Raw genomic sequence first — 228,974 nt, forward strand, 5'->3', positions numbered from 1 at the left:
CGAGTAGATCCAGATGCCGGGGAACGTCTGCGCGCCCCAGAAGTGGCCGCCCGCCCTGACCACCGACACGTTCTCGAACCGCGTCGGGGGTGAGGCGCCGAACCCGTTCATCGGGATCCCGAAGTCCAGCGAGCTGATCGTGATCCCCGAGTACACCAACGTGTCCGCGACGTAGAGGTTGCGGAACACGTTGTTGTACCCGCCGTACACCGCGAACCCGGCGGCCCGCCACGTCAGTATGGACGTCAGGTTCTCGAACGTGTTGCCGGTGACCTCACCGCCACCGCCGTCCTGCGCGTTGAACAACGCGAACGAGTCGTCGCCGGTGGCGCGGGACTCGTTGTTCGACACCAGGTTCCCGGAACTGCCGTTGGTCATGTTGATGCCGTCGGCGAACATGTTGCGGATGCGGTTGTTCCGCAGGGTCATGTTGTCGGTGTTCGCGCCCCAGTACAGGCACACCATGTGCTCGACCCAGATGTTCTCGATGGTCGACCCGGAGATGCCGTTGAAGTCGAACACCTTGCCGGGCCCGTCGATCCGCGACGTGTAGTTGCCGAAGTAGGAGAACCCGGAGAACACCGAGCCGTTCGCCGACGACTCCGCGCGGAACCCGACGTCCGTGTTCTCCTGCGTCGACGGCGCGTGGAACCGCGTGTACCACGGCCCCGCGCCGACGACGCGCACCGGCTTCAGGTACACCTGGAACTTCGACGACGTCTGGTAGTCGCCCGGCGGCAGGTACACCCCGACGAGGTTGCCCGTGGTGTCCATGCGCACCTTGTCCAGCGCGTTCTGCACGTCCTGGTGGCCGAACCCGGTCGGCACCACGTACCGCGCCGGGTCGGGGTTCGCGACCGGCGCCACCTGCTCCAGGCTCACGAAGTCCACCGCGAACGTGCCGCTGTTCGCCGCGTCCTTCTGCAGCCGGATCTTGGTGCCCGCCGGGAACGACGCGTTCAGCATGACGTTGGACTCGTCGTAGATGTGCCGCGGACCGCCGGCACTCGGCGAGTTGCCCGGCGACGCCTCGTTGCCGTACAGCCACGCGTACTTCGACGTCACGTCCAGTGCCTTGTGGAACTGCCCGTTCACGTACACGTTCAGCGTCGAGCTGGTGCCGCCGCCACCCGCCGAGTCCGGGATGGACACCCGGGCGACGAGCGTGTTGGTCGGCGCCTTCGTCGTCCACTCGACGTAGGCGCCGGTGCCGTTCAACGTGACCGCGCGCCGCCCGGACGCCTCACCCGCGAGGTCGCCGACCGTCCTGTTCGGACCGATCACCGCCGCGCCGCCACCCGGCACGCCGTCCTCGGCCTCGTAGGTGTCGTACGGCATGTTCGCGCCGCGGCCGACGAACAGGTTGTGCGTCGAGGTGTTGTTGCCCTGCTTGGCGGCCAGCTCGTTCGCGTCGTTCGCGAGCACGACCTTCACCGTGTACCGGCCGTTCGCGGCGGTCCACGAGCCGAGCGCCACGGGCGCGGTCGTCGCACCCGCCGCGATCGTGCCGGTGAAGGCGCCGGTCAACGTCCGGACCACCGCACCCGTGGTGGCGTTGGTGACCGTCAGCGTGATGCCGTGGGCGCCGCTCGCCGACGCGACCGTGCCCTGGTTGCGGATCGCCACCGAGAAGTTCACCGCCGCCCCGCTCTGCGGGTTCGTCGGCGACCAGCTGACCGGCGACGCGACGAGGTCGGACGTCGGCACGGCCGTCACCACGAGCGACGACGGGCTGGTGAACGCGTTGTTGGTCTCGTTCTTCTCGACGACCACGTTGTCCTCGTCGACCTTCGCGGACGGCGCGTAGCTGCCCGCGTCCCGCGCGCCGATGTTCGCCGTCACCGTGGCCGTCGCGCCCGCGGCCAGCGCGCCGACGGACGCCGTGCCCACCTTCGTGGTGCCCAGGTAGAAGTTCACCGAGGTGGCGGCGGACTGGCGGTCACCGGCGTTGCGGACGGTCGCCGACAGGGTGACCGGGTCGCTCTCCGACGGCGACGTCGGCGACCACGTGAGGCCGCTGACCTGCAGGTCCGGGTTCGCGGCCGGTGCGCCGATCACCTGGAACTCGGCCACCTGACCGGCCGGTGCGCCGGTGTTCTGCGTGAACTGCAGCCGCACGTCCGCGGCCTCCGCGGTCACCGGGATGGTGACCGTGTTGCCGGACGACGGGCTGAAGTTGTACTGCTGCGCCGCCACGAGCGAGGTGAACGCCGTCCCCGACTGGTCCCGCCCCAGCACCTGGATGGTCTGGGTGCGTGCCGCCCACACCGGGTCCGGGTTGAGCTTCACGACGACCGACGTGATCGCCGCGTTCGCGCCGAGGCTCACGGTCAGCGTGTTCGGGTACCCGGCGTTGCCCTCCCAGTAGGTGGTGACCGAGTCGTCGTTGGCGTTGGTCGCCACGAACGTGTGCACGTAGCCGGACGCCACGATCGGCTTGCCCACCGCCAGGTTCGTCCCGGAGCTGGTGCCGGTGCGGGTCACCGAGTTGCTGTTCGGCGACTGGTTGCCCGCCGCGTCCCGCGCCCGCACGAAGTAGGTCACGGTCGCGCTCGCGGGCTGGCTGTCCGTGTACACCCGCGTCGAGGCGTCCACAGAGGACCGCAGCGCGCCGTTGGCGTAGATGTCGTACGCCGTGACGCCGACGTTGTCCGTCGACGCGTTCCACGTCAGGCGGATCTGGCCGCTCGCGGGCTGGGTGAACGCGAGCCCGGACGGCGCGGACGGCGCCTGGGTGTCACCGGTCGACGGCCCGTAGACCTCGAACTCCGACAGCTGGCCGGCAGGCCAGCCGGTGTTGGCGGTGATGTGCAGGCGCACGTACCGCGTGGTCACCGCGGGGAAGTCGATCGTCACCGTGTTGCCGGTCGCCGGGTCGAACCGGTAGCCGGTGGCGGCGACGAGGTCGGAGAAGTTCTGGCCGTCGGTGCTCTGCCGGACGACCAGGGTCTGGGTGCGCGCCTCCCAGTTCGATGGCAGCTTCAGGACGATCCGGTTGGTCGCGACCGACGAGCCGAGGTCGGCCTGCACCCACTGCGGGAACGCGTTGTTCTGGCTCTCCCAGTAGGTCGCCTGGTTGCCGTCGGCCGCGTTGGACGCGACGTACGGCGCGTTGTTCGTGCTCGCGGTGACCGACTGGACGGCCGCGACGAGGTTCGTCGTGGACGCGGTCGCCCCGTACACCTCGAGCGCGGACAGCTGCCCGCGCTGCGGGAACCCGACGCGGACGTACCGGGCCGTGGTCTCGCCGAGCGGGACGGTGACGGTGTTGCCGCTCTTCGGGGAGAACACCCGCGCGGTCGCGCCCGCGGCGGTGGCGAAGGTCCGCCCGTCGACGCTGGTCTGCACGGACATCAGCTGGCTGCGGGCCGACCAGCCCGCCGGCAGCCGCAGGGTGGCGTGGCCGAGGCGGGCGGCCTTGCCGAGGTCGACCTGGACCCACTGGTCGCCGCGCTTCGCGCTGTCCCAGTAGGTGGCCTGGTCGCCGTCGTTGACGTCGGCCGCGGTCGCGGGGTTGGCGGAGGAGGTGACCGGCTTGCCGAGCGCGAGGTCGGGGGATCGCTCCGCGGCGGCGGCCGGTCCGGTCGTCGTGACCAGACCGAGGAGGAGTGCCGTGGCGGTGCACCACGACAGGAGGGGCTTCGCTCTCATCGCGTCGCTCTCATCTTTGAGGGCAGGGGCAGGGTTTGATCGATATTTGCGTAGCTTTGCTCAATTTTTGCATCGATCAAGTCACAGAGTTGCCCAAGTGCTACCTCAAGTCAAGAGTCGACATCGGACCGTGCCGGAACTCAGCGTGACGGGATGGTGGGAGATTTGCCGACGCCGTCCGTCATTCGGCCTATTGTCGCCCGTTCGAGTGGCCGATACGTTGCGATGACGCACGAGCGCTGGGGGCAACGGCGGACAACCACATAGCTTCAGCACGTACTCACCCGGAGCCGGGGTGGGCACGGCCGGACACCCCTTCGCGCGCAACGACGGAGGTGTCTGGGGTGCGAAGAATCGGAGTCGGTGTCGTCGTACTGGGCATGGTGGCCGCGACCACCACCGCCCAGGCCGCGCAGGCGGAGCCACGAGGAGGGACGGACCGGCCGACGACCACCATCACGCTCGTCACCGGCGACGAGGTCGTCCTCGTCGACGGTGAAGCCAAGCAGGTGAAGCCGGGCCCGGGACGGGACGGCATGCAGTTCTCGGTGCGCAGGAGCGCCGACCACCAGTACGTGATCCCCGCGGACGCCGTGACCGCGGTGGCACAGGGCCGCGTCGACCGGCGGCTGTTCGACCTCACCACGCTCACGGAGTTCGGTTACGACAAGCGCGCCACCGTCCCCGTGATCGTCACGGGCGCGGGCGCGAACCGGGTCGCCGCGCAGGGCCGTGCGCTGCCGAGCATCGACGGGTACGCCTACGACGCGGAGAAGGGCGCCGCGTGGCGGCACCTCACGACCGCCCGCGGGATCGGCAAGATCTGGCTCGACGGCAAGCGGGAGGCCGTGCTGGACCACAGCGTCCCGCAGATCGGCGCGCCCGCGGCGTGGGCAGCCGGGTACACGGGCGAGGGCGTCAAGGTCGCGGTGATCGACACCGGTGTCGACCAGACACACCCCGACCTCGCCGACCGGGAGATCGCGGAGGCGAACTTCTCCGAGTCCCCCGACAACGTCGACCACTTCGGCCACGGCACGCACGTGGCGTCGATCGTGGCCGGCACCGGCGCGAAGTCCGGCGGCAAGTACCGCGGTGTCGCGTCCGGCGCGCAGATCCTCGACGCCAAGGTGCTCGACGACTTCGGCGGCGGTCTCGAGTCGTGGATCATCGCCGGCATGGAGTGGGCGGCCGAGCAGGGCGCCGACATCGCCAACATGTCGCTCGGCGGCGGTGACACACCGGACGTCGACCCGCTCGAGGAGGCCGTGAACACGCTGTCGGCCGAGTACGGCACGCTGTTCGTCATCGCGGCGGGCAACTCGGGCGCGGACGAGACGATCGGCTCGCCGGGCAGCGCGGACGCCGCGCTCACCGTCGGCGCCGTCGACCGCGACGACGAACTGGCCGGCTTCTCCAGCCGCGGCCCGCGCACCGGCGACGGCGCCATCAAGCCCGACGTGACCGCGCCCGGCGTGGACATCGTCGCGGCCTGGCACGCCGACGGCACCATCGGCCCGGAGGTCGAGCCCGGCTACACCGCGCTGTCCGGCACGTCGATGGCCACCCCGCACGTCGCGGGCGCCGCCGCGCTGCTGGCCCAGCAGCACCCGGACTACACGGGTGCCCAACTGAAGGCGGTCCTCTCCGCGTCGGCCAAGCCGCACCCGGACCTGACCGCGTTCGAGCAGGGTTCCGGACGCATCGACGTGACCCGCGCGATCACGCAGACCGTGGTGACCGAGCCGACGAGCGTCAGCATCGGCACGGTCCAGTGGCCGCACGACGACGACGTCCCGGTCAGCAAGACGCTGACCTACCGCAACCTCGGTGCCGCGGACGTCACCCTCGCCATCACGCTCGACACGGACGCGCCCGCGGGCATGTTCACGGTGAGCGCCGACGAGGTCACCGTCCCGGCGGGCGGCACCGCCGAGGTGACGGTCACCGGCGACGCGGGTGCCGGCGACGTCGACGGCTACTTCTCCGGCGCGATCGTCGCGACCGCGGGCGATTCGGTCACCCGCACACCGGTCGCGGTGAACCGCGAGGTGGAGAGCTACAACCTGACGATCGAGTCGCTCGACTCGACGGGCGCGCCCGCCGCCGACTACGGCCTGCTGTTGTTCGGCATGGACAACCCCCACTTCTCGTTCCCGTACGACGAGGACGGCAGCGTGGCGGTCCGCCTCCCGAAGGGCACCTACCTGCTCGACAACACGATCATCGAGGGCACCGAGGAGGCGCCGCACTTCAGCCTGCTGGTGCAGCCGAAACTGGTGCTGGACAAGCACATGACGGTCACCATGGACGCACGGGCCGCGAATCCGGTCAGCGTCACGCCGCCCGCCGAGGCGGCGCTGGTGCTCGGCGACATCGGCTACGCGGTGTCCGCCGAGAGCGGCGGCCTCGGTGCCGCGTTCCTCACCGACGACCTGAGCCGCATCGAGACCGCGCACCTCGGGGAGAAGCTGCCCGGCACCGCGTTCACCGCGAAGGTCAACACGCAGTGGTCGGCGGAGGACGGGTCGTTCTACGGGCTGGCGTGGTTCCCGCACGGCGGCATGCCCACCGGGTTCACGAAGGTCGTGACCCGCAAGGACGTGGCGACCGTGCGCGCCGACCACGGCGCGGCGACGGCGGGCCGCACCGGCGGCAAGGTCGTCTTCCCGTCCCCCGCGGTCGGCGAGGGGTTCGTGTTCGGCGTCGAGACCCCGGTCGCGCTGCCGAGCAGGCGGTCCGAGTACGTCACCACCGACAACGCGCGGTGGCAGGGCGTGCTCGTGCAGTACCACGGTGAGGACACCGAGGCGCAGTTCACCTCGCCCGTCAACACCTACCGCGCGGGCAGGACGTACCACTCGTCGTTCAACCACGGCGTGTTCGGCCCGGCGTTCACCGACGACGGCTTCGCGGGCGGCTGGATCTTCCGGTTCGCCAACGAGTTGTACATCCAGCCGCCGCTGTTCTCCGACGCCGCGGCCAACGCGGGGTTCTCGACGGTCGACTCGGCGTCGGTGACGCTGTACCGCAACGGTGAACGGGTCGGTTCCACCGACGAGCCCTCCGCGTTCTTCGAGGTGCCCGCGGAGGACGCCGAGTACCGCGTCGCGGTGACCGCGACCAGGCCGGCCGACGCGTTCGACGTGAGCACGTCGGTCAGTGCGGAGTGGACGTTCCGCTCCGAGTTCGTCGACGAGGAGACGTTCGTCCCGGTGACCGCGTCCGCGATCCGGTTCACGCCACGGCTGGACGGCGCGAACTCGGCCCCGGCAGGCGTGCCGTACCTGATCCCGGTCACGGCGCAGCGCAACGGGACCGGTGCCACGGAACGGCCGCGCACGCTGAAGGTCGAGGTCTCCTACGACGAGGGCAAGACCTGGAAGCGGGCCGACACCATCCTCAACCTCGTCGCGGTGGTCCACCACCCGGCGAACGCCGAGACGGTGTCACTGCGGGCCACGGCCACGTCCCGGGACGGCGGCAAGGTGACCGAAACCGTGCTGCGGGCCTACAAACTCCGGAAGTGAGTGACCAGCCCGCGGTCGCCGTCCAGCACGTGGAAGGCGACCGCGGGCGGTAGGCCGTAGTCCAGCACCTCGGCGCTCTCGAAGGGGAGCACCGCGGTGGAGACCACGCCGGGCGCCACCACCAGCGGGCGCCCGGCGAAGGTCGACACGGCCCCGGTGTGCGCGTGTCCACACAGGACCGCGACGACGTTGTCGTGCGCCAGCACGACCTCCGCCAGCCCGTCGGCCTCGTGCAACCGGATCCCGTCGACGAACGGGATGCCCAGCTCGCGCGGTGGGTGGTGGAAGCACACCAGCGCCGGGTCGTCGGTGGTCAACGTCTTGTCGAGCCAGGCGAGCGTCTCGTCGTCCAGGTGCCCCTCGTTCCGCCCGGGGATCGAGGAGTCGGCCATCGCGATCGTGTACCCGCCGATCCGGTGCACCCGGTTGACCGGTCCGTCGGCGGCGGTCTCCCCGAGCAGCCCGGCGCGGAACGCACCCCGGACGTCGTGGTTGCCGGGGCAGGTGGCGACCGGGAAGCGAAGCGCGGCGAGCAACTCGCGGACGGTCTCGTACTCCTCCGGGAGGCCGTGATCGGCCAGGTCACCGGTCACGAGCACCCCGTCGAGCTCCCCGTCGATCCCGTTGAGCCGCTCGACGACGTCCCGCGCCCGCCGCAACGCCCGGGCACCCCCGTCCCCCCGGTCCTGCCCGATGTGCAAGTCACTGATGTGCGCGAGAATCACGGTTCACCACACTAAGTCGGCGGCACGCGGAGCGCCATGCCCGGCCGCGCGATGTAGTCGGTGACATCGGCGCGACCGTGACGGGTGGCCGATGCCCGGACATGGGTGGATCCGGCAACAGCTCGGCTACGACGTAGCGCCTACCACCACGCGGCGGGGTCGCTGCCCGGGAGCCGGGGACCGGACAGGTCCACGGTCGCGCCCGGGACGCGGATGTGCCGCAGGCGGCCGAAGTCGCTGTCCGTTTCCGTCAGCCACGGGGTTGGGTCCACGTCGGGCACCGGGTCGCCGTGGCCGAGGTCGTGGAGCCATTCCGCGGTTCTGGCAAGGGAAACGCGCACGTGCCACGAACCGCCGCGGGCCAGGGCGGTCATCGCGCCGTGGGCGGCCAGCCAGCCGGTGCCGTGGTCGAGTGCCTGCGCTGGCAACGGGTTCGGCGGGTCGCCCGCCGCGATGCCCGTCGACATCTGGACGAGGCTGTCGAAACCTCGCCGCGCGCGCCACGGGCCGGTGTGGCCGTACGCGGACAGGCTCACCGTCACGGTGCCCGCCTCTGCCAGGTCCTCCGCGGTGAAGCCCAGCGCACCCGGCCGGTACGACTGCACGAACACGTCCGCTGCCGCGGCCAGTGCGCGCACGCCGTCGAGGTCCGTCGTGCACTGGCGTTTGCCGAAGTCCGTGTCCCGCACCAGGTCCAGCAGCACCGGCCGGCCGGGCGGGGTCACGTGCAGCACGTCCGCGCCGTGCGCCGCCAGCACCCGGCCGCACACCGGCCCGGCGATCACGTGCGTCAGGTCCAGCACCCGCACACCCGCCAGCGGGGCGTCGCCGCCGCGCGGACGCTCGGGGCCGGGGCCGAGATTTTCCAGCGCCACCAACGGTTCCGAGCGAACGGCCGAACCCTGCGCGGCCAGCCACGACTCCCGCGTGCGCAACGCCGCCGCGGCCCCGCCTTCAGCCAGCACCGCGTCCTCCACCGCCACCGCGGGCATCCGCGCGACCGCCGGCGCCGGGTCGTCGCCGAGGGCCCGGCGGATGGCGTCGGCGTGGTGCGGGTAGTTCGCGTGCAGCCGGACCCAGCCGTCGGCCGCGCGGTAGTCGCCCGACAGCGGCGCCCACAGGGGCGACGGGTCGGCGCCGGGCACGCGGGTGTGCCGTTCGCTGCGGAACGCCTCGAACGCGTGCGCCGGGTCGATCGCGGGCGCGGACCTGCCCCACAGGTCGTAGGCCGCCTGCGTGGCCATGGTCACGCAGGTCGCCGCGAGGTCGGTGACGCGGTACGCCACTACGGCAGGTTCGTCACCAGCTCGGACGGGGCCACGCGGGTGCCCGTGTAGAACGGGATCTCCTCGCGCACGTGCCTGCGCGCGGTGCTGCCCCGCAGGTGGCGCATGAGGTCCACGATCCGGTGGAGTTCGTCGGCCTCGAAGGCGAGGATCCACTCGTAGTCACCGAGGGCGAAGGACGCCACCGTGTTGGCGCGCACGTCCGGGTAGTCGCGGGCCATCTTGCCGTGCTCGGCGAGCATGGCGCGGCGCTCCTCGTCGGGGAGCAGGTACCACTCGTACGACCGCACGAACGGGTACACGCACACGAACTTCCTCGCCTCCTCGCCCGCGAGGAACGCCGGGATGTGGCTCTTGTTGAACTCGGCGGGCCGGTGCAGCGCGACCTGGCTCCACACCGGCTCCGACGCGCGCCCCAGCTCGGTGCGGCGGAACCCGGCGTACGCCGTCTGCAGCTGCTCGATCTCCTCGGCGTGCCACCAGATCAGGTAGTCGGCGTCGGCCCGCAGGCCTGCCACGTCGTACACGCCGCGCACGACGACGCCCTTGTCCGCCAGGCCGTCGAAGTACTCGCGCACCTCGGTCGCGGCGGGCTCACGGTCGTCCCCGAGCGGTGAGGAGACCCGGAACACCGACCACATGGTGTAGCGGATCGTGTCATTCAACTCGGCGTAGTTCAGGCGGGCCATGCCCTCATACTGCCAGGTGCGCGGCGATCCGTTCCGCGGCGGCGGTGGCCGAATCGACGCACGCCGGGATGCCGACCCCGCGGAACGAGGCGCCCGTCACAGCGAGCCCTGGCACGGCCTCGACCGCGCGCTCGATCTCCGCGACGGTCCCGGTGTGCCCGACGCCGTACTGCGGCAGCCCGCCACCCCACTTGGTGACCGTCCAGGCGACCGGCTTCGCGTCGACCCCGGTCAGCTCGGCCAGGTCGGTGCGCACGGCGGCCAGCAGCGCGTCCTCGTCGCGCTGGAGGGTGTGCTCCTCGCCGGCGCGGCCGACCGACGCCCGCAGCCGCACCCGGTCGCCGCCCCACTTGCGGGACGTGAACGTGAACGCCTTCGCCGTGAACGGGGTGCCGTCGCGGTGGCGCTCCCCCACGGCGAGCAGCACGCCGCTCGCGTCGGGCAGCTCGACGTCCGGGAGGACCATGCTGACGACCGCCATGGAGCCGACCTCGATGCGCCCGTATGCGGCGGAGGCGGCGGGGGCGACGTCGGCGAGCAGCTTCCGCGCGGCGGGCGGCGGCACGGCGAGCACGACGGCGTCGGCGTCGAGGAACTCCGGGCGCGGCGCCGGGCCCAGCTCGACCCGCCACGGGTGACGAACGACCCCGTCATCGCGGGCGGGAGCAGGACGGAGGCCTTCCTGCCGTGCGAGCCTGCGCACCGTCGTGCCCGTCCGGATCTCCGCTTTCGACCGGTCCGCCAGCGCGTCGATCAGCGTGCGCATCCCGCCCCGCAGCGCGCCGAACACCGGCCTGCGCGGTGCGTCGGCGGCGGGCGCCAGCGCGTCCGCGGCGGCGGTCAGCGAACCCGTCGCGTTCAGGGCGGTCACCAGCGGGGCCATCGTGGCGCGCAGGCCCAGCCGGTCGGCACGGCCCGCGTACACACCACCCAGCAGCGGCTCCACCAGGTGGTCCACCACCTCGCGACCGAGACGCTCCGCGAGCAAGGCGCCGACGGACACGTCCTCGCCGTCGGCCAGTGACACCGGCGGCAGCGACGACTCCGCCGCCACCCGCGCCACCGCGTCCGCCGACAGCACGTCCCGCACCGCGTCCGGTCCCGCGGGCACGCCCAGGAACGTGCGCCGGGGCAGCCCGGCGGTCGACCCACCGGCCCGGATGGTGGCGGCCGCTGCCGTCGGGTGCACCACCGGCAGGCCCAGCTCCTCGGCCAGCCGCAGCGCCGACGGGTTGCGCACCACGAACGCCTCCGCGCCGACGTCCGTGGGCACGTCGTCGAGGTCGACCGTCCGCAGCTTGCCGCCCGGCACGGGCGCCTGCTCCAGCACCGTCAACCGCGCCGACGGTCCCAGCGACTGCCGCAGCCGGTAGGCGGTGACCAGCCCGGAGACACCCCCGCCGACGATCACCACGTGGGTCATGGCTCGAGGCTGTGCACCAGCTCGACGACCCGGGTCAGCACCTCCGGGTCGGTCTCCGGCAGCACCCCGTGCCCGAGGTTGAAGATGTGCCCGGCCGCGGCCTTGCCCTCCGCGTGGATGCGCCGCACCTCGGCCTCCACCACGGAGAAGTCGGCCAGCAGCAGCGCCGGGTCCAGGTTGCCCTGCAGCACCGCGCCCGGCAGTCTGCGCGCGGCCTCGTCGAGCGGCAGCCGCCAGTCGACGCCGACGACGTCCGCGCCCGCCTCGCGCATCGCGGGCAGCAGCTCGGACGTGCCCACCCCGAAGTGGATGCGGGGCACACCGGAGTCGGCGAGCGAACCCAGCACGGCGGTGGAGTGCGGCAGCACCAGCTCGCGGTAGTCCCGCTCGGACAGCGCACCGGCCCACGAGTCGAACAGCTGCACCGCCTGCACACCGGCCGCGATCTGCATCTTCAGGAAGTCCTGCGTGATGATCGCCAGCTTGTCCAGCAGCGCGTGCCAGGTCGGCTTGTCCGAGTGCATGAGCGCCTTCGTGCGCTCGTGGTGGCGGGACGGCCCGCCCTCGATCAGGTAGGAGGCCAGCGTGAACGGCGCGCCGGCGAACCCGATCAGCGGCGTCGCGCCCAGCTCGTTGCGCAGCAGGCCGATCGCGCGGGCGACGGGCCGCAGCGCCTCCTCGTTCCCGCTCGGCAGCGCGGCCACGTCCTCGGCGGTGCGCACGGGCGAGGCGACGACGGGCCCGGTGCCGGGCACGATGTCCACGCCGATGCCGGCGGCGACGAGCGGCACCACGATGTCGCTGAACAGGATCGCGGCGTCCACGCCGTGCCTGCGCACGGGCTGCATCGTGATCTCGCAGACCATCTCCGGGTTGAAGCACGCCTCGAGCATCGGCGTGCCCTCGCGCAGCTTCCGGTACTCCGGCAGCGAGCGGCCCGCCTGCCGCATGAACCAGACGGGGGTGTGGCTGGGCTTCTCACCCGCGGCGGCCACCAGCAGCGGCGCGGTCTGCACGCGCTCAGGCGCGGTGGTTTCCGGTGTCATGGAATCAGCGTGCCACGCGCCGATCGAACGACCCTGAGGGGTCCATGATCAAAATCGCCCACCGACGGTGTGCACAAGTCGGCCCGCACACCGGCGCGCCGTCCCCGCTCACTGACTCGGGTGGTCCTACAGTTACGAGTCGTGACCAGTACGTCGGGAGCACCCGAGCTGTTCACTCAGGCCGTCGCCGCCCTGAAGGGACTGCGACCGAGGCCCGAGTTGCAGCTCGGTGTCGTCCGCGCTCCGCAACGCCTCGCGCCGTGGGCGTACGCGTTCACCGCGGAGGTCACCGGCCCCGCGGACGAGCTGGCCACCGGCCGCCTGATCCTCCTGCACGACCCGGAGGGCCAGGAGGCGTGGGACGGCGTCCTGCGGGTCGTGACCTACGTCCGGGCCGAGCTGGACGCGGAACTGGCCGCCGACCCGCTCCTGCCCGCCGTGGGCTGGTCGTGGCTGACGGACGCCCTGGCCGCGACGGGCGCCGAGTACCGCGCGCTCGGCGGCACGGTCACGGACACGTCGTCGGCCCGCTTCGGCGACATCGCGGGCCCGGCCAGGACGGACGACCTGGAACTGCGCGCCTCCTGGACGCCGGTGGACGCCAACCTCGCCCCGCATGGCGAGGCCTTCTTCGACGTCATGGCGAGCGTGGTGGGCCTGCCCCCGGTAGGCGTCACGATGTTCAGCCAGCGCAACGGCTCCTGAGCCGCCCCCGCTCACCGGCCACCGGCGACCGCGGCGGGCACCAGCAGCGCGGCACCCACCACCTCGACGCAGAAGTAGCACCAGATCGGGTAGAACGCGGTGGCCCGGTCGGCCAGCCGCGAGACCACCCGCCCGCCCGCCATCCCGGCGAGCGCGACGGCGACCGTCACCGCGATCCCCCGCCGCAACCCGCCCGCGTCCGCCACGGCGACGGCGAGCAGCGCGGCCACCGCCACCCCGAAGCCGCCGTACACGGCCCGGATCTCGGCCCTGGCCTCCGGTGACCCGGCGACGATCCCGAACGGCCGGGCCAGCGCCGCGGGCGCCACGAGCGCGTACACCCCCATCGCGAGGAAGAACGCGGCCACGACGACGAGCAGGGCGATCGCCATGCCGTCCCCCTTTCCGAGTCGGTGGTCGTGCGAGCATCACCGACGTGACCGAGGTCCCGCTTCCGGAAACGTGCTGCCCGGCGACCGTCTGGATACGGGTCGGGCAGGCCGCCTACCTGGGCCCGTCCCTGCGCCTGGACCCGCACTCCGGGGCCGTCGACTGCCTGGTCGTGGGGGTCGACGCGCCGTTCACGCTGCACGCGGGCGGCACGACCCACCGGGCGCGCAGCGCCGTGATCCCCGCTCGGACCCGCCACCAGGTCGTCACCGAGGGCCGGGTGCTGTTCTGCTACCTCGACCCGGCTGCGCGCGTCCACGACCGGGGCCCCGGCATCCGCCTCGGCCACCCCGACGAGGACGACCTGGTCCGGGACCCCGACCCGGCGCGCGTGTTCGACCGGCTGTCCCCGGTCCGGGTGGACGAGCGGATCCGGGCGGCGCTGCGGATCATGCGGGCTCACCCGGCCGACCGGTTGAGCGCGGCCGAGGTGGCCAGGGAGGTCCACCTGTCGACGTCCCGGTTCCTGCACCTGTTCTCCGCGCACACGCGGACCACGTTCCGCAGGTACCGGCTCTGGACGCGCATGGTGCGGGTCGCCGCCGCCGTCAGCGCCGGTCACGACCTGACGAGGGCGTCCGCCGACGCCGGGTTCGCGTCCCCCGCGCACTTCAGCGACAGCTTCCACGCCATGTTCGGGCTGAGCGCCGGGAAACTGCTGGCCGCGGGCGCCCGCGTCGTCGTGGCCGCCTGAGCGGTCACTGCTTCGCCGCGTACGCCTCCGCTTCGGACAGGGCGCGCAGGGCGTTCTCGCCTGCCAGTTTGGCGCATTCCTCCTCGGTCCAGCCGCGGTCGAAGAGGGCCGCGAACAGGTTCGGGTACGTGCTGACGTCCTCCAGCCCGTCCGGCAGTGCGGTGACGCCGTCGTAGTCGCCGCCGATGCCGATGTGGTCGATGCCCGCGACCTCGCGCGCGTGCTCGACGTGCGCGACGACGTGGTCGAGGCTCGCCCTCGGCTTCTCGCGGTCCCACGTGGCCAGGAACTCCTGCCGCTGGTCCAGGTCGCTGTGCCGCAGCCCGGCGGCCGCCATGGCCCGCTGCACGCCGCGGTCCCACTCGACGAGCTCGGGCGACACGAACTCCGGCACGAACGTGATCATGCAGACGCCGCCGTTGTCCGGCAGCCGCCGCAGCACGTCGTCCGGGACGTTCCTCGGGTGGTCGGCGAGGGCGCGGCACGACGAGTGGCTGAAGATGACCGGGGCCTCGGCCACGTCGAGGGCGTCACGCATCGTGGTCGCGGCGACGTGGGAGAGGTCCACGAGCATGCCGATGCGGTTCATCTCGCGGACCACCTCGCGGCCGAAGCCGGAGAGGCCGCCGACCGCCGGCTCGTCGGTGGCCGAGTCGGCCCACGGGGTGTTGTCGTTGTGCGTGAGGGTCATGTACCGGACGCCGAGGCGGTACAGCGCGCGGAGCACCCCGAGCGACTCGTTGATCGAATGGCCGCCCTCGGCGCCGAGGAACGACGCGATCCGGCCATCGGCGAACGCCGTGCGGGCCTCCTCGGCCGTCCGGGCGATTCGCAGTTGCGACGGATATTGGGCCGCCAGGGTGTGCACCAGCTCGGCCTGCTGGACGACCGCGGTGACCGCCGCGTCACCGCGCAACCGACACGGAACGTAAACACTCCAGAACTGGACACCGAGCCCACCTGCGCGCAACCGGGGGAAGTCGGTGTGGAGCCGCGGCTGTGATTGCTCCAAATCCACCTCGAAAGCAGCCGATCGGGTCTCGTCAACCTCCGGGAGTGACCGCAACGCCCAGGGGAGGTCGTTGTGTCCATCGACCAACGGGGTGGTCTTGAGCAACTCCCGGGCCCGTTCGAAGGAAGCACCTTTCACTACCGCGACCTCGTTTCATCGAGTTGAGAGGCATAGACGTTACGTCACCAACCGGAAGTCACCCGATCGTGTTACATGTCCCCGCCAGAGTGATGTCTCGATTGGATAGATAACGAATTGATCATCCCGCTAACCCGCTTGGGGGGCTAGGCTGCGGACGTCGACACCACTTTCGGTCCAATGGCGGCGCGGCTGTTTGGCCGAAGGTCCCGGTGTAGGTCGGGGGGCACGACCGACTCCAGGGAGGTAGTGACGTGGCTGCCGTCGGCTTAGGTCAGGCCGCTCGTACCACGCCAGCCGGTGTTTTGCCGGCGAACATGGTCCCGCACCCGCGGGAGGAGCTGTTCTCAGTACTGGTGGTCGATGACCATCCGTTACTAAGGGAGGCGATAGCTGCCCGGTTGACCCAGATGGGCGCCGGCACCGTCCACGAAGCCGCCACGGTGGCTGAGGCGAGGGCGCGAGCATTGGCCACCGGCCCGTGCGATCTCGCGATCCTCGACCTCGGGCTGCCGGACGGTTCAGGAATCGAGCTTGTCACCGAGCTGCGCGGCCATGGCTGGCCCCGCATCGTGGTGCTGGCTTCGTCCGACGACCCGTACGCCGTGCGTTCGGCCTTCCAGGCAGGGGCCCAGGCCTACCTGCTGAAGTCGGCATCGCCGGTGGTCGTGACCGACGGGGTTCGTCGCGTGCTCGAAGGCGGCGTGTACGCCGACCCGAGCGTCGCGCCGATCCTCGCCACGGGCACGCGGGTCCCCGGCACCGACAACACCCCGCGCGAGCTCTCGGCGCGCGAGGTGGAGGTGCTGCAGCTCGTCGCGGACGGGCAGTCCAACAAGGAGATCGGCGAGGGACTCAACCTGTCAGCACTGACGGTGAAGTCCCATCTCTCGCGGATCGGCCGGAAGTTGGGCACCGGTGACCGGGCACAGATGGTCGCGCTGGCCATGCGGGCCGGTGTGATCCGCTGAGCAAGGAACGTTTCGACCGGGCTCGCGAGGGCATTCGCGGGCCCGGCCGAAACGGCCCCTGAATTGCACGGACACCACCACTGAGCGTCACCAACAGGTCGCTGCCTGCCGAAGTCACACCGCCGTCCCGTATGGTCATCGGCCGTGGAGGACACGGGGACGGGAACAACCGAGGAGGCACGGCCTGAGCCGGTGCTGCTGAGGCAACCAGCAGAGGGCACGCCGGACGTCGTGGAGACGCCTCGGGCGCTGCGAGAAGCGTCGGACGCACTGCGGGCCGGGCATGGCCCCGTCGCGGTCGACACCGAACGAGCGTCCGGTTACCGGTACTCCCAGCGCGCCTACCTCGTGCAGGTGCGCAGGGAGGGCGCGGGCTCGTTCCTCGTCGACCCCGTGGCGCTCGACGACCGGATCGACCCGCTCATCGAGGCGCTGTCGGACACCGAGTGGGTGTTGCACGCCGCCTCCCAGGACCTCCCCTGTCTCGCCGAGCTGGGGCTCAAACCCGCCAAGCTGTTCGACACCGAGCTGGCCGGGCGGCTCGCCGGGTACGAGCGGGTCGCGCTGGGCACACTCGTCGAGCTGCTGCTCGGCTACCGGCTGGAGAAGGGCCACGGCGCCGCCGACTGGTCCCGCCGGCCGCTGCCGCAGGACTGGCTCGACTACGCGGCACTCGACGTCGAGCTGCTGATCCAGCTGCGGGACGTGCTCGAACAGGAGCTGCGCGACCAGGGCAAGCTGGCGTGGGCGCTCGAGGAGTTCGAGGCGCTGCGCACCGCACCGCCCGCACCGCCGCGCGCGGAACCGTGGCGGCGGACCTCCGGGATCCACCGCGTGCGGTCGGCACGCGGGCTCGCCGCCGTGCGCGCGTTGTGGGAGGCCCGCGACGCCATCGCCCGCCAGCGGGACATCGCACCGGGCCGGGTGCTGCCGGACGCGTCGATCGTCCAGGCGGCGACCGTGCTGCCCGCCGACGAGCAGGCGCTCCTGGAGCTGCCCGTGTTCAAGGGCCGCGCGCAGCGGCGCATCGTGGACGTGTGGGCCAGGGCGCTGCGGACCGCGGCGAAGCTGCCGAAGTCGGAGCTGCCCGACCCGTCCCCGCCGCACGAGGGCCCGCCGCCCGCCAACCGGTGGGGCGACCGCGACCCGGCCGCCGCCGCCCGGCTGGCCGCCGCACGGGCCCAGCTCACCGCGATCGCCGAGGCCAACAAGCTGCCGGTCGAGAACCTGCTGCAGCCGGACCTGGTGCGCCGCACGTGCTGGCGGCCGCCGGAGGACCTGTCACCGGATTCGGTGGCGCGGGCGCTGCGGGCCGGTGGTGCGCGGGAGTGGCAGATCGGCCTCACCGCCGACGCGTTCTCGCAGGCACTGAAGGACGCCGAGCAGTAGCCCGCGACCCCTGCCAGCATGGGAGGGGTGAACGGCAGCGTCTGGATCGGCACGTCGGGGTGGCGGTACAAGAACTGGCGCGGCGAGTTCTACCCGGAAGGGCTGCCGCAGCGCCGGGAGCTGGAGTACATCTCCCGGCAGCTCGGCTCGGTGGAGATCAACGGCTCGTTCTACTCGCTGCAGAAGCCGGAGTTCTACCGGCGCTGGCACGACGAGACCCCGCCGGAGTTCGTGTTCGCGGTCAAGGGCGCGCGGTTCGTCACCCACATGAAGCGGCTGCGGGACGTGGCGACCCCGCTGGCCAACTTCTTCGCGAGCGGCGTGCTCGCGCTGGGCGACAAGCTGGGGCCGGTCCTGTGGCAGCTGCCGCCGACCCTCCCCTACGACCAGGAGCTGCTCGCCGACTTCTTCGACCTGCTGCCCCGCGACACCGCGGCCGCCGCCGTGCTGGCGGGCAAGCACGACGAGCGGCTGACGGGCCGGGCGCTGACCGAGGCGCCGGTCGACCGCCCGGTCCGGCACGCGCTGGAGGTGCGGCACCCCAGCTTCGTCGACCCGACGCTGCCGGACTTCCTGCGTGCGCACGGCATCGGACTGGTGGCGGCGTCGGCCGCGACGGAGTGGCCGTACCTGGAGGACGTGACGGCGGACTTCGCGTACGTCCGGCTGCACGGCGAGACCGAGCTGTACGCGAGCGGCTACACCGACGAGGAGCTGGACCGGTGGGCGGAGCGGATCCGCGGCTGGACCGCCGCCGGGTTCGACGTGTACGCGTATTTCGACAACGACATGAAGGTCAAGGCGCCGTTTGATGCCATCGGGCTCCTGACCCGCCTCGGCATGAGATAACTGGGGCGTGCGCGGATCTCTCGTGGGGCTCGGCGCCGCGGTCGTGGCCGCGGCCGCGGCGGTGGTGGTGCCCCTGACGGTGGTGGAGCCGTCGGTGCCGGGCTCGCCGGTCGCGGCCGACGTCCCACCGGTCACGACGCCGTCACCCGCCGAGCCGCCCGCCGAACCGCCCGTCGAACCGGCCTGCGCCGGTGAGCTGGTGGCCGGCGGCTCGGCGCAGGCCCGCAACGCCGTCCTGGACGTCGCGAACACGCTCGAGCGGGCCTGCCCGGACTCGGTGGTCGACTACGACCCCGTCGGCGCGGGCACCGGGTTGCGGCAGTTCACGAGCGGTGCCACGGCCATGGCGGTGGTCGACCGGCCGCTGCTGCCCGCCGAGGCGGCCGCGGTCAGGGCCCGGTGCGCGCCCGTGCAGTACCCGTTCGTCGCGGGCACCGTGGTCGTCCGGTACCACGTCGCCGGGGTCGGCGAGCTCACCCTCGACGCGCCGACGCTCGCGAAGATCTTCAGCGGGGCCATCGCGACCTGGAACGACCCGGCGATCGTCGCGCAGAACCCCGACACGGCGCTCAGCGCCAGGCCGATCACGGTCGTGGCGCGCGCCGACGAGTCGTCGACCACCGCCGCGTTCCAGCAGTACCTCGCGGCGACGGGCGGCTGGACCACCGGCGCGGGCACCACGTTCACCGGCAAGGCGGCCCAGTCCGTGCAGGGCGACAGCGGCATGCTGTCCGTGGTGGAGAACACCGAGGGCGCCATCGGCTACCTGACCGCCACGGACGGCACCCGGTCCCAGGCCGTGCGGGTCGGCGGGGTGGCACCGGACCGGGAGAACGTCACCACCGCGGTCACCGCCGCGCTCTCGGGCTCGGCGGGCATGGCGATCGACCCCGCCACCCTGTACCGCGCCGATCCGGCGGGCGGCGCGTACCCGCTCGTGGTGGTGAGCTACGCCGTCGCCTGCGAGGGGGACGCGCCTGCCCGCGACTTCCTGCTGGCGTCGCTGGCCGTGCGGGGCGCAGGCACCGGGTACGTGTTCCCGTCCGGCGCGTGGGCCGAGGAGCTGCTGACCGCGCTTCAGTGAGCCGCGGGCAGGTGGACGGTCACCGTGAGGCCGCCGCCCGGCACCGCCTCGGCGGACACCGAGCCGCGGTGCGCCTTCACGACCGCGCGCACGATCGCCAGGCCCAGCCCCGTGCCGGAGTGGGCCGTGCGGTCCACGCCGCCGCGGCGGAACGACTCGAACAGCTCCTCCACCCGCTCCGGGTCGACCGCGGCGCCGGACGACGACACGCGCAGCGTCACCCAGCCGGGGCCCGCCACCGTGTGCACGTCGAGCCAGCCGCCGTCCACGTTGTGCCGGACGGCGTTCTCGAGCAGGTTGCCTGCGACCCGTTCCAGCAGCGCCGGGTCACCTGCCGATGGCGCGGCCGCGCAGGAGAACGACGTGCGCAGGTGGCGCTGCTCGGCCTCGTTCCGCACGGCCTGCCACGCGCTGCCCACGACGGTCGCGAGGTCGACGCGCTCGACCGGGCCGAGCCCCATGCCGTCGGTGCGGGCGAGCAACAGCAGCGCGTCGACGAGCTGCCCGGCACGCAGGGTCGCGTCGCGGACCACGCCCGCCATGCGGCGCAGCTCGCCGGCGTCGGCGTCCGGGTCGGCCAGGGTGACGTCCAGCTCGGTGCGGATCACCGACAGCGGGGTGCGCAGCTCGTGGGAGGCGTTGGCGACGAACTGGCGCTGCGCGGAGAACGTGGCCTGCAACCGGTCGAGCATCGCGTCGAACGTGTCGGCCAGCTCGGCGACCTCGTCCCGGGGGCCGCGCAGCGCGATCCGCTCGCCGAGCGACTCGGCGGACAGGCGGCGGGCGGTGCCGGTGACGTCGCGCAGCGGCTTGAGGACGCGGCCGGTGAACGTCCACGCGAGCAGCGCGGTCGCGCCGACCACGCACACGAACGCGATCGACCCGCCCACCAGCACCCGGAAGCGGGCGGTCTCGCGGAGCACCTCGTTGAGGTCCTCGGCCTTCACGCGCGTGCCACCGACGACGACCGTGGTGCCGTCCGGCAGCGACGGCGCGTTGGCGGAGTCGCCCGCGAGGATCCAGGCGAGCCACAGGAGCAACGCGGCGACGACCGCGACCAGCCCGGTGGCGAGGAGCGTGATCCTGGCGCGCAGGCCCGGACCCCGCCGCATGCCGGTCACTCCACCCGGCTCGCCGTCGGCACCCGGTAGCCGGAGCCGACCACCGTGTCGATGATGCCCGGCTCACCGAGCTTCTTGCGCAGGGTCATCACGGTCACGCGCACGGTCGTGGTGAACGGGTCGGCGTGCTCGTCCCACACCCGTTCCAGCAGCTCCTCGCTGGACACCACCGACCCGCTCGCGGCGAGCAGCACCTCGAGGACACCGAACTCCTTGCGGGTCAGCTCCACCTGCGTGCCCGCGCGGGTCACCGTGCGGCGGGCGGGGTCCAGCTCGACGTCGCCCGCGCGCAGCACCGGCGGCGTGACGGGGGTCGAGCGCCGGGCGAGCGCCCGCACCCGCGCGACCAGCTCGTCGAACGCGAACGGCTTGGCGAGGTAGTCGTCGGCGCCGATGGACAGCCCCTCGACCCGGTCGGCGACCGAGCCGCTGGCGGTCAGCATGATCACGCGGGTCAACGCCCCGGAGGCGACGATCTCGCGGCACAGCTCGTCGCCGGACATGCCGGGCAGGTCCCGGTCGAGCACCACCACGTCGTACCGGGTGACGCTCGACTTCTCGTGCCCCTCGTCCCCGTCCAGGGCGACGTCCACGGCCATGCCTTCACGACGAAGCCCCCTGGCGATGGCGTCGGCCAGGGGTTCCTCGTCCTCGACGATCAGAATCCGCACGCTACAAAGGTGCCACAACTCGGCGTGACCGCGTCGCGAGCCCTCGCCGCGCGGCTGCTCCGCGCGACCGAGGACGCGTTGTTCGCCGCGTCCCGGCCGTTCAGTCCGCCACGCCGGGGTCGCCCAGCGCGACCTTGCCCGCGTAGGTGAGCGTGGCCTCGGGCGTGAGGGGGTGGAACGTGCCCGCGCGGACGTCGCGGTAGGCGCGTTCCATGCCGGACCGCCGGAAGAAGGACCGGCCGCCCATCACGTCCATCGCCAGGTCGACGACCGCGATGGCCGACAGGACCGCCTCCCGCTTCGCCAGCATGACCATCGCGAGTGTCCGCGCGTCGGCCTCGTAGTCGTCGCCCAGGTCGTCCACCGCGCCCATGAGGGACCACCACGCCGTGCGCAGCTTCGCGTCCATCAGGCCGACCTGCCGGTGCACGCGGGGCAGCGCGGTCATGGGCAGCGGGCCGCGGTTGCCGGTCAGCGACCGCACGGCTCGGTCCCGCGCCCCGACGGCGATGCCGTGGTAGGTGGCGCCGCCGACCGGTGCGAAGTGGACGGTCGCGGTGAGCAGCGGCGCGCCCAGCTCGCCGTACGGCCTGCGGCCCGCGATCTTGCCGGCGGGCACGAACACGTCCTCCAGCACCACGTCGTGGCTGGCGGTGCCGCGCATGCCGAGGGTGTCCCACGTCTCCTCGATCCGGACGCCCGGCGCGGCGAACGGGACGGAGAAGTGCAGCACCTGGGCGTCCTCGCCGGGTTCGCCGAGCACCGCGCACGTGGCGACGACCGTCGCGCCCGGCGACTGGCTGCAGAACACCTTCCGGCCGGTCACGAGGAACCCGCCGTCGACCGGGACGGCCTTGGTGGTCGGCCACAACCAGTCGGAGCCGCCGCTGGTGGCGATCACGATGCCCTCCTCGGCGATCCGTCTCAGCACGCCAGCCGCGTCGGGGGCGCCCTTGCGGTAGCGGTAGACCTGCACGAGCGTCAGGTACTGGTGCATGGCGACGGACAGCGCGGTGGCGCCGTCGTGACGGGCCAGCTCGCGCTGGGCGTGGCAGACGTCGCGCATGGTGGCGCCGAGCCCGCCCAGCTCGGTCGGCACGGCGAGCCGCAGGTAGCCGTGTTCGCGCATGGCGTCGTAGGCCTCGGTGACGAACGTGGCGTCCCGGTCGTGCTCGGCGGCGTGTTCCCCGGCGACGGCGCCGATCAGCGCGGCCAGGTCGGTGAAGGTGTCCACAGTGGTTGTCATGCCGCCGACGCTAGGAACGGCCGCGGCCCGCGAGTAGTGCAGAAACTGAACCGCGCCCGTAACGGTCCCGGCGCGACGGCGACCACATGGCATGAGGACCTACGCGCAGTACTGCCCGATCGTGCGGGCCGTCGAGGTGCTCGGCGACCGGTGGACGCTGCTGATCGTGCGGGACATGCTGATCGGCGCGACCCGGTTCAACGAGCTGTCCCGCGGGCTGCCCGGGCTGTCCCGCGCGTTGCTGTCGCGGCGGCTGCGGCAGCTGGTCAACGCCGGCCTGGTGCGCCGCACCGCCGACGGCTACGCGCTGACGCAGGCCGGCGCCGACCTGCGCCCGCTCGTGTCCGGCCTCGCGGACTGGGGCGCCCGGTACGCGTTCGGCGACCCGCAGCCCGAGGAGCTCGACCCCGAGCTGCTGATGTGGTGGATGCACGGCCGCGTCGACACCAGCGCGCTGTCGAAGCGCGCCGTGATCCAGATCGACGTCGCCGACCGCCGCCGCACGTTCTGGCTCGTCCTCGAACCGGGCGACGCGTCGGTCTGCTACACCGACCCCGGCTTCGACATCGACGCCGTCATGGCCGCCGACCTGCCGACCCTGTACCGGATGTGGGAGGGCGAGATCGAGTTCCGGCAGGCCCTCCGCACCGGCGACATCAACCTCACGGGCGCGCGCTGGATCGTCCGCGGTCTCCCGGACTGGCTCCAGCTGAGCGAGGTCGCCCCGATCGTCCGCGCGGCCCGCGCCTAGTGGTCGGTCGTGCACGCCAGTTCGCGGCCCGCCTCGATGTCCTCGGTCAGCGCCTTCACCTTCGCGGTCGCGTAGGCGTGGGCGTCGGAGCCGAGCAGCTGGTGCAGCGGGGCGGCGCCGGACTCGACGACGGCGATGATCGCGGCGGCCCCCTTGACCGGGTCGCCGAGCTGGCTGCCCTGCAGGGCGAGGTGGTTCCGCGTCATCTCGCGGACCTCGGGGTAGCCGTCGGTCGTCGCCGCGGGGAGGGCCAGTGAGCCGGTGGTGAGGAAGTCGGTGCGGAAGTAGCCCGGCTCCACGGCCGTGACCCTGATCCCGAGGTCGGCGACCTCCGCGGCGAGCGCCTCGGTCATGCCCTCCAGCGCGAACTTGCCCGCGCAGTACAGGCCCCAGCCGGGCACGGCGGTGAGGCCGAGGACCGAGGACACGTTGACGACGTGCCCGCGGCCCTGCCGCCGCAGCACCGGCAGCGCGGCGCGCAGCACGTTCCACACGCCGAAGACCTGCACGTCGAACATGGCGCGGGCGTCGGCGTCGGTGGTCTCCTCGACCGCGGCGAGGAAGCCGTAGCCCGCGTTGTTGACGACCACGTCGAGGCCGCCGAACCGTTCGGTCGTGGTGGCCACGGCCGCCGCGACGGCGTGCTCGTCGGCCAGGTCGAGCTGGAGCGGCAGGAGGCGGGTCGTGTCGGCGCCGGCCAGCGCGGTGGTGAGGCGGTCGGTCGACCGGGTGGTGGCGGCGACGTCGTGGCCGCGTGCCAGGAGTTGCCTGACCAGTTCGAGGCCGAGGCCGCGGGAGGTGCCGGTGACGAACCAGGTGGACATTGTGGACGCTCCTCGTCTCGGTGGGACGTCGTCCAGTCTTGGCCCGGATCGAGCGCCGGAACGGCCCATCATCGGCCCTGTGCGACCTAGGACTGACAGGTCCAGGCACGGCCGGGCCCGCGTTGGCACGATGGTGGGATGACGAGGGTCAACCGGGAGCTGGCCGACTTCCTGCGGCGGGCGCGGAGCAAGGTCGACCCGGCCCGGGCCGGCCTGCCGCACGACGGGCGGATCCGGCGCGTGCCGGGGCTGCGCCGCGAAGAGGTGGCGCTGCTGGCCGGCGTGTCGACCGACTACTACGCCCGCCTGGAGCAGGGCCGCAGGATCACGCCGTCCGATGGCGTGCTCGACGCGCTCGCGCGGGCGGTCGAGCTGGACGAGGCCGGGCGGCGGCACCTGGGTGAGCTGGTGGGCACGACGAGCGCGCCCCGCCGCTCACGGGCCGTCCAGCGGGTGCGGCCGGGCCTGTACCAGTTCCTCGACGCACTGGACGGCCACCCGGCGATGATCCTCGGACGGCGGACCGACGTGCTGGCGACCAACCGCCTGGCGCGCGCCCTGTTCGCCGACTTCGACGCCATGCGGCCCGGCGACCGCAACTACGCCAGGTGGCTGTTCCTCGACGACGCGGCCCGCGCGCTGTTCGTGGACTGGGACGAGCAGGCGCGGGCGTGCGTGGAGAACCTCCGCCTCGACGTCGGCACCGACCCGGGCGCGCAGGAGCTGGTCGCCGAGCTGTCCGGCCGCAGCCCGGAGTTCCGCCGGTGGTGGGAGGAACACGGGGTCTACCAGCGCACGTTCGGCACCAAACGGCTGCGCCACCCGGTCGTCGGCGAGCTGAGCGTCCAGTACGAGACGCTCACCATGCCCGGCGACCGCGACCAGACCCTGTTCGTCTACACGACCGAGGCGGGCACACCCTCCCGCGAGGCGATGAACCTGCTCGCGAGCTGGACCGGCTCCCCGGCCGTGCCCTGAGGGCGTGCCGTGTCCCGGTGCCCGGGCAGCGACGCATCACCGGGCCCGGCGGCGCGGCTCGCGTGTCCTGAACGCGCCGTTCAGGGCAGTTCGGCCGGGGCGGGGGCGACGTCCGTGCGCGTGGCGATCCACTCGGTGACGCGGCGCGCCACCTGCTGCGCGGTCATGCCGAGCCGCACGAGGACCTCGCTGCGCGTGCCCTGTGCGTGGAACTCCTGCGGCAACCCGAGGTCGCGCAGCGGCACGTCCACGTCCGCGTCGCGGAGGGCCGCCGCCAGGGACCAGCCGAAACCGCCGTGCCTGCCGCTGTCCTCGACCGTGACCACCAGCCGGTGCCCGGCGGCCAGCGGCACGAGGTCCGACGGCACCGGGGTCACCCAGCGCGGGTCGACGACCGTCACGCCGATGCCCTGGTCGGACAGCCGGTCCGCGGCGGCCATGCCCAGCTCGGCCAGCGCGCCGACGGTCACCAGCAGCACGTCCTTCGACTCGTGCGCGCCGGGGCGGCGCAGCACGTCGACGACCCCGCGCCGCTCCAGCGCGGCGACCTCGCCGCCCACCGACGCCTTCGGGAAGCGCAGCGCGGTCGGGCCGTCCTTCACGGCGACCGCCTCGTTCAGCTCCTCGCGCAGCGTCACCGCGTCGCGGGGCGCGGCGACCCGGATGCCCGGCACGACGCCGAGGATCGACAGGTCCCACATGCCGTGGTGGCTCGCGCCGTCGGGACCGGTGACACCCGCCCGGTCGAGGATCAGCGTGACCGGCAGCTTGTGCAGCGCCACGTCCATCAGCAGCTGGTCGAACGCGCGGTTGAGGAACGTCGAGTAGATCGCGACCACGGGGTGCAGCCCGGCCATCGCCATGCCGGCCGCGGACGTGACCGCGTGCTGTTCCGCGATGCCGACGTCGAACCAGCGGTCCGGGTAGGCCTCGGCGAACTTCGCGAGGCCGGTCGACCGCAGCATCGCCGCGGTGATCGCCACGACGTCGGGCCGGGACTCGCCGATGCGGGCCAGCTCGTCGGCGAACACCGACGTCCACGACGCGGCGCCCTTCGCGGTGGTGAGCTTGCCGGTGACCGGGTCGATCGGGTCGGTCTGGTGCATCTGGTCCACCTCGTCGTTCTCGGCGAGGGGGTAGCCGCGGCCCTTGCAGGTCGCGACGTGGACGATCACCGGGCCGCCGAACTCCTTCGCGCGGCGCAGCGCGGCGTCGAGGGCGGCGAAGTCGTGGCCGTCGACCGGGCCGAAGTACTTCAGGCCGAGGTCCTCGAACATGATCTGCGGGCTGATCGCGTCCTTGATGCCGCGCTTGGCTGCGTGCAGCGCCGCGTACAGCGGCTTGCCGACGACCGGCGTGCCCTGCAGCATCCGCTTGCCCGCTTCGAGGGACCGCTCGTAGCCGGGCGAGAGCCGCAGCGACGCGAGGTGGTCGGCGAGACCGCCGATGGTCGGCGAGTAGGAGCGGCCGTTGTCGTTGACGATCACGACCATCGGCCGGTTCTTGCCCGCCGCGATGTTGTTGAGCGCCTCCCAGCACATGCCGCCGGTCAGGGCGCCGTCACCGACGACCGCCACCACGCAGCGCTTCTCGCCACGCAGCTCGAACGCCTTGGCGAGGCCGTCGGCGTAGGAGAGGGCGGAGGAGGCGTGGCTGCTCTCCACGAAGTCGTGCTCGCTCTCGGCGCGGCTCGGGTAGCCGGACAGGCCCTCGACCATCCGCAGCCGGTCGAAGCCCTCCTGGCGGCCGGTGAGGATCTTGTGCACGTAGGCCTGGTGACCGACGTCCCAGATCACCGGGTCGTCCGGCGAGTCGAACACGCGGTGGATCGCCATGGTCAGCTCCACCACGCCCAGGTTGGGGCCGAGGTGACCGCCCGTGGTGGTCACCTTGTCGACGAGGAACTCGCGGATCTCGGCCGCGAGCCTCGGCAACTGGTCTCCCGTCAGCCTTTTCAGGTCCGCCGGGCCGTGCACCGTGCCGAGCAGGGAATCCTCGTCGGTCACCGCTGGTCACCTCGGTTTCTCAGATCGCGGGACGTCGGGCGGTCCCCGCCAGTCTACGAGCGCGCCCCGTGACGGCGCCCGGCCCTACACTCAGGCGGGTGCCAGTCGCATTCGACACCGCCGGCATGGAGCGACACGACGAGCGGACCTGGTTCGACCCGCGAACCGGTGACCAAGTCAGTCTCACCTACATCGGCATGGTGCCCGACATCCCCGCGCCGTTCGACGACCTCCCCCTGCTGCGGAGAAAGCTGGCCGAGGAGACCGCGGAGACCGGTTCGATCATCGAGGCGCACGTCGTGCGGCTCGGCGGGGTGCCCGCGCTCTTCCAGCTCATCAAGCTGCCGATCCCCGGGCAGGACACCGGGCTGGCGTTCATCGCCGCGTTCACCGTGCCGAGGGCGAACTGCAGCGCCGTGCTGCGCATCCAGTGCGCGGAGGGCCCGATGACGGGGGTGCGCGAGTCGACGGTCGCCGCGCAGGTCGGCTTCGACCAGTGCTTCCCGCCGCACCCGTACGCACCGGACGTGCGGGGGCAGCTGCCGTACAACGTCGCCGACGAGGCGGCCTGGGACCAGCAGTTCCCGGACCACCCGCTGACCAGGGCACGGGCGTGGGCGCACCGCATGCTCGCCACCGCGCAGGTGGACCCGCAGTTCGCGGCGCTGCCCCCGTTCGAGCCCGTCGCGCCCCCCGAGCCGGCGCCCCCGCCGCCGGTCGAGGAGGGTGACGTGCTGCACACGGTGCTCGTGGGGCTCCCCCTCGCGGGTTACCTGCCGCTGTGGCGGGAGGACGGCGTCACGTACTGGCGGATGACCGACCCCGAGGCGGTCCGCGCCCGCCTCGGCGCGGGCGTGGAGTCCCGCTCGGAGATCGACTCGCGGCGGTTCCGGGAGGCGGCGATGTTCAGCCCGTCGCGCGGCACGCTGTTCCTGATGGACCGCTACCGCGACGAGACCGGTCACCTGGGCGGCACCAGCACGCAGCTCACCCCGGCGACGGAGGAGGAGGCGTTCGCGGCGGTCGACGACAAGGCGCTGTCGGAGCTGTACACGTGGCTCGGCGAGGTGGTCCTGGCGTCGGTGCGGCGGGGCGAGTTCGTCGCGGTCGAGACCGGTGGCTGGCAGGTGCCGATGACCCCGGTGCTGCTGATGATGCTCAGGACCGACGGCCGCGAGTGGCACTCGGTGGTCGAGGCGTCCCCCGTGCCGGAGGGCGCGCCGGTGTGGCGGGACCAGCAGCCGGTCGAGGGCAACACCCAGGTGCTGGCCAGCCCGGCGACGGACCAGACGGTGCGCGCGTCGGGGTTGCTGACGAGGTTCGCCGTGGCGGCGTGGGGCGTGCACCCGTTCCGGTTGGGACTGTCGTTCGGTCCGAACCCGACATTGTGATTCGGTAAGGTCGGAGCTCACGTTCGGCACAAGAGGGTGGGGATCGAGCAGTGACCGAGCCGCAGCCGGTGATGGCGCAGGCGGAACAGGACCAGCTGACCAGGAAGGTGGGCCGGTCCCTGCTGACCGTCGCGGGCGACGGCTGGCAGCGCGTCAGAGCCGAGTACCGGTCAGCGGGCCGCCACATCGAGGTCGACGTCTTCGTCACCGGCCCGGACGGGGTCGAGAAGCCGGTCCGCCCGCCACAGGAGGTCGTCGAGGGGCTCGGGCGGCTGCGCCAGGGCATGTACCGGCCGGGCCGCGGGACGTGGCTGTCCGGGCTGTACGTCCTCGAGCCGCCGAGCTCCTTCAGCGCCGAGTTCGAGCCGGACGCCGAGCCCCGCTGGCGGCGCGTACCCCCGCCGATCGGCTTCGCGGACGAGCTGAAGTTCTTCCCGCGCGCGGACGAGCACATCCCGGAGTGGCTCCGCCAGCGCGCCGGTCTGCCACCGCTGCAGGGTGCCCGGCCTGGGGAACCGACCCCGCCCCAGGGCCAGCCGACGCCCGGCAACGCGGCCCAGCCAACCGGGGAACCAGCACAGGGCACCACCCCCACCCCGCCCCCGGGCATCCCAGCGACTCCGTTCGGCGGCCAGCCGACACCGGGCAACGCGCCGCAGCACACCGGCGAACCGGCACAGGGCACCAACCCGCACGCCGGACAACCCACCCCGCCCCCAGGCATCCCGGCAACTCCCTACGGCCAGCCGACACCAGGCAACGCACCCCAGCCAACCGGGGAACCCACCCCACCCCCAGGCATCCCGGCAAACCCGTTCAGCGGCCAGCCAACGCCGAGCAACACACCCCACCAGACCGGCGAGCCCTCACCAGCACAAGGCATCCCCGCCAACCCGCAAGCGGGACAACCCACGCCGCCCCCGGGCATCCCGGCGACTCCGTTCGGCCAGCCGACACCGGGCAACGCGCTTCACCAGACCGGCGATCCCGCACAGGGCACCAACCCGCACGCCGGACAACCCACCCCGCCCCCAGGCATCCCGGCAACTCCCTACGGCCAGCCGACACCAGGCAACACACCCCACCAGACCGGCGAACCAGCACAGGGCACCAACCCGCACACCGGACAACCCACCCCGCCCCCAGGCATCCCGGCAACTCCCTACGGCCAGCCGACACCAGGCAACACACCCCACCAGACCGGCGAACCAGCACAAGGCATCCCCGCCACTCCGCACGGCGGGCAGCCCACCCCACCGGCAACCCCGTTCGGCAGCCAGCCAGCACAGGGCACCCACCCGCATGGCGGCCAGCCTGGCTACCCGGCGGAGCCTTCCCCGGCGCACGACAACGCCTTCGGCGGGCAACCCACACCGCCACCCGGCAGCCAGTTCGGCCAGCTCGCGGACGGCCCCGCGCCCTACCGCGACCAGCCGCCGCAGAGGCAGCCCGGCAACCAGTTCGGTGAACCCTCGCCGGCAGAAGGCATCCCGGCCACCCCGCATGGCGGCCCCCCAGCCGACCAGCACGGGACGCCGTTCAACCAACCGACGCCACCCCCGGGCATCCCGGCAACCCCCTCGGGCGAACCCTCGCCACCGCAAGGCATCCCCGCCTACGGCACCCGCCCCGGGGCACAGTTCGCCCAACGCCACGGCGAACCCACACCACCCGCCACCCCAAACGGCGGACCCCAGGCCGACCAGCACAACGCATCCGGCCACCGCCAAACCCCACCGCCCGCCACCCCGTACAGCGCCCAGGCCGACCAGCACAACGCACCCGGCCAACGCGAACCCAACCCCTTCGGCGACCACCCCGCTCCCCCGGCCGACCGGCACAGCGCGCCCGGCCACCGCCAAACCGAACCGTACGGCGGCGACCGTCCGGCGCTCAGGGAACCGGGCAGGGAGCCCTCGGTCACCCACGGCGCCCCCACGCCGCAAGCACCAGGGCGGGGCGTCCCCCCGTACCGCGCGCAACCGCCTGCGAACGAGCCGCCTGCCGGCGAGTCCTCCTGGTTCGGCCCGGCCGGGGACAAGCCCGCCGGCTTCGCCGTCCCGGCCACCCCCTTCGGCCCGCAGGACGACCAGCCCCGCTAGCGCTCCAGCAAGGCCACGCACTCCACGTGGTGCGTCATCGGGAACGCGTCGAACGCCCGCAGGCGCGCCATGTGGAACCCGTGCCCGGCGAACGTCGCCACGTCGCGGGCCAGTGCGGCCGGGTCGCACGCCACGTACACCACCCGCGACGCGCCGCGGGCCGCGATCGCGTCCACGACCGCTCGGCCCGCGCCCTTGCGCGGCGGGTCGAGCACCACCACCGACGGGTCCGGCCCCTCGCCCGCCCGCAGCACCGCCTCCACCCGTCCCGCGAACACCCGCACCTGCGGCAGGTCCGCCAGGTTCGCCGCCGCCTCGACGGCCGCCGGGCGGTACGACTCCACCGCCATCACCGACCCCTGCGGGCCGACCTGCTCCGCGAGCACGGCCGCGAACAACCCGGCCCCCGCGTACAGGTCCCACGCCGTCTCGCCCGCCGCCAGGCCCGCCCACGCGCCGACCACCTCGGCGTACAGGTCCGCCGCGTCCGGGTGGGCCTGCCAGAAGCCCGACACCCGCCACTCACGCCGGACCGCCCGCTCGACGGCGACCTCGTCCTCGCCGACGTGGGTCTCGCCGGTCGCGTCCACCGCCACCGTGAGCGTCGAGCCAGGGGGCCACGTCCGGGCGGCCACCTCGTCGACCGTGCCGTACGCCGAGATCGGGCAGTCCTCGACCGGGATGACGCGGTGGCTGCGGTGCGCCAGGAAGCCCGGCCGACCGGACGGATCCACCGTCATGCGGACCCGGGTGCGCCAGCGCAGCGGGCCGCCTGGCAGCTCCTCCACCTCGACCGGCACCTCCACCCCGGCCAGGCGGGACAGCTGCTCGGCGACCACCGCCGCCTTCATCGCGCGCTGGGCGTCCCACGTCGCGTGCTGCCAGTCGCAGCCACCGCAACCGCCCGGGACGGCCACCGGGCAGGACGGCTCGACCCGGTCGGGGGACGCCGACAGGACCGCCACCGCGTCGGCGCGGCAGAAGGAACCTCCGCGGTCCTCCGTCACCGACACGACGACCCGTTCGCCGGGCAGCGCGTGGCGGACGAACACCACGCGGCCCTCGTGCCGGGCCACGCAGTGCCCGCCGTGGGCGACCGCGCCCACCTCGACCTCGAACCGGCGGCCCAGCCACGTCGTCACTGGCGGTCCTTCTTCTCCGACAGGCCACGCCGCATCGCGAGCGGCGACACCTCCTGACGTGCGCGGAGCCGTTCCTTGCGCCGCTCCGACGACGCCAGCTGCCACGGCACGCTCGTCACCATCACCCCCGGCTGGAACAGCAGCCTGCCCTTCAGCCGCAGCGCGCTCTGGTTGTGCAGGATCTGCTCCCACCAGCGGCCGACGACGTACTCCGGGATGTACACGGTGACGACGTCGCGCGGGTTGGCGGTGCGCACCCGCTTCACGTACTCCAGCACCGGCTTCGTGATCTCGCGGTACGGCGACTCGACCACCTTCAGCGGCACCGAGAAGTCCTCCTGCTCCCACTGCGCCACCAGCTCGCGGGTGTCGGCCTCGTCGACGTTGACGGTGACCGCCTCCAGCACGTCCGGGCGGGTCGCGCGCGCGTACGCCAGCGCCCTGCGGGTCGGCAGGTGCAGCTTGGACACCAGCACGATCGCGTGGTTGCGGGACGGCAGCGTCATCGCGTCGCCGGTCGCCTCCGCCTCGCGCAGTTCCTCCGCCACCCGGTCGTAGTGCCGGCGGATGGCGGTCATCAGCACGTAGATGGCGGCCATCGCGGCGATCGCGATCCACGCGCCGAGCAGGAACTTGGTGATCAGCACGATCACCAGCACGGTCGCGGTCATGAAGAGGCCGAACCCGTTGATGGCCTGCCGTTTGCGCATCCGCTTGCGCTCGACCTCGTCCTCCTCGGTGCGCAACAGGCGGTTCCAGTGCCGGATCATGCCGCTCTGGCTCAGCACGAACGACACGAACACCCCCACGATGTACAGCTGGATGAGCCTGGTCACCTCGGCGTCGAACGCCACGACCAGCACGATCGCGAACGCGGCCAGTCCGACGATGCCGTTGGAGAACGCGAGCCGGTCACCGCGCGTGTGCAGCTGGCGTGGCAGGTAGCGGTCCTGCGCGAGGATGGACCCGAGGACCGGGAAACCGTTGAACGCGGTGTTCGCGGCCAGCACCAGGATCAGGCCGGTGAAGAAGATGACGTACCAGACAGCCGGGTCGAAACCGCCGAAAACGGCGTTCGCGAGCTGCGCGACGAGCGTCTTCTGCTCGTAGTCCGCGGGTGCGTTCACCAGCTGTTGCGCGGGGTCCTCGGCGATCTTCGCCCGCGTCACGGAGGCGAGCATGATCAGGCCGAGGAACATGACGATCGCGAGGCCGCCCATCAGCAGCAGCGTGGTCGCCGCGTTCTTCGACTTGGGCTTGCGGAACGCGGGCACGCCGTTGCTGATCGCCTCGACACCGGTCAGCGCGGCGCTGCCGGACGAGAACGCGCGCAGGACCAGGAACACCAGCGCGAACCCGGTGAGGTGGTCGCCCTCCTCGAGCAGTTCGAAGTTCGCGCTCTCCGCCGGGATGTCGTCGCCGAGCAGGAACACCCTGGTGGCGCCCCAGATGACCATGGTGAGGATGCCGAGCACGAACGCGTAGGTCGGGATGGCGAACACCGTGCCCGACTCGCGGATGCCACGCAGGTTGATCGCGGTCAGGATGACGATCGCGCCGACCGCGAACTCCACCTTGTGCGTGGCGACGAACGGCACGACGGAGCCGATGTTCGCGGCCGCGGAGGAGATCGACACCGACACCGTCAGCACGTAGTCGACGAGCAGCGCGCTCGCCACGACCAGGCCCCATCTCGGTCCGTGGTTGACCGTCGCGACCTCGTAGTCACCGCCGCCGGACGGGTAGGCGTGCACGTTCTGGCGGTAGGAGGCGACCACCGCGAGCATCAGCGCGACGACGACCAGGGCGATCCACGGGCTGTACATGTACGCCGAGACACCGGCGACCGACAGCGTGAGGAGGATTTCCTCCGGCGCGTACGCCACGCTGGACATCGCGTCGGACGCGAACACCGGCAGCGCGATGCGTTTCGGCAGGAGGGTGTGCGCGAGGCGGTCGGTGCGGAACGGACGTCCCACCACCAAGCGCTTCAGCACGGACGCGAGCTTGGGCACAGGACGACAGCGTAAGCGGTCAGGTCACCGGGACGGAGCAGCCACCGGTAGGTTCTGCATGACACGTCCGAGGAACTACCCGAGGAGGCCGGCTCGTGCACGTGGTGATCATGGGCTGCGGGCGCGTCGGCTCGTCGCTCGCCGCCGCGGTCGAACGGCTGGGCCACACCGTGGCGGTCATCGACAAGGACGCCCAGGCGTTCCGCAGGCTCGGCATCGACTTCCACGGCCAGCAGGTCGTCGGCGGTGGTTTCGACCGGAAGGTCCTGGTCGAGGCCGGGATCGAACGGGCGGGCGCGTTCGCCGCCGTGTCCAGCGGGGACAACTCGAACATCATCTCCGCGCGGGTCGCGCGGGAGACGTTCGGCGTCGAGCACGTGGTCGCCCGCATCTACGACGCCAAGCGCGCCGAGGTGTACGAGCGGCTCGGCATCCCGACCGTCGCGACCGTGCCGTGGACGACCGACCGCCTCATGCGGACGCTCCTGCCGGACGGCGTCGCGTCGGCGTGGCGCGACCCGACCGGCAAGGTCGCGATCGTGCAGCTGCCGTTCCACGAGGGCTGGGTCGGCCACACGGTCGCCGAGCTGGAGGCGGCCACGGGCGCGCGCGTCGCGTTCATCATGCGGTTCGGCACCGGGGTGCTGCCCGCGCCGAAGGCCGTCGTGCAGCACGACGACCAGGTGTACGTCGCCGCGCTGTCCGGCACGGTCAGCGACGTGACCAACGCCGCGGCACAGCCGCCTGAGGAGGCCTCGTAATGCGGGTCGCTATCGCCGGGGCCGGGGCGGTCGGCCGGTCCATCGCCGCCGAGCTGGTGGCTGGCGACCACCAGGTGATGCTGATCGAGCGGCTGGAGAGCCAGTACGAGCCGCACACCGTCGAGCAGGCCGAGTGGGTGCTCGCCGACGCGTGCGAGCTGTCGTCGCTGGAGGACGCAGGCCTGCAGCTGTGCGACGTGGTGATCGCCGCGACCGGCGACGACAAGGTCAACCTGGTCGTGTCGCTGCTCGCGAAGACGGTGTTCGCCGTGCGCCGCGTGGTCGCGCGGGTGAACGACCCGGCGAACGAGTGGCTGTTCAACGAGGCGTGGGGCGTCGACGTCGCGGTGTCCACGCCGCGGATGCTGGCGGCGATGGTCGAGGAGGCCGTGTCCGTCGGCGACCTCGTGCAGCTGCTGACGCTGCGGCAGGGCCAGGCCAACCTGGTCGAGCTGACCCTGCCGGAGGACACCCCGCTGGCGGGCAAGCCGGTCCGCGCGATCCACCTGCCCCGGGACGCCGCCCTGGTGGTCATCCTGCGCGGCGGCCGCGTGATCGTCCCGCAGCCCGACGACCCCCTGGAGCCGGGCGACGAGCTGCTGTTCGTGGCGTCGGCGAACGTGGAGGACGAGATCCGCAAGGCCCTCGGCTACTGACGCGTGTGATGGAGGGCTCCTTCATCACGGTCACGCGGGCGGCGGGAAGCCTGGCGGCATGGTCATCGGGCGGCCGGTGCTCATGGCGCCGTCCACCAGGACCTCCGTGCCGGTCAGGTAGCCGAACGCGGGCGTGGCCAGTGCGACCACGGCCGACGCGATCTCCTTCGCCTCCGCCATCCTCGGCAGGCCGTACACGTTCAGCGGCCCCCACGCCTGCTTGAACCGCGCCCACAGATCGTCCGGGACGCCGTCGGGGCGGACCAGGCGCGTGTCGGTGGTGCCCGGGTCGACGGCCAGCACGCGGATGCCCTTCGCGCCGTAGTCCAGCGCCGCGGCGCGGACGACGCCCTGCACCGCCCGCTTGCTCGCCGTGTACGCGGCGTGCCCCGGACGGGTGTGGCCCGCCTGCGACGACGCCGTGCACACGATGACCCCACCGGCCCGCATGTGCGGCACCTCGTACTTGATCGCCAGGAACACGCCGCGCGCGTTGGTGAGGTGCACGTCGTCCCACTCCTCGACCGTGATCTCGTGCAGCGGCTTGCCGAGGTGGATGCCCGCGTTGTTGAACGCGACGTCGAGGCCGCCGTACTTGCGCGCCACCCCGTCGACGAACGCCTTGACCTGCGCGGGCACCCGGACGTCGGCCGGGACGTACGTCGCCTCGCCGCCGGCGCGGCGTATCTCCCGCTCGACCTGCCTGCCCAGCTCCGCGCGCCGGCCGCAGAAGCCGACGCGGGCGCCCTCCGCCGCGAACGCGACCGCCGCCTCCTTGCCGATGCCCGAGGTGGCGCCCGTGATCACCACGACCTTGCCCGCGAACCGCCCCCGGCCCTCGGCGCCGGCGACCGCCGGGGCGGCGAGCGCCGCGAGACCGGCGGCGGCCGCCCCGCCCAACACCGCACGCCTGCTGGGTCCTTCGCTCATAATCACTCCAGAGTGGATAGTGCCGATTCCCGCTTTTGGATACTGGCACTATCCAACTGAGAGGAGTCTCATGCGGATCGGTGAGCTGAGCAGGCGCACGGGCGTCCCGGTGCCGACGATCAAGTACTACCTGCGCGAGGGCCTGGTCCCGCACGGCGAGCGGACCAGCCCGAACCAGGCGCGGTACGACGAGTCGCACGTCCACCGCGTCCGGCTGGTCCGCGCACTGACCGAGATCGGCGGCCTGTCGATCGCCGCCGCCCGCGACGTCCTCACGCTGATGCACGAACCGGGCCGCGGCAGGCTCGAGTCGATCGGCAAGGTCCACTTCGCGGTGCAGGCCGCGCGGCACCCGCACACCGAGGACCCCACCGAGACGTCCCTGGCCCGCACGAACGAGCTGATCGCACGCCGCGGCTGGCACGTGCGGCCCGCCAACCCGGCGCGGACCGCGGTCGCCGGGGTCCTGGACTACTTCACCCGCCTCGGCCGGCCGGACGTCCTCGGCCTGCTCGACGACTACGCCGACGCCGCCGAACGCCTCGCCGACGCCGAGATCGACACGCTCGGCAGCCCGGACGTCGACCACATGGCCGAGCACGTGGTGATGATGACCGTCCTCGGCGGCGCGCTGCTCAACGCGCTGCGCGGGCTGGCGCAGGAGTCGGTCGCGTCCACCAAAATGTCATCGCAGTGACGACAACCCTCTTGTCATCAGATGGACGACATGTTAGAACGGAGGTGCGCGTTGACGTCCCCATGAGATGACACGAGGAGGTAGCAGCGATGTTGATGCGCACCGATCCCTTCCGCGAGTTCGACCGCCTGACCAGGCGTTTCTTCGACCACGGCACCTGGTCGCGCCCCGCGCCGATGCCGATGGACGCCTACCGCACCGGTGACGAGTTCGTCGTCGCGTTCGACCTCCCGGGCGTCGCTCCGGAGACGATCGACCTCGACGTCCAGCGCGACGTGCTGACCGTGAAGGCGGAACGCAGGCCCGCGGTCACCGGCGACGACGTCGAGACCCACGTCAGCGAGCGGCCCCTGGGGGTCTTCTCCCGCCAGCTCTTCCTCGGCGACGCACTCGACACCGAGAAGATCAGGGCCGACTACGAGGCGGGCGTGCTGACGCTGCGCATCCCGGTCCGTGAGCAGGCCAAGCCCCGCCGGATCGAGATCACCAGCGGCACCCAGAACCGCAAGGAGATCAGCGCCTGAGACCGGGCGGTGCGACGACGGCCACCGGTCCACCCTCCTGCCAACGCGTCAGGTCACCCGGCGACGCGGGCCGTCCGAGCACCGCCCTCCCGCACGGGCACGGCAGCGCACCCGGCGGCTGTCGTGCCCCGTGCCGAACGGAGCCACCATGAGTGAGCCGCACCGGGTGCTGGGCGTGCGGGAGGACGCCACCCAGGAGGAGATCACCGCCGCCTACCACCGGCTGGTCCGCCGCTACCACCCCGACGCCGCCGACGACGGCACCGCACCGGAACGCTTCCGGGAGGTGGTCGCCGCCTACACCGCACTGCGCGACCAGCCACCGGCGCCGGCACCCAAGCCCGCGCCACCCAGGCGCACACAGGAGCCCGACCTGCGCGCCGGCCCGGTCCGCTACCACGGACCACCGCGCCGCTAGGGAGCGTCCTCGCCCGGACCGGGTACTCGCGGACAAGGGCTGGTCCCCAGGCCATCCGCGCCGACCTGCGCAGCCGTCACATCCGAGCGGCCGTTCCCGAACGTCGCGATCAGCAGCGCAACCGCGTCCGCCGCGGCGCGAAGGGCGGTAGGCCACCCGTCTTCGACTGCGTCGCCTACCGGCGCCGCAACGTGGTCGAACGCTGCGTCCAACGCCTCAACAGTTCCGAGCCATCGCTACCCGCTACGGCAAAACCGCCTTGTCCTGCCAAGCGATGATCGACCTGGCCACCCTCACCTCGGCCGTTGCGGACGCGCCGCTAGGCGCCTTCCGGCTCCGGCTTGCCCGAGTACTTGGCGCGCAACCGTTCCTCGATCGCGCGGTCCTCCTCCTCGGCGTCCGCCTCGATCTTCTTCACGCGGTGGCCGGCGCGGGTCACGGCCCACACGGTCACCACGAGCGCGATCGCGGTCAGCGGGTAGCCCATGGCGAGGCGGGCGAACGCGAGCCAGCCGGTCTGGTCCTCGTCGTACAGCCAGCGCTGCACGATGAACCGGGCCGCGAACACGAGCACCCACGTCAGCGTCGCCATGTTGTAGGCGAACATGGCCTTGCGGTCCGACCGCCACGCCATGCCGTGGCCGTTCAGGAACGACCAGATGACGCCGACCAGCGGGTACCGCACGAGGATCGACGCGAGGAACACGCTGCCGTACACCAGGCTCGCCCAGATGCCGAACAGGAAGAAGCCCTTGGCCGACCCCGTCCGGTACGCGATGAACGCGGCGATGCCGACACCGAAGAACCCCGAGATGGCGGGCTGCAGCGGTTCCTTGCGCACGACGCGGAGCACGGTGATGGCCGCGGCGCTGCCCAGCGAGCCCCAGATCGCCACCGTCAGCCCGAACAGGGAGTTCAGCAGCACGAAGACGAGGACGGGGACCGACGAGTAGATCAGGCCGCTGATCCCGCCCATCTGCTCGAGGAGCGTCTGCTCCTTCTCCTCGGCGGGGTCCGCGGGGTCGGGGGCCGGGGTCTTGGCGGGTTCAGTCATGTAGCCGTCTGCAACTCGTAGTAGGGGTTGTAGAGCACCTTCTGGCCGTCCCGCATGGCGATGCGGCCCTGTGCCTTGATCGTGCGGCCCGGCTCGATGCCCGGGATCCGGCGGCGACCGAGCCAGACTAGTGTCACGCCCTCGGTCCCGTCGAACAGCTCCGCCTCGAGCGTGGCGACCGCGTCGCGCGGGCTCAGCTCGACGCTGCGAACGCGGCCGCAGACGGTGACCTGCTCACCGGACCGGCAGTCGCGGGCCTTGCGCGCCCCGACCGCCTCGGCTTTTTCCGAGAGGTCGTCGGCATCGAGCTCCTCGACGTCGCTCGTCAGCCGTTTGACCAAGCGGCGGAAGGGGCCCTTCTCGGTGCCCATGTTGACGCTCCCGTGGTTGCAGGGGCCGGCCCCGACTCCGGCCCGGACGAAACCAGCGTAACCACCCCGTGTGGCCCCTGGTGGAGGATCTGCCCCGTGAATGTTGCGGAACCGGGATCTGCCGAGGTCGCCGTGCTCCTGCCGGGAACGGGCTCGGACGAGGTGTTCGTGCGGTCGGTGTTCGAGGTGCCGTTCGCCGCGGTGTGCGTCCGCGCGGTCACCCCGAGGCCGGTACCTGGGCCGGGACTGGCGCAGGCGTACCTCGACGCCCTCGACGCCGCGGCCGCGCACGGACCGGTCGTCGCGGGCGGGGTGTCGTTCGGCGCACACGTCGCCGCCGAGTGGGCGCGCACGCGGCCCGGCCGCTGTGCGGGGCTTGTGCTCGCCCTGCCGGGCTGGCACGGCGACCCCGGCGACGCGCCCGGCGCCGTGTCCGCCCGCGCGGCGGCCGGCCTGGTGCGGTCCCTCGGCGTCGACGGCGCGCTCGCCGTGGCCACCGACGGGACGCCGCCGTGGCTCGCCGCGGAGCTGACCAGGTCGTGGCGCGGGTACGGCGACGGGCTCGCCGACTCCCTCGCCGCCGCGGCGGAACGCCCCGCGCCGACCCTCGCGGACCTGGCGGAGCTGGACCTGCCCGCCGGCGTCGCGGCCACCACCGACGACCCGATCCACCCGAAAGAGATCGCGGACGCATGGGTGACGGCCCTGCCGAGGGCGACCATGTGCACGACCCGTCTGGAGATCATGGGCGTCGACCCCGAGGCGCTGGGCAGGGCAGCGGTGCTGGCCTGGCTGCGCGCCGGGGGCCGCTAGTCAGCCCTGCTGTGCCTGGATGTGCTGGGCGATGGAGGGCGGCAGCTCGATCGGCAGCGGTGTGCGCACCGGCATCGGCTGCGTGCCGCGCACGACGACCGCACCGCGCACGAGGTCGTACAGGGCGTGCGTGCTCTGCTCCGCGAGGTCCGGCGGACCGGCGACCACGCCACGCAGCATCCAGCGCGGACCGTCGACACCGACGAACCGCAGGTGCACCTCGCCGAGCGCCGCGACCAGCTCCTGGCCCCACTCGCCCGCCGTGCTGCGCACCTTCGCGCCGTCGCCGCGCAGCTGCTCGGCCAGCTCACCGCACACCTCGCGCCACAGGCCACCCGACTTGGGGGCCGCGTACGCGTTCACCGTCAGCTGCCCGACCGGGGTCACCACGTGCACCGCACGCACCGCCCGGTTGGTGTCCATCTCGACCTGCAGCTGGGCGCCGTCGGGCACCGGGAGGCGGACAGAGCCGAGGTCTAGGCGGTTCAGGCCGTCGTCGGGGGCGTCGGCCTCGTCGTGCGGGCCCGCGTACTCGAACAGGTCACCCTCGAACTCGGGCGCGATGTCGTCGACGTCGTCGCCGGCGACCTCGTCCTGCTCGTCGTACCCCGGGTCGTAGTCGTCCCGCTCGGCACGCTTGCGCCGTCCGAACAAACCCACTGCTGTCAGCCCTCCACCGGTGATAGCACCGCATGTCCGCCGGTCGACCCGTAGCCGCCGGCACCGCGCTCGGAGTCACCGAGGTCGTCCACCTCACGGAACACCGCGTGCTCGACGCGCTGTACCACCAGCTGGGCGATCCGGTCCCCCCTGCGCAGCTCGACCGGCTCCCGCAGGTCGTGGTTGACCAGGCAGATCCTGATCTCACCGCGGTAGCCGGAGTCGATCGTGCCCGGCGTGTTCACCACGCTCAGCCCGACCCGTGCCGCGAGGCCGGAACGCGGGTGCACGAACGCGGCGTACCCCTCCGGCAGCGCGATCGCGATGCCGGTGCCGACGGTCGTGCGCTCGCCCGGCTCGATCACCACGTCGGTCGTCGTCACCAGGTCCGCGCCGGCGTCGCCGGGGTTGGCGTACGACGGCACGGGGACACCGGGGTCGATACGGGTGAGCAGGACCTCCACGCTGGGCACGAGCGGCGAGACTACCCTGGACTCGTGACCGACTCACCACGCGGTGCGGCCGGGAAAGCACCGGCCACACCGTCGCACGCCGAGCGGCTCTACGTCACCTGGTACTCGTGGCTGCTGCCGATGGCGGCCGCGGGTCTGATGGCCGCGACCGTGCACCTCGGCTACCCCGGCCTGCGCTCCTGGCTGCCGTACGTGCTGCTCCTGCCGCTCACCGCGGTGCTGATCTGGCGGGCGGGCCGCGCCCCGGTCCGGATCGCGGACGGCGAGCTGTTCGTCGGCGACGCGCACCTGCCGCTGGAGTTCGTCGGCGAGGTCGAGGTGTTCGGCCCCCAGGACAAGCGGAAGGTGCTCGGGCCCCAGCTGGACCCGCGCGCGTTCGTGCTGCACCGCGGCTGGGTGGGTCCGGTGCTCCGGGTCCAGGTCACCGACCCGGCCGACCCCACGCCCTACTGGGTGTTCTCGACCCGCCACCCCGAGAAGGTGGCTTCGCTGCTGCGCGGATAGGGCCCGCCACCGCTCCCGGTGACAGGCCCGTTCCGTTCTTCTGTTGTCCCCCGCCGTCGCGTGCGCCGGTCAGGCGCAGTCGCGGCAGATCGGCTGACCGTTCACTTCCTCGGCGAGCCTGCTGCGGTGATGCACCAGGAAGCACTTGGAGCAGGTGAACTCGTCGGCCTGCTTCGGCACGACGCGTACGGTCAGGTCCTCGCCGGAAAGGCCCGACAGGTCGGCACCGGGCAGCTCGAAGCTCTCCGCGGTGTCCGACTCGTCGACATCGACGACTCCGGACTGGTTCTCGTTTCGACGTGCCTTGAGCTCCTCGAGCGAGTCCTCCGCGAGATCGTCGGCCTCGCTGCGGCGTGGCGCATCGTAATCGGTGGCCATCTTCGTGCACCCCCACTTCAGGATGTGTTCGCGCGCTGGTCAACGTTCAGGCGCCCCAGTTTGTGCCCGTCATCTCAAGTGACGGAGGTCTCGCACTTCGCGCCGTGTTTCAGGGTCCACCCGCGGGACCCGTCGGAATCGATTCGCATCTCATGTTCGACGACTGGAGCGGGCAGAGGGTAGCCCATACCGTCGGACCTATCCAGCAGGTCACCCGTTCGGGTGTGTCTGCGCATTGCCTGCCGGAGTCCGGGCAACCTCTCGTCACGATATGCGTCTGTGTGGGCGCGACGTGCTGTCGCGCACCCCGAAGGGCTCGATCTCGACACGATACGTCGACACCGGTGGCCCTCAAGCCGCCGAACGGAGCTGAAACGCCTAGGCTGATCAGCAGCGAACAACGGGGTGGGGACCTACGAAGTTCGGCCAACCGAGAAGGGCGGGGACAAGTGGCGGCGGGGAACGTCATGCGGGGCCGAGGACAGCGCTACCGGAAGCGTCGGCCACTACCCGCGTTCCTGTTGATCCTGGTGCTCGGCATCGCGGCGACGGTGGTCTGGCTGAAGGTCATGAAGGAAGACCAGGAGATCACGGGCGCGGCCCACTGCGACCCGCCGCCCGCGGCGACCACGTCGGCCGCGGCGGGCAAGAAGCCGGCCAAGCCGGCGCCCACGCTGGGCAAGCCGCTGGAACCGACGGCACTGGACCGCACCGACCCGGCGGCGCCGTCGTCGGCGCTGGTGCGGGTCGTGAACGCGAGCGGCAAGCGCGGCCAGGCCCGGCTGGTGACCGAGACGCTGCGCGGCCTCGGCTTCACGCAGGTCGGCGACCCGGCGAACGACGCGCTCTACGGCGACAACATGCCGTGCCGCGGCCAGATCCGCTTCGGCGCGCAGGGCACGGCGGCGGCGCGCACGCTCAGCCTGGTCGAACCGTGCGCGGAGCTGATCCGCGACGAGCGCAAGGACGCCACGGTCGACGTGGTGCTCGGCGACAAGTTCGACGACCTGCACCCGACCCGTGCGGCCCGCAACCTGCTCGAGCAGCTGAACGACTTCGCCAAGCAGAACCCCCCGGCGAAGGGCGGCCTGCAGGCGGATGCCCCGAAGCCCGACGTGAACCCGGAACTGATCACAGCAGCCCGCAACGTCAAGTGCTGACCCCGCGAGTCACGCTCTCGCGCATACCGAGTTGTCAGTTTCGTGCACATCCCCGGGGCACCGGCCTGCACGAAACCGGCAACTCGATGTGCGCGACAGCGCGACTCGCGAGGATCTACACGCCGGTCAGGCCCGCGTCGGTCAGGGCTTCTCGTAGTTCCTTCGCGATGCCGGGGGTCGCGCAGAAGGTGAACTCGGGGTCCAGGTCGTCGTCGGTGTGCGGGTAGCGGACCACCGCGCCCGCCTCCTCGGCGATCAGCGTGCCGCCCGCCCAGTCCCACCGCGACAGGCCGTGCTCGAAGTAGCCGTCCACCCACCCGGCCGCCACCGCGCACAGGTCCAGCGACGCCGCACCGCCGCGCCGGATGTCCCGCACCTTCGGCAGCAGCCGCGACACGCCCGCAGCCTGCCGCTCCCGGCGCTCGACGCGGTAGGCGAACCCCGTCGCCACCAGCGACAGGTCCAGTCGTGTGGCGTCCGACACGCGCAGCCGCACGCCGTCGCACCACGAGCCACCGCCGCGCACGGCCGTCCACTCCCGGCCCGACGCGGGCTCCACCACCGCGGCGGCCACCGACACGCCGTCGACCTGCGCGGCCAGCGACACCGCGTACCAGGGGTAGCCGTACAGGTAGTTGACGGTGCCGTCGATCGGGTCGACCACCCAGCACACCCGGCCGGGCTCGGCCGCCGCGCCGCCGGTCTCCTCGCCGAACACCGGCTCACCCGGCCGCGACTCGCCCAGCCGGGCCCTGACCAGCTGCTCGACGGCCACGTCCGCGGCGGTCACCACGTCGGTCTTCGACGACTTGGTGTCCACGTCCGTGATCGCCGACGGCCGGGACCGCTGCGCGAGCTCAGCGGCCTCCCGAGCTACCGATACGGCAACGGCGAGCAGTTCATCCCAGGCACCCACGAGACCTATCGGACCACATCCGGCTAACCTCCGGGGAAAGCGGTACTGAATCGAGTACGAAGGGACCCGCGGGGATGGCTGCAACCCTCGGCTTCGGCGTGGACATCGGTGGTTCGGGCATCAAGGGAGGCGTGGTCGACCTCGACGCGGGCAGGCTCGTCGGCGAGCGGCTGCGGATCCCCACGCCGGACCCGTCGAAGCCGGACGCCGTCGCGGACGTCGTGAAGCACATCGTCGACGAGTTCGCCTGGACCGGACCGGTCGGCGTGACGCTGCCCGCGGTGATCAAGCGCGGCGTCGCGCACACCGCCGCCAACATCGACAAGACCTGGCTGGGCACCGACGCGCAGACCCTGTTCGCCGAGCGGCTCAAGCGCGACCACGACGACGTGGTGGTCCTGAACGACGCGGACGCCGCAGGCATCGCCGAGATCTCCTACGGCTGGCCGGACGACCGGGACGGCGTCGTCGTGCTGCTGACGTTCGGCACCGGCATCGGCAGCGCACTGTTCCGCGACGGCAAGCTCATCCCCAACACCGAGTTCGGCCACCTGGAGGTCGACGGCCACGACGCGGAGACCCGCGCGGCGGCCTCGGTGAAGGAGGAGAACGACCTGTCCTGGGCCGAGTGGGCGGGCCGCGTGACCAGGTACATCCGCAGCCTCGAGGACCTCATCTGGCCGGACCTGATCATCGCGGGTGGCGGGGTCAGCAAGAAGGCCGACAAGTGGCTGCCGTTGCTCGAGGTGCGGACCAAGGTCGTGGCCGCCGAGCTGCGCAACGACGCGGGCATCGTGGGCGCCGCCAGGGCCGTCAAGGTCGGCCACCACGGCTGAGATTCCCGGATCGCGCCGCGGGTCCGCACCCGCGGCGCGGTGTTCGTCGTTACAATGGAACAGTGCCCTGGGCCGAGGCCCCCGGGCTTTCCCCCGAACTCCGGCAGGTCAGGCATCCACATGTCTGACGTTGCCCGTGATGAGCAGCGAAAGGGCGTACGTGGCAGCCGCACGAACCGCATCCCGACGCTCCACCGCTTCGGCGGGCGCGGCCAAGTCGGCCAACGCCCAGCCGGACACCGACGAGTCGACCGAGAAGCCGAGCTTGAAGACCGCGACCAAGAAGACGGCGGGCGCCGCCAAGACGACCCGCGCCCCCCGCAAGACGGCGACCAAGTCCGCCGGCCCGAAGACGAAGACCAAGGCCGACGCGACCAAGAAGGCCGCTTCTCCCGCCGACGGCGAGCCGGGTGACGGTGAGGAGCCCGACCTCGACTCCCCCGACCTGGAGGACCTCGAGGACGTCGACCTCGAGACCGACGTGGTGGACGCGGCGGTCGCCGACGACGTCGAGGAGAAGGACCCCAAGGAAGGCAAGGACGGCGACTTCGTCTGGGACGAGGAGGAGTCGGAGGCCCTGCGGCAGGCCCGCAAGGACGCCGAGCTCACCGCGTCGGCCGACTCGGTCCGCGCCTACCTGAAGCAGATCGGCAAGGTGGCGCTGCTCAACGCCGAGGAGGAGGTCGAGCTCGCCAAGCGGATCGAGGCAGGCCTCTACGCGGCGGAGCGGGTGCGCAAGGCCGAGGAGGAGTCCGCGGAGAAGCTGAACCCGCAGCTGCGCCGCGACCTGCGGTGGATCGTCCGCGACGGTGAGCGCGCCAAGAACCACCTGCTGGAGGCGAACCTCCGCCTCGTGGTGTCGCTGGCCAAGCGCTACACCGGCCGCGGCATGGCGTTCCTGGACCTGATCCAGGAGGGCAACCTGGGCCTGATCCGTGCGGTCGAGAAGTTCGACTACACGAAGGGCTACAAGTTCTCCACGTACGCGACGTGGTGGATCCGCCAGGCGATCACCCGCGCGATGGCCGACCAGGCCCGCACCATCCGCATCCCGGTGCACATGGTCGAGGTCATCAACAAGCTGGGCCGCATACAGCGCGAGCTGCTCCAGGACCTCGGCCGCGAGCCGACGCCGGAAGAGCTGGCGAAGGAAATGGACATCACCCCGGAGAAGGTGCTGGAGATCCAGCAGTACGCCCGGGAGCCCATCTCGCTGGACCAGACCATCGGTGACGAGGGCGACAGCCAGCTCGGTGACTTCATCGAGGACTCCGAGGCGGTCGTCGCGGTCGACGCGGTGTCGTTCACGCTGCTGCAGGACCAGCTGCAGTCGGTGCTGGCGACGCTGTCCGAGCGTGAGGCGGGCGTGGTCCGGCTGCGCTTCGGTCTCACCGACGGCCAGCCGCGCACCCTCGACGAGATCGGCCAGGTCTACGGCGTGACGCGCGAGCGCATCCGCCAGATCGAGTCGAAGACCATGTCGAAGCTGCGCCACCCGTCGCGGTCGCAGGTCCTGCGCGACTATCTCGAGTGATCCGGGTGTCACGGCACCGTTGACGTGCTTGACTGCATCCCCGTCGCCCACCCGGGCGGCGGGGATGCTGTTTTCTGGGAGGTAGAACAGTCTTGGACGCGAACGTTCCCCCGGTGCCCGACGAGAGATCGGGCCTGCTCGGGTTCCTCGCACAGCAGCGGCGGGTGCTGAAGCACGCCGCGTACGGGCTCACCGAGGAGCAGCTGCGTGCCACGCCGAGCGCGAGCGCGCTGTCGGTCGGCGGGCTGCTCAAGCACGTCGCGTTCACCGAGCGCGGCTGGACGAACCGCATCACGGGCGGGCCGGAGCCGTCGGGTGCGGAGGGCTACAACCAGCAGTTCGAGCTGTCCGGCTCGGACACGCTGGAGAGCCTGTACGCCGAGATCGACGCCGCGGCCGCCGAGACCGAGGCGGCCGTCGCGGAGATCGACCTCGACCACCCGGTGCCGGTGCCGAAGGGCCAGCCGTGGTTCCCGCAGGACATCGAGGCGTGGTCGGTGCGCTGGGTGCTGCTGCACCTGATCGAGGAGATCGCCCGGCACGCGGGCCACGCGGACATCATCCGCGAGTCCATCGACGGCGCCACCGGCATCGAACTCCTCGCGGGCGCGGAGAACTGGCCCGAGTCGCCGTGGCTGAAGCCCTGGCGCCCCAAGCAGAACGCCTGAAACTCGCGAGTCGCGCTCTCGCGCATACCGAGTTGTCAGGTTCGTGCAGGTGGCATGTGCACGAAACCGGCAACTCGTTGTGCGTGAGAGCGCGACTCGCGGTGTTCGAGGGCGGGACTCGCGGGGTTACGGGGTCAGGACCAGGCGGCCTCGTAGGCCGCCTTTCTCGACGCGGCGGTGGGCTTCCGCCACCTCCGTGAGCGGGAGGGTGGCCGCTACGCGTGGGGTGACCTGGGGGATCAGTTCCGCGAGCCGGGCGCCGTCGGCGCGGATCCAGACGTTCACGACGCGGGTGCCGCGCAGCGGTGGCGGGGCCGCGCCCGCGATCACCGCGACGAACGTGCCGCCGCCCCGCAGCGCGTCCAGTGCGCGCACTCCCAGCACGGCCGCGTCGAGCACGCCGTCCACCCCGCCCGGCACGGCCCGCCGCACGGACTCCGACAGCGGCGCCGACCTCGGCACGAAGATCTCCGCGCCCAGCCCGCGCACCAGCTCCTCGTCACCGTCGCCCGCGGCCGCGACCACCCGCAGGCCCCGGGCCTTCGCCAGCTCGACCGCGAACCCGCCGACCGCGCCCGCCGCGCCCGTGACCAGGACCGTCGCGTCCGCGGGGAGGTCGAGCAGGTCCAGCGCCTGCGCGGCGGTCAGCACGTTCAACGGCAGCGTGGCCGCCTCGACCGGGTCCAGGTCGGTGTGCGCGACCGCGTCCGCGTCGAGCACCACGTACTCGGCGTGGGTCCTGGCCGGCAGGTCGAGCCGGTCGGAGAGGCCCGCCACCCGGTCCCCGGCCGCGAACCCCGTCACGCCCGCGCCGACCGCGTCGACGACCCCGGCCGCGTCCCAGCCGACGCCGACCGGCGGGGTCTCCGCCATCAGCCCGCCCTCGGCCAGCCAGCCCGCGCGGGTCGCGATGTCCGCCGGGTTCACCGCGGCCGCCTCGACGCGGATCCGCACCTGGCCCGGACCCGGCGACGGCACCGGGACGTCGGCCACCTCGAGCACCTCCGGTCCGCCGAACGACCGGACGATCACTGCACGCATCACTCTCTCCCTCGTGGTCAGTGCCTGTGCCGCAAACCGTAGGAGGGGTACTCTCCATTGGTAAGTAGGCACCTGAAGGTGCGTTACCTTCCGGGAGGTGCGTCATACCGACGAAGACGGCCGCCGTGCGGCGCGAGGAGGCACGCGCGGCGTACGACGCGTTCCTCGCCGCGTGCCCGACCCGCAAGCTGCTCGACCGGATCAGCGACAAGTGGGTGAGCCTGGTGCTCGTGGCGCTCGCCGAGGGCCCGCGCCGGTACAACGACATCGCCCGCGCGATCGCGGGGGTGAGCCAGAAGATGCTCACGCAGACGCTGCGGACCCTCGAGCGCGACGGGTTGGTGACGAGGACGGTGACCCCGGCGGTGCCGGTGCGCGTCGACTACGAGCTCACCGCGCTGGGCCACACGCTGCTGCCCGTCATGCGCGCGATCAAGGTGTGGGCGGAGGCGCACATCGAGGAGGTCGAGTCGGCGCGGGTCGCGTACGACTCGCAGCAGGCAGGAGCCTGACTAGAGCGGCTCTGGTCTCGGCTCCCGCTCGCGTGTCCGCATCGTGAGACCCAGCACGACCGCGAGGATGCCGAACGCCTCCGGCAGGCTCGGCACCTGGCGCAGCACGACCAGCCCGATCACCGTGGCCGTCACCGGGAGTAACGCCAGGAGCAGCGCGAACGCGGCCTGCCCGGTGCGCCGCAGCACGATCTGGTCCAGGACGTACGGGACCACTGTGGACAGCACGCCGACCCCGACGCCGAGCAGCAGCAGACGTGGCGAAGTCCACACCGGACCCGCGCCGATGGCCAAAGGGGACAAAACCACCGCGGCGACCGCGAACCCGACCGCGAGACCGTCCACGCCGAGACCGAGAGATGCGACACGTTTGCCGAGCACGATGTATCCGGCCCAGAGCACGGCTGCGCTGAGAGCGAACACGACACCAAGCGGACTGCCCGTCCAGCGGACGTCCGCGATGAGCACAACGCCCGCCACCACGAGCAACAACGCGCCGAAGTCGCGCACGGAGCGTGATCCCAGCGCGGCGACGAGAACGGGCCCGACGAACTCCAACGCGACCGCCGTGCCCAACGGGAGCCGGTCGATCGCTTCGTAGAACGCGACGTTCATGCCCGCGGTGACCACACCGAACACAGCCGCGAGCCAGAAGACTTTCCCACGCCAGGCCGCACGTCCCGGCCGCCGCCATGCCAAGAGGACGATCGCGGCGCCGCACACCCGCAGCCACGCGACGGCCGACGGGGACGCCACGTCGAAGAGCCAGACGGCGGCCGCGGCGCCGAGGTACATCAACACGCCGCCGGTCACGAAGAGTAACGGCGCGGGGATGCGCTCACTGGCTAGCACACGTCGGACGAATTTCACCAGACGATCCTGCAATCCGGGATGACCGATACGACAACCGGGTTAAATCGTGTGTCGAGTGATCTCTCATTCGGAGCGGGAACACTGACGGAAGCGAAAACGTCTGAGAGAGTAGAGGCAGCGACACCGCGCCAGCGATGGTCGCAGCCGAACACGGCACCGGGCCAACCGGATGCCGGGACGGAGGGAGATTAGCCATGAACACGACGCTCACCCGCCCCGACCTGACAGCCGCTGACCGCTGCGACCGCTGCGGCGCCGCCGCACAGGTACGGGCCATTCTTCCCTCCGGCGGCGAGCTCCTCTTCTGCGGCCACCACGCGCGGAAGCACCAGGAGCGCCTGAAGGAGCTGGAAGCAGACCTGCAGCAGGGCCAGCCGCAGGCCTGACCAGCCAGACCCACAACCGAACAGCGACTTGCGACGAGGCGGGACCCGGGCGACGGGTCCCGCCTCGCCTATCAGCGGAAGCGGCGCAGGCCCGGTGTGGTCGCGGCGATCAGCAGGACGGCGGCCACGCCGGCCACACCGCCGCTGACGAGCGCGAACGTGCCGGTGGTGGCCGCGGCCACCAGGCCGCCGCGCAGGTTGCCGAGTTCGGGACCGCCGCGGCCGACGATCGGCTCGGCCGCCGTCACCCGGCCCATCATCGCGTCCGGGGTGTGGAGCTGGACGATGGTGCTCCGCGCGACGACCGACACCGTGTCGGCCGCGCCCGCGACCACGAGCCACGCCAGGCCCAGCCACGGGTTCGCGGCGAGGGCGAAGGCCGCCAGCGCGACGCCCCAGGCGGTCGCCCCCACCAGCATCACCACGCCCTGCCTGGCGCGCCGCGTGAACGTCCCCGACAGCGCGGACGCCACCACGCCGCCCACCGCGACGGCGGACATGAACAACCCGAACGTGCGCGGGTCGCCGCCGAAGCGTTCCTCGTTGACCAGCGGGAACAGGCTGATCGGCATCGACAGCACGGTCGCGGCGAGGTCGGTCAGCAGTGCCGCCCGGACCATCGGCGCGCGGACGAGGAACGCGAGCCCGTCCACGACGCCCCGCAGCCCCGGCCGCGCGCCCGCCGGTGTGGCCGCGGGCAGCCCGAACGCACCCCACAACGCGGCGCAGAACGTCACCGCGTCCACGACGTAGCACGCGCCGACACCCCACGCCCCGAGCACGAGCCCGCCCAGCGCGGGGCCGGCGAGCATCGCGCTCTGGAACCCGATGCGGGTCAGCGCGAGCCCCGCGGCCAGCTGTTCCCGCGACAGCAGCAGCGGCAGGAACGTCCGCGCCGCCGGCGCGCCCGCCGCGCTGAAACACGCCTGCACCGCCACGAGCCCCAGCAGCGCGAGCACGGGCAGGTGCAGGAAGAACGCCTGCAGTGCGAGCAGGACGGAACACGCCGCCTGCCCGCTCATGGCGAGCAGGTAGAGCCGTCGCCGGTCGCGCCGGTCCACGAGCGAGCCGGCGAACAGGCCGAACACGATCAGCGGCAGCGCCTGCGCCATGCCGACCGCGCCGGTCCAGACCACGCTCCCGGTCATCGCCCACACCTGGAACAGCACCGCGACGAACGTCATCTGGCTGCCCAGCCCCGACGCCGTCTGTCCGAACCACAGCCGCCGGTAGACGGGGACCCGCCGCAGCGGGCCGAGGTCGACGAAGGCGTGCTTCAGCGCCACGCGGGATCCTCGGCGAGCCGCGCCGCGATCCGGTCGTGGAAACTCCGGCGGGCCAGGGCCTCCTCCATGTCGCGGACGACCTGGCTGAGCGGGTAGGGCAGCTCGGCCTCCAGTTCGGCGGCCGCCGCCTCGGTGGCGCGCCACTCCGCGGCCAGCTTGCCTGCCATCGCGGCGGCCGCCGGGGTGAGTGAGACCTTCTTGCTGCGCGCGTCCGTGCCGGGCACGACCTCGACCAGCCCGGCCGCCTTCATGGCCGCGACCTTCTGGCTGAGCGCCGAATGCGTGCGCTGCACGGATTCGGCCAGCTCACGGATGGTCATCGGGCCGCGGAAGTGCGACTGTCATACCGCGTCGAGGACCGGTTCGAACGCCAGCTCCGCCGCGCCCAGCAACGTGGAGTCCGCGCCCAGCGTCGACACCTCGATCCGGGTGCCGCCCACCGCCCGGCTGACGAGGCTGCGCCGCCGGACCTCCTGTGCCACGTCGGAGATCAGCGTCGCGGGCAGCGCGGTGAACAGGTCACCCAGCACGACCAGCTCCGGGCCGAGCACGTTGACCACGTTGACCAGGCCGACCGTGAGCCACTCGGTGAACTCCGCGAGCTGTGCGCGCACCTGGTCCGGGGACGCGGCGAGCGCCCGCAGCTCGGCGACCACGGCTCCGCGCGGCGCGCTCTCCCGCAGGCCGAGCGCACGGCACAGGGCGGGCTCGCCGACCTCGGTCTCCCAGCAGCCCTTGCTGCCGCAGTAACAGGCGCGGCCCGCGGGGTTCACCATCATGTGGCCGAGTTCGCCCACGTACCCGGCGGTACCGCGCAGCGCCGACCCGTCGGAGATCACCCCGCCGCCGACGCCGACGTCCGCCGAGACGTAGACCGCGTCGGAGGCGCCGCGGGCCGTGCCACGCAGGTGCTCGGCCAGCGCGCCCAGCTCCGCGTCGTTGCCGACCACGACCGGCATGTCGAACACCGCCGCCAGCCGATCGCCGAGCGGCACGTCCGTCCAGTGCAGGTTGGGCGCCTCGTGCACCAGCCCGTCCGACCGGCGCACCACACCCGGCACGGACACCCCGCCCGCGACCATGGTGACGCCGATGTCGGCCGCCAGGACCACGGCCGAGTCGTAGACGTGGGTGACCACTTCCTCCGGCTCACGGGTCCGCACCCGCAGGTTCCAGCTGTTGCGGCCGAGGATCTCGCCGCCGAGCCCGACCAGCGCGATCGACACCTGGTCGACCCGCACGTCGACCGCGAGCACCACGGCCGCGTGCGGCTGGGGCAGGACCAGGAGCGACGGGCGCCCCGCGCCGCTGCGCTGGCGGGGCACCCGCTCCTGCACCACACCGGACTCGGCGAGCCCGTCCACGAGCGCCTTGATCGTGCTGCGGTTGAGCCCGAGCTCGGCCGCGAGCGACGCCCTCGTGCACGGGCCGCCGACGTGGAGCCTCCTCAACAGGACGGTGCGGTTGTGCCTGCGCACTTCGTCGGGCCGGGCGCCCAGCGGCGTGCCCGACTGTGTGCTGGTCAAACCCCTCGCTCCTGTCCCGTCACCTTGATGCTACGGCAGCCCTCCGGCGGGACAGCGCGTCGACCGTGGCCGCCAGCAGCAGCACCAGACCGGTGATGATGTTGACCACCGCGGCGGGCTGGTTCAGCAGCCCGAGGCCGTTGTTGACCGTGGCCAGCACCAGGCCACCGATCACCGCGTGGGCGACCTTGCCCCGGCCGCCGAACAGCGACGTGCCACCGATGACCGCGGCGCCGACCGCGAACAGCAGCGTGTTCAGGCCGCCCGCCTGCGGGTCGACCGAACCCGCCTTGGACGAGTACACGATCGCACCGATCGCCGCCGCCGAGGACGACACGACGAAGACGCTGGCGCGGATCTTGCTCACATTGATACCGGCGCGCCGGGCGGCCTCGGCGTTTCCGCCGACCGCGTAGATGTGCCTCCCGTACCGGGTGCGGTTCAGCACGAACGTCCCGATCACCAGGAGTCCCAGGATGATCGGCACCACGTAGGGCACGCCCTGGATGGTCACCAGCGCCGGGTTGGGCGAGCGGTTCAGCGTGAACAGGATGGTCGCGACGACCGCGATGGCCGCGACGACCACGACCCGGCCGACGACGATCGGGGTCGGCTTGGTGACGAGCCCCTTGCGCAGGCGGCTGAAGTGCTCGCCGAGCACCACGACCGCGTAACCGCCACCCGCGATCAGGCACAGCACCCAGCTGCCGAAGACGGACAGGTTGCCGTTGGCCACGTTGAACAGCACCTGCGAGGTGCGGATGCCGAACACGCCGCCCTGGCCGATGAACTGCAGGATCACGCCCTGCCAGGTGATGAACAGCGCCAGCGTCACCACGAACGACGGCATGCCGATCTTGGAGACCATGAAGCCGGTGATGCAGCCGATCGCCGCGCCGACGCAGACCGCGAGCAGCATCTCGAGCCACGCGTTGGGCGGGACACCGAGCAGCGCCATCACGAACGCGACGAAGGCGAACGCCGCACCGGCCCAGATCCGCATGATCAGCGCGAGCCCGACGGCCAGCAGCATGCCGAGCTCGAACACCCAGAACACGGTCGTGCCCATGCCGCCGAGCAGGTTGCCCGCCTCGACGTAGTGCATGGCCATCACCGAGGCGCACACACCGGACGCGGTGCCCGCCGACAGGTCGATCTCGCCGAGCAGCAGGACGAAGACCAGGCCCATCGCGATGATCATCTGCCCGGCGCCCTGCGCGATCAGGTTGGCCGTGTTGTTCAGCGTCAGGAAGTTGTCGGAGAGCAACCAGAAGATGATCACCAGCGCGGCGAGGCCGAGCAGCGCGGGCAGGGAGCCCAGCTCACCCCCGCGCAGCCTGGCGAAGTAGTCCCTGATCGCCTCGCCGGTGGACTGCGAAGTCGTGTCGATGCCGAAGTCGGAGATCGCGCTGCCGGACGGCGGCGTCTCTGCCTTGGCCGGGGTTTCGGTCATGAGAGAGGGGTCCTCGGGTGTGAAGAGCTAGATGGTGACTTGCTCTGGGCGGGCGAGTCCGAGGTCGCCGGAGCGGCCCGCGGTGATGAGCTCGACCACCTGGCTGTGCGTGGTCTCCTTGGCGGGCAGTTCCGCCACCATGCGGCCGAGGTACAACACGGAGATCCGGTCGGCCACCTCGAAGACGTCGGCCATGTTGTGGCTGATCAGCACCACGCCGAGGCCCTGCTCGGCCAGGCGGCGGACCAGGTCGAGGACCTGGCGGGTCTGCGCGACACCCAGTGCGGCGGTCGGTTCGTCGAGCAGCACGACCTTCGAGTCCCACAGCACGGCCTTGGCGATGGCGACGGTCTGCCGCTGCCCACCGGACAGGGCGGCGACCGGCGTGCGCACCGACTTCACCGTGCGCACCGACAGCGACGCGAGGGTCTCGCGCGCCGCCTTCTCCATGCTCGACTCGTCCATCAGCCAGCGGGAGCCGCGCTCCCTGCCGAGGAACATGTTCTGCACGACGTCGAGGTTGTCGGCGAGCGCGAGGTCCTGGTACACGACCTCGATGCCGAGGTCGGCCGCTTCCTTCGGACTGTGGATCGTGACCGGGTCGCCGCGGAAGCGGACCTGGCCGGACTCCATGGGGTAGATCCCGGCCACGCACTTGACGAGCGTGGACTTGCCCGCCCCGTTGTCGCCGACGAGCGCGGTGACCTCACCGGCCCGCACCGTGAAGTCGACGTCGTGCAGCACGTGCACCGGGCCGAAGCTCTTGTTGATCCCTACCAGCTCGAGAAGGGGTTCACTCATGGGGGGTTTTCCTCCTGCTGGGGCCGGCCGCACCCGGTGGCGTCGGGGTGCGGCCGGCCCAGGCTGAAACAGGGATCAGGCGATGCCGACTTCGCTGCAGGCGGCCTGCAGCTCGCCGGTGCACACCTCTTCGGCCTTGACGTAGCCCTCGTCGATGACGCGCTTGATGTCGGCCTTGGTGATCATGAACGGCTCGAGCAGGACGGACTTGACCTTCCGCTTGCCGGTCGGGTCGTCGCTCTCGTCCGTCGCGATCTTGTCCGCGGCGGCCTTGTCACCCTTGGCGAGCGCGGCGGCCAGCTTGGCGGTGGCCTCCGCCTCCTGCTTGATCGGCTTGAAGACGGTCATGTACTGGTCACCGGCGAGGATGGCCTTGAGACCGTCCGCGGTGGCGTCCTGGCCGGTCACCGGGACCTTGCCGTTCAGCTTGTACTTCTTCAGCACGGTGATCACCGCGCCTGCCAGGCCGTCGTTCGCGGCGACCACGCCGTCGACCTTGCTGCCGTTGCTGGTGAAGATCTGCTCGAAGGTCGTGCCGCCCTTCTGGTTGTCCCAGTTGTCGATCGGCTGGGACCGCACCAGCTTGAACTTGCCGGATTCGTACAGCGGCTTCAGGATGTTCTGCTGGCCGTTGTAGAAGAGCGTCGCGTTGTTGTCCGTCGGCGCACCCTCGATCTCGATGATCTGGGCGCCGTTCGGGGCGTCCTTGAGCGCGTCGGCCATGCCCTGGCCCTGCAGCTCGCCGACCTTCACGTTGTCGAACGACACGTAGTAGTCGGAGCTGCCGCCGAGGTTCAGGCGGTCGTAGTCGATCGTCGGGATGCCCTGGGCGTTGGCCTTCTGCGCGACCGTGCCGCCCAGCTCGCTGTTGATCGAGGCGATGATCAGGACCTTGACACCGTCGTTGATCATGCTGTCGGCGAGCGTGCTGAACTTCTGCACGTCACCCTGGGCGTTCTCGATGTGGGGGTCGAGCCCCTCGGCCTTCAGGGCGGCTTCGAGCATGGGCTTGTCGAAGCCCTCCCACCGCGCCGACGAGGCGGTCTCGGGCAGGATGACGCCGACCGGGATGCCCTCGCCGGACGACGAGTTGCTGCCGGAGTCCTGGTCGTCGTTGCTCTGCGGTGACTCCTGGTTGGCACCACACGCCGACACGGCAAGGGTCAGACCCAGCCCCGCGGCGAGGAGAGCAAGCCTTTTACTGCGCATTCATCGGTCCCTTCACGGTCGGTCTGGTGGCGTCGCGCCAACCCCAGCCGAAATGTTGCGGTGCACAACATATGCCTGCGAGGCTTGTGAGGGAAGCCACGGAAGGCCCTCTCACGACACAGTTTGGCAACGAACCGGCCATATGGCGGTCATCGACCTTGAGAACTGCGCAGGCATGCGCACCGGGCACGAAGCGTAGCCAGCCGCGTCGTCGTCCGCGAGGGGTGCGTGCTCCCCTGGGAGGCATTCACCGGATCGTGGTGTGTCTCGGGAAGCCTTTTACCAGGCCGGATTCTCGTCGCGGCCGGTGTGCGTCCGAGCGGGCGACGGGTCGCTACCCCATCGGGGACTTGGTTACCGAAAGTTGCGGAAAGTGAGGCCGGTACTGGGGGCGTCTGCTCGGGTAGTGCGGGGTTTGGCTCAGCAGGGGTGCCGGGTTCCGGGGTTTCCGCTCACTGGTGTTCGGGGGTATCCCGTTCGAAGGGCCCCTTCACCACGGAAGGGGCCCTTCGTCGCATGAGCTACCAGGAGCGCAGCGTGGCGATCCGCTCCTCGAGCTGCTCCACCGTGGCCATCGCGGTCGGCGGGCCCGCGCACACGCGGCGCAGCTCGCTGTGGATCATGCCGTGTGGTTTGCCCGTGCGGTGGTGGTACATCGCGACCAGCGTGTTCAGCTCCTTGCGCAACCCCGTCAACCGCTCCGCCACCGACTGCGGGCGTGGGGTCGGCGCGGCCGCCGGTTCGGCGTTCGCCGCCTGCTTCGTGCGGTTCTCCAGTTGCTTGGCCTGCCGCTGCCGCAGGAGGGCGCGCACCTGCTCGGGTTCCAGCAGGCCCGGCAGGCCCAGGTACTCCTGCTCCTCCTCGGTACCGGCGAACGCCGCGGTGCCGAACGACGAGCCGTCGTAGATCACCTGGTCCAGCTCCGCCGAGGCGGACAGGGCCGTGAACGCCTTCTCCTCCTCGCCCGGCTCGTCCTTCTGGCGGTTCGCGTCCGCCAGCAGCTCGTCGTCCCAGCCGTCCTTCTCGCGGTGGGGTTTGCCGAGCACGTGGTCGCGCTGCGCCTCCAGCTGCGCGGCCAGCTCCAGCAGGACCGGCACGCTCGGCAGGAACACGCTCGCCGTCTCCCCCGGGCGCCGGGCACGGACGAACCGGCCCACCGCCTGCGCGAAGAACAGCGGGGTGGACGCGCTGGTCGCGTACACCCCGACCGCCAGGCGCGGCACGTCCACACCCTCCGACACCATGCGCACCGCGACCAGCCAGCGGTCGTCGGACTCGGAGAACTCCGCGATCCTGCTGGACGCCTTCGGGTCGTCGGACAGCACCACGACCGGTTCGCGGCCGGTCTGCTGGGTGAGGATCTTCGCGTACGCCTTCGCCGAGATGTGGTCCGACGCGATCACCAGGCCGCCCGCGTCCGGCACGCTCTGCCGCAGCTGCGCGAGCCGCAGGTCGGCGGCCTGCAGCACCGCGGGCACCCACTCGCCCTCCGGGTCCAGCGCGGTCCGCCACGCCCTGGCGGTCTGCTCGTTCGTCATCGGCTCGCCGAGGCGGGCCGTGAACTCCTCGCCCGCGCTGGTCCGCCAGCTCGCCTCACCCGAGTACGCCAGGAAGATCACCGGGCGGACCACGCCGTCGGCCAGCGCGTCGGAGTAGCCGTAGGTGTGGTCGGCTTTGCTGCGCATGAACCCGCTCGCGTCCGGCTCGTACGTGACGAACGGGATGGGCGAGTCGTCGCTCCGGAACGGGGTACCGGTCAGCGCCAGCCTGCGCACGGCGGGCGTGAACGCCTCGCGGATGCCGTCACCCCACGACTTGGCGTCGCCGCCGTGGTGGATCTCGTCGAGGATGACGAGCGTCTTGCGCTGCTCGGTGCGCACCCTGTGCAGCATCGGGTGCGCCGCGACCTGCGCGTACGTCACCGCGACACCCATGTAGTCGCTGGCGGTGGCGCCCGCCGAGTTGCGGAAGTTCGGGTCGATCGGGATGCCCGCCGCCGCCGCGGAGGCCGCCCACTGGTACTTGAGGTGCTCGGTCGGCGTCACGATCGTGACGCGCTCGATCACCCGGTCCGCGAGCAGCTCGGCGGCCACCCGCAGCCCGAACACGGTCTTTCCCGCGCCGGGCGTCGCCACGGCGAGGAAGTCCTGCGGTTTGGACGTGAGGTACTTGGTGATCGCCCGCCGCTGCCACGCACGCAGTGGCCGTGAGCCCCCCGGCCGGACCGTCTGCTCAGCCGCCTGTTCCGTCCCCTGCACCGATGTCATTCGTCCGGCAGCTCCCCTCCTGGACGCACTCCTGGCACAACGAAGCCCTCAGCGGGCGACGTTGAGGGCGGGGATGACTTTACCTCTGGCCGCCGCGGGGAGCGCGTTGCGACCCGCGAGGTGCGACACGTGGGTCACGATCTCGGGGACTGCCGAGCCAAGCGGCATGCGATGGACCATGCTTGACCCTGAGATGAGCCCCCAGCCACAGCAGCAGCCGCACCACGCGACGACCCCCTCCGAGGAACCGTCGCGTCGCGGGCCGCTGCGCCTGCTGAAGCGGACGTGGGTCAAGGCGTGGGACGGCAACCTGTTCTCCGAGGCCGCCGAGGCCGCGTTCTGGCAGGTCCTGTCGCTGCCGCCGCTGCTGCTGGGGCTGCTGGGCAGCCTCGGTTACGTGGCCCAGTGGTTCGGCCAGGACGTGATCGACTCCGTGCACGACTCGATCATCGAGTGGTCGCGGACCGCGTTCAGCGGCAACGTCGTCGACGACATCATCGCCCCGACCGTCGACGACATCCTGCGCCACGGGCGCGGCGAGATCCTGACCGTCGGCTTCCTGATCTCCCTGTGGGCGGGCTCGTCGGCCATGTCGTCGTTCGTCGACGCGATCACCGTCGCGCACGACCAGTACGGGGTGCGCAACGAGGTGTGGCAGCGGATCTTCGCGCTGCTGCTGTACCTCGCCGCGCTGGTGCTGCTGGTGATCGGGCTGCCGATCCTCGCGCTCGGCCCCGACCTGCTGCCGAAGCTGTTCCCGGTCGCGTGGCGGCCCGACATCTCGTTCTGGGTGGACGCCTTCTACTACCCGGCCATCGGCGTGATGCTCGTGCTGGCGCTCGCGACCCTCTACAAGCTGGCGCTGCCGAGGAAGCTGCCGTGGCACCGGGGCCTGCCCGGCGCGGGGCTCGCCATGGTCGTGTTCCTGCTCGCGAGCATCGGGCTGCGGCTCTACATCGCGTGGATCACCACGACCGGCTACACCTACGGCGCGCTGGCGACCCCGATCGCGTTCCTGCTGTTCACGTTCTTCATCGGCCTCGCGATCGTCATCGGGGCCTACTTCAACGCGGCCATCCAGGAGATGTGGCCTGCCCGCATGACGCGCCGCCAGCGGCGGCGCTGGCGGCGGCTGGAGATGACCAGGGCCGCGGCGTCCGAGCCGCGCCAGAAGCAGCCGAAAAAGCCGGAGCAGCCGGAGCGGCCGGCGGCGGACGAGCCGCCGCCGAGCACCAACGGGCAGGTCAGCCCGCCCAAGCCCGCCCCTCAGCAACAGGACCGCTGAGCGGCGGGGCGTCTCAGTCGTCGCCGCCGGGCGGGAGGCTGTTGAAGATCTTCTGGCACTCCGGGCAGACCGGCGAGCCGGGCTTGGGCGAACGGGTCACCGGGAAGACCTCGCCGCACAGCGCCACCACCAGCGAACCGGTCACCGCGCTCTCGGCGATCTTGTCCTTGCGGACGTAGTGGAACATCTTCGGGGTGTCGTCACCCGTGGTGTCCCGGGTGTCGGCATCCGGCTTCGTCAGGGTTTCGGTACTCACGGTGCAATGATGCCCGAATTCACGGCGGACCCGCTCACCTGCTGGCAGGATGCGCGCATGTTCCAGAAGGTGATGGCCAGCTTCGGCCAGGGCGGCGCGACGGTGGACGCCCGCATCCTCGACCGGCACGTGCGCCCCGGCGGCACGCTGCACGGGGAGGTCATCCTCGTCGGCGGCCAGGTCGACCAGGAGGTCGACTCGCTGGCGGTGACCCTGCTCGCCAGGGTCGAGCAGGGGGAGGAAGGCCAGACGGCCGATCTGCCCTTCCAGAACGTGCAGCTCGCGGGCAACGAGCTCGTGCGGGCGGGCGCGCAGATCAAGGTGCCCTTCGAGGTGCAGATGCCGTGGGAGACCCCGGTGACCACCGTGCTGGGCAAGTACCTGACCGGCATGGCGGTCGGGCTGCAGACGAACCTGAACCTCGCGCGCACGGTCGTCGACCCGCAGGACGTGGACGCGATCCCGATCGAGCCGCTGCCCGCACAGCACCGCGTCCTCGACGCGCTGACCCGCATCGGGTTCAAGTTCCGCGACGCGAACCTGGTGAAGAACCGCATCGACGGCGTCGACCAGCAGCTGCCGTTCTTCCAGGAGATCAACTTCCTGCCGTCGCAGGCGTTCGCGGGTGTCTTCGACGAGGTGGCGGTCTCGTTCCTCGCCCGGCCGAGGGACGTGCAGGTCGTGCTCGACGTGCACAAGCGGGTCCGCGTGCTCAAGGGCGGCGGGCTCGGCAGCCGCACGCAGTCCCGGCTGGGCTCGTTCGTCGTCGAGTACGCGGCCATGGGGCGCACCAACTGGGAACAGCAGCTCGAGGGCTGGTTCCGCGAGGCGGCCAAGCCGAGGGCCATCTTCGACTGAGCCGGTCACCGCGTCCTCCCTGCGTATCCTGGGCGGGCACGCAGGGAGGAGCGCAACCGTGGTGTGGGTACTGGTGGCGGTGGTCGCCATCGTGGTCGTGGTCGTGTCGGCGGTCGTCGTGATGTACAACTCGCTGGTCCGCGCGCGGCACAACTACCAGAACGCCTACGCGCAGATCGACGTGCAGCTCACCCGGCGCCACGACCTGATCCCGAACCTGGTCGAGGTCGCCAAGGCGTACATGCGCCACGAGCAGACCACGCTCACCGCCGTGGTCGAGGCCCGGACCGCCGCGATCCAGGCCCAGCAGCAGGCCGCGCCCGCGAACCCGCGGGCGATGGCCGCGCTCGCGGGCGCCGAGAACGCGCTGACCGGCAGCATCGGCCGGTTCTTCCTCGTCAGCGAGAACTACCCCGAGCTCAAGGCCAGCGACACCATGCGCGGGCTCGCCGAGGAGCTCACCTCCGCGGAGAACCGGGTCGCCTTCGCCCGCCAGGCCTACAACGACGCGGTCATGGTGTACCGCAACAAGCAGGACACCTTCCCGTCCAACCTGATCGCGGGCATGTTCTCCTTCGGCCCGGCCGCCTACCTGGAGTTGGACGACCCCGTCAAGCGCGCCGCCCCGCGCATCTCACTGGGCGACTGACGCGCCGAACCACCTGGGCAGCACGGCGGCCAGCGCCTCCTGGTCCTCGCCCGCCCAGGCGACGTGCCCGTCCGGCCGCAGCAGCACCGCGGGCACGTCGAGTTCCCCGCTGACGTCCACGACGTGGTCGACCCGGTCCGCCCAGCCGCCGACCGACAGCCGGCCGGTCTGGTCGAGCAGCAGTCCCCGGCCGCCGCGGGTGAGCTCGTACAGGCGGCCCCGCTTCAGGCGCACGTCCCGCAGGCGCCTGCCGACCAGCTCGTGGCCACCGCCGAAGTCGTAGCGGACGCCGATCGCGGTGAGCTTCTCGATCAGGTACCTGTTGACCTCCGCGAAGTCCATCAGCTCCGCGAACAGCCTGCGCACCGCCCGCGGACCGGGCTCGGTGGACATCAGCTGCATCTGCGCGCGGGTGTCGTTCAGCACGTCGGCGGCCACCGGGTGCCGCTCGGTCTCGTAGGTGTCCAGGAGGCCGGCGGGCGCCCAGCCCGCGACCGCGGCGGCCAGCTTCCAGCCGAGGTTGAACGCGTCCTGGACGCCGAGGTTGAGGCCCTGCCCGCCGGCGGGCGGGTGGATGTGCGCGGCGTCCCCCGCCAGGAACACCCGGCCGACGCGGTACCGCTCGGCCTGCCGCGTCGCGTCGCCGAACCGGGACAGCCAGCGCGGCGAGTGCACCCCGAAGTCGGTGCCCGCGACCGCACGCAGCCGCCGCCGAACGTCGTCCATGGTCGGTGGCGTGCGGTCCGCGCTGACGCCGTCGGCGGGCACGACGACGCGGTACACCCCCTCCTCCCCGAACGGCCCGATGCCGAACATCCGGTTCGTCCTGCGGACCTCGGCCGCCCTCGCCAGCAACCGCTCCGCGGGCTCGCTCGACTCCACCTCCGCGAGCAGCGTCTCGACCGTCGCCTGCTCGCCCGGGAAACCGACGCCGAGCAGCTTGCGCACCGTGCTGCGGCCACCGTCGCAGCCGACGAGGTAGCGCGCGCGCAGGCGCGTGCCGTCGGACAGCTCGGCGGTCACCCCCTCGTCGTCCTGGCGCACCCCGGTCACCGCGCACCCGCGCCGGATCTCGGCGCCCGCCTCGGTGGCGTGCTCGGTGAGCAGCCGGTCGGTGACCGGCTGCGGGATGCCGAGGACGTAGCCGTGCGCGGTGTCCAGCCGCTCCGGCACCGGCTTGTCGATGCCGCCGAAGAAGCCGGTGATCGGGCGCTTCCTGCCGTGCTCGAGGAACCGGTCCAGCAGTCCCCGCTGGTCCATCACCTCGATGCTCCGCACGTGCAGGCCGAGCGACCGGACGACCTTCGTCGGCTCGGCGTCCCGCTCCACGACGACCACGCGCACCCCGTGCAACCGCAGCTCGGCGGCCAGCACCATGCCGGTCGGCCCACCGCCCGCGATGATCACGTCAGTCAAGTGTTCCCCTGTTTCCCCTGGTAGTGGCGTTGGCCGGGGAATTGTGGAGCAGCACCGGGGTCTTGCCGCAAGACCCGGGGTGCGCTATACGTTGGTAGTGGCGGGGAGTGGTGCTCCCTGCCTTTTCGTTTCTCGACGTCCGTCCCGGCTCTACACTCGCGTCGTGCCAGGGGCCGGAACCGCATGAACTTCTTCCAGCGACAGCAGGACGTCCGCAAGTCGTCGCGCCGCCTGGTCGTGCTCTTCGCCGTCGCCGTCGTCGTGCTGGTCGCGGTCGTCGACCTGATCGCGTTCTACCTGCTCGGACTGTCCCAGCAGGACGCCACGACGATCACGAGCACGATGATCTGGACCAGCCTGTTCCTGATCGTCGCGATCGGACTGACCTCGCTCTTCCGGACGCTGTCGCTGCGCGACGGCGGGGGCGGCAAGGTCGCGCGGTCCCTCGGCGGCGTGTACGTCCCCGAGGACACCACCGACCCGCGCCTGCGCAGGCTGCGCAACGTCGTCGAGGAGATGGCGATCGCCTCCGGCACGCCGGTGCCCGAGGTGTACGTGCTGCCGAACGAGAACGGCATCAACGCGTTCGCCGCCGGGTTCACCCCCGCCGACGCGGCCATCGCGGTCACGCACGGCGCGCTGGAACGGCTCAACCGCGACGAGCTGCAGGGCGTCATCGGGCACGAGTTCAGCCATGTCGTGCACGGCGACATGCGGCTCAACATCCGGCTCATGGGCGTGCTGTTCGGCATCCTCGGGCTCGCCGTCGTGGGCCGGGTCCTGCTGAACATCCGCGGCGAGCGCAACCCCCTGCCGCTGATCGGGCTCGTGCTGATGGTCGTCGGCTACATCGGGGTGTTCTTCGGCAGGCTGATCAAGGCCGCGGTGTCCCGGCAACGCGAGTACCTCGCCGACGCGTCCGCCGTGCGGTACACCCGTCAGACCGAGGGCCTCGTCGGCGCGCTGACGAAGATCGGCGGGCTCGAGGAGGGCTCGAAGCTGCGGGACAAGCGGTCCGAGGACGTCAGCCACATGCTGTTCGGCGAGGGCTTCGCGAACTGGTTCGCCACCCATCCGCCGCTGGCGGAGCGCATCCGCACCCTCGACCCGGCGTTCGACCCGGCACAGCTCGCGCAGCTCACCGCCGCCTGGCAGGTGCGGCCGCCCAACGGCATGGCCGAGGACGAGCTGCTCGGCCTCACCCCGCCCGGGGAGCTGCCGCCGCCGAACGTGCCAGTGCCGGTCCGGCCCGCCGACGTCGTGGCCTCGATCGGCACGGTCGCGCCCGAGGCGTACCAGCGCGCGGGCTCGATCATCGCCGCCATCCCGCCGGTGTTCCTGGACCGCGCCCGCCACCCCGAGACGGTGCTGCCGCTGGTCCTCGGCCTGCTGCTGGCGGCCGACCCGAGGGCGCGCGCGGCGCAGCACCAGGTCATCGCGAGCCGGTTCGGGCCCGCGGTCGCGAACGCGGCGGGCCAGGAGGCGCAGGCGCTGGCGGCGCTGCACCCGGTGCTGCGGCTGCCGCTGGCCGAGCTGGCGTTCCCCGCGCTGCGGCGGCGGCCGCGCGACCAGCAGGACGCGGTGCTCGCGTGCATCCACGCGCTCGCCCAGGCCGACGGCGTGCTGGACCTGCACGAGTACTGCCTGTCCCAGCTGCTGCACCGCGAGCTGTACGAGTCGGTGCACCGCGGCTCGCCGTGGGCGGGCAGGCGCGCGTCGCGGCAGGCGATCGCCCAGGCCGCGGCCACGCTGCTCGCCGTGCTCGCCGAAGCCGGGCGGCCGGGACACGCGCAGGACGCGTACCGTGCTGGACTGGCACAGCTGGTGCCGGGGCAGCCGCTGCCGTTCGCGCCGGTGCCGCCGGTGCTGCTGGAGAACGTGTGGCCGGTGCTCGACGGGCTGGACGGGCCGGAGAAGCAGTACCTGGTGACCGCGATGGTGACGGTCATCGGGCACGACGGCGTGATGACGGTGCCGGAGATCGAGCTGCTGCGCACCGTGTGCGCGCTCGTGCACTGCCCGCTGCCGCCACTGGCCGACGCGCGACCGGAGCAGGTCGCGCCGTGAGAAGGGATCACATGCGAGTCACCGAGGAAGTGACGGCGGCGCAGGCCGACGGCCGTGCCGTGGTGGCGCTGGAGAGCACGATCCTGGCGCACGGGCTGCCGCCGGGCCGCAACCGCAAGGTCGCGACCGCGATCGAGGACGCCGTCCGCGCCGCCGGTGCCGTGCCCGCGACGATCGCCGTGCTGGACGGGCAGATCCGCGTCGGCCTCACCGAGGCCGAGCTGGACCGGGTGTGCGCGGCGGACGCCGAGCTCGCGAAGCTGTCGGCCCGCGACCTCGGCCCGGCCGTCGCGCTCCACCGCGACGGCGCGACCACGATCGCGAGCACGTCGGTGATCGCGTACGCGGCGGGCATCCCGGTGTTCGGCACCGGCGGGCTCGGCGGCGTGCACCTGCCGCCGCCGGGCGAGGCGAAGGCGTGGGACGTGTCGGCCGACCTCGAGGTGCTGGCGACCACCCCGGTCACCGTGGTGTGTTCCGGGGTGAAGTCGGTGCTGGACATCGGCGCCACGATCGAGGTCCTCGAAACCCGTTCGGTGCCGGTCATCGGCTACCGGACGAACTCGTTCCCCGCGTTCTACCGCCGCGAGTCCCGCTTCCCGGTGCCGTGGCGCGTGAACACCCCGCAGGAGGCGGCGGCCGTGGTCGCGGCCCACCGCGCACAGGGACCGGGCTCGGGTGTCCTGTTGACGAACCCGATCCCCGAGGCCGCCGAGATGGACCGCACCCTGCACGACCGCCTCCTCGCGGAAGGCATGGCGAAGGTCGCGGCGGGCGACGTCCGCGGCGGCGACGTCACCCCGGTCCTGCTGGAGCACTTCCACACGGCGAGCGAGGGCGCCAGCCTCGACGCGAACGAGGCGCTGGTCCTGTCGAACGTGGCCCTGGCCGCCGAGGTGGCGGTCGCGCTCACCCAGCTCTGAACAAGCCGGACCCGGCATCTCCGGGTCTGGTCGGCGTTCGTGCCGTGGGCACGTGCTCGACGACCGGAAAGGCGTGGCGCGGCGAACCGGAGGAGGCGGGGGGACCCGCTACGAGGTCCGCCACCGCTCCGCGCCGGACCTACCCGAGAGCGGTGATCTCCGCCAGCAGCGCGTCCTTGCGGGTGTCCGGCAGGAACGACGACCGGACCCCGTTGGCCGCCAGCGCCGCCACCTCGGCGCGGCGCAGGCCGAGCGACGTCGCGACCGCCAGGTACTCACCCTCCAGCGTGGCGCCGAACATCGGCGGGTCGTCGGTGGCGAGGGTGACCACCACGCCGTGGTCCAGCATCCGCCGCACCGGGTGCGCCTCGACGGACGCGACCTGGCGGGTGCGCACGTTCGACGTCGGGCACACCTCCAGCGGGATGCCGTGTTCGGCGAGGTGGGCGAGCAGCGCCGGGTCGGCCGCCGACGACGTGCCGTGCCCGATCCGTTCCGCGCCCAGGTCGTGGATGGCCGACCACACGGTCGCCGGACCGGTGGTCTCGCCCGCGTGCGGCACGCTGTGCAGGCCCGCCTCGCGTGCCGCGGTGAAGAACGGCGCGAACAGGGCGCGGCCCACCCCCACCTCCGGCCCGCCGAGCCCGAACGCGACGAGCCCGTCCGGCCGGTCCCGCAACGCGAACGTCAGCGTCTCGCGCCCGGCCACGACGCCCTTCTCGCCGGGGATGTCGAAGACCCACGCCAGGTCGACGCCGTGCACGTCGCGGGCGGTGGCCCGGCCGGACTCGAGGCCCGCCAGCAGCTCGTCACCGGGCATGCCGTCGAGCAGGTGGTTGTACGGGGTGACCGTGACCTCGGCGTACCGCACGTTCTGCGCGGCGAGGTCGGCGGCGAGACCGGTCACGAGCGTGTCGATGTCGCGGCGGTCGCGCAGCATCGACTGCACGGCCCAGTAGACGTTCAGGAAGTGGTCGAAGTCCCGGAACTCGTAGAACGCGGCCAGCTCGGCACGGTCCGCGGGCACCCCTGCCGACGGGTGGCGGGCGGCGAGCGCAAGAACGGTGTCGACGCTCGCCGAGCCGACGAGGTGGACGTGCAGCTCGACCTTGGGCAGGGCATGGATGTACTCACGCAGCATGAAAAGGGCTCCCTGGCGGAGAAAAGAGATGACGTGGCGGGATCGAGCGGGACGACTCAGGGAGCGAGGTCGCCGCGTTCGGTGTCGCTGCCGTACAGCGGCAGCTTGAAGTCCGTCACCCGCACACCGTAGCTAGTCGCGGGCCTGTGCGTACAGCTTCGCCACGACGTCCTCGATCTCCGGCTCCTGCACCGACAGGTCCCGCAGCGGCACCGCCTGCGCGAGCCGCGCCACGACCTCACCCGCCGTCGCGCCCTCCAGCGTCAGCGTCACCCGCTGCCCCGCGACGCTCTCCACCGCGGCGCCGGGCAGCGTCAGGTCGGCCGGCCACGGCGCGTCGAGGTCGGCGACGATCCGCCGCTTCGACCGGTACGTGGCGTGCAGTTCCTCGAGCGTCCCGTCGTGCACGACGCGACCGTGGTCGATCACCACGAGGCGCTTGCACAGCTTCTCGATGTCGGCGAGGTCGTGGGTGGTGAGCACGACCGTCGTGTCGCCGCGGTCGGCCACCTCGGCGAGGAACCCGCGCACGGCCTGCTTGCTCAGCACGTCCAGCCCGATCGTCGGCTCGTCGAGGAACAGCACCTTCGGGCCGTGCAGCAGCGCCGCGGTCAGCTCACCCCGCATCCGCTGTCCCAGCGAGAGCTGCCGCACCGGGGTGCCCAGGAACTCGTCGAGGTCGAGCAGTGCGCGGCAGTACGCCAGCCGGGCCGCGTGGTCGGCGGCAGGCACGCGGTACACGTGGCGCAGCAACGTGAACGACTCGGTGAGCGGCAGGTCCCACCACAGCTGCGACCGCTGCCCGAACACCACGCCGATCCGCCGCGCGAGCTGCACCCGTTGCGGCACCGGCGTCAGCCCGCACACCGACACGCGGCCCCCGGACGGGCTGAGCACGCCGGTCATCATCTTCAGCGTGGTCGACTTGCCGGCGCCGTTCGGTCCGATGTAGCCGAGCATCTCCCCCTCGGCGACCGACAGCGTCACACCGTCCACAGCGGACACCGTGGTCTTCTCCCTGCGGAGCGGGCCTGCTTTCCTGCGCACCGTGAAGTCCTTGCGCAGCATGGAAGTCTCGATCATCACGATCCCGTACTCCGGTAGTGGCGGACACCCGTGCGCCAGAACGACCCGGCGAGCACGGCGACGAACAACGCGGTCAGCGGTGAGCACCAGCGCAGCCAGTCCGGCACCCCGAGCGGGTCGGACCGGCCGAGCATGGCGAGCGCGGGGAGGTACGCGACGAACGCGAACCCCATGCCGTAGGCGAACAACCGGCGGAACCACCCGCCGAACACGGTCATCGGGTAGGCGGAGACGTCCTTGCCGCCGTAGGTGAAGGCGTTCGCGATCTCGCCGACGTCGATCCACCAGAACGCGACGGTGGCGAAGAAGACGAACACCGCGCCGAAGAACACCGCGCCCGCGACCGGTGCGAGCACCACGAGCACCCACACCCCGGGCGACCACTGGACGGGCGCGTTCAGCAGCGCGACCACGTAGATCACGGTCCCCTGCACGACCCGGCCCACCCTGCGCGGCGCGAAGTCCATCGCCACCAGCTGCACGAGCGGTGACAACGGCCGCAGCAGCACCGCGTCGAACAGCCCCGACCGCACGAACACCCGCAGCCGCTCCACGTTGCCCACCGCGAGGTCGGCGAGCGGGAACGCCAGCGCGGCGATGCCCACCATGAGCAGCACCTCGCGGCCGCCGAACCCGCCGAGGCTGTCGTTGACCGAGAACAGCACCCAGATGGTGACCAGGTCGAGCGAGGTCATCACGGTCGAGAAGAACAGGTCGACGCCGAACGAGAACCGGTACTGCGTCTGGCTCCGGATCTGGGCGGCGAGGAGCTTCCGGTACGCGCTAGCCACCCTGCACCACCAGCCGCCGGACCGCCCGCGCCTGCACGACCCGGCCCAGCGCCACCAGCACCAGCAGCCACGCCACCTGGCCCGCGACCAGCAGCAGCCCGTGACCCGTGCCGCCGCGCTCGACCAGCACGTCCAGCGGCGCCTGCATGAGCGACGGGAAGGGGGTGCCGACCCAGAGCGCCAGCGCGAGCCAGTCCGGCAGCACGGTGATCGGGAAGTACAGCCCGCTGCCCGCCCCGGACGCGACCACCCACACCATCTGGGCGCCACGCACGTCCAGCAGCCAGAACCCCGTCAGCGCCACCAGGTACCGGCACGCCGAGCACACCAGCACCGCCAGCAGCACCGACACCGCGAACAACGCGTACGTCCACACGTGCCCGGGCAGGTAGAAGTCGAACGCCAGCAGCCCGACCGCCACCGGCACCACGAACCGGGTCAGCATCGCGTGCCCGGCGCGGCCGACGTCGCCCGCGACGAACGCGGCCATCAGGTCCACCGGCCGCAGCAGGTCGGCCACCACCTGCCCGGTCCGCACCCGCTCCGGCAGTTCCTGCTGGCCCCAGTAGTTGACGACGGCGAGCAGCCCCTGCCCCACCCACACGAACGTGACCAGCCGGGCCGGGTCGTAACCCGCCATCGTCCCGGTCACGGCCGCCACCGACAGCAGCGTGTAGCAGCGGACGAAGCCGAAGACGGTGTTGGTGAACGCGCCCGCGAAGGTCGCCTGGCGGTAGGTGGCGTAGCGGCGGAACTCGGCCCCCGCGAGCGCGGCGAGCACCCGGACGCCACTGGTCGATGGCACGCGGGTTAGCCTCCGATCTTGTTCGTCCTGGTGCGTGGTGATGGGAGCGGCGTGGGCATCGTGGTCGTTGGCGACGTCGCGTTGGACGTGGTCGCCTCTCATGCCGGTTCGATCGTGCACGGCGGCGACGCCAGGGCGAAGATCGCGCTCACGACCGGTGGCGCGGGCGCGAACACAGCCGCGTGGCTCGCGTACAGCGGGGTCGACACGGTGCTGGTGGCCCGGGTCGGTGACGACGTGGCGGGGCGGCGCGCATCCGAGGAGCTAACCACCACCGGGGTGCGGTGCGCATTCACGATTGATCCCGACGCCGCGACCTGCTGCGTCGTGGTCCTGGTCGACGGCGACGGGCAGCGCAGCATGCTGCCCGACCGCGGCGCGGGCAAGAACCTGGCGGCGACCGACCTCGACCCGGCGCTGCTGCGGGAGGCGCGGCACCTGCACCTGTCCGGCTACGTGCTGCTCGACGAGGAGACCCGCGAGGCCGGCCTCGCGATGCTGGCGGCCGCGCACGCGGCCGGCCTGACCACGTCCGTCGACCCGCAGGCAGCGGCGTTGATCACCGACGCCGACCTGTTCCTCGAGGAGCTGCGGGACGTGGACGTGCTGCTGCCGAACCTGGACGAGCTGGCGGTGCTGACCGGCTCGCGCGACCCGGCGAGCGCGGCGGCGCTGCTGGACCGGGTCGGCGCGGTCGCCGTCACCACCGGCCCGGCGGGCGCGAGCTGGGTGGACAAGGACGGCATCGTGTCGGTGCCCGCGGCGCCCGGCGACTGCGTGGACTCCACGGGCGCGGGCGACGCGTTCGACGCCGGCCTGCTGTCGGCGCTGCTCGCGGGCAAGCCACCGGAGGAGTGCCTGCGGGCAGGCGTGCGCCTCGGCGCCATGGCGGTGAGCAGGGTGGGCGCGCAGCCCGTCCCCGTCAACCGTCGATGACCGGGTGGTCCCGGTTCTCCAGCGCCAGCGGTGTCCGCTCGTAGCGGTTGACCTGCTCCGCCTTGCGCGGCGGCCGGTCGTTCGCGATCAGCACCGCGACCCACGGCAGCGGGATCGACAGGAGCACGAACCCCACCGCCAGCCACCACGTGTCGTGGAAGATGCCTGCCAGCACCAGGCACGGCATGCGCAGCAGCATCATCGTCAGGTACTTGCGTTTGCGCGCGGCGTATTCGTCTTCGTACGACGGCGCTGCCTCGGTGATGAGAACCGGGGTGTCGTCCCGCTCGGACTTCACGACACCACCTCCTCCTCTATGTTCGCACCTTCCCGGCCCGATTGCGCCATCCGGGTACAAGTCCGTGGTCGGCGGGGCCGGACCGGGTAAGAAGGTTTCATGACCTTGAGCGGGGTCGGAGGCCGAACGGAGCTTGCGCAGTGAGCATTGACACCGCACTGGATCACCTCCAGCAGTGGCGCCAGAGCCCGCTGGAGCGGCTGCGGCACACGATCACCGAGGCCAACATCGCACGTCACCTGTACCCGGAACCGGTGCGGATCCTCGACGTGGCGGGCGGCAACGGCATGGCCGCGGTCCGGCTCGCGGCACAGGGCCACGAGGTGACCGTGCTCGACCCGGCGGGCGCCATGCTGCACGCCGCGATCCACGCCGCCGAGGCCCACGAGGTCGCCGACCGGCTGCACGTGGTCCAGGCCGCCGCCCACGACGCCCCCGAGGTGTTCACCGGCCACGACTTCGACCTCGTGCTGTGCCACAACCTGCTGCACTACGCCGAGTCGCCGGACGAGCGGAAGGCCGTGCTCGCCGCGATCACCGCGCCGCTGCGGCCGGGCGGCCTGCTGTCGGTGGTCGGCCCGAACGAGGACTTCGGCCCGGCACAGGCCGTGCTGCGGGACCGCTCACCCGCACTCGCGCTGCGCAACCTGGACGGCACGGGCGACGAGTGGTCCACCCCGGGCACGGTCGGCGAGGTCGTCGCGACCCTCGCCGAACTGGGCATGGCGGAGATCGTCCGCTACGGCGTCCGCTGCGTCAGCGACCTGGTCTCGGACGAGGACGCGGCCGACCCGACCTTCATGGCCGACCTGGAACGCCTGGAACTCACCCTCGCCACCCGTATGCCCCACCTCCTCACCGCGCGCTACTACCACCTGATAGCCCGCCGCTAACCCCGCGAGTCCCCTCTCAGACCCCGCGAGTCCCCCGTTCAAGACCCGCGCGTCGCCCGTTCGCGACTCGCGAGTCTCCCGTTCACGACTCGCGAGTCCCCCGTTCGAGACCCGCGAGTCTCCCGTTCGAGACCCGCGAGTCTCCCGTTCGAGACTCGCGAGTCGCCCGTTCGCGACCCGCGAGTCGGCGGTTCGCGTACCGGGCCCGAGTCACGAACCGCCAGTTCACCGGTCCTGAACGGGAGACTCGCGGGTCCGGAAAGGGAGACTCGCGGGTTTGGAGCGGGGGCCTCGCGGGGGTTGGCGCGCGCCGTGGAGGGTGTGCTGAGAGCATCACCGGCGTGCGTGCGGTGGTGGCGAGGGTGTTGTCGGCGAGTGTGACCGTCGACGGGTCGGTGGTCGGCGAGATCAAGGAGCCGGGTCTGCTGGTGCTGCTGGGCATCGCGGGCACCGACACGACCGCCCAGGCCGACACGATGGCCCGCAAACTGCACGAACTACGCATCCTGCGCGACGAGCAGTCGTGTGCGACGACGGGCGCCCCCCTGCTCGTCGTGAGCCAGTTCACGTTGTACGGCGACACCCGCAAGGGCCGCCGTCCGTCGTGGACACACGCCGCGCGGCCGGAGGTCGCGGAGCCACTCGTCGACGCGGTCGTCGACGCGCTGCGCACACGGGGCGCACGCGTGGAAACCGGCCGTTTCCGCGCGGCTATGACGGTCGTCTCGGAGAACGACGGACCGTTCACCGTCATCGTCGAAGTCTGAGCCCGTCCACCTCTCAGGAAAAGCTCAGCATTGGTAGAGCAACCGGTGTGGCAGGGCTGACGTCATCCAGTTGAGATCTCGGGAACGAATCGAGACCCAACGGCGTTTTCCAGAGTGTCCAGCCACCGAGGGCGATCCACCGCCAGGCGGCTCACCGGACACACGGCCGGTGTGTGACACAGGACACACCAGCCCGCGAAAGGGGGAGGGAGAGCATGACGGTCCCACAGCAACGCGAGCCGGAGCCCAGCGAGATCGACCTCGATGCCCAGGGCCCCGCGGCCGACCTGGTCCGCGTGTACCTCAACGGCATCGGCCGGACCGCACTGTTGACCGCGGCCCAGGAGGTCGAGCTCGCCAAGCGCATCGAGGCGGGTGTGTTCGCGCAACACATGCTCGACACCGCCGACAAACTCGACAGTACACGTCGAGCCGAACTGCGCCAGCTCGTCAACGACGGCCACCTCGCGAAGAACCACCTGCTGGAGGCGAACCTCCGGCTGGTCGTGTCGCTCGCCAAGCGCTACACCGGCCGCGGCATGCCGCTCCTGGACCTCATCCAGGAAGGCAACCTGGGCCTCATCCGCGCGGTCGAGAAGTTCGACTACACCAAGGGCTTCAAGTTCTCCACGTACGCCACGTGGTGGATCCGCCAGGCCATCACCAGGGGCATGGCCGACCAGGGCCGCACCATCCGCCTCCCCGTCCACCTGGTGGAGCAGGTCAACAAGCTGGCCCGCATCAAGCGTGACCTGCACCAGCAGCTCGGCCGCGAGGCCACCCACGAGGAGCTGGCGAAGGAAGTCGGTCTCACCCCCGAGAAGGTGGCGGACCTGCTGGACCACGCCCGCGACCCGGTGAGCCTCGACATGCCCGTCGGCTCCGAGGAAGACGCCCCCCTCGGCGACTTCATCGAGGACGGCGAGGCCACCGACGCCGAGAGCGCCGTCATCTCCGGCCTCCTCCAGGACGACCTGCGCAGGGTCCTCGCCACCCTCGACGACCGCGAGCAGTCGGTGATCCGCCTGCGCTACGGCCTCGACGACGGGCAGCCCCACACCCTCGACCAGATCGGCAAGCGCTTCGGCCTCTCCCGCGAACGCGTCCGCCAGATCGAACGCGAGGTCATGAGCAAGCTCCGCCAGGGCGAACGCGCCGAGAAGCTACGCGCATACGCAAGCTGAGCAACCAATTCCGCATCGAGTACGTCCAGGAAGCGAGAACCCATTGACACGTGACGCACACCACGGCACGGTCTAGGCACTGGACTACGCGATGCGGGCGGTTCATCACCACCCGTGATCGCCCACCAACGGGAGGTCGCGGCAGCCGGGGGCTGCCGCGGCCTCTCGGCTGGGCCCCCCTGTTCGCGCGCGGGGCGCGCTTCCCGGGGGCCTCGAGGTGTGATGCTGGGGGGCCGAGCCCCCCAAACCCCCCACGGTGCGGTCTCTCCCGACCCAGCGTGGTCGCCTTGCTTCTTCTGCCTTGGTCACCCCTGTCTTCGGGGCTTCGCCCCTTGACCCTTGCCTGTTGACGGGTGTTCCTCTGGGCGTCAGCCCTTCACATGTGCTGCCTGCCATCCCGGACACCAGTCCCTGCCAAACCAACCCCGCACCCAACCCAGCCGCCATCCCGGAGACCAGCCTCTCCGGCGAGGAGGCCCGTCCGGCAGGACGCCCTCCGGCGAGGACGCCCGTCCGGCGAGGACCCCCGTGCACGGCGAGCACCATCAGCGAGGAAGACCACAGTCCGGCGGGTCGGTGAGGCGCGGTAACGTCAGGGAATCCCGACACTGACACAGGAGTCCCCACGGTGACCGCGTCCTTCGAGTACAGCGAAGCCCTCCCGCTCGCCCCCGACACCACCACCGAATACCGGCTGGTCACCGCCGACGGGGTCAAGGTCATCGAAGCCGCGGGCCGCACCTTCCTCGAGGTCGCCCCCGAAGCGCTCACCACGCTCGCCAAGGAAGCCATCCGCGACATCCAGCACCTGCTGCGCGCCGGCCACCTCGCGCAGCTGCGTGCCATCGTCGACGACCCCGAGGCCAGCGGCAACGACCGGTTCGTCGCCATGGACCTGCTGCGCAACGCGTGCATCTCCGCCGGCGGGGTGCTCCCCATGTGCCAGGACACCGGCACCGCCATCGTCATCGGCAAGCGCACCGAGAACGTCCTCACCGGCGGCGCCGACGAGGCCGCCCTCGCCAAGGGGGTCTTCGAGGCCTACCAGGAGCTGAACCTGCGCTACTCCCAGCTCGCGCCGCTGAGCTTCTGGGAGGAGAAGAACACCGGCACCAACCTCCCCGCCCAGCTGGAGCTCTACCACAAGGACGGCGACAAGCCGGAGTACGAGTTCCTCTTCATGGCCAAGGGCGGCGGCAGCGCCAACAAGACCTTCCTCTACCAGGAGACCAAAGCGCTCCTGAACCCCAAGCGGCTCGCGAGCTTCCTCGACGAGAAGCTGCGCAGCCTCGGCACCGCCGCCTGCCCGCCCTACCACCTCGCGATCGTCGTCGGCGGCACCTCCGCCGAGAACACGCTCAAGGTCGCCAAGCTCGCCTCCGCGCGCTACCTCGACAACCTCCCCCGCGAAGGCTCCATGGGCGGCCACGCGTTCCGGGACACCGACCTCGAACAGCAGGTCCTCGAGATGACCCGCCAGTTCGGCATCGGCGCGCAGTTCGGCGGCAAGTACTTCTGCCACGACGTCCGCGTCATCCGCCTCCCCCGCCACGGCGCGTCGTGCCCCGTCGGCATCGCCGTCTCGTGCTCCGCCGACCGGCAGGCCAAGGCGAAGATCACCCCCGACGGCGTGTTCATCGAGCAGCTCGAGCGCGACCCCGCCCGCTTCCTGCCCGACACCACCGACGACGAGCTCACCGACGAGGTCGTGAAGATCGACCTCACCCGGCCCATGGCCGAGATCCGCGCCACCCTGTCGGCGCTGCCGGTGAAGACGCGGCTCTCCCTCACCGGCCCGCTGGTCGTGGCCCGGGACATCGCCCACGCCAAGATCAAGGAGCGTCTCGACGCGGGCGAGCCCATGCCGGACTACATGCGGAACCACCCCGTCTACTACGCGGGCCCCGCCAAGACCCCGGACGGCTACGCCTCCGGTTCCTTCGGGCCCACCACGGCGGGGCGCATGGACTCCTACGTCGAGCAGTTCCAGGCCGCGGGCGGGTCACTCGTCATGCTCGCCAAGGGCAACCGCTCCAAGCAGGTCACGGACGCCTGCCAGGCGCACGGCGGCTTCTACCTCGGCTCCATCGGTGGGCCCGCGGCCCGGCTCGCGCAGGACTGCATCAAGAAGGTCGACGTCCTCGAGTACCCCGAACTCGGCATGGAAGCCGTGTGGAAGATCGAGGTCGAGGACTTCCCGGCGTTCATCGTGGTCGACGACAAGGGCAACGACTTCTTCGCCGGCACCTCGCAGCCGACCCTGCAGATCTCGTTCCGCCGCTGATCAGCGCCCGGCCGACAGCAGGACCTTCCGGTCCCGCAACGGCTGGTCGAGTGCGACCGTCACCGGCCGCGGCGTCATGACCGTCGCGCAGATCGAGTCGTCCGGCTTGCCGCCCAGCGGCTGGTCCAGCGGGCGCAGCACGATCTTCACCGAGTCGGGGCCCTGGTCGACGAGCACGGCCTCCGCGTCGGTGCAGCCGCTGCTCGCGTACGAGATCGTCTCCAGGGTGAACCCGTCGGCGTGCAGCCAGACCTTGCCGCGGTGCTCGCCGTAGTAGCCCGGCACGGCCGACGCGTCCACCTGCGCGGCGGGCACCGCCTTCAGGTCCGGCGGAACAACGAGCTCGTTCCCGTCGACGGTGATCCGCGGCGTGCCGTCCGTCGGGTTCTGCGGCTTGCCCGCGGGCGGTGGCTGCTCCGTCGGCGCCACGTCGGACGGGGTGGGGGTCTCGGGTGGCGTCTTCGACGGCGGGGTCGCCGACGTCGTCGTCGTGGTGGTGGACTGGTCGGACGCGGCAGGGGTGGACGCGTCCCCGCACCCGGCCAGCACACCCAGGGCGAGCGCGGCGGTCACGGTGGTCAGCAATGCCCTCATGTCGACAGGACGGTAGCCGCCGGGTGTCCGGTTGCACGAGACGGTGCCCGGTCACGTGGGGGCAGCACGTGACCGGGCACCAGGGGAAAGGGCTGTCAGGACTTCCGCTGTTCGGTCTTCAGCACCACCGTGCGGTCACCCAGCGGCGCGTCCAGCTCGGACGTGACCTTCGGGTACCGCAGGTCCATCGTGCAGGCCTGCGGCTTCGCGGGCACGGTCTCCACCATCAGCACCACGACCTGCTCGTCGGTCTGCTCCGGGATCTCGACACTGGCCTTGCCGCAGCCGCCCTCCTGGGCGACCACGCCGATCGACGTGCCGTCGTCCTCGGTCCACACCAACTGCGGGTAACCCTTCGGCAGCGCCGAGTCGTCGATCTGCGCCGTGGGCACCTTCGTGCCGCCGCTGGGCGGTGTCCGCGCCGGCTGACGATCGGGTGTGGTCGACTCCGCCGTCGACGTGGCCGTGGTCGGCGTGCCGGTACCCGGCTCCTGGCTGTCTTGCGGGTTGGCGCAAGCGCTCGCGAGCAAGAGCAGAACGCCAGCGCCAACGACGGTTCCTAGGCGTTTCATGTGCGGAGGACGAACCCCGTCGCGTGGCCGGTTGCACACCGGCGGTCAAACCCTACTTTCGTAGGAATGTGAGAGCGACCGGAGCCTGCGCGGGCCGCTGTCCTGCCGTGACGGGGGCGGCCCGACCTTCACCCGCGCGCCGACGGCCTGTGCGCCCGTCGGCGCGGCCAGGATCGGTTCCAGCGCGAGCCACCGCACCTGTGGCACGTCCTCGGCGAGCGCCGCGACCCGCAGCACCAGGTCCGACAGCGCGTCCAGGTCGGCCGGTTCGGTGCCGCGGTACCCGGTGAGCAGCGGCGCCGCCTTCGGGGCGCGGACCAGCGCGGCGGCGTCCACGTCGGTGAGCGGGACGGCCCGGTAGGCGCGGTCGCCGAGCAGGTCGGAGACCACACCGGACAGTCCGAACGAGACGAGCGTGCCGAACGACGGGTCGTCCCGCAGCCCGATCGAGCAGCCGATCCCCTTGCGCGCCATGCGTTGCACGTAGATGTCGGCGACGTCGGTCAGCTCGGCGAGGTCGGCGAACGCGGCCCGCACCGCCTCGGCCGTCGCCAGGTCGAGGCGCACACCCTCCAGGTCGGGACGCCGCCACCACCGCTCGCCGGTGGCCTTCACCGCGACGGGGTAACCCAGTTCCTCGGCGGCGGCCACCGCCTCGTCACCCGACGTCACCGCCCGGTGCGCGGCGATCTCGATGCCGTAGCACGCGAGGAGGCGCACGGCCTCGTCGTCGGTCAGCTCGACCAGCCCGTCGGCCACACCGGCCAGGCGGTGCTGGACCAGCTCCCGCGCCGGCTCGACGGCCACGCCCTCCGGCCGCACCAGCTCCCCCTGCGGCGCGGACCGCCACGCCGCGTACCGGGTCGCGCGGGCCAGGGCGAGCACCGCGCGTTCCGGGCTCGGGTACGACGGGATCGAGCCGCGGGCCGGGGCGCCGTCCGCGCTCCGCACCGCCAGCTCGGCCGGGATCCCTTCCGTGGCGAGGAAGGTCGACACGATCGGCTTGCTGCCGCCCTCCTCCTCGGCCGCGTCCCGCAACGCCCGCGCGTACTCGGCGCCGGGCGTCGACAGCGGCGGCACGAACACCACGACCAGCGCGTCGACGTCCTCGCTGCGCAGCTGCTCGCGGACCGCCGCGGCGAGCGCGTCCGGGCCCGCCGACACGCCGACGTCCACCGGCCCGCCCGCCAGCTCGAGGCCCTGGCCCAGCGCGGCGTCCGCGGCCAGCACGCCGATCGCGGACGAGTTGCCGACGACCGCGACCCGGCCACCGCGTGGCAGCGGCTGGTGCGCGAGCAGCAGCGCGGTGTCGAAGAGCTGCGCGATCGACTCGACGCGGATGACGCCGGCCTGCTCGAACAGGGCGGCCACGCTGGCCTCGTCGACGTCCACCGACGTCGCGGCCAGCGCGGGCAGCACCGCGTTGCGCCCGGACTTCACCGCGACGATCGGCTTGACGCGCCCGAGCCTGCGGGCGAGCCGCGCGAACTTGCGCGGGTTGCCGAACGACTCCAGGTACAGCAGGACGACGTCGGTCGCGGGGTCGGTCTCCCAGTACTGCAGCAGGTCGTTGCCGGACACGTCGGCGCGGTTGCCCGCGGACACGAACGTCGACAGCCCCAGCCCGCGCGCGGCGGCGTCGGCGAGGATCGCGGTGCCGAGCGCGCCGGACTGGCTGAAGAACCCGGTGCGGCCCCGGCCGGGGAGCTTCGGCGCGAGGGTCGCGTTGAGGCGCACGGCCGGGTCGGTGTTGACCACGCCGAGCGCGTTGGGGCCGACGACCCGCATGCCGTGTGCCCTGGCCTCGGTGACCAGCCTGCGTTCGGCGCCCTCACCGGCCGGCCCGGCGTCGCTGAAGCCGGACGAGATCACCACGAGCGCCTTGACGCCCTTGGCGAGGCAGGCGTCCATGACGTCGTCCATGTGCTCGGCGGGCACCGCGACCACGGCGAGGTCGACCGGGTCGGGGATGTCGAGGACGCTCGCGTAGGCACGCACGCCCCGCACCGACCGGTGCTCGGCGTTCACGGGGAACACGGGCCCGGCGAAGCCGGCGCGCAGCAGGTTCCCCAGCACCGCGTAGCCGATCTTGTCCGGGTCGGTGGACGCGCCGATCAACGCGACCGAGCGGGGGTGCAGCAGGTTGTGCACGCTGCGGGCCTCGGCCGCCTGTTCGCGGGACCGCGCGACGGCGACGGACTCCTCGGTGGGATCGATGGCGAACTCCAGGTGGAAGACGCCCTCCTCCATCTCGCGGGCCACCTGGTAGCCGGCGGCGCGGAAGACGCCCAGCATGGCGGAGTTCTCGGCGAGCACCTCGGCGACGAACCGCTCGATGCCGCTCTCCCGCGCCGCGGCGGCGAGGTGCTCGAGCAGGATCGGCCCGAGGCCGCGGCTCTGGTGCCGGTCCTCGACGACGAACGCGACCTCGGCGGAGGGCCCGCCGTCGATCCGCTCGTACCGGGCGACCGCGACGATGTCGTCGCCGAGCAGTGCGACGAACGCGACCCGGTCGTGGTGGTCGACGGTCGTGAACCGCTTCAGGTCCTTCGGCGGGATCTGCGGGTAGGCGCCGAAGTAGCGCAGGTAGCGGGTGCGTTCGGACATGCGGCCGTGGAAGGCGAGCAGCGCGTCGGCGTCGCTCGGGACGATCGGCCGCAGGTGCACGGTGCCGCCGTCGGACAGCACCACGTCGGCCTCCCAGTCCCTGGGGTAGTCGAACGGGTCCTGTTCGTCGGCGGGCATGGGGTCAGTCTCTCGGATCGTCGGGGTCGAGGCCGTGCAGCGGGAAGACGGCGCGCCGGACCTCCTTGATGACGCTGTCGACCCGGTCGCCGTCCTCGCCGTCCCACGGCTCGAAGTCGGTGCTCTTGCCGTCGCTCATGGTGAGCGGCAGCTCGGCGGTGGGCGCGATCTTGTCGACGAACCGGGTCCACTCGCTGGGGAGCGTCGTGCCGCCGGAGATGTCCCGGTCGAGCACGGTCGCGATCAGGTGAGTCCACGACCGGGGGACGACCCGCAGCAGCGCGTAGCCACCGCCTCCGGCGGCGAGCCACTTCCCGCCGGCGTACTGCTCGGCGAGGTCACGCACCGTGCGGTAGATCGTGCGGTGCCCGTCGACGGACAGCGACAGCGAGGCGAGCGGGTCCTCGTGGTGGGTGTCCACACCGCACTGGCTGACGAGCAGCTGCGGCTGGAACTCGGCGAGCAGCGACGGGACGATCGCGTGGAACGCCCGCAGCCACGCCCGGTCCCCGGTGTTGGGTGGCAACGGCACGTTCACGGCGCTGCCGGGCGCGTTCGGGCCGCCGGTCTCGTCGGCGAACCCGGTGCCGGGGAAGAGCGTGAGCGGGTTCTGGTGCAGGGAGATCGTCAGCACGCGGGGGTCGTCGTAGAAGGCGGCCTGCACCCCGTCGCCGTGGTGGACGTCGGTGTCGACGTACGCGATGCGCTCGAACCCGTTGTCCAGCAACCAGGAGATGGCGACCGCGAGGTCGTTGTAGACGCAGAAGCCGTGCGCGTGGTCCCGCATGGCGTGGTGCAGCCCGCCCGCGATGCCGACCGCCCGCTTCGTCGCCCCGCTCGCGATCTGCCGCGCGGCGAGCAGCGAGGACCCGACGACCCGGGCGGACGCCTCGTGCATGTTGTCGAACACGGGGTTGTCCGGCGTGCCCAGCCCGTGCCCGACGTCCCACCCCGACATCGGCGCCGCCCGCACGGCGGCGAGGTACCCGGCGTCGTGGATGCGCTCGATCTCCTCGTCGGTGGCCTCCTGGGGGACGAGCAGTTCCACGCCGTCGAGCACGCCGAGCGCGCTGGCCAGCCGCATGGTCAGCTCGAGCCGGACCGGGTGCAGCGGGTGTTCACCGCCCAGGTCGTACCCGAGCAAGGCGGAGTCCCACACGACCGAACCAGGCAAGCCCATGGCGCAACCCTAATCGAGAAGAGGTGGCCCCAGCCCATCGCCGAAGCACGTTGCATTCTGTATACAGGATGCGGTGGCTGCCTCTCCCCTGCCGAGCGCCGAGACCCCCGGCGCGCGGTGGGCACGGCCATCTCCGCCGCGGACCGCAGGCGACCTCTTCCGGTCAGCCCGGCACGTCGTCCGGTCAGCCCGGCACGTCCGGTCACCCGGGCGCATCGTCCAGTCAGCCCGGCGCGTCGTCCGGTCAGCCCGGCACGTCCGGTCACCCGGGCGCATCGTCCAGTCAGCCCGGCGCGTCGTCCGGTCAGCCAGCGCATCCAGTCAGCCCGGCGCATCGTCCAGTCAGCCCGGCGCGCCTTCCGGTCAGCCCGGCGCATCCAGTCAGCCCCGCGGGTCGTCCGGTCAGCCCGGCACGTCCGGTCACCCCGGGCGCATCGTCCAGTCAGCCCGGCGCGCCCTCCAGTCAGCCCGGCGCGTCGCCGGTGGCCACCGGCCGGTCGGGGTCCGCGCTCCAGTTCGACCACGACCCCGCGTACAGCGCGGCCCGGTCCGTCACCCCCGCGACCTCGAGCGCGAGCAGCACCGAGGCGGCGGTCACACCGGAGCCGCAGTAGGCCCCCACCGGCCGGTCCCCGTCCACACCCAGCTTCGCGAAGTGCTCCGCCAGCTCCCCGGGCGCGCGCCAGCGACCGTCCGGCCCGGTGTGCGCGGCGAACGGCGCGTTGACCGCACCCGGCACGTGCCCGGCCTTCGGGTCGATCGGTTCCACGTCACCCCGGTACCGCTCGGGCGCGCGGGCGTCGAGCAGCAGGCCGGCGCGTGCCAGCTCGGCCGCCCCCGCCGCGTCGACCACGGGCCGCTGCCCGGGCCGGACGGTGATGTCGCCCGGCTCCGGCACCGGCACGTCCGTCGTCACCGGACGGCCCTCCGCCACCCACGCCGCGAACCCGCCGTCCAGCACGCGGACCTGGTCGTGGCCCGCCCACCGCAGCTGCCACCACAGGCGTGCCGCGATCGACCCGTTGTCCGCGTCGTAGACCACGACCGGGTGGCCGTCACGCACCCCGGCGGCCCGCAGCACGCGCTGCAGGTCCGCAGGCGCGGGCAGCGGGTGCCGCCCGTCCGGGCCGGGCGGCGCGGCCAGGTCGGTGTCCAGGTCGAGGTACACCGCGCCCGGCAGGTGCCCGCGGTCGTAGTCCTCCCGCCCGGGCGGCCCGCCCAGGCGCCAGCGCACGTCGATGAGCGTCGGCGGCGCGGTTGCGGTCAGCGACACGGCGAGGTCGGTGCACGACACGAGGGGAGATGTCACCCGGCTATTCTCCACTCACCCGAACTGCCGTGCCGTGTCCCGCAGCGGGCGACCGCTCACTGCCCGTGACCGCCACACTGCTCCACCTGGCGGAGCGACTAGCATGGTTGACGACGAAGGGGAACGGCGTGAACGAGCTCATCGACACCACTGAGATGTACCTCAAGACGATCTACGAGCTCGAGGAGGAGGGCGTCGTCCCGCTGCGCGCCAGGCTCGCCGAGCGACTCGGTCAGAGCGGTCCGACCGTGAGTCAGACCGTCGGCCGCATGGAACGGGACGGCCTGGTCGTCGTCGCGGGCGACCGGCACCTCGAGCTGACCGACCACGGTCGCGCGCTCGCCATCACGGTCATGCGCAAGCACCGGCTCGCCGAGCGCCTCCTCGTCGACGTGATCGGCCTGGAATGGGAGCACGTCCACTCCGAGGCGTGCCGCTGGGAGCACGTCATGAGCGAGGCCGTCGAGCGCAAGCTGGTGAAGCTGCTCGGCAACCCCACCACGTCGCCCTACGGCAACCCGATCCCCGGCCTGGACAAGCTGGGCTCCGGTGAGCCCGCCCCGCCGGTCGAGGCCGACCTGGTCCGCATGGACGACGTCGCCCGCCGCGGTGGCGGCAAGGTCGAGGTCCGCCGCATCGCCGAGCACGTGCAGCTCGACCCCGACCTCATGGCCGAGCTCAAGGAGGTCGGCGTCGTGCCGGGCCAGACCGTGCAGGTCGGCCCGTCGAAGGGCGACGGCAACACCATCGAGGTCAGCGGCGAGCACAGCTCGGCCCAGGTCGCCCCGACCGTGCTGCACGCCGTCCTCGCCCGCGCGAAGTAGCGCCACGGCCACGTGACCACCACCAACGAGCGCGGCACCGCCGACGCGCACGACAACACGTCCTCCCACAAGCCCTCACACTCGCCCACCGCCCCCGCCCCGGGCGCCCGCGGCAACGGCGGGGCGTCCGTGCTCGGCACAGCCACCCACAACGTGCCCGCCCGCGCCGCCACGCACTTCCGCGGCCTGCACGGCCGCCCGCCGACGGGTGTGTGGTCCGCGCCGGGCCGGGTCAACCTGATCGGCGAGCACACCGACTACAACGACGGTTTCGTGCTGCCGTTCGCGTTGCCGTACCGCATCGCGGTGGCCGCGTCCCCGCGCGACGACGGCGTCCTGTCGGTCACCACCGTCGGCGACGACGGACGTCCCCAGCAGGCCGCGCCCGTGACCGTCGCCGACCTGGCGCCGGGGTCGGTCGACGGCTGGGCGGCGTACCCGTCCGGTGTCGCGTGGGTGCTGCGCGACGAAGGCTTCGGCGGCGGCGCCGAACTCGTCATCGCGGGCGACGTCCCTGCCGGTGCTGGACTGTCCTCCTCTCATGCGTTGCAGTGCGCGACCGCGCTGGCGCTGCTCGGGCTGGCCGGTGTGGAGCTGGACGAGCCGGACGCACCGAGCCGCGCGACGGTCGCCAGGTGGGTGCAGCGGTCGGAGAACGACTACGTCGGCGTCCCGACCGGCCTGCTCGACCAGACCGCGTCCCTGTCGTGCGTCGCGGACCACGTGCTGTTCCTCGACGTGCGCTCCGGGGAGATGGAGCAGGTTCCGTTCGATGCCTCCTCTGCTGGTCTTGCCGTGCTCGTGATCGACACCAAGGCGAAGCACTCGCACAACGAGTCGGGGTACCGCGAACGCCGCGCCGGCTGCGAACGTGCGGCGGAACTGCTGGGGGTGCCCGCGCTGCGGGACGTGACCGAGGCCGGCCTCGACGACGCGCTGGCCCGGCTGCCCGAGGAGCTGCGCCCGCTGGTCCGGCACGTGGTCACCGAGAACGCCCGCGTGGAACGCACGGTCGAGCACCTGCGCGCGGGCCGGATCGCCGACATCGGCGACCTGCTGACCGCGTCCCACACGAGCATGCGTGACGACTACCGCATCTCCTGCCTCGAACTGGACCTCGCGGTGGACACCGCGCTCGCCGCGGGCGCCCTGGGTGCCAGGATGACCGGCGGCGGCTTCGGCGGGTCGGCCATCGCACTGGTCGCCGCCGACGCCGTCGAGCCGGTCGGCAAGCAGGTGCTCGCGGCGTTCGCCGAACGCGACCTGACCGCGCCGGGCCTGTTCACGGCGGCGCCCTCCCCGGGCGCCGGCCGCGACAACTTCTCGTAGACGAAACGGAGACCGTGGTGAAGCTGCTCGTGACGGGCGGGGCGGGGTACGTCGGAAGCGTGTGCGCGGCTCGCCTGCTGAAGGCGGGCCACGAGGTCGTCGTGCTGGACGACCTGTCGACCGGCCACGCCGACGCCGTGCCGGAGGGCTGCCGCTTCGTCCAGGCCGACCTGGCCGAGGCGGCGGGTGACCTGCTCGCCGAGGGCTTCGACGGTGTCCTCCACTTCGCCGCCAAGTCACTGGTCGCCGAGTCGATGCAGGATCCCAAGAAGTACTGGGACGGCAACGTGCTCACCTCTCTTCGTCTGCTCGAGGCCGTGCGCGTCTCGGGGACGCCACGGCTGGTGTTCTCGTCCACGGCCGCGGTCTACGGGCAGGCCGAGGTCATCCCGATCGTCGAGACGGCGCCGACGCGCCCCACCAACACCTACGGCGCCACGAAACTCGCCATCGACCACGCCATCACCTCCTATGCACAGGCACACGGGCTCGGTGCCGTGAGCCTGCGGTACTTCAACGTCGCGGGCGCGTGGGGCGGCTACGGCGAACGCCACACCACGGAAACCCACCTCATCCCACTCGTCCTGCAGGTCGCACTGGGCCAGCGCGAGGCGATCCACGTCTACGGCGAGGACTACCCGACGGCCGACGGCACCTGCATCCGCGACTACATCCACGTCGCCGACCTCGCCGAGGCACACCTGCTGGCGCTCGACCACGCCACGCCCGGCAGGCACGACATCTACAACCTGGGCAGCGGCACCGGGTTCTCCGTGCGTGAGGTCATCGAGACGTGCCGCGCGGTCACCGGTCACCCGATCCCCGCCGAGGTCAAGGACCGCCGTGCCGGGGACCCGCCCGCCCTGGTCGCGTCCAGCGAGCGCGCCCGTGAGGAGCTGGGCTGGAAGCCGGAGCACGTGGACCTGGACGTCATCGTCCGGGACGCCTGGGAGTTCACCCGGGGGCGTTCCGCGCTCTGATCTCTGGTTCCGGTATTGGCGGCAGGAATGCCGTCAGTGGGTCCAGTGTGGTGCGGGCTGGGGTGAGCAGGCCGAGGGTGGCCGCTGTTCGCGTGTTCAGTTCGCGGTCGGTGGGTGGTTCTGCCCAGCCACGGCTGACTGTTCTCGGCCGTGCCGGTGGAGGCGTCGGTGTCTGGTCCTTGCTCTGGGTCTTCGTGGCTGGTCGGGTGGTTGCGGAATCGGCTGTCAGTGCGGCATCGGCGGCGATCGAGTCGGGTGAAATTGTCCCGGCGTTCGGATGCGGTCGGATGGCTGGGGTTGCCGAGTGGGCGTTCGGCTCGGCATCTCGTGCGACCAGCCGGACCTCTGGGGTTGGTTGGGAGCTTGAAGCGGGGGAATGGGTTACAGGTTCGGCATCGTGGGCAGTTCGTTCTGGCGGAACTGCCTCGGTTTCCAGATCTAGCCGCAGGGCTGAGCCTGTCGGCTCGGCATCTCGCGACGCCGATCGAACAGCCAAGACCCCACGGGATGACTGGGTGCTTGAAACAGCGGAATCGGTTGCCAGTTCAGCATCCGCGGCAGCCGGGGCCGATGAAACCGCCTCGGTAGCCGGGACCAGCTGGACGGGTGAGCCAGTCGAACACGCCACCGACCCGACCGGCCGAACTGCCCGCACTCCACCGGACGATTGGGTGCTTGAAACAGCGGAATCGGCTTCCAGTGCGGCAGCCGGGACCAGCGGAACCACCTCGGCTCCCGGTACCGGTTGAGCCCGTGAGCCAGCAGAGGAGGCCACCGACTCGGCATCTCGCGCGACCGGTTGAAGTGCGCGGACTCCTCCGGACGATTGGGTGCTTGAGCCAGCGGCATCGGTTGCCAGTTCAGCATTCACGGCAGCCGGAGCCGATGGAACCGCCTCGGCTCCCGGCACCAGTTGAGCGGGAGAGCCAGCCGAACAGGCCACCGACTCGACCGGCCGAACCGCCCGCACTCCGATTGGCGATTGCGGGCTTGAAACAGCGGGATTGGCTGTCAGTTCGGCAGCGGCGGCAGCCGGGGCCAGCGGAACCGCCTCGGCTTCGGGGACCCGCTCGACATCTCGCCCGACCGGCGGAACCGCCCGGACACCACGGAACGATGGAATGTCAGAGCCAGTGGAATCGGCTGGTAGATCAGCATCCGCGGCAGCCGGGACCACCGGCACCGTTTCGGTTGCCGGGGCCAGTTGAGCGGGTGAGCCAGCCGAGGAGGCCACCGACGCGATCGGCTGGACTGCCCGCACTCCATGGGGCGATTGCAGACTTGAAACAGATATCGGTTCGGCAGCGGCGGCAGCTGGGGTCAGTGAAACCGCTTCGTTTTCCTGGACCAGGTGGGTGCTTGCGTCGGTGGGCGGGTTCGGAGGGGTTGGCCCGGCGCTCGAATCCGGGTCGGGAGTTGGGGCGGCCGCATGGACCGTGGGGTTTTGCGGAGGGGCGGGCTCGCTCATGTCGGTGATCGGGCGTGGGTAGCTCGGCAGCCGGGTTGTACCGGTTGGACGGTGGGGCGTCGGGTGGGCAGGGATCGGTTCCGGCTCTGTGGGGATGCTCGCCGACGCTGTCGCCGGGGTCGGGGGAACGGGAGTTGTGGTAGGCGGTGTCGTGTGTGGCGGAACGGACGTCGGCTCTGGGGAAGACGTTCGCGTAGTGGTGTCAGCTGGGGGCGTGGGATGGGCTGGCGGGCGTGTCGGTTCGGGTGCTGGTTCGGGTGTGTGTTCCTCTGGGGTGTTCATGGGGAGGTCGTCGGGGAGGCCTTCGTTTTTCAGGATGCTTCTCAGCAGTAGCGTGCGCAGGTGGTTCGGGGGGACGGTGGCCTGGGTCAGGGCTGCGTACAGCAGCTTCGCCAGTTCGTGGGACGGGTTGGCGTCCAGTGCCGTCCTCACGGCCAGTGCTGCCAGGGTGCCCGCTCCTCGCAGGTACGCCGACATGCCCAGCAGTACCGCCGGTTCCGCTCTTTCCGGGGCCGGTAGCGCGCGTACGAGTACCGTCCACAGGCGTTCCGCCGCCTCGGGGTTCGGGGTCAGTGCCGACGCCAGGCACTCGTCCTTCACTTCCTGTTGGGACAGTGCGCGGGCCAGGCGGACCACCTGGCGGTCGGTCAGTGTCGGTAGGTCCGGGGAGTTCTCCGCGTCGGTGAGTATGTTCGTCAGCAGGGCCAGGTCTGTTGCCAGATCGTCCTCTGTGTACGGGGCGCGCGGGGTTCTCAGGTGGGCGTCCAGCAGCTCTTCCCTTCTCGCAAGGGTTTCCGGTGCGTCCGGGGCCAGGTGTTCCGCCATCTCCTCGCGCGTGCGGTAGGTCGGGTTGCCCGCGATGGCCGCCGCCACGGCCAGGGCGGACGTTTGCGGGTCCGGGATGTCGCCCGCGCAGCAGGGATCGAGGTAGCACTGCCATCGTTCGCCGTGGTGGATGCGGTGTACCCAGCTGGCGTGGACCAGCAGGATGTCGTTGGCGGCGAAGCCTTGCCGCAGTGCGGTGATCAGTGGCCGGTGTTCCTCCGCGGTACCGCCCACCACGACCGCGATGGCGGCCACGGCCTCGTTCTGCTTGGTGGCCGAGACCAGTTGCTCCGCCACCGCCTCGACGTGGTCCCGGTCGGGGAGGTCTGCCCTGATCGTCGTGCCCAGTGTCAGTGTCGGGGAACGGTTGAACGTCAGCAGCACCAGCGAGTCGGTCGGTGGGAAGCCGATCACGTAGGGGATGCCGGCCATCATCGCCGACAGTTCGTGTGGCGTGACGGAGGCGTGTGGGGGCGAAGTCGTCATGCGTCCACTGTGCGGGCGGGGGCGACGGAACGGGGTGCGAGATACCGGGAATGTGGACAACTGGGTGGGCTGTGGACAGATGGGGGCGGGAGGGGGTGTGCGGGCCGGGAAATGTCGGTGGGGTGTGGTAGGCGGCCGGGCCCTGGTTCGTGGCGCGGAAACTGTCGGTGGCCTCGGGCATCATGGCGGCGTGCGTGACTTCATCCACCGCCTCCCCAAGGCGGAGCTCCACGTCCACCTCGTGGGTTCCGCCTCGCTGGACACCGTCCTCGAACTGGCGCGGCGCCACCCCGGCAAGGCGGTGCCGACGGACCGGGAGCAGTTGCGCGCCTTCTACGAGTTCTCCGACTTCGCCCACTTCATCGACGTCTACGTGAAGGTCAACCAGCTCGTGGTCACCGGCGCGGACGTGACCGCGCTCGTCGTCGGGCTCGCGCGCGACCTCGCCGCCAACCAGGTCCGCTACGCCGAGGTCACGGTCACCCCGGTACCGCACCTCGTCACCGGCATCGCACCGGACGAACTCGCCGAGGCGCTCACCGAAGGCCGCGCGCTCGCGTCGCGCCTGCACGGCGTGGCGCTCGCGTGGGTCTTCGACATCGCGGGCTCGCTGGGCATCGAGGCGGGCATGGCGACCGCCGAATGGGTCCTGCGGTACCGCCCGGCGGGCACGGTCGGTTTCGGCCTCGGCGGGCACGAGATCGGTGTGCCCCGCGAGCGGTACCGCGTGCCGTTCGACATGGCACGCGACGGCGGGCTGCGGTCGGTGCCGCACGCGGGGGAAACCACCGGGCCGGAGACGATCTGGGCCGCGCTCACCCACCTGCGCGCGGAACGGATCGGGCACGGCACGAGCGCGGTCCGCGACCCGAACCTGCTGGCACACCTGGCGGGTGAAGGCATCCCCGTCGAGGTGTGCCCCAGCTCCAACATCCGCACCCGTGCCGTCGCCACGCTCGCCGAGCACCCGTTCCCCCGATTACTCGATGCGGGTGTGCCGGTCACGCTGGCCACCGACGACCCCGGTATGTTCCACACCGACCTCAACCGCGAGTACCTGCTGGTGCACGAGCACTTCGGGTTGAGCCGCGGCGACCTCGCCGACCTCGCGCGGGCGGGGGTGCGTGCCGCGTTCTGCGACGAACGCCGGAAAGCGGCGCTGCTGGCCGAGATCGACGAGGTCGAACGGGACTACACGAGCCCGGCGAGCTTGTAGGCGACCAGCGAGCCCGCCACGGCCACGTTGAGGGACAGCCCGGTGCCGAGCATGGGGATCTCGACGGCCGTGTCCAGCAACGCGGTGGCGTCCTCCGGGATGCCGTCGGACTCGTGGCCCAGCACGACGACCGTGCGGCGGCGCGCCGGGCGCAGCTCGACGAGGCGGATCGACTCGTCGGTCAGCTCCACGCCGACCACGTCGCTGTCCCCACGCTGCGCCGCCAGCCAGGCGAGCGGGTCGTTCACCCAGTGCACGCACGACGGCTTCCGCAGCGTGTTGCCCTTGGCGAGCGCCTCGCGGATCCACGGCAGGTGCGGCACGGCCATGCACGCGCCGACCGCGTCGCACGTCCGCAGGAGCGTGCCCAGGTTGACGCCGTACTTCGGCCAGAGCGGCGCGACGATCAGGTGGTCCCAACAGGAATGGGCGCGCCGGTGCCGCTGTCCGCGCAGCTCCGCCCTGGTGCGCACCCACATCGGACGCGCGCTCATCGGGCGCCCGGGGAGGTCCTTCCGGTCATGGGAAAGGCGTTTCGCGGCACGCCGGGGCCATCGACAACGAAAGAGGTGAGCCGAGTGTAACGCCAGGTCCGATTCCAGCCAGCGATCTCGCGGTTTCCGGACGACCATCGACGGCATGTTGATACGGCATCGCGGCGCGGAACCGCAGGTCGACCCGTCGGCGTACGTGGCGCCGAACGCCACGCTCGTCGGCGACGTCCACGTGGGGCCGCACGCCCGCGTGATGTACGGCGCCGTCCTCGACGCCGAGGGCTCGCGGGTGGAGATCGGTGCGCACACGATCGTCTCCGAGCACGCCGTGCTGCGGGCGACCGCGGTCACCGACGCACCCGTCGTGCTCTCCGACCACGTGTTCGTCGGTCCACACGCGACGGTGCTCGGCGCGCGGGTGGACCGCTGCGCCTACCTCGCGGCGGGCGCGACCGTGCTGCAGGCGGCGGCGATCGGCGCGGGCGCGTGCGTCGCGGTCGGTGCGCTCGTGCACGCGCGAACCGTGCTGCCCGGCGAGTTCTTCGTGCCGCCGCACACCACGGCGGTCGGGGATCCGGTCGAGGTGTTCGGCCCCGACCGGCCCGGCGACCTGGCCGCGGCCATCGCGCGCGTCGGTTTCGCCGACGCCGCGTTCGGCGTGCGCACCGAGTGGACCGACCGGGTCCCCCGCTACCGGGAGGCGACCGAGGTCCGATCGGCCGAGTACGCCGCGCACGCCGACGACGAGGTGATCAGCTGACGACCTCCTCGACGCGGTCGCGCTTGAGGTTGAGGTCCCAGAAGACGTCGGCGATGGCGTCCGGGTCGAGCGTGTTCGCTGTCAGCGCGGCAAGGTCGAAGTTCGCGAACTGCTCGGGCGCGGACAGCACGACGGCCTCCGCGGCGCTGTTCTTGATCAGCCCGCCGATCGGGACGATACCGACGTACACGCCGGACCCCGCGAGCGCGGCGTGCGCGCCATGGACGTAGTTGCGCATGCCGGCGAGCGCGACACCGACGTTGCCGAGCTCGGGCATGGCCTGCAGGGCCGAGACGCCGGAGGCGTACAGCAGCGCGCCGTCGCCCCTGGCACGCATGCCGGGCAGCAGCATCCGGGCGAGCCGGATCGGGGCGAGCAGGAGCAGTTCGAGCTGACCGGGCAGCTCGTCGGGGTCGACGTCGAGCACGGCGACGCGTTGCTGGTCGAGCCCGCCCGGGCTCCACACGGCCACGTCGACGTGCCCGAACCGGTCCTCGATCGCGGCGACGGCGGCCGTGAGCTGCGCCGGGTCGAGCAGGTCGGCGCGGAACGTCGCGGCGCCCGGCAGGTCCGCGGCCAGCGCGTCGAGGCTCTCCTGCCGGCGTGCCACGAGCGCGACGCGGTAGCCCTCCCTCTCGAACCGGCGCGCGACGGACAGGCCCAGGGCGGGCCCCGCCCCGAAGATGGCGATGGTCTTCACGGTTCTCCCTCCACAACTTGAGGACACCCTCAAGTTCATGGGATCGACCGTAGCACCAAGTTGAGACCAGCCTCAACATCACTAGGATGGCACCATGAGCCCCTTGCGGAAGGACGCGCAGCGCAACCGTGACCTGCTGGTCGCGGCCGCCCGCCGGCTCTACGCGGCGCGTGGGCTCGACGTGCCGCTCGAGGACATCGCCAAGGAGGCGGGCGTGTCCATCGGCACGCTCTACAACCGCTTCCCCGCCCGCGGCGAGCTGGTCGAGGCCGCGCTCGCGGACAAGGTCGCCCGCGCCGTCGAACTGGCCGGGACCGCGTCGACCATGGCGGACCCGTGGGAGGGCTTCGCCTGGTTCCTCGCGCACTGCTGCGAGCTCCAGGCGGCCGACCGCGCGTACAACGAGCTGTGCGCGCGGGCCCTGCCCGACACCCCGGAGATCGACCGGCTCAAGGCCAGGGGCCACGAACTGGTCGTGGCCATCGTCGAGAACGCCAAGAAGTCCGGGCAGCTGCGGGCCGACTTCGAGGAGGGCGACTTCGCGTTCGTGCTGTGGAGCACCACCACGATCATCAACGCGACCGCCGCCACCGCCCCCGACGCGTGGCGCCGCCACCTGGCCCTCCTGCTCGACGGACTGCGCGCGGACGCCGCCAGCCCACTCCCCCGCAAGGCGCTCGAACCGGCCGAGGTGGCGGAGGCCATGCGCGCGTTCGGCGGCTGACGGGCAGACTCGTGTCATGACAGACGACCCGTACCTCTGGCTCGAAGAGGTCACCGGCGACACCGCCCTGGACTGGGTGCGGGCACGCAACGCCGAGACCGTCGCGGAACTGACCGGTGGCGAGCGGTTCACCGCGCTGCGGGACGAGATCCGCGAGGTGCTCGACGCCGACAACCGGATCCCCTACATCCGCAGGCGTGGCGAGTACCTCTACAACTTCTGGCAGGACGCCGCCAACCCGAGGGGCCTGTGGCGGCGCACCACGCTCGAGAGCTACCGGACGGCGGACCCCGAGTGGGAGGTCGTGCTCGACGTCGACGCGCTCGCCAAGGCCGAGGACGAGAGCTGGGTGTGGCAGGGCGCGGCCGTGCTGCGGTCCGGCTACCGGCGCGCGCTCGTCGAGCTGTCCCGCGGCGGCGCCGACGCGACCGTGGTGCGGGAGTTCGACCTGGTGACCAAGGCGTTCGTCGCGGACGGCTTCGCGGTGCCGGAGGCGAAGAGCCGCGTCGGGTGGATCGACGAGGACCGGATCTACGTCGGCACGGACTTCGGCGAGGGCTCCCTCACCGCGTCCGGCTACCCGAGGATCGCGAAGGAGTGGCGCCGCGGCACACCGCTGTCCGAGGCGGTCACGGTCTACGAGGGCAAGCCGGAGGACGTGTCGGCGGGCGCGTTCCACGACCCGACCGAGGGCTTCGAGCGCGACTTCGTCTACCGCAACCTGGACTTCTACCGCACCGAGAAGTACCTGCGGCGGCCGGACGGCGAGCTGGTGAAGGTGGACGTGCCCGACGACGCCGAGACCTCGTCGCACCGCGAGTGGCTGTTGATCAGCACGCGGACGCCGTGGACCGTCGACGGCACGACCTACCCGGCAGGCGCGCTGCTCGCCGCCCGGTTCGACGACTACCTGGCGGGGAGCCGGGAGCTCACCGTGCTGTTCGAGCCGGACGAGCACACCTCGCTGCAGTACTACCTGTGGACCAAGAACCACCTCATCGTGGCCTCCCTGGCGGACGTGAAGAGCCGCTTCGAGGTGCTCACCCCGGCAGCGGGCTGGGCACGCGCTCCCCTGGCCGGTGCGCCGGAGGCCGGTTCGGCGGACGTCCTCGACACGAACCCGGACGTCGACGACGAGTACTTCCTCAACGCGAGCGGGTACACGCAGCCGGCCACCCTGTACCGGGGCGAGATCGGCGGCACCCCGGAGGTGCTGAAGCGGGCGCCCGCGTTCTTCCCCGCCGACGGGCTGACGACGCGGCAGTACTTCGCGACCTCCGACGACGGCACGCGGATCCCGTACTTCGTGGTGGGACAGGAGAACGACGGGCCGACGCTCCTGTACGGGTACGGCGGGTTCGAGGTGTCGCTCACCCCCGGCTACAGCGGCGTGATCGGCCGCGGCTGGCTGGCCAGAGGGGGCACGTACGTCGTCGCGAACATCCGCGGCGGCGGCGAGTACGGGCCGGAGTGGCACCAGTCCGTGCTCAAGGAGAACCGGCTGCGCGTGTACGAGGACTTCGCGGCCGTCGCGAAGGACCTGGTGGCCAGGGGCATCACCACCAAGGAGCGGCTCGGCATCCAGGGCGGCTCGAACGGTGGGCTGCTGATGGGTGTCATGCTGACCCGCTACCCGGAGCTGTTCGGCGCGGTCGTGTGCCAGGTGCCGCTGCTGGACATGCGGCGGTACCACAAGCTGCTGGCGGGCGCGTCCTGGATGGCCGAGTACGGCGACCCCGACGAGCCGGCGGAATGGGAGTACCTCAAGGAGTACTCGCCGTACCAGAACGTCGCCGCGGACCGGCCGTACCCGCCCACGATCATCCTCACGTCCACCCGGGACGACCGCGTCCACCCCGGCCACGCACGCAAGATGGTGGCGCGGTTGAAGGAACTGGGCTACGACGTCCGGTACTACGAGAACATCGAGGGCGGACACGGCGGCGCCGCGGACAACGAACAGCTCGCCTTCAAACGGGGACTCGAGTACGAGTTCCTGTGGCGGACGCTAAGCGACGAGCCTGCCGCCGGCTAGCGCCAGCCGGTCGCCGGTGAACCGGCGGCGCAGTGCGCGGTCGTGGGACACCACGACCAGGGCGCCGGTGAACGTGGACATGGCTTCCTCCAGCTCCTCCACCAGGGTGAGCGACAGGTGGTTGGACGGTTCGTCGAGCAGCAGCAGGTCGATCTCGGCGGTGAGCAGCCGGGCGAGCGCGAGCCTGCGGCGCTGCCCGGCGGACAGCGCGCCGACCGGGACCCGCAGGTCGGCCGGGCGGAACAGGCCGAGCGACAGCAGTTGCTCCGCCTGTTCCGCCGGCAGCCCCGGCCTGCCGTCGGCGTAGGCCGCGACCAGGCTGCGGCGGGGGTGGTCGACGGGGATCTCCTGCGCCAGGTAACCCACGCGACCGCGCCGCGTGACGGTGCCCTCGTCCGGTGCCACGGCACCGGCGAGAACGCGCAGCAACGTCGTCTTGCCCGCGCCGTTGGGGCCGTGGACGAGCAGCCGCTGCCCGCCGGCGATCGTCAGGTCCGGTACGCGCAGCCGGTCCGCGACCCGCACGTCCCGCAGCGTGGCGACCGTGTCCGGCCGCTCGCCCGCGCTCAGCCTGCCGGTGAACCGCAGCGGGTCCGGTGGGCGCGGCACGGGATCGTCGCGCAGCCTGCGGAGACGTTCCCGCGCGTTGCGCACGCGGCTGGACTCCGACGCCTGCACGCGGCCGCCGTGCCGGTCATAGCTCACCTTGTTGCGGTCCTTCATCACGCGGCCGGGTGCGACCTGGTGCGCGGTGGTGGCCGCGAACTCGGTCAGCTCCGCGATCTCGGTGGTCCACCGCTCGTACGCCAGCTCCCACCTGCGGCGCGCGTTCCGCTTCGCCGTCAGGTAGCCGGCGTAGCCGTCGCCGTAGCGGGCGACGGCCCGGAGGTCACCGTCCACCTCCACGATCGCCGTCGCAACCCGTTCGAGGAACACCCGGTCGTGTGACACGGCCACGACGGTGCCGCGGTGCGTGCGCAGGTGGTCCTCCAGCCAGGTGAGTGCGGCGGCATCGAGGTGGTTGGTCGGCTCGTCGAGGAGCATCACCTCCGGCGCGGCCGCGATGAGACACGCGAGACCGAGCCGTGCCTGTTCACCACCGGACAGCGTGCCGAGCCGACGGTCCCTGCCGATGTCGGCGAGGCCAAGCGCGTGCCGCGCCTTGTCGACACGGGCGTCCGCCTCGTAGCCGTCACGCAGTTCGAACCGGGTGAGCAGGTCGCCGTACTCGCGCATGGTGGACTCGTCCAGCGTGGACTCGAGCTCGCGGAGGCGGCGCTCCATGTCCCGCAGGTCGCGCAGCGCCGCGTCGATCGCGTCGCCGACCGTGCGGTCCGGCGGCAGCTCGGGCGTCTGCCCGACGTAGCCGATGCTCTCGGCCGTGACGATGACCTCCCCGTCGTCGGCGGTTTCCCGGCCGGCGAGCAGGCGGAGCAGGGTGGACTTGCCCGCGCCGTTCTCGCCGACGATGCCGACGCGTTCGCCGGGCCGGACCGTCAGGGTGACGGCGTCGAGGAGCAGGCGCTCACCGAAGGACTTGCGTACCTCGCGCAGGGTCAACTGAGTGGGCAAAAGGGCCTCCTGAGGTGTGTGCCGGGTGGTGGACAGACCTCAGAAAGTCCATGGCGCTCGCTCCTTAATGCGACATCAGTTGCATTAGTATGGTGCCATGGACACTGCGAGCGCGCAACCACGTTCCCGGCCGGGTGGCCGGACCGCGCGGAACCGGGTGGCGGTGCGGGACGCGACACTCGCCGAACTGGCCGAACACGGCTACGCGGGGCTGACCGTCGAGGCGGTCGCGACGCGGTCGGGCGTGCACAAGACGACCGTGTACCGGCGCTGGGGCGGGGTGGACGGCCTGGTGGTCGACGCGCTGGCGCTCGCGGACGAGGACGACTGGGCGCCGCCGGACACCGGCTCCTTCGACGACGACCTGCGGGAACTGGCCCGGGAAGTGGTGCGCACCTTCGGGGCCGCGCAGATGGCGTTCGTCGCGGCGGCGTTCCAGTCGGCGCGCGCCGCGGCCGCGCTGCACGACTTCTACGCCGAGCGGTTCCGGCGCGCCGAAGCCGTGGTCACGCGTGCGGTGGCCCGCGGCGAGGTGCCCGCCGGAACGGACGCGGGCGCGGTGGTGAAGGCGGCGGTGGCGCCGTTCTTCTCCCGGGTGGTGATCGCGGGCGAGCAGGCGTCGACGGCGCTGGCGGACCAGTCGGCGGCGGCCGTCGCACACGCGGCACGCGCGGGCGTCTACGCCTGAAGGGCCGCCCAGATCCGGTCCGGCAGGAGTTTCGCGGCGCGGGCGAGGTCGATGTCGGCGCCGTTCAGCCAGCGGCGGGACAGTTCGGCGACCGGGCCGATGAGCAGCATCTCGATGAGCGGGTCCGGCAGGTCGACCACGGTGCCCGCCGCGATGTGGGGCGCCAGCCATTCCGCCATGCGTGCCATGCGGGGCGCCTTCATCGCGGCGATCTCGTCGGCGTGCACGGGGAGGTAGGCCGCGTACGCGGAGGCGTGGATGAACCGGGCGCAGGCCGAGTGTTCGGTGACGTACCCCAGGTACGCCGTGACCACGGCACGGACCCCGGACCGCGGCGTGCGTGCCCTGGTCAGCGCGGCGACGATCGCGTCGAGCAGTCCGGCCATGCAGCGGCGGTAGAGGGCGGCGGCGAGGCCGTCGAAGCTGCCGAAGTGGTGGTACAGGCTGCCGAGACTGACCCCGCTCTCCGCGACGACCGCGTGCACGGTGAACCCCTCGGCGCCACCGGACGCGTGGATGGCCAGCGCCGCGTCCAGGAGGCGTTGCCGCGTCTCCTCGCCACGCCGCTGCTTAACCGGCACCGGTCAGTTCCCGCGCCTGGTCCCACAACTCCTGTGCCGGCCCGTCCGGCAGGGTGCCCTCGGTGTTCTCGTTGAAGTAGCGCCCGGTGCCGGTGTCGTCGGCCAAGCGCACGATCGGGGCCGCGCCCTCGGCAGGGGACGCCCAGCGGCGTTTCACCAGGCGCAGCACGGCACCCAGCACGCCGCCCGGGTCACCGAGGTCGGTGCGGATCACGCCGGGGTGCACCGCGTCGATGGTCACGCCGGCATCCTGCCACCGCCGCGCGAACAGCGGCACGAGCAGCAGGTTCGCGCGTTTCGTGTCGCAGTAGGTGCGCATGCGGTGGAAGTCCTTGCCGTACGGGGTGCGCTCGAGGTCGACGCGGCCCTTCACGTACAGGCCCGCGCTGACCTGCACCACGCGGCGGACGCGGTCCTCCAGCGCCAGGTTCAGCTGGAACGGCGCCAGGTGGTTGACCGCGAAGGACTCCTCGAGACCGTCCTCGTTGTGCCGCAGGCGGGTCGGCCAGATCCCCGCGTTGTGCACGAGGACGTCGATGGTGTCGCACGTCGCGCGCAGCGCGGTGGCCAGTTCGTCGACCGTGCGCCTGCTCGCGAGGTCGCCGCGGACGACCTCGACGCCGGGTGGCGCGTCGGCGTTCCTGGTCACCGCTATGGTGCGGAAACCCTTGTCCACCAGGGCTTCACACACCGCGTAGCCGATGCCCCTGTTGCCGCCCGTCACCACCGCAGTCCGCATGACCGCGGAGCCTAACCGGAACAAAGTTCTAGAACAAGGTTCTGATCGCGGGCGTCGTGTCACCCCTCGGCGACCAGCACCGTGCCCTTCGTGAGGACCAGCAGCCGGTTCGGGGCCAGGCGGTGGCAGGCGTGCACCCGTCTGCGGAGGCGGCGGATGAAGTCGTGGCTCACCGCGACGCCCGGCGCCAGTTCCCGGGCGAGCGGCCCAGCGGGGACCGGCCGGGGCGTACCCGTTGTGAGGTCGAACGCACGAATCGGGGTGTAGCCACGCCAGCCGCCCACCAGCACGGTGTCCCCCGTGACGACGACGTTGCCGCTGAACGGGGCCAGCTCAGCGCGCCACACCAACGTTCCGGTGTGGACGTCGAGGCACAGCAGGTCGGACGGGGTCTGCGGCAGCACCAGGCAGTAGGAGCCCGCGAGCACCAGGTCACGTGGCCAGGTGCCCGCCGGCACGTCCCACCGGACCGCGCCGTCGTCCGGGTCGAGGCTGACGAGCCGGGTGCGGCGTTCGTGCACGACGACGTGACCGGGCGTGGTCGCGACCGCCGTGGCGCGACCGGCCTGGTGCAGGTCGCGTTCCCAGACGATCACGCGGACAGTGCACCAGACGCACGAAACGGGGGAGCCGCCGGATGGCGACTCCCCCGTCCCGGTCGTCAGGTCAGCTGCAGCCGGACGTCGAGCCGCAGCCTTCGCAGACGTAGCACGAGCCCGCGGGGCGCATCTTCGTGCCGCACGTCATGCAGAGTGGTGCGTCGGCGGCCTTGCCGAGGTGGAGTTCCAGCAGCTCGGTGGAGCTGTGGGCCTCCTTGACCTCCGGCTTGGCGGCCGCCACGGCCGGACGGGCCGGGCTGGCTTCGACCGTGCTGCGCATGCCCTCGATGTCGACGTCACCCGACGGGGCGTAGTCGTTGTTCAGCTGGGCCGAGCGCTCGTCCGCCGTGAAGATGCCCAGCTGGGCACGCTTCTCGTACGGCAGGTAGTCCAGCGCGAGCCTGCGGAACAGGTAGTCCAGCACGCTGGTGGCGATGCGGACGTCCGGGTCGTCGGTCATGCCGGCCGGCTCGAAGCGGAGGTTCTGGAACTTCGAGACGTAGAACTCCAGCGGGATGCCGTACTGGAGACCGACGGAAATGGACATGGAGAACGCGTCCATGACGCCGGCGAGCGTGGAGCCCTGCTTGCCCAGCTTGACGAAGATCTCGCCGAGGCCGTCGTCGGGGTAGCTGCCCGCGTGCAGGTAGCCCTCGGCGCCGCCGACGGTGAAGGACACCGTCTGGGACGGGCGCTTCTTCGGCAGGCGCTTGCGGACCGGGCGGTACTCGACGACCTTTTCCGGCTCGGCGTCCGCCTTGGCGCCCTTGCCCGCGGACAGCGGCTGGCCGACCTTGCAGTTGTCGCGGTAGATGGCCAGCGCCTTGAGGCCCAGCTTCCAGCCCTGGAAGTAGATCTCCTCGACGTCCTCGACGGTCGCCGCCTCCGGCATGTTCACCGTCTTCGAGATGGCGCCCGAGATGAACGGCTGGACCGCGGCCATCATGCGGACGTGACCCATGGGCGCGATGGAGCGCTCGCCCATGGCGCAGTCGAACACCTCGTAGTGCTCCTTGCGCAGGCCCGGGGCGTCGATGACGTGGCCGTGCTCGGCGACGTACTCGACGATCGCCTCGATCTGCTCGTCCTGGTAGCCCAGGGCCTTCAGCGCACGCGGCACGGTCTGGTTGACGATCTGCATGGAGCCGCCGCCGACCAGCTTCTTGAACTTCACGAGCGCCAGGTCCGGCTCGATGCCGGTGGTGTCGCAGTCCATCATCAGGCCGATGGTGCCGGTGGGCGCCAGCACCGAGGCCTGCGCGTTGCGCCACCCGTTGGCGGCGCCGATCTGCATGCCGCGCTGCCACTCCTGCGTCGCGAGCCGCTGCACGGTCGCGTCGTTGTGGTGGTAGGTGCGGATCAGGTCGTTCGCCGCGGCGTGCTTGCGCATGACCTTCTGGTGCGCCTCGGCGTTGCGGGCGTAGCCGTCGTACGCGCCGACCACGCCGGCCAGCTCAGCCGAGCGGCGGTAGGCGGTGCCGGTCATCAGCGACGTGATGCTCGCCGCCAGGGCGCGGCCGCCCTCGGAGTCGTACGCGTGACCGGTCGCCATCAGCAGCGCGCCCAGGTTGGCGTAGCCGATGCCCAGCTGGCGGAACTTGCGCGTGGTGTCGGCGATCGGCTCGGTCGGGAAGTCCGCGAAGCAGATCGAGATGTCCATCGCGGTGATGATCAGCTCGACCGACTTGGCGAACAGCTCCGCGTCGAACGTGCCGTCCTCGCGCAGGAACTTCATCAGGTTCAGCGACGCCAGGTTGCAGCTGGAGTTGTCCAGGTGCATGTACTCGCTGCACGGGTTCGACGCGGTGATGCGGCCCGACTCGGGGCACGTGTGCCAGTCGTTGATCGTGCTGTCGTACTGGATGCCCGGGTCGGCGCACTCCCACGCGGCCTGCGCCATCTTGCGGAAGAGCGACTTGCCGTCGACCTCCTCGATGACCTCACCGGTCGTGCGGGAACGCAGGCCGAACTGGCCGCCCGACTCGACCGCGTGCATGAACTCGTCGGACACGCGGATCGAGTTGTTGGCGTTCTGGTACTGCACCGACGTGATGTCGGCGCCGCCGAGGTCCATGTCGAAGCCCGCGTCGCGCAGGACGCGGATCTTCTGCTCTTCCTTGGCCTTGGTCTCGATGAACTCCTCGACGTCCGGGTGGTCGACGTCGAGCACGACCATCTTCGCGGCGCGGCGGGTGGCGCCACCGGACTTGATGGTGCCCGCGGACGCGTCGGCGCCACGCATGAAGGAGACCGGGCCGGAGGCGGTGCCGCCGGAGGACAGCAGCTCCTTGGAGGAGCGGATGCGGGAGAGGTTGAGGCCCGCGCCGGAACCGCCCTTGAAGATCAGGCCTTCCTCGCGGTACCAGTTCAGGATCGAGTCCATGGTGTCGTCGACGGCGAGGATGAAGCAGGCGGACACCTGCTGCGGCGAGGACGTGCCCACGTTGAACCAGACCGGCGAGTTGAAGCTGAACACCTGGTGCAGCAGCATCCAGACCAGCTCGTGCTCGAAGATCGTGGCGTCGTCCTGCGTGGCGAAGTAGCCGTGCTCGATGCCGGCGTCCACGTAGGTCTTCACGACCCGGTCGATGAGCTGGCGGAGGGAGTGCTCCCGCTGCGGGGTGCCGACCGCGCCGCGGAAGTACTTGCTGGTGACGATGTTCGTGGCGTTGACCGACCAGAACTCGGGGAACTCGACGCCCCGCTGCTCGAAGTTGACCGTGCCGTCACGCCAGTTGGTCATCACCACGTCGCGGTGCTCCCACGTGACCTCGTCGTACGGGTGCACGCCCTCGGTCGTGTACACCCGCCGCACGGTCAGCCGCTGCGGTGTCGCGGCCTCCTTGTCGGTCCCCACCGTCTCCGTCATGACCTCTCCCTCGTTACTCGCACGTTGTGGTGTGGGCACGCTCGCTCCCGTGTACGGACCCACCGTCCGCCGTGACCGTTTGCCAACCCCGTAACGCCGTCGTGTACGGCTTCTACTCATTCGCTTCTCTCGCCGGGCTCGACCGCACGCCGCAGCCCGGCGATCTCCTTCTCGAAGTCCTCAATGGACGAAAAACTTCGGTAGACGCTGGCGAAGCGCAGGTAAGCGACCTCGTCGAGCTCCCGGAGCGGGCCGAGGATCGCCAGCCCGACCTCGTTGCTCGGCACCTCGGCGGCGCCGGTCGACCGGATCGACTCCTCGACCTTCTGCGCCATCTGCTGCAGGGCGTCCTCGTCGACCGGGCGGCCCTGGCAGGCGCGCCGCACCCCGTTGACGACCTTCTCGCGGCTGAACGGCTCGGTGACCCCCGACCGCTTCACGACCGCGAGGACGGCCTCCTCGACGGTGGTGAACCGCCGGCTGCACTTCGCGCAGGACCGCCTGCGCCGGATGACCTGCCCGTCGTCCACCTCACGTGAGTCGACGACCCGGGAGTCCGAGTGCCGGCAGAACGGACAACGCATGGGACACCCCCGTCTGGTGATCGACATGTGGACAACCTGTGGGCAAGTCCACCCCAACCTGTGGACTAACTACAGCGTTGTAACTACTAGATGTTGGGGTCGACGGTATGCCTAGACGCCACATGATGCAAGTCGACACGACGCGCGACACGCGGTCCGGGGACATGCCGCCAGGGATGCCACCGCGGGTAGCGACCGGACCCGCGCGAGTCACCGGGAGGGTGACACCACAGGGAGACGCCCGCGAACGGATCGTGTCGACGGGGCACGTGGCTCGGGAGGGTGCCACAGCGGGAGGCGCACGCCGACGAGGGGTACCGGCCACACCGGGAAGGCCCGTGCGCTAGAGGACGCCGGGCACGGGAACAGGCAGGCGGCGATCGAGCCGCGAAGAAGGCGGGCTCACCGGGGACAGCGACAGGGCGACGCGACTCAGCGCCGGTCAGCGACTACGGACCGAGGCGGGAACTCACTTCTCGACGGGAACGGTCAACGGCTGCCCGGGCTGCACGGCCCCGTCGACGCCGTTCAGCTCCCGGATCCGGTCGACGACCGCCGACGCGTCCGAGCCGGGGGCGACGCGCCCGGCCAGCTCCCACAGGTTCTCCCCCGGCTTGACCCGGACGACCGTCGTCTCCGACGGGACGGACGGCGCGACGGCACTCGACAGGGCACCCAGGCCGTAGACGGCGGCGGCCGCCACCGAGGCCACCGCCAGCACCCAGACGGCCGACAGCCGGGGCCTGCGCGGCGCGCACGACGCGACCACCCGGGGCGCACCGGCCGCGGGCGCCCGCCGGCGGGTCGGCGGCCGGTGCGCGGGCACGCGCCGGACGACGCGCACGGGCGCCGACCGCTCCGCACGCGGAGCCGGGACCTGCGCTTCCACCTCTGACCTGTGCGCCGCCACACTCATGACCGTCTCCTGACCACTCTCGAACACCTGCGCGAAGCTCGAACAGTCGTTCGATCGAACCTTCGTGCGATTTTGTACCACGGGGCACCGACAAAAAACGAGACCCGCCCGGCGTGTCGTCGAACAGGTGTTTGATCTCCAGGTGGCCTACGGATAACGTCGAGGACGCACACGAACATTCCGGGCGCCACGTGGGCACCCGGCGCGCAGGGAGGCATGCAGTGCCACGCAAACCAGGAGGAATACCGAAGGGCGTCCCGAAGCGGAAGCCGTTGCGGGGCAACCTACGCAGTTTCCCCGACGTGGACCAGGCCGACGGTGAGGGGCTGCCCGTCCGCCAGCGGGAGGTGCTCGACGTCATCCGCACGTGGGTGGAGCGGTTCGGTTACCCGCCGAGCGTCCGCGAGATCGGCGAGGCGGTCGGGCTGACCTCCACCTCGTCGGTGGCCTACCAGCTGCGGGCGCTGGAGCAGAAGGGCTACCTGCGGCGGGACCCGAACCGGCCGCGCGCGATCGGGGTGCTGCCTGCGGACGTCGACCCGGCCACCGTGCGTGCCGCCGCGGCCGAGGCGGCCCCGGCCGACGAGGCCGCCGCCGAGGTCGCGATCGCCACGCCGACCGCCGCGTACGTCCCCGTGCTCGGCCGCATCGCCGCTGGTGGGCCCATCCTCGCCGAAGAGGCCGTCGAGGACGTGTTCCCGCTGCCCAAGGAGATCGTCGGCGAGGGCTCGCTGTTCCTGTTGAAGGTCGCCGGTGACTCGATGGTCGACGCCGCGATCACCGACGGGGACTGGGTGGTGGTGCGCCAGCAGCCCACCGCCGACAACGGGGAGATCGTCGCCGCCATGATCGAGGGCGAGGCGACGGTCAAGACGTTCAAGCGCAAGGACGGGCACGTGTGGCTGATGCCGCACAACGAGGCGTACGAACCCATTCCCGGTGACGACGCCACCATTCTCGGCAAGGTCGTCGCCGTCCTGCGCAGGCTCTAGAAAGAGAAATGGTCGTCGGCGCGCCGCACGCCGACGAACGAAAAGCACGAACCCGCGGCGATCGTGGCAGTAGCCTCCCGCACGATCGCCGCGGGTTTTTCGTCAATACGACTTACGCCGCCGAGTCCAGCGGAACAGCAAATACACAACGGCGACCACGACTACCGTCACAGTGGCCGCCGGTATTGCCGGCAGCCCCTCCTTGGCCGGTGGCGATTCCGAGACGTTCGACGCCGCCGCCGGTTCCGGCTTTCCCGGCGGCGGTTTCGGCGCCACCAGCCGCGCCGCGCCCGCCACCACGCGCACCGGTTCGCCGACCCCCTCCGACGCCGAGAGCAGCGACCCGTCCGGCTGGAACGCGATCGCCTCGCCCTGCGCCTCGTCCGGCAGCGGGATCCGCACCGGCTTCGCGGACAGCGCGCCCACGACGTCGCCGTCCTTCATCGGGAACAGGTACGCGTCGGTGTAGGTCCGCAGCGCGATCGCCGTGCCGTCGGGGCTGGTGGCCGCGCCGGTCACGGTCACCGAACCGACGATGCCCGGCACCGGGCCACCCGGGGTGTCCGTGCTGCTGAGCCGCACCGCCAGCACGTGCCGCAGCGGCGTCGGGCCGGGTGAGGTGAGCGGCGCGGCGGGACGGTAGACGTCCGCGGTGCCGAGCGGGCTCTTCGTGACGATGAACGGGGTGCCGTCGGGCGCCAGCAGCAGCGCTTCCGCGTCGTGCTTGCCGTCGGGGTACGTGAGCCGGTACAGCGTCGACTCGCCCGCGGGCGAGAGGGAGATGAGCGCGACGGTCTCGCGGTCGGCGTCGTTGTCGCCGGTGTCGGACAGCCAGAACGTGCCGTCCGCCGCGCGGGCCATGTCCTCGACGTCGTACGGGTCGGTCGGACCCGTGACCACGTCCTGGACCTGGCAGTCCTTGCCGAGCACGAACACGGTGGCGGCCGCGCCGCCGTCGTTGGTCGCGTACCAGTGGTCGTCGTCGGCCGCGAGGCCGGACAGCTCACCCAGTTCGGGATCGGTGACCGTGCACGCCACGGCGGGCGCGGGCACCTGTGCCAGTGCCGCCGGAGTCGCCGTCAGCAACCCCAGCGGCACCAGGAACGCGAGCGCAGCCGACCGCACCGGCACCTCCCCTGAGCCTGTGGACGAGATCCACGGTAGCGGCCCAGGGGGTTCCCGTCAGGCGGAAGTGCCGTTCACCAGGTAGCTCTCGAGCGCACCCGCCAGATCGGGCTTGACCTTGGCGGACAGCTCGGTGCCGTGCTCGGTGTGGCGCTCGGCGAGCACCTCACCCTCGCGGTGCACGCGGGCCACGAGCTCGCCCCGCGTGTACGGCACGAGCACGTCGACCTCGATGTGCGGCCGCGGCAGCAGCTCGGCGACCCGCTCCCGCAGCTCCGGGATGCCGGCCCCGGAGTGCGCGGACACGAACACCGCGCCGGGCAGCAGGTGCCGCAGCCTGGTGCGCGACAGCTCGTCCATGGCGTCGGTCTTGTTGACCACGACCAGCTCGGTCGGCAGCGCCTCGTCGCGCCGGTCGGAGATCTCGCCGAGCACCTCGCGCACGGCCTCGACCTGCCACTCCGGGTTCGGGTCGGAGCCGTCCACCACGTGCAGGATGAGGTCGGCGTCGGCCACCTCGTCGAGCGTGGAGCGGAACGCCTCGACCAGCTGGTGCGGCAGGTGCCGCACGAACCCGACGGTGTCGGTCAGCGTGTAGACGTGCCCCTCCGGGGTGGTGGTCCGGCGCGTGGTGGCGTCCAGGGTGGCGAACAGCGCGTCCTCCACCAGTGCGCCCGCGCCGGTCAGCGCGTTGAGCAGGCTCGACTTGCCCGCGTTGGTGTACCCGGCGATCGCGACGCTCGGCACGAGGTTGGCCCGCCGCTGGCTCCGCATGGTGTCCCGCACGGTGCCCATCGCGGCGATCTCCTTGCGCAGCTTGGAGATCTTGTGCCGGATGCGCCGCCGGTCGGTCTCGAGCTTGGTCTCACCGGGACCGCGCAGACCCACACCGCCGTTGCCGCCGCCTGCACGGCCACCGGCCTGGCGGGACAGCGTGTCACCCCAGCCACGCAGGCGTGGCAGGAAGTACTGCAGCTGGGCCAGCTCGACCTGCGCCTTGCCCTCCCTGGACCGCGCGTGCTGCGCGAAGATGTCCAGGATCAGCGCGGTGCGGTCGATGACCTTGACCTTGAGCTTCGCCTCCAGCTGGCGCAGCTGGGACGGCGAGAGCTCACCGTCGCAGATCACGGTGTCGGCGCCGGTCGACGCGACCACCCCGGACAGCTCCTGGACCTTGCCGGAGCCGATGTAGGTGGCCGGGTCCGGCCGGTCACGCCGCTGCACGAGACCTTCGAGGACCTCGGAACCGGCGGTCTCCGCGAGCCGGGCGAGCTCCGCGAGCGACGCGTCGGACTGAGCGGCACTGCCCTCGGTCCACACGCCGACGAGGATGACCCGTTCCAGCCGCAGCTGCCGGTACTCGACCTCGGTGATGTCCGAGAGTTCGGTCGACAGTCCGGCGACCCGCCGCAGCGCGGCGCGGTCGGAGAGCTCGAGTTCACCTGCAGAGAGCTCAGCCAGGTCAGTCAACCCGTCGTCTTCGGCTTGCTGATGATTGAGATTCTCTGTCACGTGGTGAACGCCTCCGTCTTCCCGGTTTCGCTGTCCCATGAATGGTCCCATGTTTCAGCGCCCGGATCGACCGGGTTATTCCCCGACGGCGTCCCACCAAACCCGGTCCAGCTCGCCGCGGGCCACGAAAACCGCTGGTCCGGACAGGGTCGACTGCTCGGGGTCGACGGTCACCCGCACCCGCCCGCCGGGGACGTCGACGGTGGCCGCGCCGCTGTGCTCACCGCGTCCGTACAGCACCCCGGTGACGGCCGCGACCGTGCCGGTGCCACACGAACGGGTTTCGCCGACCCCCCGTTCGTGGACCCGCATGCGCAGCCGGTCCGGGGCCTCGACGACCACGAACTCGACGTTCACCCCGTCCGGGAACACGTCCGGGTCGTACACGGGCGGCACGCTCAGGTCCAGTGACGCGAGCTTGTCGACGTCCTCCAGCACGCACACCAGGTGCGGGTTGCCGACGTTCACGGCGACCCCCGCGACCGACGCGCCACCCACCGTGGCCAGCGACGACCCGGTCACCCGCGCCCGGCCCATGCCGACGGTGACCTGCTCGCCGACGGTCACCGCGCGAACCCCGGCGCGGGTGCCGATGGCGAACTCGCGCTCGCGCACCAGGCCCGCGTCGACGAGGTAGCGCGCGAACACGCGCACGCCGTTGCCGCACATCTCGGCGATCGAGCCGTCGCCGTTGCGGTAGTCCATGAACCACAGGTCGTCGGGCACGTCGGAGGGCCGGTCGTCGACCGCCTTGGCGGGCACCACCCGCAGCACGCCGTCGGCGCCGATGCCCGCGCGGCGGTCGCAGAGCACGCGGACGCGCGCCGCGGTCAGGTCGAGCGTGGCGCCGGGGTCGGGCAGCAGCACGAAGTCGTTCTCGGTGCCGTGCCCCTTCAGGAACGGAATGCCCACGTCATCAGGCTAGACACCGGGCCAGCGCGGTGCCCACCAGGTTCGGGTCGGCGGCGTCCAGCCATTCGATGCGCTGGTCGCGGCGGAACCACGAACGCTGGCGGCGGACGAACCGGCGGGTCGCCTGGGCGGTCGCCGCGGCGGCGGCCGCCATGTCGTGGTCGGCGTCGAGCTGGTCGAGCACCTGCTGGTAGCCCAGCGCCCTGGACGCCGTGCGCCCGATGCGCAACCCCTGTTTCTCCAGCTCCAGCACCTCGTCGACGAGACCGTGCGCGAACATCAGGTCCACCCGGCGGTCGACGCGGTGGTCCAGGTCGGCGGTGGCGAGGTCGAGGCCGAGCTGCAGCGTGTCGTAGCGGGCGGGGCCGGGCCGCGGCATGGTCGCGGAGAACGGGCGGCCGGTCAGCTCGATGACCTCCAGTGCGCGGACGACGCGGCGGCCGTTGCTGGGCAGGATCGCGGCCGCGGCGACCGGGTCGAGCTCCGCCAGCCGGTCGTGCAGGCGCTGCGCGCCGGTCTCGGTCAGCTCCTGTTCGAGGCGGGCGCGGATGTCCGGGTCGGTGCCGGGGAAGTCCAGGTCGTCGAGGACGGCGCGCACGTAGAGGCCGGAGCCGCCGGTGAGGATCGGGACGCGGCCTGCGTCGAGGAGCTCCTCGACGATCGCGCGGGCGTCGCGCTGGTAGGCGGCGACGGACGCGGTCTCCGTGACGTCGAGGACGTCGAGCAGGTGGTGCGGGACGCCCTTGCGCTCCTCCTCGGTGACCTTCGCCGTGCCGATGTCCATGCCGCGGTAGAGCTGCATGGCGTCGGCGTTGACCACCTCCCCGCCCAGCTCCAGGGCGAGCGCGACGGCGAGGGCGGACTTGCCGGTCGCCGTGGGACCGACGATCGCGATCGGCCTCATCGGACGGGGTCCAGCACCGCGAAGTGGTACGCGACCCCGAACGGGATCGTCATCCGCGCGTCCGAGGTCCACTCGCCGTGGGCGAGCGCACCGGCGAGGACCTGCCACGGCGCGCGGCCCTCGGCGCCCAGCTCGTCCGCGAGGACGGGGTCGAGCGCCATGAGCGCTTTCGCGTCCGCGTTCGCGAGCGCGTCGTGGACGGCGTCGTCGAACGGCCCCGCCCGGTCGTCGGGCCTGCCGGGGGCGCGGTCGCCGTGGCGGTGGGAGCCGTCGCCGGCGATCAGGAGACCGACCGGTTCCGGGGTCGCGGCGAGTTGTTCGCCCAGCGCGTGGCAGTCGTCCGGGGACAGGTCGGCCGGCACGAGGTGCATGGTGACGTCCTGCGCGCCCACCTGTGCCCGCAGCCAGGCCGTGACCAGCGCGGACAGTGGCATCGCGGGGTCCGGCGGGCCGGTGGCCGCGTCGCTCATGCGGGCCGTGACGTCGACGCCGAAACCGGCGAACGTGCCCACCGCACCGGGCCCGAGCACCGCGGCCGGACCGGCGCCGACCGCGAGCCAGTGCGGTGCGGCGCTGGTCAGGCGGGTCGCGACCGCCAGGCAGGCGGCCCGCACCGCGGTCACGTCGGCGTCGGTGCCGACGACGAGCTCCGGCACGAGCAGCGGCGGGTGCGGGAGGACGGCGGCGCGGACGATCACGGGATCCGAGGCTACCCACCAGGTGGGGAACGTGAACTCTCCGGGCTCACGACGTCACACTGCGCTGTCCGTGGCCACCGGTGTCGGCCGTGGAGTACCGAGGCGCGGCGTGACCTGTTTGAATGCGCGCGGGTGCTGTGCGATTCGACGCGTCCGGCACCGAACACTGCCAGGCCCCGCGCGAGCGGGGCGTCCGCGACGGGAGGACCGTCAGCGGGCACGTGAGCGGGAGGAACGGGCCATGACGGACAGGGACATCAGCGCTGAGGCGAGCGCCACCACGAGTACCGAGGAGCCGGCCGCGGCGCCTGCCGCACCAGCGCCCTCCGCACCCGCTCCCTCGGCGCCGACGGTCGCCGCCGCGTCGGCGCACCCGGAGAAGTGGGGCCGGGTGGACGCCGACGGCACGGTGTACGTCAAGACCGAGGACGGCGAACGCGCGATCGGGTCGTGGCAGGCGGGTGAGCCCGCGGAGGGCCTCGCGCACTACGCGCGCCGGTTCGACGACGTGCGCACCGAGGTGGAGCTGCTCGAGGCACGGCTGAAGGCGGGCTCCGGCGACCCCAAGCACAGCCTGACCAGCGCCAAGCACATCAAGGACAGCCTGAAGGACGCGGCGCTGGTCGGTGACCTGGCCGCGTTGAACGCCCGGGTCGACTACGTGCTGGCGAAGGCGCAGGAGGCCGTCGAGTCGGTCAAGCACGCGCGCGACGAGGCCCGGCAGGCCGCGGTCGCCCGCAAGCAGGCGCTGGTCGAGGAGGTCGAGAAGATCGCCGAGTCGTCCACGCAGTGGAAGGCCGCGGGCGACCGGCTCCGCGCGATCCTCGACGAGTGGAAGACGATCAAGGGCGTCGACCGCAAGACCGACGACACGCTGTGGAAGCGCTTCTCGAAGGCGCGCGACACGTTCAACCGCAGGCGCGGGTCGCACTTCGCGGAGCTGGACCGGCAGCGCGCGTCGGCCAAGGAGCGCAAGCAGGAGCTGGTGAAGCAGGCCGAGGAGCTGTCCGACTCCGACGACTGGGGCGGCACCGCGGCGGCCTACCGCGAGCTGATGACCGAGTGGAAGGCAGCGGGCCGCGCGCCGAAGGAGGCCGACGACGCGCTGTGGCAGCAGTTCCGCGCGGCGCAGGACAAGTTCTTCTCGCGGCGGTCGGCGGTGTTCGACGAGCGCGACGCCGAGCTGGTGGAGAACGGCAAGCGCAAGGAGGCGCTGCTGGTCGAGGCGGAGAAGATCAACCCCGCCGCCGACCTCGACGCCGCCCGCGCGCACCTGCACCGGATCCAGGAGCGGTGGGAGGAGATCGGCAAGGTCCCCCGCGACCGGATCCGCGAGCTGGAGGGCCGTCTGCGCGCGGTCGAGGAGAAGGTCCGGCAGGCGGCGGACGCCCAGTGGCGGCGGACCGACCCCGAGGCGGAGGCGCGGGCCGCGCAGTTCCGCGAGCGGGTCGAGCAGTTCGAGGCCCAGGCCGCCAAGGCCCGCGCCGCGGGCGACAAGCGCCGCGCCGAACAGGCCGAAGCGCAGGCCGCCCAGTGGCGCGAGTGGCTGGCAGCAGCAGAAGCCGCGGTAGCCACCCGCTGACCCCGGACCCCGCGAGTCGCGCTCTCGCGCACATCGAGTTGTACGTTTCGTGCACATCCGCCGTGGGCGGACCTGCACGAAACTGACAACTCGGTATGCCTGAGAGCGCGACTCGCGGTGTTTGAGAGCGGGACTCGCGGGGGTTAGGTGCGGGAGGCTGCTGTGCGGAACCACTGGATGGCGATGGCCACCATGGCGATCTCCGCGATGATCAGGCCGATGCCCAGGTCGGTGCCGGAGGACTGGCGGGACCAGATGGCCAGGACGCCGTCCACGGACGCGAACCAGCCGCCCGCCGCGCCGACCCACGCGAAGAACCAGCGGCGGGTGGTCAGTGCCAGCGCCGACGTGAGCACACCGAACAGCACCGCCGTCGCCGCGAACAGGCGCGGGACCATCGACGCCTTGCCGGTCTCCTGACCGATCAGCACCTCGAGGCCCGACGCCCCGTTCATCCACGGCAGGACGAGGCCGACCAGCAGGACGAAGACGGCCACCGCGATCACGACCGCGCGGCCGCCCAGCTCGACCGTCCGCGCGGCGCGGCGACCGACCTCGTCGATCTCCTCGCGCATCTGGTCGTCGGACTCGGTCATCGGACTGCGCATCCACCCACCGGTTCGTTCGTTGCCGCGGGCGGGCCGAACGACGGCAGGCCCAGCCCGACCCCGGACGTGCGGGGCCGCACGCCCTCCTCGAAGTTGTCACCCGCACGGGTGCGCCGGTGTGACACCAGCGGCCCGTCGGCCACCAGGTGGTGCGGCGCGCCGTAGGTGATCACGGTCTCCACCACGTCACCGGGCCGGACCGCGGCGTCGCCGGGCGCGAAGTGCACCAGCCTGCCGTCGCGGGCGCGGCCGGACATGCGCCGGGTGTCGGCGTCCTTGCGGCCCTCGCCGGTGGACACCAGCACCTCGACCCGCTGCCCCACGAGCGCCTTGTTCGCGGCCCAGGACACCTCCTCCTGCACGGCGATGAGCCGGTCGAAGCGGTCCTGGACCACCTCCTTCGGCAGCTGGTCCGGCAGCGACGCGGCCGGCGTGCCGGGCCGCTTGGAGTACTGGAACGTGAAAGCCGACGAGAACTTCGCGGCCCGCACCACGTTCAGCGTCTCCTGGAAGTCCTCCTCGGTCTCGCCGGGGAAGCCGATGATGATGTCGGTCGTGATGGCGGCGTCCGGCATCGCGGCACGCACCTCGTCGATGATCGACAGGTACCGGGCCTGGCGGTAGGACCGGCGCATCGCCTTCAGCACCCGGTCCGAACCGGACTGCAGCGGCATGTGCAGCTGGTGGCACACGTTGGGCGTCTCGGCCATCGCGGCGATGACGTCGGAGGTGAAGTCCTTCGGGTGCGGCGAGGTGAACCGCACGCGCTCGAGGCCCTCGATCTCCCCGCACGCCCGCAGCAGCTTGCCGAACGCGTACCGGTCGCCGAACTCGACACCGTAGGAGTTGACGTTCTGCCCCAGCAGGGTGACCTCGAGGACGCCCTCCGCGACCAGCGCCTGCACCTCGGCCAGCACGTCACCCGGACGGCGGTCCTTCTCCTTGCCGCGCAGCGACGGCACGATGCAAAAAGTGCAGGTGTTGTTGCAACCGACCGACACCGACACCCACCCGGAGTGCGCGGAGTCGCGGCGGGCGGGCAGCGTCGACGGGAACGTCTCGAGCGACTCCAGGATCTCCACCTGGGCCTCGGCGTTGTGCCGCGCCCGCTCCAGCAGCACCGGCAGCGCGCCGATGTTGTGGGTGCCGAACACGACGTCCACCCACGGCGCCTTCTTGACGATGTCGCCGCGGTCCTTCTGCGCGAGGCAGCCGCCGACGGCGATCTGCATGCCGGGATTCGCGATCTTGGCCGGCCGCAGGTGGCCGAGGTTGCCGTACAACTTGTTGTCGGCGTTCTCGCGAACGGCGCACGTGTTCAGCACGACGACATCGGGCACGCCGTCGTCCCCGGCCGGCGCGTAACCAGCGTCTTCGAGCAGGCCGGCCAGCCGCTCGGAGTCGTGCACGTTCATCTGGCAACCGAACGTGCGTACCTGGTAGGTGCGAGTGCTCATCTCAGTGACCGAGGGTACGCGTGACCTCATTGAGACCTTGTCGGTGGTCGATCTGGATGAACTTCATATCCGGTAGCGGTAGGTTTCGCCCATTACCGGGCCGCTACCCTCAGCACGCCTGGCGTACCCGCGCACGTTGGAGGATTGATGACCGAAGCGGCTACCGACACCCCCATGATCCGCATGGTGGAGGTGGACAAGTACTTCGGCCAGCTTCACGTGCTCAAGAACATCAACATCGAGGTGCCGCGCGGACAGGTGGTCGTGGTGCTGGGGCCGTCCGGGTCCGGCAAGTCGACGCTGTGCCGTGCGATCAACCGCCTCGAGCCGATCAACTCCGGTCTGATCGAGATCGACGGCAAGCCCCTGCCCGCCGAGGGCAAGGAGCTGGCGAGCCTGCGCGCGGACGTCGGGATGGTCTTCCAGTCGTTCAACCTCTTCGCCCACAAGTCGATCCTCGACAACGTGATGCTCGCGCCGGTGAAGGTGCGCAAGGTCGCGCAGCCGGAGGCGAAGCGCACGGCGATGGAGCTGCTCGAACGTGTGGGCATCGCCAACCAGGCGCAGAAGTACCCTGCTCAGCTCTCCGGCGGTCAGCAGCAGCGGGCCGCCATCGCGCGGGCGCTCGCCATGAAGCCCAAGGTCATGCTCTTCGACGAGCCGACCTCGGCGCTCGACCCCGAAATGATCAACGAAGTGCTCGACGTCATGACCACCCTCGCGGACGAGGGCATGACGATGCTGGTCGTCACCCACGAGATGGGTTTCGCGCGCAACGCGGCGCACCGGGTGGTGTTCATGGCGGACGGTGAGATCGTCGAGGACTCCACCCCGAAGGAGTTCTTCTCGGCGCCGAAGTCGAACAGGGCGAAGGATTTCCTTGGCAAGATCCTCACACACTGAGGACCCGAAGCGGCGTGTTCGCCCCGCGCCGCGTGACCAACTAGAGCAGGAGTGAAGTGGCAATGAGGGTTCGTACCCTTGCGATCGGGCTGCTGGTCGGTGGCCTCGCCCTGACGGCGTGCGGCAAAGAGGGCGCGCCGTCCGACAACGTGACCGGTGGTGGCCCGTCGACGACGGCCGCGGTGGAGACCGACGTCAAGGTCGAGGGCTCCCCGACGTTCGACCGCATGAAGCAGAACGGCAAGGTCGTCATCGGTGTCAAGGAGGACCAGCCCGGTCTCGGCTACAAGGACCCGACCACGGGCGAGTACTCCGGTTTCGACATCGAGATCGCGCGCCTGATCGCCGCCAAGCTGGGCTTCGGCGAGGACAAGATCGAGTACAAGACCGTGCAGTCCGCCGGTCGTGAGGCCGCCATCACCAACGGCACCGTCGACTACTACGTCGGCACCTACACGATCAACGACAAGCGCAAGCAGCAGATCTCGTTCGCGGGCCCGTACTTCGTGGCCGGCCAGGACCTGCTCGTCCGCAAGGACGACTCCTCGATCACCGGCAAGGACACCCTCAAGGGCAAGAAGGTCTGCTCGGTGACCGGCTCCACGCCGATCCAGCGCATCCGCGACGAGAACCTGACCGAGCCGGGCAACATCGTCGAGTTCCAGGGCTACTCGCAGTGCGTCGACAAGCTGCTGACCAAGGAGGTCGACGCGGTCACGACCGACGACGCCATCCTCAAGGGCTTCGCGTCGCAGGACCCGGACAACCTGAAGGTCATCGGTGAGACCTTCTCCGAGGAGCCGTACGGCGTCGGCCTGCCGCACGACGACAAGGCGCTGCGGGACAAGGTGAACGACATCCTGGAGGCCGCCCTCGAGGACGGCACCTGGCAGGACATCTACGACAGCACGCTCGGCAAGTCGGGCTCGAAGGCCGAGAAGCCGACGATCGACCGCTACTGATCCGACCCTGATGGTGGGTGGTCACCGCACGTCGGTGGCCACCCACTGTCATACCACTACCACCAGCGGGGAAGGCCCGATGAACATACTGATCGACTACTGGCCGTTGTTCCGCGACGGCTTCCTCACCACGATCGAGTTGTTCTTGCTTGCCGGTGTCGCGTCGTTGATATTCGGCGTGTTCCTGGCGATGCTGCGGGTCAGTCCCGTGCCGGTGTTCCGCGCCGCGGGCACGCTCTACGTGACGGTCGTGCGGAACACGCCGCTGACGCTGGTGTTCCTGTTCTTCGTCTTCGCCTACCCGTACCTGGACATCATCGAGATGTCCTTCTTCACCGCCGCGGTGGTCGCGCTCTCGGTGTACACCTCGGCGTTCATCTGCGAGGTCGTGCGCTCCGGCATCAACACGGTGCCGCTCGGCCAGGCGGAAGCCGCCCGCGCGCTCGGCCTGACGTTCGGCCAGTCGCTGTCGCAGATCATCCTCCCGCAAGCGCTGCGGTCGGTGGTGCCGCCACTGGTGAGCACGCTGATCGCCCTGTTGAAGAACACCACGATCGCCGCCGGTTTCTCCGTCGCGGAGGCGGGCCGGATCCGGTCCGTGCTCTCGGACGACGGTGAGAACCAGCTGGTCGGCCTCCTGTGGGTGTCACTGGGCTTCATCATCCTGGTCATGGTGCTCACGCTGATGCAGCGGACCCTCGAGAAGCGTTGGAGCGTCGCACGGTGAACGGAGCTCGCGGAGTGAACCATCGGTGTCCTCGAACGCTCGGAGCCTGCGAGGAGCGGTCATGAGCAATGTCCTCTTTGACGTGCCGGGGCCCCGCGCCCGCGCGCGTCACCGCGTCTTCGCCGTCCTCGGCATCCTGGTGCTGGTCGGCATCGTCGCCTACGTCGGCTGGCGCTTCTACGACAGCGGCCAGTTCACGGCCCGCAAGTGGGAGTGGATCCAGTACACGAAGATCCAGGAGGACCTGATCGCGGCGGTCCTCGCGACGCTGCAGGCGTTCGCCCTGGGTGCCGTGCTGGCGCTGTTGTTCGGCGCGATCTTCGCCGCGGGCAGGCTGTCGGACCACAAGCCGATCCGGATGGTGTCCACGTTCGTCGTGGAGCTGTTCCGGGCCGTCCCGCTGCTGATCCTGATGTTCCTGTTCTACTACGGCCTGCCGTCGGTCGGCATCAAGATGTCGCCGTACATGGCCGTGGTGCTGGGCCTCATGCTCTACAACGGCTCGGTGCTCGCCGAGGTGTTCCGTGCCGGCATCCAGGCGCTGCCGCGCGGGCAGTCGGAGGCCGCGTACGCGCTCGGCATGCGCAAGACGCAGGTGATGGTCCTCATCCTGCTGCCGCAGGCGCTGCGGTCGATGATGCCGACGATCATCAGCCAGCTCGTCGTGCTGCTGAAGGACACCGCGCTCGGCTTCCTCATCACCTACGAGGAGCTGCTGCGGTTCGCGCAGCGCATCGGCGGCGACGGGCTGTTCAGCAGGCCGTTCGTGCCGACCGCGCTGGTGGTCGCCGCGATCTACATCGGACTGTGCCTGCTGCTGACCTGGCTCGCCAACTACCTGCAGAAGCGGGAGCGGCGCAGCAAGAAGCACATCGAGCTGGCGGACGGCGGCGCCAAGGCGCAGCAGGTGGTGTTGATCGGAGACGCGGGTGCCGGTGGCGCGGGTGGCGCGGCCGGTGGCAACTGATTTCCTGGCGGCCACCCGGTCCTCCTACGACCGGGTGGCCGCCGACTACCACGAGTACGGCCTCGAGGAGATGGCGCGCCAGCCCGTGGAACGGGCGGTGCTCGCCATGTTCGCGTCGCTCGTGGACGGACCGGTGCTCGACGTGGGTTGCGGCACCGGCCTGGCGACCGCCTGCCTCCACGGCCTCGGCGCCGACATCAGGGGCGTGGACCTCTCACCCGGCATGCTGGCGGTCGCCCGCCGGACGTGCCCGGGGGTGGACTTCGCGGAGGCGTCGATGCTGGCGCTCCCCCACGCGGACGCCACGTTCGCCGGTGTGATGGCGTGGTACTCGACGATCCACGTGCCGGACAACCTGCTGCCGACCGCGCTGTCGGAGCTGACGCGCGTGCTGCGGCCGGGTGGACACCTCATGCTGGGGTTCCAGGTGGGTGACGAGCCACGCCACCTGACGTCCGCCCTCGGCCACGACCTGGACCTGGTCTTCCACCGCCGCCGCCCGGACCGGATGGCCGCGCTCCTGGCCGCCGCGGGCGCGCCGGTGCGGGTCACGACGGTCCGCGAGGCGCAGGAGGGCGAGCTGACCGACCAGGCGTTCCTGGTGGCGAGGAAAGCCGCCTAGCCCACGAGCGCGGCCTTGACCGCCGCGGTGTCGCTGTCGGCGATGACCTCGGGCAGTCCTGCCTCGAGGCCGTCGAGGGCAGTGGCCACCACCTCGGCGGGGTCGTTCTTGGGGATGTCGAACGCGGCCACCATGTCGGTGTCCGTGGCGGACAGGTGCAGGCCGGTCACCGTCGTGCCCTGGGCGGCGAGTTCGAGGCGGACCGCGTTGGTCATGCTCCACGCCGCGGCCTTCGCCGCCGCGTAGGCGTTGGCGCCGTCGATGACGCTCCAGGACAGGGCCGACAGGACGTTCATGATCGCCCCGCCGCCGTTCGCGGCCAGCACGGGGGCGAACGCGCGGACGACCTCCAGGGTGCCGAAGTAGTGGGTGTCCATCTCCAGCCGGATCTTGGCGGGGTCGCCCGTGACGAGGTTCTGCATCGTCGCCACTCCCGCGTTGTTGATCAGCAGGGTCACGTCCTGCGCGGCCTTGGCCGCCGCGGCGACCGAGGCCGGGTCGGTGATGTCCAGGGGCAGCACCTCCACCCCGGGGAGGTCGACGAGGTGCGGGCGGCGGGCGGTGGCGTAGACCTTCGCGGCGCCCCTCCTGAGCAGTTGCTCGGCGAAGTGCCTGCCGAAACCGCGGTTGGCGCCGGTGACGAGTGCGACGGAGTCATCGATCTTCATGACGACTACGCTAAAACCTGACGTTGACGTCAGAGGCAAGGTGACGGGAGCCACTGTGCGCATCGGAGAGCTGGCGACGCGGGCCGGGGTGAGTGTGCGGGCGCTGCGGTACTACGAGGAGAACGGTCTGCTCGCCGCGGAACGCAGCCCCAGCGGCCAGCGGCACTACGGCGAGAAGGCGGTCGCCCGCGTGCGGTGGATCCAGCAGCTGTACCAGGCGGGACTGTCGAGCAAGACGATCGTCAAGCTGCTGCCGTGCTTCGACAACGACGAGGTGCACGACGGCGTGCTGGAGCTGCTGCACACCGAACGCGCCCGCATCGACCGGCAGGTGCACGAACTGATCGACACCCGCGACCGCCTCGACCAGGCGATCGCCTCGGCCGTCGCCTTCCGCGACGGCGTGCCCTGCCCGCGCTGAACAGAAAGCACGGGAGCCGCACGACGTTCGTGCGGCTCCCGTGTGGACTGCGGTGTCAGTGGCGGCTGCCGCTGCGGCGGAACAGCTTGTTGCCCAGCCACACCACCGGGTCGTACTTGCGGTCGACCACGCGCTCCTTCATCGGGATCAGCGCGTTGTCGGTGATCTTGATGTGCTCGGGGCACACCTCGGTGCAGCACTTGGTGATGTTGCAGAACCCGAGACCGTGCTCGTCCTGCGCCTCGCGCACGCGGTCCGCCTGGTCGAGCGGGTGCATGTCCAGCTCGGCGACGCGCATGAGGAAACGCGGACCCGCGAAGTGCTCCTTGTTCTCCTCGTGGTCACGGATGACGTGGCAGGTGTTCTGGCACAGGAAGCACTCGATGCACTTGCGGAACTCCTGCGAGCGCTCGACGTCCTGCTGCTTCATCCGGTACTCGCCGAGGCCGAGGTCCTTCGGCGGCGCGAAGGCCGGGATCTCCCGCGCCTTCTGGTAGTTGTACGACACGTCGGTGACGAGGTCGCGGATCACCGGGAACGTGCGCAGCGGCGTGACGGTGATGGTCTCCGACTCGGAGAACACCGACATGCGCGTCATGCACATCAGCCGCGGCATGCCGTTGATCTCCGCGGAGCACGAGCCGCACTTGCCCGCCTTGCAGTTCCAGCGCACGGCGAGGTCCGGCGCCTGCGTGGCCTGCAGGCGGTGGATGATGTCGAGGACGACCTCACCCTCGTTGACCTCGACGACGTAGTCCTGCAGGTCGCCGCCGTCGGTGTCGCCGCGCCACACCTTGAAGTTGGCCTTGTAACTCACTTTCCACTCCTCTGCGGGTGGGCGGCCAGTTCCTCGTCCGTGAAGTACTTCTCCAGCTCGGACAGCTCGAACAGCTCGAGCAGGTCCTCGCGCATCGGCACCTGCTCCTTCGGCGTGACCTTCGCGCCGTCGTCGTAGGCCTCGCACACCAGCAAGGTGTTGCGCCACTTGGCGTCCATGCCGGGGAAGTCGTCGCGGGTGTGACCGCCGCGGCTCTCCGTGCGCAGCAGCGCGGCCTTCGCGACGCACTCGCTGACGAGCAGCATGTTGCGCAGGTCGAGCGCGAGGTGCCAGCCCGGGTTGAACGCGCGGGCGCCCTCGACGGCCACGTTCTTCGCCCGGGCCTTCAGCTCCTCGAGCTTGTCCAGCGCCTGCTGGACTTCCTCTTCCTTGCGGATGATGCCGACGAGGTCGTTCATCGACTGCTGCAGCTCGGCGTGGATCGTGTACGGGTTCTCCGCCTGGCCGCCTGCCGGGAAGTCGAAGGGGCTCGTCGCCCGCTCCGCCGCGGTGTCCACATCGGACTCGGAGATCTTCGGCCGCTGGTCGAGCGAGTCCACGTACTCCGACGCGCCGAGGCCCGCACGACGGCCGAACACGATCAGGTCGGACAGCGAGTTGCCGCCGAGGCGGTTGGAGCCGTGCATGCCGCCCGCGACCTCACCGGCCGCGAACAGGCCCGGCACGATCGACGACGCGGTGTCCGGGTCGACCTCGACGCCACCCATCACGTAGTGGCAGGTCGGACCGACCTCCATGGGCTGCGCGGTGATGTCGACGTCCGCCAGCTCCTTGAACTGGTGGTACATCGACGGCAGGCGCCGCTTGATCTCCTCGGCGGGGAGGCGGCTCGCGATGTCGAGGAACACGCCGCCGTGGGGTGAGCCGCGGCCGGCCTTGACCTCGGAGTTGATCGCGCGGGCGACCTCGTCGCGGGGCAGCAGGTCGGGGGTGCGGCGGTTGTTGTCCTGGTCGGCGTACCAGCCGTCGGCTTCCTGCTCGGTCTCCGCGTACTGGCCCTTGAACACGTCCGGGATGTACTCGAACATGAAGCGCTTGCCGTCGGAGTTCTTCAGCACGCCGCCGTCACCGCGGACGCCCTCGGTGACCAGGATGCCCTTCACCGACGGCGGCCAGACCATGCCGGTCGGGTGGAACTGGACGAACTCCATGTTGATCAGCGTCGCGCCCGCGCGCAGTGCCAGCGCGTGGCCGTCGCCGGTGTACTCCCAGGAGTTCGAGGTGACCTTGAAGGACTTGCCGATGCCGCCGGTCGCCAGCACGATCGCGGGTGCCTCGAACAGCACGAACTTGCCGGAGTCGCGCCAGTAGCCGAACGCGCCCGCGATGCGGTCGCCGTCCTTGATCAGCTCGGTGATGGTGCACTCGGCGAAGACCTTGAGCTTGGCCTCGTAGTCGCCGAACTCCGCGAAGTCCTCCTGCTGCAGCGAGACGATCTTCTGCTGCATGGTGCGGATCATCTCGAGGCCGGTGCGGTCACCGACGTGCGCGAGGCGCGGGTAGGTGTGGCCGCCGAAGTTCCGCTGGCTGATCTTGCCGTCCTTGGTGCGGTCGAACAGCGCACCGTAGGTCTCCAGCTCCCAGACGCGCTCCGGCGCCTCCTTGGCGTGCAGCTCGGCCATCCGCCAGTTGTTGAGGAACTTCCCGCCGCGCATGGTGTCGCGGAAGTGGACCTGCCAGTTGTCCTTCTCGTTGACGTTGCCCATCGAGGCGGCGCAGCCGCCCTCGGCCATGACGGTGTGGGCCTTGCCGAAGAGCGACTTGGAGATGATCGCGGTCTTCTTGCCCTGCTGCCGGGCCTCGATGGCGGCGCGGAGACCGGCGCCACCGGCACCGATGACGATGACGTCGTAGTCGAATCGCTCGACCTGAACCTGAACCATGGTTCCTTCTCAGTCCCTCAGTTGAAGATCCGCAGATCGGTGATCCAGCCGGCGGCGACCGCCATGATGTACGCGTCCGTGAAGATCACCGTGAAGAGCGAGATCATGGCGAACTGGCCGTGCCGCGGGTTGAGCTTGGACACGAACTGCCAGTAGCGGTAGCGGATCGGGTGCTTCGAGAAGTGCTTGAGCTTGCCGCCGATGATGTGCCTGCAGGCGTGGCAGGACAGCGTGTACAGCACGAGGAACGCCACGTTGATCAGGATGATGATCGTGCCGAGGCCCATGCCGATGCCGCCGTCCTTGCCGTGGAAGGCGAGCACGGCGTCGTAGACGTTGATGCAGGCGAAGATCAGCGCGGCGTAGAAGAAGTACCGGTGCCCGTTGGTCAGGATGTACGGGAACTTGCGCTCGCCGGAGTACTTCTTGGCCGGCTCCGGCACCGCGCACGCGGCCGGGGAGAACATCAGGGACCGGTAGGCGGCCTTGCGGTAGTAGTAGCAGGTCGCCCGGAAACCGAGGAGCACCAGGAAGGTGATGATCCCGATCGGGATCCACGACGGGTACGTCGGGATGAACTCACCGAAGTGGCTGGAGCCCGGCACGCACGCCTCGTTGACGCACGGCGAGTACATGGGCGTGAGGTAGTGCTCCTCCGCCGCCCAGTAGTAGTCGTTCATGAAGTAGCGGACCAGCGCGTACGCGGTGAAGAACAGCAGGATCCCACCAGTACTCAGCGGGTAGGCCCACCAACGGTCGGTCCGATACGTGCGCTCGGTTATTTGCGCCCGTTCGGGGGCACCGACGCCTGCCTTCATTGTTTGTCCTCGACTCCGGAACGATTTGTTTGTCAGAGACTAACCGCGATCTGTGCCAGCGGCGGCGTTCCGCGTGTCACACCCGGTGCGCGATGGGTCGGCATCGTCGGCACCTTCCTGCGGTCTGCCCACCTCCGGCGGCGCCGCCACGGGAGGCGACCGCCGAGCCGCCAACTGTGCCGTCGGTGGCAAGAGGAGAAGTACCACACGCTGGGAAAGCGCCGGTGGGCGGCCTGCGCACAAGGTGTCCTGAGGCACGCCCACCGAGGGCACCAACCGGAGACCGTACTCCCCGCGCGCGGGGGCCGCAGAACGGCCGTGCCGTCGTCGCGAATTCGGCGTGGTGGAGCCGAATTCGCGCGGTGGCGGTGTTTAGAAGAACGCATTGCATACAGAATGCAACGCATAGTTAGGCGGGCCTAAACACATGGCCCAAATCACGCGATCGATCAAGAAGAACCCGGGAACGAAGCCAAGAGCGCCACTCGCAGGCAGGTTGCGATTCGGTGAACGTTCCCCGGCAACGCGCTCCATCGTCGCGTGAGGACACTGCGCCGGCGAGCGCCACCAGGCAAAACGCGCGCCGCAGCGGAAATACTCATGAGTAACCCGGGCAACCACGTTCCCGTCTCTGCCCCGCATGACCGGCCGGTGCTCATCCCGCGACTGTCCTGTCCCGGATGACACCGGCCCAGAACCCGGCCCGGCACGCCACCTCCACCCGCCCGGCACGCAGGTGCGCGTGGTGCGCACGGGCCCGCGCGTCGTCGGACTCGTCGTCCCGGACGGTGAGGAACGCGGCGAACCCCCGGGCGTTCACGGTCCTCGGCGTGCCGTCACCGGCGCGCGAACAGGTCGGCGGCGCGCGCCGTGGCCATGCGGCGCACCGTCACAGGGCGTCGTCGAGCAGGGAGGTGCGGACCTCGTCCTTCACCACCCGGTAGGCGAGGCCCTCGCCGTAGCCCTTCCGGGCCAGCATCCCCACGAGCTTGCGGACCTTCACGGCCTCCTCGGCGTCCCCGAGTGACCGCAGGCGCTTGCGCACCAGCGCCCGGGCCCGCTCCTCCTCCGCGTCGGAGTCCACCGTGGCGAGGGCCTCCTGGGCGGACTCGTCCGCGACCCCCTTGCGCCGCAGTTCCATCGCCAGCGTGCGGCGGCTCAACCCCTGGTAGCTGTGGCGCGACCGGACCCACACCTCGGCGAACGCGGCGTCGTCGATCAGACCGACCTCGTCGAGGCGGTCCAGCACCTGCGACACCACGTCCCCCTCGACCCCTTTGCGGGCGAGCGCCTGCGCCAGCTCGGCCCGCGTCCGGGGACGTGCGGTCAGCAGGCGCAGGCAGATCTCCTTCGCCTGCTGGACCGGGTCTTCCGGCGGCTCGGGGGCGCGCTGGTCCGCGCCGGAGACCGCGTCGTCGGTCGGCCTCCGGCTTCCTCGACGGCCTGCCACCGGCTAGAAGTCCACCGGGGCGGGCGCGGGCTCGGTGGCGTCGGCGTCGAGCTTCGCGCCGACACCGAGCTTGTCCTTGATCCGCTTCTCGATCTCGTTGGCGATGTCCGGGTTCTCGAGCAGGAACTTCCGCGCGTTCTCCTTGCCCTGGCCGAGCTGGTCGCCCTCGTACGTGTACCAGGCGCCGGACTTGCGCACGATGCCGTGTTCGACACCCATGTCGATGAGCGAACCCTCGCGGGACACGCCCTTGCCGTACAGGATGTCGAACTCGGCCTGCTTGAACGGCGGCGCGACCTTGTTCTTCACGACCTTGACGCGGGTCCGGTTGCCGACCGCCTCGCCGCCGTCCTTCAGCGTCTCGATGCGGCGGACGTCCAGGCGCACGGACGCGTAGAACTTCAGCGCCTTGCCACCGGTCGTGGTCTCCGGCGAGCCGAACATCACGCCGACCTTCTCACGCAGCTGGTTGATGAAGATCGCGGTGGTGCCGGACGCGTTGAGCGCACCGGTGATCTTCCGCAGCGCCTGGCTCATCAGGCGGGCCTGCAGACCCACGTGGCTGTCGCCCATCTCGCCCTCGATCTCGGCGCGGGGCACGAGCGCCGCGACGGAGTCGATGACGAGGATGTCGAGCGCGCCGGAGCGGATCAGCATGTCCGCGATCTCGAGCGCCTGCTCACCGGTGTCCGGCTGGGACACCAGCAGGGCGTCGGTGTCGACGCCGAGCGCCTTCGCGTACTCGGGGTCGAGCGCGTGCTCCGCGTCGATGAAGGCCGCGATGCCGCCGTTGCGCTGCGCGTTGGCCACGGCGTGCAGGGCGACGGTCGTCTTACCGGACGACTCGGGGCCGTAGATCTCCACGACCCGGCCACGCGGGAGGCCACCGATGCCCAGCGCGATGTCCAGCGCGATGGAGCCGGTCGGGATGACCTCGATCGGTGCCCGGCCCTCGTCGCCGAGGCGCATGACCGAGCCCTTGCCGAAGTTCTTGTCGATCTGGGCGAGGGCCAGTTCCAACGCCTTCGCGCGATCGGGTGCTGCTGGTGCCATCTGGGATCCACCTTGACTGTTCTTAGACCGCTTTGCACTCACGCCGGCGACGCTAACGGCAAGCACCGACAATTTTGGGCTGAGGGGCCCGACCTGTGGACAACTCACCCGGTTGTGGACAACAGGCTAGCCGAACGCTTGTTCGAGCCGACGCCGACACGCCGTTGTGCTGTGACACCGGTCGCCGCACTCCCTAGCGCCGCTCGGGTGGCACCTCGAACGCGTCGCACACCGCCCGCCAGATCTCCTTCGGCTCGACCCCGGCCTCCAGGGCCTGGTCCACCGTGCGCCCGCCCAGCGAGCTGAAGACGTGGTCCCTGGCGAGCATGTCGGCCCGCACGTCGCCGAACTCCTGGGCCATGAGCTTGCGGAACACCGTGATACGCATCGGTGCCAGCCTACGAGCACGCCGGCGTCTGGGAGAATCCGGTCATGGTCGACCTCGAACCGACCGGCCTCGAGTCGGTGCTCCTCGACATCGCCGTCATCGGGGTCCTGGTGGCCGCGATCGTGGTCGGGGTGATGGTGCTGCGGAACCGGCGTTAGCTCAGGTGCCCGGCTGGACGTGCTCGGCGAAGTAGTCGCCGAGCGTGTCCGGGGTGAACTCGTCCGAGGCACGCAGTTCCGTCCTGGACAGCCAGCCGACGAGCGGCCGGTCCTTGACGGTGAACACGAGCACGCCGGTGCCGCCCGTGACGCCCGCCCGCCAGCGCCCGTCCAGGCCGTTGCCCTTCCACTCGGCCTCGACGTGGTCGCCGTCGGTCATGTCGCCCAGCTCGGCGTTGGCGAGCTTCTGCGCGTCCTCCACGGACGCGACGTGGGCGTAGCTGACCTGGTAGCTGTCGGTCAGCGAGCACGTGACGTCCGCCTTCGTGTCCTCCTCGGCCGGCTCGCAGTCGCCGCTGTCGGCCACCGCGCCCGCGAGCTGCCGCAGGCAGGTCGTGAACCCGGTGCTGTCGGGATCGCCCTTCTGGCGGCAGCTCTCCGCGGTCGGCAGGTCGCTGTCCGGCCGCAGCAGGAACACGGCGCCGACGGCGGCGATCGCGAGCACGACGACCGCGGCCACGCCCAGTAGGACCTTGCGCTTGCCGGAGCCGCCCGCGGCCGCGGGCACCGGGGGCTGCGCGGGGAACGCCGTGCTCGGCGGCCCGAGCACGGGGTTGCCGACCGGGGGTGACTGCGGCGCGGCGACCGGGGTCGGCACGCTGGGCGGTCCCGGGACCGGCCCGAGGGGTGCGGGCTGCGGCTGCTGCGCGGGCTGCTGCGGCGCCTGCTGCGGCATCGGCGGCGGCATGACCGGCTGGTGGAAACCACCCGTCGGCGGCGCCTGCGGTCCGATGTTGCTGGTGCGGAGGCTGACGCCCTCCGGCGTGATGTGGTGCGCGCCGAGCGCGACGGCCGTCTCCGGCTGGTCGAGGCTCGACGGGACCACGCGCAGCTGCTCGGCGATCAGCGTCGCGATCAGCGGGATGCGGCTGGAGCCGCCGACGAGGTAGATGCCGACGAGCCGCTCCGGGGTCGTGCCCGTCGACCGGATGGTCGCGGCGAGCAGCTCGACGCTGCGCAGGAGGCTGGGCCGGATCAGCGCCTCCAGCTCGACGCGCGTGACCAGCACGTCGTCGAACGGCTCCGGCAGCGGCACCTCGGTCTGCGGGTGGCGCGAGAGCGCTTCCTTGGCGGCCTTGACGTCCTCGCGGAGCGCGCGCTGCGCCCGCCGGTCGCCGGTCGACTCGGGGCGCAGGATGCTCTGCCAGCGGCCGGGGTCGCGGATCGACACCTGGCGGCCGACGTGCTCCAGCAGCGCCTGGTCCACGTCCAGGCCACCGAGGTCCGGGAGCCCTGCCTCGGCGAGCACGGTGTAGCCGTTCTGCGTGGCCGCGACGATCGCGACGTCGAAGGTGCCCGCGCCGAGGTCGTACACGGCGAGCGCCTGTCCCGGCGCGAGCTGCTGCCCGGGGAAGGAGGCGAAGTGCGCGGCCGCGGCGACCGGTTCCGGCACCAGGACCAGGCTCGTGCCCATCCCGGCGAGCCGGGCGGCGGCGAGGAGGACGTTGCGGCGCACCGGTCCCCACTGCGCGGGGTGGGTGAGGCGGACCTCGTCCGGCTTGGCGCCGCCGAGCTGGCGGGACGTCTCGTCGAGCACGCGGCGCAGCACGGCCCCGAGCGCCTCGGTGACGGGCACGACCACGTCACCGAGCAGCAGGGTGCCCTCGTCGACACGGCGCTTCGGGTTCGGTTCGAACCGGGCCGGGTCCAGCCGCGCCCGCCGTTCGGCGTCCCGCCCGACGACGAGGTTCCCGTCGTCGTCGGCGAACAGCGCGGACGGCATCGTGGCGGACCCGTCCACCTCGATCACCCTCGGCGGCCTCCCGTGCGCGGACAGCACGGCAACCGTGTTGGACGTACCGAGGTCAACCGACAGGACGGCCACGACTCTCCCCTCGCACCTGACTGGTCAGCAGCATGCTGCCATGCGCGCCGGTCCTGTGTGGCCGGACCCGCCGGACTCACGAACCGCCGCCGTCACCGCCTGGCTTGACGTGCTGGTCGAAGTAGTCGAGCAGGTCGTCGATGTCGCCGGAGCCGCCGATGTCGACGTTCATGAGCACCCCGGCGATCGGGGAGTCGTTGACCGCGAACACGATCATGCCGCTGCCACTGCCGATGTCGATGGCGACGTAGGTGCCGGTCAGGTCGCCACCCTCCCAGTCGCCCTGCTTCGGGTCGCCGCCGCCGATGCCCTCCAGCTGCTTGACGAGGCTGTCGATGTACTGCTTGGCGGTGTCGGAGCCGGACTCGCTGTCCGCCGCGAAGTGCATGTACATGACGGTGTGCGTCTCGTCGAGCTCGCAGGTCGACGCGGTCGCGCCGGGTGTCTCGATCGGCGTGCCGCCCGCCGCCGCGGCGCCGGAGGTGCAGTCGTTCTTCTCCGCGACCGCGCCCGCGACCTTCCGCATGCACTCGCTCATGCCCGTGCCGTCGGCCTTGCGGTCCCCGCAGTCGACGCCCGCGACGGTGTCACCGGAGCTGCCGGACGTCGCGATGATGATGCTGACCACGGCGATCACCACGACCGCGACCACGGCCGTCGCGATGTACCACGGCTTGTTCGACGAACCCTTGCGCTGCGGCTGCTGCTGCACCGGGTACTGCGTCGGCCCGGGGCCGGCGGACATCACGGGCACCGGCGTCGGCGTGCTCGGCGGGCCCTGCACCCGCTGCGGGCCGCTGTTCGGGAACGGGTTCTGCGCAGGCGTGCCCCCGGTGGGGGGCGGTGGCGGCGGCTTCGGCGGGCCCGCGTTGAACCCGCCGGTGCGCGGCGCGACGACCTGCCTGGTGCGCTGGACGTCCTCGATGGTGCTGCTGATGTCGCTGGTCCGCAGCGTGATGCCCTCCTGCGGCACGTGGTGCGCGCCGAGGGCGACGGCCGTCTCCGGCTGGTCCAGCGAGGTGGGCACGACCCGCAGCTGCTCGGCGATCAGCGTCGCGATCAGCGGGATGCGGCTGGAGCCGCCGACGAGGTAGATGCCGACGAGCCGGTCGGGCGTCATGCCGGTGGACCGGATGGTGCCCGCCAGCAGCTCGACGCTGCGCAGCATGCCCGGCCGGATCAGCGCCTCCAGCTCGACGCGCGTGACCAGCACGTCGTCGAACGGCTCCGGCAGCGGCACCTCCGTCTGCGGGTGCCGGGACAGCGACTCCTTGGCCGCCTTCACGTCCTCGCGGAGCGCGCGCTGCGCCCGCCGGTCCCCCGTCGACATGGGACGCAGCAGGCTCTGCCAGCGGCCGGGGTCCCGCATGGACACCTGGCGGCCGACGTGCTCCAGCAACGCCTGGTCCACGTCCAGGCCACCGAGGTCGGGGAGCCCGGCCTCCGCCAGCACCACGAACCCGTTCTGGGTGGCGCCGACGATGGCCACGTCGAAGGTGCCTGCACCGAGGTCGTACACGGCGAGCGCCTGCCCGGGCGCGAGCGTCTGGCCGGGGAAGGAGGCGAAGTGGGCGGCCGCGGCGACCGGCTCGGGCACCAGCACGAGGTTCGAGCCCATACCGGCCTGGCGGGCGGCGGAGAGCAGCACGTTGCGGCGGACCGGGCCCCACTGCGCGGGGTGGGTCAGGCGGACCTCGTCGGGCTTCTTGCCGCCGAGCTGGCGGGACGTCTCGTCGATCACGCGGCGCAGCACGCCCGCGAGCGCGTCGGTGACCGGCACGACCTGGTCCCCGAGCAGCAGCGTGCCCTCGTCGACACGGCGCTTCGGGTTGGGTTCGAACCGGGCGGGGTCGAGGCGTGCGCGGCGCTCGGCGTCGCGGCCGACCACGAGGTTCCCGTCCTCGGCGGCGAACACCGCGGACGGCATCATGGACGCCCCGTCCACGTCCACCACCCGCGGCGGCCTGCCGTGCGCGGACAGCACGGCAACCGTGTTCGATGTGCCGAGATCCACAGACAGGACGTTCACGACTCTCCCCTCGTCGCATTGCGCAGGAGAGATGCTGCCAGAACGGTCCGACACCATGGGACAGGTCCCGGATATCGGCCCCTGACCTGCACGGATCAAAATTGTCGGTGCCCGGGTTCATGATGGTCCCGTGAGTTCCGACGTGCTCGACCTGTTCTCGCCGGCGACCAGGCAGTGGTTCACCGGCGCCTTCGCCACGCCGACGTCCGCCCAGGCAGGCGCGTGGCGTGCCGCGGCGAACGGTGAGCACGCGCTGGTGGTGGCGCCGACGGGTTCCGGCAAGACCCTCGCGGCGTTCCTGTGGGCGCTCGACCGGCTCGCCACGCAACCGAAGCCGGCGGAGCGCACCGAGCGCTGCCGGGTCCTCTACGTGTCGCCGCTGAAGGCGCTGGCCGTCGACGTGCAGCGCAACCTGCGCGCGCCGCTCGCCGGCATCAGCCAGGCCGCGCGCAGGCTGGGCGACCCCGACCCGGGCATCACGGTCGGCATGCGCACCGGCGACACCCCCGCCGAGGAACGCAGGTCGTTCCAGCGCACGCCGCCGGACATCCTGGTCACCACCCCGGAGTCGCTGTTCCTGCTCCTCACCTCCGCCGCGCGCGAGTCGCTCCGCGGGGTGGAGACGGTGATCGTGGACGAGGTGCACGCCGTGGCGGGCACCAAGCGCGGCGCCCACCTCGCGGTGTCGCTCGAACGGCTCGACGCGCTGCTCCCCCGGCCCGCGCAGCGGATCGGCTTGTCGGCGACGGTCCGGCCGGTCGACGAGGTCAGCGGGTTCCTCGCGGGCGGGCGGCCGGTCACCGTGGTCGCGCCGAAGATCGGCAAGACCATCGAGATGACCGTGGTGGTGCCGGTCGAGGACATGACCGAGCTGGACGGGCCACCGCCGCCGGACCACCCCGTCACCCCCGACCCGGACCTCGACCTCGACCTGCCGAGCGGCATCGGCACGCTCGAGGAGATGACGGGTGGCATGGGCGGTCCGAAACGACCGTCCATCTGGCCCGCGGTCGAGGAACGCGTGCTGGAGCTGGTCCGCCGGCACCGGTCCACGATCGTGTTCACCAACTCGCGGCGGCTGGCGGAACGGCTCACCTCCCGGCTCAACGAGCTGGCCGCGGAACAACCCGTCTACCCGAAGGACGTCGGCCGCTTCCCCGCCGAGGCCATCGCGGAGTCGGGCTGGGCGGCCGGGGTCGAGACCCCGACCGTGGCCCGCGCGCACCACGGCTCGATGTCCCGCGAGCAGCGGACCTCCGTGGAGGAGGCGCTGAAGTCGGGGCAGCTGCCGTGCGTCGTGGCGACCTCGTCGCTGGAGCTGGGCATCGACATGGGTGCGGTCGACCTGGTCATCCAGATCGAGGCGCCGCCGTCGGTCGCGTCCGGCATGCAGCGCATCGGCCGCGCGGGGCACCAGGTGGGCGCGGTGTCCCGCGGGGTGATGTTCCCGAAGTTCCGCGGCGACCTCGTGTCGTGCGCGGTGGTGGCGGAGCGGATGGGCGAGGGCGCGATCGAGTCCATGCGCTACCCGCGCAACCCGCTCGACGTGCTGGCCCAGCACATCGTGGCGATGGTGGCGCTCGAGACCTGGTCGGTGACCGACCTGGCGGCGCTGGTGCGGCGGGCGGCGCCGTTCGCGGCGCTGCCGGAGTCGGCACTGCACTCGGTGCTGGACATGCTGGCGGGCCGCTACCCGTCGGAGGAGTTCGGCGAGCTGCGGCCGAGGGTGACGTGGGACCGGGTGAACGGCGAGCTGCGCGGGCGGCCCGGCGCGCAGCGGCTCGCGGTCACCTCCGGCGGCACGATCCCCGACCGCGGCCTGTTCACCGTCATGACCCCGGCGTCCGAGGGCGGATCCGGGTCGCGGGTCGGCGAGCTGGACGAGGAGATGGTGTACGAGTCGCGGGTCGGCGACACGTTCCTGCTGGGCACGTCGTCGTGGCGGATCGAGGACATCACGGCCGACCGGGTGATCGCCACCCCGGCTCCCGGTGAGCCCGCGCGGATGCCGTTCTGGAAGGGCGACACCCCCGGGCGGCCGCTCGAACTCGGCCGCGCGCTGGGGAAGTTCCTGCGTGAGATGTCGGGCATGCCGGAACCGGAGGCCAGGGCGCGGGCCGCGGCCGCCGGGCTCGACGAGTACGCGGCGGGCAACCTCATCGCGTACCTGACCGAGCAGAAGGAGGCCACCCGCCACGTCCCGGACGACCGCACCATGCTCATCGAGCGGTACCGCGACGAGCTGGGTGACTGGCGGATGGTGGTGCACTCGCCGTTCGGCGCGCAGGTCAACGCGCCGTGGGCGCTCGCGATCGGCGCGCGGCTGCGGGAGCGGCGCGGCATCGAGGCCAGGGTGGCGCACTCCGACGACGGCATCGTGATCCAGCTGCCGGACACCGTGGACGACGAGGGCTCCGACGTCGTCGCTGAGGCCGAGGACGTGCTGCTCGACCCGGACGAGATCGAGCAGATCGTGGTCACCGAGGTCGGCGGGTCGGCGCTGTTCGCGTCGCGGTTCCGGGAGTGCGCGGCCCGGTCGCTGCTGCTGCCGAGGCGTGACCCGCGCAAGCGGACCCCGTTGTGGCGGCAGCGGCAGCGGGCGTCGCAACTGCTGTCGGTGGCGGCGAAGTACGAACAGTTCCCCGTGGTGCTGGAGGCCATGCGGGAGTGCCTGCAGGACGTGTACGACCTGCCGGGGCTGAAGTCGCTGATGGCCGAGGTGCGGGCGCGGAAGGTGCGGGTCGTCGAGGTGGAGACGCCGGCACCGTCACCGTTCGCGCGCAGCATGCTGTTCGGCTACGCGGGACTGTTCCTCTACGACGCCGACGCGCCGCTGGCCGAGCGGCGGGCGGCGGCGCTGTCACTGGACTCCTCGCTGCTGGCGGAGTTGCTGGGCTCGGAAGCGATCCGCGAGCTGCTCGACCCCGAGGTGCTGGCCGAGGTGGAGCAGTCGCTGCAGCGGCTGGAACCGTCGCGGCACGCACGGCACGCGGAGGACACCGCGGACCTGTTGCGGTTCCTCGGCGATCTGACCCCGGCGGAGGCCGCGCTGCGCGGCGTCGAACCGGGCTGGCTCGACGAACTGGAGAAGCAGCGGCGGGTCATCCGGGTGCGGATCGCGGGCGAGGAACGGTTCGTGATCATCGAGGACGCGGGCCGGATGCGGGACGCGCTCGGGGTCGCGCTGCCCGTCGGGGTGCCGGAGGCGTTCACGGAGCCGGTCGACGACCCGCTGGGCGACCTGCTGTCGCGGTACGCGCGGACACACGGCCCGTTCCCCGCCGATGAGGTGGCGGCCCGGTTCGGGCTCGGGGTCGCGGTGGTGACCGGGGTGCTGGACCGCATGGTCGGCATGGGGCGGCTCGTGCGCGGCGAACTGCGACCCGGCGGCACGCACGTGGAGTACTGCGACGCGGACGTGCTGCGGCGGGTCCGCCGGGCGTCGCTCGCGAAGCTGCGTGCCGAGGTCGAACCGGTCGAACCGGCCGCGCTGGGCCGGTTCCTGCCCACCTGGCACGGGGTCGGCAAGCGTTTGCGGCACGCGCCGACCGCGGACGACGTCCTGTCGGTGGTGGAACAGCTGGCGGGTGCGCCGCTGCCCGCGAGCGGGTTCGAGTCGCTGATCCTGCCGTCGCGGCTGCCCGGCTACACGCCGTCGCTGCTGGACGAGCTGACCACGGCGGGCGAGGTGACGTGGTGCGGCACCGGTGCGCTCGCGGGTGGCGACGGCTGGATCGCGGTGGCGCCCGCGGATGTGGCCGACCTGCTGCTGCCGGACGTCGAGGAGGCGGTACCCGACACGCCGCTGCACGGCGCGGTGCTGTCCGCGATGGACGGTGGCGCGTTGTTCTTCCGGCAGCTGGCCGAACGGGCGGGCGCGATCCTGCTCGACGGTGGCGCCGAGGCGCCGTCGGACGCGGACGTCGTTGCCGCGCTGTGGGATCTGGTGTGGTCGGGGCTCGTCACCAACGACACGATCGCGCCGCTGCGTTCGCTGGTGTCGGGCCGCGGCGCGGCGCACAAGCCACGCAGTTCCACGCCGCGTGGCCGGTACGCGCGGTTGCGCGGCGCGCGGCCGTCGATGCCGAGCAGGACCGGGCCGCCGACGGTGGCGGGCCGGTGGTCGCTGGTGGTCCCGAGGGAGGAGGACCCGACCCGCCGGGCACACGCCCGCGCGGAGGCTTTCCTGGAACGGCACGGCGTGCTGACCCGCGGTGCGCTCGACACCGAGCGGGTGACCGGCGGCTTCACCGGCGTGTACAAGGTGTTGCGCGCGATGGAGGAGTCCGGGCAGATCGTGCGCGGCTACGTCGTGGAAGGCCTTGGCGCGTCGCAGTTCGCCGCACGCGGGGCGGTGGACCGATTACGTGCACTGTCCCGGGTGGACAGTGAGGTCGCGGCGGACGTGCAGGCGACCGTGCTGGCGGCGGCCGACCCGGCGCAGCCGTACGGCGCGGCACTGCCGTGGCCGGACCCGGTGGGCACCGGAAAGCACCGCCCAGGGCGGAAAGCGGGCGCGCTCGCCGTACTCGTGGACGGTGTGCCCGCGCTGTACGTGGAACGCGGCGGCCGCTCCCTGCTGTCCTTCACCGAGGACGACACGGCGTTGCGCGCGGCGGCCGAGGCGTTGTCGCGTGCGGTGCGGGAGGGCTGGCTCGGGCAGCTGGCGGTCCAGCGTGCCGACGGCGAGGTGGCGCTCACCTCGGGGCTGGCGGACGTGCTGCGCGACGCGGGCTTCCGCGCGACCCCGAAGGGGCTGCGCCTGCGCGCATGACCGTCCACGGTGCACATTCCGCGCACAGCGGGTGAAAGTGCGTGCTCGCTTCGTGTTCCGCACCGCCCGCCGCGGGGTTGAATGACGACCGGTCGGGGTTCGGACATCTTCTCTGTGGGGGTTGCACACGTGCGGTCACTTTCCGCGGCCCTCGTCACGGTCGCCGTGGCAGGGCTCGTTCTCACCGGGTCCGGCGGCGCCGCCGCCGAGCCGGTGCACACGGTCGCGCCGTCGCCGACCGCGGTCGCAGGCGGGTCCACGTTCACGTCGCTGCCGCCGACCCGCGTGCTGGACACCCGGCTGGGCAGCGGGGTGCCGGTCGGGCAGGGCAAGGTGGTCTCGGTGAACCTGGCCGACAAGGTGCCCGCGGGCGCCACGGCCGTCGTGTTCAACCTGACCGGGGTCCAGCCGACGCTGTCGACGTTCGTCACTGCCTACCCGCACGGGCAGAGCAGGCCGGTCGCGTCGAACCTGAACCTGCGGGCCGGTGAGATCCGCGCCAACCTGGCGACCGTGACCGTCGGGGCGGACCGGGTCGTCGACCTGTACAACCACTCGGGCAACACGCACCTCGTCGTCGACCTGGCGGGGTACTACTCGACCGGTGACGCGGCGAAGTTCGTGCCGCTGGACGGGCGGGGGGTGCTCAGCACGCACCTCGGCACGCGGAGCACGACCACACTGGACGTGAGCGAGTTCGTGCCGTCGACGGCGACCGCGGTGACCATCAACGTCCGCGGCAGCCAGGCGACGACCAGCACGTTCGTCACCGCGTGGCCGGCAGGCACCACGCGGCCGATCAGCTCCACGGTCAACATCCCGGCGACCGCCGCCACCTCGAACATGGCCACCGTGGCGCTGGGGCCCGGTCGCACGGTCAGCCTCTACAACCACAACGGCGAACTGGACCTGAACGTCTACCTCACCGGCTTCTACACCCCCGCCTTCGGGGCGGTGTTCACGCCGGTGAACCCACTGCGCGTACTGGACACCCGCGACGGCACCGGCACGACCGGCGCCGGGCCGATCACTCCGGGCCAGCGGCTGCCGCTGCGGTCGCCGGCCCTGCCCGACGACGCGGTCGGCGCGATCGTGAACCTGACCGGCATCGCGCCGACGGCCACCGCCGAGCTCAGCACGACGCACTACACCACCAACGTGTGGGTCCCGCCCGTCGTCAACCTGGTGGCGGGGCAGATCGCGGCGAACCTGACCGTCATCACGCTCGAGGGTGAGAACCCGGGCGCGCGGACGCTGATCCACAACTTCTCCTCGGGCAGCGTGCACGCCGCAGCCGACCTCGCGGGCTACTTCCGCTACTCGTACCCGCCGTGCACGAGCGGTTGCGCGTACTCGTGGGGACCGAACCTGTACCACCTCGGCATCGGCACGACGTCGTCGAAGTCCGGGCCCACACCGATCGCGGGACTGTCGGACGTGGTCAGCGTCTCCACGCACTACGCGGCCCTCGCCGACGGCACGATGTGGGGCTGGGGCCGCAGCGCCAGCCTCGGCGGTGACTGGCGTGCCGGGTACCTGGCCGGGCCGGTCCGGATCGACGACCGGACGGACGTGGTCGCGGTGGCCGAGGCCACCGACCGCCTGCTGGGCCCGACCGGCCTCGCGATGCTGCGGAGCGGCGGCGTCCTGGCGTGGGGCGTCAACTACCACTACACGCTCGGCCCGGAAGCGAGGAACGAGTCCTACGGTGGCCCGCTGGGCGTCACCGGCGTGACCGACGCCGTCGCGATCGCGGGTGGTGAGGGCGCCGCCTACGCGCTGCGGGGGAACGGCACGGTCCTGGCGTGGGGCTGGAACGACGAGGGTCAGCTCGGCACCGACCGGACCGAGGTGGAGACCCCGACGCCGCGGCCGGTGGCGGGCCTGACCGGGGTCACCGCGATCGCCGCGGGCGGCAAGAACGCCTACGCGCTGACCGCCGACGGGTCGGTCTGGGCGTGGGGCAGCAACACCGGCGGCAAGCTCGGTGACGGCACGACCGCGGCGTTCTCGCGGGTCCCGGTGCGGGTCAGCGGCCTCACCGACGTGGTCTCGATCGCCGCGGACACCACCAACGCGTACGCGGTGAAGGCCGACGGCACGGTGTGGGCGTGGGGCTCCGGCGAGCGGGGTGGTCTCGGCAACGGCGTGGACTGCGGGACCTGCACGTCGAACGTGCCGGTCCAGGTCGTGGACGTCACCGGCGCGGTCGACGTGGCGGGCCACGGCAACGGCGGGCACGTGCTCGACGGGCAGGGCCGGGTGTGGGGCTGGGGCGACAACGCGGGCGGCCAGCTCGGCACCGGTGTCGCCGAGCCGTACCGCACACGGCCGGTGCAGATCGCGGGCCTGACCGGGGTGACGGAACTGGGTGCGGGCGGGCGCGCGCTCGTGTCCTGACAAGACCGGGGAGGGAAAGGGGCGGCGGAGGCCTGGGGGCTCCGCCGCCTACTTCTCTTTGTCCTTCTCGAGTGCGGCCAGCCGTAGCTCCAGCTGGTCGACGCGGTGGCGGAGCAGCGTCACCTGCGCCTCCAGGCTGACCTCGCGCTCCGCGCGCCGCTGGATGCGGGGGGACTGCGCGGCCCTGGCGACCACGGCGTCGAGCGGCACCAGCCGTTGCGGGCCGTTGGGGCCGTCGACCAGCCGCGACTCGATCTCGCCGTTGCGGTACCACGCCCGCAGCGCCGACCGGGACACGCCGGTCTCCTGTTCCGCCTGGGCCAGCGTGACCCACGGCGTTTCCTCGAGTTGCGCGAACAGCTCCAGCTCGTCCCGCCAGCGGGAGAGGCGCTCATCCCAGTCCGTCACAGGGAGAGGGTATCAATGACACTGTATTGACAGGGTCACAGTCAGGGCAGACCATCGACGGCATGTTCGAGCGCTTTACCGCGGAGGCCCGGTCTGTGGTGGTCCGCGCCCAGGAAGAAGCCCGCGACCTGCGACACGACTCCATCGGCACCGAGCACATCCTGCTCGGCCTGTTCACCATGCCGACGAGCGTCGCGGCGCGGGCCCTGCGCAACCTCGGCATCACGGCGGCCTCGGTGCGTGCCGGGATCGAGGAGAAAGTGGGCCTCGGCAAGGAGGAGACCCCGGCGGGCCACATCCCGTTCACGAAGCGCGCCAAGAAGGTGCTGGAGCTGTCGCTGCGGGAAGCGTTGCAGCTCAAGCACAACTACATCGGCACCGAGCACATCCTGCTGGCGCTCCAGCGCGAGGGCGACGGCCTGGCAGCGGAGATCCTGGCCGACCGCGTCCCCGACACCGGCGCCATCCGCGCCATGGTCAACGACCTGCTCAACGACGGCGTGCGCGAGCACCCGGCCGGCGAGCCGGCGCCGCGCACGAACGCGGCGGAAGAGGTGGTCAGCGCGGCTCAGGCGCTCGCGGGTGACGCCCCCATGGGCAGCCACCACCTGCTGGAGGCCCTGATCCGCGCCGAGGGCAGCATGGCCGCGAAAGTGCTGGCCGACCTGGGTGTCGACGCGGCCGCGGTCGCCGCGAAGGTCGACGAGTTCGACACCGAGGACACCACCGACGCGACCCCCGAGGAACTGGCGGCGCGCAAGATGGAGCTCCGCGTGGAGAACGACGAGGTGCACCTCGTCTTCCGCGACGGCGGCACCGTCGACCTCGCCCGTGCGGTGACCGAGGCGGTGGGCGGCCCGCTGACCGCGACCGGACCCGTCACCGGCAAGTTCGTACCGCTGTGGACCACGACGAACCAGTTGCTGCTGTCAGTGCTGCAGACCCTGAAGGGCGAACCCCTCCCGGAGAGCGCGACCCGCGACAAGGCCGCGCTGCTGGTCCGCAGGGTGCTCCACGACCGCCTGCGCCGCCGCGGCAGCTGACCTCACCTGGGCGTCAGCACGCAGAACTCGTTCCCCTCCACGTCGGCCATCACCTGCCACGGCACCGACCCCTGCCCCACGTCGACCTTGCGCGCACCCAGCTCCACCAGGCGTGTCACCTCCGCCCGCTGGTCGTCCTCCGGCAACGGCGCCACGTCCAGGTGCACGCGGTTCTTCACCCGGTGCGGCTCGCCGGTGTGGACGCACTCCAGCCACGGCCCGCGCCCGCTCGGCGAGCGCAGCGACGCCGTCCGGCTCGTCGTCGCCACCACCGGCCAGCCGGACGCCGCCGACCAGAACTCCGCCAGCCGCAACGGGTTCTCCGCGTCGACGACCACCGCGGCGACGGCGCCCGACGCCGCGTACTCCGGGCGTTGTTCCAGCACGCAGAACTCGTTGCCCTCCGGGTCGGCCATGACGACCCACGGGACGTTGCCCTGCCCGACGTCGGCCCGCGTCGCGCCGAGGGACTCCGCGTGGGCCACGATCGACATCTGGTGGTCCGGGGAGGCACTGGACAGGTCGAGGTGCACCCGGTTCTTGCCCACCTTCTGGCTCGTCACCGGGACGAAGACCAGGTCGAACTCCCAGCCGTCGTCCGGCGGCGCGGCCACGTCCACCTCGTCGCCGTCCGCATGGGACACCCGCCAGCCCAGCAGGTCCACCCAGAACTCGGCCAGGGCCGCCGGGTCGGCCGCGTCTACCACCACGTTGATCAGTCGCGTGGACATGTGCCGCAAACTAGCGGACACCACCGACAGTTCAGCGGGTGGCGATCCGCAGCAGGGACCTCAGCTGCGCGACCAGCAACGGGTCACCGGACTCCTGGACGTACGCGCCCGGCCGCCTGCCCCACAGCCACAGGTACATGCCCGCCGGGTCGCTGGAGACCGTGGCGTCGGCCGGTTCGTCGTCGGTCGCCCGCCACGCCGACGTGCCGGTCGTGCTGACCTTCGCGATCCAGCGGCGGCCGCCCGCGTTGACGGCCACGGTGCCCGGCAGCACGTCCGTCACGCCGAGCACGCCGAGCCGGTGGGTGAACCACAGCGACATGATCTCGTCGACGCCGTCGGTCGCCACGTCCTGCGCGAGGTCGCCGACGATGAGCTTGGCGCCGGTCAGCTGCACGTCGACGCGGTGGACGGTGGTCTCGTGCGCCAGCCTGCGGCACCAGAAGCCGTAGACCTGGTGTTCCGGCCACCACGTGGGAGCGCCGTCGAGCGGGTCGTGCCGGTCCAGTTCCTCGACGACCGCCAGCAGGCCGGCCCGCAGGTAGTCCACGACGCTCTGGTCCGCCGCCGGCTCACGCTGCCAGCGGGTGGGCCGCTCGCCGTCCCGCAGCCAGGACACGACCATCCGGTAGACCGAGCCGACGTGCCGCACCACCTCGCCGAGCTTCATGCCCGGCAGGTGCGGCACCTCCAGCTCCGGGTCCGTGCCCGTGGCCGACGTGGCCAGCCGCTCCCCCTCGGTGTCCAGCACGTCGAGCAGACGCGCGTAGTCGACCAGTGGTGTGACGGTCACCGGTCGTCCGCGCCGCGGACCAGCCGCGACACCAGCTCGATGAACTGCCCCGCCTGCCGCACGAGGTCGTCGGCCGACCGGGTGCTGACCGCCCGTGTGATGCCCGCCTGCACCGACGCGCGGGTCGCCGAGCAGGACGCGAAGAACGCCGCCCACTCGCGTAACTCCGGCGCGACCGACGACAGCAGCGTCCAGACGCTCATCGGGCGCGAGCGGGCGCGGTGCGGGCGCCCGCGCATGGCGAGCAGCGCCGCGGCGGCGCGCAACGCCGCGAGGTAGGCGTCCGCGAACCGCCGCGCCGCGTCCTGCTCGAGCTCCGCGGCGGACAGCCCGGACTCGGCCTGGGCGAGCAGGCCGTACGCTGACTCGGGCGCCGCCGAGTGGTGATTCGGAAAATCGAGAGTCGCGGTCACCGGATCTCCTCGCGGATCGGGAAGTCATCACTGGCTGTGACGACGTGCCGTGGGGAAGCCGGCGGGGCTCGGTGGCAAGGCGCTTCCCCCACCCTGCCACCGAGCCGGCGTTCGAACGGGTGTTCGAACAATTCGAGCTTAGCCGCGGCTGCCGGGAGACTCAACCTCGACCGGGAATTTCAGCGGCGATCGTGGCCACATCCGTGGTCAGATAGGCCCATGACCTCTCTGGACCACCCCTCGATCAGCAAGTCGGCCGCCGCGCTGCGGGAGGCGGGCATGACCGCCGCCGCGGACGGCATCCGCATCCTCGACGACGAGGTGCGCACCGCGGCGGCGGCCGCGGCCGCGCTCGGCGTCGAGGTCGGGGCGATCGCCAACAGCCTCGTCTTCCGGGCTACGCACGGTGACGAGGTGCGCCCGCTGCTCGCGCTGACCTCCGGCGCCCACCGCGCGGACACGGCGGTCCTCGCGGCCCTCGTCGGCGCGGACGAGGTGGGCAAGGCCGACCCGGCGTTCGTGCGCGAACACACCGGTCAGGCGATCGGCGGGGTGGCGCCGATGGGACATCCGCACCGGATTCGCACGATCGTGGACGAAGACCTGGCACGCTATGCGGTGGTGTGGGCGGCCGCAGGCCACCCGAAGTCCGTGTTCCCGACGACCTACGCCGATTTGCTCACCCTGACGGGGGGCACGGCTGCGGCCGTCGCGGACGGAGAGGAGAATCGCCTGTCGTGACCGCGGTCCCGCCACGAGTGGAACGGTTCGTCGACCTCTCCGCCGACGAACTGCGCTCCCGCCTGCCAGAAGCGTTGTCGCTGTACGTCACGGCGATGCGCTACCCAGCGGGCACGGCGGAGCAACGCGCGCCCATGTGGCTCGCGCACATGCTCCGCGCGGAGTGGCGTTGCGTCGCCGCCTTCGACACCGACGACCGCATGGTCGGCATCGCCTACGGCTACCGGGGCGCGGCGGGCCAGTGGTGGCACGAGCAGGTGCGGCGCGGGATCATCGAGCAGTCCGGCACCGAGCAGGCGGACCGCTGGCTGGACGACTACTTCGAGCTGACCGAGGTGCACGTCGCGCCCGCGAGCCAGGGCCGGGGCATCGGCGAGGAGCTGCTGCGCAGGCTGCTGGCGGGGGTGCGCACGTCGAAGGTGCTCCTGTCGACCCCGGAGGGGCCGACGCGCGCGTGGCGGCTGTACTACCGGATGGGCTTCACCGACGTGCTGCGCCACTACCGGTTCACCGGCGACCCCCGCCCGTTCGGCGTGCTGGGCCACACACTGCCGCTCTAGGCGTCCGGGTGGCCGGAGCGGCGGACCGCCCCGGCCACCCCGCGTTCAGCTGACCAGGTCGGTCGGGTGTGCGGACGCCACCGGCTGCTCCACGGGGTTCACCGTGGGCACCGGCAGCTCGACGACCCTGGCGGGTACCCGCTCGGGGGTCGCCTGCGGACGCCGCCTGGTCCGCCGCAGCAGCTTGTGCAGCCACCGCCAGCGTTCCCGTGCGGCGCCGGCCTCCAGCTCGGCGAGCGAGATGGTGTGGCCGTACCTGGCCTTGGCCGCCAGGTAGCTGCGTGCCTCGGCGCTCTGGCCGGGCACGAGGAACGGTTGTTGCTCGACGTGGAAGTCCGCTGTGGCCAGTGCCGCGACCTTCGCGGGGTTGTTGGTCAGCAGCCGTACCCGGCGCAGGCCGAGGCCGCGGAGGATGGCCACCGCGTCCTCATAGGACCGGGAGTCCTCCGGCAGGCCGAGCACCCGGTAGCTGGTGAACGTGTCCAGGCCCTCACGCTGGGTCAGCTGGTACCCGAGAGCCTTCGCGAGCAGTCCGGCGCCTCTCCCCTCCTGGTCGAGGTAGATGAGCACACCGGAGCCCGCCTTGCGCATCATGGCCATCGACTGCCGCAGTTGGTCCCGGCAGTCGCAGTCGACGGACTCGAAGATCTCGCCGTACACACACCGCGAGTGAATTCGAACGAGACACCCGTCCTCGGGTTCGCCGAACACCGCGGCGCACGGCTGGTTGCCGTGCACGTCGGAACCCCGGCCGAGCACGACGACGCGGAAGTCCCCGTCTGCGTGCCTCAGCTCATGTTCCGTCAGGTTTTCATCGCCCACGCGGGCTACCCCACACTCTGGTCCGACTCCATGATCCGTCCGACATCGCCGGGCTTGGGCATGGCGTCTGTGATGATGTCGATGGAAAGGTTCGTGGCCATCGCCGCGCTCGCCCACTCAAGGCTCTCGCGGGTGAGGCCACCGCGGCCGATCCTGAGCAAATGATGTACCAGGGCCGCCGAGAAGGCTTCTCTAGCCCCCGGGGAATCGGTGAGCGGTACCGATGGTGCGTCGATGTCCGCTTCCAACTCACGAGATCTGATGCGGCAGCGGAAGTTCTCCACTGAACAGACCGTCGCCACGCCCATGGTGCGCAGCTGACGAGCGATCTCGTCAAAGCTCTTGTTGTCGTCGAAGGGGGGCAGCAGCTTGCTCAGCGCCCATTCGGAACCCACGACGTAATCCACGCCGGTGAACTGCCGGTAGATCTGCTGTGGACGGTCCAGGGGTGGGGACGCCTGCAGCAGCACCAGCGGTTTCCTCGGCAGATTCCGCGCGGTGTCCAACGTCCACTTGACGACGTCGACCGGCGCTTCCAGGGTCACGAGCACGGCGTCGGCCTCGGCCAGCGCACGGCTCATCGCCTGGCTTCGCATGTCTCTTGTGGAGAGTGCGACCCGGAGCTCGTTCTTCCAGCCGATCGTGGCGGCGTCTCCGTTGGGCAGCACAATAACCTGTGCCACGGGGGTCGCTTCGCCCGGTGCTTCCACGATCAAGTCCGTGGCCAGGTCCTCGCTGCGCATGTACTCGAGGAGCCTGGTCGCGGCCGAGTCGCCGCCCACGGCGGCGGCGAAGCGGATGTCGAAGCCCATGCGCCTGCCCGCCACGGAGAGGTTGAGCCCCTTGCCGCCGGGGTTCATGTGGAACGACGTGGCCTGCACGGACGTGCCCGCGACCGGCAGCTGCTCGACGACCGTGATGTGGTCCATCACCGCGCCGCCCACCACCAGGACCGTGTTGCCGGGTTCCTCCGTCGACTCGCGACGCGCCATGCCCGCGGCACGCACGCAGCGCTCGGCCAGCACGCCGAGCGTCTTCTCCTCGACCGAGCCGCGCAGGCTGCGCACGGTCGGCGCGGGTGGCGGGGTCGCCACGCCCATCAGCTCGTGCAGCGTGTGCCAGCCCTCCGACAGCGCGATCCGCCGCACGCCGAGGTCGGCGCGGTAGAGGCGGTTGGCGAGCGCAGGCTGGTCGGTGAGCTCGTCGGCCAGCATGCCGAGCGCGAGCACCACGTCGGCGATGAGCCGGTCGGTGGGCTCCAGCTCGGCGACGACCGCGGCCACCGCGTCGACGATGGCCTGCTCGACCGGCGCGCCGGACTCGCGGATGGCGCGCTGGACCGCCGGCAGGTCCGCGAGGACGCGCGTGTCCACTTCCGTGTCACGCAGCCGTCTGGCGGTCAGACCGGCATGGGTCCTCAGCTTGAGGAAGACGCCGCGGACGCCGATGACTTCCGCGTCGGTTGCCATGGCCGACCTCCACTGGGGTGTCACTTGCCTCCACTATCCCGCGCCGCGCAAGCACAAGGCACGAACTTTCTCGATGTCTATGATGACCGGTCTATTGAATTCTCTAGACCAGTCGTCATATTCTGCTGTCGAGCCCGCACACCGGGGCCACCGCTTCCTCCGAACGGGGGTCCGCCACTCCGACGGCAGGGCTAGCACACGACCGGATTGCCCCATTCGGTGGACAAAGCGAGTGATTTTCGCGGTTTCCACATTTATCGGGAGTTTTGGAGCACGGATGAACGTCACCCACCTCAACTGCGGCACCATGCGCGAGATCCCCGCGGACGGCAGGGACCCCGCGCGGGTCGTGTGCCACTGCCTCGTCGTCGAGGCGGACCACGGCCTGGTGCTGGTGGAGACCGGCTTCGGCGCGATCGACATCGGGCAGCCGGAGGTCGCGCTGGGCCCGGACTTCCTGGCCCGCACCGAGCCGGTCCTCGACCCGTCGGAGACGGCGGCGGCGCAGCTCGTGGCCCGCGGCTACGACCCGGCGGACGTCACCGACATCGTGCTCACGCACCTCGACCTCGACCACAGCGGCGGGCTGCCCGACTTCCCGGCCGCCCGCGTCCACGTGCACGACGCCGAGTACCGGGCCGCCATGGCGACGACCAGCACGCACCCGGAACACACGCTCCGGTACCGCCCCGCGCACTGGGCGCACCGGCCGCGGTGGGTGACCTACCCGTCACGCCGCGACACGACGTGGTTCGGCTTCGACGCGGTGCACCTCGACGGGCTGCCTGCCGATGTGCTGCTGGTGCCCCTCGCGGGGCACACGCCGGGCCACTGCGCGGTGGCCGTCCGCGGCGGCGACCGCTGGCTGCTGCACGCGGGCGACGCGTTCTACTACGACGGCCAGATCGCGCCGCGGCGGTGGGAGATCCCGCTGTGGGACGCGTTCGAGGAGATCACCGAGACCGACCGGCCACTGCGGATCGGCAACCAGGCCCGGCTGCGCGAACTGGTCCGCGACCACGGCGACGAGGTGCGCGTCTTCTCCGCGCACGACCCGTGGGCCTTCGCCGAGGTGACGACCCCGGCAACGGCGTAGCGCCGGACGCCGGGCACAGGCCTTGTGTGGGTTGTCCCCGTCCTGGGTTTGTCTTCGCCGGACGGGCGTCCTCGCCGGAGGGCGTCCTGCCGGACGGGCCTCCTCGCCGGAGGGGCTGGTCTCCGGGATGGCGGGGGTCTTGCACGGGGTTGGGTTGGCAGGGACTGGTGTCCGTGGCGGTGCCTGCCATCCCGTCGACCTCCCGGAGGGCTATCACACCGCGTCAAGGGGGCCCGGGGATTTGGGCATGTGGTTGGTTCGTGCTTCGGGCCCCCTTGACACGGCGTGATCGGGCTTCGCCAGGTCGACGGGATGGCAGGCACCCCTCACGGGGTTGATGGGGCTTCGCCCGCTTCGCGGGGCCGGGCGCGCAGCGCCCGAACCGTCAGATTCTGGCCAGGCACTCCCGCATGGTGTCCATGCCCATCTGGCCCAGGTAGAGGGCCTCCATGTGGAAGTGCTTGAGGTCGAAGGCGGCGCCCGCGCGGGCCTTCGCGTCCTCGCGGGCCTCCAGCCACAGCCGCTCGCCCAGCTTGTAGGCGGGTGCCTGGCCGCCCCAGCCGAGGTACCGGTCCACCTCGTCGACGACCGTCGCGTGCTCGGTGATCGTGCGGGTCAGCATGAACTCCAGGCCCAGCTCCGGGGTCCAGGTCTCCCCCTCGTGGAAGCCGGTGCCCGACGGGATCCCCAGCTCCATGTGCATGCCGATGTCGATGATCACGCGCGCGGCGCGGAAGATGTTCTCGTTGAGCATCCCGAACAGGTTGCCGTCGTCGGACAGGTACCCGAACTCGCGCATCAGGCGCTCGGCGTACAGCGCCCAGCCCTCCGAGTAGGCGGGCACCCACGACAGCATCCGCTGGAACTTGTTCAGCCGCTCGGCGTGGTACATCGCCGTCGCGATCTGCATGTGGTGGCCCGGCACGCCCTCGTGGTACACGATGCTGGTCTCGCGCCACGTGGTGAACGAGTCCTTGTTCGGCGGCAGCGCCCACCACATCGCGCCCGGACGGCTGAAGTCGTCGCTCGGGTTCGTGTAGTACGCGCCCGCCGAGCCGCCGGGCGGGGCGATCTTGCAGTCGAGCCGCATGATCTCGTCGGGGATGTCGAAGTGGACCCCCCGCAGGTCGGCCAGGGCCTGGTCGGACAGCTTCTGCATCCACTCGCGGAACGCCTCGACGCCCTGCACCTGGTAGCGGGGGTCGGCGTCGAGCGCGTCGGCGGCCTCGGCGAGGGTCGCGCCCGGCTTGATCCGGTTCGCGACCTCCCGCATCTCGGCCTCGAGGCGCATGAACTCGGCCCAGCCCCACTCGTAGGCCTCGCGCAGGTCCAGCGCGGCACCCAGGTAGCGGCGGGACAGCAGCTTGTAGACGTCCTCGCCGACCGCGTCCTTCGCCGGCGCCTTGGGCAGCAGCTCGGTGCGCAGGAAACCGGCCAGCTCCGCGTACGCCCGCGACGCCGCCGCCGCGCCCGCGTCCAGGTCGGCACGCAGGCTGTCCGGCACGTCCGCCGCGCCCGCGACGAAGTCGGTGAAGAAGTTCTCGCTCCACTGCTCGCACTGGTCGGCCACCTTGCCGACCTGCCGGACCGCGGACACGTCGCCCTTCGCGGCCGCGTGCAGCAGGCTCGCGCGGTAGCCGGCGATGGCGTCGGGCAGGCGGGACAGGCGGGTCGCGATCGTGGCCCAGTCGTCGGCGCTGCCGGCGGGCATCAGGTCGAACGTGGACCGCAGGGTCTGCGGCGGGCTCGCGAGCACGTTCAGGTCCGCGTCGACGAGACCGGCCTCGTACGCCTCGACCTCGACGCCGAGCCGTTCGGTGAACACCGCCTTCGCCACGTGCTCGGCGTGGTCGGCGGGTTCGACGGCGGCGACGGCGGCGAGCGCGCGCCGCTGCAGCTCGGTGACCGCGGCGTTCCCGTCGGGCGACAGGTCCGGCCACCGGTCGTCGTGGCCGGGGATGCCCAGTTCGGTGGCCACCGTCGGCAGGAGCCGGACGTAGTCGTCGACGTACTCGTCGCTGATGCGCTGCACGGTCATGGCGCGCACGGTACCGACCGGCGCCTGCCCGCACACGGGATTTCGCACCCGGCCGGGGTACTGGCAGGATGGCGCGGTGCGCAGGGTCTTACGGGTCACAGGGCTGCTCGCGCTGTTCGGTGTGCTGATGCTCTCACTGACCGGGTGCCTGCGTGTCCACGCCGCGATCGCGGTGTCGCCGGACGACCTCGTGTCGGGTGAGCTGATCGTCGCCGCGCTGCCGGTCAGTGAGCAGGACAACGGGCCGCCGCTGACCATCCCGCCCGAGCTGTCCGACCGGGTGCAGGCGGAGAAGTACGCCCAGGACGGCTACGTCGGTCAGAAGGTGACGTTCACCGACCTGCGCTTCACCGACGTCCAGACCCTCGTGGAGACGATCTCCGAGGCCGACGAGTTCCGGCTGTCGTTCCGCCGGGCGGGCGACCTCGTGACCCTCGCCGGTTCGGTCGACCTGATGCAGGTGCCCAAGGACCGCGCGGACGTCCAGATCAAGGTCGCCTTCCCCGGCTCGGTCACCAGGACCAACGGCGACGAGGACGGCGGCACGATCAGCTGGTCCCCGAAACCGGCCGCGGTCACCGAGTTCGACGCGATCGCGCAGTACTCCGACACGGACGGCGAGTCGCTGACCAAGTGGGTGACGATCGTCGGCGGCGGCGCGCTGGGCGCGGCCCTGATCGCCGCCCTCCTCGCGCTGATCGCCCACCGCCGCAGCCTGAGCGCGGAACGCGCCCAGGCGCGGCGGTACTAGCCGGGGCCCTCGATCGCCGTCGACGCGCCGGTCAGGACGCCGAGCTGAGGCGGGAGCGGCCAGGGGCCAGGCCCAGGCGGTCGACCACGATCTCCTTGGTCGCCTTCGAGCGGTTGAACGTGTAGAAGTGCAGGCTCGGCACGCCCTCGGCGAGGAGCCGTTCGCACAGCTCCGTGGTGACGTTCATGCCCTCCTCGCGGAACGCCTTCGGGTCGGCGGCCAGCGGGTCGAGGCGCGCGGCGAGCGACGCGGGCACGTCGGCGCCCGACAGCTCCACGGTCTTGCTCAGGATCTTCGGCGTGGTCAGCGGCATCACGCCGGGCAGCAGCAGCGTCTCGCAGCCGGCTGCGGCGACTCGGTCGCGCAGGCGCAGGAAGTCCTCGGCCTCGAAGAACAGCTGGGCGATGGCGAAGTCGGCGCCCGCGCGGAGCTTGCGGACCAGGTACCTCGTGTCCTCGTCGAGGTCGGCGGAGCGCGGGTGGCCGTACGGGAACGCCGACACGCCGACGCAGAAGTCGCCGAGCGAGCGGACCAGGGTCACCAGTTCCTCGGCGTACTCGAGGCCCTCGGGGTGCTTCACCCACTCGCCGTTGGGGTCACCCGGCGGGTCACCGCGCAGCGCCAGCACGTTGCGGATGCCGAGCGAGGCGTACCAGCCGATGACGTTGCGCAGCTCGGCCACGGAGTGGTCCACCGCGGTCAGGTGGGCCATCGAGACCAGCGTGGTCTCGGTCACCACGCGCCCGGTGGTCCTGATCGTGCGGTCCCGGCTCGACCCGCCCGCGCCGTAGGTCACCGACACGAACGCCGGGTCGAGACCCTCCAACGAGCGGATCGCGTTCCACAGCCGGAGTTCGTCCGCGTCGTCGCGCGGCGGCATGAACTCGACGGAGAACACCGGCCGGTCACCTGGGATGCGGGCCACCACCGAAGTCATGTACCTGAGGGTAGTGACCCTGCCTACAGATCCCCTCGACACCCACCCCCGCCGGTGCGTTCCCGCCACGGACCACGCACCATGGTCAGCGTGACCCCCGAGCGCGTAGCTGAGGACATCGACGGCGCGGTGCACCTGCACGTCGAGAAGCTCCTCCGCGGCTACCTCGCCGAGCGCCGTGCCGAGCTGCCCGAGCAGGCGCAGACGTTCGCGGCCGCCGTCGACACCCTCTCCGACTTCGCGCTCCGCGGCGGCAAGCGGATCCGGCCCACGTTCGCGTGGTGGGGCTGGCGCGCCGCGGGTGGCGACGGCACCGGCCCGGCGGCCGACGCCGTGCTGACCGCCGTGAGCGCGCTGGAGCTGATCCAGACGTGCGCGCTGGTCCACGACGACCTCATGGACGCCTCCGAGCTGCGCAGGGGCCACCCGACCGTGCACGTCCGGTTCACCGACGCGCACCGGGCCGGCGGCTGGCTCGGCGAGCCGGAGCGGTTCGGCATGGCGGCCGCGATCCTGCTCGGCGACCTCGCGCTCGCGTGGGCGGACGACATGTTCACCGGCGCGCCGCTGACCGAGCGGATGCGTGCCGCCGCCCGCGCGCCGTGGCTCGCGATGCGCGCCGAGATGTTCGCGGGCCAGTACCTCGACGTGCTCGCGCAGGCCGAGGGCGACGAGTCCGAGGAGCGCGCGCTGGGCGTGGCCCGGCTGAAGACCGCCGCGTACACGGTCGAGCGGCCGCTGCACATGGGCGTCGCGCTCGCGGGCGCCGACGAGGACACCATCACCGCGGTCCGCGCGTTCGGCACCGACATCGGCGTCGCGTTCCAGCTCCGCGACGACCTGCTCGGCGTGTACGGCGACACCGAGGTGACCGGCAAGCCCGCCGGTGACGACCTGCGCGAGGGCAAGCGCACACTGCTGGTGTCGCTCGGCCTGCGGTACGCCGACGAGGCAGGCAGGCACGCCGACGCCGACCTGGTGCGCGGCGCGCTCGGCGACCCCGACCTCACCCGGGACACCATCCGGCGGGTGCGGGAGGTGCTGGTCGAGGTCGGCGCGGTCGACGAGCTGGAACGGCGGATCGACAAGCTCACGGTGTCGGCGATGGCCGCGCTGGACTCGGCGGGGCTCGGCGAACCCGGCCGCACCCGGCTCGCGGACCTCGCGATCGCCGCGACCCGGCGGGACCGCTGAATGCGCTCGCTCCCCGGCAGCACCGATCACGTGGTCGTGGTCGGCGCGGGTCTGGCCGGGTTGTCGGCCGCCCTGCACCTGCTCGGCGCGGGCCGCCGGGTGACCCTGCTGGAGTCGGCGCCGCACGTCGGCGGCCGGGCGGGCCGCGACCGGCTCGGTGACCTCCGCATCGACACCGGCGCCTCCGTGCTGACCATGCCGGAGCTGCTCGACGAGGCGTTCTCGGCGGTCGGCTCGTCGCTCGCCGAGCGCGTCGACCTGGTCCGCCTCGACCCGGCGTACCGGGCGCACTTCGCCGACGGGTCCACGATCGCCGTGCACACCGACGCCGACGCGATGGCCGAGGAGGTCCGCCGGGTGGCCGGGCCGCGGGAGGCCGCGGGCTACCTGCGGCTGCGCCGGTGGCTCACCGAGCTGTACCGGGTCCAGCGCGACACCTTCATCGGCGCCAACTTCGACTCCCCGCTCGACCTGCTCGGCCCCAAGCTCGCGCACCTCGCCGCGCTGGGCGGGTTCGGCAGGCTCGGCCCGCGGATCGGCCGGTTCCTGTCCGACGAACGGCTGCGGCGGCTGTTCTCGTTCCAGTCCCTGTACGCGGGCCTCGCGCCGGCGCACGCGCTCGCCGCGTACGCGGTGATCGCCTACATGGACACCGTCGCGGGCGTGTACTTCCCGCGCGGCGGGATCGGCGCGGTCGCGCAGGCCATGGCCGACGCGGCGACGGACGCGGGCGCCTCGGTGCGGACCGGCACGGGCGCGGCCTGGCTGGAACGCACCGGCGACCAGGTCACGGCCGTCCGCACCACGCACGGCGAGCGGATCCCGTGCGACGCGCTCGTGCTCACCCCGGACCTGCCGGTCAGCTACCGGCTGCTGGGCATCTCGCCACGCAGGCCGCTGCGCCCCCGCTGGTCGCCGTCGGCGGTCGTGCTGCACGCGGGCGTGGACCGCACGTGGCCGGAGCTGGGCCACCACACGGTGTTCTTCGGCGCCGGGTGGGACCGCACGTTCGACGAGATCCTGCGCCGGGGCAGGCTCATGAGCGACCCGTCGCTGCTGGTCACGCGGCCGACCGCGACCGACCCCGGCCTCGCGCCCGGGGGCGGGGAGGTCCTGTCGGTGCTCGCGCCGTGCCCGAACCTCGCGAGCGCGGCGATCGACTGGGAGCGGGTCGGGCCCGCCTACCGGGCGGAGCTCGGGCAGGTGCTCGCCGCCCGCGGCCTCACCGGCTTCGACGCCGCGATCACGGTGGAACGACTGGTCACGCCCGCCGACTGGGCCGCGCAGGGCCTCGCCGCGGGCACCCCGTTCTCGCTGGCCCACACGTTTCCGCAGACCGGTCCGTTCCGGCCGCGCAACCTGGTCCGCGGCGTCGCGAACGCCGTGCTCGCGGGCTGCGGCACCACCCCCGGCGTCGGCATCCCGCCGGTCGTCATCTCCGGCAGGCTCGCCGCGGAACGCGTCACCGGGACGAACCGTCGGCAATCCGTCAGGAAGTCCCCCCGCGTCGCCGCCAACTGAGTTGGGATACTCCTGCGTGGGGATGCGCCCGGACAGGCCACGGCGTGCCCGCCGGACGGGGAGAACCATGATGACTCGGAAGCCGCGCCTCCTGGTGCCCCTCCTGGTCGCGGCCGCGCTGGGGCTGACCGCGTGCACGAACGCGGTCGGCGGGGCGCCGTCGGGTGTCGAGATCGGGCCGCTCACCACGGCGGAGGCCACCGGCGCCGCGATCGCGAACCTCGCGGAGGCCGCCGCCGTCCGCTACCAGGGCACGCTGACCGCGTCCGACGACACGGAGTTCGGCGTCGACGTGACGGCCACCAGCACCAGCGAGGTGTTCGGCAGCATCAAGGCCGACGGGCTCGGCGCGTCGGTCATCGTGCTCGACAAGACCCTCTACCTGAAGGGCAAGCCGGAGTTCTGGTCCGCCATGGCGGCCCGGTTCGGCGTCAGCTCCGGTGACGGCACCGCGCTCGGCAACCGCTGGGTGAAGCTGCCGACCGTGCTGCTCGGCGTCGAGTTCGGCGACATCTTCACCCCGGACGTGATCGGCCAGACCGCCGGCAAGGCCACCAAGGACGCGGGCAAGGCGCTGCCCACGCAGGTCACCGACGCGGGCGGCGGGGTGAGCGGGGTCGAGGTCCCCGTCGACGGCGGCACGGTCTACCTCGCGAAGGACGCGCCGCACGGCGTGGTCGCGCTCGCGCTCGACGAGGTCGGCAGCGCCGAGAACACCAAGGCACGGGACCTGCGGGTGTCGGTCACCGACGTCTCGGCGACCGCCAACAAGGTCTACACCGACCTGGCCGCCAAGGCGAAGAACGAGCTGACCACCGCGGTCGACGCGCTCACCTCGATCACCCAGGGCGGCAACCGGTTCGACAAGTGCGCCGCGACGAGCTGCACGCTGATCGTCGACATCACCAACCCGTCGAAGAAGGCCGTGAAGGTCCACCTGAAGGCCGACTGGACGGGTGACAACGCACCGCTCGGCAGCTGCGAGCAGACCGTCGGGCCGGTCCAGCCCGGCAAGTCGGCCAGCATGAGCTGCGCGATCAAGACCCAGCAGTGGGCCGACTTCTACCGGCGCGCCAACAGCGTGCCCGGCAGCCACCCGTACGGCGCCGTGTGGACCGCCCTCGCGCTGGCGGACCCGCCGGACGCCGCGCCACTCGCCGAGCGCGGCGCCGCCAAGCCCGCCGACCCGAAGGCCCGCACCGAGGGCGAGAGCGGGCACGCCGTGTACGAGATCGCCTACGCCGACGGCGTGTGGAAGTACGGCGTCGTGTCCGCCCGCTACTGGCGGGACCAGGCGAAGGAGCAGCTGCGCAGCTGCCTCGGCACCACCAAGTCCGTGTGCACGTACTCGCTCGTCACCACCGCGGAGAACCCGGTGTCGGCGTACGCGCTCGCGACCCAGCTGGTGGCGACCTACAAGCAGGAGAAGGGCACGTGCCCGGCAGGCCAGTGGGTGAGCTGCCCCAAGTGACCCTGGACGAGGCGTACCAAGCCTGCCGGGCGATCAACGCGTACCACGGGCGCACGTACTTCCTCGCCACCCGCCTGCTGCCCGCGGCGAGCAGGCCGTCGGTGCACGCCCTGTACGCGTTCGCGCGGCTCGCGGACGAGATCGTCGACAACGGGGCCGCGCCCGGCGACCCCGGCGAGGCGCTGAACAGCCTCGAGAAGGCACTCGCCGAGGCGCTGTCCGGCGGGCCGTACGCGCACCCGGTGCTGCTGGCGCTCGCCGACACGGTCCGCCGCCACGACCTCGACGAGCACCTGTTCACCGCGTTCCTCGCGTCCATGCGGATGGACCTGACGGTCACCGGCTACGCCACGTTCGCCGACCTCGCCGAGTACACCCACGGCTCGGCCGGCGTGATCGGGCTGCAGATGCTGCCGGTGCTCGGCACGTCCGTGCCGCGCGACGAGGCGGCGCCCTACGCGGCCGCGCTCGGCGAGGCGTTCCAGCTGACCAACTTCCTGCGCGACGTCGGCGAGGACCTCGACCGCGGCCGCCTGTACCTGCCCGCCGACGAGCTCGCGGCGTTCGGCGTGGACCGCGCCATGCTCGAGCACGCCCACCGCACCGGCCGCACCGAGCGGCCCATCCGGCGGGCGCTCGCCCACCTCGTGTCCTGCAACCACGCCGTCTACCGGCGGGCCGAGCCCGGCATCGGGATGCTCGCGCCGCGGGCCCGGCCGTGCATCGCCGCCGCGACCGCCATGTACCGGCGCATCCTCGACGAGATCGCGGACGCCGACTACGACGTGCTCACCAGGCGCGTGGTCGTGCCGACGCGCAGGCGGCTGCGGATCGCGGCCACGGCACTGGTCTCCGCGCTGCCCTTTGGGGTGGTCGGCGGTTCCCGTTGATCCGGTCCGCCACGACTGTCCGGCGAGGACCGTGACGAGCCATCCTCGCTGCCACGGGCCACGGACGTCGTGGCCGGTCACCGCGGGAGGAACAGCGATGACGGTGCCAGAGGGAGCGCAGCTCTCCGAGGACGGCAAGTACTGGTGGGACGGCGCCGACTGGCAGCCGGTCCCGGACGGGGACACCCAGCAGGCGGAGGTCGGCGCGCTCAGCGACGACGGCAAGTGGAAGTGGGACGGCAGCGAGTGGCAGCCGGTCGACGGCGGCGACGGCTCGGGTGCCGGCGGTGACGCACTGGCGGGCGCGCTCGCGGGCGCGGGCATCGACATCGCGCCGGAGGCCGCGGACGCGACCTACATCCAGCAGGTCGCCGAGCACGTGAACAACTGGTACGAGGGGCTCGACGAGAACAGCAAGGCGATCGTCGACGCGCTCTCCAAGCAGGGCGCCGACACCCTGCTCGCCGACCCCGAGGTCGGTGTGGTGAACGAGGGCGACCCGCTGATCACGGCGTTCGCAGGCAACAGCATGACGTTGGGCGAGTCGCTGCAGGCGACCAACCGCGCTCTCGAGCAGACCGCGTGACGAAGGGGAAGTGAACGATGGCGTGGGATGACTTCACCGCGTGCGCGGGCCGGGACGGCGAGATCCTCGCCCAGATCGGCGAGGACGGCGTCAAGGAGATCGCGGGCCTGTGGAAGATGATTCCGCAGGACGTCAAGGGCATGCTGATCGCGGCGTCCCGGTGGGGTGCCACCTACCTGGAGGCGGCGCTGGCGGCGGTCGGTGTCGCGGCCGCCGAGGTCATCGCGGCGGTCGCCGCCGGGGCCGGGCTCGGCGTGATCATGGCCGTGATCATCGACTGCTACGACCACCTGTGAGCCCTTCGCAGGGGTTCGCGCTCGCGCTGGCCGCGTTGCTGGTCAGCGCGGGCGTACCGAAGCTGTGGCGCCCCGGGCACGTCGCCGGGGCGCTTCGGCGTGTGTTCGGGCCGCGGCACGCGCACCGGCTGCGGCTCGCCGGGCGGCTGCTCGGCGCGTGGGAGCTGCTGCTCGCGGCCGCGGTGATGCTCGTCGGCGGCCGGCTCACCGGCGCCGCCCTCGCGGTCACCTACCTCGGCTTCCTCGGGTTCGTCGGCGCGGCCGTGCGCCGCGGATCGTCGTGCGGGTGCTGGGCGTCCATGACCGAGGGCCCGGCGGGCGGCGCGGAACTGGGCCGGACCGGGCTGCTGGCGGCCGCCGCCGTGTTCGTGGCCGTGACCGGGTGGACGCCCGGCGTCAGCGCGGCCGCGCTCGGCTGGGCGGCCGTGCTGCTGGCGCTGATGGTGCTGGCCGCCGTGGTCGGCGGCCGGGTCGCACCCGTGCGGTCGCGGTCGGTGGCGCGCAGGCTGGGGCGGCGGGCGGCCCCGACCCGCGGCGGGCGGCTGCTCGCGCGGGTGGTGTTCCTGGCCGGGTTCGTGCACGTCGGCACGGACGCGGAGCAGGCGAGGCTGCACCGCGCGCTCGAAGCGGAACAGAGCGCGCGGTCCCGTATGACCGCTCAGAACGCCAGGGCCTGAGCCCTGCGCTTCACCTCGCGGCCACCCGTGGCGCGCAGCGCGTCGATCGGGGTGCCGCCCGGCAACGTGTCGTCCGGCTCGAAGAGCCAGCGCAGCATGTCGTCGGGGGTGAAGCCCGCGTCCGCGAGCACCGTGATCGTGCCGGGCAGGCCCTTGACGATCTGGCCGTCCGCGGTCAGGAACGGCGCGGGCACGACCAGCACCCCGTCCCTGCGGACCGCGAGCAGCTGACCGTCCCGCAACGCCTGCCGCACCTTGTTGACCGGCAGCCCCAGGCGGTCGGCCACGTCCGGCAGCGTCAGCACCTCGACCTCGGGGCCCAGCACATCGTCGGCGGAAGGGATCGCACTCACATGGCAAACGATGCCACAGGTGCGGCCGTGGCGCGCAGACTGTTTTCCGCCCGTGTGACCCGCTCGTGACCCACAAATCGACGGCTTCGCCACGCCGTGCCGCCGGGCTCCGTACCATCACGGGCGTGGACGAAAGGGGAGCCGGCCTGATCGGTGCGCTGCTGGAGCAGCGGTACCGGGTCGACGCGCTGCTCGCCCGCGGTGGCATGTCCTCGGTGTACCGCGGGCTGGACACGCGTCTCGACCGCCGGGTCGCGATCAAGGTGATGGACGCGCGGTTCGCGGACGACCGCGCCTTCGTCGACCGCTTCGAGCGGGAGGCCAGGTCCGCCGCCAAGATCCACCACCCGAACGTGGTCGCGGTGCACGACCAGGGGGTGGACCGGTCACCGAACGGTGATCTCGTCTACCTGGTGATGGAGCTGGTCGACGGCGGCACGCTGCGTGACCTGATCAACGAGCGCGGCGCGCTCGACGTGCCGACCGCGCTGGCGATCATGGAGCCGGTGCTCTCGGCGCTGGCCGCCGCGCACCGCGCCGGGCTCGTGCACCGGGACGTCAAGCCGGAGAACGTGCTCATCGGGCACGGCGGCGAGGGCGGCAGCACGGTCAAGGTCGGCGACTTCGGCCTGGTCAGAGCCGTGCACAGCGCGGGGACCACGAGCGCGAGCGTCATCCTCGGCACGGTCGCCTACCTCTCCCCCGAGCAGGTCACCACCGGCAACGCGACCGCGGCCGGCGACGTGTACTCGGCGGGCATCGTGCTGTTCGAGGCGCTGACCGGCACCGCGCCCTACACCGGCGACAACGCGATCTCGGTGGCCTACCGGCACGTGAACGACGACGTGCCCGCGCCGTCGGCGCTCGTGCCGGGCCTCCCGCCGGAGCTCGACGACCTGGTCGTGCGCGCCACCCGGCGCGACGCGGCGCTGCGGCCCGCCGACGGCGCCGCGTTCCTCGCCGAGGTGGAGAAGCTGCGCATGATGACCGGCGCGCCGCGCGTGCCGGTCCCGGTGCCCGCGCCGACGGTCGCCGACCGCACGATGCCGGTGTCGCCCGCCATGATCGCGAGCGGCACGTCGTCCGGTGGGCTGGTGCTCGGCGACGCCGAGCAGACCGTGCGCAACGCCCCGGTTGTGTCCGCGGCCGCGCCGGCCGGCGCCACGATCGTGCGGCCTGCCCCCGGTGGGTTCCGCCCGGTCGGCCCGCAGGGCACGCGGGCCATGCTGCGCACCGACCTGTCGAGCGCCGCCGCCGCGGCCGCCACCGAGTACGTGCCACCCGTGTCCGCGCCCTTCCCCGCCCAGCAGCCGCCGGGTGGGCCGCCCCGCCCGCCGCGCAACCGGCCGCCGCAGGGCCCGAAGCCGAAGCGCAGCGGCACGTCGATCGCGCTGTGGACCGCCATCGCGGTGGTGGTGCTCGCGCTCGTCGGCACGTCGACCTGGTGGTTCACCTCCGGCCGGTACCGCACGGTGCCGAACGTCGCGGGCATGGCGACCTCGGAGGCCGAGCGGCAGCTGCAGAACAACGACCTGAACCCGCAGATCAAGACCGAGCACCACAACGACGTCAAGGCGGGCACGGTCATCCGCACCACACCCGCGTCGGGCGAGGAGATGCTGCGCGGCGACCAGGTCACCGTGTACGTGTCGCTCGGCAGGCCGAAGGTGCCCGAGGTGCGTGCGGGCGCGAACGAGGACGAGGTGTCCGACCTGATCCGCAAGCAGGGCCTGCGGCCGGAGAAGGACGACGGGAAGAACCAGTACAGCGACGACGTCGAGAAGGGCAAGGTCGTCACGGTCGACCCGCAGCCCGGCACGGAGCTGCGCCTCGGCGCGCCCGTCATCATCGTGATCAGCAAGGGCCCGGAGCCCAAACCGATCCCCGACGTGCGCAACATGACCCGCGACGAGGCGTTCACGGCGCTGACCGACGCCGGCTACCAGCCGCAGGACGGCCCACCGGAGTTCGCGGCGGACATCGAGGCGGGCCGGGTCGTCCGGACGGACCCGCAGATCGGCCAGACCGTCGAGGGCGATCAGAAGGTCGTGACCGTCTTCGTCTCCAACGCGGTCACCGTCCCCGATGTGGGTAACCGTTCCGTCGACGAGGCGAAGGCGATCCTCAGCGGGCTCGGCCTGCAGGTCGACGTCCAGGCCTTCGGCGGCGGCGGTGGCCGGGTCATCGCGCAGAACCCGGCGCCTAACAGCAAGGTCGAGCCCAACTCGAAGGTCACCATCTGGGCAATTCCCTGACGTGCGCGACCGGGTGAAGAATGACGGCTTCGCACAGGCGTAACTCGCAGGACACGGAACGCTGGTGAGCTGGAGCCATGGGTCGACTGACTGGTTTGGACACCGCGTTCCTCAGCATGGAAACGCGCGCGCGGCCGATGCACCTCGGCGCGGTGGCCGTGTTCCGGGGGCCGGTGTCGCTCGACCGCCTGCGAGCGCTGCTGGTCGAACGGGCCGGGCGGTTGCCGGGGCTGCGGGTCGACGGCGGCTGGTTCCCGTCGTGGTGGCCCGCGAACGACTTCGACCCGGCCACGCACGTGCACACGTACGAGGCGCTGGGCCGGAACACGTTCGAGGCGTACACGGCGGGCTGGCTCGCCACCCCGCTGGACCTGACGCGGCCGCCGTGGGACGTGCACATCGTCACCGGGCTGCCCGGTGACCGGTTCGCGGTGCTCGTGAAGCTGCACCACTCGCTGGCCGACGGCGCGGGCGCCGTGGCGCTGGCCGGTGCGCTGCTCGACGGTGGCGTCCCGCCGACCAGGGCGGCGTCGGCGCCGTCGTACGGGCTCGGGGAGACGGCGGCCATGGCGGGCGCGGTCGCGCGTGCCGTGCGGGTACCGCCGGTGCCTGCGATGCTCACGTCCGGCGGGACCGCCCGGCGGGTGGCGTTCGTCCGCCTCGACCTCGCGGACGTGCGGCAGATCCGCCGGCAGCACGGCGGCACCACCAACGACGTGGCGCTCGCGGTGCTCGCGGGCGGGCTGCGGGAGTGGCTGCGGTCGCGGGGCGCGCCCGTGGACGGCCGGACGCCACGTGCGCTGATCCCGGTGAACACACGGGCCAGGGGTGGCGCGGGCGGCAACCAGCTGTCCGGGTACCTGTGCGACCTGCCGGTCGGGCTGCCGGACCCGGTGGCGCGGCTGCGTGCCGTGCGCGCGGCCATGGACGCGAACAAGGCGGCCGGGCCGGCACGGGGTGGCGGGACGCTGGCGATCCTCGCGAACCGGCTGCCGTCCGCGGTGCACCGGCTGGCCGGGCCGCTCACCGGCTTCGGCGCGCCGCTGCTGTTCGACACGGTGGTCACGAACGTGCCGCTGCCGTCGGTGCCGCTGACCGTCGACGGCGCGCCGCTGGCGGAGATCTACCCGTTCGGCCCGCTCGCGCCCGGGCACGCGCTCGGCGTGGCGATCTCGCCGTACCGGGACGCCGTGCACATCGGGTTGCAGACCGACCGGGACGCCGTGCCCGACATCGACGTGCTCGCGAACGCGATCACCAAGGCGTGCGTGACACTCCACGAACGGGCCCAGTGACGCGTCGCCCGTGATGACGGACCCCTTCATCGCCGTTCGGCGTGACGAAGGGGTCCGTCCTGCCACGGGTCAGGAGCGGAGCATCTCGGCGACCAGGAACGCCAGCTCCAGCGACTGCTGGGTGTTCAGGCGCGGGTCGCACGCCGTCTCGTAGCGGCCCGCGAGGTCGTCGTCGGAGATGTCCTGGGCGCCGCCGAGGCACTCGGTGACGTCCTCGCCGGTCAGCTCGACGTGGATGCCGCCCGGGTGGGTGCCGAGGCGGCGGTGCACCTCGAAGAAGCCCTGGACCTCGTCGACGATGCGGTCGAAGTGGCGGGTCTTGTAGCCGGTGGACGACTCGTGCGTGTTGCCGTGCATCGGGTCGCACTGCCAGATCACCTGGTGGCCGGACGCCTCCACCTTCTCGATGATCGGCGGCAGCGCGTCGCGCACCTTGCCGTTGCCCATGCGGGAGATCAGCGTGAGCCGGCCCGGCGTGTTGTGCGGGTCGAGGCGCTCGACGTACTCGACGGCCAGCTCCGGCGTGGTCGTCGGGCCGATCTTGACGCCGATCGGGTTGGACAGCAGCTCCGCGAACGCGATGTGCGCGCCGTCGAGCTGGCGGGTCCGCTCCCCGATCCACAGGAAGTGCGCGGACAGGTTGTACAGGCGCGGGTCGGGGCCGCGGGTGTCCATGCGGAGCATGGCGCGCTCGTAGTCGAGCAGCAGCGCCTCGTGGCTCGCGAAGATCTCCGTGCTGTGCAGGGAGGAGTCCTCGACGCCGCACGCCTGCATGAACCGCAGGCCGCGGTCGATCTCGGTGGCGAGCGCCTCGTACCGCTCACCGGCGGCCGAGTTGCTGACGAAGTCCTTGTTCCACTCGTGGACCTTCGACAGGTCCGCCATGCCCGCGGCGGTGAGCGCGCGCACGAGGTTCATGGCCGCGCCCGCGTTGGCGTAGGCGCGGATCATGCGGCCCGGGTCGGGCACGCGCGCCTCGGGCTTGGGCACGAGCGAGTTGATGATGTCGCCGCGGTACACCGGGAGACCGAGCGCGTCGGTGGAGTTGGAGCGCGGCTTCGCGTACTGCCCGGCGATGCGGCCGACCTTCACGACGGGCAGGCTCGCCCCGTAGGTCAGGACGACGGCCATCTGCAGCAGCGTGCGGATGTTGCCGCGGATGTGCGGCTCGGTGTTGTCGACGAAGGTCTCGGCGCAGTCGCCGCCCTGCAGCAGGAACGCCTCGCCGCGGGCGACCTCGGCGAGCTTGTCGCGCAGGCGGTCGATCTCGTTGGGGACGGTGATGGGCGGGACGCTCTCCAGCAGCGTGCGCACCTGGCGCACCTGCTCGCGGTCCGGCCAGTCGGGTTGCTGAGCGGCAGGCCGGGACAGCGCGTCGTCCAGGCGAGCACGCAGCGCCGGCGGCAGCGGCGGGAGTTCGGGCAGCGTGTCCACCGGCACGTCAACGGTCCAGTTCACGGGACCAGAGTAGCCGGGCGTGTCAGCCCTGTTTACGCCGACAGTGACCGGGCTTGATCGTTCCACCCCCGATCTCAACATGTGGAACGCGGGTCGTCGCCCGGCCCGCCACGAACCGCCTCGTCGGAGCGGTTGCGGCAGGCAGCCGGGGCCGTCGGCGCGGTCGGTGCGTGGCGTCGTCGCGGCGGGCCGCGGCGCCCAGCATCTGAAACGGACCCGTCGCGCGGGCACCACCCGGTGTGACGAACCAGGCTCGCACCGGCGGCCTCTGGCCCCCGGTTTCCAGCGTACGGCCGACCACCGACACCGGGCCTCGAACCGCCGGTGCCCTGGGGACAACCGGACGACCTGTGGACAACCCGCCTCCCGCACGCCCTCGTTCGGGCGCCGCTGTCGGTGCCGTGCCGTAGCGTGGAAACCGGGGGCCGGAGGCCGCCGGCGCCTACAGCGCCGGCCGTCGCGCCGCCCACGGGTGCGCCCGCTCGTACTGCCCCGACAGCGACAGCAGCGTCGCCTCCGACCCGGCGGGCCCGATCAGCTGCACGCCGATCGGCAACCCGATGTCGTCGAAGCCGACGGGCAGCGCCGCCACGGGATACCCGAGCACGTTCCACGTCGGGTAGAACGCGATGCCCTGCGACACCACGCCCAGCGTGTGCGACGCGCCGCTGCCGTGGAACCGCCCGATCCTCGGTTGCCGCCCGGTCCACCCCGGCTGCAGGATCACGTCGTAGTCGCCGAAGAACCCGGTCATCAGCTCGTGCAGACCCGCCTCGGCGGCACGTGCCCGCGCCAGCACCGCGTCCGGCACGCGCCTGCCCACCGCGGCGATCCGCCGGGTGCGGGGCTCCAGCCACTCCGGGTGCGGCAGCTGCGCCACGTCGTCGGCGACCCCGCGCAGGTACCGCACCAGGAACTGCGGGCTCGGCCGCACCCCGAGCGGCGGGTCGGCCACGTCGACTGTGTGCCCGAGCGCGCGCAGCCGGTCCGCCGTGTCGCGCACGGCCTGTTTCCGTTGCCGCTCGATGGGTGCCGGGCCGAGCGGGGTGCGCCACGACAGCGCGATCCGCAGCGGGCCGGGGTCGGTGTCGACGGCCTCGCGGTAGCCGCCCGGCTCGTCGGCGATCACGTCGAGCATCGCGGCCGCGTCCGCGACCCGGCGGCCGAGCGGGCCGACCCCGGCGAGGCCGTGCCAGTGCTCCTCGTCGCCCATGTCGATCAGGTCGCGCGTGGTCTTGAGCCCGAACAGGCCACAGAAGTTCGCGGGGATGCGGACGGAACCACCACCGTCGGAGCCGGTCGCCACGCCGACCACCCCCGCCGCCACCGCCGCGGCCGAACCACCCGACGAACCGCCGGGCGTGTGGTCGAGCTGCCACGGGTTGCGCGTCGCGCCGTTCGTGAGGGTCTCGGTGAACGGCCAGAGACACCGGTCAGGCGTGTTGGTGTGGCCGACCAGCACGGCACCCGCCGCACGCAGCCGGGCCACCGTCGGCGCGTCCACCTCGGCGGGCGGGAACTGTGGCCGCCCGCCCATGGCGGTGACGTCGCCCGCCACGTCCAGGTCGTCCTTCACCGCGACCGGGACGCCGAGCAACGGGGTCCGCTCGCCCGCGTCGAGCCGGCGCTGCGCGTCGGCCGCCTGCTCGCGCGCCTGGTCGGTGTACACCACGCGGAACGCGTTCAGCGCCGGGTTGACCTGCTCGAGTCGGGCGAGCACCGCCTCGAGCAGGTCGGGCGCGGACACCGTGCCGTCGCGCAGGGCGGCGGCCTGGGCGTCCGCGCCCGACCACAACAGCTCGTCAAGGTCCATGCGGGAACACTAGTCCCCGCGCGGGGCCTCAGCCGAAGAAGACTTCGGCCTCCTGGTACCGCTCCAGCGGCACGGTCTTCAGCTCGGCGGTCGCCTCGGACAGCTTCACGCGCACGATGTCGGTGCCCTTCAGCGCCACCATCACCCCGAAGTCGCCGTCGGCCACCGCGTCCACCGCGTGCAGGCCGAACCGGGTCGCGAGGACGCGGTCGTACGCGGTCGGGGTGCCGCCGCGTTGGGTGTGGCCGAGCACGACCGCACGCGACTCCTTGCCGGTCTTCTGCGCGATCTCCTCGGCGAGCCAGGTGCCGATGCCGCCGAGCCGGACGTGGCCGAACGCGTCCTTCTCCCCGGTCAGCAGCTTCTCCTCGCCGCCCTCGGGCAGCGCGCCCTCGGCGACCACGATGATCGGCGCGTACTCGCGCTCGAACCGGCGCTTCACCCACTCGACGACCTGGTCGACCGAGAAGTGCCGCTCCGGCACCAGGATCACGTTCGCGCCGCCGGCAAGACCGGAGTGCAGCGCGATCCAGCCCGCGTGGCGGCCCATGACCTCGACGACCAGCGCGCGGTGGTGCGACTCGGCGGTCGTGCGCAGGCGGTCGATGGCCTCGGTGGCGATGTGCACGGCGGTGTCGAAGCCGAACGTGTAGTCGGTCGCGCCGAGGTCGTTGTCGATGGTCTTCGGCACGCCGACGACGCCGACGCCGTCGTCGGTCAGGCGCTTCGCGACACCCAGGGTGTCCTCGCCGCCGATCGCGACCAGCGCGTCGACGCCGTGCTCGGCGAGCGTCGCCTTGATCTTCTCGACGCCGCCGTCGACCTTGTACGGGTTCGTCCGGGAGGAACCGAGGATCGTGCCGCCCCTGGTCAGGATGTCCTCGACGTCGTCGAGGCCGAGCGGCCTGGTCAGGCCCTCGAGCGGCCCCTGCCAGCCGTTGCGGAACCCGACGGTCTCCCAGCCGTGAACCTCGATGCCCTTGCGGACGACGGCGCGGATCACCGCGTTCAGTCCTGGGCAGTCACCGCCACCTGTGAGCAATCCGACGCGCATGTGCTCGATCCTCCATCCGGCCGCTAGAGCACGGGTCCTGTTCGGGTCTTGTCAGCCCGTAGGGTGCCATCTTCTGTATCGGTGCAGCAAGGTGGCCCCGGCTAACCGAGCGGAAACCCTCGCCTGACACGTTCCGCCTCGATCACGCGCCAGCGGGCGAGGTTGTGCCGCGCGTCGGCGAGCGCGTCGTGCGCGTCGGCAGGCGGTGGCGGCAGGGCCGGTTTGCCCACGTCCTCCCACCGCTGGCGCAACTCGCGGGTGAACCGCGGCAGCTCGCGCGGCAGCGCGGGCATGTCCCCCCACAGCTGTGCGAGCGCCACGTGGTCGTAGGCGGCGAACCACGCCCACAGCTCGACCCGTTCGCGATCGCGGCGCAGGAACTCCAGCAGCCGGTCCCTGATCGTCCTGCGGTCGCACCACGCGGGGTCGGCGGGCGGTGGCAGCTTGTCGAGCACGTTCTCCCGGACCCACGGGCCTGCCTTGTCCGGGTCGAACTCGGTGGAGACCGCGTAGAACTCCCGTCCCCGCTCGTCAACAACGCCGATCGACACCAGGTCGATGGTCTTGCCGTCCTCGATGAACTCGGTGTCAAAAAAGAACCGCACCCAGCGAGGTTAGTGGTGGGTCAGCCCGCCTCGGTCTCGGGGATCCGGTCGGCGTCGCGGCCGGCGGTGCGGCGCTGCTGCGTGGGCAGCGCGGCCGGTTTGCCGTTCTGCTCCTCGGCGAGCATCTCCTTGGCCTTGGCCGCGTAGATGTCGACGTACTCCTGGCCGGACAGCTCCATCAGCGCGTACATGATCTCGTCGGTGATGGACCGCTCGACGAACCGGTCGCCCGCGAGGCCCTCGTAGCGCGAGAAGTCCAGCGGCTTGCCGATCTTGATGCGGATCTTGTGCGGCCGCCACATCTTGGAGCCGATGGGGTTGGCCTTGTCGGTGCCGAACATGGCGACCGGGATGACCGGGACGCGGGCCTCGAGCACCATGCGGGCGAGGCCGGTCTTGCCCTTGTAGAGGCGGCCGTCGGGCGAGCGGGTGCCCTCCGGGTAGATGCCGAGCAGGTGGCCCTCACGCAGCAGCCGGATGCCGGTGTCGAGCGCGGCCTGCGCGGCGGCGCCGCCGGACCGGTCGATCGGGATCTGGCCCATGCCGGTGAAGAACCACTTCTTGAACTTGCCCTTGATGCCGGACTGGGTGAAGTACTCCAGCTTGGCCGGGAAGGTGACGCGGCGGGAGAGCATCAGCGGGAGGAAGAAGGAGTCCGCGACGGCGAGGTGGTTGCTGGCGAGCAGCGCGCCGCCCTCGGCCGGGATGTTCTCGCCACCCTCGACCTCGGGGCGGAAGAAGAGTCTGAGCACCGGTCCCAGGAACACCCACTTCATCCAGAAGTACAGCACCGGTCCTGTGCCTCCCTTTCGCCACGGCGTCCGCCGTTTGTCGAGCGTACGAAGGGTGGCGGACGCACACAATGCTTCGCCACCCGAATGTCGGAACATGTAACAGGACTAACTCTCCCGGACATCCACGGTACCCAACGAGTAAACATGGACGTGAGATCCGGCCATGGTGGCCCGAGTTCGTGCGACCATGGACCTCACACCTGATCGCTGGTTCGCGAACCGAGGAGGCCTGGGTGTCCGACCGGCCTGACGACGTAGACGCCGCCTTCGCGGAGATCGTGGCGGACCTGGAACGCGAGGGTGTCGGCCGGACGCTCCCGGACCTGAACGAACCCCCGGACGAACCGGACACGCCGACCGCACCGACCCCGGCACAGCCCCGTCCGGCGGAGCCCCAGCAGGCGTGGCGCGGCCACGACGCCGACTGGGACTGGTCGTGGGGCACGGACGAGGAGCACTACGTCCCCCCGGAACCCCCGCCACTGCCGAAGCTGCGCCCCCTGACGATCGTGGCACTGGTGCTGATCGTGCTGGGCGTGGTCCTGCTGATCATCCCGACGGTGATCGGCCTGGACGCCCGCATCGCCACCCCGATCGCCCTCCTGTCGATCACGTGCGGCGGCGCCATGCTCCTCCTCCGAGCCCGCCACACCCCGAAAAACCCAGACGCAAGAGACGACGGCGCCCAAATCTAACCCCCGCGAGTCCCCCTCTCAGACCCCGCGAGTCGCGCTCTCACGCACATCGAGTTGTACGTTTCGTGCACCTCCCGGCCCGTGCCACCTGCACGAAACCGACAACTCGGTATGCGCGAGAGCGCGACTCGCGCTGTTTGAGAGCGGGACTCGCGGGGTCAGGGGAGGGTGGTCAGGAGTGTGCGTGCGCGGGTGCGTGGTGTTTCGCACGTGTCGTCCAGGGGTGGGGGGATCGGCACGGAGAGGCATTCGCGCAGCGTGCTTGCCGCTTCTTCCGGGCGGTTCGTCTGCGACAGGAGTTCGCCCAGGCAGGCCAAGGCTGTCACCAGGGTGACCGGGTCGGGTTCCTCCCTGGCCGCGGTGATCGCTTCCGACAGGACCTGCTCGCCCCGGTCCAGGCGGCCGCGGTCCAGGAGGAGGAGCGCCTTGTGGAGGTGGTCGCGGGCGCGCATCAGCAGTTGTCCGCCGCAAGGGCCGCCGCGCCGACGAGCGCCGCGTCGTCGCCGAGCTGGGCGGTCCGGATGCGGGCCAGCGGGCGGTAGCCGGCGCCGGTGATCATCTTCTTGTAGTGGTCACGCGCGTCGTCGAGGAACAGCGGGGCCGACTCCGAGACGCCGCCCGCGATGACGACGACCTCGGGGTCGTAGATGTCCGCCGCCAGCGCGAGGCCTTCGCCGAGCCACCTGGCCAGCTCGGACATCGCACGCAGCGCCAGGTGGTCGCCCTCACGCGCCGCGGCCGCCACCTTGCGGCCGGTGATCGCCCGCGCGTCCTCCGAGTCCCGCAGCAGCAGCGTCGGCCTGCCCCGGTGCCGCGCCAGCAGTTCGATGGCGGTCGTCGACAGCGCGGTGCCGCTGCAGTACCGCTCCCAGCACCCCTGCTTCCCGCACGGGCACGTCCGGCCGCCGGGCACGAGCCGCAGGTGGCCCAGCTCCGGCGCCACGCCGTGCGCGCCGCGGAACAGCTCGCCGTCCAGCAGGAGCCCGCCGCCGATGCCGGTGCCGATCGCGACCAGCAGCGCGACACCCGCGCCGCGTGCCGCGCCGAACCGGTGCTCGCCGAGCACGGCCGCGTTCGCGTCGTGTTCCAGCACCACCGGCAGCCCGAGCCGCTTCGCGATGCGGTCGGCCACCGGCGCGTTGCGCCACGCGAGGTGCGGCGCGAACATCACCGACCGGCGGTCCGTGGTGACGAACCCCGCCACCGCGAGCCCCACGCCGGTCACGCGGTGCCTGCCGCCGAGCAGCCCGGTCACCGCGGACACGATCGCGTCCTCCAGCGCGGCCTCCCCGGCCGGTGTCGGCGCACGCGCGGTGTCCAGGACGTTCCCGTGCCGGTCGACCACCCCGGCCCGCACGCTCGTCCCCCCGATGTCGACGCCGATCGTCGTCTTGGCCCTCAACGGGGCTCCCGCCGGACGGGGATGTGCTGCACCTTCGCCGACCCCGACGAGGACGGCGACCCCGACGACGGCGTGAACCCGGGCATGTGCGACACACCCGGCTCCCACCGGTCCGCTAGTACGGCACGCAGCAGCGCGACCAGGTCGGCCGCCGCGTCGAGACCGCGGGCGGCCAGCTCGTTGGGCTCGCCCCGCACCACGGCGACCGCGGCGCACAGCGGGCACCACGTGCAGGTGGCCTCGCCGTCGGCCGCGACCCGGTCCAGCCACGGCCCCGCCCGGTCGGCCACCGCGTCGGCGAGCAGCCGCAGCTCCTCGACCAGCCGGCTTCCCGGTTCAGCAGTCACGCGGCTCCTCCTGCCTCGAAGCGCAGCACCAGCCCGCTCGGGCGGGTGACCGCGTCGGTCACGGTGTGCCTGCGCAGCAGCACCGGCAGCGCGACCAGCCGCCGCACGCCGTCCACGGTGATCGCCAGGTCGTCGCCGACCCGCGCGAGGTCCACATCGGAGCCGTCGGTGAGCGGCAGCGCCACGGTCAGTTCGTAGCCGCCGTCGACGGTCTCGATCGACAACAGCGGCGCGGCGTAGGGGGCGGTGGCCGCGAGCGGGTCGTCCACGCCGTACAGGTCGTCGGCCAGCGCCGACAACGCGGCCACCCCAACGGGTTCCGCGGCGCGGTGCTCCACCCGCCGCACCGGCAGCGTGGTCGACGAGTCCAGTTCGGACAGCACAGCGTCCTGTTCCCGGCGGCGGGTGCGCAGCCAGCTCGCCGCCGGGCCCTGCCAGCGCTTCGCCGGCGGCACGAGCCGGTTCGCGATCAGCGCGTCGACCCGGATTCCGCGCAGTGCCAACGCGGCGAGCGTGCGCCGGGTCTCGGCGACCACGAGCCGTTCCGGTGTCAGCACCAGCCGCACCGAGGTGCGCGCGGGGTCGACGAGCAGGTCCCGCAGCCGGTCGAGGTGCGTGGCGAGCTGCGCGATGTGGCTGCCCAGCGACAACCGGACGAGGTAGGCGCCGACCGCCTCCGGCAGCGCGAGCAGCCGCAACGTCTCCGCGGTCGGCCCGCAGTCGACGACGACGACCTCCCACGGCCCCTCCGACGCCAGCCGCGCGACCTCGGTCAGCGCGAGGAGCTCGTCGACGCCGGGCAGCACGGTCAGCTCGGCGGCGTCGAGGTCGGAGAGCCCCAGCCCGGACAGGGCGCCGCGCAGCTGGGTGCGTATCGACTGCCACGACCGGTCGACGAGCCCGCGCGCGTCGACGTGCGCCGCGTACAGGCAGATGTCCACTTCGGACGGTTCGCTGTCGACCGGGACGCCGAACACGTCGCCGAGCGAGTGCGCGGGGTCGGCGGACACGACCAGCACCTTGTGCCCGCTCACCGCGAGGCGGGCAGCCGTCGCCGCGGCAAGTGTGGTCTTGCCCACTCCCCCCTTGCCGGTGAACAGGAGCAGTCGCGCCGGCCGGTCCATCGGTGCCCTACTGGGCGCCCTCGACCCGGCGCTTGAGCTCCTTCAGCGCGATGTCCATGATCATCTTCTCGGCCTTGCGGCGGAAGAGACCGATCATCGGCACGGCCAGCTGCACCGACAGGGTGTAGGTGACCCGCGTCTTGTCGCCCTCCGGCGTGAGCAGGTACTGCCCCTTCTGCGCCTTCTGCATCTGCCCCTTGACCAGGTGCCAGTCGACGCGGAGACCGTCGGCCGCCCAGTCGTAGGCCAGTGTGTACACGTCCTTGAACGGTCCCGCGTCGAGCGTGAACCGCACCTCGCGTGCCTTGCCGTCCTCGTACTCGTCGAGGACCTCGGTCTTCTTCACGGCGTTGGCCCATTCCGGGTACACCGGGAAGTCGGCGATCACCGCCATGATGTCGGACGGTGGCGCGTCGACGACGATGGACTGGGTGGACTCGTCGGCCATGCCGGGGAGGCTACCCGAGCGTAGGCCTCACCAGCGCAGCACGTAGGGCCGCTCGGCGCGCTGGAAGTGCCCGACGTTGGCGCACTCGGTGAACCCGACGCGCATGCGGGGCGCGAGCGGCTGGTGCACGTGACCGAACACGGCCCACCTGGGCTGCTGCTTCACGATCAGGTCGAGCAGCGACGGCGACCCGAACTCCGAGCGCCGCGCGACCACGTCGTAGGTGAGTTCCGGCACGTCCGGCGGGACGTGCGTGCACACGACGTCCACGTCGGCGAGGCGCGCGACCCCGGCGGCGAAGTCCTCCTCGGTGCGCAGGTAGGGCCGGAACACGCCGGGCCTGCGTGCCGCCACGCCCGGTGGGAGCAGCGCGCCGCCGACGAACCCGAACCGCAGCCCGCCGATCTCCGCCACCTCGCCGTCGAGGACGCGCACGTGCTCGCCCGCGAACTCCGGCCACAGGGCGGGCGCGTCGACGTTGCCCGGCGTGGCGTAGGTCGGCGCGGTCATCGCCGCGAACAGGCGGGCGTACTGCGTGCGGACGGCCTCGGCGACGACCGCCTGCGGGTCGCCGAGGCCGCTCCACAGCGCACGGGAGAACGCGGGCAGCTCGGCCGGCCGTTCGCGCCGCAGCCGGGCGAACTCGGCGACCTTCTCCGCGCCGAACACCGCGCCGAGGATGCCCCCGCCGTGGTCGTGGTAGTCGACGAAGTCGATCAGGTCGCCGAGCACGAGAAGCGCGTCCGCGCCGTCACCCGCACGAGCGAGCGCCTCGGCGTTGCCGTGCACGTCCGAAACCACGTGAACCCGCATGGGTACGAGACTAAGCGGGCGGCACCCCGGGCGGGCGGCCGTCCTCGAGCACGAACTTGAGGTCCAGCGCGACCGTCTTCGCCGCGCGCTGGCGCCGGGCGATCTCCTTGAGCGGCTTCCCCGGCGTGTCCTCCGGGAAGTCGGCGCGCAGGAAGTAGTGCAGGACCGTGCCGTCGAGCACGGGCTCCAGCCACACCTCCATGGTGCCGACCAGCGCGCCGCGCACCGTCCACCGCAGCCCCTCCACGCCGCGGTCGGCGTACACCTCGAGGTCGAGGTCGGGCCAGAACCGGCGCCAGGCTCGCGGATCGGCGAACGCGGCCGCGACGACGTCCGGCGGCACGGCGAGGAAGGTCTCGTCGATCACGTCAACAGCGGGCACGGGTGCAGCATGGCAGATAGTCACCGCCTCGAAACGCGCCCAGGGCACCGGCACGCTAGTTTGCCTGGTGTGACCGACAGTGTGAACGGCGCTGCGCCCGGTTCCGTTACCGGCACCGAGAGCCTGACCGACATGGTCTGGGCCAACGCGGAGCGGTTCGGCGCCACCATCGGGTTCCGCCGCCGCGCCGCGGGCTCGTGGGTGGACGTGACCACCCGCGAGTTCGCCACGCAGGTGCTGGAGCTGGCGAAGGGCATGATCGCCGCGGGCCTGCGGCCGGGTGACCGGGTCGCGCTGTTCTCCGGCACCCGCTACGAGTGGACGCTGTTCGACTTCGCGTGCTGGTCGGTGGGCGCCGCGACGGTGCCGATCGACCCGACGGCCACGTCCACCGAGGTCGAGTGGATCCTGTCGGACTCCGGCGCGTGCGCGGTGATCGTGGAGACGGCGGCGCACCGCGACACGGTCCGGCGGGTCGTGGACCGGCTGCCCGAGATCGTGTGGGTGTGGCAGCTCGACGGCGGTGTGCTGGACGGCGACGAGGAGGTGCCCGCGGCGGTCGAGGAGCTGACCGCGCTGGGCACGCAGATCTTCGACGACCGCGCCCACGAGCGCAGGCTGGCCGTGCGGGCCGACGACGTCGCGACGGTCGTGTACCCCCACGGTGATCACCCGAAGCGGGTCGAACTGACGCACGGTGAGGTGCTGGCGGACGTCCGCGCGACCATCGCCGCCCACCCCGCCCTGCTGCGGGCCGGCCACTCGCTGCTGGTGCTGCTGCAGCTCGCGGACCTGCCGACCCGGTTGATCACGCTGGCCTGCGTGTACACGCGCACCACGCTCGGCCACGTCCCGGACTCCGACGACCTGTTCACCGATCTGGGTGTGTTCCGCCCCAGGGTGATCGTCGCGGACGCCGAGCTGCTGGGCCGGTTCCACGACTCGGCCCGCGCGAAGGCGTACGCCGACGGCAACATGTTCGTGTTCGACACGGCCGAGTCGGTGGCCATCTCCTACGGCGCGCGGCAGGGGTCGGTGTCGCTGGCGCTGCGGCTCAAGCACGCGGTGGCGGGCAAGATCGTGTACCCGAAGCTGCGGGCCGCGTTCGGCGGCCGGTGCGTCGCCGCGCTCACGTCCGGCGAGCCGCTGGACGAGCAGCGGGTGAACTTCTTCCGCGGCATCGGCGTCGAGGTGCACCAGCTGGGGACCGCACTGTCCGAGTAGTGCGTGTGCCCGTCCGTGCACCGCCGCTTCCACCCGGGCCTGCGCGGTCCGATCGTGGGTGCATGGACTCGCAGGTGATCGCGCGCAAGGTCGCGGGACAGCTCATCGCGCACCGCAACAAGCTGGCGGGCAAGGCGGAGGACGCGTACCGGGCGCAGGCGGCGCTCGAGGCGACCGCGCGTGCGGTGGAACGCCACCACGCCGACCACAGGACGACCGCGGCGACCGCCACCGGCCACTGGGAGGGCAAGGCCGCGGCGGCGTTCGACCGCAAGGCCCGCACCATGACCAAGGCGCTGGACGTGACGGCGGCGTCGGCGGCGAAGGGCGCGTCGATCGTCGCGGCCACGGCGTCGTCGCTGGACGCGAACCACCGCGCGGTGGCGCACCTGGTCGACGAGTACACGACGAAGGCGGCCGCGATCCTCGACGGGGCCAGGGCGGTGCAGGGCGCGGGGCAGCGGGCGGCGCTGCTGCGTGCGGTCGGGCAGGTGGTCGACCTGGTGCGGACGTACACCAACGAGTCGGTCAAGCACCTGCGTGCCGTGCAGCGGGAGATGAAGGACGCGGCGGAGGACCTGCGCAAGCTCGAACGCCGCGTCGAGCACGACGGGTACGCCGACCCGGGCGAGCGGAAGCCGAAGAAGCGCGAGGGCGGCGCCCTCGGCAAGCGCGTCCTCGACCGCGCCCGCAGCCAGCTCGGCTACCACGAGGGGCCGGGCAACACGAACAAGTACGGGCCGACGGGTCCGTGGTGCGCCAACTTCGCGACGTGGGTCTGGCAGAAATCCGGTGTGGACATCGGGATCCTGCCGTTCACCGGCGACGTCTACGACTGGGGTCGCGAACGCGGCCTCGCGTACGGCAAGAACAACCTCGACCAGGCCAGGCCGGGTGACGTGCTGCTGTTCGGGACGGGCCCGGAGAGCACGGCGACGAGCAAGCACATCGGGATCGTGGAGAGCGTCCACGGCGACCGGGTGACCCTGATCGAGGGCAACTCGTCGGACCAGGTGCGGCGCGTGACCCACACCCTGTCCAGCGCGACGTTCTATGGAGGGGTGCACCCGAAGTGAGTGACATCAGAGGCGCGGCGACCGTGCGCGGCGTGACCGCCGAGGTCTGCCCAGGCGGTGCCCTGGCGGGCCTCACCCTGACGAGGTCCGCCCTGGACCAGGGCGCAGCAACACTCGCGGCGACGGTCGTGGACGCGGTCGCGCAGGCGACGGCGCAGGCCAACCAGCGCACGAAGCACGCACTGCGTGCGGCACTGGCGGGCGTCGACCCGGCGGTGCTCGGCCTGACCCAGTCGGCGTCCCTGACGGAGCGGGCCGAGTCGACGGTCCCGGACACGTGGCGGGCGCAGTGACCGACCTGTCGGTGGACGAGCTGATCGAGCTGAGCACCCGCGCCACCCCGGAGGTCTTCGGCGCACTGAGCGCGATCACCGCGACAGCGGCCGGCAACGGCATCGAAGCGACGGTGAACCTCGAGGGACGCCTGATCGCGCTGGCGCTGGCCCCGCACGCACTGGCGGCGGGCCCGGACAAGCTGGCGGCGGAGATCTACCGCCTGGTACAGGAAGCGTCCGCGGCGGCGCTGAACGCGGGCATCGAGGTCCTGACCCCGGCAGCAGGCGAGGACCTGGCGGCGGAACTACGCGCGCTGGTACTCCCGCAACCCACACCGGCCAGGCCAAGCCCGGCAACGGAGGAGGACTTCCCGGAGATCGAATCCTGGGCGGTGCCACGCTGACGGCGGCCTCCGGCCCCCTCGAACCACGCTACCAGCCACCACCGACAGCGCCGCGCGACAACCGTTGCGGGACAAGGGTTTGTCCACAACCGTGGCGGTTGTCCACAGTTTCTCGCGTGGTGAGCGAACTGTCGGTGCCTCCCCGTAGGAGGGCAACCGGGGGCCGGAGGCCGCCCGTCTGTCCACAGGGGCGCCATGGACGGCGCCGCTTTGTCGGTGCACACCCGTAAGCTGGATTCCGGGGGCCGGAGGCCGTCCCTGTCTGCGGACACGCCTCGGACAGGGCGTTTGTCGGAACTCGTCCTTTGGGCAGGATGCCGGAGGCAGACGCCGCCCATCCGTCCACAGGGCTGCCACGGGATAGCGCAGTCTTGTCGGCGTTCGCCCGCAGGCAGGATTCTGGAGCCCGAAGCCGCCCATCCGTCCACACGGGTGCCCCGGACAGCGCCACCTTGTCGGCGCTCGCCCGCAGGCAGCGTTCCGGGCCCGAAGCCACCCATCCGTCCACACGGCTGTCCCGGACAGCGTCACCACGCCGTCGCTCGACCGCAGGCATCATTCGGGAGCCTGAAGCCGCCCAACTGTCCACACGGCTGCCCTGGACAGCGCCACCTTGTCGGTGCACGCCCCTACGCTGGATTCCGGGGGCCGGAGGCCGCCCCCTTATCCGCAGACACGCCACCGACTGCGCCGTCTGTCAGGGTTCGCCCGCAGGCGGCGTTCCGGGCCCGAGGCCGCCCAACTGTCCACAGGGGGCGCACAGACGACACCGCTCTGCCAGGGACTCACCGGAGATCGGAGGCCGCGCCCACTGTCCGCAGGCCTGCACGGACCCCTGTGCCGAACCTCGCCCGGACCCGGAGCTTTGTCCACAGGCGCGCCACGTCTTCGTCGGTGCCTTCCGTGGGCAGGGATCCGGAAGCAGCAGTGTGCCGCGAAGGACACCGCCTCCGGAAGCCCTTCCCGCTGTCCACAGGCATGCCCCCGACAGCGCCGTTTTGTCGGTGCCTGCCCGTAGGCTGGATTCCGGGGGCGGGAGGCCAAGCCTGTCCGCCGCTGTCGCCGCCGGGAGCCCCGGTAACCGGACCGCTGCCAGCCGCCGCCCGTATCTTCGCCGCGGCAATCGCCCCCGCCGAAAGACCAACCATCAGTTGTCGCCGAGACCGCTGTGGACAACCGGTCCGCTGTCGGACGGTTCTGTCGGTGGTCGCCGGTACGCTGGAAATCGGGGGCCGGAGGCCAGACCTCAGAAGGCCGAGCCGTCCAGCAAGCGCGTCAGCCGGTGGGCGATGTCCTCCCAGCGCCAGTGGCGCGACACCCACCGACGCCCGGCCTCACCCATCTCCGTCGCCAGCGCGGGGTTCGCCAGCAGGTCGCCGACCTTCTTGGCAATCACCGGGAGGTCCCTGCCGTCGACGACATTGCCGGTCACGCCGTCGAGCACGGTCTCCGGTGCGCCGCCCGAGTTCCCGGCCACCACCGGCAGCCCGGACGCCGACGCCTCCAGGTACACGATCCCGAGCCCCTCGACGTCAAGCCCGCGCCCGTGCGTCCGGCACGGCATCGCGAACACGTCACCCGCCACGTAGTGCGCGGGCAGCTCCTCCCACGGCACGCGCCCGGTGAAGACCACGTGCTCCGCCACGTCCAGCTGCGTCGCCAGCGATCGCAGCCGGTCCTCGTACGGGCCGCCGCCGACGAGCAGCAGCGCCGCCTCCGGCACCCGCTGCCGGATCGCGGGCAGCGACCGGATCAGCATGTCCTGTCCCTTGCGCGGCCACAGCCTGGACACGCACACCACGACCGGCCGGTCGCCGAGGCCGTGCCGGGTGCGGATCTCCTTGCGCGCCGCGAAGTCCGGGCGGAACTGGTCGGTGTCCACCCCGGACGGCAGGTGCTCCAGCGCCGCCATCGGGCCGAACGCCGACGCGAACCGGGAGCGCGTGTACTTGCTGACGAACGTCACGACGTCGGCGGTGTTGCCGATCCGCCGCAGCGCATGCCGAGCGCCGGGCAGCATGGACCAGCCCACCTCGTGGCCGTGCGTGCTCGCGATCACCCGCTCGGCCCCCGCCTTCCGCAGCGTCGGCGCGAGCAGTGCCAGCGGGGCGGCCGCGCCGAACCACACGGTGTCGCAGCCCTCGGCACGCAGGATCTCCTTCGCACGCCGCGCCACGTCCGGCACCGGGAGCATCAGGCTCGACGGGTGCCGCACGACCGGGAACGGCTGCGCCGCGTCGAACTCGCGGGCGCCCTCCCACGCCGGCGCGTAGACGACCAGGTCGTCCTCCGGCAGCCGGGTCGCGAGCGCGTGCAGGTAGGACTGGATACCGCCGTTGCGAGGCGGGAAGTCGTTGGTCACCACCAGGGTCCGAGGCACCCGGAAACCCTACTTGAGCGCTTTCCGGAGATATGACTGCCAGCCCCGCACCAGCTCCGCGCGGTCGGCTCCGAGCACGTCACGCAGCATCCGGTCGGTCTCCGTCGCCGACACCGCGCCCGCCGCGGCCAGCTCCCGGTACATCGCGATCAGCCGGTCCTCGCCGTACGTCTCCGCGACGTAGCGGGCCAGCGACCAGCTCTGCTGGTAGGCGAGGTCGAGGTCCGAACCGCCGGAGCGGAACGCCCTGTCCTCGGGCAGCCCGGCGGGCGGTCCGTCCTGCCGCACCTGTTTCGCCAGGTCAGGGGCACCTTCGGCGAGGGTGACGCCGCTGTCGCGGTAGCCGACCCAGTCCGCGAAACCCTCGAGCAGCCACGTCGGCGAGCCGTCGACGGTGTCCGCGCGGGCCGCGAGGTGGGTGATCTCGTGGCGCAGCACGATCCGCAGCGACGCGATCGACAGGCTCCGCACCCCGGTCGGGCTCAGCACCACCCGCTGGCCCGCGACCGTGCGGGTCTTGTTGTCGACCCGGTCGGCGACCGCGACGGCCACCACCGACTCGACCGGGAAATCGGGTCCGACCAGTGCGCGCATCTCCCCCGGCGAGTCCGGCAGCATCAGCGCGACCCGTCGCGACCACGGCGTCGGCCACAGCTCGCTCACCGCGCGCACCGACGGGTCCAGCTCGCGGACCAGCCGGTCCACCATCGGCTGGCTGCCGGGGTGGCTCAGCACGATGCCGTGCTCGGTGGTGGTGACCACGCACGGCGCGAAGTCCCACGGCCCGCGCCACGTGCGCCTGCCCAGGCCGTCCAGGGCGGTGTCGGACCGCAGGTACCAGTCGTCGCCGTGGCGGGCGAACAGGAAGCCCATGGTGCGTTCGGTGGGGATGACGTCGGCCCCGCGCAGCGCGTACCGCAGGTCGACGGCGGGGGCCCACAGCTCGTCGGACGGCACGGACGTGAACCGGTCCGGCACCTCGGCGACGTCGAGCGCGTCGTCCGGGCGCAGGCGGTAGCTCCACTCGTCGAACGGCACGCCGGTCAGGTTGTCGAACAGCCTGCGCTGGGTGCTGACGAACGCCTCGTCCGCCTTCGGGTCGAGCGTGGCGAGGAACGCCTGCTCGTCGTGGGCCACCAGCGCCTTCGCGCGGCGGTTCAGCAGGTCGGTGACGGCGTCGGTGCGGGAGGCGTCGGCCTGGGGCGCCGGGCTGACCGCGCCCATCGGCCTGCCGGGCCCCGCGGTCGGACCGGTCTCCTGGCCGGCGCCGGGCAGCGACACGAGCGCGATGCCGGCGAGCGCGACCGCGGCCACGGCCGCTCCGAGCCACCTCCGCGCCTTCGACCTGGGCTGCACAGGATGCATGTTAGGTGCCGAGACGCCTCGGGACCGACGCGAACGCGCCGGTCCCGAGAGCGATGTCGATGGCGTCAGCCGACGATGCGCTTGGCGCCGAGGTAGTCGCCGCCGCCGCCGTCCGGGGCCGCCGCGGTCTGGACCGGGGTGCCGGACTGGGAGGCGTGCACCAGCATGCCGTCGCCGATGTACATGGCGACGTGGTGGATGGAACTCGCGCTGCTGCCGTAGAACAGCAGGTCACCGGCCTGCCACTCGCCGTAGGCCACGGACTTGCCGTAGCCGTACTGCGCGCGGCTGGAGTGCGGGAGGCTGACACCGACCTGCGCGTAGGCCCACATGGTGAGGCCGGAGCAGTCGTAGTTGTCCGGGCCCGCCGCGCCCCACACGTACATCTTGCCGCGCTGCGACATGGCGGCCTCCGCCGCCGCGGGGCCGAGGCCGGGGCCGACCGCGAGGTAGACGGAGTTGTCCGTCTCGCCCATCAGGACCTGCTGGTCCGCGCCGGACAGCTTCTCGTAGGCGTCCTCGACCTTGTCGATCTGGGCGTCGAGGCTGTTCTTGGTCTTGGTGACCTTGTCGACCAGCTGCTTCGCCGCCGCGGAGGCGTCCGCCGCGCGCTTCTTGGCGTCGGCGGCCTTCGCCTGCGCGTCCGCGGCCTGGTTCACCGCGGCGGTCAGCTTCGAGAGCGCTTCCTCGTTGTCGGCCGCGATGACGCCGAGCGCGGACGCGCGCTCAAGGAAGTCGTCGGCCGAGGAGCCGGTGAGCAGTGCCGACAGCTTGTTGAACCGCGCACCCTGGAAGGACGCGTTGGTCAGGTTGTCGACCTGGCCGCGGAACGCCTCCTCGTCGGCCGCCGCCTGGTCCTGGGCGCGCTTGGCGGCCGCCAGGTCCTGGTTGGCCTTGGCCAACGCGGCGTTCTTCTTGTCGAGGTCGGTCTTCGCGGCAAGCAGGTCCTCGTTCACCTGCTCGGCCTGGTCGGACAGCTTCTTGTACTGCGCGAGCGCCTCGGAAGCCGTTTCGGGGGGCGGGGGCTGCTGGTAGGCGAGGGGAAGCGCGAGAGCCGGTCCCGGCACAGCGATGAGCAACGCCGCTGCGGCGCTGACACTCAACCCGGCCCGGACTGCGCGCTTGGTTCTTTGCGACGCCACGTCGCGCGTGTCTCCCTTACATCCGAACCGCCGACCGGGTGGCGCTGGCGACAAGGGACTACCGCAACAGCGGCTGTCCAACGTCAGTGCCCCACCCACCGTGGGGGAACCGGTCCGGCCTCTCGACAAGGCCGGCTTCGGCGGCGATCCCGCGTAGCGGCCTCGGGGTGTGCCGCTGTCGGCCGCGAGATCTCGGACAGGTTACGAAACGTGAGTCGATGCGTCTACCTGGCCCGCCGAAAAATGTGGATCAGACGGCCCGGAACACCAATGGAGCAGCCCTGACTCCACTGTGTGACTACGGCAACACCACAGTTCACCGGCTTGTGGTAACCCGGTCATGCCACTCGGCGACGTTTGCCGACCGCTCGTCGACAGGCCTATTCGGCCCCGCGTGTCGGACAAATCGCCTCACGCCGACCGATCCATGCGCTCCAGGCGCAGCCTCGGGACTATCCCGGCGCGGCCGAGCGTATCTATCGCGCGTTGTTCGAGCGCGTCGATCTCCACGTTCGGCGGCACCCCCAGCAGCACGCTCACGACACAGTCGCCGCAGGCCAGGCCGCGGACCACGCAGCTGTCGCAGTCGATGATCATCCCGAGCTCCGATCGCTTGTCGTTCTTCATGCCCGGCACGTTATGCGACACCACCGACAATTTTGGGTTCGCGCAGCTCAGCACCGGAATCCGCATTTCGTCGACGCCCCGGAACCGCCCACCGAGAGCAGCTGAATACCGTGAACCGGGCACACCGCATCCCGGTCCACCCAAGGCGCGTTGTACGCGGTGAGAACACCGGGGACGTCGAGGCAGGAGGTGCCGCGTGCGCGTGGCAGTGGGACTGGCGCTGGCCGCCATGCTGCTCACCGCGCCGCCGGTCGAACCCGGCCCGCCCGGTACCCCGGCGACCGACCCGCGCCCCGGCGAGGCGTTCGCCGCGCCCGAGGTGGCCCGCCTCCAGCGCACGGCGACCGACGTGCAGCGCGAGCTGGCGGACCTCGCCGGCCGGATCCGCGTCGCGGAGCGGGACCTGCGCACCGCGAACGACGCCGCGGCGAAGGCCAGGGCGGCACGCGCCGCCGCCGACAAGGTCGTCGCCGCGCAGCAGGCCGAGGTCGACACCTACTCGGCGACCGTCTACGAGACCCTCGCCCAGCCAACCGGGCTGCGCGCCCTGGTGTCCGCCGACGATCCCGCCGAGTTCCTCGACGGCACCGGCCTGCTCGCCCGCCTGCGCACCGACCAGGACGTGCGCCTCGCGGGCGCCGTGCGCAGGCAGAGCGCGGCCACGGCGGCACAGGACACGGCCGAGGCGACCGCCTCCGCCGCGGCCCGCCGCAAGGCCGACCTCGACCGGCGCGACGCGGACGCGCGCAACCGCGCCGCTGCGGTGTCGTCGGAACTGCGCGGGCTCGTGGCCGACACCAACGCGGCGGTCGTCGCGCAGCAGCAGGCCCAGCAGCACCGCAACCGCACCACGGCCGACAACTGGCGTGCCTACCTCGACCAGCTCACTGCGGCGGGCATCACGCCACCACCGGCCGCGCGCCTGCGTGACACGGCTCGTTTCCCGCCGGGCCTGACCCCGCTGTCGGAACCGGGCGTCGCGGAGCGGGTGCTGCCCTCCGGTGGCCGCGTGCTCGTGCTGCCCGCCGAGACGATCACCGCCGTCACCCGTGCCATCGACGCGCTCGGCAAGCCGTACGCACCCGACGGCACGGGCTCGGCCGCCTACTCGTGCGACGGCCTGGTCCGCGCCGCGTACGGCACCGCGGTGCCCGCGGGCATCGCCGACCAGTACGCCGTGCTCGCGCCCGTCACCCAGCCGCAGCCCGGCGACCTCGTGTTCCTCGGTCCGGAGCGCTACGGCGTGCAGGGCGTCGGGATCGTGCTCGACGACCGCACGATGCTGGCCGCCGACGCGCGCATCGCGGGCGTCGTGGTCACCGACCTGCCCGCCGACACACTCGGCTTCGCCCGGCCCGCGCTCGCACACGTGCGGGCACGCGCCGTCCCCCGGGCGACCGACGACGGGCTGCCGTGGCGCTGCGGTGGCGTGTCGATGCCGTCGGGCCTGTGGGGCGGTTACCCGAACGGGTTCATCCCGCTGACCGCCCTGTGCCCGATCGGTGTCGGCGACCACGCGCTGCGCTGCGACGCGGCGGCCGCGTTCGGCGCCATGAACCAGGCGTACACGGCAGCCTTCCGCACGCCCCTGTGCGTGACGGACTCGTACCGCACGTTCGACGCGCAGGTCCGGTTGTACGCACAGAAGCCCGCGCTCGCGGCCGTGCCGGGCACCAGCAACCACGGCTGGGGCCTGGCGCTCGACCTGTGTGGTGGCGCGCAGTCGTTCGGCTCACCGCAGTACGCGTGGCTCCGCGCCAACGCGCCGTCGTTCGGCTGGGTCAACCCGGAGTGGGCGTGGCCCGGCCGCGGCCGCGAAGAGCCGTGGCACTGGGAATTCGGTTCCTAGGAGGCGAACTCCACCTCCTCGGTCTTGACGGTGCCCGCCGTGCGGCCCGGCGCCGACTGGAAGCTCCAGTACAGGTTCGTGTGCGAGATGACCTGGTCGGGCGACGGCGCGCCCCACTGCGACAGGTCCTCCGTCGTGTGCGCGTCGCCCACCAGGATCGCGTCGTACCCCCTGGTGAACGCGCCGTGTAAGGTCGCGCGGACGCAACCGTCGGTCTGCGCTCCGGTGACGATCAGCCGCCCCACCTTCAGCTCGGCGAGCACCGACTCGAGGTTCGTGTCCTCGAACGAGTCGCCGTACTCCTTCGCCACCAGCGGCTCGGAGTCCGCGCGGGGCAGCTCCGGGACGTACTGCCAGTTGTCGCTGCCCTTCCGCAGCTCGTCGCTGGAGTGCTGCACCCAGACGACGGGGACCTGTTCCTGCCGGGCCTTGTCGACGAGGGTCGCGATGTTCGCGACCACCGCGTCACGTTCGTGCGCCTGCGCCACCACACCGTTCTGCACGTCGATGACCAGCAGTGCGGTGCCCGGGCGGTTCGCCAAAGTTGTCATGCGGCGAACCTAGACCCGACCACCGACAATTCAGCTCCGGCCGAGCCTGGCCAGCAGAACCGCGGACGGCACGGGGTGCGCACCGCGACGCCGCACCGAGTCGGCGACCGCGCGGTCCGACGTCACGACGACCACCGGCCTGCCCTCCGGTTCGGCCGTGACCAGCGCGCGGATCACGTCGTCCGCCAGCACGCCGGGGTCGGAGAACAGGACGCGCACGCCCCGGGGCGCCGTGGTCGGCACCGCGACCACGCCCGCCCCGTCGAACACGAGCGTCACCTCGGCCGACGTGCGGGCGGCGAGTGCCGCGAGCTGGCGGATCAGGCGTTCGCGCTGCTCGGAGAGGGACAGTTCGGGATACCCGGTCTTGGTGACGTTGTAGCCGTCGACCACGAGGTGCACCGACGGGAGCGCCAGCAGCCGGTCCAGTGCCGCCGGGTCCTCCACGCGGCCGACCGAGCCGTGCGCCTCCGTCGCGCCGCGCACGAGGTCGGCGGGGCGCGGCCCGGCGTTGCCGAGCGCCAGTTCCCTGCGCAGGCCCGTGACGGCGCCGTCGAGCGTGTCGACGAGCAACGCGAGCCGGACCTCGTCGGCCTGCCGGGCCTCCCGCGCGGACTGCCTGGCCATCTCGGCGTCCGCCTCGGCCCGCTCCGCGCGGGCCCGTTCGCTCTCGGCCCGTTCCCGCTCGCGGTCGCGCTGCTCGGTCAGCGCCGCGACCCGTGCCTCCGCCTCGGCCCGGATCCGCTCGATCTCGCCTGCCGCGCTCTCGGCCTCGTCCTTGGCCTTGCGCACCCGGACGCCCTGCTCACGAAGGCGTTTGCGGAGCCGTTCCAGCTCGGCCTCGCCCTCCGCGCGGACCCGGTCGACCGCGCCCTGCACGTCCGCCAGCTCGGCGCGGATCCTCGCCAGCTCGGTCTCGGCCTTGTCGGCGCGGGCGACCGCCGCGTCCCGCTGGGCCCGCAGACCCGCGTCGGACGCGCGGCGCGACACCAGCTCCAGGTAGTGGGGCGCGTTGTCGGCGCCGAGGAGGACCGCGGCCGCGGCGACGGCGGCCGGGTCGTCGCCGGACATGTCCAGCGCGGCGGCCCGGTGCTCGCGGCACCACTCGACCACGGCGGTGCGGAACGCGACCGAGTCCCGCAGGCTCGCGATGATGGCGCCCGCGCCCAGCCGGGCCCGCTTGGCGGGGGTGAACTTGGCGACCGCGCGCAGCTGTTGCGGCACGTCGACCTTGGGCAACGCGCCCAGCGCGTCCGCGCCGAGTTCGGCGATCCTGGTGCGCACGGCGTCCGGCAGCGCGGTCCAGTCCAGAGTGGAGTCGCCGTCCGGCGGCACGGACGGCTCGTCCCCCGGGTCGACTGGCTCGACCGGTTGGATCGACGGCACCATCTCTCCAGGTTAGTCCCCAGGTGAGAACCGCACCGACCGGCTTTGTCGGTGGTCTGGGTTAGCTTGCCCGGCATGACGAAAGCGGGGGTGAGCGAACAGCTCGCGTTCGACGAACTGGGCACGCCGCTGCGTGCCACGACCTTCGTCGTGTTCGACCTCGAGACCACCGGGGTCAGCGACGAGGACACGATCACCGAGTTCGGTGCGGTGAAGGTGCGCGGCGGCGAGGTGCTCGGCGAGTTCGCCACGCTCGTGGACCCCGGTCGCGGCATTCCCCCCGAGGTGGTGGCGCTGACCGGCATCACCGACGCGATGGTCTACACGGCGCCCCGCCTGGACACCGTCTTACCGGCGTTCCTGGAGTTCATCAGCGGTGCGGTGCTGGTGGCGCACAACGCGGGCTTCGACACCAACTTCGTGCGCAAGGCGTGCGAACGGCTCGGCTACCGCTGGCCCAAACCGGCGGTGGTGTGCACGGTCCAGCTCGCCAGGCGCGTGCTGACCAGGGAGGAGGCGCCGAGCTGCCGGCTGTCCGCGCTGGCGCGGCTCTTGGGGTCCACGACGACGCCCAACCACCGGGCTCTGCAGGACGCACGGGCGACCGTCGACGTCTTCCACTCGTTGCTGGAACGGGTCGGGTCGATCGGCGTGCAGACGCTCGAAGAGCTGCGCGACTACATTCCGGACGTCACGCCGGAACAGCGCCGCAAGCGGTCCATGGCGGCCCACCTGCCGTCGAAACCGGGCGTGTACCTGTTCCGGGGGCCGGGCGAGGAGGTCCTGTACGTCGGCACGGCGAGCGATCTGCGGCGGCGTGTGCGGCAGTACTTCACCGCCAGCGAGACCCGGCGCAGGCTGCGGGAGATGGTGGCGCTCGCGGTGCGGGTGGACCACGTCGAGTGCGCCCACTCGCTGGAGGCGCAGGTCCGGGAGCTGCGGCTGCTGTCGGCGCACAAGCCCGCGTACAACCGGCGGTCGAAGAACCCGAAGCAGGCGTGGTGGCTGACGCTGACCGACGAGCCGTTCCCCCGGCTGTCGCTGGTGCGGACGCCGCGCGACGGCGCGCTGGGCCCGTTCCGGTCCCGCGGGCTCGCGGAGGACGCCATGGTCGCGTTGCAGGACGCGACCGGCATCCGGCCGTGCACGGTGCGCATCCCCGCACAACGGGCCGGTGGCACGCCCTGTGCGCTCGCGGAGTTGCACCGCTGTGCCGCGCCGTGCGCGGGCAGGCAGACCATCGAGCAGTACGCGCCGTCGGTGTCGTCGTTCGTGTCGCTGGTGGCGGGCAGGCTGCTGGACCCGCTGCACCGGCTGGAGCGGCGGCTGATGGCGCACTCGGCGGCGGAGCGGTTCGAGCAGGCCGGTGTCGACCGGGACCGGCTCGCCGTGCTGGTCCGCGCGCTGGACCGGGGGCAGCGGCTGGCGGCGCTGGCGAGGGTGTCGGAGCTGATCGCGGCCCGGCCGGACGGCAACCACGGCTGGGAGTTCGCCGTCGTGCGGCACGGTCGGCTGGCGTCGGCGGGTGTCGCGCGGCGCGGGGTGCCGCCGATGCCGGTGGTGGACGCGCTCGCGGCGTCGGCGGAGACCGTGCTGCCCGGGGAGGGCCCGTTGCGTGGCGCACCGGCCGAGGAGGTCGGGCTCGTGCTGCGATGGCTGGATCGGCCGGGCACCAGGATGGTTCGATGCTCACAGCCCTGGACCGAGCCCGCCCGCGCCGCCGCGAGCTGGCGCGGCTGGCTGACCAGGGCCGACGCCGCACGCAGCGTGGAGGTGCCGAATGGGTGATCCCTACGACGTGATCGCCATGGGCAGGCTCGGGGTGGACATCTACCCCCAGCAGACCGGCGTCGGGCTTGCGGACGTGGCGACGTTCGCGAAGTACCTCGGCGGCACGGCCGCGAACGTGACCGTCGCGGTGGCGCGGTACGGGCACCGGGTGGCGCTGGTGAGCAGGACGGGTGCGGACCCGTTCGGCGAGTACCTGCACCGGGCGCTGCGCGACTTCGGTGTCGACGACCGGTTCGTCACCGACGTGCCGGAGCTGCCGACCCCGGTCACGTTCTGCGAGATCTTCCCGCCGGACGACTTCCCCATCTACTTCTACCGATTACCCAAGGCACCCGATCTGGTGATCCACCCGCACGAACTGGACCTCGACGCGATCCGCGCGGCGAGGATCCTCTGGGTGACGGTCACGGGCCTGTGCGAGGAGCCGAGCCGATCGGCGACGCTGGCCGCGCTGCGTGCCCGCGACCCGGCCGCGCTGACGGTGCTGGACCTGGACTACCGCCCGGTGTTCTGGCCGTCTCGCGAAGCCGCCCGCCGGTGGGTGCAGGAGGCGCTCGAGCACGTGACGGTGACCGTCGGCAACCTCGACGAGTGCGACACGGCGGTCGCCACCCGCGACCCGAACGAGGCGGCGGAGGCGTTGCGGGACAAGGGTGTGCGGCTCGCGGTGGTCAAGCAGGGCCCGAAAGGTGTGCTGGCGGTGGACGACACCGGACCGGTCGAGGTGCCGCCGCACCCGGTCGAGGTCGTGAACGGACTGGGCGCCGGCGACGCGTTCGGCGGCGCGCTGTGCCACGGCCTGCTGTCCGGCTGGGACACCGAACGCACGATGCGGTTCGCGAACGCGGCGGGCGCCATCGTCGCGTCGCGACTGTCCTGTTCGGCGGCGATGCCCACGACCGCCGAGGTGGAGGAGGTACTGGATGCGGGTTGACTGGCCGGAGGTCGTCCGGGGGATCGCGACGACCCGTGCCCGCCGACCGGAGCGGATCGCGGAGCTGGCGCAGGCCCGCACCCGGCGGGAATCCCCGTTGGGAGACAACGGAAAGGCCCTGATCATCGCCGCGGACCACCCGGCCCGCGGCGCGCTGGGCGCCGGTGACCGTCCACTGGCGATGGCCGACCGGGCCGACCTGCTGCGACGGTTGACGATCGCGCTGGCGCGGCCGGGCGTGACCGGCGTGCTGGGCACCGCGGACGTCCTCGAGGACCTGCTGTTGCTGGAGGCGCTGCACGACCGGAGCGTCTTCGGGTCGATGAACCGGGGCGGGCTGGCGGGCGCGCGGTTCGAAGTGGACGACCGCTTCACCGGCTACGACGCGGCCGCGATCGCCCGCAGCGGTTTCGACGGCGGCAAGATGCTGCTGCGCGTCGACCACGCCGACGACCGCAGCGCCCCGACGCTGGCGGCGTGCGCGGCCGCGGTCAGCGCGCTGGCGGAGGAGCGCCTGATCGCGATGGTCGAGCCGTTCGTGTCGGTCCGGGAGGGCGGGTGCTTGCGCAACGACCTGTCGGTGCCTGCGGCGACCACGGCGCTCGCGGTGGCGTCGGGCCTCGGCACGACGTCCGCCTTCACGTGGTTGAAGGTCCCGGTGATCGGCGACGGTGGCGAGGAGATGACACAGGTGCTGGCGACGACGACGCTGCCGACGCTGCTGCTCGGCGGGGAGGTGGCCGCGGACCAGGAGGCGACGTACGGGCGGTGGAAGCGGGCGTTGCGCAACCCGACCGTGCACGGCCTGGTGGTGGGCCGGTCGCTGCTGTACCCACCGGACGACGACGTGGCCCGTGCCGTCGACACCGCGGCGGGGCTGCTGTGAAAGTCACCCCGGAGACGGCGGGCTGGACGTACAGCGGCCTCACCGTCCTGACGATCATCGGCACGCACCAGGTGGTGACCGGCGAGGCGGAGACGCTGGTGTTCCCGTTGTCCGGCGGCTGCACGGTGACGGTGGACGGCGAGACGTACGAGCTGGCCGGCCGCGAGTCGGTGTTCACGGCGAACACGGACTTCCTGTACCTCCCACGGGACTGCACGGCGACGGTCGACGCGAACGGCGCGAGGATCGCGTTCCCGTCGGCGGTGTGCGAGAAGCGGCTGCCGGTCCGGTACGCCCCGGCCGCGGACACGCCCGTGGAGCTGCGCGGTGCGGGCAGCTGCAGCAGGCAGGTCAACAACTTCTGCACGCCGGGCGTGTTCGAGGCGGACAGGCTGATCGCGTGCGAGGTGCTGACCCCGGGCGGCAACTGGTCGTCGTATCCGCCGCACAAGCACGACGAGGCCGGGCCGGGCGAGTGCGAGCTGGAGGAGATCTACTACTTCGAGGTCGCGAAGGGCGGGATGGCGTACCAGCGCGTGTACGGCACGGAACAGCGGCCGATCGACGTGCTGGAGGAGGTCCGCACCGGCGACGTGGTCCTGATCCCACACGGCTGGCACGGCCCATCGATGGCGACGCCCGGCTACGACCTGTACTACCTGAACGTGATGGCCGGCCCAGGCGACGAACGAGCGTGGCTGATCAGCGACGACCCGGCGCACGGGTGGATCCGCGAGACGTGGCGGGAGGAGCAACTCGACCCGCGGCTGCCGTTCTACCGCTGACCGCTCCGCCACCGACGCTCTGCCGCTGGGGTATCGATCGCCGCGGCTATGTGGACGCCGCTGCGCTGTCCATTCCGCGGCGGCCCGTCCCATGGGCTGGTGGTCAGCGGGAGCCCTGTCCGCAGCAGGGCACTTCGCAGCAGCCATTCGGGGCCCATTGGATGGCGGTTCACCCAACCGCGGCCTCGATCGGTGGCAGTTCGATCCATGGCAGCGCACTTCGCAGCCCCCGCCAGCCGTCCCGTAGCAACCACCCGGCGGCAGCCCCACCGAAGTGCAGCCCATTCCGCGGCAACCCACCCCGCAGGAGCCACCGGCGACGGCCACACTGGGCTGCAGCCCACTGCGGCAACCCACCCGGCGGCAAACTGATCCGCATCTAGCCCAGCCTGCGCCGGTTCGACCGGGCACAGCCCCATTCCGCGAGCCCTCTGTCTACCGCAGCCCGCTCCGCGGATGCCCGTTCGACAACAACCTGATCCGCAGCAACCTGATCCGCAGCAGCCGTTCGGCTGCCATCCGATCCGCGGCAACCCGCCCCGCGACAACCCGTTCTGCGGCCCCCGCAGCAACCCATTCCCGCAGCAGCCACTCCGCGGCAACCCACCCCGCGCCACCCCCACCGGGTTGCAGCCCGATCTGCCGCAACCCACCCGGCGCAGCCCATCTCGCGGCAACCCACTCCGCGGAAGCCCACCTCGCAGCATCCCATTCGGCGGCGACTCGTTCGCAGCGGCCCCACTCCGTGGATGCCCACACCAGCCCGGTGCCCGGCAGCCCATCGAGCAGCAACCCAACCCGTCACGGCTCATTCCGCGGCTGCCCGGCGGCACGCCGAGCCCCGGCAGCCCCCCGCGGCGCCCGGAAACCCGACCATGCCACCCTCTGCGCGCACCCCGCGTCCGCGCGGAGGGGCGGCCTCCGGCCCCCGATTTCCAGCCTAGCGGCGGCCACCGACAAGAACGGCTGCCCCGGCGGTGGCCTGTGGACAACTCGGCCCGACCCTCAGAAGCGACCCTTGAAGAGCAGTTCCGCCACGTGGGTGACCGTCTCGCGGCCCGCGTCGTAGCCGCCTTCGCCGCGGAGGTTGTTCATTTCCGCCAGGGTGTAGCGCTGGCCGGGGCCGACGAAACCGACCGAGTTCATCACCCAGCCGCCGTCCTCTTCTGACCAGCCGTTCTTGTTGCCGGGCTGTGCTGCGGGGCCCGCGCCCCACACGCCCCACTGCTGGTTCGGGGCCACCGCGCGCATCTGGTCGAGGATGTACGCCCGGTCGTCCTCCGACAGCTCGGTCAGCACGTAGTGGATGAGCCGGTCCAGGTCCTCCGGTGTGCACTTCTGGAAGCCCCAGTACGGGTAGAAGTCCGTGTAGCCCTCCTGCGGCGCCAAGGAGGTCAGCCCGTACGACGGGAAGTTGTCGTTGAACGTCATGTGGTCGTCGCCCGCGTAGCGGAACCACAGGGTGTCCGCCGCGTCGTCGTCCGACGAATTGAGCATGGACTGGATCAGGTCGCGGTCATCCGCGGTGAGGGTGATCTCGCCCGCTCGGTCGCGGGTGAGCAGGTCGACCACCATCGCGAGCTTGATCGTCGACGCGGTCCACGTGGGGTCGTCCGCGTGGTCGTTGTGCCACACGGCGCCCGTCCGCAGGTCGTGCAGCACGACGCCGGTCGTGCCGGGGCGCTCGGCCAGGTACGCCTGTACGGCCGCGATCCGGCGCTGGAAGTCGCAGTCGAAGCCCGCGTCCGGCAGTGGGCAGTCCTCCGGCGGCGGTGCCGTGGCGGTGGCCGAGGTGGTCGGCCGAGCCGACGGGGGCGGCGGCGCCGTCGTCGACGACGGCACTACCGACGTGGAGCCGATGGCCGGGGGCATGTGCGCCGCGGCCATGTGTGGCTGCGGCGACGAACACCCGGACACGACGACGACGGCCGCCGCGAGGAACGCGGCGGCCGCCGTCGAGCGGATACCTATGATGGCCCGATCTTCTTCGTCGGGTCCTGGTCGGTCGTGGCGACCGACGTGCCGGTCTCGGTCTCACCGGAGGCCGACTCCAGCTCGGCGCCGTGGCCGTGCTGGGCAGCGCGGGCCTTCGCCAGCGCCGCCGTCTCCTCCGGCGGGTCCGGCCGCAGCAGCGACCCGGCGACCGGCTCACCGGCCGAGCCCAGCTTGTTCATCTTCTTCGGCACCGGGCTGCCCTGGTACTCCAGCGGGATCGGGTGGCCGTGCTCGTCCACGCCGGCCAGCGGCTGGTGCACCTCGATGAACTCACCGTGCGGCAGGCGCTTGATGATGCCGGTCTCGACACCGTGCTCCAGCACCATCCGGTCGGACCGCTGCAGGCCGAGGCACAGGCGGTACGTGATCGCGTACGCCAGCGGCGGCAGCACCAGCAGGCCGATGCGGCCCATCCACGTCGTCGCGTTCAGCGAGATGTCGAACTTCTCGGCGAGCACGTCGTTCGCGGCGGACAGCAGCGACACCATGAAGAACGTGATCGCCATGACGCCGAGGCTGGTCCGGACCGGCACGTCACGCGGGCGCTGCAGCAGGTTGTGGTGCGCGTAGTCCTTGGTGAACTTCTTCTCGATCCACGGGTACACCGCCGCGACACCGGTCAGCAGTGGCAGACCCATCATGAACGGGAAGAACGGCGCCGGGATCGTGTAGTTCCCGAGGTAGACCTCCCACGCGGGCCACAGCCGGACCAGACCGTCGGTCCAGCCCATGTACCAGTCGGGCACGGTGCCCGCCGAGACCTGCGCCGGGGAGAACGGACCGAAGTTCCACACCGGGTTGATCTGGAACAGACCGCCGAGCAGCGCGGTGACACCGACGACGACGGCCATGAAGCCGCCCGCCTTGAGGGCGAACGTCGGCATGATGCGGACGCCGACGACGTTGGTCTCCTTGCGCCGCACACCCGGGAACTGCGTGTGCTTCTGGTACCAGACCAGACCCACGTGCACACCGATCAGCGCGAGCAGGATGCCCGGGATCAGCAGGATGTGCGCCGTGTAGAGCCTGGGGATGATCTCCGTGCCCGGGAACTCGCTGCCGAACAGCAGCCAGTTCGCCCAGGTGCCGATCACCGGGATCGACATGGTCAGACCCGAGGTGATGCGCAGGCCGGCGCCGGAGAGCAGGTCGTCCGGCAGCGAGTAGCCCGCGAGGCCCTCGAAGCAGCCCAGCAGGAAGATCAGGACACCGATGACCCAGTTGACCTCACGCGGCCTGCGGAACGCGCCGGTGAAGAACGTGCGGAACATGTGGATCGTCAGCGACAGCATGAACAGCAGCGCCGACCAGTGGTGCACCTGGCGGACGAACAGGCCGCCGCGCACGTCGAACGTGATGTACAGCGTCGACTCGTACGCCCGCGACATCTCGAGGCCGCGCAGGTTCGCGAACGAACCGTTGTAGGTGACCTCGGCCATCGACGGGTCGAAGAACAGCGCCAGGTAGGTACCCGACAGCAGCAGCACGATGAAGCTGTACAGCGCGATCTCACCGAGCAGGAACGACCAGTGCGTCGGGAAGACCTTGTTCAGCTGCCTGCGGATGCCGCCGGACAGGTGGTACCGGTCGTCGGCCCACTTGGCCGCGCCACCGGCCGCCCGCATGACCATGTTGTCGGGCTTCGTCGGCGTGGTGATCCCACTCATGACTTCCGCTCCCAGTAGGCGGGTCCGATCGGCTCGATGAAGTCACCGGTCGAGATGAAGTATCCGGTCTCCTCGTCCACCGCGATAGGCAGCTGGGCCAGCTTGCGGGTGGCAGGCCCGAACACCGGCTTGGCGTACTGCAGCGCGTCGAACTGGGACTGGTGGCACGGGCACAGGATGCGGTTGCTGCGCGACTCGAACAGCGAGGTCGGGCACCCGACGTGGCTGCAGATCTTCGTGTACGCGTAGTAGTCGCCGTAGTTGAAGTCCTCCTGGCCCTCGTGCTTGATCACCCTGGCCGCGTCGGCGGGCCGCAGGCGGATCAGCATCACGGGGCTGTCGCCACGCTTGAGGATCTTGACCCAGTCCTCGTGGGTGTCGCCCTCGCGGTACGGGAACACGGTCTCCATGGCGCCGCCGTCGAGGTCCTCCGGCCGCACCAGGGACAGCTCGTCGTTGTCGCCCGTGACGCGCCGCAGGAAGACCTTCTCACCCTCCTTGGTGTGCTGCCACGGGGTGTGCAGCAGGCCGTCCTTGTTCGAGGACTGCGCGTGCGGGTTGCGCAGGAGGCTGCCCAGCGGCAGGGCGGTGAGCGCCAGGCCGAGGACACCGCCGCCGAAGGCCAGCGACCGCTTGATCATCGGGCGGCGGGCGATGGTGCTGCGGTTGCCCGCGTCGGCCAGGTTGGCGAGGATCGTCGCCTTGTCCAGCTCGCTCGAGCCGCCGTCGTGCCGCTGCTGGACCGCGACCTCGTGCGGGATGAACTTCCGCGTGTAGTTCAGCACGCCGATGCCGATCCCGAGGATCGCGAGCCCCAGCGTGACACCGATCACCGGGGTGTACAGCGAGTACATGAGGTACCCGTCCTGGTCCGGCGCCACGTACTTCGCCGGCCACCAGATGAAGGCGACGACGAACGCCAGCCCGGCGAGGCCGGCGAGGGCGAACCAGAACGCGACCTGGCGCTCCGCCCGCTTCTCGGCGCGCGTGCCCTTGACCGGCCACGGGTCCGGGTACTCGACCAGCTCGACGCCGTCGAGCTTGCTCCCGAGCTTGACCAGCTCGTCCCGGGACATCTGCGCGAGCTCCTCCTCGCTCGGCAGTTCCTCAGGCTTGTCCGTGCTCATGCTTTAGCCCCGATCCACAACGTGATGCCAAGCAGGGCGACGATCCCCACGACGAACGCGATGAACCCTTCCGACTGCGGACCGAGACCGCCGATCGGGCTACCACCTGGGTTGTTGTTGCCGTCGGTCACCGACTTGACGTAGGCGATGATGTCCTTCTTCTCCTCCGGCGACAGCTGCCGCTCGGAGAAACGAGGCATGTTCTGCGGGCCGGACACCATGGCCGCGTAGATCTCGTCCTCGGTGACGCCGTCCAGGGCGGGCGCCTCCTTGCCGGAGGACAGTGCGCCACCCCGGCCGGTGAAGTTGTGGCACGACGCGCAGTTGAACCGGAACAGCTCACCGCCGCGGGCGGAGTCGTCCCCGCGCAGCGCAGCGCCGCTCTCCTCCGGCATCTCCACACCGCCGCCGTTGGCCTGCACGAACGCCGCGACCGCGTCGACCTCCTGGGGCGACAGCACCCGGGGCTTCTTCGGGATCTGCGAGCTCTGGGAGACGGCGGGCATGCGGCCCGTCGAGGTCTGGAAGTACACGCTGGCCTCGCCGACGCCGATCAGGCTCGGGCCGCGGTCCTGCACACCCTCGAGGTTGCTGCCGTGACAGCTGATGCACGTGTTGTTGTAGATCTTCTCGCCCTCGCGCACCAAGACCGGATCCTGCTGGGCCTGCGCGGTCTGCGGCTCGGGGACGAGCACGCTGTACAGCGCGCCGACGCCCACGAGCGCGATGCCCAGCGCCAGCAGGCCCGCGATGCGGCGCCGGAGCTTGGTGCGTGCCCTGAGTTTCTTGGTCATTGTGCGGCTACCTCTGATGTCAGTTCGGACCCGGCGAGTGGGCGGCTTGGTCGCATCACTTGATGAAGTAGATGACGGTGAACAGCCCGATCCAGACGATGTCCACGAAGTGCCAGTAATAGGACACGACGATGGCCGACGTGGCCTGCGCCGGCGTGAACTTGCTCATCTTGGTGCGCATGAGCAGGTACACGAACGCGATGAGACCGCCGGTCACGTGCAGGCCGTGGAACCCGGTGGTCAGGTAGAACACCGTGCCGTAGGCCGAGGACGGGATGGTGAGTCCCTCCGAGATGAGCACGCGGTACTCGTTCGCCTGGCCGAGCACGAAGAACGCGCCCATGACCAGCGTGATCGTGTACCACCGCCGCAACCCGAACACGTCGCCCTTCTCCGCCGCGAACACACCCAGCTGACAGGTGATGGACGAGGCGACCAGCACGATCGTGACAACGAGCGCGTAGGGCACGTCGAGGTGGTAGGGCGGCGGAGGCCAGTGGCCGGTGTCGTTCTGCGCCTTGACCGTGAAGAACATGGCGAAAAGGCCGGCGAAGAACATCAGCTCGCTGGCCAGCCACACGATGGTGCCGACGCTGACCATGTTCGGCCGGTTCAGCGAGTGCACACGCTGGCTGATTGAGGGCGCTGCTGTCGTCACGCGGGCATTATTGCCTGTCCTCCCCCGGTCAGCTGATCGGGGTTGCGGCGTGGCGGGGGTGGTCGGGAGATCGTCAAGGCTCGGTCGGGCACCTGCGGGCGGCGAAGGCGTGCCGGATAGCATCCAGGTGTCCGGACCTGCCCTATCTCGATCGCCGGAGGCATCGCCATGAGCTCCCCGCTGAAGATCCTCGTGTTCAGCCACCGGCCGGAGGTCCGGGAGAGGATCGTCACAGCCGTCGGGCGCCGTCCCGCCGCCGATCTCGGCCGGGTGACCTACCACGAGTCCGCCACCATCGCCGACGTGCTGATGGAGATGGACGCGGGCAACGTCGACCTGGCCATCCTCGACGGCGAGTCGCAGCCGACCGGCGGCATCGGCCTGTGCAGGCAGCTCAAGAACGAGATCGACGACTGCCCCCCGATCGTGATCGCGATCCGCCGCAAGGACGACCGATGGCTCGCCACCTGGTCGCAGGCCGACGCGGTGATCTCGCACCCGCTCGACCCGCTGGCCGCCGCGGAGACGGTTGCCGACGTGCTGCGCAACAAGCAGCTGCCAGTCGTACAGGGGTGAGATCGCATGGCACAGACCTGGCCCGGCCTGCTGGGCCGGTTGGTCGCGCGTGAGGACCTGACCACCGACGACACGTCGTGGGCGATGGAGGAGATCATGACCGGCCGGGCGACCGGCGGTCAGATCGGCGCGTTCGCGGCCGCGCTGCGGTCCAAGGGCGAGACGTCCGAGGAGGTGACCGGCCTCGCCAAGGTGATGCTGGCCCACGCACACCGCGTCCCCCTCGACGTGGCGGCGGCCGACGTGGTCGGCACCGGTGGTGATCAATCCGGCAGTGTGAACATTTCCACGATGAGCGCACTGGTGACCGCGGCCGCCGGCGTCCCGGTGGTCAAGCACGGGAACCGCGCCCAGTCGTCCCGCTGCGGGGCGGCGGACGTGCTGGAGTCGCTCGGCGTGGTGATCGAACTCTCCCCTGAGGCGGTCGCCACATGCGTGCGTGAGCTGGGGATCGGCTTCTGCTACGCCCCGGCGTTCCACCCGGCGCTGCGCCACGCCGGCCCCACCCGCCGCGAGCTCGGCATCCCGACGGTCTTCAACATCCTCGGCCCGCTGACGAACCCGGCCCAGCCCACGTCGGCGCTCATCGGCTGCGCGCACGAGCGCCTGGCCCCCGTCGTGGCCTCGGTGCTGGCGTCCAGGGGCTTCTCGGTGCTGGTCGTCCGCGGCGACGACGGCCTGGACGAGATCACCACCACGACCACCACCAAGGCGTGGGTGGCGACGGACGGCGTCGTGCGCGAGGACCGGATCGACCCGTCGGCGCTGGGCGTGGCCCCGGCCGCCCCGGACGCACTGGCGGGCGGCGACGCGGCGGACAACGCGAAGGTCCTGCGGTCCCTGATCGCGGGCGACGCGGGTGCGGTACGCGACACGGTGCTGATCAACGCAGCGGGCGCGATCGCGGCGTTCAGGGGGCTCTCGGACGACCTGACGGGCGATCTGAAGGCCGGCCTGTCCGCGGCGGCGGAGGCCATCGACTCGGGGCGCGCGGCGGAGCTGCTGGAGCGCTGGATCGTCCGGAGCCGGGAGCTGGCGGCCTGATCTCGATCAGGCCGGGTGAAGCACGATGGCCGAGATCCGGCGGCCGTCCGGGCCGTCCGTGATGAGATAGGTCGCGTCGAACCTGGACAGCTCGGTGCCGTCGGCGCGGAGGCGCGCGAACGTGCCGCGGTGGAGGGCGCACGAACGGTTCAGGACGGTCGTCTCCGCGGCCAGCTCCTCGCTGCGGTCATATCCGGCCGACCGCATGCTGTCGACCTGCTGTCGCGCGGTGGCGAGGACCTGCTCCTCGTCGGTGAGAAACAGGCACCCTGCGTCAGTGCTGAGAATCAACGGCACCCCGTAGTGCGCGAGGATCCGCCGCACGTCATGGATCTCGCCGCGGCCCAGCGCGACGAAGTCCGCCAGGTAGGCGGCGAACCAGCGATCAACCTCCGCGACGTCCATGACGGCGTCCTCCGCGTCCGCCGCCGTCCACACCCACGTCGACGGCGGCCTCCGGCCCCCGAGATCCAGCCTAGCCGCCACCACCGACGGAAGCGGCCGCGCACAACCGAGTTGTCCACAAGCACAAAGGCGCGTCCCCGGAACCCCGGAGACGCGCCTTGAGCAGTGAAAACTCAGTCCGTGGCGTTGGGCCGGGTGTGGTACTCGAACACGAGCCCACCCACAGTGATCAGCACCAGCGCGATCGCCACGACCAGCAGCCACACCTGCCAGAACGCGAGCGACACGGCCGCCAGCCCACCGGAGGCGGCGATGGCCACCGGCCAGTACGAACCCGCCGAGAAGAAGCCCACCTCACCGGCGCCGTCGCTGATCTCGGCGTCCGGGTTGTCCTCCGGGCGCCGTTCGACGCGGCGGGCGACGAAGTGGAAGTAGGACCCGATGATCAGCGACAGGCCTCCCGAGAGGATGAGGCCGACGATGCCGACCGGCTCCTTGGCCCAGAAGCCGTACACGATGGCGGCGATGAAGAAGAACGCCGTCGTCACGTCGAAGAGCCGGGCTTCGACCTTCATGGGAATCCTCTCCAGACGTCAGTTCGACGAGGTCCGCGCGGTGCGGTCCGGGTTGAACGGGGACGTGGTCACCGCGGTCGGGCTGCACAGCTCGCCGCACGACGGGTCCTCCTCGCCCATGCGGGCGAGGGCCTCGGCGGCCGTGTACGGCTTGCCGGTCTCCTCGTTCGTGGTGACGCGCAGCTGCATGTAGTCGTCGAACCGCTCCGGGCTCAGCGCCCTCACCTCGAAGTTCATGCCCGAGTGGTAGGTGCCGCACAGCTCGGCGCAGCGCCCGACGAACGAGCCCTCGCGGTCGATCGAGTTCTGGAACGTGTTGTCCTGGTTGTTCTTCTCCGGGTACGGGAAGACGTCCCGCTTGAAGTGGAACTCCGGCACGAAGAACGAGTGGATGACGTCGCGGGCCCGCAGGTCGTAGTGCACGGTCTTCTGCGCCGGGAGCACCAGCAGCGGGATCTCGGTGGTGCTGCCGGTGGTGGTGACCAGCTCACCGTCCGACGTGCGCGGCACGATCCGCTTGCCGTCGGCGTCCACGTACTCGTTGTAGGTGAACTGCCAGTTCCACTGGAAGGCCAGCACGTCGACGTTCACGTCGACCCGGTCCTCCGGTTCCTCGGCCAGCACGTAGTTCTGCGTGGTCACCGTGAAGTAGAAGAGCACCACGACGATGACGGCGGGCAGGCCCGTGTAGATGAACTCGAGGAAGTGGTTGTACTGGAACTGCTTCGGGAGCTTGTCGCCCTTCTTGCGGTGGGCGACGACCGGCCACAGGATCAGCGCCCACATGATGACGCCGATGACCAGCGACGCGATGACCGTCCAGGTCCAGAAGTCGACCATGCGCTCGGACTGCGGCGTGACCCCCTCGGGCCAGCCGAAACGCAGGACCTCGCCGCCGGAGCAGCCCGTCGCGGTGAACGCGACCAGCCCGACGAGCCCACCGATGGTGGTCAGTCGCGATGCCCGCGAACGCTGCGTTCCGCCCACTGCGCGATCCCTCCTAGGAAGACCGGTGATCACAGCGTTGGAGCGTAGCCCAGAGGCCCAGGCCACACCGCTTAGGGGCCGCCATGGCCGAGACGGCCATACTTGTCCCTCACAAGCACTCGACAGGGAAGGTTGTGCCGAACCGTGTGCGGTCTGCTTGGTGTGGTGTGCCCGACGGAACAGGACGCCGTTGCCGCCAGGGACGCGGTCGCCGCGGCGATGCGGTGCCAGCGCCACCGCGGCCCGGACGAAACGGGCACCTGGACCGGCGACGAGGTGGTGTTCGGCTTCAACCGGCTGTCCATCATCGACGTGGACCACTCCCACCAGCCGCTGCACTGGAGCCCGGAGGGCGTGCAGGAGCGGTACACGCTGCTGTTCAACGGCGAGATCTACAACTACCTCGAGCTGCGCGAGGAGCTGATCGAGCAGCACGGCGCCACGATGCGCACGAACGGTGACAGCGAGGTCATCGTCGCGCTCTACCACTACCTCGGCCCCGCCGCCGTGCAGAAGCTGCGCGGCATGTTCGCGTTCGTCATCTGGGACTGGCGGCGCCGCGAGGTGTTCGGCGCCCGCGACCCGTTCGGCATCAAGCCGCTGTTCTACGCGGAGGGCCCCGGCGGGGTGGCGTTCTCGAGCGAGAAGAAGGCGCTGCTGGAGCTGGCCCCCCGCCTGCACCTCAAGCCCGCGCTGGACCGCACCGCGCTGCAGCACTACCTGACGCTCCAGTACGTCCCGGAGCCGGAGACGCTGCACACGGACGTCCGGCGCATCGAGTCGGGCCACTCGTTCACCATCTCGCCCGGCGGGCAGCTGCGGACCGACCGGTACTTCTTCCACACGTTCCGCCCGACGCCGGTGAAGGACTCCGAGAAGCTGTACGACGAGATCGCCGAGGTCATGCGCGACTCGGTGGCCAAGCACATGCGCGCGGACGTGACGGTCGGGTCGTTCCTGTCGGGCGGCATCGACTCCACGGCCATCGCCGCGCTCGCCCGCGAGCACAACCCGAACCTGATCACGTTCACGACCGGGTTCGAGCGCGAGGGCTACTCCGAGGTGGACGTCGCGGCCGAGTCGGCGGCGGCGATCGGGGTGAAACACGTGGTCAGGACGGTCAGCGCCGAGGAGATGATGGAGGCGCTGCCGCTGATCGTGTGGTACCTGGACGACCCGGTCGCGGACCCGGCGCTGGTGCCGCTGTGGTTCATCGCGCGGGAGGCCCGCCGCCACGTGAAGGTGGTGCTGTCCGGCGAGGGCGCGGACGAGCTGTTCGGCGGCTACACCATCTACCGCGAGCCGATCTCGCTGGCCGCGTTCGAGAAGGTGCCGGGCGCGCTGCGCAAGGCCATGGGCAACCTGTCGACGAAGATCCCGGAGGGCACGCGCGGCAAGGACCTGCTGCGTCGCGGCGCGCTGTCCCTGGAGGAGCGCTACTACGGCAACGCCCGCATCTTCCGCGACGACCAGCTGCGGGCGGTGCTGAAGACGTTCGACCCGTCGATCGGCCACAAGGACGTCACGGCGGGCCCGTACGGCGAGTCGACGGCGTGGGACCCGGTGACCCGCATGCAGCACGTGGACCTGTTCACGTGGCTGCGCGGCGACATCCTGGTGAAGGCCGACAAGGTCACCATGGCCAACTCGCTGGAACTGCGCGTCCCGTTCCTGGACGCGGAGGTCTTCAAGGTGGCGTCGAAGATCCCGTCCGAGGAGAAGATCACCAAGGAGACCACGAAGTACGCGCTGCGGCAGGCGCTGAAGCGGATCGTGCCCGAGCACGTGCTCAACCGGCGCAAGCTGGGCTTCCCGGTGCCGATCCGGCTGTGGCTGAAGGAGGAGATGTACGACTGGGCGCGCCAGATCATCCTCAAGTCGCAGACCGAGGAGGAGATCGACAAGAACGCGGTGCTGAAGCTGCTGGAGGAGCACCGCGCGGGCACGCTCGACCACAGCAGGCGGATCTGGGCGCTGCTGGTGTACATGCTGTGGCACGGGATCTTCGTGGAGCAGAACATCCGGCCGCGCATCCCGGAGCCGCACTACCCGGTGAAGCTGTAGCTCGGGGCCGGCCTCCGGCCCCCGGTATCCATTCTCCCAGGTCGCACCGACATTCCTCTGCGATGCGGCGAGAGCCTGTGGACAAGTCGGCGTCGCCATCCACGCGGAGGGCCCGCCGCTGCGCGGGCGCGACGGGCCGGGCGCGTACCGCCCCCGGGGCGGTGTCCTGAAAGGCAGACGCGGGCGTAGCCGCCAGACCCAGGGCGAAAGCCTGCCGCCGTGACGTGCCTCCCGGAGTCCTGCCCGTCCGGCGAGGATCCCCGGCGGGAAACCCTGCCCACGGCAACGCACCAAGATCAACCGCGGCCTCCGGCCCCCGAAACCCAGCCTGGCCGCGACCACCGACAAGATCGGCGCGTAACGGCCGGGTTGTCCACAGGGTCAGCGCCGGAAGCGCCACGTCTTGCTGTCGAACGCGACGCAGATGCCCGGCGACAGGACCACGACCCGCAGCGTGCCGTCGCGTTCGTCGTAGTCGATGCCCTCGGCCTCGAACTCGCCCGCGCAGCCGCTCACCAGCGGTAGCTGCCCCAGGAGGGTGACCCTCCCGGCGACGTCCGACCCGCCGACCGGCCCGGCCAGGTCGACCTGCAGCAGCGGCTTCGTCACCCCGAACAGCGATCCCTCCGGGTCGTCCGACGAGCACAGCAGCTGGGTGGGCGAGGTGAAGTCGCAGCCCTGGATGTCGCGCACCGGCCGGTCGAGCCGCACGGCCGACGCGTACGGCAGGTTCGCCGCCGGGTTCGTGTGCGCGATGCCCGGCATGGGGTGCACGAGGAGCCGGTTCATGGTTCCCCACTCGCCCGCGACCAGCCACCGGCCGTCCGGGGACACCGCGGCGAACGAGTTGTTGTTCGCCTCCCACGACTCCAGCGCGTGCTGGTACTCGGCCCACGTGCCGTCCGGCGCCTGGACGCGGAACAGCTTCGCCCCCCGGTCGTCGCGCTGGTACGGCTCCACGTAGTAGCCGTGGCCGGCGCCGGGGTCACCCACGTGGTTCCAGCCGCGGGTGCGCAGCGACACGGGGATGGTGCCGACGCCGGTGTACTTCACGACCGTGCCGGACGGGCGTTCCACGACGGCCAGCCCCTGGCTCTCGTCCAGGGGCCGCGCGACGTCGGAACCGATGGTCCGCCACGGTCCGACGTCGGCCGACGCCACACCGGCGAGCAACAAGAGGAACGCAGCGGTGACCGCGAGAGCACGCATGGTAATCAGAAGTACCAGGCGTGCCCCGAAAGCGGTACCTACGACGGGAGGATGGCGCCGATCTCCTCGGCCGCCTCCGGGCCGTACGCCGACCCGATGCGCTGCACGGCGACCTCGTTGTCCAGCGTCCACTCCTGCGGGCCGACCGTCTCCAGCACCAGCACCGCGATGTAGGAACCCAGCTGCGCGGCGCGCTCCAGCGACAGGCCCTTCTCGAGCCCGGCGAGCAGGCCTGCGCGGAACGCGTCACCGACACCCGTCGGGTCGGCCTTCACCGTCTCCGGCACCGCGCTGACGTGGATGGACGTGCCGGACGAGTCGACCAGCTCGGCGCCCTTCTCCCCCAGCGTGGTGATCCGCATGCCGACCTTCGACATGACCTCCTGCTCCGACCAGCCGGTCTTCTGCCGCAGGAGCTCCCACTCGTAGTCGTTGGAGAACAGGTATTTCGCGCCGGTGATGAACTCACGGATCTGCTCGCCGGTCATGCGCGCGAGCTGCTGCGACGGGTCGGCGGCGAAGTCGTAGCCGCGCTGGCGGCACTCCTCGGCGTGGCGCAGCATCGCGTCCGGGTCGTCCGGGCTGATCAGCACCAGGTCCAGGCCGCCGACCCGCTCCGCGACGGGACGCAGCTCGATCAGCCTGGCCTCGGCCATGGCGCCCGCGTAGAACGACGCGATCTGGCACATGTCGTCGTCGGTGGTGCACACGAACCGGGCGGTGTGGGCGGTCTCCGAGACGCGCACCCCGGAGCAGTCGACCCCGTGCCGCTCGAGCCACGACCGGTAGTCGCCGAAGTCCTCGCCGACCGAGCCGACCAGCACGGGCGAGCTGCCGAGCACGGCCATGCCGAACGCGATGTTCGCGCCGATCCCGCCCCGCCGGACCACCAGGTCGTCGACGAGGAAACTCAGGGAAATACGGTGCAGCTGCTCCGCGACCAGCTGCTCGGCGAACCTCCCCGGGAAGTGCATGAGGTGGTCGGTGGCGATGCTTCCGGAGACGGCTACGGGCACGAGGGCTTCCCCTGTCTGGTGGTCGTCAGGTGGAGTGAGAGCAGTCGTCAACGATAGTGGGCGATGTCGCTGGAGACCCACTAGGGGACGCCCAGGACACTACCGGGTGGTAAGGGTCGTGCGAACGAGGGCTTTCGACCTAAGTTCGAGCGGTGAGCACACCTGAACCCGAGTCTTTCGCCGAACTCATCGCGGACTGCGCCGACATCCCCACGGCGCTCCAGGACGGCGGCCCCACCCTTCCCGGTCAGCGGGAACCAGCGCCGTGGGAGGTGGACGAGGCGACGTTCGCCCAGGTCAGCAGCTTGGAAGAGTACGTGTGAAACGACAACGGGCCGCGACGTGCACACGTCGCGGCCCGTTGGTCACGTCACCTGCTCAGTGGAACGAGTCACCACAGGCGCAGGAACCACCGGCGTTGGGGTTGTCGATGGTGAAGCCCTGCTTCTCGATGGTGTCGACGAAGTCGATCGTCGCGCCGTTCACGTAGGGCGCGCTCATCCGGTCCACGGCCACCTTCAGGCCGTTGAAGTCGCGGAACAGATCGCCGTCGAGCGTGCGCTCGTCGAAGAAGAGCTGGTAGCGCAGGCCGGCGCAACCACCGGGCTGAACGGCGATGCGCAGGTGCATGTCGTCACGGCCTTCCTGGTCCAGCAGGGCCTTGGCCTTGCTGGCAGCCGCTTCCGACAGGAGCACGCCGTGCGTCTCCGTCTCGGTGGTGTTCTCCTGGGCAGTCGTCATGGTTCTCCCTCGACCTTTCGGACTCCTACTACCGGGGGTCAATCGCGGTCGAGCCGTGGTTTATTCCCCGTCCTCCACATCCATGGTGACACATGCCGCTCGACCCTCGCTGTTACAGCCGCCACTGCGTGGACACGTGCTTCGCGAGCTGCGTGAGCGTGCCGGCGGGGTCGGCGAGCGACGCCTCGGCCGACCCGACGTGCTCGGCGACCGAATAGGCCTGCTCCACCCCGGCGGACGCGGCGCGCCTGCGGCCGACGCTGACCTGGCCCGCGAGCACCACGCACGGCACCCCGCGCTCGGACGCGGCGCCTGAGACCCTCGTCACCAGCTTCCCCCGCAGCGACTGGAAGTCGAAACTGCCCTCGCCCGTGACCACCAGCTGGGCCCGGTCGAGCGCGCTGTCGAGGCCGGTCAGCCGCCGCACCACGCCCGCGCCGGACTCGACGGTGGCGCCGAGCGCGATGAGCGCCGCACCCAGCCCACCCGCCGCACCCGCGCCCGGTTCGTCGCGGACGTCCCGCCCGGCGACCTCGCCGAGCACGTCGGCCCACCTGGTCAGCGACCGCTCCAGCCTGCGGACGGCCAGGTCGTCGGCGCCCTTCTGCGGGCCGAAGACCCGGGCGGCCCCGTCCTTGCCGAGCAGCGGGTTCTCCACGTCGGAGGCGGCGACGAGCTTGACGCCGCGCAGGTCGGCCTCGCCGGCGAGCCGCGCGGTGTCGATCAACGGCCCGCCGCCGGGCGGCAGGGGCTCGCCGTCCGCGCCGACCGGGACGGCGCCGAGCGCGCGGAACATGCCCGCGCCGCCGTCGGTGCTGCCGGAGCCGCCGAGCCCGACGACGATCGTGTGCACGCCCGACTCGAGCGCGTGCACGATCAGTTCGCCGACACCGACGGTGTTCGCGGCGAGCGCGTCCCGGTCCTCCTTGGGGACCAGCGTCAGGCCACAGGCCTGCGCGCATTCGATGTAGGCGGTGCCGTCGTGCTCCAGCCAGACGGCGTCGGTGGGCGCGCCGAGCGGGCCGGAGACGGAGCGGTGCCGCAGGTGCCCGCCGAGCGCCGAGTACAGCACGTCCACGAAGCCGGGGCCGCCGTCGGCCAGGGGGCAGAGAGTGAGCTCGTCGTCCGGCGCACCGCTGCGCCACCCGGCGGCGATGGCCTCGGCGGCCTCCGGCGCGGTCAACGTCCCACCGAAGCAGTCAGGAGCGATCAGGACCCGCATGGTCAAAGCGTAGTTGCACCTCCTTTACCCTTTGGCGTGTGAGGTTCCTTCGCCGCAAAGAAGCAGAGAGCACCGACGTCGAGACCGACGGCGGTGAAGTAGCGCTGACGGAGGAGGAAGCCACCCGGAACAAGGCCCACACGCCGGGCAAGGGCCGCCCGACTCCCAAGCGCCGCGAGGCCGAGCAGCGCAAGCGCGGCCCGGTGGCGCCGCCGCCGCGCACGACCCGTGAGGCGCTCAAGCGGGCGCGCGGCAACAAGGAGGAGCGCAAGGAGCTCGCCGCCAAGCGCCGTGAGATCCGCGCCACCCAGCGCGAGCGCATGATGGCGGGCGACGAGAAGTACCTGATGCCGCGCGACCGGGGGCCGGTCAAGGCGTACATCCGGGACTCGGTCGACTCGCGCCGCAACCTGCTCGGCCTGTTCATGCCGCTCGCGATCCTGATCTTCATCGCGCTGCTGGTGCCGAACCCCGCCGTGCAGAGCTACACGACGCTGCTGTGCCTGCTGATGCTGGTCGCCATGATCATCGAGGGCATCCTGCTGGGCGGCAGGCTGACGAGGAAGGTCCGCGCGAAGTTCCCGAAGGAACCGGTCCGCGGGCTGTCGGTGGGCTGGTACGCGTTCATCCGGGCGTCGCAGCTGCGCAAGCTGCGGGTGCCCAAGCCCAGGGTGCGCCCCGGCGACAAGGTTGACTGAGCTCGCCCGCGACCCGTTCCCGCTGCGGGGACGGGTCGCGCTGGTGACGGGCGCGTCCCGGCGGGCGGGCATCGGGTACGCGATCTGCAGGCGGCTCGCCGCGTACGGGGCGAGCGTGTACGTGCACCACTTCTCCCCGCACGACGCCGAGCAGCCGTGGGGCGCGGACGACGTCGCGGCGGTGGTCGACGGGGTGCGTGCGGTCGCGTCGGCGCCGGTCGCGCACGGGTCGGTGGACCTGGCCGCGCCGGACGGCCCGGCGGCGCTGGTCGAGGCGGCGGTCGCCGCGCTCGGTCCGCTGGACATCGTGGTGTGCAACCAGGCGATGTCCGGTTCGGACGGTCCGCTGGCGGACCAGACCGCGGCCATGCTGGACGCGCACTGGGCGGTGAACGCGCGCGCGTCGATCCTGCTGGCACAGGCGTTCGCCGCGCAGGGACGGCCGGGCCGCGTGGTGTTCCTGACGTCGGGCCAGAACGAGGGCCCGATGCCGGGCGAGGTGGCGTACGCGGCGAGCAAGGGCGCGCTGTGGTCGATCACGGCGACCCTCGCCGACGAACTGGCGGACCAGGGCATCACGGTGAACGCCGTCAACCCGGGCCCGGTGGACACGGGCTACGCGTCGGACGAGACCCGGGCAGCGGTGGCGACCCGCTTCCCCGGCGGCCGCTGGGGCACCCCGGACGACCCGGCCCGCCTGATCGCGTGGCTGACCACGGACGAGGCCCGCTGGCTGACAGGCCAGGTCCTGAACACAGAAGGCGGCTTCCGCCGCTAACCCCGCGAGTCCCCCTCCCAGGACCCGCGAGTCTCCCGCTCAACCCCCGCGAGTCTCCCGTCCAGGACTCGCGAGTCTCCCTTTCAGGACCGGCGAGTTGGCGGTTCGGCGCGGACGCCGCTCGACGCGAAACGGCAACTCGCGGGTTCCCAACGGGAGACTCGCGGGTCCTGGGAGGGAGACTCGCGGGTCCTGGGAGGGAGACTCGCGGGGGTGGGCTGGAGTTGGTCCAGGGATAGGTTGGGGGTATGGAGTTTCGTCGTCTGGGCCGTAGTGGCCTCAGTGTCAGTGAGATCTCGTACGGGAACTGGATCACGCACGGGTCGCAGGTCGAGGAGGAGCAGGCGGTCGCCTGTGTGAAGGCCGCGCTCGACGCGGGCATCTCGACGTTCGACACCGCTGACGTGTACGCCAACACGCGTGCCGAGTCCGTGCTGGGGCGGGCGCTGGCCGGGCAGCGGCGGGAGAGCCTGGAGATCTTCACGAAGGTGTACTGGCCGACCGGGCCCGGCGGCCCCAACGACAAGGGGCTGGGCCGCAAGCACATCCTCGAGTCGGCCAACGCCTCGCTGAAGCGCCTCCAGACCGACTACGTCGACCTCTACCAGGCGCACCGCTTCGACAAGTCCGTGCCGCTCGAGGAGACGATGCTCGCGTTCGCCGACCTGGTGCGGCAGGGCAAGGTGCTCTACGTCGGCGTGTCCGAGTGGAACGCCGAGCAGATCGCCGCGGGCGCCGAGCTGGCGCGTGAGCTGAAGGTGCCGTTCGTCTCCAACCAGCCGCAGTACTCGATGCTGTGGCGCGTCATCGAGGAAGAGGTCGTCCCCGCCAGCGAGAAGGCGGGCCTCAGCCAGATCGTCTGGTCGCCGATCGCGCAGGGCGTGCTCACCGGCAAGTACAAGCCGGGTCAGCCGCCGCCCGCGGGTTCCCGCGCCACCGACGAGAAGAGCGGCGCGAACTTCATCTCCCGCTTCCTGCAGAACGAGGAGCTGCTGCGCAAGGTTCAGGACCTCCGGCCGATCGCCGACGAGGTGGGCCTGTCGATGGCCCAGCTCGCGATCGCGTGGGTGCTGCAGAACCAGAACGTGGCCTCGGCGATCATCGGCGCCACCCGGCCGGAGCAGGTGGCGGAGAACGTCAAGGCGGCCGGTGTGAAGCTCGACGCCGACGTGCTCAAGAAGATCGACGAGGCGCTCGACGGCGTCATCGTCCGCGACGCCTCGCTGACGGGCTGAGGCTGCGTCAATCCGAGGGGTGCAGGCTCATCGGCCCGTACACGACCTCGTCGCCTGCCAGCAGCGTGACCTCGTCGACGCCCGCGTCGAGGAGGTCACGCCAGTTGGCCGACAGCCACTCCTCGGCGGCGGTCTGGTCGGGGAAGTCCGGCGAACCGTCGTGGTCCCAGCGGTAGGTCACGGCCGCACAAGATAGCGTGCGGCCGTGACCACCCTGGTGCTCGGCGGCGCCCGGTCCGGCAAGTCCGCGCACGCCGAGGGACTCCTGCCCGCCGGCGAGGCCACCTACGTGGCGACCGCCCGCGTCGACCCCGCCGACGCCGAGTGGCGGGCCCGGATCGCCGCGCACGTCGCGCGCAGGCCGCCGGGCTGGCGCACGGTCGAACCGCCGGACCTGCCCGCGTTCCTCACCACCGCGCACGGGCCCGTGCTGGTCGACGACGTCGCCACCTGGCTGACCGGCGTGATGGACGACCACCACGCGTGGGACGGCGGCGACCTCGACGGTGTGCGCCGCGAGTGCGACCGGCTCGTCGCCGCCGTCGCGGGCTGTCCCGCCGAGCTGGTGCTGGTGTCGTCGGAGGTCGGCCTCGGCGTGGTGCCCTCGACCCGTTCTGGCAGGCTCTTCCGTGATCAGCTCGGCACGCTCAACGCGGGCCTTGCGGAAGTGTGCGCAGAGGTGCTGCTGCTCGTGGCCGGTCTCCCGCTGCGCCTGCGCTGACCACTGGAGGGTCCCATGGAGTTCGACGTCGTCAGCCCACCTGACGAGGCCGTGCGGCAGGCGGCCGAGGCGCGGCACGCGCAGCTCACGAAGCCGCTCGGCGCGCTGGGGCGGCTCGAGGAGCTGGGGACGTGGCTCGCGGCGTGCCAGGGGCAGTGCCCGCCGAAGCCGCTGGCACGCCCGAGGATCGTCGTGTTCGCCGGTGACCACGGCATCGCGGCGAAGGGGGTGTCCGCGTACCCGAGCGAGGTCACCGCGCAGATGGTGGCGAACTTCCAGGCGGGTGGCGCGGCGATCAACGTGCTGGCGGAGGTCGCGGGCGCGACCGTGCGGGTGGTCGACATGTCGGTCGCGGCCGACACCACGGCGGACGAGAAGAAGGTGCGCCGCTCCTCCGGCGCGATCGACGTCGAGGACGCGCTGACCGAGGACGAGGTGGCGGCCGCGCTGGCGGCGGGCAAGGCGATCGCGGACGAGGAGGTCGACTCGGGCGCGGACCTGCTGGTCGCGGGCGACATGGGCATCGGGAACACGACGCCCGCCGCGGTGCTGGTGGCGGCGCTGACCGGCGCGGAGCCGGTCGCGGTGGTCGGCAGGGGCACGGGCATCGACGACCAGACGTGGATGCGCAAGACCGCCGCCATCCGCGACGCCCTGCGCCGCGCGAAGCCGGTGACGGCCGACCCGGTGGCGCTGCTGCGGACGGTCGCGGGCGCGGACATCACGGCGATGGCGGCGTTCCTGGCGCAGGCCGCGGTGCGGAAGACCCCGGTGGTGCTGGACGGGGTGGTGTCGGGCGCGGCGGCGTTGCTGGCGGAGGAGCTGGCGCCGGGCGCGCGTGCGTGGTGGGTGGCCGGGCACCGGTCGACGGAGCCGTCGCACACGCTGGTGCTGGAGCAGCTGGACATGAAGCCGCTGCTGGAGATGGACATGCGGCTGGGCGAGGGCTCGGGCGCCGCGGCGGCGATCCCGCTGGTCACGATGGCCGTGCGGGTGCTGACGGACATGGCCACGTTCGCCGACGCGGGCGTGAGCGGGGCGGTCGGCGACGCCGAAGCCGCGCCTGAGCAGCCGGACGCGTCCGTCGAGCCGGGCGCCGCGATCGAGGCCGACGCCACGTCGCCAGCCGAGGACTGATGCTCGCCGGGCTGCGGCTCGCGTTCTCCTGGTTGACCGTGCTGCCGGTGCACGCGCGGCACGTCGACCGGGACGTGGCCCGCTGGGCGATCACGCTGGCGCCGGTGGTCGGGCTGGTGCTGGGTGGCGCGGCCGCGGGCCTGTTCGTGCTGCTCGGCGAGGGCCTGCTCGGCGGGGTGCTGGTGGTGGCGTTCCTGGCGCTGGCGACGCGCGGCATGCACCTCGACGGGCTGGCGGACACGGCCGACGGGCTCGGCTCGTACAAGGGGCCGGAACGGGCGCTGGAGATCATGCGGGAGGGCCCGGTCGGGCCGTTCGGGGTGGTCGCGATCGTGCTGGTGCTGGGTGCCCAGGCCGCGGCGATCCGCGACTGGCAGGCGCTGGTGCTCGCGGTCGCGACGGGCCGGGTGGCGTTCACGATCTGCTGCCACCGGGCGGTGCCCGCGGCGCGGCCGGAGGGCCTCGGTGCGCTGGTGGCGGGCAGTCAGCCGACGTGGGTCCCGGTCGGGTGGGTGGTGGTGCTGGCCGCGGCGTCGATCACGCAGGGATGGCGGGGCCCGGTGGCGGTCGTCGTCGCCACCGGGCTCGTCGTGCTGCTGGTGCGCCACACGGGGAAGCGGTTCGGCGGGATCACGGGCGACGTCCTGGGCGCGGCGAGTGAACTGGCGACCACGGCCACACTGGTCGCGTTAGCGCTCTGACCTGCGAAAACGCCGCCCCCAGTACGTACGTGAACCCCCACCCGTTCCCGGGGGCCACCCGCCATGCCAGCCTACCGGTGTCCACCGACAGGGGGACCGAAGTCGATCTTGCCTGTGGACAACCGGGGTGGCTGTGGACAACTCAGCCCAGCTTGGTCATCCAGCCGTGCGGGTCGGGGGCGGTGCCGCGCTGCAGTGCGGTCAGCGCGTCCCGCAGGCGCATCGACACCGCGCCTGGTTCGCCGCCGTTGATGGTGAAGCCGCCCTCGGCGTGCTTGACCGAGCCGACCGGGGTGATGACCGCGGCCGTGCCGCACGCGAAGACCTCGGTCAGCTCACCGGACTCGACCTTCTTCTCCCACTCCTCGGTGGAGACGCGGCGTTCCTCGACCTGGTAGCCCAGCTCCGACGCCAGCGTGAGCAGCGAGTCGCGGGTGATGCCGGCCAGCAGCGACCCGGACAGCTCCGGCGTCACCACGCGCGCGGAGGATCCCGAGCCGAAGACGAAGAACAGGTTCATCCCGCCCATCTCCTCGACCCACCGGCGCTCGACGGCGTCCAGCCACACCACCTGGTCGCAGCCCTGTTCGGCGGCCTGCGCCTGCGCGACCAGCGACGCCGCGTAGTTGCCCGCGAACTTGGCGGCCCCCGTGCCACCGGGCGCGGCGCGCACGTACTCGGTCGACAGCCAGACGCTCACCGGCTTGACGCCGCTCGCGAAGTAGGACCCGGCGGGCGAGGCGATCAGCACGTACCGGTACTCGGACGCGGGCCGCACGCCCAGCCCCACCTCGGTGGAGATCATGAACGGCCGCAGGTACAGCGACTCCTCGTCCTCCGCGGGCACCCAGCGCCCGTCGACCGCGACCAGTTCGCGCAGCGAGCCGAGGAACAGCTCGTCGGGCAGCTCGGGCATCGCGAGGCGGCGGGCGGAGCGGCGGAACCGCTCGGCGTTGGCCTCGGGGCGGAACGACTGGATGGACCCGTCGGCGTGCCGGTACGCCTTCAGCCCCTCGAAGATCGCCTGGCCGTAGTGCAGCACCATGGCCGCGGGGTCCAGCTCGATCGGGCGGTACGGTTCGACCGCCGCCCCGTGCCAACCGTCGGTGCGGTTCCAGCGCGCGGTCACCATGTGGTCGGTGAAGTACACGCCGAAACCCGGGTTGGCCAATACCTCCGCGATCCGCTCCGGGGTCGCCGGCGCCGGATGGGGAGTCCTGGTGAATGACTGCTGTGTCATGGAAAGCACCGTAACTCTCGACGGGCCGCTCAGAGAAGAACAGGCAACGGACTGTTTGACGTCCTACTATGCCCGATCCCGGCGACCCGCCAGCACGCGGATCACGGCTTCACCCAGTAGCAGTACGGCCGCCCCGACCAGGGCGTGTTCCGGTGCGAAGACCACCGTGCCCAGCGCGGCGACGGCGGCCGCGAGCAGCACCACGGTCACCGGGGACCGGCCGCCCGGCGCGATGTCGCGGACGTCGGTCAGGCACGCGCGGAGCGCGAAGGCGCACGCGACGGTGACGCCGACGGCGAGCAGCCCGTCGATCGACGCGGCGTCCGCGGCCGTGAGCACGTCCCGCAGCGGCGCGGGCGACAGCGCGAGCCGCTCGCCGCCGAGCTGGCGCAGCGCCCCGATCGCGACCGCGAGGCTCACCACCAGCACCACCCCGACCACGGCGGGTCGCGCCCGCCTGCCGGTGCCCCCGCCGACGAAGCACAGGTAGAGCAGCACCGCCGACGGCAGCAGGCCGAGCGGCTCGTCCGCGCCCGGGACGTCCGGCGCCGGGGCGACGGGCGGCGCGACCGGCACGATCGTGAAGCAGGACACGGCCACGACGACGAGCACGGTCAGCACGACCACGGCGGCGATCCGGTCGACCACGGGCGGCAACGGCGGCGCGAGCAGCACCACGGCCGTCACCGCGACGACCAGCACGACCGCGCCGACCCTGGGCTGCTCGGGCACCACGTACACGCCGAAGGTGGCCCCGACCGCCACGGTCGCGGCAATCCTTCCCAGTATTCCCAGTGAAGACGCCGCCGGACCGGGCTTTGTGTCCGGTGTGGACAGTGCCAAGAGGACGGCGACGGCCGCGGCGAGCACCAGGCCGGCCACCAGCCACCACCCGGCGAGGGCGGAAGCCGGTGCCAGGCCGAGGAAAAGTCCGGCACCGAACGCGGGCGCGACACCGCGCGCGAGCCCGTCCGCCACGGGTACCCGATCGGTCACGTGACCACCGTGTCAGACGTGCCCAGCGCCACCTGACGGTGGGCAGGTGTGAAACATGTCGTTAGCATGCGTCAGCAACCGAGCGACAGGAGCATTCGTTGACCGCGCCCAAGCTGTCTCTGACCACCACCACGGCTGACGAGGCCACCGCGGACGCGGTGATCATCGGCACCGTGCAGGACGGCAACGGACCGGGCGTCGCGCTGGCGCCGGGGAGCGAGCGGATCGACGCCGCGTTCGGCGGCACCCTCGCCGAGGTCCTGCGCACCGTCGGCGCCACCGGCGCGCAGGACGAGGTCGTGAAGATCCCGAGCATGGGCAAGGTCCCGGCCGGGCTCGTCGTCGCCGCCGGGCTGGGCAAGTCCACTGGCGACGGACCGACCGCCGAGCAGGTGCGCCGCGCGTCCGGCGCCGCGGCCCGCGCGCTCGCCGGCACCAGGCGCGCGGTCACCACGCTGTCCACTGTGGATCTCCAGGCCGCGGTCGAGGGCACCGTCCTCGGCGCCTACCGCTTCACCGCGTACCGGTCGGACAAAGGGGACGCGCCGGTCGAACGCGTCGACGTCGTCGCGCCCGCCGAGGGCGCCGCGAAGGACCACCGGGCCACGCTGAAGGCCGCGACGGCGATCGCCGAGGCCGTGTGCACCGCCCGTGACCTGGTGAACACCCCGCCCAACGACCTGTTCCCCGCGTCGTTCGCCGAGCGGGCCGCCGCGCTCGCCAAGGCCGTCGGCGTCGAGGTCGAGATCCTCGACGAGAAGGCGCTCCGCAAGGGCGGCTTCGGCGGCGTGCTGGGCGTGGGCATGGGCTCGTCCCGCCCGCCGCGCGTGGTGCGGATGTCGTACAAGGGCCCGAAGGCGCGCAAGAAGGTCGCCCTCGTCGGCAAGGGCATCACGTTCGACACCGGCGGCATCTCCATCAAGCCGGCCGCGAACATGGAGGAGATGACCTCCGACATGTCCGGCGCCGCCGCGATCGTCGCCACGATGGTCCTCGCCGCCACCCTCAAGTACCCGCTCGAGGTGACCGCGACCGTTCCGATGGCCGAGAACATGCCGTCCGGCGCGGCGTACCGGCCGGGTGACGTGCTCACCATGTACGGCGGCAAGACCGTCGAGGTGCTCAACACCGACGCCGAGGGCAGGCTGATCCTCGCCGACGCGATCGTCCGCGCGTGCGAGGACGGACCGGACTACCTGGTCGAGGCGGCCACGCTGACCGGCGCGCAGATCGTGTCGCTCGGCCGCCGCACCGCCGGGATCATGGGCTCGGACGAGTTCCGCGACCGCGTGGCCGCGATCGCGCAGGCCACCGGCGAGGGCGGCTGGCCGATGCCGCTGCCCGAGGAACTGCGCGGCGACCTGGACTCGCGGCTCGCCGACATCGCGAACGTCACCGGGCACCGGTGGGGCGGCATGCTCGCCGCGGGCCTGTTCCTGCGTGAGTTCGTCGCCGACGGTGTGCCGTGGGTGCACCTGGACGTGGCGGGCCCGGCGTACAACAACGGCGGCCCGTGGGGCTACACCCCCAAGGGCGGCACCGGGCAGCCGGTGCGCACGCTGGCCGCGGTGCTCGCGGACATCGCCGAGAACGGCTAGGAACGCCAGGTCGGCCAGCGGGTGACGTCCGGCCCGCGGCCGACGAACGTGACCGCGGTGACCGGCGTGTCCGCGGCGACCTCGAACACGCGGCACCCGTACACCGGCGTGTCCGGCACGAGCGGTCCCGGCAGCACCGGGCAGCCGCGCAGCCTCTCGATCCGGCCGGACAGGAACGCGCCCCGGTCGTCGCGCAGCAGGACGGTGATGTGCCGCTGACCGGTGGCGGTGATCGCGGCGCGCACGACCACGATGCGGTGCCCCGGCGCGGGCGACTGCCCGGTCAGGTACGCGGACGGGGCGCTGACCACGTCGACCTTGGCGCGCAGTCCGTCGACGGTCACGGCCTCGCCGCCGAGCGTCCCGACCGTGCGCATCGGCGCGGCCCGGTCGCGGGACGCCGGCACGTCGACGGGGAACCGCAGCGGCGCCTGCGCCTCCGGTGACCGCTCCCCGAACACCACGGCGGTGACCGGGGTCGCGTCGGGCACCGACACGACCCCGCACACGTCGACCTCGGTGCCCGCCGGGACCCGGTTCGCCGGCGGCACGCCGTCGGTGCAGGCGACCTGGCCCGCGCCGTAGGGCTGCCGCAGCCACTGCCCGCGGTCGTCGAGCACGGCGACGCTCTCCATCGGGTCGTGCGCGAAGTCGCGGCCCGCGGTGTGCGCGACGTGGAAGCGCAGGACGAGCCAGCGGAAGCCGTCGGAGGCCGCGCCGTAGGGCTGGGGCGCGGTCACGGCCGTCTCGACCCCGGTGAACGTGACCGCGAGCGTGCTGCCCGCGGGGTGGCGGTACTCGGCGGCCTCGCCCAGCGCGGCGGCGGTGAACCGCGCGGCCTGGGCGTTGACCACCTCGTTCCCGGCGACGGCGGGCGGGATGGTCGCCACGGGCAGCGGCGGCGGCAGGTCGACGGCGACAGGACGGCCGTCCATGGCGTCCTTGCCACCCGCGACGACGGCCATCGCCGCGACGAGCAGGAAGAGCAGCGCGAAGGCGAGCGGCTTGCGCGCCGGAGCCCGCCGGGCGGCCCGCTGGCCGGGCGGAGCCGCGGGTGGCGCCGGCGGCCGCCCCGCGGCGGGCGAAGCCGCTGACGACGGGCCCGGTCCTGGTGGCGGAGCCGCGGACGGCTCCGGCGTGACCAGGTCCGGTGGCGCCGCGAGCGGGTCCTCCCGCACCGCGGGCCGGGACAGCAGTTGCGCGCCCCGCACCACGGCGGTCTCCGGCTCGGGATCGGTGGTCACCGGCAGCCCGGTCACCGCCGCCAGCCGCCGGGCCAGCAGCGGCATCCGGCTCGACCCGCCCACCAGCAGCAGCCGGGTCGCCCCCGTCCGCGCCGCGACCTCGGCGGCCAGCCGGGCCAGCCGGTCCACGTCCCCCGCCACGAGACGTTCGAACTCCGCGCGGTCCAGCCGCACGGCCCGGTGGTCCGGCAGCACGATCTCCGTCGTCTCGTGCCGGGACAGCTGTTCCTTGCCGGCCCGCGCCGACGCCAGCAGCACGGCGTCGTCCGCCGGGGCGCGCAGCGACGGCCGCACCCGCTCGACGATCAGCCGGTCGACGTCGCCGCCGCCGAAGGGCAGTGCCGCCACCGCCAGGACCCGGTGCCCGCGCACCGCCGCGACGTCCCACGTGCCGCCACCCGCGTCCACGACCAGCGCGGTCCCGGCGCCGTGCAAGGCGGCCACGGCCACCGGCTCCGGCAGGGCCCGCGCCCACGTGCCCGCCGCCGACACGAGCACCGCCACCCGCTCGGGTGACCAGTCCGCCGGATGGGTCACCACCACGTCGCCGAGCACGCCGCCCTGGTCCCGGGCCGCCGACAGGACCCGCGCGAACAGCGTCCGCACCTCGTCCGGGTCGAGCCGCGCCTTCAGGTCCCGCGCCACCCGGCCACCCGCGAGCGCCACCGCGTCCGCGCCGACCACACCGTCGTGCACCACGGACGGCAGCCACGGCGCGCCGTCGACGGTCACGAGGCGCCCGTCGAGCATGGCGACCGTGTTGACCGCGCCCAGGTCGATCACCAGCGTCATCGCAGCCGCCAGACGAACGGGCTCGCGCCGTCACCCGACCACGCCACCGAACCGAGCGGCATGCGGGCGGGCACGACGAACACGGCGCACAGCGTGAACCGGCCCGCCGCCGTCCCCGCCGCGCACCCGTGCCGGCCGGACACGGTCCGCGCGGGCACCGGCTGCGCCCGGTCGTCCCGCAGCACCAGCCCCACGGCCAGCGACCCCGCGGGCACCGCACGTGCCGCCTCGACCACCGCGCGCACCACGACGGCCCGCGACCCGGGCCGGTCGACGACCGCCAGGTCGGCGTACGCACCCGCCCACGTCACGACGTCGACGACGGCCACGCGCACCGGCACCCCGCCGACCCGCAGCGGCCGCTGCGTGCCCGGCGCCAGCACCGGCCCGGCGGCGGCGTCGACGACGGGTCCCCCGCCGCGCACGGGCACGGTCACGCCCACCTGCTGCCCGTCGGCCACCGTGCTGATCACCACGGCACGCACGACGGTCCGCGCGGCCACCGCGAACGCGAGGCACTGCCGCGCCTCGTCGCCCGCCGACAGCCGCCGGGGGCGTTCGGTGGGGCACGACGCGGGCATGGCGACGTCGCCTGCGGGCGGGATCAGCAGCCCGCGGTCGTTCATGAGGAACGTGTCCTCGAGGTAGTAGGGCGCGGCGACGTCGTCCCGGGCGCGGATCGACGCGTCGACGACCACCCACCGCACGCCCGACGTCGGCGCCACCGCACCGACGGCCACCATGTCCTCGGTGGCGGGGTCGCGCAGCTCGCGCACGGTCCAGTCGACGTCGGTGACCCCGTCGAACATCCGCACCGGCACGCCGAGCCGCCCGGTCACCAGCCCGTCGGTGACCGCGCCCGCGGTGACCAACGGCGACCCGCGGACGGCGGCGGGCAGCGTGAACCGCTCCGCCGTGGCGACCGGCCCGCCCGCGGTGGCCTCGGCGGCCCGCAGCAGCGAGTACGCGATCCCGGCGACGGCCAGCGCGACCACCAGCACCAGCCCGACCAGCCCCGGTGGCCGGGGCGCGGCGGACGACGGCACCGGGGCCGGGGCACCGCTGTGCGACACGACGACCGCGCACGCCCCCAGCGCCACGACCGACTCCGGCTGGTCGTCCAGCCGGATCGGCACGGGGACGACCTCGGCCAGCAGCCGCCGCAGCAGCGGGATCCGCGTGGACCCGCCCGCCAGCTGCAACGCCGTCAGCTGGTGGGCCTCGACACCGGCGTTGAGGACCGCCCGCAGCGTGAACGCGGTGATCCGGTCGAGGTCGCGGTACAGCACGCGCTCCAGGTCGGCCCTGGTCAGCGTCGCGGCGGGCAGGCCGCCGGGCAGCCGCACGGCGACCCGGTCGTGCCGGGACAGCAACTCCTTGGCGCGCCGGACCTCCTCCCGGAACGCCACCTGCTCGCGCAGCCGGACCAGGTCGGGCCCGTCGGTGTCCGCCAGCCGGTCCGCGAGCCCGGGCACGGTCGCCAGCAGGTGGCCTGCGAGCCGCCGGTCGAAGTCGCCGCCGCCGAGGTCGGGGATGGCGGCGTGGCCGGCCACGACGATCCCCGCGGGCTCGCGCCGCACGACGGCCACGTCGACGGTGCCGCCGCCGACGTCGAGCACGCCGACCGCGGCGCCGAGCGGCAACCGGTCGGCGCCGTCGACACCGACCTCGCCACGCGTCGCGAACCACACCCCCGCACCGACGGGTTCGGCGATCGTGCTGATCCGCGGCACCACGCCGGACGCGGCGGACAGCAACCCGCCGAGCCGTTCGGCGCCCCAGCCCGCGGGGTGGGTGAGCACGAGGTGACCGACCGGCGCGCCCGCGACCGCGGCGGCCGCGCGGACGGCCTTCGCCAGCACCGCGCGCACCACGGCCGCGACCGGCACGACCGTGTCACCGAGCAGGACCTCGCGTTCGGACAGCCGCGCCTTCGCCCCGGTCTGCAGCCGGGCCGGGTCGGCGACACCCATCCGCAGCGCGTCCGCGCCGACCACCAGCGAGTCGTCCCGGGAGAGGAACACGGCGGACGACAGCCACGGCTCGCAATCGGCGGTGACCACACGGGGCGCGAAGCCGGGCACGTGCACGACGGTGACGGTGTGCGAACTGCCGAAGTCGACGACAGCAGTGACGCTCACGCCATGTCCTCACCGACGAAAGGGAATTGGGCGTCAGCCTGTCAGAAGACCCCGTTCTTGGGGAGCCCGCACACGGAGTCGTTCAGCCGTTCTCGCGCTTCTGGCGTTCCTGGTACTCGCGCATCCGCTTCGGGTACCCGACCCGCTCCACCTCGTACAGCGGCATGGACCGCTTGCGCGCGAACTCCCGCGCGGCGTCGACGTCGGCGATCCGCCGCCGGGTCCACTCGCCGTCGTGCGCGACCAGCAGCACAGTGGTTTCGGTCACATGGGTCCTGGGCTCCACGTACGCCTCGACACCCGTCCGGGACGACGCCCATTCGTCCAGGTGCGAGGTGTCCGCCTTACTGGCGCTCCGAACCTGCCCAGCACTCTTCTTCCGGCGGAACAACCCCACAGCCGGTACCTCCGATACGTGAACTTCGTCCCCTTCATTGTGCCCGTGCGGCCACCTCGCAAGCCTGCCGCACGTAGTGACAAGATGATGTGTGGTGTGCCCATAAGGCGCTGTCCTGCCCCGAGGAGAACCTGTGACTGATACTTCCGCTGACCTCGTGATCCTGGGTGGCGGGTCGGGCGGTTACGCCTGCGCCTTCCGCGCGGCGGAGCTCGGCATGTCCGTGATCCTGGTCGAGAAGGACAAGCTCGGCGGCACGTGCCTGCACCGGGGGTGCATCCCCACGAAGGCGCTGCTGCACGCCGCCGAGGTCGCCGACCTCGCGCGCGAAGGCGACCAGTTCGGGGTGAAGTCCTCGCTCGAGGGCATCGACATCGCGGGCGTCAACTCCTACAAGGACGGGATCATCGGCGGCCTGTACAAGGGCCTGCAGGGGCTCGCCAAGGCCAACAAGGTCCGGATCGTCGAGGGCTCCGGCACCTTCGTCGGCCAGAACACCGTCGAGGTCGACGGGCAGCGGTACACCGGCAAGAACGTCGTGCTCGCCACCGGGTCGTACGCGAAGACGCTCCCCGGGCTGGAGATCGGCGGCCGGATCATCACCAGCGACCAGGCCGTGCACCTGGACTACATCCCCGGCAGCGTGGTCGTGCTCGGCGGCGGCGTGATCGGCGTCGAGTTCGCGAGCGTGTGGGCCTCGTTCGGCGCGGACGTCACGATCGTCGAGGCGCTGCCGCGGCTGGTGCCGCTCGAGGACGAGTGGGCGTCCAAGCAGCTGGAGCGCGCGTTCCGCAAGCGCGGCATCAAGTACAAGACGGGCGTGAAGTTCACCGGCGCCGAGCAGAACGACACCAGCGTGACCGTGTCGCTCGAGTCCGGCGAGACCATCGAGGCGGACACGCTCCTCGTCGCCGTCGGCCGCGGCCCCAACAGCGCGGGCCACGGCTACGAAGAGGCCGGCGTGCGGATGGAGCGCGGCTTCGTCATCACCGACGAGCGGCTGCGCACCAACCTCGACGGCGTCTACGCGGTCGGCGACCTGGTGCCCGGGCTGCAGCTCGCGCACCGCGGCTTCGCGCACGGCATCTTCGTCGCCGAGGAGATCGCGGGCACGGACCCGCGGCCGGTCGACGAGGCCGGGATCCCGCGCGTCACGTACTGCAAGCCGGAGGTCGCGTCCGTCGGCCTGACCGAGGCGCAGGCCAAGGAGAAGTACGGCAGCGCGCAGACCTACACGTACGCGCTGAGCGGCAACGGCAAGTCCCAGATCCTGAAGACCGCCGGCGGCGTGAAGCTCGTGAAGGCGCCGGACGGTCCGGTCGTCGGGATCACCATGGTCGGCGAGCGGGTCGGCGAGCTTGTCGGCGAAGCGCAGTTGATCTACAACTGGGAGGCGTACCCCGAGGACGTCGCCCCGCTCATCCACGCCCACCCGACCCAGACCGAGGCGCTGGGCGAGGCGTTCCTCGCCCTGGCCGGCAAGCCACTGCACGTGCACGCCTGAGCGGAGCTCGCACCGCCTCAGCCGCCGCACGTCAGAGATCAAAGAGTTCAAGGAGTCAGCGAAACCATGGCGTTCTCCGTCCAGATGCCGGCGCTCGGCGAGAGTGTCACCGAGGGCACTGTCACCCGGTGGCTCAAGCAGGTGGGCGACACCGTAGCGGTCGACGAGCCGCTGCTCGAGGTGTCCACCGACAAGGTCGACACTGAGATCCCGTCCCCCGCGGCAGGCGTGCTGCAGAAGATCGTCGCCGAGGAGGACGAGACCGTCGAGGTCGGTGCCGAGCTGGCCGTCATCGGCGACTCCGCGGACGACGTGGGTGACTCGGGCGACTCGGGTGACACCCAGGCCGCCGAGCCGGAGGCCGAGCCCGAGCCGGAACCGGAGCCGGAGCAGGAGGAGGCGCCCGCGCAGTCCTCCGGTGACTCGGGTGACTCCGGCGGGTCCGCCGAGGGCACCCCGGTCACCATGCCCGCGCTCGGCGAGAGCGTCACCGAGGGCACCGTCACCCGCTGGCTCAAGCAGGTCGGCGACACGGTCGAGGTCGACGAGCCGCTGCTCGAGGTGTCCACCGACAAGGTCGACACCGAGATCCCGTCGCCGGTGGCGGGCACCGTGCTGGAGATCACCGCGGGCGAGGACGAGACCGTCGAGGTCGGCGGGCAGCTCGCGATCGTGGGCTCCGGCAGCGCCGCGCCGAAGCAGGAAGCGCCCAAGCAGGAGGCGCCCAAGCAGGAGGCGCCGAAGCAGGAGGCCCCCAAGCAGGAGGCCAAGCCCGAGCCGAAGCCGGAACCCGAGCCGGAGCCCGAGCCCGCCCCCAAGCAGGAGGCGCCCAAGCCCGCGCCCAAGCCGCGGCCCGCGCCCGCCGCGGCCGACAACGGCACGCGTGGCGACGGCCCGTACGTGACGCCGCTGGTGCGCAAGCTCGCCGCCGAGCACGACGTCGACCTGTCGTCGGTCAAGGGCAGCGGCGTCGGCGGTCGCATCCGCAAGCAGGACGTGCTGGCCGCGGCCGAGGCCGCGAAGAAGCCCGCGCCCGCCGCCGCTCCGGCCGCCGCGGCGCCGAAGTCCGCCCCGGCGCCGTCCGCGGACCTGCGCGGCAAGACCGAGAAGATGTCGCGCCTGCGCCAGACGGTGTCGCGGCGCATGGTCGAGTCGCTGCAGACCGCCGCGCAGCTGACCCAGGTGGTCGAGGTCGACGTGACCAAGATCGCCAAGCTGCGCCAGCGGGCCAAGGCGGCGTTCGAGCAGCGCGAGGGCGTGAAGCTCACGTTCCTGCCGTTCTTCGCGAAGGCCACGGTCGAGGCGCTCAAGCAGCACCCGAAGCTGAACGCGTCGATCAACGACGAGACCAAGGAGGTGACCTACCACGGCGCCGAGCACCTCGGCATCGCGGTGGACACCGAGCGCGGTCTGCTCACCCCCGCCATCCACAACGCGGGTGACCTCTCCGTCGCCGGTCTCGCGCACAAGATCGCCGACCTCGCCGAGCGCACCAGGGCGAACAAGGTCACGCCGGACGAGCTGTTCGGCGCCACGTTCAACCTGACCAACCTGGGCAGCCAGGGCGCGCTGTGGGACACCCCGATCATCCAGCTGCCGCAGGTGGCGATCCTGGGTGTCGGCCTGGTCGTGAAGCGGCCGGTCGTGGTCACCGACGCGGACGGCAACGACACGATCGCCATCCGCTCGATGATCTACCTGGCGCTGACCTACGACCACCGCCTGGTGGACGGCGCCGACGCGGGCCGGTTCCTGACGACGATCAAGAACCGCCTGGAGGAAGGCAACTTCGAGGGCGAACTGGGTTTGTGAGCGGAGCTTGCGGAGCGAACCGATGACGCCGGGAGACCCGAACGGACGCGCCGTGCCTGCGCGGAGCGGTCCGTGAGAGTCGTGGTCGCCGGTGCGTCCGGCCTGATCGGGACCGCGCTCGTCACCGAGCTGCGGGACGCGGGCCACGACGTGCTGCGACTCGTCCGGCGCGCCGCGAAGGGCGCGGGCGAACACTCGTGGGACCCGCCGGCCGGGCGCATCGACGACGATGCCCTGGCCGGCGCGGACGCCGTGGTGAACCTGTGCGGCGCGCCCATCGCGGGCGGCCGCTGGAGCCACGCGCGGCGGCAGCTGCTGGTCAACAGCCGGGTCGAGCCGACCGAGGTGCTGGCCGCGGCCGTCGCGGAGCGGGGCGTCCCGCTGCTGGTGAACGCGTCCGCGGCCGGGTACTACGGCGACAAGGGCGACCAGGTCGTCGAGGAGTCCGCGCCCCGCGGCAGCGGGTTCCTCGCCGACCTGTGCGGCCGCTGGGAGGCCGCGACCGAACGCGCCGCCGATGCCGGTGTGCGCGTGGTGCGGCTGCGGACCGGGCACGTGCTCGCGCGCAAGGGCGGCCTGGTCGGCCTCATGAAGCCGCTGTTCAAGCTCGCGCTCGGCGGGAAGCTCGGCAACGGGCGGCAGTACATGCCGTGGATCCACGTCGCCGACCAGACGGCCGCGATCCGGTACCTGATCGAGCACGACTCGGTGTCCGGCGCGGTGAACGTGTGCTCCCCCAACCCGGTCACCAACGCCGAGTTCACCGCCGCGTTCGGCCGTGCCGTGCACCGGCCCGCGCCGTGGTTCGTGCCGTCGCCCGCGATCCGGCTGGCGGCCGGTGACAGCGACGGGGAGATCCTCTACAGCCAGCGCATGGTGCCCGCCGTGCTGGCGTCCGCCGGGTTCACGCACCGCCACGTGGATCTCGACGAGACCCTGTCGTCGCTGCTCCAGTAGCCCTCTGGGCCGTCGCGAGTGGACGGCGTAGGGTCGGTTCCGTGACTTCCTGTCGCGCGTCTGGCGCTCCTGTGCATGTCCGTGAGCTGGGCACGATCGACTACCTCGAGGCGTGGCAGCTGCAACGCGAGGTGGCGACGGCTCGTGCCGACGAGACCGGACCCGACACGCTCCTGCTGCTGGAGCACCCGTCGGTGTACACGGCGGGCAAGCGCACCGAGCCCGACGAGCGGCCCGACGACGGCACCCCGGTCGTCGACGTCGACCGCGGCGGCAAGATCACGTGGCACGGTCCCGGCCAGCTGGTCGGCTACCCCATCGTGAAGCTGTCCGACCCGGTGGACGTCGTGCAGTACGTGCGCCGCGTCGAGCAGGCGCTGATCGCCGTGTGCGACGAGCTGGGCGTGCACACCGGCCGCGTCGAGGGGCGCAGCGGCGTGTGGCTGCCGGGCAGCGACAGCCAGTGGGAACGCAAGATCGCCGCCATCGGCATCCGCGTGCAGCGGGGCGTCACCATGCACGGCTTCGAGATCAACTGCAACGCCGACCTGTCCGCGTTCGACCGGATCGTGCCGTGCGGCATCCGGGACGCGGGCGTGACGTCGCTGTCGAAGGAGCTGGGCCGCACGGTGACCGTCGACGAGGTGGCCCCGCTCGCGGAGAAGTTCGTCCTGGCCGCCCTGGAGGGCACCCTCGAGGTCGAGGACCGCTGGCTGCCCCGGTGGACGCCGTCCAGCCCGGGCGTCAGCTTCGAACTGGCGCAGCACTAGCGCGGCGCGGCGGCGTCGAGCCGGGGCCGCCCTGTGCGGAGCCGCGCAGCCGGACACCCGGCCGGTGGCCGAGCGGCAGCATCATCTTCACGTCGTCGAACCGGTCGTCGCCCACGACGATCCGGTTCGGCAGCCGTCCGTACTCGCGGAACCCCAGCTCCTCGTACAGCTGGATGGTGCCGTGGTTGTTGCCGCGCACACCCAGCGTGAGCAGCTCGAGGTCCCTGGCGCGCGCGTCGGCCACCAGCGCCGCCACCACCCGCCTGCCCAGGCCGAGGCCGCGTGCCTCCGGGTGCGCCATGACCTTGGCGATCTCGGCGGAGGTCCGGAACACCGGGGACCGCTCCCGCCGCCACGTGCCCATCGCCTGCACGACCCCGTCGACGGTGGCGACGGCGAGCGCGCCGTCCCCGGTCGCCGCGTCGGCCAGCACGTCGTCGAGCCACGCGTCCGTCCGTGCGCGATCGGGTGGTTCGGGGTAGCCGACCGCGCCGCCGTCGGCGACCACGTCGTGCAGCACGCGGTGCACGGCCGACCTGAGGTCCTCGTCCGCGTTCCGCGGCCAGTGCAGCTCGATCACGTGGGCAGTGTGGCCCGCCGCATGCCCGTCATGACGGCGGTGATGGTCTTCGTCACGTCGGCCGCGGCCTTCTTCGGGTCCGGCGCGCTCGCGATCGTCTCCGCGCCGGCCGACAGCGCGCCGAAGAGGATGCGGGCCGTGACCTCGACGGGCAGCTTCTCGACCTCCCCCGCCTCGATCAGCGACTCGACGGTGGCACGGACGAGCCCGTAGCTGAAGTGCTCCTCGGCCTCGCGCCAGCGTTCCCAGCCCATCACGACGGGTGCCTCGTGGATGACGATCCGCTGGTAGGCGGGTTCGAGGCAGACGCCGACGTAGGCGTGGATGCCCGCCATGGCGCGGTCCCACGCCGAGCCGTCGCCGTCGACCACGGTCGCGAGCTTCGCGATGGCCTTGGTCTCGACCTGGTCGAAGGCCGCCTCGAACAGGGCCTGCTTGCCGCTGAAGTGGTGGTAGAGGGCGCCCTTGGTCACCCGGGCGTTCTTGACGATCGCGTCGAGGGACGTGGCCGCGTAGCCACGTTTCGTGAAGAGCGACAGCGCCGAGTCGACCAGGGCCTGCCTGGTGGACTCGGTGTAGTCGACGCGCCTGGACCGCATTGTCACCACGCTCACAACGTTACGACACATAGGGGCCACATACCGGTGGTACGTTGAGGTTGTTCGACCATACCAACGGTATGTCCAAAACCGACGGTATGACCACGATCACGCAGGGGGCAACCATGGGCTGGCAGGACTTCTACGCCCGCAGAGACGCACTGAACGCGGCCATCGAGGCCGGTGAGCTGCGCACGAGCGACGCCTTCCCCGACGAGCACGAACTGCTGCTGGCGCTCCACCACCGCTGGACCCAGCGGCTCACGGCCCGCGTGGAACTGGCCGAACTCGCCGACGAGGACCCCGTGGACGCGGTGGGCGCGGCGTGGCGCCGCACAGCGGAGGACAACGAGTCCCTCCGCGCACTGCTGGACAAGCACGCGGACAACCTGGCCCTCCGCCCGCTGATCGACGCGGAACACCGCACCCTGGCCCGCGCGGCAGGCCTGACCGAACCAGGCGACTCACCCGCGGAAGAAGCGTCGATAGGCGCGGCCTTCGTGGCACTACAACGCACCACCCCACCCCCCACCCCCCGCCGCAACCCGGTGGAACGCCTACTACGCCGCCTGGTCCCGACCGCCTAACCCCGCGAGTCCCGCTCTCAAACAGCGCGAGTCACGCTCTCAGGCACACCGAGTTGTACGTTTCGTGCAGACCGGACCTGCACGAAACGTACAACTCGATATGCGCGAGAGCGCGACTCGCGGTGGTCTAGCGGGTGGCGGACCAGTAGATGGCCGTGGCCACCTGGGCGAACAGGCCCTTCGGGTGGGCGCGGAACATCGGTTCCGTGCCGAACATCAGCACCCGCGCGCCCCGCGCCTCACCGGAGACCACCGCTGCCTGGCCGCCGGCCTGCTCGGGGCCGCCCGACCCGTCCTCGTTCGGCAGCCAGTGGCCCGCGACCAGCGGGTTGCCCGGCGCGTACCGCTGCTCGACCCGGACCCCGGCACCGAGGTCCACGAACGACTGCGGCGAGTACACGAACGACTGCGGCATCGCCCCGGCCAGCACCGACGCGCCCGAGTTGTCCACGTCCACGATCCCGTTCGCGTCGCCGCGCCCCGGCACCGCCGTCACCGGCAGCAGCCCGGCCTCGGCGTTGAACCGCGACCCGGTCGCACCGCGCGTGACCACGCCGCCGCGCGCGAACAACGCGTCCACCTGCGCCTTGGCCCCGGGCACGAGTTGCGCGTACCGCAGGCCGGACGACACCACCAGCACGTCGGCGCGCGACAGGTCGTGCCCGGCGTTGAGCGTCGCCGTCGACACCGGCCGCACGTCGAAGCCCATCTCCCGCAGCGCGAACAGCTCGTCCGCGGCCACCGCGGCCGCGACGGTCACCCGCGTCAGCGGGCTCCCCTGCGCACCGCCCGGCGCCGCGGTGAACCGCACGCCGTACCGGTCCGCGACCTCACGAGCCGCCGCCCGCGAGGCCCCGGGCACGACGACCGTCCCGTCGGCCAGCCGCCGCAGCTCGATACCGCGCCCGAGCAGGTCGTTCACCGCGCTCGCGTCCTTGCCGTCGAGCACCCGCAGCGCGAGGTCGCGGCCCGGCGCGGCGTCCACACCACCGGTCGGCGACGCGGCCACGACGTCCCGCGACGGCACCCGCACCTGCCCGTGGCGCACGATGTCCACGGACGCGCCCCACAACAGGCGGTGGCTCCAGCCCGCGATGTCGTACATCTGGGGAGCGTCGTCCGACAGGTCCTTGCCCGCCTCCAGCATGGCGTTGGCCAGCGCCCGCTTCGGCTGGTGCATGTCGACGAGGTACGAGCCCGCCGGGTAGCTCCGCCCGCCCAGCGCGAACGGCCGCGTGGCCTGCCGCACCCGCACGTCGTGGTCGACGAGGTGGTCGACCAGCCGGGCCGCCGCCTGCGCCGACCGCTGCCCGGCACCCGCCGGGATCACGTACGCGCGCGGGAACTCGGTGGTGAACCGGTCCTCCGGCCCGAAGCCCGGCACGAACCCGTCCGGCAGGTACCGCTGCGCCTCACCGGCCGCGCCGCGCCGGAAGATCTCGATCTGGTTGTCCACCAGCTCGTCGCGGTGCCGGTACAGGTACGACAGGGTGGTCTTCATGGTCGCCTCGGACACGTCGGTGTTGATCGCCGAGCGGCGGCGCAGCTCCTCGACCGGCAGCTGGTCGTAGGAGGCGTTGTTGACCCGCAGCGGGATCTCGACGGTGTACGACACGGCGCCGTGGTACATCGCGTACTGCGCAGTGAAGATCGGCGGCCAGCCGTCCCACTCGCCGGGCGGCAGGTCGCGGAACGGCACCACGACCTCCTGCGCCTCCGGGTAGCCGAGGTCCTGGACGGCCTTCTCCATCTCCAGGCCGTTGGCGTAGCCGTGCCTGATGTAGAGGTCGAAGTCGTAGTTCTGGCCGTGCGGCGGGCCGGTCGGCTCGATCAGCGTGCCATCGACGTAGCCGTGCTCGTCCAGCGTGATCACCGGCTGGGTGTCGATGATCATGTCCCGCATGGCGCGGTTCTCCGGCTGCGTGTTCGTCACGAAGTCGCGGTTCATGTCGAACCCGGCCGCGTTGGCCCGGGTGCCCGCGACCCGGCCGTCGGGGTTGGCGGTGACGTTGAAGTAGACGCGGCTGGTGGCGAGCAGGCGCTTGGCCGCCGGGTCGTCCGTGGTCGCCAGGTACTCGATCTGGCGCAGGGCGGCGTCGGTGCCCTCCCACTCGTTGCCGTGGATGTTGTTGTTGATCCACACCGGCGCCTTGTAGCCGCGTTCGAGGCCCTTGTCGCGGGCCGCGCGGACCGGGTCGTTCTCGATGAGCGCCCGCCAGGCGTCCTGCTGCCGGGTCTCCCTCGCGCTCTCCGGGGCCGTCAGCGTGACCAGGTACAGGTCGCGGCCGAGCCCGGTCTGGCCGACGACCTCGACGGAGATCCGGTCGCTGCGGGCCTGCAGCGCGTTCAGCTTCGGCGCGATCGCGTGGTACGGCGTGAGGCCGAGCTTGATCGACTTGTCGGTGGTGTCCTCGGGGTAGACGCGCAGTTCCGTCCGGCGCGGGTAGCCCTGGCGGACCCCAGCCTTGTTCGCACCGGCCGGGCCCGCGCGCCGGGCCGCGACGGGGTCGGCGGCGGCGACCGCGTTGCGGTCCGCGCCGTTGGCCGGGTCGTGGGGGACGCGGACGTCCGGGGCGGCGGCCGCGGGGGCGGCAGTGAGCGATGTCACTGCGAGCGCCGCCGTGGTCAGCGTGAGGAGAACTCTTCGTTTGACATGCACGAACTGCCTCCAGGAGTAGCAGGGTCGGCCGTGTCTAACGGGACGGATCGGACGCAGTCAAGGGGCGTAACCTGAACGGCGTGACGATCGCTCCAGAGGGCCGGAAACTGCTGCGTCTCGAGGTGCGCAACAGCCAGACGCCGATCGAGAAGAAGCCGGCGTGGATCAAGACGCGCGCCAAGATGGGCCCCGAGTACACCGAGCTGAAGGGCCTGGTGCGGCGCGAGGGCCTGCACACGGTGTGCGAGGAGGCGGGCTGCCCCAACATCTACGAGTGCTGGGAGGACCGCGAGGCCACGTTCCTCATCGGCGGCGAGCAGTGCACCCGGCGATGTGACTTCTGCCAGATCGACACCGGCCGCCCCGCCGAGCTGGACCGGTCGGAGCCGCGCAAGGTCGCGGAGTCGGTCCAGGCGATGGGCCTGCGGTACGCGACCGTCACCGGCGTCGCCCGCGACGACCTCGAGGACGGCGGGGCGTGGCTGTACGCCGAGACCGTCCGGCAGATCCACACGCTCAACCCCGGCACCGGCGTCGAGCTGCTGATCCCCGACTTCAACGCCGACCCCGGCCAGCTGGCCGAAGTGTTCGGGTCGCGCCCGGAGGTGCTCGCGCACAACCTGGAGACCGTGCCGCGGATCTTCAAGCGCATCCGGCCCGCGTTCCGCTACGAGCGGTCGCTCGAGGTGATCACGAAGGCCCGCGAGGCCGGGCTGGTCACGAAGTCGAACCTGATCCTGGGCATGGGCGAGACGCCCGACGAGGTCGTCAGCGCCTTGCGGGACCTGCACGACGCGGGCTGCGACATCATCACCATCACCCAGTACCTGCGCCCGTCGCTGCGCCACCACCCGGTCGACCGGTGGGTGAAGCCGGAGGAGTTCCTGGAGCACAAGGAGGCGGCCGAGGCCATCGGCTTCGCCGGTGTCATGGCCGGTCCGCTGGTGCGGTCGTCGTACCGGGCTGGCCGCCTGTACGCCCAGGCCATCGCCCACCGCGGCGAGGAGGTCCCGGAGGCGCTGCGCCACCTGGCGGAGGCAGGCCCGGCCTCGCAGGAGATCTCCTCCGTCCTCAGTCGGAACCCATAAGTCAGCTCCTGGGTTGATGTCAGGGGGAACCCGGATGTGATTTCCTCTGTCCTAGTGCCAAACTTGGCGCTCGGCCGGGGGAAAGACCATCTGAGGGGAGCAGATAGTGGCGTTGGTGAGCGATGTCCTGGAGTGGTTGCAGGCGCTGCCGCAACCCGCACTGGTGGGGGCCACGGGGGCGCTGGTCTTCGCGGAGTGCACGATCGGCCTCGGGTTCATCGCCCCTGGCGAGGGCGGCCTGCTGATCGCGGCCACGACGGTCGACTCGGTGTCGCGGTTCCTCGTGCTGTGGGCCGTGGTCACGGTCGCGGCAGGCATCGGCGACTCGATCGGCTACGCCATCGGCCGCCGCTTCGGCCCGGCCCTGCGCGAGACGAAGGTCATCCAGAAGTACGGCGCGGAAGGCTGGGACAAGGCCACCGACATCCTGCGGCGCAGGGGCGCGTGGGCGGTGTTCTTCGCCCGCTTCTTACCGGTGGTCCGCACCCTGACCCCGGCAGCGGCGGGCACGTCCGGCCTGGCGTACCGCAAGTTCCTGCCGGCGGTGGTCGCGGGCGCGGCGTGCTGGTCAGCGATGCACATCGCGATCGGCGCGGCACTGGGCGAGGCGGCGAAACGCATCGAGGGCATCATCAGCACAGGCGGCCTGATCGTGGTCGGCGTCCTGGTGGCAGCCCTGCTCATCACGATGACCATCCGCAAGCGCCGCAAGAAGGCCCGCGCCGCAGCGGTAACCATCACCCAGGGCGACGCCGACCCGGAGCTGGAACCGGCAGGCTGACCCGCGGCAACCTCGCCCGACAGTCCGCCACGTCCGTCACCGACGGACCAGGCCTGCTCGTCGTGGTGCCCTGAACCCACCAGGCCACCACGGCGACCATCCACCACGTAAACCCACCCGATCGCCGCCCGCGTTCGCAGGCCGCTTGGGCGTGGGCGCATGCCCACCACACGTCGGCCCTGCCTGCCCCTTACCAAGTCCGCGGAGTTGCCCAACCGGTGTGAGGGCCGCACCCGCGCCACGAGAACGGCCACGCCCGCCGCGTTCGGCGTGCACGCAATACCACTACCTCCGCACCAGCACGGGCCCGAACGCTGCGTACCCGGCCCGCGAAGCGGGCATGGCCCGCAAAACGGGCGCAAGCCCACCACAAGTGGGCTCCGCCTACCATCCCCGTCGACCTGGCGAAACCCGATCACCGGGTCAAGGGGTCCGAAGTGCTCAGCAGGCACCCGGAGCCGCTCCTCGGCGTGCGCCAGGCGCGCCGCGACGGTGCTGTGGTGCCGGTAGACGGACGCGGCCGCCTTGCGCACCGAGTCGGTCGCGCAGAACGCGGTGAGCACGGCGATCGTGTCCGCGCCCGCCGGTTCTGCGGCGATGCGGTCGAGCGCCGCGACATCGGCGACGTCGTCCTTGCGAACTGACGCGAGCACCACGGACACCTTCCGAACCAACCCGAGACCAAACCCCCGCCATTCCGGAGACCAGCCCGTCCGGCGAGGGACTCCGTTACCTTCTCGTAGCTCCTGATCATGGAGGTGGTCGCCAGACTCGGCATTACTGATGCCGCCAGTCGAGTGCATGATCCGGGAGTGGCGGCACAGAGGGACCGCTGAATGGGGACATGGCCACCGATGGGGGTTCTCCTGGGTCTGGATGTCGGCAAGGACGCCCACCACGCGGTCGGTCTCGATCCGAGCGGCGGACGACTGCACGACGGTCCGCTGCTGGTTGTGGTCGACCAGCCCACGACGATCGAGGCTTTGCCGCCGGCGGGAAACCCGTACCCAACGGAACACGACCTACCGCCACCCATCGCATCACCGCCGACTCGGTCTGGCCAAACGCGGGACCGTGTCGTCGAACTGCCCATGCCCGGCAGGTAGTCCGGAAAGGCACCCCACCCTGCGGCCCGGTCGGTACAGAGGCCCGACCCGCAACCACCGTGTTAACAGCCGTGCGCGCCTCTTGACCGCGACCACGTTCCGGAGTTGGTTGCTCACATGATCTCCACGGAAGCGCACCCCGTCGACCGTGTTCCCCCGTTCGGGCAGCTCGCCGCGCTCGGGTTGCAGCACGTGCTCGCGATGTACGCGGGCGCGGTCGCCGTGCCGCTGATCGTGGGGTCGGCGATGGGCATGCCCGCCGAGGACATCGGGTACCTCGTCAGCGCGGACCTGCTGGTCAGCGGCGTCGCGACGCTGATCCAGTGTCTCGGCTTCTGGCGGTTCGGCGTGCGGCTGCCGATCATGCAGGGCTGCACGTTCGCGGCCGTGACGCCGATGGTCCTGATCGGCACGACGGGCGGCGGCCTGCAGGCCATCTACGGCGCGGTGATCATCTCCGGACTGCTGATGATCGCCCTGTCGCCGGTGTGGGGACGGCTGCTGCGGTTCTTCCCGCCGGTCGTCACCGGCACGGTGATCACGATCATCGGGGTGTCGCTGCTGCCGGTGGCGGTGAACTGGGCCGCGGGCGGGGTCGGCGCGGACGACTTCGGGGCGCCGCGCAACCTGGCCCTGGCCGCCGGGGTGCTGGTGGTCATCCTGCTGGTCCAGCGCTTCGCCCCGCCCGCGTTCGCGCGGGTCGCGGTGCTGCTGGGCGTCGTGGTGGGCACGCTGGCCGCGATCCCGTTGGGGTTCACCGACTTCTCGGGCCTCGGCGACGCGGCCTGGTTCGGCGTCAGCACGCCGTTCCACTTCGGCCTGCCCACGTTCGAGGTGGCCGCGATCGTCTCGATGGCCGTGGTGACGCTGGTGACGATGACCGAGACCACCGGCGACATCCTGGCCGTCGGCGAGATCGTCGACCGCGACGTGATGCCGGGGAAGCTGGCCGACGGCCTCCGCGCCGACGGGCTGTCCACCGTGCTCGGTGGTGTCTTCAACACGTTCCCGTACACGGCGTACGCGCAGAACGTCGGGCTGGTCGGGCTGACCGGCGTGCGCA

The 228,974-nt window shown here is 71.8% G+C and carries 213 protein-coding genes and 2 pseudogenes (2 of these 215 cut by a window edge); 97 read left to right on the forward strand and 118 right to left on the reverse strand.

Annotation, left to right across the window (positions count from 1 at the left end; translation table 11 throughout):
- Positions 1-3,651: the 5' portion of a discoidin domain-containing protein gene (locus ACYQ77_RS30510; RefSeq protein ID WP_459717214.1), read on the reverse strand. Its footprint begins 330 nt before the window's first position; only the first 3,651 of its 3,981 coding nucleotides appear in the window; it begins with the start codon at positions 3,649-3,651; its stop codon lies off the left edge, out of view.
- A gap of 344 nt (positions 3,652-3,995) precedes the next feature.
- Here ACYQ77_RS30510 and ACYQ77_RS30515 point away from each other — a divergent pair, with 344 nt between their 5' ends.
- On the forward strand, positions 3,996-7,181 hold the full coding sequence (locus ACYQ77_RS30515) for a S8 family serine peptidase (protein ID WP_459717216.1): 3,186 nt from the start codon (positions 3,996-3,998) through the stop codon (positions 7,179-7,181).
- Here the strand turns inward: ACYQ77_RS30515 and ACYQ77_RS30520 are convergent.
- The 5 genes from ACYQ77_RS30520 to hemE all read right to left on the reverse strand — a co-directional run bounded on the left by ACYQ77_RS30520 (position 7,163) and on the right by hemE (position 12,350).
- Positions 7,163-7,906: a phosphodiesterase gene (locus tag ACYQ77_RS30520; protein WP_459717218.1), complete on the reverse strand. Its 744-nt coding sequence runs from the start codon at positions 7,904-7,906 to the stop codon at positions 7,163-7,165. The two genes, ACYQ77_RS30515 and ACYQ77_RS30520, sit on opposite strands and share 19 nt — an antisense overlap.
- Before the next feature lie 140 nt (positions 7,907-8,046).
- Positions 8,047-9,192 (reverse strand): CoA transferase, encoded by a 1,146-nt coding sequence (locus ACYQ77_RS30525; RefSeq protein ID WP_459717220.1) that lies wholly within the window; start codon positions 9,190-9,192, stop codon positions 8,047-8,049.
- Positions 9,192-9,881, reverse strand: a complete 690-nt coding sequence (hemQ, locus tag ACYQ77_RS30530; RefSeq protein WP_459717222.1) for a hydrogen peroxide-dependent heme synthase — start codon at positions 9,879-9,881, stop codon at positions 9,192-9,194. Before hemQ ends, ACYQ77_RS30525 begins: the two co-directional genes overlap by 1 nt.
- Before the next feature lie 4 nt (positions 9,882-9,885).
- The gene (gene hemG, locus ACYQ77_RS30535; protein WP_459717224.1) at positions 9,886-11,304 is read right to left on the reverse strand and encodes a protoporphyrinogen oxidase; all 1,419 of its coding nucleotides are present in this window, start codon (positions 11,302-11,304) and stop codon (positions 9,886-9,888) included.
- Positions 11,301-12,350 (reverse strand): uroporphyrinogen decarboxylase, encoded by a 1,050-nt coding sequence (gene hemE, locus ACYQ77_RS30540; protein ID WP_459717225.1) that lies wholly within the window; start codon positions 12,348-12,350, stop codon positions 11,301-11,303. Before hemE ends, hemG begins: the two co-directional genes overlap by 4 nt.
- A gap of 141 nt (positions 12,351-12,491) precedes the next feature.
- Between hemE and ACYQ77_RS30545 the strand changes: the two genes are divergently transcribed.
- Positions 12,492-13,055: a DUF3000 domain-containing protein gene (locus ACYQ77_RS30545; RefSeq protein ID WP_459717227.1), complete on the forward strand. Its 564-nt coding sequence runs from the start codon at positions 12,492-12,494 to the stop codon at positions 13,053-13,055.
- Between the two features lie 11 nt (positions 13,056-13,066).
- Here the strand turns inward: ACYQ77_RS30545 and ACYQ77_RS30550 are convergent, their stop codons facing one another.
- Complete coding sequence (locus tag ACYQ77_RS30550) at positions 13,067-13,447, reverse strand: DUF4345 family protein (RefSeq protein WP_459717228.1); 381 nt, start codon at positions 13,445-13,447, stop codon at positions 13,067-13,069.
- A 44-nt stretch (positions 13,448-13,491) separates the two neighbouring features.
- On the opposite strand from ACYQ77_RS30550, the gene ACYQ77_RS30555 reads away from it, so the two are divergent.
- Positions 13,492-14,199, forward strand: coding sequence for a helix-turn-helix transcriptional regulator (locus ACYQ77_RS30555; protein ID WP_459717230.1), 708 nt, complete (start codon positions 13,492-13,494; stop codon positions 14,197-14,199).
- A 4-nt stretch (positions 14,200-14,203) separates the two neighbouring features.
- Here the strand turns inward: ACYQ77_RS30555 and ACYQ77_RS30560 are convergent, their stop codons facing one another.
- A complete protein-coding gene (locus tag ACYQ77_RS30560) occupies positions 14,204-15,349 on the reverse strand; it encodes a dipeptidase (RefSeq protein WP_459717231.1) in 1,146 nt (381 codons plus the stop codon).
- A gap of 254 nt (positions 15,350-15,603) precedes the next feature.
- On the opposite strand from ACYQ77_RS30560, the gene ACYQ77_RS30565 reads away from it, so the two are divergent.
- The 4 genes from ACYQ77_RS30565 to ACYQ77_RS30580 all read left to right on the forward strand — a co-directional run bounded on the left by ACYQ77_RS30565 (position 15,604) and on the right by ACYQ77_RS30580 (position 19,642).
- On the forward strand, positions 15,604-16,320 hold the full coding sequence (locus ACYQ77_RS30565; protein ID WP_133902500.1) for a response regulator: 717 nt from the start codon (positions 15,604-15,606) through the stop codon (positions 16,318-16,320).
- Between the two features lie 144 nt (positions 16,321-16,464).
- Complete coding sequence (locus tag ACYQ77_RS30570) at positions 16,465-17,709, forward strand: HRDC domain-containing protein (RefSeq protein WP_459717233.1); 1,245 nt, start codon at positions 16,465-16,467, stop codon at positions 17,707-17,709.
- Positions 17,710-17,727: 18 nt separating this feature from the next.
- Entirely contained in the window at positions 17,728-18,558 is an 831-nt protein-coding gene (locus tag ACYQ77_RS30575) for a DUF72 domain-containing protein (RefSeq protein WP_459717235.1), read from the forward strand.
- A gap of 7 nt (positions 18,559-18,565) precedes the next feature.
- Positions 18,566-19,642, forward strand: coding sequence for an extracellular solute-binding protein (locus ACYQ77_RS30580; protein WP_459717237.1), 1,077 nt, complete (start codon positions 18,566-18,568; stop codon positions 19,640-19,642).
- Here the strand turns inward: ACYQ77_RS30580 and ACYQ77_RS30585 are convergent.
- The 3 genes from ACYQ77_RS30585 to ACYQ77_RS30595 form a co-directional block, all read right to left on the reverse strand.
- Complete coding sequence (locus ACYQ77_RS30585; RefSeq protein WP_459717239.1) at positions 19,636-20,754, reverse strand: sensor histidine kinase; 1,119 nt, start codon at positions 20,752-20,754, stop codon at positions 19,636-19,638. The genes ACYQ77_RS30580 and ACYQ77_RS30585 overlap by 7 nt on opposite strands.
- A gap of 5 nt (positions 20,755-20,759) precedes the next feature.
- On the reverse strand, positions 20,760-21,434 hold the full coding sequence (locus ACYQ77_RS30590) for a response regulator transcription factor (protein ID WP_459717240.1): 675 nt from the start codon (positions 21,432-21,434) through the stop codon (positions 20,760-20,762).
- A gap of 100 nt (positions 21,435-21,534) precedes the next feature.
- On the reverse strand, positions 21,535-22,680 hold the full coding sequence (locus ACYQ77_RS30595) for an acyl-CoA dehydrogenase family protein (protein ID WP_459717242.1): 1,146 nt from the start codon (positions 22,678-22,680) through the stop codon (positions 21,535-21,537).
- A 91-nt stretch (positions 22,681-22,771) separates the two neighbouring features.
- On the opposite strand from ACYQ77_RS30595, the gene ACYQ77_RS30600 reads away from it, so the two are divergent.
- Positions 22,772-23,431: a winged helix-turn-helix transcriptional regulator gene (locus tag ACYQ77_RS30600; protein WP_459717243.1), complete on the forward strand. Its 660-nt coding sequence runs from the start codon at positions 22,772-22,774 to the stop codon at positions 23,429-23,431.
- Here the strand turns inward: ACYQ77_RS30600 and ACYQ77_RS30605 are convergent.
- Positions 23,428-24,255 carry an SDR family NAD(P)-dependent oxidoreductase gene (locus ACYQ77_RS30605; protein WP_459717245.1) on the reverse strand — a complete coding sequence of 276 codons (828 nt, stop codon included), beginning with the start codon at positions 24,253-24,255 and terminating at the stop codon, positions 23,428-23,430. The two genes, ACYQ77_RS30600 and ACYQ77_RS30605, sit on opposite strands and share 4 nt — an antisense overlap.
- A gap of 138 nt (positions 24,256-24,393) precedes the next feature.
- On the opposite strand from ACYQ77_RS30605, the gene ACYQ77_RS30610 reads away from it, so the two are divergent.
- Positions 24,394-25,233, forward strand: a complete 840-nt coding sequence (locus ACYQ77_RS30610; RefSeq protein ID WP_459717247.1) for a helix-turn-helix domain-containing protein — start codon at positions 24,394-24,396, stop codon at positions 25,231-25,233.
- Positions 25,234-25,313: 80 nt separating this feature from the next.
- On the opposite strand, the gene dxs is transcribed toward ACYQ77_RS30610, so the two are convergent.
- Positions 25,314-27,239 (reverse strand): 1-deoxy-D-xylulose-5-phosphate synthase, encoded by a 1,926-nt coding sequence (dxs, locus tag ACYQ77_RS30615; protein ID WP_459717249.1) that lies wholly within the window; start codon positions 27,237-27,239, stop codon positions 25,314-25,316.
- 98 nt (positions 27,240-27,337) lie between these two features.
- On the opposite strand from dxs, the gene ACYQ77_RS30620 reads away from it, so the two are divergent.
- Both ACYQ77_RS30620 and ACYQ77_RS30625 read left to right on the forward strand, forming a co-directional pair.
- Entirely contained in the window at positions 27,338-28,630 is a 1,293-nt protein-coding gene (locus ACYQ77_RS30620; RefSeq protein ID WP_459717250.1) for a hypothetical protein, read from the forward strand.
- A gap of 50 nt (positions 28,631-28,680) precedes the next feature.
- Positions 28,681-30,732, forward strand: coding sequence for a hypothetical protein (locus tag ACYQ77_RS30625; RefSeq protein ID WP_459717252.1), 2,052 nt, complete (start codon positions 28,681-28,683; stop codon positions 30,730-30,732).
- Here ACYQ77_RS30625 and ACYQ77_RS30630 read toward each other — a convergent pair.
- Positions 30,729-31,874 (reverse strand): class I SAM-dependent RNA methyltransferase, encoded by a 1,146-nt coding sequence (locus tag ACYQ77_RS30630; RefSeq protein WP_459717254.1) that lies wholly within the window; start codon positions 31,872-31,874, stop codon positions 30,729-30,731. The genes ACYQ77_RS30625 and ACYQ77_RS30630 overlap by 4 nt on opposite strands.
- The gene (locus tag ACYQ77_RS30635; protein ID WP_459717255.1) at positions 31,871-33,889 is read right to left on the reverse strand and encodes an APC family permease; all 2,019 of its coding nucleotides are present in this window, start codon (positions 33,887-33,889) and stop codon (positions 31,871-31,873) included. Before ACYQ77_RS30635 ends, ACYQ77_RS30630 begins: the two co-directional genes overlap by 4 nt.
- A gap of 95 nt (positions 33,890-33,984) precedes the next feature.
- Between ACYQ77_RS30635 and ACYQ77_RS30640 the strand changes: the two genes are divergently transcribed.
- Together ACYQ77_RS30640 and ACYQ77_RS30645 are read left to right on the forward strand one after the other, a co-directional pair.
- Positions 33,985-34,650 (forward strand): potassium channel family protein, encoded by a 666-nt coding sequence (locus ACYQ77_RS30640; protein WP_459717257.1) that lies wholly within the window; start codon positions 33,985-33,987, stop codon positions 34,648-34,650.
- Positions 34,650-35,306 (forward strand): potassium channel family protein, encoded by a 657-nt coding sequence (locus ACYQ77_RS30645; RefSeq protein ID WP_459717259.1) that lies wholly within the window; start codon positions 34,650-34,652, stop codon positions 35,304-35,306. Before ACYQ77_RS30640 ends, ACYQ77_RS30645 begins: the two co-directional genes overlap by 1 nt.
- Positions 35,307-35,336: 30 nt before the next feature.
- On the opposite strand, the gene ACYQ77_RS30650 is transcribed toward ACYQ77_RS30645, so the two are convergent.
- Positions 35,337-36,236, reverse strand: a complete 900-nt coding sequence (locus ACYQ77_RS30650) for an SDR family NAD(P)-dependent oxidoreductase (RefSeq protein ID WP_459717261.1) — start codon at positions 36,234-36,236, stop codon at positions 35,337-35,339.
- A gap of 70 nt (positions 36,237-36,306) precedes the next feature.
- Between ACYQ77_RS30650 and ACYQ77_RS30655 the strand changes: the two genes are divergently transcribed.
- The 3 genes from ACYQ77_RS30655 (at position 36,307) to ACYQ77_RS30665 (ending at position 37,875) form a co-directional block, all read left to right on the forward strand.
- Positions 36,307-36,933: a MerR family transcriptional regulator gene (locus tag ACYQ77_RS30655; protein WP_459717263.1), complete on the forward strand. Its 627-nt coding sequence runs from the start codon at positions 36,307-36,309 to the stop codon at positions 36,931-36,933.
- A gap of 89 nt (positions 36,934-37,022) precedes the next feature.
- Positions 37,023-37,457, forward strand: coding sequence for an Hsp20/alpha crystallin family protein (locus ACYQ77_RS30660; RefSeq protein ID WP_459717264.1), 435 nt, complete (start codon positions 37,023-37,025; stop codon positions 37,455-37,457).
- 148 nt (positions 37,458-37,605) lie between these two features.
- Positions 37,606-37,875: a J domain-containing protein gene (locus tag ACYQ77_RS30665; RefSeq protein WP_459717266.1), complete on the forward strand. Its 270-nt coding sequence runs from the start codon at positions 37,606-37,608 to the stop codon at positions 37,873-37,875.
- Between the two features lie 319 nt (positions 37,876-38,194).
- On the opposite strand, the gene ACYQ77_RS30670 is transcribed toward ACYQ77_RS30665, so the two are convergent.
- Both ACYQ77_RS30670 and ACYQ77_RS30675 read right to left on the reverse strand, forming a co-directional pair.
- Entirely contained in the window at positions 38,195-38,929 is a 735-nt protein-coding gene (locus tag ACYQ77_RS30670) for a DUF3159 domain-containing protein (RefSeq protein ID WP_459717268.1), read from the reverse strand.
- Entirely contained in the window at positions 38,926-39,300 is a 375-nt protein-coding gene (locus ACYQ77_RS30675) for an OB-fold nucleic acid binding domain-containing protein (protein ID WP_459717270.1), read from the reverse strand. Before ACYQ77_RS30675 ends, ACYQ77_RS30670 begins: the two co-directional genes overlap by 4 nt.
- Positions 39,301-39,396: 96 nt before the next feature.
- On the opposite strand from ACYQ77_RS30675, the gene ACYQ77_RS30680 reads away from it, so the two are divergent.
- A complete protein-coding gene (locus ACYQ77_RS30680) occupies positions 39,397-40,113 on the forward strand; it encodes an alpha/beta fold hydrolase (protein ID WP_459717272.1) in 717 nt (238 codons plus the stop codon).
- Here ACYQ77_RS30680 and ACYQ77_RS30685 read toward each other — a convergent pair whose 3' ends face one another.
- Together ACYQ77_RS30685 and dut are read right to left on the reverse strand one after the other, a co-directional pair.
- Positions 40,114-40,773 (reverse strand): DUF3710 domain-containing protein, encoded by a 660-nt coding sequence (locus tag ACYQ77_RS30685; RefSeq protein WP_459717273.1) that lies wholly within the window; start codon positions 40,771-40,773, stop codon positions 40,114-40,116. It abuts the gene before it with no gap.
- A gap of 5 nt (positions 40,774-40,778) precedes the next feature.
- Positions 40,779-41,246 carry a dUTP diphosphatase gene (gene dut / locus ACYQ77_RS30690; protein ID WP_459717275.1) on the reverse strand — a complete coding sequence of 156 codons (468 nt, stop codon included), beginning with the start codon at positions 41,244-41,246 and terminating at the stop codon, positions 40,779-40,781.
- 24 nt (positions 41,247-41,270) lie between these two features.
- Here dut and ACYQ77_RS30695 point away from each other — a divergent pair, with 24 nt between their 5' ends.
- Positions 41,271-41,750 (forward strand): DUF3093 domain-containing protein, encoded by a 480-nt coding sequence (locus tag ACYQ77_RS30695; RefSeq protein ID WP_459717277.1) that lies wholly within the window; start codon positions 41,271-41,273, stop codon positions 41,748-41,750.
- A gap of 69 nt (positions 41,751-41,819) precedes the next feature.
- On the opposite strand, the gene ACYQ77_RS30700 is transcribed toward ACYQ77_RS30695, so the two are convergent.
- A complete protein-coding gene (locus ACYQ77_RS30700; RefSeq protein WP_396106187.1) occupies positions 41,820-42,128 on the reverse strand; it encodes a DUF4193 domain-containing protein in 309 nt (102 codons plus the stop codon).
- Positions 42,129-42,595: 467 nt separating this feature from the next.
- On the opposite strand from ACYQ77_RS30700, the gene cei reads away from it, so the two are divergent.
- Complete coding sequence (gene cei / locus ACYQ77_RS30705) at positions 42,596-43,288, forward strand: envelope integrity protein Cei (RefSeq protein ID WP_459717278.1); 693 nt, start codon at positions 42,596-42,598, stop codon at positions 43,286-43,288.
- 115 nt (positions 43,289-43,403) lie between these two features.
- Here cei and ACYQ77_RS30710 read toward each other — a convergent pair whose 3' ends face one another.
- Positions 43,404-44,204, reverse strand: a complete 801-nt coding sequence (locus tag ACYQ77_RS30710) for an inositol monophosphatase family protein (RefSeq protein WP_459717280.1) — start codon at positions 44,202-44,204, stop codon at positions 43,404-43,406.
- 74 nt (positions 44,205-44,278) lie between these two features.
- Between ACYQ77_RS30710 and ppgK the strand changes: the two genes are divergently transcribed.
- The 3 genes from ppgK to ACYQ77_RS30725 all read left to right on the forward strand — a co-directional run bounded on the left by ppgK (position 44,279) and on the right by ACYQ77_RS30725 (position 47,242).
- The gene (gene ppgK / locus ACYQ77_RS30715; protein WP_459717282.1) at positions 44,279-45,040 is read left to right on the forward strand and encodes a polyphosphate--glucose phosphotransferase; all 762 of its coding nucleotides are present in this window, start codon (positions 44,279-44,281) and stop codon (positions 45,038-45,040) included.
- A 139-nt stretch (positions 45,041-45,179) separates the two neighbouring features.
- Positions 45,180-46,574 carry an RNA polymerase sigma factor gene (locus ACYQ77_RS30720; protein WP_459717283.1) on the forward strand — a complete coding sequence of 465 codons (1,395 nt, stop codon included), beginning with the start codon at positions 45,180-45,182 and terminating at the stop codon, positions 46,572-46,574.
- Positions 46,575-46,666: 92 nt separating this feature from the next.
- Positions 46,667-47,242, forward strand: a complete 576-nt coding sequence (locus tag ACYQ77_RS30725) for a DinB family protein (protein ID WP_459717285.1) — start codon at positions 46,667-46,669, stop codon at positions 47,240-47,242.
- 126 nt (positions 47,243-47,368) lie between these two features.
- On the opposite strand, the gene ACYQ77_RS30730 is transcribed toward ACYQ77_RS30725, so the two are convergent.
- A complete protein-coding gene (locus tag ACYQ77_RS30730; protein ID WP_459717287.1) occupies positions 47,369-48,283 on the reverse strand; it encodes an NADP-dependent oxidoreductase in 915 nt (304 codons plus the stop codon).
- 104 nt (positions 48,284-48,387) lie between these two features.
- Here ACYQ77_RS30730 and ACYQ77_RS30735 point away from each other — a divergent pair, with 104 nt between their 5' ends.
- Entirely contained in the window at positions 48,388-48,795 is a 408-nt protein-coding gene (locus ACYQ77_RS30735) for a winged helix-turn-helix transcriptional regulator (protein ID WP_459717697.1), read from the forward strand.
- On the opposite strand, the gene ACYQ77_RS30740 is transcribed toward ACYQ77_RS30735, so the two are convergent.
- Entirely contained in the window at positions 48,796-49,590 is a 795-nt protein-coding gene (locus ACYQ77_RS30740; RefSeq protein ID WP_459717699.1) for an EamA family transporter, read from the reverse strand. It lies immediately after the preceding gene.
- Positions 49,591-49,862: 272 nt separating this feature from the next.
- Here ACYQ77_RS30740 and ACYQ77_RS30745 point away from each other — a divergent pair, with 272 nt between their 5' ends.
- The gene (locus ACYQ77_RS30745) at positions 49,863-50,054 is read left to right on the forward strand and encodes a DUF7455 domain-containing protein (protein WP_396106180.1); all 192 of its coding nucleotides are present in this window, start codon (positions 49,863-49,865) and stop codon (positions 50,052-50,054) included.
- A gap of 71 nt (positions 50,055-50,125) precedes the next feature.
- Here the strand turns inward: ACYQ77_RS30745 and ACYQ77_RS30750 are convergent, their stop codons facing one another.
- The 7 genes from ACYQ77_RS30750 to ACYQ77_RS30780 all read right to left on the reverse strand — a co-directional run bounded on the left by ACYQ77_RS30750 (position 50,126) and on the right by ACYQ77_RS30780 (position 58,596).
- Positions 50,126-51,340, reverse strand: a complete 1,215-nt coding sequence (locus ACYQ77_RS30750; protein WP_459717289.1) for an MFS transporter — start codon at positions 51,338-51,340, stop codon at positions 50,126-50,128.
- A complete protein-coding gene (locus tag ACYQ77_RS30755; protein ID WP_459717291.1) occupies positions 51,331-51,660 on the reverse strand; it encodes a hypothetical protein in 330 nt (109 codons plus the stop codon). The genes ACYQ77_RS30750 and ACYQ77_RS30755 overlap by 10 nt, the downstream gene beginning before the upstream one ends.
- Positions 51,661-51,681: 21 nt before the next feature.
- Positions 51,682-52,818, reverse strand: a complete 1,137-nt coding sequence (locus tag ACYQ77_RS30760; RefSeq protein WP_459717701.1) for an ROK family protein — start codon at positions 52,816-52,818, stop codon at positions 51,682-51,684.
- Positions 52,819-52,885: 67 nt separating this feature from the next.
- A complete protein-coding gene (locus tag ACYQ77_RS30765; RefSeq protein ID WP_459717293.1) occupies positions 52,886-54,319 on the reverse strand; it encodes a sugar ABC transporter permease in 1,434 nt (477 codons plus the stop codon).
- 27 nt (positions 54,320-54,346) lie between these two features.
- Positions 54,347-55,120 carry an ATP-binding cassette domain-containing protein gene (locus tag ACYQ77_RS30770; protein ID WP_459717294.1) on the reverse strand — a complete coding sequence of 258 codons (774 nt, stop codon included), beginning with the start codon at positions 55,118-55,120 and terminating at the stop codon, positions 54,347-54,349.
- Between the two features lie 75 nt (positions 55,121-55,195).
- A complete protein-coding gene (locus ACYQ77_RS30775; protein ID WP_459717296.1) occupies positions 55,196-56,329 on the reverse strand; it encodes a sugar ABC transporter substrate-binding protein in 1,134 nt (377 codons plus the stop codon).
- Between the two features lie 521 nt (positions 56,330-56,850).
- Positions 56,851-58,596: a DEAD/DEAH box helicase gene (locus ACYQ77_RS30780; RefSeq protein WP_459717298.1), complete on the reverse strand. Its 1,746-nt coding sequence runs from the start codon at positions 58,594-58,596 to the stop codon at positions 56,851-56,853.
- 193 nt (positions 58,597-58,789) lie between these two features.
- Between ACYQ77_RS30780 and ACYQ77_RS30785 the strand changes: the two genes are divergently transcribed.
- Positions 58,790-59,881, forward strand: coding sequence for a YihY/virulence factor BrkB family protein (locus ACYQ77_RS30785; protein ID WP_459717299.1), 1,092 nt, complete (start codon positions 58,790-58,792; stop codon positions 59,879-59,881).
- 13 nt (positions 59,882-59,894) lie between these two features.
- Here ACYQ77_RS30785 and ACYQ77_RS30790 read toward each other — a convergent pair whose 3' ends face one another.
- A complete protein-coding gene (locus tag ACYQ77_RS30790; protein ID WP_459717301.1) occupies positions 59,895-60,137 on the reverse strand; it encodes a DUF3039 domain-containing protein in 243 nt (80 codons plus the stop codon).
- 57 nt (positions 60,138-60,194) lie between these two features.
- Between ACYQ77_RS30790 and ACYQ77_RS30795 the strand changes: the two genes are divergently transcribed.
- Together ACYQ77_RS30795 and ACYQ77_RS30800 are read left to right on the forward strand one after the other, a co-directional pair.
- Complete coding sequence (locus ACYQ77_RS30795; RefSeq protein WP_459717303.1) at positions 60,195-60,995, forward strand: sporulation protein; 801 nt, start codon at positions 60,195-60,197, stop codon at positions 60,993-60,995.
- 58 nt (positions 60,996-61,053) lie between these two features.
- Positions 61,054-61,644: a LemA family protein gene (locus ACYQ77_RS30800; RefSeq protein WP_459717304.1), complete on the forward strand. Its 591-nt coding sequence runs from the start codon at positions 61,054-61,056 to the stop codon at positions 61,642-61,644.
- Here the strand turns inward: ACYQ77_RS30800 and rox are convergent.
- Positions 61,630-63,060 (reverse strand): rifampin monooxygenase, encoded by a 1,431-nt coding sequence (rox, locus tag ACYQ77_RS30805; protein WP_459717306.1) that lies wholly within the window; start codon positions 63,058-63,060, stop codon positions 61,630-61,632. The two genes, ACYQ77_RS30800 and rox, sit on opposite strands and share 15 nt — an antisense overlap.
- A gap of 183 nt (positions 63,061-63,243) precedes the next feature.
- Between rox and ACYQ77_RS30810 the strand changes: the two genes are divergently transcribed.
- Together ACYQ77_RS30810 and ACYQ77_RS30815 are read left to right on the forward strand one after the other, a co-directional pair.
- A complete protein-coding gene (locus ACYQ77_RS30810; RefSeq protein ID WP_459717308.1) occupies positions 63,244-65,127 on the forward strand; it encodes a M48 family metallopeptidase in 1,884 nt (627 codons plus the stop codon).
- A gap of 11 nt (positions 65,128-65,138) precedes the next feature.
- On the forward strand, positions 65,139-66,050 hold the full coding sequence (locus ACYQ77_RS30815; protein WP_459717310.1) for a pseudouridine-5'-phosphate glycosidase: 912 nt from the start codon (positions 65,139-65,141) through the stop codon (positions 66,048-66,050).
- A gap of 139 nt (positions 66,051-66,189) precedes the next feature.
- Here the strand turns inward: ACYQ77_RS30815 and add (ACYQ77_RS30820) are convergent, their stop codons facing one another.
- The 4 genes from add (ACYQ77_RS30820) to ACYQ77_RS30835 form a co-directional block, all read right to left on the reverse strand.
- The gene (gene add, locus ACYQ77_RS30820) at positions 66,190-67,191 is read right to left on the reverse strand and encodes an adenosine deaminase (protein ID WP_459717312.1); all 1,002 of its coding nucleotides are present in this window, start codon (positions 67,189-67,191) and stop codon (positions 66,190-66,192) included.
- 132 nt (positions 67,192-67,323) lie between these two features.
- Positions 67,324-68,274, reverse strand: coding sequence for an ABC transporter ATP-binding protein (locus ACYQ77_RS30825; RefSeq protein ID WP_459717313.1), 951 nt, complete (start codon positions 68,272-68,274; stop codon positions 67,324-67,326).
- On the reverse strand, positions 68,274-69,068 hold the full coding sequence (locus tag ACYQ77_RS30830) for an ABC transporter permease (RefSeq protein WP_459717314.1): 795 nt from the start codon (positions 69,066-69,068) through the stop codon (positions 68,274-68,276). The genes ACYQ77_RS30825 and ACYQ77_RS30830 overlap by 1 nt, the downstream gene beginning before the upstream one ends.
- A complete protein-coding gene (locus tag ACYQ77_RS30835) occupies positions 69,061-69,873 on the reverse strand; it encodes an ABC transporter permease (protein ID WP_459717316.1) in 813 nt (270 codons plus the stop codon). The genes ACYQ77_RS30830 and ACYQ77_RS30835 overlap by 8 nt, the downstream gene beginning before the upstream one ends.
- 51 nt (positions 69,874-69,924) lie before the next feature.
- Here ACYQ77_RS30835 and ACYQ77_RS30840 point away from each other — a divergent pair, with 51 nt between their 5' ends.
- Positions 69,925-70,809, forward strand: a complete 885-nt coding sequence (locus ACYQ77_RS30840) for a carbohydrate kinase family protein (protein WP_459717704.1) — start codon at positions 69,925-69,927, stop codon at positions 70,807-70,809.
- Here the strand turns inward: ACYQ77_RS30840 and ACYQ77_RS30845 are convergent.
- Positions 70,796-71,107, reverse strand: a complete 312-nt coding sequence (locus tag ACYQ77_RS30845) for a DUF3099 domain-containing protein (protein WP_459717318.1) — start codon at positions 71,105-71,107, stop codon at positions 70,796-70,798. The two genes, ACYQ77_RS30840 and ACYQ77_RS30845, sit on opposite strands and share 14 nt — an antisense overlap.
- A gap of 140 nt (positions 71,108-71,247) precedes the next feature.
- Here ACYQ77_RS30845 and ACYQ77_RS30850 point away from each other — a divergent pair, with 140 nt between their 5' ends.
- The 4 genes from ACYQ77_RS30850 to ACYQ77_RS30865 all read left to right on the forward strand — a co-directional run bounded on the left by ACYQ77_RS30850 (position 71,248) and on the right by ACYQ77_RS30865 (position 76,235).
- Complete coding sequence (locus ACYQ77_RS30850; RefSeq protein WP_459717320.1) at positions 71,248-72,000, forward strand: class I SAM-dependent methyltransferase; 753 nt, start codon at positions 71,248-71,250, stop codon at positions 71,998-72,000.
- 341 nt (positions 72,001-72,341) lie between these two features.
- A complete protein-coding gene (dtd, locus tag ACYQ77_RS30855; protein ID WP_459717322.1) occupies positions 72,342-72,767 on the forward strand; it encodes a D-aminoacyl-tRNA deacylase in 426 nt (141 codons plus the stop codon).
- A gap of 215 nt (positions 72,768-72,982) precedes the next feature.
- Complete coding sequence (locus tag ACYQ77_RS30860) at positions 72,983-73,951, forward strand: sigma-70 family RNA polymerase sigma factor (protein WP_459717323.1); 969 nt, start codon at positions 72,983-72,985, stop codon at positions 73,949-73,951.
- Positions 73,952-74,579: 628 nt separating this feature from the next.
- Positions 74,580-76,235, forward strand: coding sequence for a fumarate hydratase (locus ACYQ77_RS30865; RefSeq protein ID WP_459717325.1), 1,656 nt, complete (start codon positions 74,580-74,582; stop codon positions 76,233-76,235).
- On the opposite strand, the gene ACYQ77_RS30870 is transcribed toward ACYQ77_RS30865, so the two are convergent.
- The 5 genes from ACYQ77_RS30870 to ACYQ77_RS30890 form a co-directional block, all read right to left on the reverse strand.
- Positions 76,236-76,829, reverse strand: a complete 594-nt coding sequence (locus ACYQ77_RS30870) for a hypothetical protein (RefSeq protein WP_459717327.1) — start codon at positions 76,827-76,829, stop codon at positions 76,236-76,238.
- A gap of 95 nt (positions 76,830-76,924) precedes the next feature.
- Positions 76,925-77,359: a hypothetical protein gene (locus tag ACYQ77_RS30875; RefSeq protein WP_459717328.1), complete on the reverse strand. Its 435-nt coding sequence runs from the start codon at positions 77,357-77,359 to the stop codon at positions 76,925-76,927.
- Between the two features lie 87 nt (positions 77,360-77,446).
- Positions 77,447-80,146: a bifunctional acetate--CoA ligase family protein/GNAT family N-acetyltransferase gene (locus ACYQ77_RS30880; RefSeq protein ID WP_459717330.1), complete on the reverse strand. Its 2,700-nt coding sequence runs from the start codon at positions 80,144-80,146 to the stop codon at positions 77,447-77,449.
- A 4-nt stretch (positions 80,147-80,150) separates the two neighbouring features.
- Positions 80,151-81,326, reverse strand: a complete 1,176-nt coding sequence (locus ACYQ77_RS30885; protein WP_459717332.1) for an acetoin utilization protein AcuC — start codon at positions 81,324-81,326, stop codon at positions 80,151-80,153.
- A 463-nt stretch (positions 81,327-81,789) separates the two neighbouring features.
- Positions 81,790-82,635 carry a sulfurtransferase gene (locus ACYQ77_RS30890; protein WP_459717334.1) on the reverse strand — a complete coding sequence of 282 codons (846 nt, stop codon included), beginning with the start codon at positions 82,633-82,635 and terminating at the stop codon, positions 81,790-81,792.
- 128 nt (positions 82,636-82,763) lie between these two features.
- On the opposite strand from ACYQ77_RS30890, the gene ACYQ77_RS30895 reads away from it, so the two are divergent.
- The 3 genes from ACYQ77_RS30895 to galE all read left to right on the forward strand — a co-directional run bounded on the left by ACYQ77_RS30895 (position 82,764) and on the right by galE (position 85,768).
- Positions 82,764-83,459 carry a metal-dependent transcriptional regulator gene (locus ACYQ77_RS30895; protein ID WP_459717336.1) on the forward strand — a complete coding sequence of 232 codons (696 nt, stop codon included), beginning with the start codon at positions 82,764-82,766 and terminating at the stop codon, positions 83,457-83,459.
- A 153-nt stretch (positions 83,460-83,612) separates the two neighbouring features.
- The gene (galK, locus tag ACYQ77_RS30900) at positions 83,613-84,788 is read left to right on the forward strand and encodes a galactokinase (RefSeq protein ID WP_459717706.1); all 1,176 of its coding nucleotides are present in this window, start codon (positions 83,613-83,615) and stop codon (positions 84,786-84,788) included.
- A gap of 17 nt (positions 84,789-84,805) precedes the next feature.
- On the forward strand, positions 84,806-85,768 hold the full coding sequence (gene galE / locus ACYQ77_RS30905) for a UDP-glucose 4-epimerase GalE (protein ID WP_459717338.1): 963 nt from the start codon (positions 84,806-84,808) through the stop codon (positions 85,766-85,768).
- Here the strand turns inward: galE and ACYQ77_RS30910 are convergent.
- Positions 85,743-88,547, reverse strand: coding sequence for a DUF4192 domain-containing protein (locus ACYQ77_RS30910; RefSeq protein WP_459717339.1), 2,805 nt, complete (start codon positions 88,545-88,547; stop codon positions 85,743-85,745). The genes galE and ACYQ77_RS30910 overlap by 26 nt on opposite strands.
- A 190-nt stretch (positions 88,548-88,737) precedes the next feature.
- Here ACYQ77_RS30910 and add (ACYQ77_RS30915) point away from each other — a divergent pair, with 190 nt between their 5' ends.
- Positions 88,738-89,763, forward strand: a complete 1,026-nt coding sequence (add, locus tag ACYQ77_RS30915; RefSeq protein ID WP_459717341.1) for an adenosine deaminase — start codon at positions 88,738-88,740, stop codon at positions 89,761-89,763.
- Here add (ACYQ77_RS30915) and ACYQ77_RS30920 read toward each other — a convergent pair.
- The gene (locus ACYQ77_RS30920) at positions 89,739-90,257 is read right to left on the reverse strand and encodes a TrmH family RNA methyltransferase (RefSeq protein ID WP_459717343.1); all 519 of its coding nucleotides are present in this window, start codon (positions 90,255-90,257) and stop codon (positions 89,739-89,741) included. The two genes, add (ACYQ77_RS30915) and ACYQ77_RS30920, sit on opposite strands and share 25 nt — an antisense overlap.
- A 145-nt stretch (positions 90,258-90,402) precedes the next feature.
- Between ACYQ77_RS30920 and ACYQ77_RS30925 the strand changes: the two genes are divergently transcribed.
- Positions 90,403-91,017, forward strand: a complete 615-nt coding sequence (locus ACYQ77_RS30925) for a gamma carbonic anhydrase family protein (protein WP_459717345.1) — start codon at positions 90,403-90,405, stop codon at positions 91,015-91,017.
- On the opposite strand, the gene ACYQ77_RS30930 is transcribed toward ACYQ77_RS30925, so the two are convergent.
- Positions 91,010-91,717, reverse strand: a complete 708-nt coding sequence (locus ACYQ77_RS30930; protein WP_459717346.1) for an SDR family NAD(P)-dependent oxidoreductase — start codon at positions 91,715-91,717, stop codon at positions 91,010-91,012. The two genes, ACYQ77_RS30925 and ACYQ77_RS30930, sit on opposite strands and share 8 nt — an antisense overlap.
- A gap of 94 nt (positions 91,718-91,811) precedes the next feature.
- On the opposite strand from ACYQ77_RS30930, the gene ACYQ77_RS30935 reads away from it, so the two are divergent.
- Both ACYQ77_RS30935 and ACYQ77_RS30940 read left to right on the forward strand, forming a co-directional pair.
- Positions 91,812-92,441: a TetR/AcrR family transcriptional regulator gene (locus ACYQ77_RS30935; protein WP_459717348.1), complete on the forward strand. Its 630-nt coding sequence runs from the start codon at positions 91,812-91,814 to the stop codon at positions 92,439-92,441.
- 16 nt (positions 92,442-92,457) lie between these two features.
- Complete coding sequence (locus ACYQ77_RS30940; RefSeq protein ID WP_459717350.1) at positions 92,458-94,476, forward strand: prolyl oligopeptidase family serine peptidase; 2,019 nt, start codon at positions 92,458-92,460, stop codon at positions 94,474-94,476.
- On the opposite strand, the gene abc-f is transcribed toward ACYQ77_RS30940, so the two are convergent.
- Entirely contained in the window at positions 94,450-96,048 is a 1,599-nt protein-coding gene (gene abc-f, locus ACYQ77_RS30945; RefSeq protein ID WP_459717352.1) for a ribosomal protection-like ABC-F family protein, read from the reverse strand. The genes ACYQ77_RS30940 and abc-f overlap by 27 nt on opposite strands.
- 97 nt (positions 96,049-96,145) lie before the next feature.
- Between abc-f and ACYQ77_RS30950 the strand changes: the two genes are divergently transcribed.
- Positions 96,146-96,736 carry a TetR/AcrR family transcriptional regulator gene (locus ACYQ77_RS30950; protein WP_459717353.1) on the forward strand — a complete coding sequence of 197 codons (591 nt, stop codon included), beginning with the start codon at positions 96,146-96,148 and terminating at the stop codon, positions 96,734-96,736.
- Here the strand turns inward: ACYQ77_RS30950 and ACYQ77_RS30955 are convergent.
- The 6 genes from ACYQ77_RS30955 to ACYQ77_RS30980 form a co-directional block, all read right to left on the reverse strand.
- Entirely contained in the window at positions 96,727-97,317 is a 591-nt protein-coding gene (locus ACYQ77_RS30955) for a TetR/AcrR family transcriptional regulator (protein WP_459717355.1), read from the reverse strand. The genes ACYQ77_RS30950 and ACYQ77_RS30955 overlap by 10 nt on opposite strands.
- Positions 97,307-98,056 carry an SDR family NAD(P)-dependent oxidoreductase gene (locus ACYQ77_RS30960; RefSeq protein WP_459717357.1) on the reverse strand — a complete coding sequence of 250 codons (750 nt, stop codon included), beginning with the start codon at positions 98,054-98,056 and terminating at the stop codon, positions 97,307-97,309. Before ACYQ77_RS30960 ends, ACYQ77_RS30955 begins: the two co-directional genes overlap by 11 nt.
- A gap of 59 nt (positions 98,057-98,115) precedes the next feature.
- Positions 98,116-98,652 carry a PQQ-binding-like beta-propeller repeat protein gene (locus tag ACYQ77_RS30965; RefSeq protein WP_459717359.1) on the reverse strand — a complete coding sequence of 179 codons (537 nt, stop codon included), beginning with the start codon at positions 98,650-98,652 and terminating at the stop codon, positions 98,116-98,118.
- Between the two features lie 70 nt (positions 98,653-98,722).
- Positions 98,723-101,524, reverse strand: a complete 2,802-nt coding sequence (locus ACYQ77_RS30970; RefSeq protein WP_459717361.1) for a vitamin B12-dependent ribonucleotide reductase — start codon at positions 101,522-101,524, stop codon at positions 98,723-98,725.
- Between the two features lie 116 nt (positions 101,525-101,640).
- Positions 101,641-102,108: a transcriptional regulator NrdR gene (nrdR, locus tag ACYQ77_RS30975; protein WP_459717362.1), complete on the reverse strand. Its 468-nt coding sequence runs from the start codon at positions 102,106-102,108 to the stop codon at positions 101,641-101,643.
- Between the two features lie 469 nt (positions 102,109-102,577).
- Positions 102,578-103,024, reverse strand: coding sequence for a LysM peptidoglycan-binding domain-containing protein (locus ACYQ77_RS30980; protein ID WP_459717364.1), 447 nt, complete (start codon positions 103,022-103,024; stop codon positions 102,578-102,580).
- 302 nt (positions 103,025-103,326) lie between these two features.
- On the opposite strand from ACYQ77_RS30980, the gene lexA reads away from it, so the two are divergent.
- A complete protein-coding gene (gene lexA, locus ACYQ77_RS30985; protein WP_459717366.1) occupies positions 103,327-104,016 on the forward strand; it encodes a transcriptional repressor LexA in 690 nt (229 codons plus the stop codon).
- 102 nt (positions 104,017-104,118) lie between these two features.
- Here the strand turns inward: lexA and ACYQ77_RS30990 are convergent, their stop codons facing one another.
- The 5 genes from ACYQ77_RS30990 to ACYQ77_RS31010 all read right to left on the reverse strand — a co-directional run bounded on the left by ACYQ77_RS30990 (position 104,119) and on the right by ACYQ77_RS31010 (position 109,167).
- Positions 104,119-105,141 carry a hypothetical protein gene (locus ACYQ77_RS30990; protein WP_459717368.1) on the reverse strand — a complete coding sequence of 341 codons (1,023 nt, stop codon included), beginning with the start codon at positions 105,139-105,141 and terminating at the stop codon, positions 104,119-104,121.
- A 57-nt stretch (positions 105,142-105,198) separates the two neighbouring features.
- The gene (gene hflX / locus ACYQ77_RS30995) at positions 105,199-106,653 is read right to left on the reverse strand and encodes a GTPase HflX (RefSeq protein WP_459717370.1); all 1,455 of its coding nucleotides are present in this window, start codon (positions 106,651-106,653) and stop codon (positions 105,199-105,201) included.
- Between the two features lie 75 nt (positions 106,654-106,728).
- The gene (gene dapF, locus ACYQ77_RS31000) at positions 106,729-107,565 is read right to left on the reverse strand and encodes a diaminopimelate epimerase (RefSeq protein WP_459717371.1); all 837 of its coding nucleotides are present in this window, start codon (positions 107,563-107,565) and stop codon (positions 106,729-106,731) included.
- A 4-nt stretch (positions 107,566-107,569) separates the two neighbouring features.
- Positions 107,570-108,469: a tRNA (adenosine(37)-N6)-dimethylallyltransferase MiaA gene (gene miaA / locus ACYQ77_RS31005; protein ID WP_459717373.1), complete on the reverse strand. Its 900-nt coding sequence runs from the start codon at positions 108,467-108,469 to the stop codon at positions 107,570-107,572.
- Positions 108,466-109,167, reverse strand: coding sequence for a class III extradiol dioxygenase subunit B-like domain-containing protein (locus ACYQ77_RS31010; RefSeq protein WP_459717374.1), 702 nt, complete (start codon positions 109,165-109,167; stop codon positions 108,466-108,468). Before ACYQ77_RS31010 ends, miaA begins: the two co-directional genes overlap by 4 nt.
- Before the next feature lie 241 nt (positions 109,168-109,408).
- Here ACYQ77_RS31010 and ACYQ77_RS31015 point away from each other — a divergent pair, with 241 nt between their 5' ends.
- On the forward strand, positions 109,409-110,749 hold the full coding sequence (locus ACYQ77_RS31015; protein ID WP_459717376.1) for a DUF349 domain-containing protein: 1,341 nt from the start codon (positions 109,409-109,411) through the stop codon (positions 110,747-110,749).
- Positions 110,750-110,892: 143 nt separating this feature from the next.
- Here ACYQ77_RS31015 and ACYQ77_RS31020 read toward each other — a convergent pair whose 3' ends face one another.
- Positions 110,893-111,345: an Rv2732c family membrane protein gene (locus ACYQ77_RS31020; RefSeq protein ID WP_459717378.1), complete on the reverse strand. Its 453-nt coding sequence runs from the start codon at positions 111,343-111,345 to the stop codon at positions 110,893-110,895.
- Positions 111,342-112,814 (reverse strand): tRNA (N6-isopentenyl adenosine(37)-C2)-methylthiotransferase MiaB, encoded by a 1,473-nt coding sequence (gene miaB / locus ACYQ77_RS31025; RefSeq protein ID WP_459717379.1) that lies wholly within the window; start codon positions 112,812-112,814, stop codon positions 111,342-111,344. The genes ACYQ77_RS31020 and miaB overlap by 4 nt, the downstream gene beginning before the upstream one ends.
- 174 nt (positions 112,815-112,988) lie before the next feature.
- Here miaB and ACYQ77_RS31030 point away from each other — a divergent pair, with 174 nt between their 5' ends.
- From ACYQ77_RS31030 to ACYQ77_RS31050, 5 genes are all read left to right on the forward strand, one after another.
- Positions 112,989-113,717, forward strand: coding sequence for an amino acid ABC transporter ATP-binding protein (locus tag ACYQ77_RS31030; protein ID WP_459717709.1), 729 nt, complete (start codon positions 112,989-112,991; stop codon positions 113,715-113,717).
- 62 nt (positions 113,718-113,779) lie between these two features.
- Positions 113,780-114,679 carry a glutamate ABC transporter substrate-binding protein gene (locus ACYQ77_RS31035; protein WP_459717381.1) on the forward strand — a complete coding sequence of 300 codons (900 nt, stop codon included), beginning with the start codon at positions 113,780-113,782 and terminating at the stop codon, positions 114,677-114,679.
- 79 nt (positions 114,680-114,758) lie between these two features.
- On the forward strand, positions 114,759-115,406 hold the full coding sequence (locus tag ACYQ77_RS31040; protein WP_459717383.1) for an amino acid ABC transporter permease: 648 nt from the start codon (positions 114,759-114,761) through the stop codon (positions 115,404-115,406).
- Positions 115,407-115,467: 61 nt separating this feature from the next.
- Positions 115,468-116,373 (forward strand): amino acid ABC transporter permease, encoded by a 906-nt coding sequence (locus tag ACYQ77_RS31045; RefSeq protein WP_459717385.1) that lies wholly within the window; start codon positions 115,468-115,470, stop codon positions 116,371-116,373.
- The gene (locus ACYQ77_RS31050) at positions 116,363-116,995 is read left to right on the forward strand and encodes a class I SAM-dependent DNA methyltransferase (protein WP_459717387.1); all 633 of its coding nucleotides are present in this window, start codon (positions 116,363-116,365) and stop codon (positions 116,993-116,995) included. Before ACYQ77_RS31045 ends, ACYQ77_RS31050 begins: the two co-directional genes overlap by 11 nt.
- Here ACYQ77_RS31050 and ACYQ77_RS31055 read toward each other — a convergent pair.
- Positions 116,992-117,663, reverse strand: coding sequence for an SDR family oxidoreductase (locus ACYQ77_RS31055; protein ID WP_459717390.1), 672 nt, complete (start codon positions 117,661-117,663; stop codon positions 116,992-116,994). The two genes, ACYQ77_RS31050 and ACYQ77_RS31055, sit on opposite strands and share 4 nt — an antisense overlap.
- 55 nt (positions 117,664-117,718) lie before the next feature.
- Between ACYQ77_RS31055 and ACYQ77_RS31060 the strand changes: the two genes are divergently transcribed.
- Positions 117,719-118,084 carry a MerR family transcriptional regulator gene (locus ACYQ77_RS31060; protein WP_459717391.1) on the forward strand — a complete coding sequence of 122 codons (366 nt, stop codon included), beginning with the start codon at positions 117,719-117,721 and terminating at the stop codon, positions 118,082-118,084.
- Positions 118,085-118,139: 55 nt separating this feature from the next.
- On the opposite strand, the gene ACYQ77_RS31065 is transcribed toward ACYQ77_RS31060, so the two are convergent.
- The 9 genes from ACYQ77_RS31065 to ACYQ77_RS31105 all read right to left on the reverse strand — a co-directional run bounded on the left by ACYQ77_RS31065 (position 118,140) and on the right by ACYQ77_RS31105 (position 128,586).
- On the reverse strand, positions 118,140-118,901 hold the full coding sequence (locus ACYQ77_RS31065) for a succinate dehydrogenase/fumarate reductase iron-sulfur subunit (RefSeq protein ID WP_459717394.1): 762 nt from the start codon (positions 118,899-118,901) through the stop codon (positions 118,140-118,142).
- Positions 118,898-120,805, reverse strand: coding sequence for a fumarate reductase/succinate dehydrogenase flavoprotein subunit (locus tag ACYQ77_RS31070; RefSeq protein ID WP_459717395.1), 1,908 nt, complete (start codon positions 120,803-120,805; stop codon positions 118,898-118,900). Before ACYQ77_RS31070 ends, ACYQ77_RS31065 begins: the two co-directional genes overlap by 4 nt.
- 17 nt (positions 120,806-120,822) lie before the next feature.
- Entirely contained in the window at positions 120,823-121,623 is an 801-nt protein-coding gene (locus tag ACYQ77_RS31075) for a hypothetical protein (RefSeq protein ID WP_459717398.1), read from the reverse strand.
- A gap of 655 nt (positions 121,624-122,278) precedes the next feature.
- Positions 122,279-122,443, reverse strand: coding sequence for a hypothetical protein (locus tag ACYQ77_RS31080; protein ID WP_459717401.1), 165 nt, complete (start codon positions 122,441-122,443; stop codon positions 122,279-122,281).
- A gap of 69 nt (positions 122,444-122,512) precedes the next feature.
- The gene (gene recX / locus ACYQ77_RS31085) at positions 122,513-123,073 is read right to left on the reverse strand and encodes a recombination regulator RecX (RefSeq protein WP_459717404.1); all 561 of its coding nucleotides are present in this window, start codon (positions 123,071-123,073) and stop codon (positions 122,513-122,515) included.
- Positions 123,074-123,076: 3 nt separating this feature from the next.
- Positions 123,077-124,126: a recombinase RecA gene (gene recA, locus ACYQ77_RS31090; RefSeq protein ID WP_396106120.1), complete on the reverse strand. Its 1,050-nt coding sequence runs from the start codon at positions 124,124-124,126 to the stop codon at positions 123,077-123,079.
- A gap of 193 nt (positions 124,127-124,319) precedes the next feature.
- Positions 124,320-124,514 (reverse strand): DUF3046 domain-containing protein, encoded by a 195-nt coding sequence (locus tag ACYQ77_RS31095; RefSeq protein WP_459717407.1) that lies wholly within the window; start codon positions 124,512-124,514, stop codon positions 124,320-124,322.
- Between the two features lie 159 nt (positions 124,515-124,673).
- Positions 124,674-126,557 carry an Hsp70 family protein gene (locus ACYQ77_RS31100; protein WP_459717409.1) on the reverse strand — a complete coding sequence of 628 codons (1,884 nt, stop codon included), beginning with the start codon at positions 126,555-126,557 and terminating at the stop codon, positions 124,674-124,676.
- Positions 126,558-126,633: 76 nt separating this feature from the next.
- The gene (locus ACYQ77_RS31105) at positions 126,634-128,586 is read right to left on the reverse strand and encodes an Hsp70 family protein (RefSeq protein ID WP_459717412.1); all 1,953 of its coding nucleotides are present in this window, start codon (positions 128,584-128,586) and stop codon (positions 126,634-126,636) included.
- Between the two features lie 130 nt (positions 128,587-128,716).
- Between ACYQ77_RS31105 and ACYQ77_RS31110 the strand changes: the two genes are divergently transcribed.
- Positions 128,717-133,360, forward strand: coding sequence for an ATP-dependent helicase (locus tag ACYQ77_RS31110; RefSeq protein ID WP_459717415.1), 4,644 nt, complete (start codon positions 128,717-128,719; stop codon positions 133,358-133,360).
- Between the two features lie 129 nt (positions 133,361-133,489).
- Positions 133,490-135,760, forward strand: coding sequence for an RCC1-like domain-containing protein (locus ACYQ77_RS31115; protein WP_459717417.1), 2,271 nt, complete (start codon positions 133,490-133,492; stop codon positions 135,758-135,760).
- A 48-nt stretch (positions 135,761-135,808) separates the two neighbouring features.
- Here the strand turns inward: ACYQ77_RS31115 and ACYQ77_RS31120 are convergent, their stop codons facing one another.
- Positions 135,809-136,168, reverse strand: a complete 360-nt coding sequence (locus tag ACYQ77_RS31120; protein WP_459717420.1) for an excisionase — start codon at positions 136,166-136,168, stop codon at positions 135,809-135,811.
- Between the two features lie 62 nt (positions 136,169-136,230).
- Between ACYQ77_RS31120 and ACYQ77_RS31125 the strand changes: the two are divergent.
- A pseudogene (locus ACYQ77_RS31125) lies at positions 136,231-136,662 on the forward strand (Clp protease N-terminal domain-containing protein); the annotation flags it as partial.
- Positions 136,642-137,211 (forward strand): Clp protease N-terminal domain-containing protein, encoded by a 570-nt coding sequence (locus tag ACYQ77_RS31130; protein WP_459717710.1) that lies wholly within the window; start codon positions 136,642-136,644, stop codon positions 137,209-137,211. The pseudogene ACYQ77_RS31125 and the gene ACYQ77_RS31130, both read left to right, overlap by 21 nt.
- Positions 137,212-137,213: 2 nt before the next feature.
- Here ACYQ77_RS31130 and ACYQ77_RS31135 read toward each other — a convergent pair whose 3' ends face one another.
- The 3 genes from ACYQ77_RS31135 to ACYQ77_RS31145 are packed head-to-tail and all read right to left on the reverse strand — an operon-like array spanning position 137,214 to position 139,148.
- On the reverse strand, positions 137,214-137,942 hold the full coding sequence (locus tag ACYQ77_RS31135; RefSeq protein WP_459717421.1) for a VOC family protein: 729 nt from the start codon (positions 137,940-137,942) through the stop codon (positions 137,214-137,216).
- A gap of 31 nt (positions 137,943-137,973) precedes the next feature.
- Positions 137,974-138,735: a maleylpyruvate isomerase N-terminal domain-containing protein gene (locus ACYQ77_RS31140; RefSeq protein ID WP_459717424.1), complete on the reverse strand. Its 762-nt coding sequence runs from the start codon at positions 138,733-138,735 to the stop codon at positions 137,974-137,976.
- On the reverse strand, positions 138,732-139,148 hold the full coding sequence (locus tag ACYQ77_RS31145) for an SAV_6107 family HEPN domain-containing protein (RefSeq protein ID WP_459717426.1): 417 nt from the start codon (positions 139,146-139,148) through the stop codon (positions 138,732-138,734). The genes ACYQ77_RS31140 and ACYQ77_RS31145 overlap by 4 nt, the downstream gene beginning before the upstream one ends.
- A 219-nt stretch (positions 139,149-139,367) precedes the next feature.
- On the opposite strand from ACYQ77_RS31145, the gene ACYQ77_RS31150 reads away from it, so the two are divergent.
- Both ACYQ77_RS31150 and ACYQ77_RS31155 read left to right on the forward strand, forming a co-directional pair.
- Positions 139,368-139,889: a YbaK/EbsC family protein gene (locus tag ACYQ77_RS31150; RefSeq protein WP_459717427.1), complete on the forward strand. Its 522-nt coding sequence runs from the start codon at positions 139,368-139,370 to the stop codon at positions 139,887-139,889.
- Entirely contained in the window at positions 139,886-140,449 is a 564-nt protein-coding gene (locus ACYQ77_RS31155) for a GNAT family N-acetyltransferase (RefSeq protein WP_459717429.1), read from the forward strand. Before ACYQ77_RS31150 ends, ACYQ77_RS31155 begins: the two co-directional genes overlap by 4 nt.
- Before the next feature lie 45 nt (positions 140,450-140,494).
- Here the strand turns inward: ACYQ77_RS31155 and ACYQ77_RS31160 are convergent, their stop codons facing one another.
- Together ACYQ77_RS31160 and ACYQ77_RS31165 are read right to left on the reverse strand one after the other, a co-directional pair.
- Entirely contained in the window at positions 140,495-141,271 is a 777-nt protein-coding gene (locus ACYQ77_RS31160; RefSeq protein WP_459717432.1) for a GTP cyclohydrolase II, read from the reverse strand.
- Between the two features lie 5 nt (positions 141,272-141,276).
- Positions 141,277-142,740, reverse strand: a complete 1,464-nt coding sequence (locus ACYQ77_RS31165) for a PfkB family carbohydrate kinase (RefSeq protein ID WP_459717435.1) — start codon at positions 142,738-142,740, stop codon at positions 141,277-141,279.
- Between the two features lie 277 nt (positions 142,741-143,017).
- Between ACYQ77_RS31165 and ACYQ77_RS31170 the strand changes: the two genes are divergently transcribed.
- Complete coding sequence (locus ACYQ77_RS31170) at positions 143,018-143,836, forward strand: MBL fold metallo-hydrolase (protein WP_459717437.1); 819 nt, start codon at positions 143,018-143,020, stop codon at positions 143,834-143,836.
- Between the two features lie 385 nt (positions 143,837-144,221).
- On the opposite strand, the gene ACYQ77_RS31175 is transcribed toward ACYQ77_RS31170, so the two are convergent.
- Entirely contained in the window at positions 144,222-145,874 is a 1,653-nt protein-coding gene (locus ACYQ77_RS31175; protein WP_459717440.1) for a DUF885 domain-containing protein, read from the reverse strand.
- 76 nt (positions 145,875-145,950) lie between these two features.
- On the opposite strand from ACYQ77_RS31175, the gene ACYQ77_RS31180 reads away from it, so the two are divergent.
- Positions 145,951-146,625, forward strand: coding sequence for an LppM family (lipo)protein (locus ACYQ77_RS31180; protein WP_459717442.1), 675 nt, complete (start codon positions 145,951-145,953; stop codon positions 146,623-146,625).
- Between the two features lie 31 nt (positions 146,626-146,656).
- On the opposite strand, the gene ACYQ77_RS31185 is transcribed toward ACYQ77_RS31180, so the two are convergent.
- Positions 146,657-147,562: a methylenetetrahydrofolate reductase gene (locus ACYQ77_RS31185; protein WP_459717445.1), complete on the reverse strand. Its 906-nt coding sequence runs from the start codon at positions 147,560-147,562 to the stop codon at positions 146,657-146,659.
- Between the two features lie 81 nt (positions 147,563-147,643).
- Between ACYQ77_RS31185 and ACYQ77_RS31190 the strand changes: the two genes are divergently transcribed.
- From ACYQ77_RS31190 to ACYQ77_RS31220, 7 genes are all read left to right on the forward strand, one after another.
- On the forward strand, positions 147,644-148,756 hold the full coding sequence (locus tag ACYQ77_RS31190) for a polyprenyl synthetase family protein (protein ID WP_459717448.1): 1,113 nt from the start codon (positions 147,644-147,646) through the stop codon (positions 148,754-148,756).
- Complete coding sequence (gene crtI, locus ACYQ77_RS31195) at positions 148,757-150,277, forward strand: phytoene desaturase family protein (RefSeq protein WP_459717451.1); 1,521 nt, start codon at positions 148,757-148,759, stop codon at positions 150,275-150,277.
- Positions 150,278-150,344: 67 nt separating this feature from the next.
- A complete protein-coding gene (locus ACYQ77_RS31200) occupies positions 150,345-151,748 on the forward strand; it encodes a hypothetical protein (protein WP_459717453.1) in 1,404 nt (467 codons plus the stop codon).
- A complete protein-coding gene (locus ACYQ77_RS31205) occupies positions 151,745-152,638 on the forward strand; it encodes a phytoene/squalene synthase family protein (RefSeq protein ID WP_459717456.1) in 894 nt (297 codons plus the stop codon). Before ACYQ77_RS31200 ends, ACYQ77_RS31205 begins: the two co-directional genes overlap by 4 nt.
- Positions 152,639-152,735: 97 nt before the next feature.
- Complete coding sequence (locus ACYQ77_RS31210) at positions 152,736-153,224, forward strand: hypothetical protein (protein ID WP_459717459.1); 489 nt, start codon at positions 152,736-152,738, stop codon at positions 153,222-153,224.
- 17 nt (positions 153,225-153,241) lie between these two features.
- Positions 153,242-153,520 carry a hypothetical protein gene (locus ACYQ77_RS31215; protein WP_459717462.1) on the forward strand — a complete coding sequence of 93 codons (279 nt, stop codon included), beginning with the start codon at positions 153,242-153,244 and terminating at the stop codon, positions 153,518-153,520.
- Positions 153,517-154,197, forward strand: coding sequence for a MauE/DoxX family redox-associated membrane protein (locus ACYQ77_RS31220; RefSeq protein ID WP_459717465.1), 681 nt, complete (start codon positions 153,517-153,519; stop codon positions 154,195-154,197). Before ACYQ77_RS31215 ends, ACYQ77_RS31220 begins: the two co-directional genes overlap by 4 nt.
- Here ACYQ77_RS31220 and ACYQ77_RS31225 read toward each other — a convergent pair.
- A complete protein-coding gene (locus ACYQ77_RS31225) occupies positions 154,179-154,550 on the reverse strand; it encodes an Rv2175c family DNA-binding protein (protein WP_459717467.1) in 372 nt (123 codons plus the stop codon). The genes ACYQ77_RS31220 and ACYQ77_RS31225 overlap by 19 nt on opposite strands.
- 125 nt (positions 154,551-154,675) lie before the next feature.
- Between ACYQ77_RS31225 and ACYQ77_RS31230 the strand changes: the two genes are divergently transcribed.
- Together ACYQ77_RS31230 and ACYQ77_RS31235 are read left to right on the forward strand one after the other, a co-directional pair.
- Positions 154,676-156,805, forward strand: coding sequence for a Stk1 family PASTA domain-containing Ser/Thr kinase (locus ACYQ77_RS31230; RefSeq protein WP_459717470.1), 2,130 nt, complete (start codon positions 154,676-154,678; stop codon positions 156,803-156,805).
- 77 nt (positions 156,806-156,882) lie between these two features.
- Positions 156,883-158,100: a wax ester/triacylglycerol synthase domain-containing protein gene (locus tag ACYQ77_RS31235; RefSeq protein WP_459717472.1), complete on the forward strand. Its 1,218-nt coding sequence runs from the start codon at positions 156,883-156,885 to the stop codon at positions 158,098-158,100.
- 69 nt (positions 158,101-158,169) lie between these two features.
- Here ACYQ77_RS31235 and ACYQ77_RS31240 read toward each other — a convergent pair whose 3' ends face one another.
- From ACYQ77_RS31240 to ACYQ77_RS31260, 5 genes are all read right to left on the reverse strand, one after another.
- Positions 158,170-159,558, reverse strand: coding sequence for a class II 3-deoxy-7-phosphoheptulonate synthase (locus ACYQ77_RS31240; protein ID WP_459717474.1), 1,389 nt, complete (start codon positions 159,556-159,558; stop codon positions 158,170-158,172).
- Positions 159,559-160,000: 442 nt separating this feature from the next.
- A complete protein-coding gene (locus ACYQ77_RS31245; protein ID WP_459717477.1) occupies positions 160,001-161,371 on the reverse strand; it encodes an amidase family protein in 1,371 nt (456 codons plus the stop codon).
- Positions 161,372-161,399: 28 nt separating this feature from the next.
- Entirely contained in the window at positions 161,400-162,425 is a 1,026-nt protein-coding gene (locus ACYQ77_RS31250; protein WP_459717478.1) for a 6-phosphofructokinase, read from the reverse strand.
- 101 nt (positions 162,426-162,526) lie between these two features.
- Positions 162,527-163,030 (reverse strand): polyadenylate-specific 3'-exoribonuclease AS, encoded by a 504-nt coding sequence (locus ACYQ77_RS31255; RefSeq protein WP_459717480.1) that lies wholly within the window; start codon positions 163,028-163,030, stop codon positions 162,527-162,529.
- 20 nt (positions 163,031-163,050) lie between these two features.
- Entirely contained in the window at positions 163,051-163,821 is a 771-nt protein-coding gene (locus ACYQ77_RS31260) for a lysophospholipid acyltransferase family protein (protein WP_459717483.1), read from the reverse strand.
- Between the two features lie 236 nt (positions 163,822-164,057).
- Between ACYQ77_RS31260 and ACYQ77_RS31265 the strand changes: the two genes are divergently transcribed.
- The gene (locus ACYQ77_RS31265; protein ID WP_459717485.1) at positions 164,058-164,519 is read left to right on the forward strand and encodes a hypothetical protein; all 462 of its coding nucleotides are present in this window, start codon (positions 164,058-164,060) and stop codon (positions 164,517-164,519) included.
- A gap of 158 nt (positions 164,520-164,677) precedes the next feature.
- Here ACYQ77_RS31265 and ACYQ77_RS31270 read toward each other — a convergent pair whose 3' ends face one another.
- From ACYQ77_RS31270 to ACYQ77_RS31300, 7 genes are read right to left on the reverse strand one after another with little or no spacing between them, the layout of a single operon-like run.
- Positions 164,678-164,971 (reverse strand): hypothetical protein, encoded by a 294-nt coding sequence (locus tag ACYQ77_RS31270; protein WP_459717487.1) that lies wholly within the window; start codon positions 164,969-164,971, stop codon positions 164,678-164,680.
- Positions 164,971-165,921 (reverse strand): ROK family glucokinase, encoded by a 951-nt coding sequence (locus ACYQ77_RS31275; RefSeq protein ID WP_459717490.1) that lies wholly within the window; start codon positions 165,919-165,921, stop codon positions 164,971-164,973. Before ACYQ77_RS31275 ends, ACYQ77_RS31270 begins: the two co-directional genes overlap by 1 nt.
- Positions 165,918-166,268: a hypothetical protein gene (locus tag ACYQ77_RS31280; RefSeq protein ID WP_459717491.1), complete on the reverse strand. Its 351-nt coding sequence runs from the start codon at positions 166,266-166,268 to the stop codon at positions 165,918-165,920. Before ACYQ77_RS31280 ends, ACYQ77_RS31275 begins: the two co-directional genes overlap by 4 nt.
- The gene (locus ACYQ77_RS31285; protein WP_459717494.1) at positions 166,265-167,392 is read right to left on the reverse strand and encodes an ArsA family ATPase; all 1,128 of its coding nucleotides are present in this window, start codon (positions 167,390-167,392) and stop codon (positions 166,265-166,267) included. Before ACYQ77_RS31285 ends, ACYQ77_RS31280 begins: the two co-directional genes overlap by 4 nt.
- Positions 167,393-167,399: 7 nt before the next feature.
- Positions 167,400-167,840, reverse strand: coding sequence for an SRPBCC family protein (locus ACYQ77_RS31290; RefSeq protein ID WP_459717497.1), 441 nt, complete (start codon positions 167,838-167,840; stop codon positions 167,400-167,402).
- A gap of 27 nt (positions 167,841-167,867) precedes the next feature.
- Positions 167,868-168,653 (reverse strand): metallophosphoesterase family protein, encoded by a 786-nt coding sequence (locus ACYQ77_RS31295; protein ID WP_459717500.1) that lies wholly within the window; start codon positions 168,651-168,653, stop codon positions 167,868-167,870.
- A gap of 10 nt (positions 168,654-168,663) precedes the next feature.
- Positions 168,664-169,035, reverse strand: a complete 372-nt coding sequence (locus tag ACYQ77_RS31300; RefSeq protein WP_459717502.1) for a polyketide cyclase / dehydrase and lipid transport — start codon at positions 169,033-169,035, stop codon at positions 168,664-168,666.
- A gap of 69 nt (positions 169,036-169,104) precedes the next feature.
- On the opposite strand from ACYQ77_RS31300, the gene ACYQ77_RS31305 reads away from it, so the two are divergent.
- The 4 genes from ACYQ77_RS31305 (at position 169,105) to ACYQ77_RS31320 (ending at position 172,014) form a co-directional block, all read left to right on the forward strand.
- Positions 169,105-170,259 carry an AMP-binding protein gene (locus ACYQ77_RS31305; protein ID WP_459717504.1) on the forward strand — a complete coding sequence of 385 codons (1,155 nt, stop codon included), beginning with the start codon at positions 169,105-169,107 and terminating at the stop codon, positions 170,257-170,259.
- 62 nt (positions 170,260-170,321) lie between these two features.
- Positions 170,322-171,335 carry a CHAP domain-containing protein gene (locus tag ACYQ77_RS31310; RefSeq protein ID WP_459717506.1) on the forward strand — a complete coding sequence of 338 codons (1,014 nt, stop codon included), beginning with the start codon at positions 170,322-170,324 and terminating at the stop codon, positions 171,333-171,335.
- Positions 171,332-171,628 (forward strand): YbaB/EbfC family DNA-binding protein, encoded by a 297-nt coding sequence (locus tag ACYQ77_RS31315; RefSeq protein ID WP_459717509.1) that lies wholly within the window; start codon positions 171,332-171,334, stop codon positions 171,626-171,628. The genes ACYQ77_RS31310 and ACYQ77_RS31315 overlap by 4 nt, the downstream gene beginning before the upstream one ends.
- Positions 171,613-172,014, forward strand: a complete 402-nt coding sequence (locus ACYQ77_RS31320) for a hypothetical protein (RefSeq protein WP_459717510.1) — start codon at positions 171,613-171,615, stop codon at positions 172,012-172,014. Before ACYQ77_RS31315 ends, ACYQ77_RS31320 begins: the two co-directional genes overlap by 16 nt.
- A 1,246-nt stretch (positions 172,015-173,260) precedes the next feature.
- Here ACYQ77_RS31320 and ACYQ77_RS31325 read toward each other — a convergent pair.
- The 4 genes from ACYQ77_RS31325 to ACYQ77_RS31340 form a co-directional block, all read right to left on the reverse strand.
- Positions 173,261-174,394: a glycosyltransferase family 4 protein gene (locus ACYQ77_RS31325; protein WP_459717513.1), complete on the reverse strand. Its 1,134-nt coding sequence runs from the start codon at positions 174,392-174,394 to the stop codon at positions 173,261-173,263.
- Positions 174,395-174,403: 9 nt separating this feature from the next.
- Positions 174,404-175,750, reverse strand: coding sequence for a basic secretory protein-like protein (locus ACYQ77_RS31330; RefSeq protein ID WP_459717515.1), 1,347 nt, complete (start codon positions 175,748-175,750; stop codon positions 174,404-174,406).
- Between the two features lie 74 nt (positions 175,751-175,824).
- Positions 175,825-176,826 carry an NlpC/P60 family protein gene (locus ACYQ77_RS31335; protein WP_459717517.1) on the reverse strand — a complete coding sequence of 334 codons (1,002 nt, stop codon included), beginning with the start codon at positions 176,824-176,826 and terminating at the stop codon, positions 175,825-175,827.
- Between the two features lie 486 nt (positions 176,827-177,312).
- Positions 177,313-177,528: a hypothetical protein gene (locus ACYQ77_RS31340; protein ID WP_459717520.1), complete on the reverse strand. Its 216-nt coding sequence runs from the start codon at positions 177,526-177,528 to the stop codon at positions 177,313-177,315.
- A gap of 202 nt (positions 177,529-177,730) precedes the next feature.
- On the opposite strand from ACYQ77_RS31340, the gene ACYQ77_RS31345 reads away from it, so the two are divergent.
- Complete coding sequence (locus ACYQ77_RS31345) at positions 177,731-179,377, forward strand: D-alanyl-D-alanine carboxypeptidase family protein (protein WP_459717522.1); 1,647 nt, start codon at positions 177,731-177,733, stop codon at positions 179,375-179,377.
- Here ACYQ77_RS31345 and ACYQ77_RS31350 read toward each other — a convergent pair.
- Together ACYQ77_RS31350 and ACYQ77_RS31355 are read right to left on the reverse strand one after the other, a co-directional pair.
- The gene (locus ACYQ77_RS31350) at positions 179,374-179,928 is read right to left on the reverse strand and encodes an isochorismatase family protein (RefSeq protein ID WP_459717525.1); all 555 of its coding nucleotides are present in this window, start codon (positions 179,926-179,928) and stop codon (positions 179,374-179,376) included. The two genes, ACYQ77_RS31345 and ACYQ77_RS31350, sit on opposite strands and share 4 nt — an antisense overlap.
- A 30-nt stretch (positions 179,929-179,958) precedes the next feature.
- A complete protein-coding gene (locus ACYQ77_RS31355; RefSeq protein WP_459717526.1) occupies positions 179,959-181,317 on the reverse strand; it encodes an NYN domain-containing protein in 1,359 nt (452 codons plus the stop codon).
- A 72-nt stretch (positions 181,318-181,389) separates the two neighbouring features.
- Between ACYQ77_RS31355 and ACYQ77_RS31360 the strand changes: the two genes are divergently transcribed.
- Genes ACYQ77_RS31360 through iolB form a run of 4 tightly spaced genes read left to right on the forward strand, consistent with a single transcriptional unit; the run spans position 181,390 to position 185,710 of the window.
- The gene (locus tag ACYQ77_RS31360) at positions 181,390-183,102 is read left to right on the forward strand and encodes a DEDD exonuclease domain-containing protein (RefSeq protein ID WP_459717529.1); all 1,713 of its coding nucleotides are present in this window, start codon (positions 181,390-181,392) and stop codon (positions 183,100-183,102) included.
- Entirely contained in the window at positions 183,095-184,039 is a 945-nt protein-coding gene (gene iolC, locus ACYQ77_RS31365; RefSeq protein ID WP_459717531.1) for a 5-dehydro-2-deoxygluconokinase, read from the forward strand. Before ACYQ77_RS31360 ends, iolC begins: the two co-directional genes overlap by 8 nt.
- Complete coding sequence (locus ACYQ77_RS31370; protein ID WP_459717534.1) at positions 184,029-184,925, forward strand: Cgl0159 family (beta/alpha)8-fold protein; 897 nt, start codon at positions 184,029-184,031, stop codon at positions 184,923-184,925. Before iolC ends, ACYQ77_RS31370 begins: the two co-directional genes overlap by 11 nt.
- Complete coding sequence (iolB, locus tag ACYQ77_RS31375) at positions 184,922-185,710, forward strand: 5-deoxy-glucuronate isomerase (RefSeq protein ID WP_459717535.1); 789 nt, start codon at positions 184,922-184,924, stop codon at positions 185,708-185,710. The genes ACYQ77_RS31370 and iolB overlap by 4 nt, the downstream gene beginning before the upstream one ends.
- A gap of 1,005 nt (positions 185,711-186,715) precedes the next feature.
- On the opposite strand, the gene ACYQ77_RS31380 is transcribed toward iolB, so the two are convergent.
- From ACYQ77_RS31380 to ctaE, 5 genes are all read right to left on the reverse strand, one after another.
- Positions 186,716-187,597, reverse strand: coding sequence for a serine hydrolase (locus ACYQ77_RS31380; protein ID WP_459717538.1), 882 nt, complete (start codon positions 187,595-187,597; stop codon positions 186,716-186,718).
- Between the two features lie 80 nt (positions 187,598-187,677).
- Positions 187,678-189,372, reverse strand: a complete 1,695-nt coding sequence (gene qcrB, locus ACYQ77_RS31385; RefSeq protein ID WP_459717540.1) for a cytochrome bc1 complex cytochrome b subunit — start codon at positions 189,370-189,372, stop codon at positions 187,678-187,680.
- On the reverse strand, positions 189,369-190,499 hold the full coding sequence (gene qcrA, locus ACYQ77_RS31390; protein ID WP_459717542.1) for a cytochrome bc1 complex Rieske iron-sulfur subunit: 1,131 nt from the start codon (positions 190,497-190,499) through the stop codon (positions 189,369-189,371). The genes qcrB and qcrA overlap by 4 nt, the downstream gene beginning before the upstream one ends.
- On the reverse strand, positions 190,496-191,293 hold the full coding sequence (gene qcrC / locus ACYQ77_RS31395; protein WP_459717544.1) for a cytochrome bc1 complex diheme cytochrome c subunit: 798 nt from the start codon (positions 191,291-191,293) through the stop codon (positions 190,496-190,498). Before qcrC ends, qcrA begins: the two co-directional genes overlap by 4 nt.
- 55 nt (positions 191,294-191,348) lie before the next feature.
- On the reverse strand, positions 191,349-191,951 hold the full coding sequence (gene ctaE, locus ACYQ77_RS31400) for an aa3-type cytochrome oxidase subunit III (protein ID WP_459717547.1): 603 nt from the start codon (positions 191,949-191,951) through the stop codon (positions 191,349-191,351).
- Positions 191,952-192,119: 168 nt separating this feature from the next.
- Here ctaE and ACYQ77_RS31405 point away from each other — a divergent pair, with 168 nt between their 5' ends.
- Both ACYQ77_RS31405 and trpD read left to right on the forward strand, forming a co-directional pair.
- Entirely contained in the window at positions 192,120-192,527 is a 408-nt protein-coding gene (locus ACYQ77_RS31405; RefSeq protein WP_396106060.1) for a hypothetical protein, read from the forward strand.
- A gap of 6 nt (positions 192,528-192,533) precedes the next feature.
- On the forward strand, positions 192,534-193,571 hold the full coding sequence (gene trpD, locus ACYQ77_RS31410) for an anthranilate phosphoribosyltransferase (RefSeq protein WP_459717550.1): 1,038 nt from the start codon (positions 192,534-192,536) through the stop codon (positions 193,569-193,571).
- A gap of 6 nt (positions 193,572-193,577) precedes the next feature.
- On the opposite strand, the gene ACYQ77_RS31415 is transcribed toward trpD, so the two are convergent.
- The 3 genes from ACYQ77_RS31415 to ctaC all read right to left on the reverse strand — a co-directional run bounded on the left by ACYQ77_RS31415 (position 193,578) and on the right by ctaC (position 195,538).
- Complete coding sequence (locus ACYQ77_RS31415) at positions 193,578-193,976, reverse strand: DUF6841 family protein (RefSeq protein WP_459717553.1); 399 nt, start codon at positions 193,974-193,976, stop codon at positions 193,578-193,580.
- A 173-nt stretch (positions 193,977-194,149) separates the two neighbouring features.
- Positions 194,150-194,551, reverse strand: coding sequence for a cytochrome c oxidase subunit 4 (locus ACYQ77_RS31420; protein ID WP_459717555.1), 402 nt, complete (start codon positions 194,549-194,551; stop codon positions 194,150-194,152).
- A gap of 18 nt (positions 194,552-194,569) precedes the next feature.
- Positions 194,570-195,538 carry an aa3-type cytochrome oxidase subunit II gene (ctaC, locus tag ACYQ77_RS31425; protein ID WP_459717558.1) on the reverse strand — a complete coding sequence of 323 codons (969 nt, stop codon included), beginning with the start codon at positions 195,536-195,538 and terminating at the stop codon, positions 194,570-194,572.
- 144 nt (positions 195,539-195,682) lie between these two features.
- Here ctaC and asnB point away from each other — a divergent pair, with 144 nt between their 5' ends.
- Positions 195,683-197,602, forward strand: coding sequence for an asparagine synthase (glutamine-hydrolyzing) (asnB, locus tag ACYQ77_RS31430; protein ID WP_459717560.1), 1,920 nt, complete (start codon positions 195,683-195,685; stop codon positions 197,600-197,602).
- A 381-nt stretch (positions 197,603-197,983) separates the two neighbouring features.
- On the opposite strand, the gene ACYQ77_RS31435 is transcribed toward asnB, so the two are convergent.
- Positions 197,984-198,811, reverse strand: a complete 828-nt coding sequence (locus ACYQ77_RS31435) for a hypothetical protein (protein ID WP_459717562.1) — start codon at positions 198,809-198,811, stop codon at positions 197,984-197,986.
- Between the two features lie 38 nt (positions 198,812-198,849).
- Positions 198,850-199,785, reverse strand: coding sequence for a carbohydrate kinase family protein (locus tag ACYQ77_RS31440; RefSeq protein ID WP_459717713.1), 936 nt, complete (start codon positions 199,783-199,785; stop codon positions 198,850-198,852).
- Between the two features lie 194 nt (positions 199,786-199,979).
- Between ACYQ77_RS31440 and ACYQ77_RS31445 the strand changes: the two genes are divergently transcribed.
- Positions 199,980-200,150: a hypothetical protein gene (locus ACYQ77_RS31445; RefSeq protein WP_459717563.1), complete on the forward strand. Its 171-nt coding sequence runs from the start codon at positions 199,980-199,982 to the stop codon at positions 200,148-200,150.
- Positions 200,151-200,205: 55 nt separating this feature from the next.
- Here the strand turns inward: ACYQ77_RS31445 and ACYQ77_RS31450 are convergent, their stop codons facing one another.
- Together ACYQ77_RS31450 and ACYQ77_RS31455 are read right to left on the reverse strand one after the other, a co-directional pair.
- Entirely contained in the window at positions 200,206-200,568 is a 363-nt protein-coding gene (locus tag ACYQ77_RS31450; RefSeq protein ID WP_459717565.1) for a HesB/IscA family protein, read from the reverse strand.
- Between the two features lie 112 nt (positions 200,569-200,680).
- A complete protein-coding gene (locus tag ACYQ77_RS31455) occupies positions 200,681-201,790 on the reverse strand; it encodes a glycerate kinase family protein (protein WP_459717566.1) in 1,110 nt (369 codons plus the stop codon).
- Positions 201,791-201,828: 38 nt separating this feature from the next.
- Here ACYQ77_RS31455 and ACYQ77_RS31460 point away from each other — a divergent pair, with 38 nt between their 5' ends.
- The 3 genes from ACYQ77_RS31460 to ACYQ77_RS31470 all read left to right on the forward strand — a co-directional run bounded on the left by ACYQ77_RS31460 (position 201,829) and on the right by ACYQ77_RS31470 (position 204,501).
- Positions 201,829-202,488, forward strand: coding sequence for a DUF3043 domain-containing protein (locus tag ACYQ77_RS31460; protein ID WP_459717569.1), 660 nt, complete (start codon positions 201,829-201,831; stop codon positions 202,486-202,488).
- Positions 202,481-203,266, forward strand: coding sequence for an SDR family oxidoreductase (locus ACYQ77_RS31465; RefSeq protein ID WP_459717572.1), 786 nt, complete (start codon positions 202,481-202,483; stop codon positions 203,264-203,266). Before ACYQ77_RS31460 ends, ACYQ77_RS31465 begins: the two co-directional genes overlap by 8 nt.
- 248 nt (positions 203,267-203,514) lie before the next feature.
- Positions 203,515-204,501 (forward strand): aldo/keto reductase family protein, encoded by a 987-nt coding sequence (locus tag ACYQ77_RS31470; protein WP_459717575.1) that lies wholly within the window; start codon positions 203,515-203,517, stop codon positions 204,499-204,501.
- A 7-nt stretch (positions 204,502-204,508) separates the two neighbouring features.
- Here ACYQ77_RS31470 and ACYQ77_RS31475 read toward each other — a convergent pair whose 3' ends face one another.
- The gene (locus ACYQ77_RS31475) at positions 204,509-204,682 is read right to left on the reverse strand and encodes a hypothetical protein (RefSeq protein ID WP_459717576.1); all 174 of its coding nucleotides are present in this window, start codon (positions 204,680-204,682) and stop codon (positions 204,509-204,511) included.
- A 24-nt stretch (positions 204,683-204,706) separates the two neighbouring features.
- On the opposite strand from ACYQ77_RS31475, the gene ACYQ77_RS31480 reads away from it, so the two are divergent.
- From ACYQ77_RS31480 to ACYQ77_RS31490, 3 genes are read left to right on the forward strand one after another with little or no spacing between them, the layout of a single operon-like run.
- The gene (locus ACYQ77_RS31480) at positions 204,707-205,222 is read left to right on the forward strand and encodes a bifunctional adenosylcobinamide kinase/adenosylcobinamide-phosphate guanylyltransferase (protein ID WP_459717579.1); all 516 of its coding nucleotides are present in this window, start codon (positions 204,707-204,709) and stop codon (positions 205,220-205,222) included.
- Between the two features lie 15 nt (positions 205,223-205,237).
- Entirely contained in the window at positions 205,238-206,359 is a 1,122-nt protein-coding gene (gene cobT / locus ACYQ77_RS31485; RefSeq protein ID WP_459717581.1) for a nicotinate-nucleotide--dimethylbenzimidazole phosphoribosyltransferase, read from the forward strand.
- Positions 206,359-207,060: an adenosylcobinamide-GDP ribazoletransferase gene (locus ACYQ77_RS31490; protein ID WP_459717584.1), complete on the forward strand. Its 702-nt coding sequence runs from the start codon at positions 206,359-206,361 to the stop codon at positions 207,058-207,060. The genes cobT and ACYQ77_RS31490 overlap by 1 nt, the downstream gene beginning before the upstream one ends.
- Positions 207,061-207,202: 142 nt before the next feature.
- Here the strand turns inward: ACYQ77_RS31490 and ACYQ77_RS31495 are convergent, their stop codons facing one another.
- Complete coding sequence (locus ACYQ77_RS31495; RefSeq protein ID WP_459717587.1) at positions 207,203-208,300, reverse strand: branched-chain amino acid aminotransferase; 1,098 nt, start codon at positions 208,298-208,300, stop codon at positions 207,203-207,205.
- Between the two features lie 66 nt (positions 208,301-208,366).
- On the reverse strand, positions 208,367-209,296 hold the full coding sequence (locus ACYQ77_RS31500) for a hypothetical protein (RefSeq protein WP_459717590.1): 930 nt from the start codon (positions 209,294-209,296) through the stop codon (positions 208,367-208,369).
- 98 nt (positions 209,297-209,394) lie between these two features.
- On the opposite strand from ACYQ77_RS31500, the gene ACYQ77_RS31505 reads away from it, so the two are divergent.
- Positions 209,395-210,894: a leucyl aminopeptidase gene (locus ACYQ77_RS31505; protein ID WP_459717593.1), complete on the forward strand. Its 1,500-nt coding sequence runs from the start codon at positions 209,395-209,397 to the stop codon at positions 210,892-210,894.
- On the opposite strand, the gene ACYQ77_RS31510 is transcribed toward ACYQ77_RS31505, so the two are convergent.
- The 3 genes from ACYQ77_RS31510 to ACYQ77_RS31520 form a co-directional block, all read right to left on the reverse strand.
- A complete protein-coding gene (locus tag ACYQ77_RS31510; RefSeq protein ID WP_459717595.1) occupies positions 210,891-212,930 on the reverse strand; it encodes an Hsp70 family protein in 2,040 nt (679 codons plus the stop codon). The genes ACYQ77_RS31505 and ACYQ77_RS31510 overlap by 4 nt on opposite strands.
- Positions 212,927-215,071, reverse strand: coding sequence for an Hsp70 family protein (locus tag ACYQ77_RS31515; RefSeq protein WP_459717597.1), 2,145 nt, complete (start codon positions 215,069-215,071; stop codon positions 212,927-212,929). The genes ACYQ77_RS31510 and ACYQ77_RS31515 overlap by 4 nt, the downstream gene beginning before the upstream one ends.
- A gap of 82 nt (positions 215,072-215,153) precedes the next feature.
- Positions 215,154-215,468 carry an oxidoreductase gene (locus ACYQ77_RS31520; RefSeq protein WP_459717600.1) on the reverse strand — a complete coding sequence of 105 codons (315 nt, stop codon included), beginning with the start codon at positions 215,466-215,468 and terminating at the stop codon, positions 215,154-215,156.
- A gap of 133 nt (positions 215,469-215,601) precedes the next feature.
- On the opposite strand from ACYQ77_RS31520, the gene lpdA reads away from it, so the two are divergent.
- From lpdA to lipB, 4 genes are all read left to right on the forward strand, one after another.
- Complete coding sequence (gene lpdA / locus ACYQ77_RS31525) at positions 215,602-216,972, forward strand: dihydrolipoyl dehydrogenase (RefSeq protein ID WP_459717603.1); 1,371 nt, start codon at positions 215,602-215,604, stop codon at positions 216,970-216,972.
- 66 nt (positions 216,973-217,038) lie between these two features.
- Positions 217,039-218,784 (forward strand): 2-oxoglutarate dehydrogenase, E2 component, dihydrolipoamide succinyltransferase, encoded by a 1,746-nt coding sequence (gene sucB, locus ACYQ77_RS31530; protein ID WP_459717606.1) that lies wholly within the window; start codon positions 217,039-217,041, stop codon positions 218,782-218,784.
- 72 nt (positions 218,785-218,856) lie between these two features.
- Positions 218,857-219,741, forward strand: coding sequence for a TIGR01777 family oxidoreductase (locus ACYQ77_RS31535; protein WP_459717609.1), 885 nt, complete (start codon positions 218,857-218,859; stop codon positions 219,739-219,741).
- A 41-nt stretch (positions 219,742-219,782) separates the two neighbouring features.
- Positions 219,783-220,511, forward strand: coding sequence for a lipoyl(octanoyl) transferase LipB (gene lipB / locus ACYQ77_RS31540; protein WP_459717611.1), 729 nt, complete (start codon positions 219,783-219,785; stop codon positions 220,509-220,511).
- On the opposite strand, the gene ACYQ77_RS31545 is transcribed toward lipB, so the two are convergent.
- Entirely contained in the window at positions 220,486-221,091 is a 606-nt protein-coding gene (locus ACYQ77_RS31545) for an N-acetyltransferase family protein (RefSeq protein ID WP_459717613.1), read from the reverse strand. The genes lipB and ACYQ77_RS31545 overlap by 26 nt on opposite strands.
- On the reverse strand, positions 221,088-221,690 hold the full coding sequence (locus ACYQ77_RS31550) for a TetR/AcrR family transcriptional regulator (protein ID WP_459717616.1): 603 nt from the start codon (positions 221,688-221,690) through the stop codon (positions 221,088-221,090). Before ACYQ77_RS31550 ends, ACYQ77_RS31545 begins: the two co-directional genes overlap by 4 nt.
- A gap of 98 nt (positions 221,691-221,788) precedes the next feature.
- Between ACYQ77_RS31550 and ACYQ77_RS31555 the strand changes: the two genes are divergently transcribed.
- Complete coding sequence (locus ACYQ77_RS31555; protein ID WP_459717618.1) at positions 221,789-222,277, forward strand: hypothetical protein; 489 nt, start codon at positions 221,789-221,791, stop codon at positions 222,275-222,277.
- Between the two features lie 127 nt (positions 222,278-222,404).
- On the opposite strand, the gene ACYQ77_RS31560 is transcribed toward ACYQ77_RS31555, so the two are convergent.
- Positions 222,405-224,885, reverse strand: a complete 2,481-nt coding sequence (locus tag ACYQ77_RS31560; protein WP_459717620.1) for a M14 family zinc carboxypeptidase — start codon at positions 224,883-224,885, stop codon at positions 222,405-222,407.
- Positions 224,886-225,016: 131 nt separating this feature from the next.
- On the opposite strand from ACYQ77_RS31560, the gene lipA reads away from it, so the two are divergent.
- The 4 genes and pseudogenes from lipA to ACYQ77_RS31580 all read left to right on the forward strand — a co-directional run.
- Complete coding sequence (gene lipA / locus ACYQ77_RS31565) at positions 225,017-226,024, forward strand: lipoyl synthase (RefSeq protein ID WP_459717623.1); 1,008 nt, start codon at positions 225,017-225,019, stop codon at positions 226,022-226,024.
- A gap of 106 nt (positions 226,025-226,130) precedes the next feature.
- Positions 226,131-226,805, forward strand: a complete 675-nt coding sequence (locus tag ACYQ77_RS31570) for a DedA family protein (protein ID WP_459717625.1) — start codon at positions 226,131-226,133, stop codon at positions 226,803-226,805.
- Between the two features lie 854 nt (positions 226,806-227,659).
- A pseudogene (locus tag ACYQ77_RS31575) lies at positions 227,660-227,794 on the forward strand (IS110 family transposase); the annotation flags it as partial.
- Between the two features lie 234 nt (positions 227,795-228,028).
- A protein-coding gene (locus ACYQ77_RS31580; RefSeq protein WP_459717628.1) for a nucleobase:cation symporter-2 family protein crosses the window boundary here: on the forward strand, positions 228,029-228,974 show its 5' portion. Its footprint extends 359 nt past the window's final position; 946 of the gene's 1,305 nt are visible here — the first part of the coding sequence; its start codon is at positions 228,029-228,031; the stop codon falls past the right edge of the window.

The organism is Actinophytocola sp. KF-1, from assembly GCF_054661535.1.

Coding starts and splice junctions, on each gene's coding strand:
- ACYQ77_RS31190 (WP_459717448.1), top strand. CDS start 147,644: ATGGTCAGCGTGACCCCCGAGCGCGTAGCTGAGGACATCGACGGCGCG.
- ACYQ77_RS30575 (WP_459717235.1), top strand. CDS start 17,728: ATGGGAGGGGTGAACGGCAGCGTCTGGATCGGCACGTCGGGGTGGCGG.
- ACYQ77_RS30785 (WP_459717299.1), top strand. CDS start 58,790: ATGAGCCCCCAGCCACAGCAGCAGCCGCACCACGCGACGACCCCCTCC.
- ACYQ77_RS30940 (WP_459717350.1), top strand. CDS start 92,458: ATGACAGACGACCCGTACCTCTGGCTCGAAGAGGTCACCGGCGACACC.
- ACYQ77_RS30795 (WP_459717303.1), top strand. CDS start 60,195: ATGTTCCAGAAGGTGATGGCCAGCTTCGGCCAGGGCGGCGCGACGGTG.
- ACYQ77_RS31165 (WP_459717435.1), bottom strand. CDS start 142,740: ATGGCAACCGACGCGGAAGTCATCGGCGTCCGCGGCGTCTTCCTCAAG.
- ACYQ77_RS30780 (WP_459717298.1), bottom strand. CDS start 58,596: ATGACATCGGTGCAGGGGACGGAACAGGCGGCTGAGCAGACGGTCCGG.
- ACYQ77_RS30550 (WP_459717228.1), bottom strand. CDS start 13,447: ATGGCGATCGCCCTGCTCGTCGTCGTGGCCGCGTTCTTCCTCGCGATG.
- ACYQ77_RS30925 (WP_459717345.1), top strand. CDS start 90,403: ATGTTGATACGGCATCGCGGCGCGGAACCGCAGGTCGACCCGTCGGCG.
- ACYQ77_RS30825 (WP_459717313.1), bottom strand. CDS start 68,274: ATGATCGAGACTTCCATGCTGCGCAAGGACTTCACGGTGCGCAGGAAA.
- ACYQ77_RS30970 (WP_459717361.1), bottom strand. CDS start 101,524: ATGACGGAGACGGTGGGGACCGACAAGGAGGCCGCGACACCGCAGCGG.
- recA (WP_396106120.1), bottom strand. CDS start 124,126: ATGGCACCAGCAGCACCCGATCGCGCGAAGGCGTTGGAACTGGCCCTC.
- ACYQ77_RS30755 (WP_459717291.1), bottom strand. CDS start 51,660: ATGACCATCCGTGAGCTGGCCGAATCCGTGCAGCGCACGCATTCGGCG.
- ACYQ77_RS31185 (WP_459717445.1), bottom strand. CDS start 147,562: ATGACTTCGGTGGTGGCCCGCATCCCAGGTGACCGGCCGGTGTTCTCC.
- ACYQ77_RS31030 (WP_459717709.1), top strand. CDS start 112,989: ATGATCCGCATGGTGGAGGTGGACAAGTACTTCGGCCAGCTTCACGTG.
- qcrA (WP_459717542.1), bottom strand. CDS start 190,499: ATGAGCACGGACAAGCCTGAGGAACTGCCGAGCGAGGAGGAGCTCGCG.
- crtI (WP_459717451.1), top strand. CDS start 148,757: ATGCGCTCGCTCCCCGGCAGCACCGATCACGTGGTCGTGGTCGGCGCG.
- ACYQ77_RS30770 (WP_459717294.1), bottom strand. CDS start 55,120: ATGAGTGAACCCCTTCTCGAGCTGGTAGGGATCAACAAGAGCTTCGGC.
- ACYQ77_RS31440 (WP_459717713.1), bottom strand. CDS start 199,785: ATGCACTTCCCGGGGAGGTTCGCCGAGCAGCTGGTCGCGGAGCAGCTG.
- ACYQ77_RS30600 (WP_459717243.1), top strand. CDS start 22,772: ATGAGGACCTACGCGCAGTACTGCCCGATCGTGCGGGCCGTCGAGGTG.
- miaA (WP_459717373.1), bottom strand. CDS start 108,469: ATGAGGCCGATCGCGATCGTCGGTCCCACGGCGACCGGCAAGTCCGCC.
- ACYQ77_RS31470 (WP_459717575.1), top strand. CDS start 203,515: ATGGAGTTTCGTCGTCTGGGCCGTAGTGGCCTCAGTGTCAGTGAGATC.
- ACYQ77_RS31200 (WP_459717453.1), top strand. CDS start 150,345: ATGATGACTCGGAAGCCGCGCCTCCTGGTGCCCCTCCTGGTCGCGGCC.
- ACYQ77_RS31040 (WP_459717383.1), top strand. CDS start 114,759: ATGAACATACTGATCGACTACTGGCCGTTGTTCCGCGACGGCTTCCTC.
- add (WP_459717312.1), bottom strand. CDS start 67,191: ATGCTGCGTGAGTACATCCATGCCCTGCCCAAGGTCGAGCTGCACGTC.
- ACYQ77_RS31350 (WP_459717525.1), bottom strand. CDS start 179,928: ATGACAACTTTGGCGAACCGCCCGGGCACCGCACTGCTGGTCATCGAC.
- ppgK (WP_459717282.1), top strand. CDS start 44,279: ATGGCTGCAACCCTCGGCTTCGGCGTGGACATCGGTGGTTCGGGCATC.
- ACYQ77_RS31250 (WP_459717478.1), bottom strand. CDS start 162,425: ATGCGCGTCGGATTGCTCACAGGTGGCGGTGACTGCCCAGGACTGAAC.
- ACYQ77_RS31070 (WP_459717395.1), bottom strand. CDS start 120,805: ATGGTTCAGGTTCAGGTCGAGCGATTCGACTACGACGTCATCGTCATC.
- ACYQ77_RS31075 (WP_459717398.1), bottom strand. CDS start 121,623: ATGAAGGCAGGCGTCGGTGCCCCCGAACGGGCGCAAATAACCGAGCGC.
- iolC (WP_459717531.1), top strand. CDS start 183,095: ATGGGTGATCCCTACGACGTGATCGCCATGGGCAGGCTCGGGGTGGAC.
- ACYQ77_RS30810 (WP_459717308.1), top strand. CDS start 63,244: ATGAACTTCTTCCAGCGACAGCAGGACGTCCGCAAGTCGTCGCGCCGC.
- ACYQ77_RS31420 (WP_459717555.1), bottom strand. CDS start 194,551: ATGAAGGTCGAAGCCCGGCTCTTCGACGTGACGACGGCGTTCTTCTTC.
- ACYQ77_RS31340 (WP_459717520.1), bottom strand. CDS start 177,528: ATGAAGAACGACAAGCGATCGGAGCTCGGGATGATCATCGACTGCGAC.
- ACYQ77_RS31035 (WP_459717381.1), top strand. CDS start 113,780: ATGAGGGTTCGTACCCTTGCGATCGGGCTGCTGGTCGGTGGCCTCGCC.
- ACYQ77_RS31045 (WP_459717385.1), top strand. CDS start 115,468: ATGAGCAATGTCCTCTTTGACGTGCCGGGGCCCCGCGCCCGCGCGCGT.
- ACYQ77_RS30950 (WP_459717353.1), top strand. CDS start 96,146: ATGGACACTGCGAGCGCGCAACCACGTTCCCGGCCGGGTGGCCGGACC.
- sucB (WP_459717606.1), top strand. CDS start 217,039: ATGGCGTTCTCCGTCCAGATGCCGGCGCTCGGCGAGAGTGTCACCGAG.
- ACYQ77_RS30585 (WP_459717239.1), bottom strand. CDS start 20,754: ATGCGGCGGGGTCCGGGCCTGCGCGCCAGGATCACGCTCCTCGCCACC.
- ACYQ77_RS31295 (WP_459717500.1), bottom strand. CDS start 168,653: ATGCGGGTTCACGTGGTTTCGGACGTGCACGGCAACGCCGAGGCGCTC.
- ACYQ77_RS30815 (WP_459717310.1), top strand. CDS start 65,139: ATGCGAGTCACCGAGGAAGTGACGGCGGCGCAGGCCGACGGCCGTGCC.
- trpD (WP_459717550.1), top strand. CDS start 192,534: ATGGCACAGACCTGGCCCGGCCTGCTGGGCCGGTTGGTCGCGCGTGAG.
- ACYQ77_RS30880 (WP_459717330.1), bottom strand. CDS start 80,146: ATGCCCGCCGACGAACAGGACCCGTTCGACTACCCCAGGGACTGGGAG.
- ACYQ77_RS31310 (WP_459717506.1), top strand. CDS start 170,322: ATGGACTCGCAGGTGATCGCGCGCAAGGTCGCGGGACAGCTCATCGCG.
- ACYQ77_RS31270 (WP_459717487.1), bottom strand. CDS start 164,971: ATGCGCGCCCGCGACCACCTCCACAAGGCGCTCCTCCTCCTGGACCGC.
- ACYQ77_RS30605 (WP_459717245.1), bottom strand. CDS start 24,255: ATGTCCACCTGGTTCGTCACCGGCACCTCCCGCGGCCTCGGCCTCGAA.
- ACYQ77_RS31175 (WP_459717440.1), bottom strand. CDS start 145,874: ATGACCGTGCAGCGCATCAGCGACGAGTACGTCGACGACTACGTCCGG.
- ACYQ77_RS31290 (WP_459717497.1), bottom strand. CDS start 167,840: ATGGCCGACGAGTCCACCCAGTCCATCGTCGTCGACGCGCCACCGTCC.
- ACYQ77_RS30910 (WP_459717339.1), bottom strand. CDS start 88,547: ATGACGACTTCGCCCCCACACGCCTCCGTCACGCCACACGAACTGTCG.
- ACYQ77_RS30650 (WP_459717261.1), bottom strand. CDS start 36,236: ATGAGCGAAGGACCCAGCAGGCGTGCGGTGTTGGGCGGGGCGGCCGCC.
- nrdR (WP_459717362.1), bottom strand. CDS start 102,108: ATGCGTTGTCCGTTCTGCCGGCACTCGGACTCCCGGGTCGTCGACTCA.
- ACYQ77_RS30980 (WP_459717364.1), bottom strand. CDS start 103,024: ATGAGTGTGGCGGCGCACAGGTCAGAGGTGGAAGCGCAGGTCCCGGCT.
- ACYQ77_RS31550 (WP_459717616.1), bottom strand. CDS start 221,690: ATGCGGTCCAGGCGCGTCGACTACACCGAGTCCACCAGGCAGGCCCTG.
- ACYQ77_RS31235 (WP_459717472.1), top strand. CDS start 156,883: ATGGGTCGACTGACTGGTTTGGACACCGCGTTCCTCAGCATGGAAACG.
- ACYQ77_RS31405 (WP_396106060.1), top strand. CDS start 192,120: ATGAGCTCCCCGCTGAAGATCCTCGTGTTCAGCCACCGGCCGGAGGTC.
- ACYQ77_RS30645 (WP_459717259.1), top strand. CDS start 34,650: ATGCGGGTCGCTATCGCCGGGGCCGGGGCGGTCGGCCGGTCCATCGCC.
- qcrB (WP_459717540.1), bottom strand. CDS start 189,372: ATGAGTGGGATCACCACGCCGACGAAGCCCGACAACATGGTCATGCGG.
- ACYQ77_RS30765 (WP_459717293.1), bottom strand. CDS start 54,319: ATGACCGAAACCCCGGCCAAGGCAGAGACGCCGCCGTCCGGCAGCGCG.
- ACYQ77_RS30745 (WP_396106180.1), top strand. CDS start 49,863: ATGAACACGACGCTCACCCGCCCCGACCTGACAGCCGCTGACCGCTGC.
- ACYQ77_RS30730 (WP_459717287.1), bottom strand. CDS start 48,283: ATGCGTGCAGTGATCGTCCGGTCGTTCGGCGGACCGGAGGTGCTCGAG.
- qcrC (WP_459717544.1), bottom strand. CDS start 191,293: ATGACCAAGAAACTCAGGGCACGCACCAAGCTCCGGCGCCGCATCGCG.
- ACYQ77_RS31210 (WP_459717459.1), top strand. CDS start 152,736: ATGACGGTGCCAGAGGGAGCGCAGCTCTCCGAGGACGGCAAGTACTGG.
- ACYQ77_RS30660 (WP_459717264.1), top strand. CDS start 37,023: ATGTTGATGCGCACCGATCCCTTCCGCGAGTTCGACCGCCTGACCAGG.
- ACYQ77_RS30595 (WP_459717242.1), bottom strand. CDS start 22,680: ATGACAACCACTGTGGACACCTTCACCGACCTGGCCGCGCTGATCGGC.
- cei (WP_459717278.1), top strand. CDS start 42,596: ATGCGGGGCCGAGGACAGCGCTACCGGAAGCGTCGGCCACTACCCGCG.
- ACYQ77_RS30885 (WP_459717332.1), bottom strand. CDS start 81,326: ATGGGCTTGCCTGGTTCGGTCGTGTGGGACTCCGCCTTGCTCGGGTAC.
- ACYQ77_RS31380 (WP_459717538.1), bottom strand. CDS start 187,597: ATGGCCGCGGCGCACATGCCCCCGGCCATCGGCTCCACGTCGGTAGTG.
- ACYQ77_RS31370 (WP_459717534.1), top strand. CDS start 184,029: ATGCGGGTTGACTGGCCGGAGGTCGTCCGGGGGATCGCGACGACCCGT.
- ACYQ77_RS31360 (WP_459717529.1), top strand. CDS start 181,390: ATGACGAAAGCGGGGGTGAGCGAACAGCTCGCGTTCGACGAACTGGGC.
- miaB (WP_459717379.1), bottom strand. CDS start 112,814: ATGAGCACTCGCACCTACCAGGTACGCACGTTCGGTTGCCAGATGAAC.
- ACYQ77_RS31215 (WP_459717462.1), top strand. CDS start 153,242: ATGGCGTGGGATGACTTCACCGCGTGCGCGGGCCGGGACGGCGAGATC.
- ACYQ77_RS30610 (WP_459717247.1), top strand. CDS start 24,394: ATGACGAGGGTCAACCGGGAGCTGGCCGACTTCCTGCGGCGGGCGCGG.
- ACYQ77_RS31170 (WP_459717437.1), top strand. CDS start 143,018: ATGAACGTCACCCACCTCAACTGCGGCACCATGCGCGAGATCCCCGCG.
- ACYQ77_RS31415 (WP_459717553.1), bottom strand. CDS start 193,976: ATGGACGTCGCGGAGGTTGATCGCTGGTTCGCCGCCTACCTGGCGGAC.
- ACYQ77_RS31495 (WP_459717587.1), bottom strand. CDS start 208,300: ATGACACAGCAGTCATTCACCAGGACTCCCCATCCGGCGCCGGCGACC.
- ACYQ77_RS30935 (WP_459717348.1), top strand. CDS start 91,812: ATGAGCCCCTTGCGGAAGGACGCGCAGCGCAACCGTGACCTGCTGGTC.
- ACYQ77_RS31020 (WP_459717378.1), bottom strand. CDS start 111,345: ATGACCGAGTCCGACGACCAGATGCGCGAGGAGATCGACGAGGTCGGT.
- ACYQ77_RS30675 (WP_459717270.1), bottom strand. CDS start 39,300: ATGGGCACCGAGAAGGGCCCCTTCCGCCGCTTGGTCAAACGGCTGACG.
- ACYQ77_RS30860 (WP_459717323.1), top strand. CDS start 72,983: ATGACGGTCCCACAGCAACGCGAGCCGGAGCCCAGCGAGATCGACCTC.
- ACYQ77_RS30870 (WP_459717327.1), bottom strand. CDS start 76,829: ATGAGGGCATTGCTGACCACCGTGACCGCCGCGCTCGCCCTGGGTGTG.
- ACYQ77_RS30670 (WP_459717268.1), bottom strand. CDS start 38,929: ATGACTGAACCCGCCAAGACCCCGGCCCCCGACCCCGCGGACCCCGCC.
- ACYQ77_RS30700 (WP_396106187.1), bottom strand. CDS start 42,128: ATGGCCACCGATTACGATGCGCCACGCCGCAGCGAGGCCGACGATCTC.
- ACYQ77_RS31015 (WP_459717376.1), top strand. CDS start 109,409: ATGACGGACAGGGACATCAGCGCTGAGGCGAGCGCCACCACGAGTACC.
- ACYQ77_RS31555 (WP_459717618.1), top strand. CDS start 221,789: ATGACCACGATCACGCAGGGGGCAACCATGGGCTGGCAGGACTTCTAC.
- ACYQ77_RS30920 (WP_459717343.1), bottom strand. CDS start 90,257: ATGAGCGCGCGTCCGATGTGGGTGCGCACCAGGGCGGAGCTGCGCGGA.
- cobT (WP_459717581.1), top strand. CDS start 205,238: ATGGAGTTCGACGTCGTCAGCCCACCTGACGAGGCCGTGCGGCAGGCG.
- ACYQ77_RS31055 (WP_459717390.1), bottom strand. CDS start 117,663: ATGAAGATCGATGACTCCGTCGCACTCGTCACCGGCGCCAACCGCGGT.
- hemG (WP_459717224.1), bottom strand. CDS start 11,304: ATGACCCACGTGGTGATCGTCGGCGGGGGTGTCTCCGGGCTGGTCACC.
- ACYQ77_RS31245 (WP_459717477.1), bottom strand. CDS start 161,371: ATGGACCTTGACGAGCTGTTGTGGTCGGGCGCGGACGCCCAGGCCGCC.
- ACYQ77_RS31130 (WP_459717710.1), top strand. CDS start 136,642: ATGGTCAACGACCTGCTCAACGACGGCGTGCGCGAGCACCCGGCCGGC.
- ACYQ77_RS31490 (WP_459717584.1), top strand. CDS start 206,359: ATGCTCGCCGGGCTGCGGCTCGCGTTCTCCTGGTTGACCGTGCTGCCG.
- ACYQ77_RS31095 (WP_459717407.1), bottom strand. CDS start 124,514: ATGCGTATCACGGTGTTCCGCAAGCTCATGGCCCAGGAGTTCGGCGAC.
- ACYQ77_RS30775 (WP_459717296.1), bottom strand. CDS start 56,329: ATGCGCAGTAAAAGGCTTGCTCTCCTCGCCGCGGGGCTGGGTCTGACC.
- ACYQ77_RS31510 (WP_459717595.1), bottom strand. CDS start 212,930: ATGACGCTGGTGATCGACCTGGGCGCGGTCAACACGGTCGCCATGCTC.
- ACYQ77_RS31455 (WP_459717566.1), bottom strand. CDS start 201,790: ATGCGGGTCCTGATCGCTCCTGACTGCTTCGGTGGGACGTTGACCGCG.
- ACYQ77_RS30740 (WP_459717699.1), bottom strand. CDS start 49,590: ATGTACCTCGGCGCCGCGGCCGCCGTCTGGCTCTTCGACGTGGCGTCC.
- ACYQ77_RS30655 (WP_459717263.1), top strand. CDS start 36,307: ATGCGGATCGGTGAGCTGAGCAGGCGCACGGGCGTCCCGGTGCCGACG.
- hemE (WP_459717225.1), bottom strand. CDS start 12,350: ATGACACCGGAAACCACCGCGCCTGAGCGCGTGCAGACCGCGCCGCTG.
- ACYQ77_RS31150 (WP_459717427.1), top strand. CDS start 139,368: ATGACCTCTCTGGACCACCCCTCGATCAGCAAGTCGGCCGCCGCGCTG.
- ACYQ77_RS31135 (WP_459717421.1), bottom strand. CDS start 137,942: ATGTCCACGCGACTGATCAACGTGGTGGTAGACGCGGCCGACCCGGCG.
- hemQ (WP_459717222.1), bottom strand. CDS start 9,881: ATGGCCCGCCTGAACTACGCCGAGTTGAATGACACGATCCGCTACACC.
- ACYQ77_RS30665 (WP_459717266.1), top strand. CDS start 37,606: ATGAGTGAGCCGCACCGGGTGCTGGGCGTGCGGGAGGACGCCACCCAG.
- ACYQ77_RS30720 (WP_459717283.1), top strand. CDS start 45,180: ATGAGCAGCGAAAGGGCGTACGTGGCAGCCGCACGAACCGCATCCCGA.
- ACYQ77_RS31450 (WP_459717565.1), bottom strand. CDS start 200,568: ATGACGACTGCCCAGGAGAACACCACCGAGACGGAGACGCACGGCGTG.
- ACYQ77_RS31285 (WP_459717494.1), bottom strand. CDS start 167,392: ATGGACCGGCCGGCGCGACTGCTCCTGTTCACCGGCAAGGGGGGAGTG.
- ACYQ77_RS30960 (WP_459717357.1), bottom strand. CDS start 98,056: ATGCGGACTGCGGTGGTGACGGGCGGCAACAGGGGCATCGGCTACGCG.
- ACYQ77_RS31355 (WP_459717526.1), bottom strand. CDS start 181,317: ATGGTGCCGTCGATCCAACCGGTCGAGCCAGTCGACCCGGGGGACGAG.
- ACYQ77_RS31435 (WP_459717562.1), bottom strand. CDS start 198,811: ATGCGTGCTCTCGCGGTCACCGCTGCGTTCCTCTTGTTGCTCGCCGGT.